The sequence below is a fragment of the Pseudomonas monachiensis genome (assembly GCF_047345015.1).
Classification (GTDB): Bacteria; Pseudomonadota; Gammaproteobacteria; order Pseudomonadales; family Pseudomonadaceae; genus Aquipseudomonas; species Aquipseudomonas monachiensis.
In genome coordinates this window covers 60172-287690 of record NZ_CP178857.1, presented here as the reverse complement: position 1 = coordinate 287690, position 227519 = coordinate 60172, and the positions used below count along the sequence as shown (strand labels likewise).

General features: G+C 59.5%; 208 protein-coding genes, 3 tRNA genes and 4 pseudogenes (2 of these 215 only partly in view). 108 read left to right on the top strand and 107 right to left on the bottom strand.

Going from position 1 to position 227519, the window contains the following annotated elements; genetic code table 11:
* From hutH (ACMDB8_RS01245) to hutC, 8 genes are all read right to left on the bottom strand, one after another.
* On the bottom strand, positions 1–916 hold the 5' portion of the coding sequence (gene hutH, locus ACMDB8_RS01245; protein WP_409078526.1) for a histidine ammonia-lyase. Its footprint begins 617 nt before the window's first position; only the first 916 of its 1533 coding nucleotides appear in the window; the start codon lies at positions 914–916; its stop codon lies off the left edge, out of view.
* A 113-nt stretch (positions 917–1029) separates the two neighbouring features.
* Positions 1030–2553 (bottom strand): histidine ammonia-lyase, encoded by a 1524-nt coding sequence (hutH, locus tag ACMDB8_RS01240; protein ID WP_409078525.1) that lies wholly within the window; start codon positions 2551–2553, stop codon positions 1030–1032.
* A 108-nt stretch (positions 2554–2661) separates the two neighbouring features.
* The gene (locus ACMDB8_RS01235) at positions 2662–3492 is read right to left on the bottom strand and encodes a quaternary amine ABC transporter ATP-binding protein (protein ID WP_007975542.1); all 831 of its coding nucleotides are present in this window, start codon (positions 3490–3492) and stop codon (positions 2662–2664) included.
* Positions 3489–4340 (bottom strand): ABC transporter permease, encoded by an 852-nt coding sequence (locus tag ACMDB8_RS01230; RefSeq protein ID WP_046039591.1) that lies wholly within the window; start codon positions 4338–4340, stop codon positions 3489–3491. The genes ACMDB8_RS01235 and ACMDB8_RS01230 overlap by 4 nt, the downstream gene beginning before the upstream one ends.
* Before the next feature lie 70 nt (positions 4341–4410).
* Positions 4411–5379 (bottom strand): ABC transporter substrate-binding protein, encoded by a 969-nt coding sequence (locus tag ACMDB8_RS01225; RefSeq protein WP_056725760.1) that lies wholly within the window; start codon positions 5377–5379, stop codon positions 4411–4413.
* A gap of 210 nt (positions 5380–5589) precedes the next feature.
* Positions 5590–7272: a urocanate hydratase gene (gene hutU / locus ACMDB8_RS01220; RefSeq protein ID WP_056725762.1), complete on the bottom strand. Its 1683-nt coding sequence runs from the start codon at positions 7270–7272 to the stop codon at positions 5590–5592.
* Between the two features lie 442 nt (positions 7273–7714).
* A complete protein-coding gene (locus tag ACMDB8_RS01215) occupies positions 7715–8284 on the bottom strand; it encodes a HutD/Ves family protein (RefSeq protein WP_409078524.1) in 570 nt (189 codons plus the stop codon).
* Positions 8281–8991, bottom strand: a complete 711-nt coding sequence (hutC, locus tag ACMDB8_RS01210) for a histidine utilization repressor (protein ID WP_162135916.1) — start codon at positions 8989–8991, stop codon at positions 8281–8283. Before hutC ends, ACMDB8_RS01215 begins: the two co-directional genes overlap by 4 nt.
* A gap of 146 nt (positions 8992–9137) precedes the next feature.
* Between hutC and ACMDB8_RS01205 the strand changes: the two genes are divergently transcribed.
* Positions 9138–10502, top strand: a complete 1365-nt coding sequence (locus ACMDB8_RS01205; protein ID WP_409078523.1) for a formimidoylglutamate deiminase — start codon at positions 9138–9140, stop codon at positions 10500–10502.
* A 117-nt stretch (positions 10503–10619) separates the two neighbouring features.
* Here ACMDB8_RS01205 and ACMDB8_RS01200 read toward each other — a convergent pair whose 3' ends face one another.
* Together ACMDB8_RS01200 and ACMDB8_RS01195 are read right to left on the bottom strand one after the other, a co-directional pair.
* Positions 10620–11189, bottom strand: a complete 570-nt coding sequence (locus tag ACMDB8_RS01200) for a lipocalin family protein (protein ID WP_056725768.1) — start codon at positions 11187–11189, stop codon at positions 10620–10622.
* A 30-nt stretch (positions 11190–11219) separates the two neighbouring features.
* Positions 11220–11474: a hypothetical protein gene (locus ACMDB8_RS01195; protein WP_056725770.1), complete on the bottom strand. Its 255-nt coding sequence runs from the start codon at positions 11472–11474 to the stop codon at positions 11220–11222.
* Between the two features lie 281 nt (positions 11475–11755).
* Here ACMDB8_RS01195 and ACMDB8_RS01190 point away from each other — a divergent pair.
* Together ACMDB8_RS01190 and ACMDB8_RS01185 are read left to right on the top strand one after the other, a co-directional pair.
* Positions 11756–12790: pseudogene (locus ACMDB8_RS01190) on the top strand (HAMP domain-containing protein); the annotation flags it as partial.
* 93 nt (positions 12791–12883) lie between these two features.
* The gene (locus ACMDB8_RS01185; RefSeq protein ID WP_409078610.1) at positions 12884–13648 is read left to right on the top strand and encodes a methyl-accepting chemotaxis protein; all 765 of its coding nucleotides are present in this window, start codon (positions 12884–12886) and stop codon (positions 13646–13648) included.
* Between the two features lie 135 nt (positions 13649–13783).
* Here the strand turns inward: ACMDB8_RS01185 and ACMDB8_RS01180 are convergent, their stop codons facing one another.
* The 5 genes from ACMDB8_RS01180 to ACMDB8_RS01160 all read right to left on the bottom strand — a co-directional run bounded on the left by ACMDB8_RS01180 (position 13784) and on the right by ACMDB8_RS01160 (position 22803).
* Positions 13784–14386, bottom strand: coding sequence for a DUF924 family protein (locus ACMDB8_RS01180; protein WP_223541778.1), 603 nt, complete (start codon positions 14384–14386; stop codon positions 13784–13786).
* A gap of 3 nt (positions 14387–14389) precedes the next feature.
* Positions 14390–15400 (bottom strand): class 1 fructose-bisphosphatase, encoded by a 1011-nt coding sequence (locus ACMDB8_RS01175; protein WP_007975526.1) that lies wholly within the window; start codon positions 15398–15400, stop codon positions 14390–14392.
* A gap of 204 nt (positions 15401–15604) precedes the next feature.
* Positions 15605–16978 carry a DUF3999 domain-containing protein gene (locus ACMDB8_RS01170; protein ID WP_223541779.1) on the bottom strand — a complete coding sequence of 458 codons (1374 nt, stop codon included), beginning with the start codon at positions 16976–16978 and terminating at the stop codon, positions 15605–15607.
* Entirely contained in the window at positions 16975–20181 is a 3207-nt protein-coding gene (locus ACMDB8_RS01165; protein WP_409078522.1) for a DUF2339 domain-containing protein, read from the bottom strand. The genes ACMDB8_RS01170 and ACMDB8_RS01165 overlap by 4 nt, the downstream gene beginning before the upstream one ends.
* Before the next feature lie 171 nt (positions 20182–20352).
* Positions 20353–22803: a glycogen/starch/alpha-glucan phosphorylase gene (locus ACMDB8_RS01160; RefSeq protein WP_409078521.1), complete on the bottom strand. Its 2451-nt coding sequence runs from the start codon at positions 22801–22803 to the stop codon at positions 20353–20355.
* A 256-nt stretch (positions 22804–23059) separates the two neighbouring features.
* On the opposite strand from ACMDB8_RS01160, the gene ACMDB8_RS01155 reads away from it, so the two are divergent.
* Positions 23060–23500 (top strand): YkgJ family cysteine cluster protein, encoded by a 441-nt coding sequence (locus tag ACMDB8_RS01155; protein WP_056725779.1) that lies wholly within the window; start codon positions 23060–23062, stop codon positions 23498–23500.
* Between the two features lie 159 nt (positions 23501–23659).
* On the opposite strand, the gene typA is transcribed toward ACMDB8_RS01155, so the two are convergent.
* On the bottom strand, positions 23660–25480 hold the full coding sequence (gene typA / locus ACMDB8_RS01150) for a translational GTPase TypA (RefSeq protein WP_007989225.1): 1821 nt from the start codon (positions 25478–25480) through the stop codon (positions 23660–23662).
* Positions 25481–25619: 139 nt separating this feature from the next.
* A complete protein-coding gene (thiI, locus tag ACMDB8_RS01145; protein WP_056725781.1) occupies positions 25620–27074 on the bottom strand; it encodes a tRNA uracil 4-sulfurtransferase ThiI in 1455 nt (484 codons plus the stop codon).
* Between the two features lie 328 nt (positions 27075–27402).
* Between thiI and glnA the strand changes: the two genes are divergently transcribed.
* From glnA to ntrC, 6 genes are all read left to right on the top strand, one after another.
* Entirely contained in the window at positions 27403–28809 is a 1407-nt protein-coding gene (glnA, locus tag ACMDB8_RS01140) for a type I glutamate--ammonia ligase (RefSeq protein WP_008002929.1), read from the top strand.
* A 178-nt stretch (positions 28810–28987) separates the two neighbouring features.
* The gene (locus tag ACMDB8_RS01135) at positions 28988–29410 is read left to right on the top strand and encodes a cupin domain-containing protein (protein ID WP_056725783.1); all 423 of its coding nucleotides are present in this window, start codon (positions 28988–28990) and stop codon (positions 29408–29410) included.
* A 25-nt stretch (positions 29411–29435) separates the two neighbouring features.
* Positions 29436–29951 carry a DUF4124 domain-containing protein gene (locus tag ACMDB8_RS01130; RefSeq protein WP_056725784.1) on the top strand — a complete coding sequence of 172 codons (516 nt, stop codon included), beginning with the start codon at positions 29436–29438 and terminating at the stop codon, positions 29949–29951.
* Positions 29948–30568 carry a DUF4124 domain-containing protein gene (locus tag ACMDB8_RS01125; RefSeq protein WP_223541781.1) on the top strand — a complete coding sequence of 207 codons (621 nt, stop codon included), beginning with the start codon at positions 29948–29950 and terminating at the stop codon, positions 30566–30568. Before ACMDB8_RS01130 ends, ACMDB8_RS01125 begins: the two co-directional genes overlap by 4 nt.
* Positions 30569–30795: 227 nt before the next feature.
* Entirely contained in the window at positions 30796–31881 is a 1086-nt protein-coding gene (gene glnL, locus ACMDB8_RS01120) for a nitrogen regulation protein NR(II) (RefSeq protein WP_056725787.1), read from the top strand.
* Entirely contained in the window at positions 31878–33314 is a 1437-nt protein-coding gene (gene ntrC, locus ACMDB8_RS01115; RefSeq protein WP_056725788.1) for a nitrogen regulation protein NR(I), read from the top strand. Before glnL ends, ntrC begins: the two co-directional genes overlap by 4 nt.
* 536 nt (positions 33315–33850) lie before the next feature.
* On the opposite strand, the gene ACMDB8_RS01110 is transcribed toward ntrC, so the two are convergent.
* A complete protein-coding gene (locus ACMDB8_RS01110) occupies positions 33851–34291 on the bottom strand; it encodes a hypothetical protein (protein WP_056725789.1) in 441 nt (146 codons plus the stop codon).
* Here ACMDB8_RS01110 and trmL point away from each other — a divergent pair.
* The gene (gene trmL / locus ACMDB8_RS01105) at positions 34290–34745 is read left to right on the top strand and encodes a tRNA (uridine(34)/cytosine(34)/5-carboxymethylaminomethyluridine(34)-2'-O)-methyltransferase TrmL (protein WP_056725791.1); all 456 of its coding nucleotides are present in this window, start codon (positions 34290–34292) and stop codon (positions 34743–34745) included. The genes ACMDB8_RS01110 and trmL overlap by 2 nt on opposite strands.
* Before the next feature lie 161 nt (positions 34746–34906).
* Here trmL and secB read toward each other — a convergent pair whose 3' ends face one another.
* The 3 genes from secB to ACMDB8_RS01090 are packed head-to-tail and all read right to left on the bottom strand — an operon-like array spanning position 34907 to position 36118.
* Positions 34907–35392 (bottom strand): protein-export chaperone SecB, encoded by a 486-nt coding sequence (secB, locus tag ACMDB8_RS01100; RefSeq protein ID WP_008047739.1) that lies wholly within the window; start codon positions 35390–35392, stop codon positions 34907–34909.
* A 56-nt stretch (positions 35393–35448) separates the two neighbouring features.
* On the bottom strand, positions 35449–35703 hold the full coding sequence (gene grxC / locus ACMDB8_RS01095; protein ID WP_008047737.1) for a glutaredoxin 3: 255 nt from the start codon (positions 35701–35703) through the stop codon (positions 35449–35451).
* A 1-nt stretch (position 35704) separates the two neighbouring features.
* A complete protein-coding gene (locus ACMDB8_RS01090; RefSeq protein WP_008047735.1) occupies positions 35705–36118 on the bottom strand; it encodes a rhodanese-like domain-containing protein in 414 nt (137 codons plus the stop codon).
* Between the two features lie 153 nt (positions 36119–36271).
* Between ACMDB8_RS01090 and gpmI the strand changes: the two genes are divergently transcribed.
* The 4 genes from gpmI (at position 36272) to ACMDB8_RS01070 (ending at position 41477) form a co-directional block, all read left to right on the top strand.
* Positions 36272–37801, top strand: a complete 1530-nt coding sequence (gpmI, locus tag ACMDB8_RS01085; RefSeq protein WP_409078520.1) for a 2,3-bisphosphoglycerate-independent phosphoglycerate mutase — start codon at positions 36272–36274, stop codon at positions 37799–37801.
* Positions 37802–38052: 251 nt separating this feature from the next.
* On the top strand, positions 38053–39348 hold the full coding sequence (locus ACMDB8_RS01080; protein WP_056725794.1) for a murein hydrolase activator EnvC family protein: 1296 nt from the start codon (positions 38053–38055) through the stop codon (positions 39346–39348).
* Positions 39349–39379: 31 nt separating this feature from the next.
* Positions 39380–40699 (top strand): S41 family peptidase, encoded by a 1320-nt coding sequence (locus ACMDB8_RS01075; RefSeq protein ID WP_056725795.1) that lies wholly within the window; start codon positions 39380–39382, stop codon positions 40697–40699.
* A 1-nt stretch (position 40700) separates the two neighbouring features.
* Entirely contained in the window at positions 40701–41477 is a 777-nt protein-coding gene (locus tag ACMDB8_RS01070) for a divergent polysaccharide deacetylase family protein (protein WP_409078519.1), read from the top strand.
* Between the two features lie 145 nt (positions 41478–41622).
* On the opposite strand, the gene ACMDB8_RS01065 is transcribed toward ACMDB8_RS01070, so the two are convergent.
* The 7 genes from ACMDB8_RS01065 to ACMDB8_RS01035 form a co-directional block, all read right to left on the bottom strand.
* Positions 41623–42378, bottom strand: coding sequence for a substrate-binding periplasmic protein (locus ACMDB8_RS01065; RefSeq protein ID WP_056725798.1), 756 nt, complete (start codon positions 42376–42378; stop codon positions 41623–41625).
* Between the two features lie 78 nt (positions 42379–42456).
* Positions 42457–43227, bottom strand: coding sequence for an imidazole glycerol phosphate synthase subunit HisF (hisF, locus tag ACMDB8_RS01060; protein WP_007972752.1), 771 nt, complete (start codon positions 43225–43227; stop codon positions 42457–42459).
* A gap of 9 nt (positions 43228–43236) precedes the next feature.
* Positions 43237–43974 carry a 1-(5-phosphoribosyl)-5-[(5-phosphoribosylamino)methylideneamino]imidazole-4-carboxamide isomerase gene (gene hisA / locus ACMDB8_RS01055; RefSeq protein WP_409078518.1) on the bottom strand — a complete coding sequence of 246 codons (738 nt, stop codon included), beginning with the start codon at positions 43972–43974 and terminating at the stop codon, positions 43237–43239.
* Positions 43975–44016: 42 nt separating this feature from the next.
* The gene (locus ACMDB8_RS01050; RefSeq protein ID WP_007989200.1) at positions 44017–44274 is read right to left on the bottom strand and encodes a DUF2164 domain-containing protein; all 258 of its coding nucleotides are present in this window, start codon (positions 44272–44274) and stop codon (positions 44017–44019) included.
* Complete coding sequence (hisH, locus tag ACMDB8_RS01045; RefSeq protein WP_056725801.1) at positions 44275–44913, bottom strand: imidazole glycerol phosphate synthase subunit HisH; 639 nt, start codon at positions 44911–44913, stop codon at positions 44275–44277.
* On the bottom strand, positions 44913–45506 hold the full coding sequence (gene hisB / locus ACMDB8_RS01040) for an imidazoleglycerol-phosphate dehydratase HisB (RefSeq protein ID WP_003218037.1): 594 nt from the start codon (positions 45504–45506) through the stop codon (positions 44913–44915). The genes hisH and hisB overlap by 1 nt, the downstream gene beginning before the upstream one ends.
* 247 nt (positions 45507–45753) lie before the next feature.
* The gene (locus tag ACMDB8_RS01035) at positions 45754–47418 is read right to left on the bottom strand and encodes an OFA family MFS transporter (RefSeq protein ID WP_056725802.1); all 1665 of its coding nucleotides are present in this window, start codon (positions 47416–47418) and stop codon (positions 45754–45756) included.
* 231 nt (positions 47419–47649) lie between these two features.
* Here ACMDB8_RS01035 and ACMDB8_RS01030 point away from each other — a divergent pair, with 231 nt between their 5' ends.
* The 8 genes and pseudogenes from ACMDB8_RS01030 (at position 47650) to ACMDB8_RS00995 (ending at position 57535) form a co-directional block, all read left to right on the top strand.
* The gene (locus ACMDB8_RS01030) at positions 47650–48054 is read left to right on the top strand and encodes an acetyl-CoA sensor PanZ family protein (RefSeq protein ID WP_409078517.1); all 405 of its coding nucleotides are present in this window, start codon (positions 47650–47652) and stop codon (positions 48052–48054) included.
* A gap of 78 nt (positions 48055–48132) precedes the next feature.
* Entirely contained in the window at positions 48133–50364 is a 2232-nt protein-coding gene (locus ACMDB8_RS01025; RefSeq protein ID WP_409078516.1) for an AsmA family protein, read from the top strand.
* Positions 50361–51428, top strand: coding sequence for an A/G-specific adenine glycosylase (gene mutY / locus ACMDB8_RS01020; protein WP_056725809.1), 1068 nt, complete (start codon positions 50361–50363; stop codon positions 51426–51428). Before ACMDB8_RS01025 ends, mutY begins: the two co-directional genes overlap by 4 nt.
* The gene (locus ACMDB8_RS01015) at positions 51425–51697 is read left to right on the top strand and encodes an oxidative damage protection protein (protein ID WP_007989188.1); all 273 of its coding nucleotides are present in this window, start codon (positions 51425–51427) and stop codon (positions 51695–51697) included. Before mutY ends, ACMDB8_RS01015 begins: the two co-directional genes overlap by 4 nt.
* Before the next feature lie 103 nt (positions 51698–51800).
* Positions 51801–51876: transfer RNA gene (locus ACMDB8_RS01010), tRNA-Phe, on the top strand.
* 354 nt (positions 51877–52230) lie between these two features.
* Complete coding sequence (locus tag ACMDB8_RS01005; RefSeq protein ID WP_409078515.1) at positions 52231–54393, top strand: calcium-binding protein; 2163 nt, start codon at positions 52231–52233, stop codon at positions 54391–54393.
* Positions 54394–54481: 88 nt separating this feature from the next.
* Positions 54482–56023, top strand: a pseudogene (locus ACMDB8_RS01000) (nidogen-like domain-containing protein); the annotation flags it as partial.
* 93 nt (positions 56024–56116) lie between these two features.
* A complete protein-coding gene (locus tag ACMDB8_RS00995; protein WP_413966578.1) occupies positions 56117–57535 on the top strand; it encodes a calcium-binding protein in 1419 nt (472 codons plus the stop codon).
* Positions 57536–57591: 56 nt separating this feature from the next.
* Here ACMDB8_RS00995 and ACMDB8_RS00990 read toward each other — a convergent pair.
* Positions 57592–57753: pseudogene (locus tag ACMDB8_RS00990) on the bottom strand (carboxypeptidase regulatory-like domain-containing protein); the annotation flags it as partial.
* Positions 57754–57896: 143 nt separating this feature from the next.
* Between ACMDB8_RS00990 and ACMDB8_RS00985 the strand changes: the two are divergent.
* Together ACMDB8_RS00985 and ACMDB8_RS00980 are read left to right on the top strand one after the other, a co-directional pair.
* Entirely contained in the window at positions 57897–58976 is a 1080-nt protein-coding gene (locus tag ACMDB8_RS00985) for a hypothetical protein (protein WP_409079116.1), read from the top strand.
* 41 nt (positions 58977–59017) lie between these two features.
* Entirely contained in the window at positions 59018–59809 is a 792-nt protein-coding gene (locus tag ACMDB8_RS00980; RefSeq protein ID WP_409079115.1) for a TSUP family transporter, read from the top strand.
* A gap of 123 nt (positions 59810–59932) precedes the next feature.
* Here the strand turns inward: ACMDB8_RS00980 and ACMDB8_RS00975 are convergent, their stop codons facing one another.
* Positions 59933–60382, bottom strand: coding sequence for a carboxypeptidase regulatory-like domain-containing protein (locus tag ACMDB8_RS00975; RefSeq protein WP_409079114.1), 450 nt, complete (start codon positions 60380–60382; stop codon positions 59933–59935).
* A gap of 253 nt (positions 60383–60635) precedes the next feature.
* Here ACMDB8_RS00975 and ACMDB8_RS00970 point away from each other — a divergent pair, with 253 nt between their 5' ends.
* The 6 genes from ACMDB8_RS00970 to vapC all read left to right on the top strand — a co-directional run bounded on the left by ACMDB8_RS00970 (position 60636) and on the right by vapC (position 64216).
* On the top strand, positions 60636–61385 hold the full coding sequence (locus tag ACMDB8_RS00970) for a DUF1016 N-terminal domain-containing protein (protein WP_409079113.1): 750 nt from the start codon (positions 60636–60638) through the stop codon (positions 61383–61385).
* Positions 61386–61453: 68 nt separating this feature from the next.
* Complete coding sequence (locus ACMDB8_RS00965) at positions 61454–62428, top strand: alpha/beta hydrolase family protein (RefSeq protein ID WP_409079112.1); 975 nt, start codon at positions 61454–61456, stop codon at positions 62426–62428.
* 108 nt (positions 62429–62536) lie between these two features.
* The gene (locus ACMDB8_RS00960; RefSeq protein ID WP_008046520.1) at positions 62537–62953 is read left to right on the top strand and encodes a hypothetical protein; all 417 of its coding nucleotides are present in this window, start codon (positions 62537–62539) and stop codon (positions 62951–62953) included.
* A 6-nt stretch (positions 62954–62959) separates the two neighbouring features.
* Positions 62960–63409: a hypothetical protein gene (locus ACMDB8_RS00955; RefSeq protein ID WP_056725825.1), complete on the top strand. Its 450-nt coding sequence runs from the start codon at positions 62960–62962 to the stop codon at positions 63407–63409.
* A gap of 169 nt (positions 63410–63578) precedes the next feature.
* Positions 63579–63809, top strand: coding sequence for a type II toxin-antitoxin system VapB family antitoxin (vapB, locus tag ACMDB8_RS00950; RefSeq protein WP_056725827.1), 231 nt, complete (start codon positions 63579–63581; stop codon positions 63807–63809).
* Positions 63809–64216: a type II toxin-antitoxin system tRNA(fMet)-specific endonuclease VapC gene (gene vapC, locus ACMDB8_RS00945; protein WP_056725829.1), complete on the top strand. Its 408-nt coding sequence runs from the start codon at positions 63809–63811 to the stop codon at positions 64214–64216. Before vapB ends, vapC begins: the two co-directional genes overlap by 1 nt.
* A 77-nt stretch (positions 64217–64293) precedes the next feature.
* Here the strand turns inward: vapC and gabP are convergent, their stop codons facing one another.
* Positions 64294–65685: a GABA permease gene (gabP, locus tag ACMDB8_RS00940; protein ID WP_056725832.1), complete on the bottom strand. Its 1392-nt coding sequence runs from the start codon at positions 65683–65685 to the stop codon at positions 64294–64296.
* Between the two features lie 564 nt (positions 65686–66249).
* Here gabP and ACMDB8_RS00935 point away from each other — a divergent pair.
* The 10 genes from ACMDB8_RS00935 (at position 66250) to ACMDB8_RS00890 (ending at position 75422) form a co-directional block, all read left to right on the top strand.
* On the top strand, positions 66250–67023 hold the full coding sequence (locus tag ACMDB8_RS00935; RefSeq protein WP_007972784.1) for an ABC transporter ATP-binding protein: 774 nt from the start codon (positions 66250–66252) through the stop codon (positions 67021–67023).
* A 13-nt stretch (positions 67024–67036) separates the two neighbouring features.
* Positions 67037–67786, top strand: a complete 750-nt coding sequence (locus ACMDB8_RS00930) for an ABC transporter substrate-binding protein (protein ID WP_015093061.1) — start codon at positions 67037–67039, stop codon at positions 67784–67786.
* Between the two features lie 72 nt (positions 67787–67858).
* The gene (locus ACMDB8_RS00925) at positions 67859–68554 is read left to right on the top strand and encodes an ABC transporter permease (protein ID WP_056725834.1); all 696 of its coding nucleotides are present in this window, start codon (positions 67859–67861) and stop codon (positions 68552–68554) included.
* Positions 68551–69240, top strand: coding sequence for an ABC transporter permease (locus tag ACMDB8_RS00920; protein WP_056725836.1), 690 nt, complete (start codon positions 68551–68553; stop codon positions 69238–69240). The genes ACMDB8_RS00925 and ACMDB8_RS00920 overlap by 4 nt, the downstream gene beginning before the upstream one ends.
* Positions 69221–70450, top strand: a complete 1230-nt coding sequence (locus ACMDB8_RS00915) for a methyltransferase (protein ID WP_409079110.1) — start codon at positions 69221–69223, stop codon at positions 70448–70450. Before ACMDB8_RS00920 ends, ACMDB8_RS00915 begins: the two co-directional genes overlap by 20 nt.
* 343 nt (positions 70451–70793) lie before the next feature.
* Positions 70794–71618 carry an FkbM family methyltransferase gene (locus ACMDB8_RS00910; RefSeq protein WP_409079109.1) on the top strand — a complete coding sequence of 275 codons (825 nt, stop codon included), beginning with the start codon at positions 70794–70796 and terminating at the stop codon, positions 71616–71618.
* 78 nt (positions 71619–71696) lie between these two features.
* Positions 71697–71772: transfer RNA gene (locus tag ACMDB8_RS00905), tRNA-Thr, on the top strand.
* A gap of 164 nt (positions 71773–71936) precedes the next feature.
* Positions 71937–73265: a tyrosine-type recombinase/integrase gene (locus tag ACMDB8_RS00900; protein ID WP_108216166.1), complete on the top strand. Its 1329-nt coding sequence runs from the start codon at positions 71937–71939 to the stop codon at positions 73263–73265.
* Positions 73266–74169: 904 nt separating this feature from the next.
* Entirely contained in the window at positions 74170–75150 is a 981-nt protein-coding gene (locus ACMDB8_RS00895; RefSeq protein ID WP_108216164.1) for an integrase domain-containing protein, read from the top strand.
* Positions 75147–75422: a hypothetical protein gene (locus ACMDB8_RS00890; RefSeq protein ID WP_108216163.1), complete on the top strand. Its 276-nt coding sequence runs from the start codon at positions 75147–75149 to the stop codon at positions 75420–75422. The genes ACMDB8_RS00895 and ACMDB8_RS00890 overlap by 4 nt, the downstream gene beginning before the upstream one ends.
* A gap of 502 nt (positions 75423–75924) precedes the next feature.
* Here the strand turns inward: ACMDB8_RS00890 and ACMDB8_RS00885 are convergent.
* Positions 75925–76653 (bottom strand): TetR/AcrR family transcriptional regulator, encoded by a 729-nt coding sequence (locus tag ACMDB8_RS00885; RefSeq protein ID WP_154861231.1) that lies wholly within the window; start codon positions 76651–76653, stop codon positions 75925–75927.
* Here ACMDB8_RS00885 and ACMDB8_RS00880 point away from each other — a divergent pair.
* The 11 genes from ACMDB8_RS00880 to ACMDB8_RS00830 all read left to right on the top strand — a co-directional run bounded on the left by ACMDB8_RS00880 (position 76652) and on the right by ACMDB8_RS00830 (position 87501).
* Complete coding sequence (locus tag ACMDB8_RS00880; protein WP_108216161.1) at positions 76652–77563, top strand: alpha/beta hydrolase; 912 nt, start codon at positions 76652–76654, stop codon at positions 77561–77563. The genes ACMDB8_RS00885 and ACMDB8_RS00880 overlap by 2 nt on opposite strands.
* A 43-nt stretch (positions 77564–77606) precedes the next feature.
* Complete coding sequence (locus ACMDB8_RS00875) at positions 77607–78443, top strand: short-chain dehydrogenase/reductase (protein ID WP_230138893.1); 837 nt, start codon at positions 77607–77609, stop codon at positions 78441–78443.
* 100 nt (positions 78444–78543) lie between these two features.
* Positions 78544–79317: an SDR family oxidoreductase gene (locus tag ACMDB8_RS00870; RefSeq protein WP_108216483.1), complete on the top strand. Its 774-nt coding sequence runs from the start codon at positions 78544–78546 to the stop codon at positions 79315–79317.
* Between the two features lie 263 nt (positions 79318–79580).
* The gene (locus ACMDB8_RS00865; RefSeq protein ID WP_409079108.1) at positions 79581–79790 is read left to right on the top strand and encodes a hypothetical protein; all 210 of its coding nucleotides are present in this window, start codon (positions 79581–79583) and stop codon (positions 79788–79790) included.
* Positions 79791–80021: 231 nt separating this feature from the next.
* Complete coding sequence (locus ACMDB8_RS00860) at positions 80022–81341, top strand: outer membrane protein transport protein (protein WP_108216159.1); 1320 nt, start codon at positions 80022–80024, stop codon at positions 81339–81341.
* Between the two features lie 658 nt (positions 81342–81999).
* Positions 82000–82989 carry an Abi family protein gene (locus ACMDB8_RS00855; protein WP_409079107.1) on the top strand — a complete coding sequence of 330 codons (990 nt, stop codon included), beginning with the start codon at positions 82000–82002 and terminating at the stop codon, positions 82987–82989.
* Positions 82990–83065: 76 nt separating this feature from the next.
* A complete protein-coding gene (locus ACMDB8_RS00850; RefSeq protein ID WP_409079106.1) occupies positions 83066–83749 on the top strand; it encodes a hypothetical protein in 684 nt (227 codons plus the stop codon).
* 290 nt (positions 83750–84039) lie between these two features.
* Entirely contained in the window at positions 84040–85020 is a 981-nt protein-coding gene (locus tag ACMDB8_RS00845) for an integrase domain-containing protein (RefSeq protein WP_409079105.1), read from the top strand.
* A gap of 872 nt (positions 85021–85892) precedes the next feature.
* Positions 85893–86087 (top strand): hypothetical protein, encoded by a 195-nt coding sequence (locus ACMDB8_RS00840; protein WP_409079104.1) that lies wholly within the window; start codon positions 85893–85895, stop codon positions 86085–86087.
* 17 nt (positions 86088–86104) lie between these two features.
* Positions 86105–87289, top strand: coding sequence for a reverse transcriptase family protein (locus ACMDB8_RS00835; protein ID WP_330552238.1), 1185 nt, complete (start codon positions 86105–86107; stop codon positions 87287–87289).
* Positions 87286–87501 carry a cold shock domain-containing protein gene (locus ACMDB8_RS00830; protein ID WP_409079103.1) on the top strand — a complete coding sequence of 72 codons (216 nt, stop codon included), beginning with the start codon at positions 87286–87288 and terminating at the stop codon, positions 87499–87501. Before ACMDB8_RS00835 ends, ACMDB8_RS00830 begins: the two co-directional genes overlap by 4 nt.
* Positions 87502–88005: 504 nt before the next feature.
* Here the strand turns inward: ACMDB8_RS00830 and rffA are convergent.
* The 18 genes from rffA to ACMDB8_RS00740 all read right to left on the bottom strand — a co-directional run bounded on the left by rffA (position 88006) and on the right by ACMDB8_RS00740 (position 105658).
* Complete coding sequence (gene rffA / locus ACMDB8_RS00825; protein WP_223541977.1) at positions 88006–89148, bottom strand: dTDP-4-amino-4,6-dideoxygalactose transaminase; 1143 nt, start codon at positions 89146–89148, stop codon at positions 88006–88008.
* A 72-nt stretch (positions 89149–89220) separates the two neighbouring features.
* Entirely contained in the window at positions 89221–90024 is an 804-nt protein-coding gene (locus ACMDB8_RS00820) for a class I SAM-dependent methyltransferase (RefSeq protein WP_056726878.1), read from the bottom strand.
* Positions 90025–90092: 68 nt separating this feature from the next.
* Entirely contained in the window at positions 90093–90473 is a 381-nt protein-coding gene (locus ACMDB8_RS00815; protein WP_409079102.1) for a GtrA family protein, read from the bottom strand.
* Between the two features lie 35 nt (positions 90474–90508).
* Entirely contained in the window at positions 90509–91429 is a 921-nt protein-coding gene (locus ACMDB8_RS00810) for a hypothetical protein (protein WP_056726880.1), read from the bottom strand.
* A gap of 30 nt (positions 91430–91459) precedes the next feature.
* Positions 91460–92122, bottom strand: a complete 663-nt coding sequence (locus tag ACMDB8_RS00805) for an acetyltransferase (RefSeq protein WP_056726881.1) — start codon at positions 92120–92122, stop codon at positions 91460–91462.
* Positions 92119–93060, bottom strand: a complete 942-nt coding sequence (locus ACMDB8_RS00800; protein ID WP_409079101.1) for a glycosyltransferase family 2 protein — start codon at positions 93058–93060, stop codon at positions 92119–92121. The genes ACMDB8_RS00805 and ACMDB8_RS00800 overlap by 4 nt, the downstream gene beginning before the upstream one ends.
* Positions 93057–93749 (bottom strand): WbqC family protein, encoded by a 693-nt coding sequence (locus ACMDB8_RS00795; protein WP_056726883.1) that lies wholly within the window; start codon positions 93747–93749, stop codon positions 93057–93059. Before ACMDB8_RS00795 ends, ACMDB8_RS00800 begins: the two co-directional genes overlap by 4 nt.
* Complete coding sequence (locus ACMDB8_RS00790; protein ID WP_156385830.1) at positions 93746–94969, bottom strand: hypothetical protein; 1224 nt, start codon at positions 94967–94969, stop codon at positions 93746–93748. The genes ACMDB8_RS00795 and ACMDB8_RS00790 overlap by 4 nt, the downstream gene beginning before the upstream one ends.
* A gap of 759 nt (positions 94970–95728) precedes the next feature.
* Entirely contained in the window at positions 95729–96439 is a 711-nt protein-coding gene (locus ACMDB8_RS00785; RefSeq protein WP_409079100.1) for an SDR family NAD(P)-dependent oxidoreductase, read from the bottom strand.
* Between the two features lie 44 nt (positions 96440–96483).
* Entirely contained in the window at positions 96484–97140 is a 657-nt protein-coding gene (locus tag ACMDB8_RS00780; protein ID WP_409079099.1) for a DsbA family oxidoreductase, read from the bottom strand.
* Positions 97137–97358: a tautomerase family protein gene (locus ACMDB8_RS00775; protein WP_056726888.1), complete on the bottom strand. Its 222-nt coding sequence runs from the start codon at positions 97356–97358 to the stop codon at positions 97137–97139. Before ACMDB8_RS00775 ends, ACMDB8_RS00780 begins: the two co-directional genes overlap by 4 nt.
* Positions 97359–97578: 220 nt before the next feature.
* The gene (locus ACMDB8_RS00770) at positions 97579–97863 is read right to left on the bottom strand and encodes a helix-turn-helix domain-containing protein (protein WP_056726889.1); all 285 of its coding nucleotides are present in this window, start codon (positions 97861–97863) and stop codon (positions 97579–97581) included.
* Positions 97853–98170, bottom strand: coding sequence for a hypothetical protein (locus tag ACMDB8_RS00765; RefSeq protein ID WP_056726890.1), 318 nt, complete (start codon positions 98168–98170; stop codon positions 97853–97855). The genes ACMDB8_RS00770 and ACMDB8_RS00765 overlap by 11 nt, the downstream gene beginning before the upstream one ends.
* 248 nt (positions 98171–98418) lie before the next feature.
* Positions 98419–99705, bottom strand: a complete 1287-nt coding sequence (locus ACMDB8_RS00760; RefSeq protein ID WP_409079098.1) for an OprD family porin — start codon at positions 99703–99705, stop codon at positions 98419–98421.
* 261 nt (positions 99706–99966) lie between these two features.
* The gene (locus ACMDB8_RS00755) at positions 99967–100638 is read right to left on the bottom strand and encodes a DsbA family protein (RefSeq protein WP_409079097.1); all 672 of its coding nucleotides are present in this window, start codon (positions 100636–100638) and stop codon (positions 99967–99969) included.
* Between the two features lie 221 nt (positions 100639–100859).
* Positions 100860–101072 carry a hypothetical protein gene (locus ACMDB8_RS00750; protein WP_008003171.1) on the bottom strand — a complete coding sequence of 71 codons (213 nt, stop codon included), beginning with the start codon at positions 101070–101072 and terminating at the stop codon, positions 100860–100862.
* A 244-nt stretch (positions 101073–101316) separates the two neighbouring features.
* Positions 101317–102423: an agmatine deiminase gene (gene aguA, locus ACMDB8_RS00745; RefSeq protein WP_409079096.1), complete on the bottom strand. Its 1107-nt coding sequence runs from the start codon at positions 102421–102423 to the stop codon at positions 101317–101319.
* 322 nt (positions 102424–102745) lie between these two features.
* Positions 102746–105658: an aminotransferase gene (locus tag ACMDB8_RS00740; RefSeq protein WP_409079095.1), complete on the bottom strand. Its 2913-nt coding sequence runs from the start codon at positions 105656–105658 to the stop codon at positions 102746–102748.
* Positions 105659–105846: 188 nt separating this feature from the next.
* Here ACMDB8_RS00740 and rfbC point away from each other — a divergent pair, with 188 nt between their 5' ends.
* The 4 genes from rfbC (at position 105847) to ACMDB8_RS00720 (ending at position 110181) form a co-directional block, all read left to right on the top strand.
* Complete coding sequence (rfbC, locus tag ACMDB8_RS00735; RefSeq protein ID WP_409079094.1) at positions 105847–106392, top strand: dTDP-4-dehydrorhamnose 3,5-epimerase; 546 nt, start codon at positions 105847–105849, stop codon at positions 106390–106392.
* Between the two features lie 93 nt (positions 106393–106485).
* Positions 106486–108294, top strand: a complete 1809-nt coding sequence (locus tag ACMDB8_RS00730) for a sensor histidine kinase (protein ID WP_223541940.1) — start codon at positions 106486–106488, stop codon at positions 108292–108294.
* Positions 108291–109685 carry a sigma-54-dependent transcriptional regulator gene (locus tag ACMDB8_RS00725; RefSeq protein WP_223541939.1) on the top strand — a complete coding sequence of 465 codons (1395 nt, stop codon included), beginning with the start codon at positions 108291–108293 and terminating at the stop codon, positions 109683–109685. The genes ACMDB8_RS00730 and ACMDB8_RS00725 overlap by 4 nt, the downstream gene beginning before the upstream one ends.
* A gap of 40 nt (positions 109686–109725) precedes the next feature.
* A complete protein-coding gene (locus tag ACMDB8_RS00720) occupies positions 109726–110181 on the top strand; it encodes a thioesterase domain-containing protein (RefSeq protein ID WP_056726897.1) in 456 nt (151 codons plus the stop codon).
* A 133-nt stretch (positions 110182–110314) separates the two neighbouring features.
* Here the strand turns inward: ACMDB8_RS00720 and cysQ are convergent, their stop codons facing one another.
* Positions 110315–111142 carry a 3'(2'),5'-bisphosphate nucleotidase CysQ gene (gene cysQ, locus ACMDB8_RS00715; RefSeq protein WP_409079093.1) on the bottom strand — a complete coding sequence of 276 codons (828 nt, stop codon included), beginning with the start codon at positions 111140–111142 and terminating at the stop codon, positions 110315–110317.
* Positions 111139–111705, bottom strand: a complete 567-nt coding sequence (gene nudE / locus ACMDB8_RS00710) for an ADP compounds hydrolase NudE (protein WP_056726899.1) — start codon at positions 111703–111705, stop codon at positions 111139–111141. Before nudE ends, cysQ begins: the two co-directional genes overlap by 4 nt.
* Before the next feature lie 88 nt (positions 111706–111793).
* Between nudE and yrfG the strand changes: the two genes are divergently transcribed.
* Positions 111794–112456 carry a GMP/IMP nucleotidase gene (gene yrfG, locus ACMDB8_RS00705; protein ID WP_056726900.1) on the top strand — a complete coding sequence of 221 codons (663 nt, stop codon included), beginning with the start codon at positions 111794–111796 and terminating at the stop codon, positions 112454–112456.
* Between the two features lie 95 nt (positions 112457–112551).
* On the opposite strand, the gene lysM is transcribed toward yrfG, so the two are convergent.
* Positions 112552–112992 carry a peptidoglycan-binding protein LysM gene (lysM, locus tag ACMDB8_RS00700; RefSeq protein ID WP_007972838.1) on the bottom strand — a complete coding sequence of 147 codons (441 nt, stop codon included), beginning with the start codon at positions 112990–112992 and terminating at the stop codon, positions 112552–112554.
* Between the two features lie 128 nt (positions 112993–113120).
* Between lysM and ACMDB8_RS00695 the strand changes: the two genes are divergently transcribed.
* The 4 genes from ACMDB8_RS00695 to ACMDB8_RS00680 all read left to right on the top strand — a co-directional run bounded on the left by ACMDB8_RS00695 (position 113121) and on the right by ACMDB8_RS00680 (position 118128).
* On the top strand, positions 113121–114008 hold the full coding sequence (locus ACMDB8_RS00695; RefSeq protein WP_056726901.1) for a LysR family transcriptional regulator: 888 nt from the start codon (positions 113121–113123) through the stop codon (positions 114006–114008).
* Positions 114009–114100: 92 nt separating this feature from the next.
* The gene (gene fdhD / locus ACMDB8_RS00690) at positions 114101–114940 is read left to right on the top strand and encodes a formate dehydrogenase accessory sulfurtransferase FdhD (protein ID WP_409079092.1); all 840 of its coding nucleotides are present in this window, start codon (positions 114101–114103) and stop codon (positions 114938–114940) included.
* Positions 114937–117285: an FdhF/YdeP family oxidoreductase gene (locus ACMDB8_RS00685; RefSeq protein ID WP_409079091.1), complete on the top strand. Its 2349-nt coding sequence runs from the start codon at positions 114937–114939 to the stop codon at positions 117283–117285. Before fdhD ends, ACMDB8_RS00685 begins: the two co-directional genes overlap by 4 nt.
* 354 nt (positions 117286–117639) lie before the next feature.
* Positions 117640–118128, top strand: a complete 489-nt coding sequence (locus ACMDB8_RS00680) for a glycine zipper domain-containing protein (protein ID WP_056726904.1) — start codon at positions 117640–117642, stop codon at positions 118126–118128.
* A 66-nt stretch (positions 118129–118194) separates the two neighbouring features.
* Here ACMDB8_RS00680 and ACMDB8_RS00675 read toward each other — a convergent pair whose 3' ends face one another.
* The 3 genes from ACMDB8_RS00675 to ACMDB8_RS00665 form a co-directional block, all read right to left on the bottom strand.
* Positions 118195–118617: an acyl-CoA thioesterase gene (locus ACMDB8_RS00675; RefSeq protein ID WP_007972849.1), complete on the bottom strand. Its 423-nt coding sequence runs from the start codon at positions 118615–118617 to the stop codon at positions 118195–118197.
* 174 nt (positions 118618–118791) lie between these two features.
* Positions 118792–120018 carry a 3-hydroxyacyl-CoA dehydrogenase gene (locus ACMDB8_RS00670; RefSeq protein ID WP_409079090.1) on the bottom strand — a complete coding sequence of 409 codons (1227 nt, stop codon included), beginning with the start codon at positions 120016–120018 and terminating at the stop codon, positions 118792–118794.
* A gap of 246 nt (positions 120019–120264) precedes the next feature.
* On the bottom strand, positions 120265–122199 hold the full coding sequence (locus tag ACMDB8_RS00665; RefSeq protein ID WP_056726906.1) for a RecQ family ATP-dependent DNA helicase: 1935 nt from the start codon (positions 122197–122199) through the stop codon (positions 120265–120267).
* Positions 122200–122648: 449 nt separating this feature from the next.
* Between ACMDB8_RS00665 and ACMDB8_RS00660 the strand changes: the two genes are divergently transcribed.
* The 5 genes from ACMDB8_RS00660 to ACMDB8_RS00640 all read left to right on the top strand — a co-directional run bounded on the left by ACMDB8_RS00660 (position 122649) and on the right by ACMDB8_RS00640 (position 125989).
* Complete coding sequence (locus tag ACMDB8_RS00660) at positions 122649–122939, top strand: hypothetical protein (RefSeq protein ID WP_056726907.1); 291 nt, start codon at positions 122649–122651, stop codon at positions 122937–122939.
* Between the two features lie 434 nt (positions 122940–123373).
* Positions 123374–123670 (top strand): hypothetical protein, encoded by a 297-nt coding sequence (locus tag ACMDB8_RS00655; protein ID WP_056726908.1) that lies wholly within the window; start codon positions 123374–123376, stop codon positions 123668–123670.
* 203 nt (positions 123671–123873) lie between these two features.
* Positions 123874–124365, top strand: coding sequence for a helix-turn-helix domain-containing protein (locus ACMDB8_RS00650; RefSeq protein WP_056726909.1), 492 nt, complete (start codon positions 123874–123876; stop codon positions 124363–124365).
* On the top strand, positions 124362–125639 hold the full coding sequence (locus tag ACMDB8_RS00645) for a type II toxin-antitoxin system HipA family toxin (RefSeq protein WP_409079089.1): 1278 nt from the start codon (positions 124362–124364) through the stop codon (positions 125637–125639). Before ACMDB8_RS00650 ends, ACMDB8_RS00645 begins: the two co-directional genes overlap by 4 nt.
* Positions 125636–125989: a DUF1493 family protein gene (locus tag ACMDB8_RS00640; protein ID WP_223541936.1), complete on the top strand. Its 354-nt coding sequence runs from the start codon at positions 125636–125638 to the stop codon at positions 125987–125989. The genes ACMDB8_RS00645 and ACMDB8_RS00640 overlap by 4 nt, the downstream gene beginning before the upstream one ends.
* A gap of 690 nt (positions 125990–126679) precedes the next feature.
* On the opposite strand, the gene ACMDB8_RS00635 is transcribed toward ACMDB8_RS00640, so the two are convergent.
* Together ACMDB8_RS00635 and ACMDB8_RS00630 are read right to left on the bottom strand one after the other, a co-directional pair.
* Complete coding sequence (locus ACMDB8_RS00635) at positions 126680–126811, bottom strand: hypothetical protein (RefSeq protein ID WP_269083127.1); 132 nt, start codon at positions 126809–126811, stop codon at positions 126680–126682.
* A gap of 313 nt (positions 126812–127124) precedes the next feature.
* Positions 127125–128744, bottom strand: coding sequence for a hypothetical protein (locus ACMDB8_RS00630; RefSeq protein WP_409079088.1), 1620 nt, complete (start codon positions 128742–128744; stop codon positions 127125–127127).
* Between the two features lie 550 nt (positions 128745–129294).
* Between ACMDB8_RS00630 and ACMDB8_RS00625 the strand changes: the two genes are divergently transcribed.
* Both ACMDB8_RS00625 and ACMDB8_RS00620 read left to right on the top strand, forming a co-directional pair.
* Positions 129295–129687 carry a hypothetical protein gene (locus ACMDB8_RS00625; RefSeq protein WP_056726914.1) on the top strand — a complete coding sequence of 131 codons (393 nt, stop codon included), beginning with the start codon at positions 129295–129297 and terminating at the stop codon, positions 129685–129687.
* A gap of 3 nt (positions 129688–129690) precedes the next feature.
* Positions 129691–129816 (top strand): annotated as a pseudogene (locus tag ACMDB8_RS00620) (hypothetical protein); the annotation flags it as partial.
* Between the two features lie 718 nt (positions 129817–130534).
* On the opposite strand, the gene ACMDB8_RS00615 reads toward ACMDB8_RS00620, so the two are convergent.
* The 3 genes from ACMDB8_RS00615 to ACMDB8_RS00605 form a co-directional block, all read right to left on the bottom strand.
* Positions 130535–132076, bottom strand: coding sequence for a phosphoenolpyruvate carboxykinase (locus tag ACMDB8_RS00615; RefSeq protein WP_056726915.1), 1542 nt, complete (start codon positions 132074–132076; stop codon positions 130535–130537).
* 180 nt (positions 132077–132256) lie between these two features.
* Entirely contained in the window at positions 132257–133159 is a 903-nt protein-coding gene (gene hslO, locus ACMDB8_RS00610) for an Hsp33 family molecular chaperone HslO (protein WP_056726916.1), read from the bottom strand.
* A gap of 363 nt (positions 133160–133522) precedes the next feature.
* Positions 133523–133930 carry an RNA-binding S4 domain-containing protein gene (locus ACMDB8_RS00605; protein WP_008045331.1) on the bottom strand — a complete coding sequence of 136 codons (408 nt, stop codon included), beginning with the start codon at positions 133928–133930 and terminating at the stop codon, positions 133523–133525.
* A 234-nt stretch (positions 133931–134164) separates the two neighbouring features.
* On the opposite strand from ACMDB8_RS00605, the gene ACMDB8_RS00600 reads away from it, so the two are divergent.
* Positions 134165–134626 carry an ATP-dependent zinc protease family protein gene (locus ACMDB8_RS00600; RefSeq protein WP_080925313.1) on the top strand — a complete coding sequence of 154 codons (462 nt, stop codon included), beginning with the start codon at positions 134165–134167 and terminating at the stop codon, positions 134624–134626.
* Entirely contained in the window at positions 134623–135528 is a 906-nt protein-coding gene (gene rimK / locus ACMDB8_RS00595; RefSeq protein WP_007972871.1) for a 30S ribosomal protein S6--L-glutamate ligase, read from the top strand. The genes ACMDB8_RS00600 and rimK overlap by 4 nt, the downstream gene beginning before the upstream one ends.
* Positions 135529–135697: 169 nt before the next feature.
* Here the strand turns inward: rimK and ACMDB8_RS00590 are convergent, their stop codons facing one another.
* Positions 135698–137011, bottom strand: coding sequence for an ATP-binding protein (locus tag ACMDB8_RS00590; RefSeq protein WP_056726917.1), 1314 nt, complete (start codon positions 137009–137011; stop codon positions 135698–135700).
* Between the two features lie 115 nt (positions 137012–137126).
* The gene (gene ompR / locus ACMDB8_RS00585) at positions 137127–137867 is read right to left on the bottom strand and encodes a two-component system response regulator OmpR (protein WP_056726918.1); all 741 of its coding nucleotides are present in this window, start codon (positions 137865–137867) and stop codon (positions 137127–137129) included.
* A gap of 359 nt (positions 137868–138226) precedes the next feature.
* Here ompR and ACMDB8_RS00580 point away from each other — a divergent pair, with 359 nt between their 5' ends.
* The 7 genes from ACMDB8_RS00580 to tauD all read left to right on the top strand — a co-directional run bounded on the left by ACMDB8_RS00580 (position 138227) and on the right by tauD (position 146529).
* Entirely contained in the window at positions 138227–140551 is a 2325-nt protein-coding gene (locus ACMDB8_RS00580; protein WP_056726919.1) for a Tex family protein, read from the top strand.
* Positions 140551–140934 carry a PaaI family thioesterase gene (locus ACMDB8_RS00575; protein WP_007972875.1) on the top strand — a complete coding sequence of 128 codons (384 nt, stop codon included), beginning with the start codon at positions 140551–140553 and terminating at the stop codon, positions 140932–140934. Before ACMDB8_RS00580 ends, ACMDB8_RS00575 begins: the two co-directional genes overlap by 1 nt.
* A gap of 244 nt (positions 140935–141178) precedes the next feature.
* Positions 141179–142762 carry a glutamate--cysteine ligase gene (gene gshA, locus ACMDB8_RS00570; protein WP_056726921.1) on the top strand — a complete coding sequence of 528 codons (1584 nt, stop codon included), beginning with the start codon at positions 141179–141181 and terminating at the stop codon, positions 142760–142762.
* Positions 142763–142988: 226 nt separating this feature from the next.
* Positions 142989–143966, top strand: coding sequence for a taurine ABC transporter substrate-binding protein (gene tauA / locus ACMDB8_RS00565; protein ID WP_056726922.1), 978 nt, complete (start codon positions 142989–142991; stop codon positions 143964–143966).
* Between the two features lie 15 nt (positions 143967–143981).
* Positions 143982–144776 (top strand): taurine ABC transporter ATP-binding subunit, encoded by a 795-nt coding sequence (gene tauB, locus ACMDB8_RS00560; RefSeq protein ID WP_409079087.1) that lies wholly within the window; start codon positions 143982–143984, stop codon positions 144774–144776.
* A complete protein-coding gene (tauC, locus tag ACMDB8_RS00555) occupies positions 144773–145606 on the top strand; it encodes a taurine ABC transporter permease TauC (RefSeq protein WP_056726924.1) in 834 nt (277 codons plus the stop codon). The genes tauB and tauC overlap by 4 nt, the downstream gene beginning before the upstream one ends.
* A gap of 80 nt (positions 145607–145686) precedes the next feature.
* Positions 145687–146529 carry a taurine dioxygenase gene (gene tauD / locus ACMDB8_RS00550; RefSeq protein WP_056726925.1) on the top strand — a complete coding sequence of 281 codons (843 nt, stop codon included), beginning with the start codon at positions 145687–145689 and terminating at the stop codon, positions 146527–146529.
* Between the two features lie 175 nt (positions 146530–146704).
* On the opposite strand, the gene mgrA is transcribed toward tauD, so the two are convergent.
* Together mgrA and ACMDB8_RS00540 are read right to left on the bottom strand one after the other, a co-directional pair.
* Positions 146705–147742 (bottom strand): L-glyceraldehyde 3-phosphate reductase, encoded by a 1038-nt coding sequence (mgrA, locus tag ACMDB8_RS00545; protein ID WP_056726926.1) that lies wholly within the window; start codon positions 147740–147742, stop codon positions 146705–146707.
* A gap of 134 nt (positions 147743–147876) precedes the next feature.
* Positions 147877–148767 carry a LysR family transcriptional regulator gene (locus tag ACMDB8_RS00540; RefSeq protein ID WP_409079086.1) on the bottom strand — a complete coding sequence of 297 codons (891 nt, stop codon included), beginning with the start codon at positions 148765–148767 and terminating at the stop codon, positions 147877–147879.
* A 120-nt stretch (positions 148768–148887) separates the two neighbouring features.
* On the opposite strand from ACMDB8_RS00540, the gene ACMDB8_RS00535 reads away from it, so the two are divergent.
* Together ACMDB8_RS00535 and ACMDB8_RS00530 are read left to right on the top strand one after the other, a co-directional pair.
* On the top strand, positions 148888–149628 hold the full coding sequence (locus ACMDB8_RS00535; RefSeq protein ID WP_409079085.1) for an SDR family oxidoreductase: 741 nt from the start codon (positions 148888–148890) through the stop codon (positions 149626–149628).
* Between the two features lie 162 nt (positions 149629–149790).
* Positions 149791–150051 (top strand): hypothetical protein, encoded by a 261-nt coding sequence (locus ACMDB8_RS00530; RefSeq protein ID WP_056726929.1) that lies wholly within the window; start codon positions 149791–149793, stop codon positions 150049–150051.
* A 9-nt stretch (positions 150052–150060) separates the two neighbouring features.
* Here ACMDB8_RS00530 and betT read toward each other — a convergent pair whose 3' ends face one another.
* Entirely contained in the window at positions 150061–152016 is a 1956-nt protein-coding gene (betT, locus tag ACMDB8_RS00525) for a choline transporter BetT (RefSeq protein WP_409079118.1), read from the bottom strand.
* Positions 152017–152364: 348 nt separating this feature from the next.
* Positions 152365–153291 (bottom strand): serine O-acetyltransferase EpsC, encoded by a 927-nt coding sequence (epsC, locus tag ACMDB8_RS00520; RefSeq protein ID WP_056726931.1) that lies wholly within the window; start codon positions 153289–153291, stop codon positions 152365–152367.
* A gap of 190 nt (positions 153292–153481) precedes the next feature.
* Between epsC and ACMDB8_RS00515 the strand changes: the two genes are divergently transcribed.
* From ACMDB8_RS00515 to ACMDB8_RS00455, 13 genes are all read left to right on the top strand, one after another.
* The gene (locus ACMDB8_RS00515) at positions 153482–154474 is read left to right on the top strand and encodes a D-cysteine desulfhydrase (protein ID WP_056726932.1); all 993 of its coding nucleotides are present in this window, start codon (positions 153482–153484) and stop codon (positions 154472–154474) included.
* Positions 154475–154768: 294 nt separating this feature from the next.
* Positions 154769–155569 (top strand): cystine ABC transporter substrate-binding protein, encoded by an 801-nt coding sequence (gene tcyJ, locus ACMDB8_RS00510; RefSeq protein ID WP_409079084.1) that lies wholly within the window; start codon positions 154769–154771, stop codon positions 155567–155569.
* A complete protein-coding gene (tcyL, locus tag ACMDB8_RS00505; protein WP_046040764.1) occupies positions 155569–156234 on the top strand; it encodes a cystine ABC transporter permease in 666 nt (221 codons plus the stop codon). The genes tcyJ and tcyL overlap by 1 nt, the downstream gene beginning before the upstream one ends.
* Positions 156235–156238: 4 nt before the next feature.
* Complete coding sequence (tcyN, locus tag ACMDB8_RS00500) at positions 156239–156994, top strand: L-cystine ABC transporter ATP-binding protein TcyN (protein ID WP_056726934.1); 756 nt, start codon at positions 156239–156241, stop codon at positions 156992–156994.
* 480 nt (positions 156995–157474) lie between these two features.
* Positions 157475–158239 carry a hypothetical protein gene (locus ACMDB8_RS00495; RefSeq protein WP_056726935.1) on the top strand — a complete coding sequence of 255 codons (765 nt, stop codon included), beginning with the start codon at positions 157475–157477 and terminating at the stop codon, positions 158237–158239.
* 223 nt (positions 158240–158462) lie between these two features.
* Positions 158463–159695, top strand: a complete 1233-nt coding sequence (locus ACMDB8_RS00490; RefSeq protein ID WP_056726936.1) for an SfnB family sulfur acquisition oxidoreductase — start codon at positions 158463–158465, stop codon at positions 159693–159695.
* A gap of 38 nt (positions 159696–159733) precedes the next feature.
* Positions 159734–160927, top strand: coding sequence for an SfnB family sulfur acquisition oxidoreductase (locus ACMDB8_RS00485; protein ID WP_056726937.1), 1194 nt, complete (start codon positions 159734–159736; stop codon positions 160925–160927).
* Positions 160928–162280 carry an LLM class flavin-dependent oxidoreductase gene (locus ACMDB8_RS00480; RefSeq protein ID WP_056726938.1) on the top strand — a complete coding sequence of 451 codons (1353 nt, stop codon included), beginning with the start codon at positions 160928–160930 and terminating at the stop codon, positions 162278–162280.
* Positions 162281–162409: 129 nt separating this feature from the next.
* Positions 162410–163219: a MetQ/NlpA family ABC transporter substrate-binding protein gene (locus tag ACMDB8_RS00475; RefSeq protein ID WP_056726939.1), complete on the top strand. Its 810-nt coding sequence runs from the start codon at positions 162410–162412 to the stop codon at positions 163217–163219.
* A 2-nt stretch (positions 163220–163221) separates the two neighbouring features.
* A complete protein-coding gene (locus tag ACMDB8_RS00470; protein WP_409079083.1) occupies positions 163222–164343 on the top strand; it encodes a methionine ABC transporter ATP-binding protein in 1122 nt (373 codons plus the stop codon).
* Positions 164333–164977, top strand: a complete 645-nt coding sequence (locus ACMDB8_RS00465) for a methionine ABC transporter permease (RefSeq protein WP_056726941.1) — start codon at positions 164333–164335, stop codon at positions 164975–164977. The genes ACMDB8_RS00470 and ACMDB8_RS00465 overlap by 11 nt, the downstream gene beginning before the upstream one ends.
* 360 nt (positions 164978–165337) lie before the next feature.
* Positions 165338–165694, top strand: a complete 357-nt coding sequence (locus ACMDB8_RS00460) for a DUF6124 family protein (RefSeq protein ID WP_056726942.1) — start codon at positions 165338–165340, stop codon at positions 165692–165694.
* A gap of 139 nt (positions 165695–165833) precedes the next feature.
* Positions 165834–166463, top strand: coding sequence for a class I SAM-dependent methyltransferase (locus ACMDB8_RS00455; RefSeq protein ID WP_223541539.1), 630 nt, complete (start codon positions 165834–165836; stop codon positions 166461–166463).
* Positions 166464–166516: 53 nt separating this feature from the next.
* Here ACMDB8_RS00455 and ACMDB8_RS00450 read toward each other — a convergent pair whose 3' ends face one another.
* Genes ACMDB8_RS00450 through ACMDB8_RS00440 form a run of 3 tightly spaced genes read right to left on the bottom strand, consistent with a single transcriptional unit; the run spans position 166517 to position 171728 of the window.
* Positions 166517–169567, bottom strand: a complete 3051-nt coding sequence (locus ACMDB8_RS00450) for an efflux RND transporter permease subunit (protein WP_056726944.1) — start codon at positions 169565–169567, stop codon at positions 166517–166519.
* On the bottom strand, positions 169564–170628 hold the full coding sequence (locus tag ACMDB8_RS00445; protein WP_056726945.1) for an efflux RND transporter periplasmic adaptor subunit: 1065 nt from the start codon (positions 170626–170628) through the stop codon (positions 169564–169566). The genes ACMDB8_RS00450 and ACMDB8_RS00445 overlap by 4 nt, the downstream gene beginning before the upstream one ends.
* Positions 170625–171728 (bottom strand): efflux RND transporter periplasmic adaptor subunit, encoded by a 1104-nt coding sequence (locus tag ACMDB8_RS00440; protein WP_056726946.1) that lies wholly within the window; start codon positions 171726–171728, stop codon positions 170625–170627. The genes ACMDB8_RS00445 and ACMDB8_RS00440 overlap by 4 nt, the downstream gene beginning before the upstream one ends.
* Positions 171729–171905: 177 nt before the next feature.
* Here ACMDB8_RS00440 and ACMDB8_RS00435 point away from each other — a divergent pair, with 177 nt between their 5' ends.
* On the top strand, positions 171906–173102 hold the full coding sequence (locus ACMDB8_RS00435) for an AAA family ATPase (RefSeq protein WP_056726947.1): 1197 nt from the start codon (positions 171906–171908) through the stop codon (positions 173100–173102).
* Positions 173103–173137: 35 nt separating this feature from the next.
* Here ACMDB8_RS00435 and ACMDB8_RS00430 read toward each other — a convergent pair whose 3' ends face one another.
* The 9 genes from ACMDB8_RS00430 to ACMDB8_RS00390 all read right to left on the bottom strand — a co-directional run bounded on the left by ACMDB8_RS00430 (position 173138) and on the right by ACMDB8_RS00390 (position 183299).
* Positions 173138–174298, bottom strand: coding sequence for an RHS repeat-associated core domain-containing protein (locus ACMDB8_RS00430; RefSeq protein ID WP_223541543.1), 1161 nt, complete (start codon positions 174296–174298; stop codon positions 173138–173140).
* 466 nt (positions 174299–174764) lie between these two features.
* Positions 174765–175547, bottom strand: coding sequence for a MetQ/NlpA family ABC transporter substrate-binding protein (locus ACMDB8_RS00425; protein ID WP_056726949.1), 783 nt, complete (start codon positions 175545–175547; stop codon positions 174765–174767).
* A 239-nt stretch (positions 175548–175786) separates the two neighbouring features.
* A complete protein-coding gene (locus ACMDB8_RS00420; protein WP_409079082.1) occupies positions 175787–176716 on the bottom strand; it encodes a sigma 54-interacting transcriptional regulator in 930 nt (309 codons plus the stop codon).
* A 55-nt stretch (positions 176717–176771) separates the two neighbouring features.
* Positions 176772–177353, bottom strand: coding sequence for an alpha/beta hydrolase (locus tag ACMDB8_RS00415; RefSeq protein WP_008045411.1), 582 nt, complete (start codon positions 177351–177353; stop codon positions 176772–176774).
* A gap of 289 nt (positions 177354–177642) precedes the next feature.
* A complete protein-coding gene (locus ACMDB8_RS00410; protein ID WP_007972930.1) occupies positions 177643–178044 on the bottom strand; it encodes an ExbD/TolR family protein in 402 nt (133 codons plus the stop codon).
* Position 178045: 1 nt separating this feature from the next.
* On the bottom strand, positions 178046–178771 hold the full coding sequence (locus tag ACMDB8_RS00405) for a MotA/TolQ/ExbB proton channel family protein (RefSeq protein ID WP_056726952.1): 726 nt from the start codon (positions 178769–178771) through the stop codon (positions 178046–178048).
* 44 nt (positions 178772–178815) lie between these two features.
* Positions 178816–179625, bottom strand: a complete 810-nt coding sequence (locus ACMDB8_RS00400) for an energy transducer TonB (protein ID WP_056726953.1) — start codon at positions 179623–179625, stop codon at positions 178816–178818.
* Between the two features lie 258 nt (positions 179626–179883).
* Positions 179884–182244, bottom strand: a complete 2361-nt coding sequence (locus ACMDB8_RS00395; protein WP_409079081.1) for a TonB-dependent receptor — start codon at positions 182242–182244, stop codon at positions 179884–179886.
* A gap of 134 nt (positions 182245–182378) precedes the next feature.
* On the bottom strand, positions 182379–183299 hold the full coding sequence (locus tag ACMDB8_RS00390; protein ID WP_056726955.1) for a TauD/TfdA dioxygenase family protein: 921 nt from the start codon (positions 183297–183299) through the stop codon (positions 182379–182381).
* Positions 183300–183482: 183 nt separating this feature from the next.
* On the opposite strand from ACMDB8_RS00390, the gene ACMDB8_RS00385 reads away from it, so the two are divergent.
* Positions 183483–184403, top strand: coding sequence for a LysR family transcriptional regulator (locus ACMDB8_RS00385; protein WP_223541548.1), 921 nt, complete (start codon positions 183483–183485; stop codon positions 184401–184403).
* Between the two features lie 78 nt (positions 184404–184481).
* On the opposite strand, the gene ACMDB8_RS00380 is transcribed toward ACMDB8_RS00385, so the two are convergent.
* Complete coding sequence (locus tag ACMDB8_RS00380) at positions 184482–185495, bottom strand: ABC transporter substrate-binding protein (protein WP_409079080.1); 1014 nt, start codon at positions 185493–185495, stop codon at positions 184482–184484.
* Positions 185496–185774: 279 nt separating this feature from the next.
* Here ACMDB8_RS00380 and ACMDB8_RS00375 point away from each other — a divergent pair, with 279 nt between their 5' ends.
* From ACMDB8_RS00375 to ACMDB8_RS00365, 3 genes are read left to right on the top strand one after another with little or no spacing between them, the layout of a single operon-like run.
* A complete protein-coding gene (locus tag ACMDB8_RS00375; RefSeq protein WP_056726958.1) occupies positions 185775–187373 on the top strand; it encodes an ABC transporter permease in 1599 nt (532 codons plus the stop codon).
* Positions 187370–188185 carry an ABC transporter ATP-binding protein gene (locus ACMDB8_RS00370; protein WP_056726959.1) on the top strand — a complete coding sequence of 272 codons (816 nt, stop codon included), beginning with the start codon at positions 187370–187372 and terminating at the stop codon, positions 188183–188185. The genes ACMDB8_RS00375 and ACMDB8_RS00370 overlap by 4 nt, the downstream gene beginning before the upstream one ends.
* Positions 188186–188200: 15 nt before the next feature.
* Positions 188201–189811 carry an arylsulfatase gene (locus ACMDB8_RS00365; RefSeq protein WP_409079079.1) on the top strand — a complete coding sequence of 537 codons (1611 nt, stop codon included), beginning with the start codon at positions 188201–188203 and terminating at the stop codon, positions 189809–189811.
* 131 nt (positions 189812–189942) lie between these two features.
* Here ACMDB8_RS00365 and ACMDB8_RS00360 read toward each other — a convergent pair whose 3' ends face one another.
* Positions 189943–191016, bottom strand: a complete 1074-nt coding sequence (locus ACMDB8_RS00360; protein ID WP_409079078.1) for a fatty acid desaturase — start codon at positions 191014–191016, stop codon at positions 189943–189945.
* Positions 191017–191116: 100 nt separating this feature from the next.
* Between ACMDB8_RS00360 and ACMDB8_RS00355 the strand changes: the two genes are divergently transcribed.
* Positions 191117–192121 carry an AraC family transcriptional regulator gene (locus ACMDB8_RS00355; RefSeq protein ID WP_223541553.1) on the top strand — a complete coding sequence of 335 codons (1005 nt, stop codon included), beginning with the start codon at positions 191117–191119 and terminating at the stop codon, positions 192119–192121.
* 208 nt (positions 192122–192329) lie between these two features.
* Here the strand turns inward: ACMDB8_RS00355 and ACMDB8_RS00350 are convergent, their stop codons facing one another.
* Positions 192330–193016, bottom strand: a complete 687-nt coding sequence (locus ACMDB8_RS00350; protein ID WP_056726963.1) for a Crp/Fnr family transcriptional regulator — start codon at positions 193014–193016, stop codon at positions 192330–192332.
* Positions 193017–193099: 83 nt separating this feature from the next.
* Here ACMDB8_RS00350 and ACMDB8_RS00345 point away from each other — a divergent pair, with 83 nt between their 5' ends.
* The gene (locus ACMDB8_RS00345) at positions 193100–193624 is read left to right on the top strand and encodes a DUF962 domain-containing protein (protein ID WP_056726964.1); all 525 of its coding nucleotides are present in this window, start codon (positions 193100–193102) and stop codon (positions 193622–193624) included.
* Between the two features lie 89 nt (positions 193625–193713).
* On the opposite strand, the gene ACMDB8_RS00340 is transcribed toward ACMDB8_RS00345, so the two are convergent.
* The 6 genes from ACMDB8_RS00340 to dibA all read right to left on the bottom strand — a co-directional run bounded on the left by ACMDB8_RS00340 (position 193714) and on the right by dibA (position 199939).
* Complete coding sequence (locus ACMDB8_RS00340; RefSeq protein WP_056726965.1) at positions 193714–194703, bottom strand: sulfate/molybdate ABC transporter ATP-binding protein; 990 nt, start codon at positions 194701–194703, stop codon at positions 193714–193716.
* A gap of 3 nt (positions 194704–194706) precedes the next feature.
* Entirely contained in the window at positions 194707–195576 is an 870-nt protein-coding gene (gene cysW, locus ACMDB8_RS00335) for a sulfate ABC transporter permease subunit CysW (RefSeq protein ID WP_007972954.1), read from the bottom strand.
* A gap of 12 nt (positions 195577–195588) precedes the next feature.
* Positions 195589–196407, bottom strand: coding sequence for a sulfate ABC transporter permease subunit CysT (gene cysT, locus ACMDB8_RS00330; RefSeq protein WP_007972956.1), 819 nt, complete (start codon positions 196405–196407; stop codon positions 195589–195591).
* Between the two features lie 69 nt (positions 196408–196476).
* On the bottom strand, positions 196477–197490 hold the full coding sequence (locus tag ACMDB8_RS00325) for a sulfate ABC transporter substrate-binding protein (protein WP_056726966.1): 1014 nt from the start codon (positions 197488–197490) through the stop codon (positions 196477–196479).
* A 143-nt stretch (positions 197491–197633) separates the two neighbouring features.
* On the bottom strand, positions 197634–197816 hold the full coding sequence (oscA, locus tag ACMDB8_RS00320) for a sulfur starvation response protein OscA (protein WP_056726967.1): 183 nt from the start codon (positions 197814–197816) through the stop codon (positions 197634–197636).
* 203 nt (positions 197817–198019) lie between these two features.
* Positions 198020–199939, bottom strand: a complete 1920-nt coding sequence (dibA, locus tag ACMDB8_RS00315) for a phosphodiesterase DibA (protein WP_409079077.1) — start codon at positions 199937–199939, stop codon at positions 198020–198022.
* A 146-nt stretch (positions 199940–200085) separates the two neighbouring features.
* Here dibA and desA point away from each other — a divergent pair, with 146 nt between their 5' ends.
* Both desA and ACMDB8_RS00305 read left to right on the top strand, forming a co-directional pair.
* On the top strand, positions 200086–201270 hold the full coding sequence (gene desA, locus ACMDB8_RS00310; RefSeq protein WP_056726969.1) for a delta-9 fatty acid desaturase DesA: 1185 nt from the start codon (positions 200086–200088) through the stop codon (positions 201268–201270).
* 216 nt (positions 201271–201486) lie between these two features.
* On the top strand, positions 201487–202476 hold the full coding sequence (locus ACMDB8_RS00305) for a GGDEF domain-containing protein (protein WP_409079076.1): 990 nt from the start codon (positions 201487–201489) through the stop codon (positions 202474–202476).
* Positions 202477–202518: 42 nt separating this feature from the next.
* On the opposite strand, the gene ACMDB8_RS00300 is transcribed toward ACMDB8_RS00305, so the two are convergent.
* The 3 genes from ACMDB8_RS00300 to gabD form a co-directional block, all read right to left on the bottom strand.
* Positions 202519–203733, bottom strand: coding sequence for a response regulator (locus ACMDB8_RS00300; protein WP_056726971.1), 1215 nt, complete (start codon positions 203731–203733; stop codon positions 202519–202521).
* Between the two features lie 135 nt (positions 203734–203868).
* Positions 203869–205146 (bottom strand): 4-aminobutyrate--2-oxoglutarate transaminase, encoded by a 1278-nt coding sequence (gabT, locus tag ACMDB8_RS00295; protein WP_007994487.1) that lies wholly within the window; start codon positions 205144–205146, stop codon positions 203869–203871.
* 196 nt (positions 205147–205342) lie between these two features.
* Positions 205343–206785, bottom strand: a complete 1443-nt coding sequence (gabD, locus tag ACMDB8_RS00290) for an NADP-dependent succinate-semialdehyde dehydrogenase (RefSeq protein ID WP_409079075.1) — start codon at positions 206783–206785, stop codon at positions 205343–205345.
* A gap of 349 nt (positions 206786–207134) precedes the next feature.
* Here gabD and ACMDB8_RS00285 point away from each other — a divergent pair.
* The 4 genes from ACMDB8_RS00285 (at position 207135) to ACMDB8_RS00270 (ending at position 208972) form a co-directional block, all read left to right on the top strand.
* Positions 207135–207211, top strand: a tRNA-Arg gene (locus ACMDB8_RS00285).
* A gap of 317 nt (positions 207212–207528) precedes the next feature.
* Positions 207529–208038 (top strand): hypothetical protein, encoded by a 510-nt coding sequence (locus ACMDB8_RS00280; RefSeq protein ID WP_056726973.1) that lies wholly within the window; start codon positions 207529–207531, stop codon positions 208036–208038.
* A gap of 12 nt (positions 208039–208050) precedes the next feature.
* Positions 208051–208581: a DUF5384 family protein gene (locus tag ACMDB8_RS00275; protein WP_056726974.1), complete on the top strand. Its 531-nt coding sequence runs from the start codon at positions 208051–208053 to the stop codon at positions 208579–208581.
* A gap of 61 nt (positions 208582–208642) precedes the next feature.
* Entirely contained in the window at positions 208643–208972 is a 330-nt protein-coding gene (locus ACMDB8_RS00270; protein WP_409079074.1) for a hypothetical protein, read from the top strand.
* Between the two features lie 76 nt (positions 208973–209048).
* Here ACMDB8_RS00270 and ACMDB8_RS00265 read toward each other — a convergent pair whose 3' ends face one another.
* Positions 209049–209318: a hypothetical protein gene (locus ACMDB8_RS00265; protein WP_223541561.1), complete on the bottom strand. Its 270-nt coding sequence runs from the start codon at positions 209316–209318 to the stop codon at positions 209049–209051.
* A gap of 56 nt (positions 209319–209374) precedes the next feature.
* Positions 209375–209935, bottom strand: a complete 561-nt coding sequence (locus ACMDB8_RS00260; protein ID WP_409079073.1) for a YbhB/YbcL family Raf kinase inhibitor-like protein — start codon at positions 209933–209935, stop codon at positions 209375–209377.
* A 139-nt stretch (positions 209936–210074) separates the two neighbouring features.
* Here ACMDB8_RS00260 and ACMDB8_RS00255 point away from each other — a divergent pair, with 139 nt between their 5' ends.
* Positions 210075–211604, top strand: a complete 1530-nt coding sequence (locus ACMDB8_RS00255) for an FAD-dependent oxidoreductase (protein WP_409079072.1) — start codon at positions 210075–210077, stop codon at positions 211602–211604.
* Between the two features lie 70 nt (positions 211605–211674).
* Here ACMDB8_RS00255 and ACMDB8_RS00250 read toward each other — a convergent pair whose 3' ends face one another.
* The 11 genes from ACMDB8_RS00250 to ACMDB8_RS00200 all read right to left on the bottom strand — a co-directional run bounded on the left by ACMDB8_RS00250 (position 211675) and on the right by ACMDB8_RS00200 (position 220808).
* Positions 211675–213180: a YdgA family protein gene (locus ACMDB8_RS00250; protein ID WP_223541564.1), complete on the bottom strand. Its 1506-nt coding sequence runs from the start codon at positions 213178–213180 to the stop codon at positions 211675–211677.
* A 280-nt stretch (positions 213181–213460) separates the two neighbouring features.
* Positions 213461–214096 carry a hypothetical protein gene (locus ACMDB8_RS00245; RefSeq protein WP_056726980.1) on the bottom strand — a complete coding sequence of 212 codons (636 nt, stop codon included), beginning with the start codon at positions 214094–214096 and terminating at the stop codon, positions 213461–213463.
* A 93-nt stretch (positions 214097–214189) separates the two neighbouring features.
* Entirely contained in the window at positions 214190–215638 is a 1449-nt protein-coding gene (locus tag ACMDB8_RS00240) for an efflux transporter outer membrane subunit (RefSeq protein WP_409079071.1), read from the bottom strand.
* Entirely contained in the window at positions 215635–216522 is an 888-nt protein-coding gene (locus tag ACMDB8_RS00235; RefSeq protein ID WP_223541566.1) for an efflux RND transporter periplasmic adaptor subunit, read from the bottom strand. The genes ACMDB8_RS00240 and ACMDB8_RS00235 overlap by 4 nt, the downstream gene beginning before the upstream one ends.
* A complete protein-coding gene (locus ACMDB8_RS00230) occupies positions 216519–216728 on the bottom strand; it encodes a DUF1656 domain-containing protein (RefSeq protein ID WP_056726983.1) in 210 nt (69 codons plus the stop codon). Before ACMDB8_RS00230 ends, ACMDB8_RS00235 begins: the two co-directional genes overlap by 4 nt.
* Complete coding sequence (locus ACMDB8_RS00225; protein ID WP_409079070.1) at positions 216725–218797, bottom strand: FUSC family protein; 2073 nt, start codon at positions 218795–218797, stop codon at positions 216725–216727. The genes ACMDB8_RS00230 and ACMDB8_RS00225 overlap by 4 nt, the downstream gene beginning before the upstream one ends.
* Positions 218794–219222 (bottom strand): MarR family winged helix-turn-helix transcriptional regulator, encoded by a 429-nt coding sequence (locus ACMDB8_RS00220; protein ID WP_056726985.1) that lies wholly within the window; start codon positions 219220–219222, stop codon positions 218794–218796. Before ACMDB8_RS00220 ends, ACMDB8_RS00225 begins: the two co-directional genes overlap by 4 nt.
* A 132-nt stretch (positions 219223–219354) precedes the next feature.
* Entirely contained in the window at positions 219355–219645 is a 291-nt protein-coding gene (locus ACMDB8_RS00215) for a type II toxin-antitoxin system RelE family toxin (protein WP_056726986.1), read from the bottom strand.
* Complete coding sequence (locus ACMDB8_RS00210) at positions 219635–219880, bottom strand: type II toxin-antitoxin system prevent-host-death family antitoxin (RefSeq protein ID WP_046040690.1); 246 nt, start codon at positions 219878–219880, stop codon at positions 219635–219637. The genes ACMDB8_RS00215 and ACMDB8_RS00210 overlap by 11 nt, the downstream gene beginning before the upstream one ends.
* A gap of 82 nt (positions 219881–219962) precedes the next feature.
* Entirely contained in the window at positions 219963–220208 is a 246-nt protein-coding gene (locus ACMDB8_RS00205; protein ID WP_056726987.1) for a DUF2789 domain-containing protein, read from the bottom strand.
* A gap of 138 nt (positions 220209–220346) precedes the next feature.
* Positions 220347–220808 (bottom strand): aminoacyl-tRNA deacylase, encoded by a 462-nt coding sequence (locus tag ACMDB8_RS00200; RefSeq protein WP_056726988.1) that lies wholly within the window; start codon positions 220806–220808, stop codon positions 220347–220349.
* A 199-nt stretch (positions 220809–221007) separates the two neighbouring features.
* Here ACMDB8_RS00200 and ACMDB8_RS00195 point away from each other — a divergent pair, with 199 nt between their 5' ends.
* Both ACMDB8_RS00195 and ACMDB8_RS00190 read left to right on the top strand, forming a co-directional pair.
* Positions 221008–221541, top strand: coding sequence for an NfeD family protein (locus tag ACMDB8_RS00195; RefSeq protein WP_056726989.1), 534 nt, complete (start codon positions 221008–221010; stop codon positions 221539–221541).
* Between the two features lie 2 nt (positions 221542–221543).
* Positions 221544–222302 carry a slipin family protein gene (locus ACMDB8_RS00190; RefSeq protein WP_056726990.1) on the top strand — a complete coding sequence of 253 codons (759 nt, stop codon included), beginning with the start codon at positions 221544–221546 and terminating at the stop codon, positions 222300–222302.
* Between the two features lie 12 nt (positions 222303–222314).
* Here the strand turns inward: ACMDB8_RS00190 and cysC are convergent, their stop codons facing one another.
* The 3 genes in view from cysC to ACMDB8_RS00175 are tightly spaced (at most 44 nt apart) and all read right to left on the bottom strand, a layout consistent with a single transcriptional unit that may run on beyond the window.
* Complete coding sequence (gene cysC / locus ACMDB8_RS00185; protein ID WP_056726991.1) at positions 222315–222920, bottom strand: adenylyl-sulfate kinase; 606 nt, start codon at positions 222918–222920, stop codon at positions 222315–222317.
* The gene (locus ACMDB8_RS00180) at positions 222904–224418 is read right to left on the bottom strand and encodes a TolC family protein (RefSeq protein WP_409079069.1); all 1515 of its coding nucleotides are present in this window, start codon (positions 224416–224418) and stop codon (positions 222904–222906) included. Before ACMDB8_RS00180 ends, cysC begins: the two co-directional genes overlap by 17 nt.
* A gap of 44 nt (positions 224419–224462) precedes the next feature.
* Positions 224463–227519 carry the 3' end of an Ig-like domain-containing protein gene (locus ACMDB8_RS00175; RefSeq protein WP_409079522.1) on the bottom strand. The gene runs 7533 nt beyond the window's last position, so 3057 of the gene's 10590 nt are visible here — the last part of the coding sequence; the start codon falls outside the window, past its right edge — the gene reads right to left on this strand; it ends in the stop codon at positions 224463–224465.

Here is a 227519-nt window from a genome sequence, read left to right as displayed (position 1 = left end):
TCGCCAGTACTTCGGCCGCTTGACGGAACTGGGTCAGGCAGGCGCCCATGACTTGTGGCTGGCAGCGCAGGGAGTACGGGTCTTGTACCTTCTCGCAGTTTTCGTGGGAGTCGGACACTTCGCTGCGCTCGCCCAGCAGGTCGCGGTAAGCGGCGGCGGCGTCGATCTGGCCTTTCTGGCCACGGGCAGCGTGGATGCGGGCGTCGAACGGCGAACGCGAACCCAGGACCGCTTCAACGGTCAGGCCGCCCAGGGCCAAGGCACCGGCGAACAGGTCTTCGCCTTCAAACAGGCCACGCAAGGCGAAAGCGGTGGACACCTGAGTGCCGTTGAGCAGCGCCAGGCCTTCTTTCGCGGCCAGGGTCAGCGGGGTCAGACCTGCAACTTTCAGCGCTTCGGTGGCTTCCATCCACTCGCCTTTGTAGCGTGCCTTGCCTTCGCCCAGCAGCACCAGGGACATATGGGCCAGAGGCGCCAGGTCACCGGAAGCACCGACCGAACCTTTCAATGGAATGTGCGGGTACACCTCGGCGTTGATCAGGGCGATCAGCGCGTCGATCACCACGCGGCGGATGCCAGAGAACCCACGGCTCAGACTGTTGACCTTGAGCACCATGATCAGTCGCACCAGCTCATCGCTGATCGGCTGGCCGACACCGGCGGCGTGGGACAGCACCAGCGAGCGTTGCAGGTTTTCCAGGTCTTCGCTGGCGATGCGGGTCGAGGCCAGCAGGCCGAAACCGGTGTTGATGCCATAGGCGGTGCGATTCTCGGCGAGGATCTGTTCCACGCAGGCAACGCTGGCTTCGATCTGGGCCGAGGCGCTGTGGTCGAGGGTCAGTTTCACCGGCTGCTGATAGACGTCACGCAGTTGGGCGAGGCTCAGTTGGCCGGGAATCAGGTTTAGCGCAGTCATTTTGTGCTCCTTTTGAGAGTTGTTGTTAACTCACCAGACGCTCCGGAGATGTCCGTTGTCCGTCGCGTCTGCCTTTTGGGGAGCCGCGCCTTGGCACGCTGGTGTTGTTGAAATCAGTTCAGGTTGGGAAAAGTGTTGTGCAGCAAAGTCGGGTCTTTCAATACAGCGGCAGCGGCGACGATGTCCGGTGCCAACCAGCGATCCTGGTCGTAGGGGGCAACATGCTCGCGCAGCAGACGCCAGGCCGCATCGGTGCCGGCGCCGAAGCGTTGTTCTTTCAAAAATTCAAACGCCTGGGCTGCCAGCAAATACTCGATGGCGAGGATCTGCGTGCAGTTTTCGAGCGCGCGGTGCAGCTTCAGCGCGGCGTTGGTGCCCAGGCTCAGGTGATCTTCCTGCAGGCCCGACGTCACGAAGTTATCCAGCACCGCCGGTTGTGCCAGTTGACGATTTTCCGCGCACAGCGAAGCGGCGACGTATTGCACGATCATCATCCCGGAGTTCACCCCCGGGTTGGCCACCAGGAAGGCCGGCAGGCCACTGACGTGCGGGTTGATCAAACGGTCCAGGCGACGCTCGGCGATGGAGCCGATTTCCGCCATGGCAATCGCCAGCAGGTCCGCCGCCATTGCCACGGACTGGCCGTGGGGGTTGGCTTGGGACACCACGCGATAGCTGTCCGCAGTACCCAGCACCAGCGGGTTATCGGTGGTGCCGTTGAGTTCGGTTTCGATCTGTTTGCTCGCGTGTACCAATTGGTCGCGAGCGGCGCCGTGCACCTGCGGGATCGAGCGGATGCTCAGGGCGTCCTGGGTACGGATGCCTTTGCTCTGGGCAATCACTTCGCTGCCGTCGAGCAAGGCCCGCAGGTTGTTCCCGACCTGTTGCATGCCAGGGTGCGGCTTGAGCGCGATGATCTCGGCATCGAAGGCGTCGATCTGCCCTCGCTGGGCCTCGAAGCTCATGGCACCGATCACGTCGGCCCATTCCAGCAGGCGCGTGGCATCGGCAATCGCCAGGCAGCTCAAGCCGGTCATGCACGGCGTACCGTTGACCAGGCACAAACCGTCCTTGGCACCAAGCTTGACCGGTTGCAGGCCTTCTTCGGCCAGCGCTTGCTGCGCGGAAACGACCTGGCCGCGATAGCTGACATTGCCAACGCCCAACAGCGCGATGCCGATGTGCGCCATGTGGGTCAGGTAGCCCACGGAACCCTGGGACGGCACTTGCGGCGTGATGCCACGGTTGAGCAGGGCCAGCAGGGCTTCGACGACCTGACGGTGCAGGCCGGATTTACCGTGGCTGTAGTTGACGACGGCGGCGCACATGATCGAGCGGGTCTGCTCGTTGGTCAGTGGCGCGCCAACGCCACAGGCGTGGCTGAGCAAGGTGTTGCGCGACAACTGGCTGAGTTGTTCGTCCTGCAGCGAGACGTTGCACAGCGCGCCCAGGCCGGTGTTGATGCCGTAGGCACGTTCGCCACTGGTAACGATGCGCTGGACGATGGCCTGCGCGTTTTCGATGCGCGCCCAGATCGGTGCCGACAGTTCAAGCTGTGCGCCATGACGAGCAACGGCGACCACGTCCTGCCAACTGACCTGCGCCTCGGTGATAACGATTTTTTCAGCCTGGGACATCTTCAACCTCATCTAAATAAAATCAAAAGATCGCAGCCTTCGGCAGCTCCTACACCGAGTACGGCTCACTTCTGTAGGAGCTGCCGCAGGCTGCGATCTTTTAGAGCCTTAAACCACCGCCGCCCGACGCTGCACAAAGCGGTCTACATACTCATCCGCCGGCGAATGCAGGATCTCTCGTGGCGTGCCGACCTGAATCAGGCGGCCATCCTTGAGGATCGCGATGCGGTTGCCGATGCGCACGGCCTCGTCGAGGTCGTGGGTGATGAAGACGATGGTCTTGTGCAGGGTCTTTTGCAGCTCCAGCAACTGGTCCTGCATCTCGGCGCGGATCAGCGGGTCGAGGGCGCTGAACGCTTCGTCCATCAGGATGATGTCGGTGTCCGCCGCCAGGGCGCGGGCCAGGCCCACACGCTGGCGCATGCCGCCGGAGAGCTGGTGCGGGTATTTGTTTTCGTAGCCCTTGAGGCCCACGGTGTTGATCCAGTGCAGCGCACGCTCGGCACACATGGCTTTGCTTTCGCCACGGATTTTCAGGCCGTAGGCGACGTTGTCCAGCACGCTCTTGTGCGGCAACAGGCCGAAGCTCTGGAACACCATGCTGATCTTGCGCCGACGAAATTCGCGCAGGGCTTCCATGTCGTATTGCAGGATGTCCACGCCGTCCACCAGGATCGCACCGCTGGTCGGGTCGATCAGGCGGTTGAAGTGGCGGACCAGGGTCGACTTGCCGGAACCCGACAGGCCCATGATCACGAAGATCTCGCCGCTGCCGATGCTCAGCGACAGGTCGTTTACGCCGACCACGCAGCCGGTTTCGGCCAGCACCTGGTCCTTGGTCTTGCCCTGGCCGACCATGGCCAGGGCGTCCTTGGCACGGTTGCCGAAAATCTTGAAGACGTTCTTGACTTCGATCTTGCTCACGGTTGCGTTGTTCATTTGCTCACCTCATGCCGTGCGCGACCGTACGCCTGTGTAATGCGGTCGATCACCACAGCCAGAATCACGATCGCCAGACCGGCTTCAAGGCCACGTCCGACGTTGAGGGTCTGAATCCCCACCAGCACGTCTTCACCCAGGCCACGGGCACCGATCATCGAGGCGATCACCACCATCGAAAGGGCCATCATGGTGGTCTGGTTGATCCCGGCCATGATGCTCGGCAGGGCCAGCGGCAGTTGCACGCCGAACAGTTGCTGCCAGCGGTTGGCACCGAAGGCGTTGATCGCTTCCATCACTTCGCCGTCGACCTGGCGAATGCCCAGATCGGTCAAGCGGATCAGCGGCGGCGCGGCGTAGATCACCGTGGCGAAAATCGCCGGGACCTTGCCCAGGCCAAACAGCATCAGCACCGGGATCAGGTACACGAAGCTCGGCATGGTCTGCATGATGTCCAGCAACGGCATCAGTATCGAACGCAGGCGATTGCTGCGCGCCGAGAGAATGCCCAGCGGAATGCCGATCAACACCGAAATGATCGTCGCCACCATCATCAGCGCCAGGGTCTGCATCAGTTTGTCCCAGAGGCCGACCGCTCCCACCAGGAACAGCAAACCAACGATGACGGCAGTGGTCACGACCTTGCGGGTCGCATGCCAGGCCACACCGGCCACGATCGCCAGCATCAGCCACCAGGGTGCGGCACGCAGCAGGCCTTCAAGATTGACGATGGCCCACAACAGGGTGTCGGAGATGTGCCGGAACACGTCGCCGTAGTTGGTGACCAGCGAATCGACCCAACCGTTGACCCAGTCGGCGATGGAAAAGGTAAAGCTTTCGGGAAACATAAGAGACTCTCAATCAAGGGGTTGCGATCAAGCATCCGACTGCCGTTGCCGACAGCCGGAGAAGCTCGACCTACAAGGCCGCGTCGATTTTCTTGGCTGCGTCTTCGCTCACCCATGCGTGCCAGACTTCAGGATGTTCCTTCAGGAAGATCTTGGCCAGTTTTGGTGATTCGATCCGCTCTTTGGTCATGCGCCCAAGGTTCTGGTTCAGCAGGTCGATCGGCACGTTGACCTTTTCCAGCACGGCCACCAGCTCCGGGGCTTCGTCGTGGAAAGTCTTGGACAGGCCGACCTTGATATCCACGGTCTTGTTCACGCCTGGTTTCTCTTCGAGTTTCACCGCGTCGATCTGGCCCATCAGCGGCGTTGGCGACCAGTAGTAGAACAGGATCGGCTCGCCACGCTTGTAGCTCGACAGCACCGCGGCATCCAGCGCCGGGCCGGTGCCTGGGCGGAAATTGGTGTAGGTGCTTTCCAGGCCGTAGCTCTTGAGCATTTCGCTGTTGTCCAGCTCACAGGTCCAACCGGCCGGGCAGTTGTAGAAACGCCCCTTGGACGGCTCTTCGGCGTCCTTGAAGATCGCCGAGTATTTGCCCAGGTCAGCAATGTTTTTCAGGTCCGGAGCCTTGGCTTCCAGCTTGCGCTTGGCGTCGCCTTCGATCACGTAGCGCGGCACGTACCAGCCTTCGATCGCGCCAACCACCGGCGCGCCGACACCGACGACCTTGCCGGCCTTCTCGGCCTTGTTCCAGACTTCGCTGCGGCCGACCCATTCTTCGGCAAACACTTGAATATCGTTACTGCTCAGGGCGTTTTCCATGGTGATGGAGTTGCCCGGCAGGCTGTCGGTCTTGCAGTCGTAGCCTTTCTCCAACACGACTTGCATCACGTCGGTCAGCAGCATGGCGCTTTCCCAGTTCAAACCGGCGAACTTCACCGGTTTGCCCGACTCGCACCAACCCGCCGCCTGAGTGGCGCCAGCGCTGGCCAGCAGGCCCATGGAAAGCAATGTGGTCAGCAGGGTCTTGTTCGATTTCATTGTTGTGACGCTCCTAATCATGAATTGGCTTACGGCAGTCAAGAGGCATCCAGCCCTGTCCACGTCCAATCAGGCCTGCGCCGCAGCGCGACCGACTTCGCTTGTTGTTAGGTCTGCAACGTCGTGATCTCTGTAGGAGCTGCCGCAGGCTGCGATTAAAAGATCAAGATCAAAAGATCGCAGCCTGCGGCAGCTCCTACAGAGCAAGCATTACTTGCCGGTAATCATCGGCAGGTTCAGCCCTTGTTCCTTGGCGCAGTCGATGGCGATCTGGTAGCCGGCATCGGCGTGACGCATGACGCCGGTGGCCGGGTCGTTGTGCAGCACGCGAGCGATACGCTCGGCCGCTTCATCAGTACCGTCGCAGACAATCACCATGCCCGAGTGCTGGGAGAAGCCCATGCCAACGCCGCCGCCGTGGTGCAGGGACACCCAGGTCGCGCCGCTTGCGGTGTTGAGCAGAGCGTTGAGCAGTGGCCAGTCGGAAACGGCGTCGGAACCGTCCTGCATCGATTCGGTTTCGCGGTTAGGGCTCGATACCGAACCGGAGTCCAGGTGGTCGCGACCGATCACGATTGGCGCGGACAACTCGCCGCTGCGCACCATTTCGTTGAACGCCAGGCCCAGCTTGGCGCGCAGGCCCAGACCAACCCAGCAGATACGTGCTGGCAGGCCCTGGAAGCTGATGCGCTCGCGGGCCATGTCCAGCCAGTTGTGCAGGTGGGCGTCGTCCGGGATCAGTTCCTTGACCTTGGCGTCGGTCTTGTAGATGTCTTCAGCGTTGCCCGACAGCGCAGCCCAACGGAACGGACCGATGCCACGGCAGAACAGCGGACGGATGTAGGCCGGTACGAAGCCCGGGAAGTCGAATGCGTTTTCCACGCCTTCTTCCTGCGCCATCTGACGGATGTTGTTGCCGTAGTCGAAGGTCGGTACGCCCATTTTCTGGAACTCGAGCATCGCCTTGACGTGCACGGCCATCGATTGCTTGGCGGCCTTGATCACAGCGGCAGGTTCAGTCTTGGCGCGAGCGCGGTACTGGTCCCAGGTCCAGCCGGCAGGCAGGTAACCGTTGAGCGGGTCGTGGGCGCTGGTCTGGTCGGTGACCATGTCCGGGCGCACGCCACGCTTGACCAGCTCCGGCAGGATTTCAGCGGCGTTGCCCAGCAGCGCGATGGAAATCGCCTTGCCTTCCTTGGTGTATTTGGCGATGCGGGCCAGAGCGTCGTCGAGGTCGGTAGCCTGCTCATCGACGTAGCGGCTTTTCAGACGGAAATCGATGCTGACCTGCTGGCATTCGATGTTCAGCGAGCAAGCGCCGGCCAGGGTTGCAGCCAGAGGCTGGGCGCCGCCCATGCCGCCCAAGCCTGCAGTCAGGACCCAACGACCTTTCAGGTCATCGTTGTAGTGTTGGCGACCGGCTTCTACGAAGGTTTCGTAGGTGCCCTGGACGATGCCCTGGCTGCCGATGTAGATCCAGCTGCCGGCGGTCATCTGGCCGTACATGGCCAGGCCTTTGGCGTCCAGTTCGTTGAAGTGTTCCCAGCTCGCCCAGTGTGGAACCAGGTTGGAGTTGGCAATCAGTACGCGCGGGGCGTTGCTGTGGGTCTTGAACACGCCGACCGGCTTGCCGGATTGCACCAGCAGGGTCTCGTCGTCGTTCAGGTTGGTCAGGCTTTCGACGATCTTGTCGTAGCATTCCCAGTTACGCGCAGCGCGACCGATACCACCGTAAACCACCAGTTCTTTAGGGTTCTCGGCGACTTCCGGGTCGAGGTTGTTCATCAGCATGCGCAGCGGCGCTTCGGTCAGCCAGCTCTTGGCGGTCAGCTTGTTACCGCGTGCGGCACGGATTTCAACGTCACGAAACTTAGTAGGTTTAATGTCAGTCACGAAAAAGACTCCTCAGCAATCAATCCAAACCAACCCAGGCAGTGGGCGAGCAAGCCAATGGGCATCAGTGCACACCAGCGAATCAGTGGACGATGGTTGAGTCCTCGTGACTCATACACATACGTCTTTACTTGTACATACAAGCATATGCAATCAAGCGGCCAACTTGTTGGATGAGCATTCAAGAAAAATTCGGAAATGGCTGGAGAGCGCCTGGAACAAGGGTTCTGGCGTAGATGAAAAATTTTCGGGGGGATTTTTGTGGCGAGGGGATTTTGTTACTTGAGCGTGGTATTGCGCCACGCTGGGGCATTCGGTAACAAAGTGGTGCGCTTTCGGGAACGCTGAAATGCAAAAAATCGCAGCCTTCGGCAGCTCCTACATGGGATGGTGTGCATCCTGTAGGAGCTGCCGAAGGCTGCGATCCTTTGAAAATTCAGAATCAGCGTGCGGCCAGCTCAATCACACAGCATGGGCCATTGACGGAGATTTCCAGCAGGCTAGCGTTACCGTCGAGTTGCAGGCAGTCATGACGACCGAGCTTCGAAGCGCTGTTACCGACCACAACTTCCAGCGCATCGCTGATGCTGAACACCAACACCGTGCCCGCTGAACTGAAGAACCGCTGCTCACCGCTCAACCACTGCAACCGCGCGGCATAACGCTGCGGCGCGTAAATCAGATTGAAATCACGAATCGACCCGCCCAGCAATGTGCAGGCAACCTTGCTTTCACCACTGAAGGCAAACGGGTCCAGCGGTAACAGTGGCCGAGTGTCCTGGCCATCCACCGTCAGGCTCATGCCGTCGCCCTGCAAAACGGTGATCACTCGCTCGTAACCGGCGAAGGTGGAAAAGCCGCCCGATTCGCCAATGTCGGCAATCGACAGGCGCCAGCCAAAGCCATCCAGGCCGGTGCCGGCATCGCGGGTGATCTCTTCGGTGCTGCCGCCGCCGTTTTTCCACGGCATGCGCGGGTAATCTTTGGCGCGTAAAACCTTCAACTGATTCATTTATGAAACCGACCTTCCAGACGATGACGGGAACCGGGGTGGATCAAGCGAGCGGCGGTCACTGGCTGACGACCGGACCAGGTGCGGCGACGGATCAGCAGGCACGGCTCGCCTTTTTCAATCTGTAGCAATTTGCATTCGGACGGCTCGGCCAGGATCGCCTCAACCACGTGCTCGCCTTCGGTCAGCGGCGCGACCTGATTCAGGTAGGCGTAGGGCGTTTGCAGGGTGAAGTCCTGTTTAAGGTAGTCCGGCGCCACCAGCGCATTGACGAAACGGTCTTCGATTTGCACCGGAATATCGTTTTCGAAATGCACGATCAGCGAATGGAACACCTTCTGCCCTTCGCGCATGTCCAGGGCCAGGGCGCGCTCGGAGCCGGCGGCTTCTTCTTCGAGCGTGATGACCTTGCAGGTGTGGCGATGGCCGCGAGAGGCGATTTCGTCGGCGATGTTGTGCACTTCAAACAGCGCAGACTGGCTTTTCGGCTCGGCGACGAACGTGCCGACGCCCTGCATGCGCACCAGCAGGCCATCGGCGGTCATCTCGCGCAGGGCGCGGTTGATGGTCATGCGGCTGAAGCCCAACTGGCTGACCAGCTCGCTTTCCGACGGAACGCGGTAGTGCGGCGGCCAGTTTCCACTGTCGATTTGCTGGGTGATCATTTGTTTGACGCGGGCGTACAAGGGCGCCGGACTGTCGCCCATGTTCGCGGCCAACGGAGAGACTGGAGGCGGAGTCGGCACGGTTAATCCTTGGTCATTTGATTGATGTCGCTAGCTTGCCGGAGTTTACCGGGCAGGCAAACGTCTGTATATGTATATACAAATAACACACGATGGGGTGCTGAACCATGTCCGCCTTCTTTGCCGAACGCGCGCTGCTGCCTAGTGGATGGGCCAACAATGTACGTCTTGAGGTCAGCGCCGACGGCGTATTGACCCATATCCAGGCCGATTCCAACGCAGATGGCGCCGAACGGTTAAGCGGTCCGCTGTTGCCTGGCATGCCGAACCTGCACTCCCACGCCTTCCAGCGGGCCATGGCCGGGCTGGCGGAAGTGGCGGGCAATCCGAACGACAGTTTCTGGACCTGGCGCGACCTGATGTATCGCCTCGTCGGAAAAATCAGCCCGGAGCAACTCGGCGTCATCGCCCGTCAGCTGTACATCGAAATGCTCAAGGCCGGTTACACGTCGGTGGCGGAATTTCATTACGTGCACCATGACATCAATGGCCAGGCTTACGCGGACCCGGCCGAACTGGCCCTGCGTATCAGCCAGGCTGCGGGTTCCGCCGGTATCGGCCTGACCCTGCTGCCAGTGCTCTACAGCCATTCCGGTTTTGGCGGCCAGGTTCCGAACGAAGGCCAGCGCCGTTTCATCAACAGCACCGAAAACTACCTCAAGCTGCAATCGCGCCTGCAACCGGTGCTGGCGCAGCAACCGGCGCAAGCACTGGGCCTGTGTTTCCACTCGCTGCGCGCGGTAACACCGCAGCAGATCAGCGAAGTGCTGGCGGCCAGCGACAAGCAATGCCCGGTGCACATCCACATTGCCGAGCAGCAGAAAGAAGTCGACGACTGCCTGACCTGGAGCGGTCGTCGTCCGCTGCAATGGCTGTATGAAAACGTCGATGTCGATCAGCGCTGGTGCCTGGTCCACGCGACCCACGCCAACCCGGAAGAAGTCACGTCGATGGCCAGGAGCCGCGCCATCGCGGGCCTGTGCCTGACCACCGAAGCCAACCTGGGCGACGGGATTTTCCCGGCGGTGGATTTCCTCGCCCAGGGCGGTCGCATGGGCATCGGTTCCGACAGCCATGTGTCGTTGAGCGTGGTGGAAGAATTACGCTGGCTGGAATACGGCCAACGTCTGCGCGACCAGCGTCGAAATCGTTTGTATGGCGCAGATCAGCCAATGGTCGGTCGTACGCTGTTTGATGCGGCGCTGGATGGCGGCGCCCAGGCACTGGGCCAGCCGATTGGCGCCCTGGAAGTCGGCAAGCGCGCCGACTGGCTGGTGCTCGACGGCAACGATCCGTACCTGGCAACGGCCAGTGGCGACGGGATTCTCAACCGTTGGTTGTTTGCCGGCGGCGATCGCCAGGTGCGTGATGTGCTGGTCAATGGCCAATGGGTCGTGCGTGACGGTCGGCATGCGGACGAAGAGGAAAGCAGCCGCGCCTTCACCCAGGTCCTGCGCGACTTGCTCGGTTAAAAGCAAAAGATCGCAGCCTGCGGCAGCTCCTACAGGTTCCGTGTTTATCCGCATGATTGCGACCAACCGGATCGATGTAGGAGCTGCCGCAGGCTGCGATCTTTTTCAGTCGCACCGCTAGTTAGATGTCTTCGCCATCTGCTGTTCCGATGCCCGCCAGATCAGCCGCGTGGTGTCGTAACCCTGCTGACGCGCCTTGCTCAGCAGCTCCTCACGCACCACACCGTTCACGGTCGGCGTGCGCGACAACAGCCACAGATACTTGCGGCTCGGATCACCGACGATGGCGGTCTTGTAGTCATCGCTGACATACAGCACCCAGTATTCGCCCTTCGCCGTACCCGGGATCAACCTGGAAAACCAGGTATCGAACTCGACCCACAGCTTGTCGTTCTTGCCGGGCGTCTGTGGATAAGCCGTGCCCTTGACCTCTTCCCATTGCCACTGCGCCGTCAGGCAGCGGTTCAAGACCGCGACGTTGCCGTCGGGCTTGAGCGTGTAATGGGCTTCGGACTGCGCGCAGTCGCGCTGGAAGTACATCGGCATGCGAGCCAGCTCGTACCAGGTGCCCTGGTAGCGCTTGAGGTTAACGCTATTGACTGTCTTGGGGGCCAACGGGTCCGGGCCAGACGTGGCACAGCCGGCCAACACCAGGCCGGCAAAAAGGATGATCAATAACCGCTTCATTATTTTTCTCCCGTGGGCGATCGCCCCGGTTTACTTCAGGCCTTGGCCGGAAAACATCAGCACTTTGTCACCGGCGAACTGCACGCTGATAAAGCTGTTCTTGTCGCCCCAGGTGCAGCTGGACATGCCGAGCGCGCCTGAACAATCGGCGGGTTTGCCCAACAGGGTCTCCACTTCGGCCTTGGCCATGCCGGCGGAGAGCTTCGAGTAGTTTTCCTGATTGACCTTGCTGCAGGCAGCGAGCAATACGCAGAACGAAAGCAGGGCGATGGAACGCAACGACATGGTGAAACTCCGGGGGCGTAGGGGATTGGCATGGCTGCCAAGCTGAAGCTTAGAAGAGAAAACCCCTGTCTGGTTCCCTGCCCGGCAGGCTATTTATCGGGCCACTCGTCTACCTTTTGCCGAAAATCAGCCACTTTGCCTGTTTACCGGGCATTTCATCGTTTTTCAGAAAATCCGCCTAATCTTTGGCGCCGTTCAGTCGACATAAATGCAACGCAAAGCCACGTCGCTGGCGCTTGCTCTCCCATTTTGTCGAACAGCCCCTCTGCGGTAGCTCATCCATGACCCGAAACATGAAGTTCAGCCACAAGATATTGCTGGCTGCCGCCCTCGTGGTGGCCGTCGCATTCGCTTGTTTCATCCTGTTCAACGACTATCGCCAGCGCGAAACCTTGCGCAACAGTACCGAGGCCTCGATGCAGGAACTCGGCAGCCTGACCACCAGCAACATCCAGACCTGGCTGGAAAGCCGCATGCAATTGCTGCAGTCGATGGCCCAACAGATCAACGCCGACGGCAATGCTCCCGCTGGCCTGAAACGGATCATCGACCTGCCCGCCTACACCGGCAACTTCCAGCTGAGTTACTTCGGTGGCACCGACGGCGTGATGTTCTCGGTCCCGGCGGGCAACCGCGCGGCGGACTACGACCCGCGCGCCCGCGGCTGGTACAAGGCGGCCAACAGCGCGCAACAGACCATCGTCACCGAACCCTACATCGCCGCCTCCTCCGGCAAGCTGGTAATCACCGTCGCCACCCCGGTGCTGCATCAGGGCCAGATGATTGGTGTCGCCGGCGCCGACATCGACCTGTCCAGCGTCAGTGCAATCATCAATTCGCTGAACTTCGGCGGTCACGGCCATGCGTTCATCGTCGGTGCCGACGGCAAGATCCTGATTCACCCGGACAGCAAGCTGGTACTCAAGAACCTGACCGAGGCCTACCCCAACGGTGCGCCGAAAGTCAGCCCGGGCATGAAAGAGGTCGAGATCGACGGCAAGCGCCAGTTCATCTCCTTCACCCACGTCAACGGCGTACCGTCGGCGGACTGGTACGTGGCTCTGGTGCTCGACCAGGACACCGCGTTCTCGATGCTCAGCGAGTTCCGCACCTCGGCGATCATTGCCATGGTGATTGCCGTGGTGATCATCATTGTGCTGCTGGGCATGCTGATCAACCTGTTGATGCAGCCGCTGCTGACCATGGGTCGCGCCATGCACGACATCGCCGAAGGCGAAGGTGACCTGACCAAGCGCCTGGTCATTCACGGCCACGACGAGTTCGGCGCGCTGGGGCTGTCGTTCAACCGTTTCGTCGAACGCATTCACACCTCGATCATCGAAGTATCCTCAGCCACCGGCCAGGTCAACGAAGTGGCGCTGCGGGTGGTGGCCGCTTCCAACTCGTCGATGTTCAACTCCGACCAGCAAGCCTCGCGCACCAACAGCGTGGCCGCGGCGATCAACCAGCTCGGTGCCGCCGCCCAGGAAATCGCCCAAAACGCCGCCCTCGCCTCGCAACATTCCAGCGATGCCCGCAGCCTGGCCGAAGACGGCCAACAGGTAGTGGATAAAACCATCGCTGCGATGCAGCAACTGTCGGCCAAGATCAGCGATTCGTGCGGCAACATCGAGACCCTCAACAGCAACACGGTCAACATCGGGCAGATCCTGGAAGTGATTACCAGCATCTCCCAGCAGACCAACCTGCTGGCACTGAACGCGGCGATTGAAGCGGCGCGAGCCGGTGAGGCCGGCCGTGGTTTCGCGGTGGTTGCCGACGAGGTGCGCAACCTCGCTCACCGCACCCAGGACTCGGCGCAACAAGTGCAGACGATGATCGAAGAGCTGCAAGTCGGCGCCCGGGCAGCGGTGGGCATCATGACCGACAGCCAGCGCCAGAGCGAAAGCAGCGTCGGCATCGCCAACCAGGCGGGCGAGCGACTGGGGAGCGTGACCCTGCGCATCGGGGAGATCGATGGCATGAACCAGTCGGTCGCCACCGCCACTGAAGAACAGACGGCCGTGGTGGAGTCGATCAACGTCGACATCACCGAGATCAACACACTGAACCAGGAAGGTGTGGAGAACCTGCAGTCGACCTTGCGTGCGTGTGCCGATCTTGAACGGCAGGCGGCGCGGTTGAAGCAGTTGGTGGGGAGTTTCAGGATCTAATTGTTCTCTCGGGCCCCTTCGCGAGCAAGCCCGCTCCCACATTTGATCTTCAGTGGACACAAACTTTGTGTACGACCAAGATCCACTGTGGGAGCGGGCTTGCTCGCGAAGACGGCATCAGCAGCGACGAAAAAATTAGAACCGAGACCCGGGCCCCGAAAGAAACTCAATTTCCTCAGCCGTCGATTCCCTTCCCAACACCGCATTGCGATGCGGAAACCGCCCAAACTGCGCAATCACCCTCTGATGCCGCTCGGCAAAGTCCAGATAATCGGCGAACAACGCCCGATCGACCTCCGGCTGCTGCGCCACCAATTCGATGTAACGCGAGACACCTTCATTCTGCACCGCAAGGTTTTCGCTGTGCTCGAACACCAAATAGATGAACACCCGCTGAATCGGCTGCAACTGCCGATCGAAATCCGCCGCAATGCCTTGGGCCACGAGTTTCTGTGCGCGGGAATCGCCGGAGAATGCTTTTGGAGTATCGCGAAAGATCATTCGCGGGATTTGATCGAGCAACAGCACCAGGGCCAGCCAACCTTCGGGACGTTGCATCCACTCGGTCAATCCGCCGGCCAGTGCCTGCTCGGCCTGGCCCCCGAAACGCTCACGCGCTTCGAGGTCCTGGCTGTCGCGCTTGCCAAACCACAACCTGCCCTTCTGCGCCGCCACTTCCCTCGCTGACCCGGAACTTCCGAACCACCAATCAAGCAACGGCTGCCAGGGCGCGGTCATGGTTTACTCCTTGTGGTAAGCCGTGACGCGGGCAACTTCTTCTTTCGAACCGAGGAACACCGCAACACGCTGGTGCAGGCCTTCCGGCTGGATGTCGAGGATGCGCTGATGGCCGTCGGTGGACGCGCCGCCCGCTTGTTCGACCAGGAACGACATCGGGTTGGCTTCGTACATCAGGCGCAGTTTGCCCGGCTTCGACGGCTCGCGGCTGTCGCGTGGGTACATGAACAGACCGCCGCGGGTCAGGATGCGGTGCACGTCGGCGACCATCGCGGCAACCCAGCGCATGTTGTAGTTCTTTTTCAGCGGGCCTTCATCGCCTGCCAGCAATTCGCTGACGTAGCGCTGTACCGGTGCTTCCCAGTGACGCTGGTTGGACGCGTTGATGGCGAATTCCTGGGTGGCTTCAGGAATGGTGATGTTTTCGTGGGTCAGTACGAAGCTGCCCATTTCACGGTCCAGGGTAAAGCCTTTCACGCCGTCGCCCAGGGTCAGGATCAGCATGGTCTGCGGACCGTAGATCGCGTAACCGGCGGCCACTTGCTGTGTACCTGGCTGCAGGAAGGCCTTTTCATTCAAGGGCTCGTTCTGGCTCAGGTATTCGTTCGGGCAACGCAGTACCGAGAAGATGGTGCCGACCGGGGCGTTGATGTCGATGTTCGACGAACCGTCCAGTGGGTCGAATACCAGCAGGTACGCGCCTTTCGGGTATTTGCCCGGGATCTGGTAGGCGTTGTCCATTTCTTCGGACGCCATGCCGGCCAGGTGACCACCCCATTCGTTGGCTTCGAGCAGAATCTCGTTGGAGATCACGTCGAGCTTCTTCTGCACTTCGCCCTGGACGTTTTCAGTGCCCATGCTGCCCAGAACACCACCCAGGGCGCCTTTGGACACGGCGTGGTTGATCTCCTTGCAGGCACGCGCCACCACTTCGATCAGGAAGCGCAGATCGGCAGGAGTGTTGTTGCTGCGGGTCTGCTCAATCAAATAGCGACTCAAGGTAACGCGGGACATGGAAGGCTCCGGAGGAATGGGGGGGGCTAAAAACCCGCGCAGTTTAACGCGAGTCGGGGCGCATTTCCTCCTATCAGACGTGATCGGCCGAAGAGAGTTCATGCGCGGGGATGAGCGTAGTTGGAAATGGGCTGGATGAGAGCCTGAGAACTGCGGTCATTTCGGTATTTTCATTGACCGGGCGAACGCATTCGCCAGCCTTCTTCAGGATTTGGCTGGCGGTTTGCGTAGCAGGCTGAACGCCATCGCTGCCAGGAACAGGACACTGAGCAACAACACCGCCCACAAGCCGAATGTCTTCCACTGGGTGTCCGTCGTCGCCAGCCTTTTCTCTGTCGCCGCATTCGAGACCACCGCCCCGACATCCACCTTGGCCCGGCCCAGGGTCGGGAGTTTTGCCGGGCTGTAATCCGGAATCAGCGTCGACAGCGGCAAGTTCGCCGCCTTCGCCGTCGAATTCCCCACGACCAGCGTGTAAGGCCCCGGCCCACGCGCCAGGAACACCAGTTGCGTGGCGCGCACGGCAAACTTCAGCGTCGGCGCCTGATCACCCAGGCCACCGCCGCGTTCGTCCACGGTCAGTTTCAATTGCTGGACGATTTGCCCTGACAGCTGCAATTGGTTTTGCACCACGTCCTGACCGTCCTGGGTCAGGCGATAGAGCAAACCGCTGCCCAACGACTGCCATGGCAGGCTGCTGTCGCGCCGGCCGGCCAGGCTCACTGGCGCCAGGCTGTTGGGCTGGCTCAACTCGACCTGCACCCGCTCGACATTCAGCCCCATCGGCAGCTGCCAGGTGTACTCGCCCGCCTTCACGCTGCTGCCGGCTAACGCCTGGGACCAGACCAACGGCAGCGGCAGGCTGCGGATATTGGCGCTTTGCAGTTGCGCCGAAGTCAGTGTCGGCGCCGAATGCGGGGTGATCCACAGCAACCGCAGGTAGCGTGCCGACTGGCCCGGCAGGTTGACTTCATGCTGTTCGACCCGCTCGTCGGAAAAGGTCAGGCGCGCCACCTGCCCTTCGCCCCAGGACTGCCAATGCTGCAAATCATCGCTGGCTTCGATGGTGAAACGCTGGAATCCGTCGCGCTCGCTGATCCAGTCGAGAACCAACTGCTGCAACGGTGCCTTGATAGACGATGCGTCGAGCAACCAGCCGCGCAACTCCTCCTCGCCTGCCTCCAGCTGACTGGAGGGCTGCACCTGGACCAACGTGCCGTTGGTGTTCGATTGCACCCGCACACTCGGCGCGGTTTCAGTGGCGTCCAACGAGCTGTACAACGGAAACCATTTCACCTCGTTCAAGGTGCGGGTTTCATTGCTCCGCGCCGACTCCCGGGCCAAGGCATAAGCCTGAACTTCGCCCACGGCGTTGAACACACGCACGTCGCTCAGGTCCGTCTGCCGTGCATTCAGCTGTACGTTCAGAGGCAGTTCAAGTCGATACCAGGGGCCTTCGCCCGTCACCGACAAAGGCACTTGAGTGGCGAAGTCCGCCGGTTTTTCCTGGGCAACCGCCGATAACACCACACCCATGGCGACAGCCCCCAGCCAACCCAGGTTAAGCTTCTGACTCAAGACGACACTCCTTCGGATTCCGGGACCGGTTTCTCGTTATCCGGCTCAGCTTCGGCACGCTTGGGCGGCAGCGGGGCGAAATAGCCCACCACCAGCAGCAATACACCGACACCGATAAACGACACGATCCGCGCCAGCCCGCCGCGGTTACTCAATTCGACAAAGAACAGCTTGGCCACGACCACGCCGATCAAGGCCGCGCCGATCAACCAGACTTCACGGCGGCGAAGCAAATGGCCGCCGATCATCAGGCTCAGGGCCATCAAGGTCCAAACGATGGACAGGCCGGCTTGCACCCGCATCGACGCCAGCAACAGATCCAGCTCGAACGGCACCCCACTCCAATGGTGTGCCGTACGCATCACCAACGCAGTAAAGAACACGAACAGCGAGGCACCTGCGACCCCTTGCGTGGCGATGGCGGCGTAATCCTCGCGGACCGCCAGTTGTGTCATGGCGCTGCGGGACCAGACATAGACGCCGAACAGCGCCAACAACAGGCCCAGTTCCAGCGGGTTGATCAATGGCACGTAAGGCAGTGGCTCGGCGTTGCCGTCACTGGCGACATTCGCCAGCCAGAACCAGCCGAGCATCAACAACGCCAACGGCGCGGCGGCGTATACACGGTATTCGCGCGGATACGCCGACACCGGCCACGGCCACGCGCGAGGTGCCGCCATCAGCACCAGGTACAGACTGGGCAGAATCGCCCAACCCAACCAGCGCCAGGCGTTGTATTGCTCGGACAACACCAGCAAGCCGTAACGCAACTCCAGAGCCAGCACCCCCATCAACAACCAACAGCCGAGCACATGGGCGACGCTCGTCGCGCGCGCCGGCAGCATGGGCGCCAGGCGTCGCAGGGACATGAAATGCACCACGAACACGGCGGCCCACGCCAGCCAGCCGACATTGGCTGCCGGGTGATAACGCGAGTGCCAAGCCGCGAGCAGCACCAGCGCCGCTGCGGGAATCAACACCGTGCCGAGTGCCCCAAGAGATGGCCATTTCAGGCGCAGCGCCACTACCGTCCACAGGGCCACACTCACGGCCGCGATGCCCAACAACAAAGGCGCCCGCATCGGCAACGGCGCAAAATGCAGCACTTCGATGACCCAGGCCAACGCCCACCAGCCTGCGCCCCACACCAGCAACGCCTGGGACAATCGCAACAGGCTCAGCCCTTCGAATACTCCAAGCGAATGACCAATCTGCAAACGCCAGGCCCCGACCATCGCCGCCAGCCCCAACACCAGCGGCGCCCAGAATCCGGCATGAGCCAAGGGGTTCAGCTCTTCACTGAACAGCGGCCCCGTCGCCAGGAACAACGCACCACCCAACAGTTGCACAGCGAGCGCGCTGAACACGAAGGTGCGCGATGGCAGGCGCAAGCCAACCAACAACGTCAGCGCCCCGGCCAGGGCCCAGCTGATCACCGTGCCGTGGCTGAAGAAAAACAACGGCGCCAGCAAATAGAGAAACGACAGCCCGAGGCACGCCAGGATTGGCAGACCTTTCAGTTCCCAAGGCCTGATCTGTTCCGGCAGGGCTTTACGCAACTGGTAGAAGCTGAACAGCAGCGCGACGCCCAGCAACAACGCGCCCAGCGGTACACCGCCGAGCAGGCTGCTCTCGCTGTCGTGCAGTTCGCTGAGAAACGCCAGCGCCGACCCCAGTTGCAGGAGTAAGGCAAAGGCCCGGGCCACGGGCCTTTGCTGGCGCAGACCGAGCCAGAAGATCCCCGCGCCTTCCACCGCCCACGCCGCCGTCGTCCAGCGTGCATCGAGCCCCAGCGGAATCGCCAGGCTGGCGAAGATCACACCCAGGGCCAGGCAGGTTTCCCCCAGCAACAGCGTGCGCCCGGCCATCAGCCAGCGGGCCAGCCCCATGTAAATCATGCCCAGCGCCAAGGCACTGAACGCCGCCGCGAACTCCAGATGCTGCACCAATGCAAACTGCAAACCGAAACCCACCAGCGGCGGACCGAACAGCAGCGTGCCGTCGACGTAGCTGCCCTTGTGCGCCGACCACTGCAGCAGCGATTCGCGACTGCCCTCTGCCGGTGCATCGCTCATTTCCAGCAGCCTGCGCCGGGCGAACAGCAGACCAATGGCCAGGTACATCAGGAAAAACAGAATCAGGAACGGCTCGGTACTCCACAACTGCTCCGGCGAGTAGGAGCGCAGGCCCCAAGCGAAACCGATGCCGAAGGTGCCGCTGAACCCGATGACATTCAACAGCCGCCAGGCCTTGAACCAGGCGATGGCGAAGATGCCGGCGTTGAGCAGGGCAAAATAGCTGAACAGTGCGACGTGGCTACCGGCACCGGTGGAGGCCAGCAGCGGCGCGGCGAATCCACCCAGTGCGGCAGCGGCGGCCAGCCCCAGGGAGTCCTGGGTAATGGCGAGAATCGCCGAACATGCCGTCACCGCCACCAGCAGGCCAAACCCGGCCGAGGGATCGAGCAGCGGATGCAGGCGCATCGCGGCAAACACCGTCAGGTACAGCACGGCGATCCCGGCACCTTGCAGGATCAACGCATAACTGTTGTTGCGCGCTCGCAACCACCAACCCAGCCCGAGCAGCCCCAAGGCCGCCGCCGCAACACCTGCGTAACGCAACTCAACCGGCACCACCACGCCTTCGGTGGCATAGCGCAGCAGAAAGGCCAGGCCGAGGAACAGCAGCACCACGCCGACCCGCAACACGGTATTGCCGCCGAACAACCAGGCGCGGGCACGGCTGATGGCACGATCGATGAAGTTCGGGCCACGCGGGGTGACGGGTGGCTGTGGTTCGCGAGCGGACGGCTCGGACCTCCAGGCATCGACAGGCTGCAAACGCTTGGTTTCGCTGGCTGCGACGGCTACCGGCTCGAGTTCGGGCGGTAGCTCCCAGAGCAAATCCGGGGCTGCGACAGGTACTTCATCAAGGATGGTTTCAGGTGAGGCAAATGGTTCGCGGGCTTGCGGCGTCTTGACGCCCGATGCCTCGAGCAGCGCCAGCCGTTGCTCGACCGCGTGCAGCGCGACCTGGGCCTGCTCCAGCAAACGCAGCTGCTCGACGGCCTGCGAGTCCATGCGAGCCAAGCGAAGGGCCTGGCCGATACCCAATCCGAGTAACGCGCCCAGCAGCGCATCGCTGAATGACTCGTCAAGTATCCAGCCGAGCACCAGCCCTATCAGCATGAACATCCATTGCATGGTCGATATCCCTAAGCGCATTGGCCAATCCGGAAAGATTAGCTCAGCCGTATCCATAAAGATCGCAGCCTTCGGCAGCTCCTACATAGTCGCGGTATTACGCGATCCTGTAGGAGCTGCCGAAGGCTGCGATCTTTTCCGGCGCGCCAGTATATCCGCCGGTCTGAAGACTTACTCCAGTGCCTTCCAGATTTCCGTGGCGTACTCGCGAATGGTCCGGTCCGAGGAGAACCAGCCCATCCGCGCCGTGCTCAACACGGCTGAACGCCACCACTCCTTCGAATCGTGCCAATGGGCTTCGACGCGCATCTGGGCGTGCCAGTAGGAATCGAAGTCGGCGCAGACCAGGAAGCGGTCGTAGTCCACCAGCGAATCGATCAACCCGGCATAACGGGACGGATCATCCGGCGAGAACACCCCGCCACGAATCGCCTGCAGCACATCATTCAGACGATGGGACGCGGCGATATCCGGCACCGCGCTGAACTCATGGTTCTGCTTGCGCGCCTCCACCTGCTGCGCGCTGAGGCCGAAGATGAACATGTGCTCGGCGCCAATGCGGTCGCACATTTCCACGTTGGCCCCGTCCAGGGTGCCGATGGTCAGCGCGCCGTTCAGGCCGAATTTCATGTTGCTGGTGCCTGACGCTTCGAACCCGGCGGTGGAGATCTGCTCGGACAAATCCGCCGCCGGAATGATGCTCTCCGCCAGGCTGACGTTGTAGTTGGGCAGGAACACCACTTTTAGCAAGCCGCGCACGGTCGGGTCGTTGTTCACCACCCGGGCGATGTCGTTGGTCAGCTTGATGATCAGTTTGGCCTGGTGATAACTGGCGGCCGCCTTGCCGGCGAAGATCTTCACCCGTGGTACCCAGTCGATTTCAGGTTCCGCGCGAATCGCCTGGTACAACGCCACGGTGTGCATCAGGTTGAGCAACTGGCGCTTGTATTCGTGAATCCGCTTGACCTGCACGTCGAACATCGCCGCCGGGTTGACCGCCACACCCAACCGCTCATGAATCAGGTACGCCAGGGCTTTCTTGCTGTGCAGGCGTTGCTCGGCAAACGCCTTGCGGAATGCACTTTTCTCGGCGAACGGTTCGAGGGCGCGCAAACGCTCTTCCGGGTTATCCAGCACTTCGGGGCCGAGGGTATCGACCAGCATCGAGGTCAGCTCCGGATTGGCCTGATACAGCCAGCGGCGGAAAGTGATGCCGTTGGTTTTGTTGTTGATCCGCTCCGGGTAGAGCTTGTGCAGTTCGGAGAACACCGTTTGACGCATCAGTTGCGTGTGCAACCCGGACACACCGTTGATGCTGTGGGAGCCGAGAAACGCCAGGTTGCCCATGCGTACCCGGCGACCGTTGTCTTCCTCGATCAACGATACCGCGCGCAGCACATCGAAATCGTGGATGCCTTTGGCCCGCAGGGAATCGATGTGCTGGGCGTTGATCAGGTAGATGATCTGCATGTGCCGTGGCAGCATGCGTTCCATCAAGCCGACCGGCCAGGTTTCCAGCGCTTCGGGCAGCAACGTGTGGTTGGTGTACGAGAGCGTATCGACGGTGACCTGCCACGCCGCATCCCATGCCACGTCATAGACGTCGACCAGTTGCCGCATCAGTTCAGCCACGGCAATCGAGGGGTGAGTGTCGTTGAGCTGGATCGACGCATGATCGCCCAGGGTCAGCACCGAAGTGTGCATGTTGCGATGGCGGCGCAGCAGGTCCTGCAACGAGGCGGCGACGAAGAAGTATTCCTGGCGCAGGCGCAGCTCCTGGCCCGCCTCGGTGCTGTCCGCCGGGTACAGCACCCGGGAGATGCTTTCGGCCCGGGCCACTTCGGCCACCGCGCCCAGGTGGTCGCCGGCGTTGAAACGCTCCAGGTGCAGATCTTCCATGGCCCGGGCGCGCCACAGGCGTAGCGTGTTGACGCTCGCCCCGCGCCAACCGACCACCGGCGTGTCATACGCAATGGCCCGTACGGTTTCCGCCGGGTGCCAGACTTGCCTGGACTTGCCGCTGTCATCGGTCACTGTCTCGACACTGCCGCCGAAGCCGATCGGGTAAACCACCTCCGGGCGCTCGAACTCCCAGGGGTTGCCGAAATCCAGCCAGTGTTCGGTCTGCTCCTGTTGCCAGCCATCGACGATGGCCTGGCGGAACAAGCCGTGTTCGTAACGAATACCGTAGCCATGACCGGCGATGCCGAGGGTCGACATGCTTTCCAGAAAACACGCTGCCAGACGCCCGAGGCCGCCGTTGCCCAGGGCCGCATCGGGCTCCAGCAAGCGAATGCGCTCAAGGTCGACGCCGAGTTCGGTCAGGGCTTCGCGGGCCACGTCGAGCAGGCCGAGGTTGCTCAGGCTGTCGAAGAGCAGCCGGCCGATGAGAAACTCCAGGGAGAGGTAATAAACGCGCTTCTGGCCTTTGCGGTAGATCTGCCGCGTGTGGTCCATCCAGTGCTCGACCATGTGATCCCGCGCGGCCAGTGCAATGGCTTCGAACCAATCGTGGTCGAAGGCGTGATCCGGGTCTTTACCCACTGCATAAGTGAGTTTGGTCAAGACGGCGTCGCGGAATGCGGCCACCTCTGCTTCGCGAACAAGTGGTTCTTGAGTCATCGATAGGACCTCGAGCGAGCTTGGAGTTGTCTGAGCCTAGTCGGTCTGACAGGCGGTAGAGGCTCTGGTTCGGCAGTTTTTCCTTTGAATGCGAGCTGGATCGACATTGCGTTGTCTTGTGCCTGAATCAATGCAGGGCTCGTGCCTATTTTCCGGTTGTTTGCGCCGTCCGTGAAAAAAACTGGCGAAAGGTTGTTCAAAAATCCACCAGTCCCGGTATGATCGCGCGCCCTGATGCACACGCTGGTAACAACCGATGATGAAGCCGAACCTGATCGCCGCCGCGGAGATCGACCGACTCGATACCTGGGCCAAGTACTCCGCCCCGATGTGCGGCTCGTGCATGTCCAGCTGCTGCACCCTGCCGGTCGAGGTCAAGATCAAGGATCTGGTCCGTATCGGCGTAGTCGATGAATTCGAGCTGGGTGACCCGCCGAAGAACATCGCCAAACGCCTGCAAAAGGAAGGTTTGGTCGAGCGTTTCAACCAGAAGTCAGGAATCTTCACCCTCCAGCGCATGAGCAACAACGATTGCTACTACCTGGATCGTAAGAGCCGTCTGTGCACTATTTATGAAAAGCGCCCGGATACTTGCCGCAATCACCCGAAAATCGGCCCGCGGCCGGGGTATTGCGCGTACAAGCCCAAAGAAGTGGAGCGCGAGAGCAGCAGTCGCCGGACTTTAGAAAAGTTTTAAGCCCGAAAAGATCGCAGCCTTCGGCAGCTCCTACAGAAATGCGCACGACAGTGCTTTTGTAGGAGCTGCCGAAGGCTGCGATCTTTTTTATGGCTTCAGACAAACAAAAACGCCCCCGGCCTTTCGACCGGGGGCGTTTTCGTTAAGCCGGGCTAAATCTTATGCCTTGGCTTTCTTGGCAGCGCGGGTACGCTCGCTTTCGTCCAGGATCTTCTTGCGAAGACGGATGGACTTAGGAGTCACTTCACACAGCTCGTCGTCCTGGATGAATTCCAGAGCCTGTTCCAGGGTGAAGCGAACAGGTGGAACCAGGGCGATGGTTTCGTCTTTACCCGAAGCACGCATGTTGTCGAGCTTCTTGCCCTTGGTAGGGTTGACGCCCAGGTCGTTGTCACGGCTGTTCAGACCAACGATCTGACCGTTGTAGATTTCCTGACCGTGTTCTACGAACAGCTTGCCACGCGCCTGCAGGGTTTCCAGGGAGTAGGTCAGTGCCTTGCCGGTTTCAACCGAAACCAGAACGCCGTTCTGACGGCCGGACATGTCGCCGGACTTCATCACGTCGTAACGGTCGAAGATCGAGGTCAGGATGCCAGCACCGTTGGTCAGGGTCAGGAACTGGTTACGGAAACCGATCAGACCACGAGCAGGGATGTTGTATTCCAGACGTACACGACCCTTGCCATCCGGCACCATGTTGGTCAGGTCGCCCTTACGCAGGCCCATCTCTTCCATCACCTTGCCCTGGGATTCTTCCGGCAGGTCGATGGTGACGTTTTCGAACGGTTCGTGCTTCACGCCGTCAACCAGACGGATGATCACTTCCGGACGGCCTACAGCCATTTCGAAGCCTTCGCGACGCATGGTTTCGATCAGTACCGAGAGGTGCAGTTCGCCACGGCCGGAAACCTTGAACTTGTCAGCCGAGTCGCCTTCTTCAACGCGCAGTGCAACGTTGTACAGCAGCTCTTTGTCCAGACGTTCCTTGATGTTACGGGAAGTCACGAACTTGCCTTCTTTACCGCAGAATGGCGAATCGTTTACCTGGAAGGTCATGGAAACGGTTGGCTCGTCGACGGTCAACGGCTTCATCGCTTCAACGGTGTCCGGGTGGCACAGGGTGTCGGAGATGAACAGCGAGTCCATACCGCTGATGCATACGATGTCGCCTGCAGCAGCTTCTTCAACGTCCACACGGTGCAGACCGTGGTGACCCATCAGCTTCAGGATACGACCGTTACGCTTCTTGCCGTCGGCGCCGATAGCGACAACCGGGGTGTTCGGCTTGACGCGACCACGAGCGATACGGCCAACACCGATAACACCCAGGAAGCTGTTGTAGTCCAGTGCGGAGATCTGCATCTGGAACGGACCTTCACGGTCAACAGCCGGCGCCGGTACGTTGTCGACGATCGACTGGTACAGCGGGGTCATGTCTTCAGCCATTTCGGTGTGGTCCAGACCGGCAATACCGTTCAGGGCCGAGGCGTAGACGACTTTGAAGTCCAGCTGTTCTTCGGTGGCACCCAGGTTGTCGAACAGGTCGAAGATCTGGTCCAGAACCCAGTCCGGACGCGCGCCTGGACGGTCAACCTTGTTGATGCACACGATCGGACGCAGGCCGGCTTCGAAAGCCTTCTTGGTCACGAAACGGGTTTGCGGCATAGGGCCGTCTTGAGCGTCAACCAGCAGCAGAACGGAGTCGACCATCGACATTACGCGCTCAACTTCGCCGCCGAAGTCGGCGTGGCCCGGGGTGTCCACGATGTTGATGTGGTAGCCGTTCCAGTTGATGGCGGTGTTTTTCGCCAGGATGGTAATACCGCGCTCTTTTTCCTGGTCGTTGGAGTCCATCACGCGCTCGTCGTTGAGCTCGTTGCGCTCCAGGGTGCCGGATTGACGCAGGAGTTTGTCTACCAGGGTGGTCTTACCATGGTCAACGTGGGCAATGATGGCGATGTTGCGTAGATTTTCGATCACTTGTGTATCTCGATCAGAGGATTCGGTGTGCTGACAAGTCTTGGCAGCGATTAACAGTAGCGTCCGTGAAAGCCGTTACAGCTTGACGGTGGCATCGGGGGGCCGGTGACGCAGGCCACAGGCAAACAGCCCCGGGCACTTAGCTCGGTCGATAAACGCGCACATTGGCATGCCCCTCACTGAGCAAATGGTGGGCATGCAGGCGACTCATCACGCCTTTGTCGCAATACAGCAGGTACTGGCGAGTAGGGTCCAGTTCCTTGAAACGAGCGTTAACTGCATAAAACGGCATCGTTTGTACCTCGATGCCAGCGAGGTCCAGCGGGTCGTCTTCAGCGGCATCCGGGTGACGGATGTCGATGACGATCTGACCGGCCAGCGCTTCGCTGACTTCTTCAATCTGCAAATCCTGGCCCAGTTCATCGATCACGCGATCGATCGGCACCAGCTTGGCGTTTTCGAGCGCACGCTCGAGTACCGCCATATCGAATTCTTTCTCTTCATGCTCGACGCGATGGCGCTTGGCCGCGGTCTTCGGATTGACCGAGATGACGCCGCAGTATTCCGGCATGTGCCGGGCGAAATCGGCGGTGCCGATTTCGTTGGCCGTGTCGATAATGTCCTGCTTGTGCGCGACGATCAGTGGGCGCAGGACCAGTTTGTCGGTCACGCAGTCGATCACTGACAGGTTCGGCAACGTCTGGCTCGACACCTGGGAGATCGCCTCACCGGTGACCAGTGCGTCGATGTGCAGTCGATCGGCAATTTGGGACGAAGCGCGCAACATCATACGCTTCAATACTACGCCCATATGACTGTTATCGACTTTGCCGAGAATTTCGCCCAGCACTTCTTCGAACGGCACACTGACAAATAGCACGCGCTGGGAGCTGCCGTACTTCTTCCAGATGAAATGCGCGACTTCCATGACGCCCAGTTCGTGGGCACGTCCGCCCAGATTGAAGAAGCAGAAATGCGCCATCAGGCCGCGGCGCATGATCTGGTAGGCCGCCACGGTGGAGTCGAAGCCACCGGACATCAGCACCAGGGTCTGCTCCAGCGCGCCCAGCGGATATCCGCCGATGCCGTTGTGCTGGCTGTGGATCACGAACAACCGTTGGTCGCGAACTTCGATCCGGACTTCGATTTCCGGCTTTTTCAGGTCGATCCCGGCGGCACCACACTGACGGCGCAACTGGCTGCCGACATATTTTTCGATATCGATCGAGCTGAACGGGTGCTTGCCGGCGCGCTTGCAACGTACCGAGAAGATCTTGCCGGCCAGTGCATCACCGTAGTGCTGCTTGCACTTTTCAACGATGTCGTCGAAATCGCCCAGCGGGTACTCATCGATTTGCAGGAAATGCGCGATGCCCGGCATGCAGCTCAGGCGTTCGCCCATCTCCTTCAAGGCCTTTGGGTCGCTGACACGGGTTTCCAGCTCGAGGTTGTCCCACACGCCGTTCACCACCACGGCCGGGTCCAGATCGCGGAGCACGGCACGGATGTTCTTGGCCAATTGACGGATGAAACGCATCCGTACCGGGCGGCTCTTGATGGTGATCTCGGGGAAGACTTTTACGATTAATTTCATGGAAACAGCGCGCGCATGGCCTGCCGAAAAAGGGGGGCGCGGATTATAGCGGAAATTGCTCAAGGTTTAACCAGTTAATGTGCAGAAGGTTTCGCGCGCACCAAAACAGGTCATTTGTAGGAAGCGGCGCCACATTACAGGGCGAGATTTTCTGCTTTAAAGCGCAATATGCCCCCGCAAGCGTGTTTTTGGGGCAAAAAACCCATGCTGGGGCACTGGCATGCAATTTGCTCCCTTGTGAGGCAGGTTGCCTTGGCAGAGTATTCGCGCCGGCATCACCCACATTTAAGGGCATCCACTACTAGCCCGAAGCCACCCGGAGGACACTATGTCGAAGTCGGTTCAACTCATCAAAGATCATGACGTCAAGTGGATTGATCTGCGCTTCACGGACACCAAAGGCACTCAGCACCACGTGACCATGCCGGCTCGCGATGCGCTGGATGACGACTTCTTCGAAGTCGGCAAAATGTTCGACGGTTCCTCCATCGCTGGCTGGAAAGGCATCGAAGCCTCCGACATGATCCTGATGCCGGACGACTCCACCGCCGTCCTGGATCCGTTCACCGAAGAACCGACCCTGATCCTGGTCTGCGACATCATCGAACCTTCGAGCATGCAAGGCTACGACCGCGACCCACGTGCGATCGCCAAGCGCGCCGAAGAGCACCTGAAAGCCACCGCTATCGGTGACACCGTATACGCAGGTCCAGAGCCAGAGTTCTTCATCTTCGACCAGGTGAAGTTCAAGTCCGACATTTCCGGCTCCATGTTCAAGATCTACTCCGAACAAGGTTCGTGGATGTCCGACCAGGACATCGAAGGCGGCAACAAAGGCCACCGTCCAGGCGTCAAAGGCGGCTACTTCCCGGTTCCGCCGTTCGACCATGACCACGAAATCCGTACCTCCATGTGCAACGCACTGGAAGAAATGGGCCTGACCGTCGAAGTTCACCACCACGAAGTGGCGACTGCCGGACAGAACGAAATCGGCGTCAAGTTCAACACCCTGGTGAAGAAAGCCGACGAAACCCAAACCCTGAAGTACGTCGTGCACAACGTTGCCGATGCCTACGGCCGTACCGCGACCTTCATGCCTAAGCCTCTGTACGGCGACAACGGCTCGGGTATGCACGTACACATGTCCATCTGGAAAGATGGCAAGAACACCTTCGCAGGCGAAGGCTATGCCGGCCTGTCCGACACCGCCCTGTACTTCATCGGCGGCATCATCAAGCACGGTAAGGCCCTGAACGGCTTCACCAACCCGGCAACCAACTCCTACAAGCGTCTGGTTCCAGGCTTCGAAGCTCCAGTGATGCTGGCCTACTCGGCTCGCAACCGCTCCGCTTCGATCCGTATTCCTTACGTGTCGAGCCCGAAAGCCCGCCGTATCGAAGCACGCTTCCCGGATCCGGCTGCCAACCCGTACCTGTGCTTCGCCGCACTGCTGATGGCTGGCCTGGACGGCATCCAGAACAAGATCCACCCTGGCGACGCTGCTGACAAAAACCTGTATGACCTGCCGCCTGAAGAGGCCAAAGAGATCCCACAAGTTTGCGGCAGCCTGAAAGAAGCCCTGGAAGAGCTGGACAAAGGTCGTGCGTTCCTGACCAAAGGCGGCGTTTTCAGCGACGACTTCATCGACGCTTACATCGCCCTGAAAAGCGAAGAAGAAATCAAGGTACGTACCTTCGTACACCCACTGGAATACGAGCTGTACTACAGCTGCTGATCCGGTAGCGTCGCAACACGCGGCGTGACAAAAAGAGGCCTCCTTCGGGAGGCCTTTTTTGTGGGCAACTTCCGACAATGAAACCCGACATCTCCTCGGGCACACACGGCATCGTCCGGCATCAACCAACTTGAATGACTCGTAGCCTGCTCACTACCTGCAATCAACGGATGGAATGATGAAAACCTTCCCACTCAAGACGCTACTGGCCGCTCTCACCACCTTCGCCCTCCTGGGCTGCAACACAATCCCCCAGCCGACAGAAATCAAACGGGAAATCCTGCTGCAAAGCAGCAAGTCGTGGGATAACACACCTTACATTCGCTACCCGGACGCCGCGCCCGAACTGACCGTGCTCAAACTCACGATCCCTGCCAATAGCAAACTCCCCTGGCACACTCATCCGATTCCCAACGCGGCTTACATCCTCTCTGGCGAGCTGATAGTCGAAGACAGGAACAGCGGCCAGACCCGGCGTATCAAACCAGGCGAAGCGCTGGCCGAAATGGTCAACATCACCCATCGCGGCGTCACCGGCGATGAACCGGTAGAACTTGTTGTGTTCTATGCTGGCAGCGAAGGCATTCCATTGGCGGAGTAGTCCTTGCTTCACACAGGAAGTCCGAATGCGGCCACTTTTACTCCTTCTACTGCTGTCCTTCATTTTTCCTGTGATGGCCCAAATCTACAGATACACCGATGCTGCCGGTAATACCGCCTACAGCAACCAACCGCCCGATGGCGTTGAAGCCCGGGCGGTGGATCTGCCACCACTCAACAGCATCGAGCGCCAACCACCCGGCGATCTTGCGCAACCTCAGGCAGGCAATATCCCCGAGCCAATCCACGGCGCCTACGAAAAACTGGAACTCACCGGCCTGCCCACCACAGAAGCGTTACGCGCCAACAATGGCACCTTCACGATAAACGTACTGATCAAACCGCACCTGCAACGCCCTCACCTGTTGCGCCTGCTGCTGGACGGTCAACCCTACGGCGAGCCAGGCAATGTACCGACCCTGCAACTGGTGAACATCGATCGCGGCGAACACCGTCTCGCCGTACAAGTGATCGATGGCGAAAATGTTGTGCAGCAGAGCCCGGCGGTGACATTCACCGTACAGCGGGTGCACAAGCCTTGAAGGCCTGGTTACTGATCGCCTGCCTGATCGCCCTGCCCGCCTCGGCAGAGGTCTTCATGTATCTCGATGCTCAGGGCAATCGGGTTTTCACCGACCAGCCCAAACCCGGCGACGCCAGGCGCGTACCACTGATAACGAGCAATCGAATAGCGGCCACTCCCACCAGTGCAGCGCCATCGCTTGCCCAGAGCAGCCCCGAAGTACAAGCGCTGTTCCACTATGAGGTGCTGCGCATCCTGATCCCGGAACCCGACGCAACCATCCGTAGCAACACCGGCGAAGTCATCATCAGCGCCACCAACGAACCCGCCCTGCAACCCGGCCACCGTTACCGGTTGCTGCTCGACGGCCAGCCCACCGCCGACCCCGGCCTGAGCCCGGTGTTCGCCTTGAGCAACATCGATCGCGGCAGCCATACCCTGTCCGTGGAAATCCTCGACGAACAGGGACGCATCGTCGAACGCACCGCCAGCCAGCCTTTCCACATGCAGCGCACGTCTCTCGCCCAGAAGCGCAGAATCAAACCCTGTGTCCTCGAAGACTACGGCCAGCGGCCGGAATGCCCGCTCAGCGACAAACCTGGCGAAGAAAAAAATCCTTTCCTGAGACTTTTCTAACCTCATTCAGGTTTGCGCACTATATTGGTGCAATAGCTTGCACCGCACTCACATTCCAACCCATTTTGGTTCGAAAGTACCCGCGAAAGCTGGCAGAACGCCACGCAAACGAGCGTCAAACGCCTGTTTCAGGCCTTGAGCGCTTCTTTTCGGAGCCTTGGTTTGGTTTTTGCATTTTGCCCGTACCAGCGTTTTTTTGCGCATGCTCTGCCCTAAAAGAGGTCCCGATGACCATTAGCGACGCGCTCCACCGTTTGCTACTCGACAACCTCACCACTGCCACCATCCTGCTCGACGCCGAACTGCGCCTCGAGTACATGAACCCGGCGGCGGAGATGCTGCTGGCCATCAGCGGTCAGCGCAGCCATGGACAGTTCATCAGTGAGTTGTTTACCGAATCGACCGAGGCGCTGAACTCGTTGCGCCAGGCCGTCGAGCAAGCGCACCCGTTCACCAAGCGCGAAGCGATGCTCACCGCCCTCACCGGCCAGACCCTGACCGTCGACTACGCGGTAACGCCGATCCTGAGCAACGGCGACACCATGCTGCTGCTCGAAGTCCACCCCCGTGACCGCCTGCTGCGGATCACCAAGGAAGAAGCACAGCTGTCGAAACAGGAAACCAGCAAGATGCTGGTGCGCGGCCTTGCCCATGAAATCAAGAACCCCCTGGGCGGGATACGCGGCGCGGCACAATTGCTGGCCCGGGAACTGCCGGAAGAAAGCCTGCGCGACTACACCAACGTCATCATCGAAGAAGCCGACCGCCTGCGTAACCTGGTGGACCGCATGCTCGGCTCCAACAAGCTGCCGTCGCTGGCCATGTGCAACATCCACGAAGTGCTTGAGCGTGTCTGCCATCTGGTGGAGGCCGAAAGCCAGGGCTGCATCACCTTGGTGCGCGACTACGATCCAAGCATTCCCGACGTCCTGATCGACCGCGAGCAAATGATTCAGGCCGTGCTGAACATCGTGCGCAACGCCATGCAGGCCATCAGCAGCCAGAACGAACTGCGCCTGGGTCGCATCAGCCTGCGCACCCGCGCGATGCGCCAGTTCACCATCGGCCACGTACGCCATCGCCTGGTGACCAAGATCGAGATCATCGACAACGGTCCGGGCATCCCGGCAGAACTTCAGGAAACCATTTTCTTCCCCATGGTCAGCGGTCGTCCGGACGGTACCGGGCTGGGCCTGGCCATTACCCAGAACATCATCAGCCAGCACCAGGGCCTGATCGAATGTGACAGCCACCCCGGCCACACCACCTTCTCGATCTTTCTGCCACTGGAACAAGGAGCCACATCGACATGAGCCGTAGTGAAACCGTGTGGATCGTCGATGACGACCGTTCTATCCGTTGGGTCCTGGAAAAAGCCTTGCAACAGGAAGGCATGACCACGCAAAGCTTCGACAGCGCCGATGGCGTGATGAGCCGCCTGGCGCGCCAGCAGCCGGACGTGATCATCTCCGACATCCGCATGCCCGGCGCCAGTGGCCTGGACCTTCTGGCGCGGATTCGCGAACAGCACCCACGGCTCCCAGTGATCATCATGACCGCGCACTCCGATCTGGACAGCGCTGTCGCGTCCTATCAGGGCGGCGCCTTCGAGTACCTGCCCAAGCCGTTCGATGTCGACGAAGCGGTTTCCCTGGTCAAGCGCGCCAACCAGCACGCTCAGGAACAACAGGGCCTGGAAGTGCCCCCGACCCTGACCCGCACCCCGGAAATCATCGGCGAAGCGCCGGCGATGCAGGAAGTGTTTCGCGCCATCGGGCGCTTGAGCCACTCCAACATCACCGTGCTGATCAATGGTGAATCGGGTACCGGCAAGGAGCTGGTGGCCCACGCGCTGCACCGTCACAGCCCGCGCGCCGCTTCGCCATTCATTGCGCTGAACATGGCGGCGATCCCCAAGGACCTGATGGAATCCGAACTGTTCGGCCATGAGAAAGGCGCATTCACGGGCGCCGCCAACCTGCGTCGCGGGCGTTTCGAACAAGCCGATGGCGGTACGCTGTTCCTCGACGAGATCGGTGACATGCCCGCCGACACCCAGACCCGCTTGCTGCGGGTACTGGCCGATGGCGAGTTCTACCGCGTCGGTGGTCATGTGCCGGTGAAGGTCGATGTGCGCATCATCGCTGCGACTCACCAGAATCTGGAAACCCTGGTGCACGCCGGGAAATTCCGAGAGGACTTGTTCCACCGCCTCAATGTGATCCGCATCCATATCCCGCGCCTGTCGGATCGTCGCGAAGACATCCCGACCCTGGCCAAGCACTTCCTCGGCCGCGCCGCCCAGGAACTGGCGGTCGAGCCTAAGCTGCTGAAAAGTGAAACCGAGGAATACCTGAAGAACCTGCCGTGGCCCGGCAACGTGCGTCAGTTGGAGAACACCTGCCGCTGGATCACGGTGATGGCTTCGGGTCGCGAAGTGCACATCGGCGACCTGCCGCCGGAACTGCTGAGCCTGCCGCAGGACTCGGCACCGGTCACCAACTGGGAACAGGCCCTGCGCCAGTGGGCTGACCAGGCACTGGCCCGTGGTCAGTCGAGCCTGCTCGACAGCGCTGTACCAGCCTTCGAGCGGATCATGATCGAGACCGCCCTCAAGCACACCGCCGGTCGCCGCCGCGATGCCGCCGTCTTGCTGGGCTGGGGACGCAACACCCTGACCCGCAAGATCAAGGAATTGGGGATGAAGGTTGATGGCGGGGATGATGATGAGGGGGATGAGGGTTAAATCTGGCTTTCGAGTTTAGTCGCAAGCGAAAAGATCGCAGCCTCCGGCAGCTCCTACAGTCGTACGCAAGACCCAGTAGGAGCTGCCGAAGGCTGCGATCTTTTTTGGCCGATAACAACGCCCCATGCACCGCCGCAATGCACCGTGAACCGCAATCGCGCACAAAAACAGCTTCGAATCCCCGCCTGCTTTCGCAACCGAATCCCTTTCGAAAAAACACGAAAGCCCCGAATTCCGGGGCTTTCAGCGCTTCAAAGCGATTTTTTGTTTCTCTTTGTGAAAACTGGCACGCCCCCTGCAACAACCCTTTCAGGTGAATCAGTTCACCCACCCGGTTTCGGGGACCTTGGTACAGGCAGGCCGGGGATTCCCCTCTTTACATCGGGCTCACACCGCACCCGCGACGAGCCCCGCAGTTTTGGGGCCCTTGATACAGGCAGGTCAGGGGTTCCTTCTTTACACCAGGCTCACACCGCACTCGCGACGAGCCTCCCGTTTCGGGAACCTTGGTACAGGCAGGCCGGGGATTCCCTCTTTTATTGCTCCCGGAGATGGATCTCCAGCCGCCAGCGGTCATCGACCTCGCTACCGGCCCATTGGCCCTGCAGAGGCCGGGCCGCCACCAGTGTCAGCAACAACCCCCCATCGCTCAAACGTACCCGCCAGTTCACGTCCTTGCCACCGAGCTTGAGCTGACCTTTCTGCGCCTTGCCCTCGGCGCCAAACAGTAGCGCAACACTGCCATCAACCATCTCGCCGTGGGTCTTGGGCTCATTGTTGAACCACACCACCAGCCCGTCGTTCGTCACTTCCACCTGCTGCAACTGACTGGGGTCCGGCGTGGTCAGGCGACCGATCATCATCCCGACCATCACCCCGACAATCGCCAGCGAGCCCATTACCCGCAGGAATAGTTTCGAACGCACGCCTTCTGGCGGCGTAGAATGCGCGTCATCTTTGCCTTCGGAGCCGTGCATGTTTCACGTCATCCTTTTCCAACCAGAAATTCCGCCGAATACCGGCAACGTTATCAGGCTGTGCGCCAACAGTGGCTGCCACCTGCATTTGATCGAACCGCTGGGTTTCGAGATGGACGACAAGCGCCTGCGCCGGGCCGGCCTCGACTACCACGAGTATGCCACCCTGCAACGCCACGCGGACCTTGCCAGCTGCCTGGAGAGCCTCGGCCATCCACGACTGTTCGCCTTCACCACCAAGGGTTCGCGGCCGTTCCACGATGCCAGCTTCGTCCCGGGCGACGCGTTCCTGTTCGGCCCGGAAAGCCGGGGCTTGCCCGCCGAGGTGCTAGACGCCCTGCCGAGCGAGCAACGCCTGCGCCTGCCGATGCGCGAGGGCTGCCGCAGCCTGAACCTGTCCAATACCGTGGCAGTGGCCGTGTACGAAGCCTGGCGTCAGAACGACTTCAAGTAACACCATGACCCAATGTAGGAGCTGCCGAAGGCTGCGATCTTTTGATTTTGATTTTCAAGATCAAAAGATCGCAGCCTTCGGCAGCTCCTACTCGAAGGTTTCGTTTGCTCCATGAAAAAAGCGCCTTCGGAGGCGCTTTTTTCATGGAGCAAACGAAGCTTTTACTGAACGGTCGGAGTCTCGCCAGCAGCCTGCATGCGTTGCAGCTCTTGCGCGTACAGCGCATCGAAGTTCACCGGAGCCAGCATCAGTGCCGGGAACGAACCGCGGGTCACCAGGCTGTCCAGGGTTTCGCGAGCGTACGGGAACAGGATGTTCGGGCAGAACGCACCCAGGGTGTGGCTCATCGAGGCGTCGTCCAGATTCTTGATCAGGAAGATACCGGCCTGTTGCACTTCAGCGATGAACGCCACTTCGTCACCGTTTTTCACGGTAACCGACAGGGTCAGCACGACCTCGTGAAAGTCAGCTTCCAGCGTCTTCTGACGGGTGTTCAGATCCAGACCGACGCTCGGCTCCCACTGCTGGCGGAAGATCGCCGGGCTTTTCGGAGCTTCGAAGGACAGGTCACGCACATAAATGCGCTGCAAGGAGAATTGCGGTGCAGTTTCTTCTTCGTTCGCAGCAGTGTTCTGTTGGTCAGTCATCGCAGATCCTTCTTGATCCAGGGTTCTTTTAGGTTTGCTTGTTTGGGATATTGCCGTCAGGCCCTGAGCAGCGCGTCGAGCTTGCCGGCGCGCTCCAGGGCAAACAGATCATCACATCCGCCCACGTGTGTGCTGCCGATCCAGATTTGCGGCACGGACGTACGCCCGGCCTTCTGGGCCATCGCAGCGCGCACCTGCGGCTTGCCATCGACCTTGATCTCTTCGAAGGCCACGCCTTTGTTCTCGAGCAGGTACTTGGCTCGCGAGCAGTAAGGGCAGTAATCGCTGGAATAGACGACGACGCTGCTCATATCACTTCACCAGCGGCAGATTGTCGGCTTTCCAGCTGGAGATACCGCCGGACAGCTTGGCGGCGGTGAAGCCGGATTTCATCAGTTCGCGGGCGTGGGTGCCAGCGGTCTGGCCCATGGCGTCGACCAGGATGATGGTCTTGGCCTTGTGCTTTTCCAGCTCACCAACGCGGGCGGTCAGTTTGTCCTGGGGAATGTTCAGCGCGCCGACAATGTGACCGGCGGCGAAATCCTTGGTCGGACGAATGTCGATTACCACGCCTGCGTCCTTGTTGACCAGCCCGGTCAGTTCGCCGGTGCTCAGGCTACGGCCGCCGCCCTGCATTTGATAGGCAATCAGCAACGCCAGCAGTACGACGAAGATACCGACGAGAATGTAGTGGTTAGTGGCAAATTGAATCAGGTTAGCAACCATCGAAGGAGGTTCCAGGGCGTTAAAATGTCGGCCAGTATACACAGCCACTATGGTGGGCCAAACCCCGTCCGGCGGTGACGCGGCCGGAACTTCGCTTTAAACTGCGACTCCCTTTTTCCATTACCCCTTTTACCTCAGCCACGAGTGGATTCCATGACTACCACGCCTAAACCTTTGGTCCTGATGATTCTCGACGGCTTCGGTCACAGCGACAATCCCGAATCCAACGCCATTTTCGCGGCGAAGAAGCCTGTACTGGATCGTCTGTGGGCCACCGTGCCGAACGGCCTGATCTCGGGCAGCGGCATGGACGTCGGCCTGCCGGATGGCCAGATGGGCAACTCCGAAGTCGGCCACATGAACCTGGGCGCCGGCCGCGTGGTGTATCAGGATTTCACTCGCGTGACCAAATCGATCCGTGACGGCGAGTTCTTCGAGAACCCGACCATCTGCGCTGCGGTGGACAAAGCCGTCGCCGCCGGCAAAGCCGTGCATTTCATGGGTCTGCTGTCCGATGGCGGCGTGCACAGCCACCAGGATCACCTGGTCGCCATGGCCGAACTGGCCTTCAAGCGCGGCGCACAAAACATCTACCTGCACGCCTTCCTCGACGGCCGCGACACCCCGCCGAAAAGCGCGCAGTCGTCGATCGAGCTGCTGGACGCGACCTTCCAGGCCCTGGGCAAGGGCCGGATCGCCAGCATCATCGGCCGCTACTACGCCATGGACCGCGACAACCGTTGGGACCGCGTGTCCCAGGCCTACAACCTAATTGTCGATGGCCAGGGCGAATTCAACGCCGCCACCGCCCAGGAAGGCCTGCAAGCGGCCTACGAGCGTGGCGAGAGCGACGAATTCGTCAAGGCCACCTCCATCGGTGAGCCGGTAAAAGTCGAAGACGGCGATGCCGTGGTGTTCATGAACTTCCGCGCCGACCGTGCCCGCGAGCTGACCCGCGTGTTCGTCGAAGACAACTTCAGTGAGTTCGAGCGTGCCCGCCAGCCGAAACTGGCCGGTTTCGTCATGCTGACCCAATATGCCGCCAGCATCCCCGCGCCCTCGGCTTTCGCCGCCGGCAGCCTGGAAAACGTGCTGGGCGACTACCTGGCGAAAAACGGCAAGACCCAACTGCGCATCGCTGAAACCGAAAAATACGCCCACGTGACCTTCTTCTTCTCCGGCGGCCGCGAAGAACCGTTCCCGGGCGAAGAACGCATCCTGATCCCCTCGCCGAAAGTCGCCACCTATGACTTGCAACCGGAAATGAGCGCACCGGAAGTCACCGACCGCATCGTCGACGCCATCGAAAACCAGCGTTACGACGTGATCGTGGTCAACTACGCCAACGGCGACATGGTCGGCCACAGCGGCGTGTTCGAAGCGGCGGTCAAGGCCGTTGAGTGCCTGGACCAGTGCGTGGGTCGCATCGTCGATGCCCTGGAAAAAGTCGGCGGCGAAGCCTTGATCACCGCTGACCATGGCAACGTCGAGCAAATGTCCGATGAAACCACCGGCCAGGCGCACACTGCGCACACCACCGAGCCGGTACCGTTCATCTATGTCGGCAAGCGCGACCTGAAGGTCCGCGAGGGCGGCGTTCTGGCGGACGTGGCGCCGACCATGCTCAAGTTGCTGGGCCTTGAGCAACCGGCGGAAATGACCGGGACTTCGATTCTGGTCTGACCGGATCTCCAAAACGCCACAAAACCTGTGGGAGCGAGCTTGCTCGCGATAGCAATCTGACAGCCAACATCTATGTTGAATGATCGGACGCCATCGCGAGCAAGCCCGCTTCCACAGTGGTTTATGGAGTTTTCGAAATGGAATTCAGTCTGTCGCTTGCTCCAGTCATCACACAGTCAGAAATGGGCATTTTTTTTGCCGCCCATGGCGGGCATACTAGGCCGTCCCTTTCCCTGGTGCCGCCCGCCCCTATGCTCCGCGTCCTGATAGCCCTAGCTCTGACTTGCCTGCTCCAACCGGCCTTTGCTGACGAGCGCGCAGATACCCAACAACAGTTGGACGCCACGCGTCAGGACATTGCCGAGCTGAAGAAGCTGCTGGGCAAGTTGCAGGAAGAAAAGTCCGGTGTGCAGAAAGAGCTCAAGGGTACCGAAACCGAAATGGGCAAGCTCGAGAAGCAGGTCGATGCCCTGCAAAAAGAGCTGAAGAAAAGCGAAGCCGAGCTGCAGCGCCTCGATGCAGAGAAAAAAAAACTCCAGAGCGCGCGTATTGAACAACAGCGATTGATCGCCATCCAGGCCCGGGCGGCCTACCAGAACGGTCGCCAGGAATACCTCAAGCTGCTGCTCAACCAGCAGAATCCGGAAAGATTCGCTCGTACCCTCACCTATTACGACTACCTGAGCCAGGCTCGCCTGGAGCAGTTGAAGAATTTCAACGAGACCCTGCGCCAACTGTCCAATGTCGAGAAAGACATCGCCATGCAGCAGGCGCAATTGCTGGTGCAGCAAAGCAGCCTCGACACCCAGCGTGACGAGCTCGAGAAAGTCCGCAAGGAGCGCCAGCAAGTCCTGGCCAAACTCAATGACGACGTAAAGGCTCGCGATCAGAAACTGGCGGCACGCGAGCAGGATCAGGCAGACCTGTCTAAAGTCCTTAAAACCATTGAAGAAACCCTGGCGCGCCAGGCTCGTGAGGCAGAAGAAGCGCGGCAAAAAGCGCTGATTGCCCAGCAGGAAGCCGAAAAAAAGCGTTTACGTGAGGCCCAGGCGCAGGCAGATGCCAGCGACGACGCCCCACGCAAACCGGTCAGATCAACGCCTGGCGCTCTGGTTTCCAGTTCCGGCGAGACTTTTGGCGGCCCGTTTGCGTCAACCCGCGGCAAACTTCCCTGGCCTGTCGATGGTCGACTGCTGGCGCGCTACGGTGAAAGCCGTGGCGACGATGCCCGGACCAAGTGGGATGGCGTGATGATCAGCGCGTCTGCCGGCAGCACCGTGCATGCGGTGCATGGTGGTCGCGTAGTGTTTGCCGACTGGCTGCGAGGCGCCGGGTTGCTGGTGATCCTCGACCACGGCAACGGCTTTTTGAGTCTTTATGGTCACAACCAGACGCTGCTCAAGTCTGCGGGTGACGTGGTAAAAGCCGGTGAGTCCATCTCCACTGTGGGTAGCAGTGGCGGACAAGATACACCGGCATTGTATTTCGCGATTCGTCAGCAGGGTCACCCGAGTGATCCGGCGCAATGGTGCCGCGCGCAAGGATAAGTGCGTTACCTAATTCAGGAGTTTGTTAGACATGCTGCATTTGTCCCGCCTTACCTCGCTGGCCCTGACGATCGCCCTGGTGATCGGCGCGCCTCTGGCGTTTGCCGCTCAACCAGCGCCGGCGGTTGCGCCTGCGGGCACTGCTGCGACCACCAAGGCGCCACTGCCGCTGGATGAGTTGCGCACCTTTGCCGAGGTGATGGACCGGATCAAGGCCGCTTATGTCGAACCGGTGGACGACAAGACCCTGCTGGAAAACGCCATCAAGGGCATGCTCAGCAACCTCGATCCGCATTCCGCCTACCTGGGCCCTGAAGATTTCGCCGAGTTGCAGGAAAGCACCAGCGGTGAGTTCGGCGGCCTGGGCATTGAAGTCGGCGCCGAAGACGGCTTCATCAAGGTGGTGTCGCCCATTGACGACACTCCGGCCTCCAAGGCCGGCATTCAGGCCGGCGACTTCATCGTCAAGATCAACGGCCAACCGACCCGCGGCCAGAGCATGACCGAAGCCGTCGACAAGATGCGCGGCAAGATCGGCCAGAAAATCACCCTGACCCTGGTGCGCGACGGTGGCACGCCGTTCGACGTAACCCTGGCCCGCGCCGTCATCCAGGTGAAGAGCGTGAAGAGCCAGTTGCTGGAATCGGGCTATGGGTATATCCGCATCACCCAGTTCCAGGTCAAGACCGGCGAAGAAGTTTCCAAGGCCCTGGCCAAGCTGCGCAAGGAAAACGGCAAGAAGCTCAAGGGCATCATTCTCGACCTGCGCAACAACCCGGGCGGCGTGTTGCAAGCGGCGGTGGAAGTGGTCGACCACTTCATCACCAAGGGCCTGATCGTTTACACCAAGGGCCGCATCGCCAACTCCGAGCTGCGTTTCTCAGCCACCGGCAAGGACGAAAGTGAAGCGGTGCCAATGGTCGTGCTGATCAACGGCGGCAGCGCCTCGGCTTCGGAAATTGTCGCCGGTGCCCTGCAGGACCAGAAACGCGCCGTGCTGATGGGCACCACCAGCTTCGGCAAGGGCTCGGTACAGACGGTTCTGCCGCTTAACAACGAGCGCGCACTGAAGATCACCACGGCGCTGTATTACACGCCGAACGGCCGCTCCATCCAGGCCCAGGGCATCGTGCCGGACATCGAAGTGCGCAAGGCCAAGATCACCAGCGAGCAGGACAGCGACTACTTCAAGGAAGCCGACTTGCAGGGTCACCTGGGCAACGGCAACGGCGGCGCCGACAAACCGACCGGTTCCAGCGGCAAAGCCAAGCCGATGCCGCAGGACGATGATTACCAATTGGCCCAGGCCCTGAGCCTGCTCAAAGGGCTGAGCATCACATCCGGCCGTTGAGATGTTTCTGCGGTTGCTGATCGGTCTGTTGTGTTGTCTGGCGGGTGTTGCTCACGCAGAGCCCGCCAGATCCACGCCCCATAGAGCCTACCTGAGCCTGATCATCGATGACCTGGGGCAGAACCTGCCCCGGGATCGCCGCGTACTCGCCCTGCCTGGCCCTGTGACCACGGCAATCATGCCCGACACACCCCACGCCACCGAATTAGCCCGCGAAGCCCATCGCGCCGGCAAGATCGTCATCCTGCACATGCCCATGGACCCGGCCACCGGACCGTTCGCCTGGCACCCCGAGCTGCCCGTCGAAGAGCTGGAAAAGCGCCTGGACGCCGCATTCAAAATGGTTCCGTATACCAGCGGCATCAACAACCACATGGGCAGCCGCATGACCGCGCAACCAGTCGCCATGGCGTGGTTGATGGCGGATTTGCAGCGCCGGCACAAGTTCTTCGTCGACAGCCGTACCAGCGCCCAGACCGTGGCCGCCGCCCAAGCGCAGAAGATCGGTTTGGCGAGCGTTTCACGGGATGTATTTCTCGACGATGAGCGTACTGAGGCGGCGATCCTGATCCAGCTGCAAACCGCGATCAGCCTCGCGCGCAAGCAGGGCTCGGCGGTGATGATCGGTCATCCGTATCCGCAGACGCTGGCGGTGCTGGAGCGTGAATTACCCAGGCTCAAGGCCCAGGGGATCGAATGGATTGATATCCGGCAGATGATCAGTGTGCGCGGTAACCGGGCGACTGCGGCACATGGAAAGGATGGCGTATACCGCTAGCAGTTACACCGCAAAATCCCTGTGGGAGCGAGCTTGCTCGCGATGGCGTCGTGTCAGTCGACATCATTGTTGAATGACAGATCGCTATCGCGAGCAAGCTCGCTCCCACAGGGGCTCAGGCATGACTAAAGGGTTGGTGTTGATCCTAGAGATACTGCGCCATGATCTCATCCACCCGACCTTCCTTGCGCATCTGGTCCAGCGCCGCCTGGAGCTTGGCCACCGTCTCGTCCGGCACGCCCCTGTTCAGTGCCAGGTACAGTTCGGCACTGTTGAAACGTAGTACGGTTTTCAACCCGCTGACCCCTTCCTGGCGCGCCAGATAGCGCCCGGCCGGGTCACCGGTGGCCCACAGGTCGATCTGACCGTTGACCAGTTTCCTGGCGTTGTCTTGATCGCGCAGCACAACGATCGGCTGGAGGCCTTGCTTGGCAAGCGTCTCGGCAATGGCGTCGCCCTTGTAGGCGCCGATCTTGTATTTGCGCGCGTCATTCAAGGTTTCAAGGGTGATCTTGCTGTCAGCCTTGGCCAGCATGATCCAGTCGTCCGGGCCAATCGGACCGACCCATTTGAATAGCTTTTCGCGATCGGGCAGGCGCGCCATGACGAATACGCCGTAACCGGGTTTTTCCAGGGCGAGTTTGTAGACCCGCTCCCAAGGGAAACGCAACGTCAGGCTGTAGCTAATGCCGGCGCGCTTGAATATTTCGCGGACGATATCGGTGGCGATGCCATTGATGTTCTCGTCCTGAGCGAAGTTCTTGCCGTTCTTCGCCATGTTGTACGGCGGGAAGTTCTCTGTCAGCAACACCAGGTCGGTATCGGGGCTGTCTTTAGCGTTTGCTCCGCTGATCAACAACAGAGAAGCGCTGGCAAGGACGAGAAGAAAGCGTTTAAGCATGTCTGGCTACCGAAATCCATGGCGTACCCAAGAGTGCCTTGGGTATGCCATGGTGTCCACTAGCCTGTACCGGTTTGTTTAACGCATCACGATTCCGCGATGGGCCATATAGGCCTTGGCTTCCTGCACGGTGTATTCGCCGAAGTGGAAAATACTCGCCGCCAATACCGCGCTGGCGTGGCCTTCGATAATGCCGTCGGCCAGGTGTTGCAGGTTGCCGACACCGCCGGAGGCGATCACCGGAATGCCCAGTGCGTCGCTGATGGCGCGGGTGACGCCCAGGTCGAAACCGTTTTTCATGCCGTCCTGGTCCATGCTGGTCAGCAGGATTTCGCCAGCACCCAGGCCTTCCATCTTCTTCGCCCACTCAACGGCGTCGAGGCCGGTTGGCTTGCGACCGCCATGGGTGAAGATTTCCCAGCGCGGGGTTTCGCCAGGTCCGGAAACCTTCTTCGCGTCGATGGCCACCACTATGCATTGCGAACCGAAATGCTGCGCGGCTTCGCCGACGAATTCCGGGTTGAACACTGCTGCGGTGTTGATCGAAACCTTGTCCGCACCGGCATTGAGCAGGTTGCGGATGTCTTGCACGGTACGCACGCCACCGCCCACGGTCAGCGGGATGAACACCTGGCTGGCCATGCGCTCGACGGTGTGCAGCGTGGTGTCGCGGCCATCGACGCTGGCGGTGATGTCGAGAAAGGTAATCTCGTCGGCGCCCTGCTCGTCGTAGCGACGGGCAATTTCCACCGGGTCACCGGCGTCGCGGATGTTTTCGAATTTCACACCCTTGACCACCCGGCCGTTGTCCACGTCCAGGCAAGGGATGATGCGTTTGGCCAGCGCCATGATCAGTCCTCAGCCTTTGTACGAATCGCAGAAAGCTTGCGCTTGAGCGACATCGAGGGTGCCTTCGTAGATCGCACGGCCCGTGATCGCGCCGATGATGCCTGGCGCCTTGGCGTCGAGCAGGGTCTTGATGTCACCCAGGTTGTGGATGCCGCCGGAAGCGATCACCGGGATCTTTGTTGCAGCAGCCAGTGCGGCGGTGAACGGTACGTTGCAGCCCTGCATCATGCCGTCTTTGGCGATGTCGGTATAAACGATCGAAGACACGCCGTCGGCTTCGAATTGCCTGGCCAGGTCGATCACCTGGATGGTGCTGATTTCAGCCCAGCCGTCAGTGGCGACAAAACCGTCCTTGGCGTCCAGACCCACGATGATTTTGCCCGGGAACGCGCGGCAGGCTTCGGCAACGAAGGCCGGATCTTTCACGGCCTTGGTGCCGATGATCACGTAGCTCACGCCCGCTTTCACGTAGTGCTCGATGGTTTCCAGGGAGCGGATGCCGCCGCCGATCTGGATCGGCAGGTTCGGATAGCGCTTGGCGATGGCGGTGACCACTTCGCCGTTGACTGGCTGGCCTTCAAACGCGCCGTTCAGGTCGACCAGATGCAGACGACGGCAACCGCCCTCCACCCACTTGGCAGCCATGCTCACCGGGTCATCGGAGAACACCGTGGAATCTTCCATGCGGCCCTGGCGCAGACGAACACAGGCACCGTCTTTAAGATCGATAGCGGGAATAATCAGCATCTGGCAAACCTTCAAATTTGAATGTTCAGCTTGGCTCGGAAATCAGTTTTTCTCGAGCGCCCACAGGTCGCTTTCGATGCTTTCGAACCTCTCTTTGAGGTGCGCCTGCACATCGAAAATCGCCCTGTTGTAATAGTGCGGAGCAATTTCACGGGTAAACAGCTCAAGAATCTCCGCCGCCTCGAACGAGCCGAGGTCGAGTTCGAAGCGGTCTTCCATGAAACGCTTGATCTTGCGATTGGCCTCGCTCTCTTGCTCGGGAGTGAGGGTCAGGATCGGGGGTTTCTTCTTGACTGCCATTTACCAGCGACCGTCCCACGCAGCGAAGTTCTGCAGCAACTGCAGGCCATGGGTATGGCTTTTCTCCGGGTGGAACTGCACGGCGAAACGCGAGCCTTCGGCCAGCGCCGCGGCGAAATCGACACCGTAGTGACCGCCACCGACCACCTGCCGCGCGTTGGCGGCAGCGATGTAGTAGCTGTGCACGAAGTAGAACCGCGCCATGTCCGGAATGTCGTGCCACAGCGGGTGACTGACCTTCTGCTTCACTTCGTTCCAGCCCATGTGCGGGACTTTCAGGTGTTCGCCATCTTCGACCAGATCCTTGCCGAAGAACTTCACCGCGCCCGGGAACAGGCCGATGCAGTCGACGCCGTCGTTCTCTTCGCTGGTGTCGAGCAAGGCTTGCATGCCCACGCAGATGCCAAGGAACGGACGGTCCTGACTGACTTCACGCACCAGGGAATCGAAACCGAGGCGACGGATCTCCGCCATGCAATCGCGAATCGCGCCGACGCCGGGGAAAACCACCCGGTCGGCTTCGCGAATCACGCTGGCATCGCTGGTGATCAGCACCTTGCCGGCACCGACGTGCTCGAGGGCCTTGGCCACCGAGTGCAGGTTGCCCATGCCGTAATCGATAACCGCGACTGTCTGCATTACAGGACGCCCTTGGTCGAAGGCATTTGCCCGGCCATGCGGTCATCGAGCTCGACGGCCATGCGCAGGGCGCGGCCGAATGCCTTGAACACGGTTTCGATCTGGTGGTGGGTGTTGGTGCCACGCAGGTTGTCGATGTGCAGGCTGACCAATGCATGGTTGACGAAGCCCTGGAAGAATTCCTGGAACAAGTCAACGTCGAAGCCGCCAACGGTGGCGCGGGTGTACGGCACGTGCATCTGCAGGCCTGGACGACCGGAGAAGTCGATCACCACGCGCGACAACGCTTCATCGAGCGGCACGTAGGCATGGCCGTAGCGACGGATGCCTTTCTTGTCGCCGATGGCTTTGGCAAATGCCTGGCCGAGGGTGATACCGACGTCTTCCACCGTGTGGTGGTCATCGATATGCAAGTCGCCCTTGCTGACGATATCCAGGTCGATCAGCCCGTGACGGGCGATCTGGTCCAGCATGTGCTCAAGAAAAGGAACACCGATATCGAATCGGGCCTTTCCGGTGCCATCGAGGTTGATCGAGGCTTTGATCTGGGTTTCCAGAGTGTCGCGCTCGACAGACGCCTTACGTTCGGCCATCACCAGCTCCGCAAAATCATTGGGCGAAAAAGGCAGCCATTATAGGCGTGCGGGCGCCAAACAGAAACACGAGAGGTGATATCCCTGACGGAGTGAATTCGGGGGTGTCGGCGATAGACATGTCCATACAAGCAAAAGATCGCAGCCTTCGGCAGCTCCTACGGTCGGTGTAGGAGCTGCCGAAGGCTGCGATCTTTTGGCATTGAGCAAATGTGCCTGACACAACACCCGTCAGGCACAGAAGTTTTTAATGGAACAACACCGCCGTCTTCTGCAAGGTCACCCACACACCCCACGCCAGCGGAATGCCCACCACCAGCCACGCTGCAATCGCCAGCGGCTTGGTACCCGGCGCGGCTTTCCACTCCAGCACGGTGCTGCTGTCAGCGCCTTTGTCATGGCCCAGCGCCTGTTCGGCGGCCAGTTCGGCGTCGGTCATGAAGTATTTGTCCGCCACCGGACGCACCAGCAGGTTGCACAGGAAACCCAGTACCAGCAGGCCGGCGAGGATGTACAGGGTGATGTCGTAAGCCGCCGCACGCTCGACACCGATACTCAGCTGGTATTCACGCAGGTAGTTCACCAGCACAGGGCCGAGCACACCGGCAGCAGCCCAAGCGGTCAGCAAACGACCGTGAATCGCACCGACCATTTGCGTGCCGAACAGGTCTGCCAGATACGCAGGAACAGTCGCGAAACCACCGCCATACATCGACAGGATGATGCAGAACGCCGCCACGAACAGCGCAATGCTGCCCAGATGACCCAGGTTCGGAATCAGTCCGTACAGGGCAAAGCCCAAGGCGAAGAACACGAAGTAAGTGTTTTTACGGCCCAGGTAATCCGAGAACGAAGCCCAGAAGAAACGCCCGCCGATGTTGAACAGGCTCAACAAACCGGTGAAACCGGCAGCGATGGCGGCAATCGAAGCCAGTTGCGAGGCATCCAGTTGACCGAAGGCCAGGTCATTGCCCAGCAGCTTGCCCGCGAACACTTCCTGCAGCAGCGGCGACGCCATGCCGAGGATGCCGATACCGGCCGATACGTTCAGGCACAGCACCAGCCACACCAGACGGAACTGCGGCGTCTTCCAGGCCACATTCACGTGAACATGACGATGCGTGATCATCGCGTTCGAGGCTTTTTTCGCCGGGGCCGTCCAGCCTTCAGGCTTCCAGCCGGTTGGCGGAACGCGGTAGGACAGCGCGCCACCGATCATGAACACGAAGTAGATCGCGGCCATCACCAGGAAGCTCTGCCACACGCCGACGCTGGTTGGCGAAGCGAAATGCCCCATCAGCGCCGCCGCCAGCGGAGCGCCGACCATTGCGCCACCGCCGAAGCCCATGATCGCCATGCCGGTCGCCATGCCGCGCTTGTCCGGGAACCATTTGATCAGGGTCGACACCGGCGAAATGTAACCCAGGCCCAGGCCGATACCACCAATGACCCCGGAGCCGATCCACATCAGCCAGATCTGGTGGGTGTACACCCCCAGCGCCGAAATCAGCAGGCCGCCACACCAGCACAGTGCCGATACGACACCGGCCTTGCGCGGTCCGGCGTGTTCCAGCCAGCCACCCCAGATGGCGGCCGAGCAACCCAGGAAGATGAAGAACAGGGTGTAGATCCAGCCAAGCATCGAGATCGGCCAGTCACACTGGGACGAAAAGACTTGTGCGATAAAACTCATGTCCGGTGCGCAGGCCACTGGAGCGGCGATGCCCAGCGCCTTGGACAGCGGCAACCAGAACACCGAAAAGCCGTAGGCCATGCCGATGCACAAGTGGATGGCCAGCGCGGCCGGTGGCACCAGCCAACGGTTGAAACCGGGCTTGGCGATGATCCGCTCCTTGGACAGGAACGCAGGCTGGTCGGCGCTGAAGCCGTCCGCCGTGATGCTCGTGGTCATTGTGTATCCCCCAATTATCAGTATGGTTCGCCAGCCACGGTCCGCTCCCGGCTTCTATGCACGCAGGCCTGACCGTTTTTTGGGTGGAGCACCTTGTTGTGCGACAACAGGTCGCAGAAGGACGGACGAACGGGCAAAGGTTACCATTTGCAAGTGACAGAAAAACCAAACTGACATCACCTTTTGTACGTCATCTGATCTCTATCGCTTCATGACCTCACAGGAATCCCCATGCCGATCATTGTCGAGCCGCTGAACCAAGCCACTGCCCAGGATCGGCAGGATCTGCAGAAGATCTACAGCGACGCCCCGGACTGGCTGTTCCCCCCGTTTTCCGGGGCCTCGCAGTTGATCGAAGACTGTCTGCGCGACGGCACACTGATCGCCGGACGCTTCAATGATCGCCTGCTGGGCGCGGCCCGCTTGCAAAGGCACCAAGACGCCTGGCACTTGTCCCTAATATGTGTGCGAAAGATTACCCGTCGCCGTGGTGTTGCCGAGCGACTGGTCGCCGAAGCCCGGAAAATGGCCGCGCAATCGGGCATGCCCCTGCGCCTGCTGGCGCCCGCCGGGCATCTGGAGGCTCAGGCGCTGGCCGCCAAGCTGAAACTTACGCTGGATATATTGCCGGCGTGAACACTGACCGGTCGCCTGTTCGGGGGCGCTATACTCCTCGGCTAAATTTTGAATTCGATTAATTACAAGGACTCGCCCATGAAAGCGTTCGGCAAAATCCTGGGTCTGGTACTTCTCGGGCTGTTGCTGATCATTGTGGCGCTGGGCTTTGCCCTGACCCACCTCTTCGATCCCAACGACTACAAAGACGAGATCCGCCAGATTGCCCGCGACAAGGCCCACATCGAGCTGACGCTCAATGGCGATATCGGCTGGAGCCTGTTCCCGTGGCTGGGCCTGGAGCTGCACGACGCCAGTGTGGCGACCCTGGTCAAGCCGGCCGAGCCGTTTGCCGACTTGCAGATGCTCGGCCTATCGGTGCGCGTACTGCCGCTGCTGCGCCGTGAAGTGCAGATGAGCGACGTGCGCGTCGAGGGCCTGAACCTGCGCCTGAACCGCGACAAGGACGGCCACGGCAATTGGGAAGACGTCGGCAAGGTGCCGGCAGCGGCCAACACCGACACGACCGGTACTGCGCCCGCAGCGAGTGAACCTGCGCCCGAAGCCAGCGTCGCGGCCGAAAAACCGCCGCAGCCGATCCGCCTGGACATCGACAGCCTGACCGTGAACAACGCTCGGGTCGAATACAGCGACGAAAAAACCGGCAAGAGTTTCAGCGCCGAAAGCATCCAGTTGAGCACCGGCGCGGTTCACGACTCCGTCAACATTCCGCTCAAGCTCACGGCCTTCCTGTCAGCCAACCAGCCGGCACTGCGAGTGCGTACCGAGCTCAATGGTGAGGTGCGCATCGCACGTGCACTGCAGCGCTATCAGCTCGAAGACATGAAGTTGTCCGGTGAAGTGACCGGCGACCCGTTGCAAGGCAAGACCATGACGTTCTCCGCCCAGGGGCAGTTGGTGCTGGACAAGGCCGCCAATGTCGCCGAGTGGACAGGCATCAAGATCTCCGCCAACCAATTGCGGGCACTGGGTGAACTGAAGGTCAACGACCTCGACAAGACCCCACAGGTCAGCGGCGGCATCTCGATTGCCCAGTTCGACCTGGCGAAATTCGTCGAAAGCATCGGCCAGAAACTCCCGGCCATGGCCGAAGGCAGCCTGAGCAAGGTCGAACTGGTCAGCCGTCTGGCAGCAACACCCACGAGCCTGGCGCTCGACGACCTCAACCTGAAAGTCGACGACAGCACCTTCAGCGGCCGCATCGCCGTCGAAGACTTCGCCAGGCAATCGCTGCGCGCAGTACTCAAGGCCGACACCTTCAACGTCGACCGTTACCTGCCGCCAAAATCCGCCGAGGCCAATAGCGCGACACAAGTGCGCCAGGCCGAAGTCGCCAGCACCGAAGCCGATGCCATGGCCGGCGCCGGCAGCACTCCGTTGCCACCCGCACCGACCAAGGACGCCTGGAGCAGCGAGCGCCTGCTGCCTGTGGAGCGCTTGAGCAAGCTCGATGTGGACGCCGACCTGAACTTCGGCCAGTTGACCCTGCAAAAACTGCCGATCCATAACGCAGCACTCAAGGCCACCGGCCAGGGCGGCCTGCTGACACTGGCCAACCTGCGCGGCGACCTGTACGAGGGCAACTTCGAAACCACCGGCACGCTCGATGTACGCCAGCCAGTGCCGGCGCTGAACCTGCAGACGAAGATCAGCCGGGTACCGGCAGAAAAAATCCTCGAAAGCCAGGGCAAGAACCCGCCGGTCAAAGGCCTGGTCACGCTCAACAGCAGCCTGACCGGCAGCGGTAACAGCCAGAAAGCCTTGATCGAAACCCTCAACGGCAACGCCAGTTTCGTCATCAACAATGGCGTGCTGCTCAACGCCAACCTTGAGCAACAGCTGTGCAAAGGCATCGCCACGCTCAACCGCAAAACCCTCAACGGCGAACCCCGGGGCAAGGACACACCGTTCCAGGAACTCAAAGGCAACCTGACCTTGCGTAACGGCGTGGCCAGCAATCCGGACCTGAAAGTGCGTATCCCGGGAATGACCGTCAACGGTGACGGCGACATCGATCTGCGAGTGCTGGGCATGGACTACCGCGTCGGCATCATCGTCGAAGGCGATACCAGCGCCATGCCGGACCCGGCCTGCCAGGTCGGCGACAAGTTTGTCGGCATCGAGTGGCCACTGCGCTGCCGCGGCCCGCTGGAACTGGGCGCCAAGGCTTGCCGCCTGGATAATGACCGCATGGGCCAGGTCGCGACCAAACTGGCTGGCGACAGGATCAGCGAAAAAATCGACGAGAAATGGGGCGACAAGGTCGACCCGAAACTGAAAGACGCGCTCAAGGGGCTGTTCAAGCAATGAGAGCCGAACAGTTTTCAACGGCGGTGCTGGACTGGTTCGATCGCCACGGCCGTCACGATTTACCCTGGCAACAAGGCATCAACCCGTATCGGGTGTGGGTTTCGGAAATCATGTTGCAGCAGACCCAGGTCAGCACCGTGCTGAACTACTTCGACCGCTTCATGGCCTCATTGCCTACGGTCGAAGCCCTGGCAGCGGCGCCGGAAGACGAAGTGCTGCACCTGTGGACGGGCCTGGGTTACTACACCCGCGCGCGCAATTTGCAGAAGACCGCGAAGATCGTCGTCGAGCAATACGGCGGCGAATTCCCCCGGGACGTGGAAAAACTCACTGACTTGCCGGGGATCGGCCTGTCCACCGCAGGCGCCATTGCCAGCATCAGCATGGGCCTGCGCGCACCGATCCTCGACGGCAACGTCAAACGGGTGCTGGCGCGCTTTACCGCGCAGGAGGGCTACCCAGGCGAGCCAAAGGTCGCCAAACAGCTCTGGGCCAGCGCTGAGCGCTTTACACCGCACGATCGGGTCAACGCCTACACCCAGGCGATGATGGACCTGGGCGCCACGCTCTGCACCCGCAGCAAACCGAGCTGCCTGCTGTGCCCGCTGGAAAAGGGCTGCGAGGCGCACATGCTCGGCCTGGAAACCCGCTACCCGATTCCCAAGCCGCGCAAGGCGATTCCGCAGAAACGCACATTGATGCCGATGCTTGCCAACGACGAAGGCGCGATCCTGCTTTACCGTCGCCCGTCCACGGGCCTGTGGGGCGGTTTGTGGAGCCTGCCGGAGCTCGACGACCTCGACGACCTGCCGCACCTTGCATCACAGCACTCGCTGGAATTGGGCGCCCAACAGGCATTGCCGAACCTGGTGCACACCTTCAGCCATTTTCAGTTATCCATCGAACCCTGGCTGGTTCAGGTCCAGGAGGCCGGCCATCACGTGGCCGAGGCTGACTGGCTCTGGTATAACCTCGCCACCCCGCCGCGCCTGGGCCTTGCCGCCCCGGTCAAAACCTTGCTCGAACGCGCGGCCGCCGTATTGAACGCAGGAGATTCGTCATGACCCGCACCATCATGTGCCGCAAGTACAAAGAAGAATTGCCAGGCCTGGAGCGCGCTCCCTTCCCGGGCGCCAAAGGCCAGGACATTTTTGACCACGTCTCGCAAAAGGCCTGGGCCGACTGGCAGAAGCACCAGACCCTGCTGATCAACGAAAAACGCCTGAACATGATGAACGCCGAAGATCGCAAATATCTTCAAGGCGAAATGGACAAGTACTTCTCCGGCGAGGATTACGCCAAGGCCGAAGGCTACGTGCCGCCGTCGGAATAACCCCGATTTATCGGGGGTCGGAACGTAAGCGACGGTAATAATTAAATTTTTTTTGAAAACTTGCTTGACGACCCCCTGAAAAACCCGTTTAATGCGCCCCGTTGCCCAGATAGCTCAGTCGGTAGAGCAGGGGATTGAAAATCCCCGTGTCGGCGGTTCGATTCCGTCTCTGGGCACCAAAATACCGAAAAACCCCAAGCGAAGATGATTCCTTGGGGTTTTTTATTGCCTGCGATTTAACGGCCGCCGGACCAGGTCCCTCACACTTTCCCCTTGACCCGTCATTCCAGCCATTCTCACTCCCGCCTCTCAAAAACAGATAGCTTTCGAAATGCTTGAAGCTATCGCCGAGAACTCACCCAAGCCGCATCCACTGACGCAGGCTCAGTTGCCGGGTTCAAAACACAGCTGACAGGGGCAAACAGCCTGGAGCTACCGATTTGATCGTCTGACTGATGGCAGTTTGACGCCATCGTTTTGCCCTGTAGACTGCCAGGCACTTCCGCTTTCTCTTTGCATAAAAGGAATTTGCAATGCCAACCCTGGGCGAAACTCGCGTCAACCCTACGACTGGCTATCACTCCGAGCCCTCCCTCACGGCTCTGAAAGATGGTGGATACATCGTGGCGTGGAGCGATCAGGGAACAGGCTCCACCGATTACATCTACACCCAGCGCTATAACGCCAGTGGCGTGAAGACAGGTGGGCCCGCCCTCGTCAACAGCGTTACGAACAGCGCACAGGAAGATCCCACCATTACCGCACTGGCCAACGGTGGCTACGTGGTCGCCTGGCAATCGGACAGCTTTGACGATATGTCGGACATCGCCGCCCAGGTCTACAACGCCAATGGCGCCAAGGTTGGAAGCGAGTTCATCGTCAACACAAGCAGAAACGGCATCCAGGACAGTGCGCAGATCACCGCGCTAAAAGATGGCGGTTTTGTGGTGTCCTGGGCTTCGTACGGCCAGGACGGCAGCGGTTGGGGCGGTTACCTGCAACGCTATAACGCCAGCGGCGCAAAGACTGGTGCAGAAACACGCGTCTCTACCACCACTCAGTACGACCAGGATGGCCCTACGGTCACCGGTCTTGCCGATGGCGGCATGATGGTGGTTTGGGAGGGTAACGGAACAGGCGATACATCCGGTATTTTCGGTCAGCGGTTCAAGGCCGACGGCAGCAAATCGGGTGGAGAAATTCGCATCAACACCAGGGTTGCCGACGATCAGACAGACCCCATGATCAAGGTTCTGAGTAATGGTAACTATGTCGTCACCTGGCAATCAGCTCCCGACGATGGCGATGGCGACGACGAAACCGATGCCCCTGGCGACGTCTACGCGCAGCTTTTCAATGCCGCCGGCGTAAAAGTGGGCGCAGAAACCCGGGTGAACACCACCACCGCAGGCAATCAGGAAGAGCCTGATGTCACCGCCATGACGGGGGGCGGTTATCTGGTGACCTGGGCAGGCCAGGGCACCGGTGATGTAAATGGCATCTTCGCCCAACTCTTCAATGCCAGCGGCGTCAAGGTTGGGAGCGAAACCCGCATCAATACCACCACTACCGGCAATCAAATGTTCACCCAGGTGACTACATTGGCCGATGGCGGTTATGTGATTGCCTGGGAGTCCTCTGTGGTCAATGGGCAAGTTGACGTTTATACCCAGCGTTTTGACGCGAACGGCAACAAGGTTTCCAGCCTGACAGGCGATACCTTGGCCAACACCCTGACCTGGACCGGCGCCGGCAGCGTGATCATCGACGGCGGCGCGGGCAACGACACGCTTACAGGTGGCCGCGCCAACGATCATCTAAACGGCGGCGCCGGCAATGACTCGCTCAACGGCGCTGCCGGTGCCGACCGCCTGATCGGCGGCGACGGCTCCGACCTCTACTACGTCGACAACGCCAGCGATATCGTCAGCGAAACCAATGCCACGGCCAGTACCGGCGGCACCGACAGAGTGTATAGCTACCTCGGCGCCTACACCCTGGGTGACAACGTCGAGAACCTGCGCCTGCTGTCGACCGGCGCTGCCAACGGCACCGGTAACAGCCTCAACAACGTCATCGACGCAGGTGCCGGCAACAACATCCTCAATGGCGGCGCCGGTATCGATACCGCGTCCTATGCCTACGCCACCGCGGCGGTCACGGCCAACCTGGCGCTGACCACCGCGCAAGCCACCGGTGGCTCCGGTTCAGACACCCTGTTGAACTTTGAAAACCTCACGGGCAGCAACTACAACGACAAGCTGACCGGCAACGCAACCGCCAACACCCTCATCGGCGGTGCCGGCAACGACACGCTCACCGGTGGCGCCGGCAACGACCTGCTGATCGGCGGCACGGGCCTGGACAAGCTGTATGGTGGCACCGGGGCCGACAAGTTCGACTTCAATGCCTTGAGTGAAATGGGCCTGGGCGCCGCCCTGCGCGATGTCATTGGCGACTTCAAGACCAGCGAAGGCGACAAGATCGACCTGTCGACCCTGGACGCCAACCTGGCGACGGTGGCCAACGATGCGTTCAGCTTCATCGGCTCCAGCGCCTTCAGCAGCAATGCCGCAGGGCAGCTGCGGTTCGCCGGCGGCATTCTCTACGGCAGCACCGACGCCGACACGGCCGCTGAGTTCGAAATTCAGTTGCTGGGGGTGAACACACTGAAAGTTACCGACCTGATTGCCTGATCAGTCAGACGTTGCCTATCCGATGTTCCATGGTTGTCCCGAAAACAAACTGACAAGAAAGTTTTAAATAAATGACAGGGGTGTTGATATGGCTAGCTTGATAAACGGACTTGGTGGTACATCGGGTTTCGGGGAGAACCAGCTGACTCGAAACGATGACAGCTACACCTCTTACATTGATATCAGCACTGTTTTCGGGGCTGCCGGACTCAATTTCTTCGGCACCAACTACACCGACATTTCCGTCAACAACAACGGAAACATCACATTCGGCGGCGGTCTTTCCACCTATACCCCCTACGGCATGCAAGATTCCAGCAGGCCGATGATTGCTCCCTTTTTTGCCGACGTCGATACCCGTGGCACAACGGTCAGTGCCACGCCGGGTGGCACATCGACGGGCAGCAATCTGGTCTATTACGACTTCAATACCGCAGGCAATGGCACGCTGACCGTTACCTGGGATGACGTCGGTTACTACAACAGTAAGGTAGATAAGCTCAATGCCTTCCAACTCCAGCTGGTTGGAAAGGGCAACGGCAACTTCGATGTCATCTTCAGATATGAAACCATCAACTGGACGACCGGTAGCGCCAGTGGCGGTACCGACGGCCTGGGAGGAACCGTTGCCCGTGCCGGTTACTCGACCGGCGACGGTTCCTCCTGGTATGAACTGCCACAATCGGGCAATGAATCCGCCATTCTCGGGCTGGAAACCACCCTTGGTAACACAGGGGTAGCCGGTTATTACAAGTTCAGCATCGTCAGCGGCACATCCGGCAATGACAACATGCAAGGAACGGCCGGGAATGACTCGCTCTATGGCTCATCGGGCAATGACGTCATCAATGGTTTCGCCGGAAATGATGTGCTCTACGGCGCAGCGGGCAGCGACAGGCTCTTGGGCGGCCTGGGAGACGACACCTATATCGTGGATGCGCTGGATACGCTTGTTGAACTTGCCAACCAGGGTACCGACGTCGTTCAGGCAGAAATCAGCTATACACTCGGTGACAACCTGGAGAACCTGATACTGACTGGTAGCAGCAGTATCAACGGCACAGGTAACGCCCTGAACAACACCTTTGTCGGCAACACATCAAACAATGTATTCAATGGCGCGGCGGGCACCGACTTTGTTTCATATGCCTACTCCAACTATGGCGTCAGCGTCGATCTGTCCAACACCAACTCACAATATACGTCCCAAGGCTACGATACATTCGTGTCTATCGAAGGCATCATCGGTACCGATGACTCCGACACGCTGACCGGCAATGCCCTGGCCAATATCCTTATCGGCGGCGCAGATAACGACACCCTCAATGGCGGGGCCGGCAACGACACCCTCGATGGCGGCAGTGGCGCCGACCAGATGACTGGCGGCGATGGCTCTGACGTGTACTACGTCGACAATGTCGGCGATATCGTCAGCGAGACCAATGCTGTCGCCAGCACCGGTGGTACCGATACCGTTAACAGCTATCTCGGGACCTACACCCTGGGCGCCAATGTCGAGAACCTGCGCTTGTTGTCGACCGGCACTGTCCACGGCGCCGGTAACAGTCTCAACAACGTCATCGACGCCGGGGCCGGCAACAACATCCTCAATGGCGCCGCCGGTATCGATACCGCGTCCTATGCCTACGCCACCGCGGCGGTCACGGCCAACCTGGGACTGACCACTGCGCAAGCCACCGGTGGCTCCGGTTCCGACACCCTGTTGAACTTCGAAAACCTCACGGGCAGCAACTATCACGACAGGCTGACCGGCAATGCGGCCGCCAACACCCTCAGCGGTGGCCTGGGCAGCGACCAACTCAACGGCGCTGCCGGTGCCGACCGCCTGATCGGCGGCGACGGCTCCGACCTCTACTACGTCGACAATGCTGGCGATATCGTCAGTGAAACCAATGCTGTCGCCAGCACCGGTGGCATCGATACCGTTTATAGCTACCTCGGTGCCTACACCCTGACTGACAATGTCGAGAACCTGCGCCTGCTGGCGACCGGCGCTGCCAACGGCACCGGTAACAGCCTCAATAACGTCATCGATGCAGGTGCCGGCAACAACATCCTCAATGGCGGCGCCGGTATCGATACCGCGTCCTATGCCTATGCCACGGCGGCGGTGACGGTCAACCTGGGACTGACCACTGCGCAAGCCACCGGTGGTTCCGGTTCCGACACCCTGTTGAACTTCGAAAACCTCACGGGCAGCAACTATCACGACAGGCTGACCGGCAATGCGGCCGCCAACACCCTCAGCGGTGGCCTGGGCAGCGACCAACTCAACGGCGCTGCCGGTGCCGACCGCCTGATCGGCGGCGACGGCTCCGACCTCTACTACGTCGATAACGCCGGCGATATCGTCAGCGAAACCAATGCTGCCGCCAGCACCGGTGGCATCGATACCGTTTATAGCTCCCTCGGTGCCTACACCCTGACTGACAATGTCGAGAACCTGCGCCTGCTGTCGACCGGCGCTGCCAACGGCACCGGTAACAGCCTCAACAACGTCATCGACGCCGGGGCCGGCAACAACATCCTCAATGGCGCCGCCGGTATCGATACCGCGTCCTATGCCTACGCCACCGCAGCGGTCACGGCCAACCTGGCGCTGACCACCGCGCAAGCCACCGGTGGTTCCGGTTCAGACACCCTGTTGAACTTCGAAAACCTCACGGGCAGCAACTACAACGACAAGCTGACCGGCAACGCAGCCGCCAACACCCTCATCGGCGGTGCCGGCAACGACACGCTCACCGGTGGCGCCGGCAACGACCTGCTGATCGGCGGCACGGGCCTGGACAAGCTGTATGGTGGCACCGGGGCCGACAAGTTCGACTTCAATGCCTTGAGTGAAATGGGCCTGGGCGCCGCCCTGCGCGATGTCATTGGCGACTTCAAGACCAGCGAAGGCGACAAGATCGACCTGTCGACCCTGGACGCCAACCTGGCGACGGTGGCCAACGATGCGTTCAGCTTCATCGGCTCCAGCGCCTTCAGCAGCAATGCCGCAGGGCAGTTGCGGTTCGCCGGCGGCATTCTCTACGGCAGCACCGACGCCGACACGGCAGCGGAGTTCGAAATTCAGTTGGTGGGAGTGAGCAACTTGCAAACTACCGACCTGATTGCCTGATAGAGGGTCGTCTCTGACACTAAAGTACCAAGAAACCCTGAATCGCAGGATTCAGGGTTTTTTATGCCCGCGGGAAAGTGAATGTGCAGGTTATAGCCGGTGGTCTGCTGGATGGCCTTGGACTCATCCTCGCCGATACCGCCCGACAGGTAGGTGATGCCGTTTTGTTCCTGGCTTTGCACCTGCACCCCCTGGCTGTCGATGGGCTCAAGGCTGGCCATTCCTGGTTGCCCCCCGGCCTGTCAGAACGCTCCGCCTGCTTTAACGGAAATGGATGACATACGACGATTAACAGTTTGTGCAGAATTAAAGGAGGAGCTGCCGCATAACCGGCAGCAGATACACAGCAGGGATGTAGAAAATGACTGACGCCGCTCAACCAGACGTCGAAACCGCAGAGCTTTTTACCGAACAAGAAATCAGAACTTTCAGCTTTGATATTCCGCAGTCAACGTTGCTTCACACATTCGCCGAAGAACTGGCCGCCATCGGTGGGCCACAGGCACCGGGAGCCAAGTCCAAAGCCGCTTTGGCGGCTATTGAATTGAAGTTCTCGTTCTCGAAAGACCAATGCGAACTGTTGAGTGCCTATTCCGATGGCCTTGTTTCCGTATTGATCTTTGATGGGTTGCAAAAAATCTCAGACGCCAGCCCTCCAGATGAATTACCAGATCAGACTTCCCTGGAAAACCGAAGCGACGTCCTTTGCCTGGCCGCCCGCAACCAGATCCTATTGAAACTGGTAGATAACAGGGCCTTTGCCTACGACATGGACAATGACGGAAAACTGGTTCGACTGGTGGCCAACTTCAAGGGCGGCGGACTGACCAGAATCCCTGCAGAGCCGGACATCAAAGAATTGAGCTCCCACTCCGGCCTGGCGCTAGGCCCACACACAGAGGCGCCCTACCGGTGCGCCATAAACGCGAAAGACGGACACTCACCCTCGCCGTCGTCGCTGATACTCTCAGCTTTGTGGAACCCGAGCCTGGAACCGACACGAGTCATTCCACTGCCTCCCATACTCGAAAAAATCGGCATAACCAACTGCCTCGCGCTGACTACGGGGAGCTTTCAGTTCACCCGCAGTGACTCCTTTGTCAGAGGCAAGGGAGAGGATGGTCACAATGTTTCAATTCTGGAATTCGATGACAACGTCGGGTTCGCGGCCCGTTTCAACTCATACCGATTTTCGGTTAACGGCAATGCCTCACGTTTCGTCAAAACGGCCTATGCCGCCCTATGCCAGGGTGTGCGCGAAGCAACGCCAATCGAATACACGCTGACGCAAGAGTCCGCCTTGCTCATCAATAACGTTCGGGCGCTGCACGGACGGGACATCATCCAAGACAACAGACGGGTGCTAGTTCGCATTTTTGGCCTGTCGAAATTTTCGTCTCCTATCGTTATTTCAGAAGACCCGCTGAGGCTGCAGGGCTGACTTTTGGATGACTTGCCAGTAACTGTAAAAGAGGAATCGGAATGTCTTGGGATGTAATTAGCCTATTAGCGCTCGTCGCATTTTGCGCCGGCTTTTTTGATGCAATAGCAGGTGGCGGAGGATTAATAACCTTGCCTGCACTGTTTCTGGCTGGGGTGGATCCCATCAGTGCGATTGCCACGAACAAGTTCCAGGCCGCTTCGGCAACCGTTTCGGCAACGGTAACCTTTGCTCGCAAAGGAATGATCGAGTGGCGCGAAGGCCGCTTCCTGGTTGTCTGCGGATTTATTGGCGGCGCCAGTGGAGCCTTGCTGGTCAGCTCTATTGATAAGCGCTACCTGGAAGTTTGCGTACCTATCATGCTGATTCTGGTGGCCATCTATTTTGCGCTTTCTCCAAAGCTGGCCAATGAAGATCGACGCAAGAGAATCGGCATTCTGCTTTTTTCGTTTAGCGTTGCGCCGATTCTGGGCTTCTACGACGGTATATTTGGCCCCGGTGTAGGCTCTTTCTTTATCGTCGGATTCGTACTGCTCTGCGGCCTGGGCATGATGCGGGCCATGAGCTTTACCAAACTTGCCAACGCCTCATGTAATCTCGGTTCTCTGTCGGTCTTTATCACCAAAGGTGTGATTATCTGGCCGGTAGCCATAGCCATGGCTTTGGCGGCCTTCGTCGGTGCTCAATTGGGTGCACGGGCCGCTGTCCGGGTTGGACCACGGTTGATCAAACCTATGTTGATCGTGGTCTGCTGCGCGTTGGCCATCAAACTGCTGAGCGTAGAAACCAACCCTTTACGCGTTGCACTCATCCAGACATTGGCGTCGTTATGATCATCACGTCGAAAATGATCGGCGCCCAAGACGGGTCTGTACGCCGTTCATGACACCACATACAAGAAACCCTGAATTACAGGATCCAGGGTCTGATTGCGCTTCTTGATTTACAGACTCTCGCTAACTCGCATCATTCCAGTGGAAAACCAGATTACGGGCTGCACCACTGCCAACATCGGCAACGTCCTGCCGTGTTTCGCCGTTATGCGTCGCAATGACCGTGTATTTACCGGCCGGCAGTTTCACGTAGACCAGCGGGCCGGCGCCATTGAGCGTCAACACGGTCTGCCCCGGGGCTTTCTGAATAACCACATTCACGTCTGGAGTGTATTCATTTCCCGTCCCGACAGAGAATGTCATGTGCAGGTTATAGCCGGTGGTCTGCTGGATGGCCTTGGACTCATCCTCGCCGATACCGCCCGACAGGTAGGTGATGCCGTTTTGTTCCTGGCTTTGCACCTGCACCCCCTGGCTGTCGATGGGCTCAAGGCTGGCGGCAGGTGTCATCGCTGGATACATCAGCATGCCTACAGCGGTGAGGGGCAACAGGAGTGTATGGAGGTATTTCATGATGACGACTCCCGGGTTCTGCAGAACCCAATCGTTACACTCTTTGGATTTCCAGCCGGAGGGAGGGGTTTAGATTGATTTGGCCTGAGTACGAAACGTACTACGCCATTTGCTCCTCAACCCTCGCTTGCCATCAGACCCGTCCTGCCGGACAACCCGGTATTTCCTGTCTGTTTTTCAGTAATCCCCGGCATCTTCGAAAGGTGCACACTTGTCATTCTCTTTCGCTGTTCAACCTGCTGCGGAAGACCTCATGACAACCCCCACCCCCAACGACACTCACGACCCACATCTGGCATCACTGCTTGGCAACCTTGGTAAATTGATCCATCAGGCACGTCAGAAAGTGCTTCGGGCGGTCGATACCGTGCAAGTGCAAACCTGCTGGCAGATTGGCCGGCACATTGTTGAGTTCGAACAGAACGGCGCGCGACGGGCCAAGTATGGCAAAGAGTTACTGTCAACCTTGGCCAAAGTGCTAACTGCGGAGTTCGGAAAGGGATTTGACGCGTCCAACCTTCGGTATATGCGTCTGTTCTATCAAGCCTTTCCAATTCGTGACGCACTGCGTCACGAATTGAGCTGGACCCACTACCGCCACCTGCTTCGGGTCGACAACGACAGCGCTCGTCTCTGGTACATGAACGAATCAGCCACCCAAAACTGGTCAAGCCGAGCGCTGGAGCGCCAGATCAATACGCTGTACTACGAACGCCTGTTGGCGAGTCGCGATCGCGGCAGCGTCAAGCAGGAGGCCGCCACCCACATTCAAAACATGAAGGCCAGCCCTCGGGATTTCATCCGTGATCCGGTGGTACTGGAGTTTCTTGGTTTACCCAATGCCGGCAAGCTTCAGGAAAGCGAGATCGAACAAGCGCTGATCGAACAATTGCTGGCCAGCAAGTACAAGCTTGTCCTGCCGAGTGAAGAGGAACTGCGTGATGCACTGGATCGGGAGCGAGCAGCACTTGAAGAGCGCTTGACCAATCAACAACCGCGTTGAATCGAACGGATTGTCCATCAACGGCATCAAGACTATCGTTGGCAGCTACCCGCAAAGGACTGACGCCGATGAATTTGCAGGACACGCCTCCACTGGCCCCCACGCGCATCGAGCTGCCGCGGCCGGATACCATCCCTGGCAAGCCGTTCAAGGAAACCGCCGCGGACGGTTTCATCCTCGGTGGCTTCACCTGGCGACACGCCTCTCAAGACGCCGCTCGTCCGGTAGTGATCATCAATGCCGCCACGTCAGTCCGTTGCCGGCATTACTCACGTTTTGCCGACTATCTGTTCGCCCACGGCTTCGATGTCATCACCTATGACTACCGCGGCATCGGCGAGTCGCGTCCGGCATCGCTCAAGGGGCTTCAAGCCTCGTGGACCGATTGGGGAGCGCTGGATTTCGAAGCGATGCTCAAGCGCGCACAGCGTGAGTTCCCGGGGCAGCCTGTCGATGTGGTCGGCCACAGCTTTGGCGGCTGTGCAGCGGGCCTGGGGGCGTCCGGGCACCTGATCCGGCGCCTGGTGACGGTCGGTGCGCAATTCGCCTACTGGCGCGACTATGCGCCGACCCATCGCTGGCGCATGTTCGGCAAGTGGCATGTGCTGATGCCACTGGTGACGATGATCTACGGCTACTTTCCGGGCAAACGCCTTGGCTGGCTGGAAGACACACCTGCTGGCGTGGTCCGTGACTGGAGTCTCTCCACTGCCCGTTACGAGAAACGCGCCAGCGGCCGCACAATCAGCAAAACCACCGGGCAGTTGCCCTTTGCCAACGTCACCGCGCAAACCCTGGCCATCAGCATCAGCGACGATCCCTACGGCACGGTCCCTGCCATCGAGCGCCTGCTTGGCTACTTCACCGGCAGCTCAAACTCTCACCTGCGCATCCATCCCGAAGACATCGGCGAAGAAGAAGTCGGACATTTCGCCTTTTTTCGTAGCGCATACCAAGCCACACTATGGCCCATTGCATTGGCCTGGCTGCAAAACGGCGAACTGGCCCCCGATACCCCCGGGCGGCGAGTGCCACGCAGTTAGGGGGCGTTCTCAATTAGTTTCCACGCCGCGCCGGGTTTGCTGACGGGAAAACTAATTGAGAACGCCCCCTAGGCCCTTTGCCCCTTCAACGAATACGGAACGACGCCCATGGCCTCCGCCAACAAGCAGCAAAAACGCGCCTCCCGCGCCAAGGCCAAGGCCAAGCAGAACCGCACCCAGCGGGCTGCCGCGCCGGTGGAACTGGACCCGAACGACGATCGCATCGACTTCGAGTCGGTGGACCTGACCGACATGTTCAAAGAGATGATCGATGCACAAAAGATCAGCCAGCAGGCCATGTGCGCGGCCTTTCTGGAACATCCGCTTATCGCACTGGTACTGGAACAGGAAGGCGAGGAAACAGCGACAGACTTCATCCTCGCTGCTCTGATCGAATATCGCCAATGGTCGGCCGAAACCGACGAAGCCGGCGCCCTGGCGTGGATCGAATCACCGGCCTTTCAGGCCGACTACGTGGCGGCGTCCGACGCCATTGCCGCGCAAACCCAACAGAAACCGAACTGAGTTCCCATGGCCTCCCTGAACAAGCAACAGAAACGCGCCAAGCGCGCAAAAGCCAAAGCCAAGCAGATCCGCATGGTCGGCAGAAAATCCATCGTGGATCAGGACCTGCCCGATTTCGGCGAGCCAATCCCGGAATACACCCTGGCGATGTTCAGCAAAATGCGTGACGCCGAAGCGGTCAGCCGCAGCGAAATGCTCTCGGTATTGCTGACGGACCTCGCCTTTATCATCATCGACCATCCAGAACTGCTGGACATGGAAAACGCCGACGACGAAGGCATGGCCGCCACCCACCTGGCCGCCGACATGCTGATCGACTACCGCATGTGGGCCGACGGCATGGACCGCGACGCCGCCCAGGCATGGCTGAGCGAGCCACAGTTCATCGCCGATTTCGGCGCTGCACTGGATGTCTACCGCGAGTCGCTGGAAGCGCCGGAAGAAAAAGCCGAGTAAGGGTTACGCCCAAACAAAAAAGGCCGCTTTTGTCATCACTGACAGCGGCCTTTTTTGGCTCTGATCGAGCGCATTCCTTCCGTCAGGCACCACGTATATCCCGTTGACATATCCAACACAAAACCTATCCTTTGGACTCATCGCACCAGCAAAAGCGCAGGAGGTCCAAATGGAACAGACAACCCTTTTCATGAGCAATCGAAGCCAGGCCGTTCGCCTGCCGAAAGCTGTAGCCATGCCAAGCGACGTGAAACGAGTCGACGTCGTCGCCGTAGGTCGAAGCCGAATCATCACGCCCGCCGGTGAAACCTGGGACAGTTGGTTCGATGGCGAAAGCATCACGGCAGACTTCATGACCGATCGCGAGCAACCCGCCGATCAGGAGCGTGAGTCGTTCTGATGATCAAGTACATGCTCGATACCAACATCTGCATCTTCACCATCAAGAACAAACCACAGGTGGTACGGGAGGCGTTCAACCGTCATCACGGCCAACTGTGCATCAGTGCGGTTACGCTGATGGAGCTGATCTACGGCGCGGAAAAATCAGCAGCGCCCGAAAAAAACCTGGCGGTCATCGAGGGCTTCGCCGCCCGACTTGAAGTCCTGCCCTTCGACAACGAAGCAGCAGCACACACCGGAATGATTCGATCCGAGCTGGCAAAGGCAGGCAAACCCATAGACCCGTACGACCAGATGATCGCGGGGCACGCACGCTCACGCGGGTTTATCGTGGTCACCAACAACCTGCGGGAGTTTGAGCGAGTTCCAGGGTTACGCGTAGAAGACTGGGCTCATGTCGACTGAACACATGACAATCAACAGAAACAAAAACGGCCGCTTGTCATCACTGACAGCGGCCGTTTTGCATTACGCGGTATGGATCAGTTCAGCACTACCGCGCCGCGTTTTTCCAGCTTGCGGCGGCGAGCCACCAGCAAGCCGGTCGCTACCACCAGGGCACTGAGCAAGCCGGTCGCAAGAATTTCCACGCGATGGGCATCCTGGAACAGCATGATGGTCAGGGCCGCGACAATGAAGACGATCACCGCGTAGGTCAGGCCCGGGAACAACCACATGCTGAAGGCGATTTTCTCGCCGCGCGCGATACGCTGCTTACGCATGCGCAGTTGCGAAATCGCAATCACCAGGTACACCAGCAGTGCGATGGCACCGGAGCTGGCCAGCAGGAATTCGAACACCGCAGCCGGAGCCACGTAGTTGGCGAATGTTGCCAGGAACGCGGCACCGGTGGACAGCATCACCGCCCAGTAAGGCGTGCCACTTTTGTTGGTGCGCGTGGACATCGCCGGCGCATCGCCGCGCTTGCCCAGGGAAAACATCATGCGCGACGACGTGTAGAGCGCCGAGTTCAGGCAGCTGGTCACGGCAACCAGTACCACAATGTCGACGATCATCTTGGCGTTCGGGATGCCCATGCGTTCAAGCACAGTCTGGTAAGAACCAACGCTGGCCAGGATCGGGTCGTTCCATGGCACCAGGGCCACAACGATGAAGATCGACACGAGGTAGAACAAGCCGATCCGCCAGATCACCGAGTTGGTGGCCTTGGAGATTTGCTTGCCCGGATCTTTCGATTCGGCGGCCGCGATGGTCACGATCTCGGTGCCCATGAAGGAGAACATGGTGGTCAGGATCGCACCCAACACTGCGCCCATGCCGTTTGGCAGGAAGCCCTGGGTGTCGAACAGGTGCGAAACACCGCTGACCTGGCTGCCCGGCAGGAAGCCGAAGATCGCCATGAGGCCCAGAACAATGAAACCAATGATGGCCAGCACTTTGATCAGGGCGAACCAGAACTCGAACTCACCGTAGTTCTTCACGCTGAACAGGTTAGTCACGGTCAGCAGCATCGTGATGACCAGGGCGAAGGCCCAGATGTCCACGCCAGGGAACCAGGCATGCAGGATGGTCGCAGCGGCGTTGGCTTCCAGCGGAATTACCAGCACCCAGAACCACCAGTAGAGCCAGCCGATGGTGAAACCGGCCCAGTGACCGATCGCACGGTCGGCGTAAGTCGAAAACGAACCGGTGTCCGGCGAGGCAACGGCCATTTCGCCGAGCATGCGCATCACCAGCACCACCAACATGCCGGCGGCGGCGTAAGCCAACAGAACAGCCGGACCTGCAGCGGCGATGGCGTGACCCGAGCCAACGAACAAGCCGGCGCCGATAACACCGGCAATCGACAGCATGGTCACGTGGCGCGGTTTGAGCCCCTGTTCGAGGCCACTAGAGCTTTGGGTACTGCTCATTAAAACTACCTTTGTAAGGAGAAGCGAATGCGTGCATCCCGTTCGGCGAACCTTCTCGTAAAAAGAAGCCAACAGGGCGTTCTGGATTCTGCACGCAATAATTGCGCCAAAATATTTCAAAACCCTCTAACCCGGCGATCTCACCCCGACCGGACAGTCATCGCAACCCATTGAATTCAATGGCACTTTGCCAGAACGTTACCCTGCCACCCACTTTGTGGGGTGAATCAGCGCACCGGAAACACACCTGAAAATGGCTCCGCGCACATTAAAAGTGCACAAGCGGTGCATTTGGCCGGATAGCGCTTCCAACACCCTGCCAAAGCTGGCAACATCGCGCCTTTTTTTGCGGCAGCCACCGCGCTTTTTATCGACAGGCAAGGTTCAAACGGCTGTTCGGTTGTTGATGGGGCGACAGTCTGCTGCGCCGATGCGACAACCTGCCACGCACCAGCCGTTTACCGTCCGTAGCGCTGTTGGCTGCCATTGAAACGCTATGCTAGGTTGGCCGCCTCGCCAGGAAGGCCGCCAACAGCAGGAGCGCAACATATATGAGGAACGCACATGGCTGAGGCCACGCCCGCGCTTGAAATCCGCAACTTGCATAAACGCTACGGTTCGCTGGAGGTGCTCAAAGGCATCTCGCTGACCGCCCGCGACGGCGACGTGATCTCGATCCTGGGTTCCTCCGGCTCCGGCAAGTCCACGTTCCTGCGGTGCATCAACCTGCTGGAAAATCCGCACCAAGGCCAGATCCTGGTCGCCGGCGAAGAACTCAAGCTCAAGGCGGCGAAGAACGGTGAACTGGTGGCCGCCGATGGCAAGCAGATCAATCGCCTGCGCAGCGAAATCGGTTTTGTATTTCAAAACTTTAATCTGTGGCCGCACATGAGCGTGCTCGACAACATCATCGAAGCCCCGCGCCGCGTACTCGGCCAGAGCAAGGCCGAAGCCATCGAAGTGGCCGAAGCCCTGCTGGCCAAGGTCGGTATCGCCGACAAGCGCCACGCGTACCCGGCGCAGTTGTCCGGCGGCCAGCAACAACGGGCGGCCATCGCCCGCACCCTGGCCATGCAGCCCAAGGTCATCCTGTTCGACGAGCCGACCTCGGCGCTTGACCCGGAAATGGTCCAGGAAGTACTTAATGTCATCCGCGCGCTGGCCGAAGAAGGCCGCACCATGCTGCTCGTAACCCACGAAATGGGCTTCGCCCGTCAGGTCTCCAGCGAAGTGGTGTTCCTCCACCAGGGCCTGGTAGAAGAGCAAGGATCGCCACAGCAGGTGTTCGAAAACCCGCTTTCGGCGCGCTGCAAACAATTCATGTCCAGCAACCGCTAACGGAGCTACCCACATGCAGAACTACAAAAAGGTCTTCCTGGCTGCCGCCGTCACCCTGGCGTTCAGCGCCGGTGCCATGGCCGAAACCCTGAAGATGGGCATCGAAGCGGCTTACCCGCCGTTCAACAATAAAGATGCCAGTGGCAATGTCGTCGGCTTCGACAAAGAGATCGGCGACGCCCTGTGCGCCAAGATGAAAGTCGAGTGCACCGTCGTGACCTCCGACTGGGACGGCATCATCCCGGCCCTGAACGCCAAGAAGTTCGACTTCCTGATCTCCTCGATGTCGATCACCGACGAGCGCAAGCAAGCGGTGGACTTCACCGACCCGTACTACTCCAACAAGCTGCAGTTCATCGCCAAGAAAGACATCGACTTCAAAACCGACAAGGCGGCGCTCAAAGGCAAGATCATCGGCGCCCAGCGCGCGACCCTGGCCGGCACCTTCCTGGAAGACAACTATGGTGACGACATCACCATCAAGCTCTACGACACCCAGGAAAACGCCTACCTCGACCTGACTTCCGGCCGCCTGGACGGCATCCTGGCCGACAAGTACGTCAACTACGAATGGCTGAAAAGCGACGCTGGCCGTAGCTACGAGTTCAAGGGCGACCCGGTGGAAGAAAGCGACAAGATCGGTATTGCCGTGCGCAAGAAGGACCCGATCCGCGAGAAGCTGAACACCGCGCTCAAAGAAATCGTCGCTGACGGCACCTACAAGAAGATCAACGACAAGTACTTCCCGTTCAGCATCTATTGATACTGACCTGCCTGACCGGCGCCTGATGGCGCCGGTTCTCGGCCTTGCCTGCCGCGATTTGAAAAGAAATCCATGATTATCGACCTCTACGGATTCGGCCCGGCGCTCGCCGCTGGCGCGCTGATGACTGTGAAACTGGCACTCTCGGCCCTGTGCCTGGGGCTGGTACTCGGTCTGCTCGGCGCCTTGGCCAAGACCTCCCCGTACAAGCCGCTGCAATGGCTTGGCGGCACTTACTCGACCCTGGTTCGCGGCATCCCGGAATTGCTCTGGGTGCTGTTGATCTACTTCGGCACGGTCAACCTGATGCGTGCCTTGGGCGAGTTCTTCGGCAACCCCGACCTTGAACTCAACGCCTTCGCCGCCGGCGTGATTGCGCTGGGCCTGTGCTTCGGCGCCTACGCCACGGAAGTGTTTCGCGGTGCGATCCTTGCCATTCCCAAAGGCCATCGTGAAGCCGGCGTGGCCCTAGGCCTGTCGAAGTGGCGCATCTTCACCAAGCTGATCATGCCGCAGATGTGGCGCATCGCCCTGCCCGGCCTGGGCAATCTGTTCATGATCCTGATGAAGGACACCGCGCTGGTGTCGGTGATCGGCCTGGAAGAAATCATGCGTCACGCGCAAATCGGCGTGACCGTCTCCAAACAGCCGTTCACCTTCTATATGGTGGCCGCGTTCATGTACCTGAGCCTGACGGTGCTGGCGATGACCGGCATGCACTTGCTGGAAAAACGTGCCGCTCGCGGCTTCGCGAGGAGCACCCAATGAACTGGGAAGTCATCATCAAGTGGCTGCCGAAACTGGCCCAAGGCGCAACCCTGACCCTCGAACTGGTGGCCATCGCCGTGATCGCCGGCTTGCTGCTGGCCATCCCACTGGGCATCGCCCGCTCGTCGCGCCTATGGTGGGTGCGGGCATTTCCCTACGGCTACATCTTCTTTTTCCGTGGCACGCCGTTGCTGGTCCAGCTGTTCCTGGTCTACTACGGCCTGGCGCAGTTTGACGCGGTCCGTAACAGTTCGATGTGGCCGTACCTGCGCGATCCGTTCTGGTGCGCCACGGCGACCATGACCCTGCACACCGCTGCCTACATTGCGGAAATCCTGCGGGGCGCCATCCAGGCGATTCCACCGGGCGAGATCGAAGCGGCACGGGCGCTGGGCATGTCCAGGCCCAAGGCACTGTTCTACATCATCCTGCCGCGCGCCGCGCGCATCGGCCTGCCGGCCTACAGCAACGAAGTGATCCTGATGCTCAAGGCCAGCGCCCTGGCCAGCACCGTGACCCTGCTGGAACTGACCGGCATGGCCCGCACCATCATTGCCCGGACCTACCTGCCGGTGGAGATTTTCTTCGCCGCGGGCATGTTCTACCTGGTAATGGCTTACGTGCTGGTGCGTGGCTTCAAGCTGCTGGAGCGCTGGTTGCGCGTCGATGCCTGCCAAGGGCGTTGATACCGGCGTGTTGACGGGCGAGGCCCTGCTCGCCCGTTTCACCGCGCTGGATGCTTTTCTGACAGAGCATCAGGCACTGTGGAAACCTCGGCCGTTCACTCATCTACAGCTGCCTTGGGAAGCGTCCTACCCGGAGCTGGCCGCATGGCTACGCGAGCGAACGCTGGAAGACGCGGAAAACGCTCACAACCAACCCGCCCTCCTGAATGCACCCGAACCCTTTGCTTTCTTGGCAACAATGTCCGTTGCCTTGAGTGCCGTGGATGAATTGCCCGCGCGCATGCTCGAAGCGGCCGGCCATCGATTGAACGTCGATGTACCGGGGCGCAAATGGCAGCAGATCGAAGCCTTCGCCAGTCGCTTGCAGTTTTCCGAGGCACCGCAGCATTGGCTGGACTGGTGCTCAGGCAAGGGACATCTGGGCCGCCGCCTGCTGCAACCGGGGCAACAACTGACATGCCTGGAATACGACCCGGCACTGGTCACCAGCGGCCAGGCACTCAGCCAGCGCCATCACCTGCATGCGCTGCATATCGAACAGGATGTGCTCGCGGCAGACGCCGCTTGTCTACTGCGTGCGTATCACACGCCCGTCGCGCTTCACGCCTGTGGTGATTTGCATGTGCGGCTGATTCAACTCGCCAGCGCCACAGGCTGCAAACAGCTCGCCATTGCACCGTGCTGCTACAACCGAATCAGTCTTGCCCAATACTCGCCGATTTCCTCGGCCGCCAATGGCTCCGGCCTACAGCTTTCCCTCGAAGACCTCGCGCTGCCCATGAGCGAAACCGTTACCGCCGGTACCCGCGTGCGACGTCAACGCGACACCTCCATGGCCCGGCGCCTGGGCTTCGACTTGCTGCAACGGCAACTGCGCGGCCTGGACGAGTACCTGCCAACCCCTTCCCTGCCCAGCGCCTGGCTGGACAAACCCTTCGCCGATTACTGCCATCACCTGGCCGCACTCAAAGAGTTATCCACAATCGGCCCGCAAAATTGGCCAGCCCTCGAAGCCGCCGGTTGGCAACGACTGGCCGAAGTGCGCAACCTTGAACTACTGCGCGGACTTTTCCGACGCCCGCTGGAGCTTTGGCTGGTCCTTGATCGGGCACTTTTCCTCGCCGAGCGGGGCTACAGCGTCCGCGTCGGCACCTTCTGCGAAACCCCGCTCACGCCGCGTAATTTCCTGCTCCTGGCCGAACGCGTCTAAACGCATCCGACCTGTGGATAACTCTGTTGATGGAATTATCGTGGATCCAATATCCATGCAGGTTTCAGAGCTAAATCCACACTGTTCATTTTTTGTACACCCGAATAAAAAATCGAAAAAACAGGTATTTGCGGACAAATGAGAACAGATCCACAAATTCGGCCTAAACCCGGTGCGCTGCCAATCGCATTGTGCATAAGCATTTAATAAAAACGACATAAACGCCTAATCCCGGACCGTAGACCGGGGAAATTGCACCCTTTCATTACTCTTGATATACACACACGCAAGGGCGCCGGCAGCGCGGCCACAAACAAGAACATTTCTCCGACAGGATGCGCCAGTGACGTTCATTTCCTACGCACAGAATTTCGAAGACATACGCCTGTGGCGCGCCCTCAAAACCGTTGAGAACGGCTTCTACATCGACGTCGGGGCAAACCACCCCACCCATGACTCCGTCACCAAGGCGTTCTATGACCATGGCTGGACCGGCATCAACGTCGAACCGATGCCCAACTACTACGAAGCCCTGTGCCAGCAACGTCCCAAAGACACCAACCTGCAATGCGCGGCCGGGGAAAGTGCTGACGACCTGACCTTCTACGGCATCGCCGGCACCGGCCTCTCGACCCTCGATCCGACCATGGCGAAATTGCACAAAGACGCCGGCATGGACGTGCGCAGCCAAACGATCAAGTCCCGCACCCTGACCTCCATCTGCGAAGAACACACCCAGGGCCGCGCCATCCACTTCCTGAAAATCGACGTCGAAGGCCACGAAGAAACCGTCCTGCGCGGCATGGACTTCAGCCAATGGCGGCCATGGGTGATCCTCATCGAAACCCCCTGGGCCCGCGACCAGACCTGGGAAACCCTCGTCACCGACGCCGGCTACCACTCCATCCTGTTCGACGGCATCAACACCTACTACCTCGCCGAAGAACACCTGAACCTCAAACCCGCCTTCGACATCCCGCCTTGCAACCTGGACGAGTTCCAGTTCTGCAAAGGCCACAACTTCAGCCACCCCGTCAGCGACGCCGAACACCAACTCGCCGCCGCCCTGCAACGCGCCGAACAGGCCGAAGCACAGCTGCGCGCGATGCAAAACAGTCGAGCCTGGCAAGCCATCCAGAAACTCAAGAAAACCCTGCTGCGCACCTGACCTGAAGCTCGTGCAAAAATAGTCAGAATTCAGGGGTTTACAGAAGCCAGCCAATCGCTATAATCGTCGCCCTGACACGCCGGTATAGCTCAGATGGTAGAGCAACTGACTTGTAATCAGTAGGTCCCGGGTTCGATTCCTGGTGCCGGCACCACATTAGGCTCCATTGCATTCCACCGAATACTCTGGAAGCCCCGAAAACCCGCCCTTTGGCGGGTTTTTTCGTTCCAGGACCCTCCGTCGGGATCCAACAAAATCCCCCTTCCCCGAGGGTATGTTAGGGGTACTGCGATTTCCCGGTCAGGAGCGCGTACCCCTATGCCACGTCTAGCGATCCCCCTCAGCGACCTGCAATGCCGCACGGCCAAAACCCGCGAACACGCCTACAAACTGTTCGACGGCGGCGGCATGTACCTTTTCGTCAAACCCAATGGCGTGAAGACCTGGCGCTTGAAATACACCAAGCCCAGTGGCAAGGAAGGTACGCTCATCATCGGCAATTACCCCATCGTTACCCTTTCCGTCGCACGACGTAAGCGCGATGAAGCCAAGGCGTTGTTGCTCGACAACCTCGACCCAATGGAAGAAAAGAAGAAGGCCAAGATCGTAGCCCAGCGGGCGGCACTGCTTTTCGAAACCGTTGCTCTGGAGTGGCACGCCGACATGTCCCGTCGCTGGACCGAAGGCCACGCAAAAACCGTAATGAGCCGACTGCGCACCCACGTCTTCCCGCTGATCGGCCAACGCCCCATCGCCGAACTCGATACCCACGACCTGCTAGAGATCACCCAGCGCATCAAGGAACGCGGCACCATGGATGTGGCGTTAAGGGTACAGAACTACTTATCCACCATCATGCGCGGGGCCAAAAGGGCTCGGCAGATCACCATGAATCCTGCACTGGATCTGGCAGGCTCGATTCACGCGCCGCGCACAATCCATCGCCCGGCCCTCTCCCTCAACCGTCTACCCGAGCTTCTACACCGTATCGACAACTACAACGGCCGCGAGCTGACGCGCCTCGCCGTCCTGTTGACGCTGCATGTATTTGTCCGCTCCAGCGAACTGCGCTTCGCGCGATGGAGTGAGTTCGACTTCCAACGCGCCATGTGGGAAATCCCCGATACCCGCGCACCGATTGAAGGGGTACGCAACTCCACACGCGGGACCAAAATGAACGGCGACATTCAAATGGTTCCGCTCTCGCCGCAGGTCATCGAAATACTGGAGCGCCTGCGCAGCCTCAGTCGTTTTTCAGAGTTAGTGCTACCGGGAGACCACAAGTACTGGAAGCCCATGTCCGAGAACACGGTGAACACCATGCTCCGCAACGTCGGCTATGACACCAGCAAGGACGTGTGCGGCCACGGCTTCAGGACCATGGCCTGTAGCGCCCTGCTGGAGTCCGGGTTATGGACCGACGCAGCCATCGAACGGCAAATGAGTCACAAGGAACGCAACCGCGTGCGCGCCGCTTATATCCACAAGGCCGAATTCCTCGAACAGCGTCGGCTGATCATGGCGTGGTGGAGCAACTACATCGACGCCAACCGCCATGGGCATGTGACGCCCCACGAATTCGCTCACCCGGTCGGCGACAACATTACAGCCCTACAAAATAGCCGTGGCGCATCCAAACGTGGGTAAGCCAAAGAGATCACCGCAGTCCGCCCTTCTACGCGGGTCCATCCAAGCGGGGCTGCAAAGCCGCCCTGCTTGGATGGACCTCATTTAAAAAATCTAAAGCCCACGCAAACTGTCTGTGGAAAACCACTGATTTCCACTGGTGGATAATTTCATCCACAGCCGCAGAACTCCCGGAAATTCGAGCCTTGACCCGAATTATCCACAGGCGTAGAAAAGATCTGGCAAAGCGCTGTCGTTGACAGCGACCCAGGTAGCCAGGACCTTTAAGGCTACGCCACACCGTGGTGGTTCTCCCCAAGTGCGTTTAGCGTCCGGCAGCACGCACGGTCACTACCCATGTGATGGATGCCACTTCTACTCATGGCCCTCGTGCGCCAGATGCCCCTTTACTTCGCTGCCCTGCAGCAACCTATCCGCTTGGCCATTTCATTGCGCCAACCTGCGCCCGTCTCTTTCTTCCGGAAAGAGACGGGCGCTACTACCACTGCTGCAGCCCAACTCGTACAAGGCTTTGCGGCATTCCCCCTCGTGACAATCGGCGTGACAAACACCGAAGTTACCAGCAACAGCGATGCCGATGATGGTGCCGCAGCCCACGGAATGGACTGCACCTGACTGACAGTCAGGTATGCCCCGGTCGTCGCCTCACTGCCTTCACCCGACTCAGGATCTCGCGGCGCTGGTCTCGTCAGCCAGTGCAGCCTCCACCCGCCCACTTCTGCGGAAGTGCTCAGGAGGCCAGATTATGAGATGCCTAAGCTCCCGGTCGTAAAGAGCCGCCAGTCCCGCGTTAGTGGACAACCCTCACAGGTCGCAGGGGCCTTGATCCCTGATAACACTCAGCATTCTTGGCGGGATGACGTGGGGAAGGTTTCGAAGGTTTGGCTTCGAGAGGAATATGGTCATGGGATTAGTAGCTAGACGAGATGGGCGCAATTTTGGCTATGGCCGGCAACTGAGCTTTGCAGGACCGCAGGCACTGAAAGACCTGTTTGGCGGCGGGCATTACGGCACGGTCAAGGCGCACAGTGATCGGTGGCAAGCGTTTGTACGCTGGTGTCGGTCGGAGGAAGGGCCGGGGTTTAACGATGCGCGGCAAATTAATTGGCAGACCTTGCTGGACTACGCCGGACATCTGCGTCAGCAAGTTGACCAAGGTGAGCTCGCCATCGCCACCGCGCTAAACCGGTTGTCCAGCGTCAACCGGACCATGGCCGCGCTTCGCGGTGATCAGTATGTGAAAGTGCCGAGTCCGAGCAAGGCGCTGGGAATGCGGCGCACCAGCGTTCGTTGCTCGGTGCCACAAGGCCAAGACCGCGAACACGTGAAGCGGATCGTAGAGGTACTTTGCAAACATCAGCAGCCGCGCACCGCGGCCATCGCTAAGTTAACGCGAGCCACTGGCATGCGTCTGCGCGAAGCGATTCTGGCCGACCTACCGCGACTCAAGCGTGAAGCCGAACACTACGACAAGATCAACATCCAGGACGGCACCAAAGGCGGCCGATCCGGTGCGTCAGCACCTCGCTGGATTACGGTAGATGACCATATTCGAGAAGCTCTGAGGTTTGCCGAACAGGTTTCGCCCGATGGTGGCCGCAACCTGCTGGCACCGAACGAAAGCTACCTCGATTTCTTGCAGGGGATCGTCCGCCCCGCCCGAGATATCCTCCATACGCACAACTTCAAAGGCTTCCACGAACTGCGCGCGGCTTATGCGTGCGAACGCTATGAGCAAATCACCCGCCATCCCGCCCCCATCAACGGAGGCCATTGCTATCAACTCGACCGACGCCTAGATCAGGATGCCCGAGTACAAATCAGCTATGAGCTGGGGCATGGCCGTATCGACGTGGTGTCGGCTTACATTGGTGGTCGAGCATGAGCAAGCCATTCGATATGGAGCTGTTCCTGTCAGGCGTCCTGACCGGGTCGCATACCACCCGCCAACGCCACCTACGTCAGGCGAAGGCTATCCAAACAGCAATCGCTGAGCGCTGGCAACGCGACAATCCATGGACTTGGCAAAGAAAACACCTGGCGTGGTTTTTGAATCACCACCTAAACCAGCACGCTGAATCGACGCGGTATTACTATTTGCTGACCATGCAATTACTCACTCATCGCTTAGGAAAACCCTTTCAGTTCAACCGCTAAACGAATGTCAGAAGACGGCCGAGGCTGTGTAAAAACGTTTTAGCGCAGGATTGAGGTTCAGAACCAGAACGGAAATCGCGTTCCTACGCAAATTTCAGGTCTGCTGATTAACCAAGGACTGCCAGATTTTACGTAGCGACGCAGACTTTAAAACGGTGCCTGCTTATTTACACAGCCTGGGCCAGAAGCGGACGTCCAGGAACGACTGCTTCCGGTCGATTCTGTTGAAAAAGTCGGCCATGGTTTGCGCAGCAGAAAAGTATGCGTCCGAGATTTAAATCTTTGCTTTCGGCAGAGGCTTCCGGACGCAGACTTTACGTAGCAGCGTGCAAAAAAGGCGATTTAACCAGTGAATGACCAGACTGTTTGGGCGAACCGACTTTTCAACAGAATCGGCCAAAAGCGGTCATCGAGTGACTACAAAAGCAGAGGCGATCCAGCATGGCCGGGGATGTCTACCGGAGCGGGGGTAGTCACTTCTTTCATGACGGACTGCAAAGAATCATGTACGGCGTATGGAGATGCCCTTGACGACAATACTCACCCATTGCGCCCACAACTGCTCCATTCCGTTTTGACTTATAGGAGTTGCATCCGCCCGCCAAGACAAGCTCAGGATGCCATTTGCAGCTGCCCATAACGAGGTGGCAGCCAGGCATGGGTCTATCGTGGGGTCAATGGTGCCGTCAGCTATGCCATCGCGTAAGGCTGCTTCCATCTTGCTGTTCTGGTGCCTTATCAAATCGCTCATTCGCGCGACCGCTTCAGGCTCATTGGGGGGATCTGCGAGCAGGCGGAACTCATTTGGCCGCTCACAAGCGAAGCGAAAATAACCCTGTGCAACGATCCAAAGTCGCTCCATGGGCGTCCCGGCAGCCGCATAAGCTGCGTCCATGTAAACCTTGTTTTCCTCAAAGGCCCGTTCAGCAACAGCCATAAGCAAAGCTGATCGCCCGCCAATCCTGTTGTAGATGGTCTGCACCGCAATATCTGCCCGTTCAGCTACGGCCTCGAGAGTAAAAGCGGCCGCTCCGCCCTCCAAAAGCAAGGCTTCGGCATTCTGGATTATCGCTAGCCGCGTGGCTTCAGCCTTGCGCTGGGTGCGAGTGGGAGCGGGAGCGGGAGTAGAGGGCGTGGAATTTGTCATGGCGCGAGTATACACGACGATTGGTTGTTGTATGTTCATCCAAAAGTGGAATAGCATCAAAAAAATAACAAAGGTACCCGCCATGTTCCAACGTCTCGATGTCTCTTTTCCATCCGGCGACGCAAGGTGCGCCGCTTGGCTGTACCTGCCAGAACAACCTAAGCCACATCCCGTCATCGTGATGGCTCACGGCCTGGGTGGCGTACGAGAAATGCGCCTAGAAGCGTTTGCCGAGCGCTTCTGTGAGGCCGGATACGCATGCCTGGTGTTCGACTACCGCAACTTTGGTGCAAGCCAAGGCGAACCTAGGCAACTGCTGGACATCAAGCGTCAGCAGGAGGATTGGCGATCAGCCGTTGCCTATGCTCGAACCCATGACGATTTGGATGCCGCAAAGGTAGTCCTATGGGGCACTTCGTTTAGCGGCGGGCACGTGATCTACACCGCAGCGGCTGATGCAAAGATCGCAGCTGTGATGGCCCAGTGCCCTTTTACTGATGGGTTGGCGTCATTACTAAAGGTCGACCTGTTCACTTCGCTCAAATTGACCGCATGGGGTGTCGCCGACGTGGCTTGCTCTCTAATTGGTGCCGGGCCTGTAACCGCCAAATTAGCTGGGCCAAAGTGGTCTGCGGCGCTTATGACCGCACCGGATGCGGAGTCTGGGTATCTTGGATTGGTACCCGCTAAATACCCTTTCAAGAATTACGTAGCGGCTCGATTTGCGCTGGCTATCGGGCTCTATAGGCCGGGGAAAAAGACCCCGAAGCTTCTTTGCCCAATTTTATTTTGCATCTGCGAAACAGATAGCGTCGCACCTACAGGCCCCACATTGCGCCATGCCAAAAGGGCTCCTGACGCTGAAATTCATATGTGCAAGGAAGGACATTTCGACATCTATGTCGGGGAGGCCTTCGAGCATGTCATCCAGAAGCAAATTTCCTTTCTAAAGCGTCGCGTCTCACGCGGAGCCGCACGCTTCCACGCTGCATGACTTAGCGCCATCGCTGTCTGCCCAACAATAACAATATCGAGATATGAACATGTTTCATTTGCAGGATAAGGTCGTATTAATTACTGGCGCGGGCGGAGGCATTGGTGCCGCAACCGCTCGAGCAATGCATGCCGTCGGCGCGAAGGTTGTACTGCTGGACGTAACAGAAAACGCTATCCAAGAGCTTGCAACGGAGCTTGGCCCACGAACTCTAGCGATATTCGCGAGCGTCACCTCCCGCGAAGATTTGGATCGAGCGGTTGCGAGGGCTGTAGAGACCTTTGGTGGAATCGACGTCGTGTTCGCTAATGCGGGTATCGCCTGTGATCCGCCCACGACCATCAGAAATATGGACGAGGCGACATTCGAACGAGTCGTTGAGGTCGACCTATTGGGTGTTTGGCGGACGGTGCGTGCGTGTCTGCCCCAGATTTGCGCCCGCAATGGTCATGTCCTAGTCACGTCATCCGTATATGCGTTCGTCAATGGGGTGGTGAATGCGCCCTACGCCATGTCCAAAGCTGGTGTAGAGATGTTCGGCCGCTCTCTTCGGGCTGAACTTGCAGGGACAGGTGCTACTGCAGGTGTTCTTTACCCAGGTTGGGTATCGACAGCGATCGCCAAGAGCGCTTTTGGGGGGAATGCAGAAGCCACTGAGCTTGTGAAGCTGGCGTACCCAAGTGTGTTGAGAGCGCCTATTCAGCCAGCGAGAATCGCGGAGGCAGTCGTCAAGGGGGTTCAGACTCGTTCTGCCCGAATTAACTGTCCGCGCCGGTGGATCCCCATTTCTATTCTTCGAGGGATCTTTAATCTGCTCACGGATTTGACTTTGGACCGTGATAAAAGAATTCATGCGCTGATTCGCAAGATGGAAAAATAACTGCCCTGTGCAGATAAACTGATTTATTACTCTCAGTGCCAAGCTCAGAGGGCAGTCAGCAAGTTTGCTCCGCTTAAGCGGCTTACACATGGACATTAAGATGAACAATAAACCTACTATATTCATCACAGGCGCGGGCAAAGGAATTGGTGCCGAAACGGCCTTGTTTTTTGCTAAGCAGGGATACCGAGTCGCAGCGACAGACATCAGTGAGACAGACCTTGTCATGCTGAAAAAGAAACTTGGTGGAAGTCATTTCTATCGTCGTCTAGATGTTACTCAATCTGATGAGTTTGCCGCCGTGTTAAGTGAGTTTGCGTCCGAGAGCGGCGGTGCCATTGATGTGCTGTTCAACAACGCAGGCATAGCCTTCATCGATGATTTTGAGAAAGTGACTCTTGAGAAACACCTCTCGGTCACCGATGTCAATGCTAAGGGGATACAGATTGGTGCCTTCCATGCGCTCCCGTACCTTAAGGAAAGCGCGGAGCCGGCGATGATTAACATGTGTTCCCTCAGTTCTGAATATGGCGTACCAAGCGAGGCATCATATTCAGCCAGCAAGTTTTGGGTAAAAGGATTTACTGAGGCCTTAAACATCGAGTGGGATCGATACGGGATTTATGTATGTGACGTGATGCCAAATTTTGTGGCTACGCCAATGATGGATGCGGCACATGGAAATATCGTCGACTCGGTAGGTATTCATCTAAAAGCCAGCGATGTTACTGCAACAGTATGGAAAGCCGTGCAGAACCGAAGGGGCGTTCATTGGGAAGTTGATACCTGGCGTCCTCGACTGATGCGTGCCGTGACTAAATTTCTGCCACAGCGCACGCGCAGAGCCATTATTAAGAATCTGTCGGGCTATTAGTTAAATACCTTCTAGTCTCCATCAACTTGGTATCCGTTACGGAGAAGGGGTCATCATATATAGCTTCTAGCCACCGAACAATCTAACTCTGGCAATAATAGTAGTAGGAGAACTGGATCAACGAACAGTTCTCCGGTGAGGCGCCCTTGCCTGCAATAAGTAAAGTGTTGCCGATCGGTAATAGAAACCTTGGAGCGGATTCAAGCCCCTTCTTATCTTCTGCCCGACCAATTACGCCCTTCTGGGCTACACGAGGAATGATCATGATCATCACCCTTCATGAACTTGAGGAGCTCAGCACTAAGGCAGAGAAAAAGCCTTTTGATGTCGGATTCGAGTCGGGACTTTCCGGCCTAACACTCTTCGACTGCCCTTATGGCCATGTCACGGATGAAGCCTACCGGCAGCGCCATGAGTGGCTAGAGGGATTTCTCACGGCTTTGGCGCATAACGGAACTTCAGGCGCGTTCTGATCGCCCGTGATCGGAGCTAGTTGCCGGCGTAGCTCCGCGCGCTCACCGCGCTATTTGTCATTACCTCGCAAGGCAGCATCTGCAGCAGAGCACGCCGGCGAATCGGGCTACAAGGTGCCTTCTACAGGGACCTTTTCACAACATCGATGAACGCCAACCGGCACTGCCAAGTGCACCGGAAGGTGAAGCTTTGCCTGCGCACCAATCAATAAAAACAATACGAGGTGGGAAATGAAACTGAGCAACCGTGCAATCATGTATCTCTCAGTCGTGGGAGAAGTGTCTGCCTGGACTAAATTCGCAGGTGTCGTGGCAATACTCAGCGCTTCCACAAGCGTCCTAGCCAATGGCATTGCCTTAAATGAACAAAGTGCAAGCAGTGCGGGTACTGCTTATGCGGGGAGATCGTCTTCTGCGCTGGACGCCAGCACTATCTTTGGAAATCCTGCAGGTTTGACCAAATTGAAACGTACCGAGATTTCCGGCGGAGCCGCGGTCGTCTCGGTGAGCGATGACATCAGTGACGCGCAGAGCAGTGCCCCGGGAACGAACAAAGGGGACTCGGTCCCTTTGGGGGTTGTGCCCTTTGCCTACATGTCGACGCCGCTTGACGATCGTTTTTCGATGGGTCTGGGCCTGTATGCTCCGAGTGGTCTGATCAATGATTACGAGAGCAGTTTTCAAGGCCGTTACCATGGTTCCTATAGCACGACCAAGGAGATCACCCTGCAGCCCACCATTGCCTGGCGGATCAATGATTACGTGTCCATTGGTGGCGGACCGACCATAAACCGCTTCAATGCAAAGCTTCAGAACTACCTGGCCACCGGCGCCCTGAACAACGGCGAAGACACGCTGGTCACCATCAAAGGCGATGACACCGCACTTGGCTACAACGTCGGCATCTTGATTGACTTTACCGAGGCCACCAGCTGGGGGATCAACTATCACTCGAAGGTGGACTATGAACTTGAAGGGCATACTGAGGTTTCCGGCTCCCCGAGCTTTATTTCGCTGGATGGAAAGTATGACAACAAGATAGATCTCACGATGCCCGAATCCGTGGATACGTCCATCACCCATCATTTCAACAGTCGCTGGACGGGTTACCTGGGAGCTACCTGGAAACGCTGGAGTCGGATCCAGAAGGTTGAGGCCCTCAACAGCGGTCTTTCCCCCCTGGGCCAGGCAGCTGGCCTGGGAAGTGTGACCGAAGAAATGAACTGGCGTGACACCTGGTCTGGTGCTCTGGGTGCCTCTTATCAATTGAACCAGCAATGGCTACTGCGCGCAGGCTACGCCTATGACCCGTCGCCCATCAGGAACGCCGATCGCAGCGTGCGCGTTCCGGTCGGGAATCGCCAAGCCGTGACCTTGGGCGGTGCTTATTCGCCGAATCCCGATCTGACGATCGACTTTGCTTACGGTTATCTCTGGGATTCCAAAGTCTCGGTAAAGCAATCGAACAACTCAGGTCTTCAACCGGAATACAGTGCCAACTACGACAACAGTGCGAATGGGGTTTCGGTTCAGGCCACTTATCGGTACTAACCGCCCTGATGACGCAACGCCCATTCCTGAACCTGTAAGGTGGTTCGTCACAGGGATCGTTGTTGACAGGCAGCAATTGGCCGTCTGCTGTCTGTCACCACGGCAGTTTTTGGCGGATTCCTGCCTATTCTCTACGGAGGGGATAATCGACAACGTTCGAGTTCAGGAGGCTTACCATTCCGTATGTGGCTCTGAATTACTTGCAGACTGACAACGTGCTGACCTCTAAAAAATCCCGAGTTCGATTCCACCGAACGCCATAACTAGCTGATTTATTTATAGTTACTAGTTGGGGTACGCCGAATTTTCCAGCGAATTCCAGATCCGCAGAAAACCTGGCCTCGCAGCAAGCTACCGTTCGTCTGGTGCCGGCACCATACAAAACAAAGCCCTCGTAGAAATACGAGGGCTTTGTTGTTTCTGGGGGGTGGAAACTCCCCTAGAAGCGGCCACATTGCTGCGATAAGACCAACAACGCCTTATCTCCGTATACAAACCAAACATTGCCCGCGCGCTTACCCGTTACAATTTCACGTCAGCGCGACGTTGACGGGCTCTTACACCTACCTATAATGCACCCCAACACACCCGCCAAGCCTAGGTTGACCCAGTCAGCAAGCTCAAATCGTGCGGGTTTTTTTTGTCTGGAGAAAACTACATGAGGCCCTTCGACAAGCCGGCCCTCAGCGTAGAACAGCAATTGGAACTGCTAAAGCAACGAGGCCTGCACGTCGCCAACGACGATCGGGCCATGCGCTTTCTCGAAGTGGTCACGCTGTTTCGCCTGAGCCCTTACATGCGCCCCTTCCAGGAGCCAGACCCTGAACACACCTTCAAGCCCGGTAGCACTCTGAAAGCAGTCGTCGACATCTACCGCTTCGATGGTTCGTTGCGACGCATAACCATGGATGCCATCGAACGTGTCGAAGTCGCCATACGAGCGACTATCAGCAATCACATGTGCCCTAAGTATGGGCCTGACTGGATAGCTGACGCGTCAGTCTTCTCCTCGTCATATTCACATTCTGATCTTCTGCGTCCCCTGCGAGATCATCTGAGCAAGGAACGGAACAAACTTGGACGTGAGATTGATCGCATAAAAAAGAGCCGTCAGGCTGATGGGGTCCAGCAACAGCGGATTGAAAATCGCATGCGCGATAACTATTTTCGATTCTACGGGTCGACTTATGCCCATCCTGAGTTGCCGCCCGCCTGGGCTGTTCTGGAAGAGCTCAGCCTTGGCACGGTATCTACCCTCTTCAATGCCATAGGCAAAAGCGTCGACAAGAAAGCGATCGCTAGCAGATTCAATCTGCCCTTCGAAGTATTGGCCTCCTGGCTCCACACCCTGACCTTCATTCGAAACTGCTGCGCCCACCACTCACGACTATGGAACCGAGAGCTCTCGATTCGACCATCCTTACCCAAAGAATGGGCCATCCCAAATGCGCCTGCCGACCGGCCTCAACCCAAGCAGCGGCTATACATCGTATTGACGATGCTGGCCTATCTAACCGACTTGATCAGTCCAGACAGCCAGTGGAAATTTCGCCTGGCCGAAATAGTGGATCAGCAGGAACTGGGTTATTTGAGACTCATGGGATTTCCAGATGATTGGAAACGTCAGCAGCAATGGTGTTTGGAGTAAGGAAGCCAGAAATAGACCACGATTAATTTCCTACGATCACTCAAGCCGAAAATAGTGGTCTGTCCCCATCGAGTCCATGAATCCGCTCACCCAGTCGACGACAACATCGCCGCCCCGAAAAAAAGCCGTGGCGCATTCAAACATGGGTAAGCCTGTGAAATCACCGCACCCTTCCACGCGGGTCCATCCAAGTGGAACTGCAATGCCGCCCTGCTTGGATGGACCTCACTTAAAAAATCTAAAGCCCACCAAACTGTCTGTGGAAAACCACTCATTTCCACCGGGGGATAATTTCATCCACAGCCGCAGAACCCCCGATAATTCGAGCCTTGACCCGAATTATCCACAGGCGTTGAAAAGATCGGGCAAAGCGCTGTCGTTGACAGCAACCCAGGTAGCCAGAACCTTTGAGGCTACGCCACACGGTGGTGGTTCTCCCGAAGTGCGATTAGCGTCCGGTGGCTCGCACGGTCACAGCGATGTGATGGATGCCTACTTTTACCAGTATGCCCACTGCGGCAACTCATCCCCTTTCATAGCTGCCCTGCAGCAACCTATCCGCTTGGCCATTTCCTTGCTCCAACCTGCGCCCGTCTCTTTCTCCCGGAAAGAGACGGGCGTTCCTGTCGCTGCTGCAGCCCAGCTCGTACAAGGCTTTGCGGCATTCCCCTTCGTGACAATCGACGTGACAAACACCGAAGTCACCAGCAACAGCGATGCCGATGATGGTGCCGCAGACCAGGGAATGGACTGCACCTGACTGACAGTCAGGTATGCCCCGGTCATCGCATCGCTGCTTTCACCCGGCTCAGGATCTTCAGGCGTTGGTCTCGTCAGCCAGCGCAACCTCCACCCGCTCACTTCCTCGGAAGTGCTCAGGAGGCCAGATCATGAGAGGCCCAAGCTCCCGGTCGTAAAGAGCCGCCAGTCCCGTGTTAGTGGACAACCCTCACAGGTCGCAGGGGCCTCGATCCCTGATAGCACTCAACATCCATGGCGGGATGACGTGGGGCAAGTTTCAAGGGCTTTGGCATTGAGAGGAGTTTGATCATGGCATTGGTAGGTAGACGGGACGGGCGAAATTTTGGATGGGGTCGGCAACTGAGCTATGCCGGGCCGCAGGCATTGCGCGATATGTTTGGCGGCGGGCATTACGGCACGGTCAAAGCACACAGTGATCGCTGGCAGGCGTTTGTGCGCTGGTGTCGGTCGGAGGATGGGCCGGGGGTTAACGATGCACGAAAAATTGATCGGCAGACCCTACTGGACTACGCCGGGCATCTGCGCCAGCAAGTCGAACAAGGCGCTATCGGCATCGCCACCGCGCAAAACCGGTTATCCAGCGTGAACCGGACCATCGCCGCGCTTCGCGGTGATCAGTATGTGAAAGTGCCGAGTCCGAGCAAGGTGCTAGGTATGCGGCGCACCAGTGTTCGTCGCTCGGTGCCGCAAGGCCAAGACCGCGAACACGTGAAGCGGATCGTCGAGGTGCTTTGCGAACACCGGCAGCCGCGCCCCGCGGCCATCGCGCAGTTGGCGCGAGCAACCGGTATGCGCTTGCGCGAGACCATTTTGGCCGACCTTCCGCGCCTTAAGCGTGAAGCCGAACAATTCGGCAAGATCAATATCCAGGACGGCACCAAAGGTGGCCGTTCAGGTGCATCGGCACCTCGCTGGATTACGGTAGATGATCATATTCGTGACGCACTGAGGTTTGCCGAACAGGTCTCACCCGACGGTAGTCGCAACCTGCTTGCGCCGAACGAAAGCTACCTCGATTTTCAACGGCAGATAGTCCGCCCTGCACGGGACATCCTCCATACGCACAACCTCAAAGGCTTTCATGAACTACGGTCGGCCTTTGCATGCGAACGCTATGAGCAAATCACCCAGCATCTCGCGCCAATCAATGGTGGCCGTTGCTACCAGTTCGACCGGCACCTCGATCAGCAGGCCCGAAACCAAATCAGCTATGAACTCGGGCATGGTCGTATCGACGTGGTGTCGGCTTACATTGGTGGTCGAGCATGAGCAAGCCATTCGATATGGAGCTATTCCTAGCGAGCGTCCTGAGCGGATCGCACACCACCCGCCAGCAGCACCTACGTCAAGCGAAAGCCATCCAAACTGCTATAGCTGAGCGCTGGCACCGAGACAATCCATGGACGTGTCAAAGAAAACATCTCGCATGGTTTCTGAATAATGAGATAAACAACCGATCCGAAACCACGCGCTATTACTATCGCTTAACTACAAGATTAATCACCACCCGCCTTGGAAAAGCATGGTCTATACCCGCGTCGCTCAAGGCTAAATCTAATGTAGGGCTGAGTTGACAGCCAACGATTTCGGGCACGATTGAGAGCGTAGGCGCTCCTAAAGCATGAACCTGAGCTCAAAAAACCGTAACCTGGAAGCATCGCAATGGAGTTGATCTGCAATTGACGGTGCTCTTAGGAAACAACCAGAGCACACCTGTGTATCCTGCCAAAATCTCTAGGTTGCCTTGCACTGCCAAAGGCTACAGAACGACTGACCTGCTCAGAAAACTTTCCGTAAGGAAGTAAAAATCGCTTTGATGGCAGAATGCCTCATGTTATACCTACCGGGACGCAGGTGACTTTCGCCTGGCCCCGCTCTTTACAAATTCACGCTATGTATACAAGGAAGTCGACGCCTTAACAGGCGATCTCGGAGCCGCTGCTTATTGGCGACCTCGTAAGAGATCACGACCGGCCCCCCCTGCCCCATGGGATCGCCCACTGCGCCAAATCAGCGTGAGGGCGCGGCCCCTAGGGCGACGGTTGTCTGGCAAGCTAAGTTGAGAGTCCCCTCAGATTGATAGATTTATTCCTTGTCTTCTTTATGGTCTGGCAAAACTCAACCAGCAAGGAGATGAACCGATGATTTTTCTCATCGTAGTAAATGTAAACGTGAATGGCGGTACAAAGAGCAAAGAGCCTGATACTGGAGACAGTCAGGTTCTGAAAAGGATTGATCTGAGGGAAGTCATAAAACGGGTGTCTACCACCGTATATGTTGGCTTGGGTATTGGGAAAGCAGTGCTCTTTTTAAGAGATTACTTTATCAATAACTGACTCTGAACTTAAACTACATGGCAAATGACAAACCGTATTATTCGAAAAAACCTATTGCCTCTGTGGAGGCGCTTGCACAGTGCTTAGGCGTGACACCTGAACGGCTGTTGCTTATCGCAAAAAATTCAGAAAAATCTTATATCGAATTTACTGTCTATACCGGCAAAGACAAGACCAACTTAAAAGAACGGGTTCTCCACGAGCCAAAACCGTTTTTAAAGTCTATTCAGAAAAAAATCAATCGCGAAATTTTCGAGCATATTATCTATCCTGAATACCTGCATGGCGGATTAAAGGAAAGAGACTATGTTACCAATGTATCACTTCATGCTGGTGCGAAAACTATAGTCGCGATGGATATCCAGGATTTCTATCCAAGTATACAGCGTACTCACGTCCAAGATATTTTCACACTTTTATGTAAATTCCCTCCTGCTATCTCTAGCCTAATTACAGATCTAATAACTATTAATGGCAGGGTCGCTCAAGGCGCTTGCTGCTCTAGTTATATAGCTAATTTGATATTTTTTAATTCTGAATACGGAAGAATCAGCAAATTTCGGTCACAAGGACTTACATATACCAGGCTTCTCGATGACATAACAATTTCATCAAGAGTGGTATTGGAAGAAAAGAAAATCAGTAATGCAATTGAATCTGTTGCATCGCTATTTACAAAATTCGGCCTGAAGCTGCACCCTCGTAAAACCAAAGTTGAACAGTCATCCGACACAAAAGCTAAATTTGAGGTGACCGGGCTATGGGCCAAGCATGGAAACCCGAAAATCAGAAAAAAAGACCGCCACTATGTGCGCCACCTGGTCTTTATTTGCCAAAAAGAATTTGAGAAAGATAGCAACTGCAGCAAATACCATGAGCTTTGGAATATGACCTCCGGCAAAGTTGCAGTGCTCACCCGGCTAAAGCATGCACAATCTAAAGATTTGCGTAAAAAGCTCGGCTCAGTATTGCCAACATATGATAGCGAGGCCTCTGCCAAACTACAAAGAATCGCATACAAACTGTGTAGGATCCCGGAGACTGAGACATCCAGCCCGGGAAAACTAAAAACTTATCACAAGTTAAAATATCACTTTGGCATCGTAGCACGCACCGATCGGCAACTTGCCAAAAAGTGGAAAGAGATGTTGGATACTAAATTCAAAGCCAGTGCTATTGCCGCTAGGAGTACGAACGAATGAACTCAACACGAGAAAAAGGGAAAGTTCATTTTTGCGACAATTTCAAGGGATATGGATTCATTCGACGAGCCGAAGGCAAGGATGCATTCTTCGTTTACTCTGAAGTAGAAGGGTATGACGGCCTTACAGAACTGTACGCCGGTGACAGTGTTGAATTTGAAATTGTGAAAACAGATAAAGGACCGAGAGCACTAGCAATAAAGCTTGGGTAAATTATTTGATATCATAACGCCGCCCAGTTGTTGCCTCACTGTTTAAAGCCGTATTGCCATATGCCTGGATTAGTTACTAATTCGTAGCAACCAAACATATCAAAAGCGTTGTAGACATCCAGGCACCAACTATTGATTGAAACTCTATCCATAGCGTATCCCGGCATTAAGGATAAGCTTAGGGATAGAGAAATTTACTTATAGAAAAAAGTGTTTATTTTCATATGGTTGCTTTTCGATTCGACTCTTGGTGCCGCACCATACAAAACAAAGCCCTCGTAGAAATACGAGGGCTTTGTTGTTTCTGCAATACGTAAAATTCGACGTAAAACTCAGAGTCATCCCCTCCGAAAGCGTGCCCGAGGTGGTTTCCCACGCGACAAGCACGCGCACTGGCGCAGTACCTGGCCTTCCCGGGCTACAAAGACCGCGCCGAGCCGAAAGCTGCTGCGATAAAACCCGGACTCGGGATCGTGCCGAACTCCGGCAAGAGTGCTTGTCGAATCAGCGACACAGTTCGTCCCGCAAGACTTCCACCACACGTTCCTGCTGCTCGACCGACATACCTACCCACAGCGGCAGTCGCAGCAAGCGTTCCGAGAGGCTCACCGTGTTGTCCATGGTGCCATGGACACGGCCGTAACGCTGGCCAGCTGGCGAGGAGTGCAGGGGCACGTAATGGAAGACCGAATTGATTCCCTCTCGCTTGAGGCCATCGAGCACCGGTTGTCGCGGTACGTCTGCCGGCAGCAGCACGTAGTACATGTGCGCGTTGTGCTGGCAGTCGGCCGGCACGATAGGGCGGCGCAGTGCCCCGCTGGTTTCCAGTGGGGCCAGCAATTCGTGATACCGCTGCCAGATGGCAAGCCGCGCCTGCGTGATGTGTTCGGCCTCTTCCAACTGCGCCCAGAGAAACGCCGCAGTCACGTCCCCTGGAAGGAATGACGACCCGACTTCCTGCCAAGTGTATTTGTCGACCTCGCCGCGGAAGAAACGGCTACGGTCAGTGCCTTTTTCGCGGATGATTTCTGCGCGCAACACATACGCAGGATCATTGACGAGCAATGCGCCGCCCTCGCCCGAAATGACGTTCTTGGTCTCATGGAAGCTGAAGGCGCCGAAGTCCCCGATACTGCCCAGAGCCCGGCCCTTGTAAGCGGCCATGACCCCCTGCGCCGCATCCTCGACCACCTTCAGGTTGTGACGCCGGGCAATCGCCATGATCGTATCCATCTCGCAACTCACGCCCGCATAATGAACCGGCACGATTGCCTTGGTGCGCGGCGTGATGGCCGCCTCGATCAGCGTCTCATCCAGGTTCAGGGTATCCGGACGGATATCGACGAACACGGGAACGCCGCCGCGCAAAACGAAGGCATTGGCCGTGGAAACGAACGTGTACGAGGGCATGATGACCTCGTCGCCCGGCTGGATGTCCAACAACAACGCGGACATTTCCAGCGCTGCCGTGCACGAGTGGGTCAGCAAGGCCTTGCTCGAACCGGTGCGTTCGGTCATCCAGTCATGGCACCGCTTGGTGAACGGGCCATCGCCGGCGAGGATATTGCCGAACTTGGCTTCAGCGATGTAATAAAGCTCTTTCCCCGTCATGTAGGGGCGATTGAACTGGATCGTTTTGTCTTCCATCATTTGAGCCTTCGCACGCAAATTTTAATCGGGTCGAACTAGACTCACGTCGTTATGCAACGCGGGGGGGCGTCATCCACTCTTTTTCCGGACGACAAGCAGCCTGGAAGCACCGAGCGGAAAACTCACTCCCACCTTGATGAGCAAACACTCCAGCCACATCACGAAACCAAACAGTACATTGAGCGCCTTGGGCACCGCTAATTCGGCGGTCTCGCTCGTATCGCCCCGCTGTTGCTTCTTGGCGCCGCGTGAAATCATCATCGCCGGCAGCAGTAACGAGACGAACGATGTGCTGCGCACGACGGAAAACCCCGCCTCTTCCACCTTGCGATGCAGGTCGGCGGCATCGTAGCGCCGCACATGGCAGGAATATTCATCCACCTGGCTCCACAGCCACTGATGCTGGGGCACGGTCAACAGCATGAGTCCCCCGGGTTTCAGGGCACGGTGCATCTGCTGGAGCACCACGGTATCCGCCTCGATGTGCTCGAGGACATCGAACGCGCCAATCGCTTCGAACTCGTCGATGTAAGGGATATCGCGCGCATCCATCTGCACGAACTCCGCACCGGGCAAGCGAGAGGAGGCAAACTTCAGCCCGGTCGAGAACATCTCGCTGCCAAGCAACCTGGCCTGTGGAAACGCCGCGGCGACCCGACTCAAAACGAAGCCGGTACCGCACCCGATTTCCAGGAATGAACGCATGTGCGGCGCATATTTCGCCAGCGCCCATGTAATCAACCTGCCACGCGCCCGGAACCAGAAATGGCCGCTTTCAAGATGCGCGTAGGTCTCATAGAAGTCGGCCTTGAAGCCCTCTTGCTTGTCCTCGAGCTCTGGCGCAAACGCGGCAAAACCGTTCTTTCGAGCCACCTGATGTCCACACTGGACGCATGTCCATTGCTCCGAGGCGTACGGCGTCTCGCATTCAGAACAGATCTTCACGCCTGGTTCCCATTCGGTTGGTCATGACGAAAGACGAATAGCTTGAAGACGACGAACAAGAAACCTCCTACAACGAAAATGGCAGCGGCCTGGACCCACTGATGAGGATATCCCAGCTTGTCGACGAACACCGTCAGTAAGGCCAGGTTGAGCAGATAGCCGGCTGCGTGCGCCAGACCAAAGCGCCATGCCGTCCCTACGACGTTGCCGCGATGCTCGAACGCCCAGTTGCGGTTGCCCAGGAAGCTGATGCAGATGCCAATCACGTACAGCAAGCTCATGGCCAGCTTGAATGGGATGCCCAGCCACGTCAATGCCAGGTAGGCCGCATAACCTATGGCATTGCAGGCGACGCCGACGACTGCGTAACGGAGCATGGGCCTGATCACGGGCAGCCAGCGCTGTATTGGAATCACTCGTCTCCCCAGACGGCAATCCCGAAACCCGTCTTGCCATAGCCGTTGCCGTTATAAAGCATGTAGCGTCGACCGTCATGATCGAAGACGAACGGGTAACAGATCATCTCCGAATCCCAACCCGACTCCGATACGTCGATTCCCACCTGCTCATCGTGTCGCGTCCATTGCACGCCATCCAACGAGGTCGCGTAGCGGATCCGGTAGGTGGGGCAGTCCTTCGTGGCCCGGGAGCAGAACCACATCCGGTACATGTCCGCATCCTTGATCACGCGCGGCACACCCAGGGCGTACTCGTGTTCGTCACGGAACTCGATGGCAACCGTGCCGTTGCGCTCCCACTCGATGCCGTCGGCGGACTCGGCATATTCGAGATGATAGAAGTGCTTCGCTTCCGAAGGGCCTTGCTCCCATCGCACACAGGAGGTGAACCAGGCCCTGAAGCGTCCGGCCTCGAACTGCACCTCGGGGGTGGCGACGAAGTGAGGAAGATCGCGGGTGCGGTCGATGACGGGGCCGCGGAACAGCCTCTCGAAGCGCTGGGTGGCCTCGTTCCATTCGGCCAGGCCGATGGAATTGCGGATCTTCACCGTTACGCCCAGGTTGATCCCGGTGTAGTACAGCAGCTTGCGGCCACCGACGTTGACGATCGAATTGGGCAAGGCGCCACTGTCGTCGAAACATCCGAGGTCGCCCGGTTCGAGGACCGGATCCGGATGGACGCGCAAGACCTTGGTCGGGTCCCGCATGTCGATCTCGAGGAAGCCGCCGTGTCCGCGATTAGCCTTGTCACGCGATGAGAAATAGATGCGATACAGGTCGCCGTTCACCTGCTCGGCAATGGGAATCATCGCGTGTGAATACAACCAATCGCTCTGCCCTTCTGCGCAGAATATCTTTCCTAGTTTTTTCCACATGGGATTTCTTCACGCCAATTATGAGGTTCTTCAGATGTTCCTGACGCGGGTACTCGGCACGCGCGACCGTTCAGTGGCTTGCCCAACGTACACGCCTTCGGCAGCGGCATCTCCAAGAATCAGGGCGCCGGCGCCGATGATGCATTTTTCGCCGATGGTGACGTGATCGCGAAGGGTCGCGTTGACGCCGAGAAAACAGCTTTCCCCGATCGTCACACGGCCGGATACGACGATGTGCGAGGCCAGGAAACAGTGGTCCTCGATACGCGAATGATGTCCGACATGATTGCCGCTCCACAGGGTCACGTTGTTGCCGATGCTCACGAAGGGCTGAACGGTATTGTCTTCGAGGATGAAGCAGTTCTCGCCGATGTCCTCTGTCAGCACCGTGGCTCGCGAACTGATGTAGCTGACCATTTCGTAGCCCAGCGCCTTGACTGCCAGATATTTTTCCTTGCGGATCTGGTTGAGCTTGGAATAGCCGAGCGCGACGAAAAAGACATACCGGTCTGGCGGGTAGATCCGGGTGACTTCATCGAATGCCACCACCGGAAATCCCTTGAAGCTCTTGTCGGCCGGCATGTAGTCGGGATCGACGGCAAACGCCTCGACCTGATAGGCGGAGTCGGTGGAAAAATAATAGAGTGCGAGCTCGGCGGCGTCGGTGAGACCAAAAATAATGAGTTTTTTCATTCGATGCTCCGCGTCTCAGCCTGACGGTAGACGTGCCGGACGATAGTGTAGGGTCTCTGCTTGACTTCGGAATAGATCTTGGCGAGATAAATCCCGACCACGCCGACGAATGCGATGATCAGGCCGCCGAGCAGCCAGATCGAAGCCATCAGCGACGTATAGCCGCTGGGTGGGCTCGCCAGGAGCAGCCAGTTGACGACGAGAAAGCTCGTGTAGGCGGCCGACAGCAGGAAGATCGCGCAGCCCACGCCGAAGATTCCCACCAGCGGTGCACTGCTGAAGGCAGTAATCGAATTGACCAGTTGCGCCACTTTCTTGCCCAGCGTGTAGGTCGTCTCGTCACGACTGCGCTTGTCGATGGTCTGCGCACGCTGATCGAAGCCGGTGATGACCCACAGGCCGGCCATGAACAACTCGCGTTCGTCGTGCTGAATCAGCGCGTCCACATAGCGGCGCGACATCAGCCTGGCGACGACGATATTGTCGGGCATATCCAGCCCGCTGAGGAAACGGAAGAGTTTGTAGAACACCTGCCCGGTCCAGCGCTCGAAGTGCTTGCCTTTTCGCTGCTGCTGGACACCGTAGACCACATCGGCCTTTTCGCGCTCCATCTGCTCGCTGAACGAGAGCAACCATGCCGGATCTTCCTCCAGGTCGCTATCGAGCAGGAAGACACGTTCACCGCGGGCATGTCGCAGGCCCGTCATCATGGCCTTGTGGTGGCCGAAGTTGCGCGAGAGATCGACGACCACCACGTGGTGATCGGCTTCGCTCAACTGGACGGCCAGTTCCAGGCTTGAATCGGGCGAGCCGTCGTTGACCAGTACGATCTCGTAATCGTCTCCGACCAGTTGTTGTGCGGCCTGGCTTGCACGGCGATGGAACTCCTCGACGAACTTGGCCGAGCGGTAAAGCGTGGCGACGATGGAAAGCTTCATGCTTTGACATGCCTCATGTAACGGCGCGCGTCCTTGCCGCAATTGAACAGCAGATCCAGGACGGTGACACCGTGGGTGAATTCCCCCCAGAGTTGCGGATACTCGGGGAAGCCGGCGTAATCGAACCATTGCAGCGCAATGCCGGCGTCGTCGAACAGCGGTGCCTCGATGTAATCCATTGCCGCCGGCCCCGACAGGTAGTGCGTCGCACCGGCCTGCTGACAAAGGTCCACCAGGCGGGCAGTCCGGGTTTTGTCGCCGGCAGACACATAGTCCCAGCAATTGGTAATGCGGGTTTCAATACCGATGTATCGGCAAATCGCTTCCATGAACTTGCGGTTCATCGACGACAGGCCCGTATGGGTCTCCGCCAGATAGAGCGGCTCGAGCCACTGGGCGACCTCATCGAAGAAAGGCGCTCGCCGATAGTTGCTCTGCAGCGTTTTCCAGTGCTTGACCTGCCAGGCAGGGGCCAGTTCGACATCGCGAATGCGGCGACTGATGCCTTGCCCGACAGGCACGCTGAGCCACTGGACGCCTTGCGGCGTCTTGATCTGGTTGCGATTGCGCCAGTCGTTCTTGGTGAACTGCATGTCGTCGTAGAGGATGAACTCATCGACCGCAGCGATCATGTCGAAATAGCCCTTCCAGGGTATGTAGTTCGACTGAAGAATGGCGACGGTCTTCATGGCTGCTTGACGCTCGCGTCCCAGGCGCCCGGGAAGTAACACCCCTGGCATTTTGCCTGCGCGACCTGCTGGAGATGGAAGGAAATGCAGAACAACAGCGCCAGCGCCCAGAAACGCAACGCAACCGGTGAAGGTTTGAACGCAAAATTCAGAACGATCGCGACGAAAACCGGTGCCATCAGCAGGTAGTCATACAGGTACGGATGAATGGCAACGGCCTGCGGCCACAGCAGGCCGGTAATCACGTATTGCGAAAAAAGCAGGAAGTAGAACATGCCGATGCCGGCCAACGGGGAGGTCCCCGCCGGTGCCGCAACGCCGGCAGGCTCACGCCGTTTGATCATGCGTAAACAGACCAACTGGGCTACCAGGAACAGGATTGGCACGGCAATGGTCGCAAATGGCCGCGGGAACTGCGGAACAAGTACCGACTTCAGGATGTTGGTGAAATAAGTGGTGTCGCCATCCAGGCCAGCGCGAAACAGCCAGCCGCTGTTGGACGAGGTGAAACCCAGTGCCTTCGATATCAGTGGGGACGGCAGATAGAAGGCAACGGCCGCAACGAGGGCCACCAATGCCAGACGACACATCCGTCTGTCGAGACCGTCGCTACGGCATGCCCAAACCAGCAAGGCGAGGCCCAGCAACGCTGCCGAGATCGGAGAAAACACGGCAAACAACACGATCACTGTCATGACCGCTGCGGACCGTTCCTGATTTTTCCAGATCAAGAACGCAGCCAGCGCCTGGAACGCAAAGATCAATGGGAACGTATTGTCGACGTTGAATCTGGCCGAAGAAATCCAGAATCCCGGCATCGACACCATGAATACGACCGATAACAGAATCAGCAGTCCCTGACCGAATGCCAGGCGTTTTTCCACCAGACGGGACAGAAAAAAGAACGTAACGCCTGCCAGCGAAATGATGTTCAGGAAAGCCCCTGTCACTCTCATCGGCAATGCCGACACATACATTTCCACTTTATAGAGGGCGTACATGTAGAACAGATAAGCCGTGGAGTGGTTGGAATACGCGATCTTTTTTGCGTAGTCCTCCATCGAATAGAAGACGAGGAAACCGTGCTGCGAAAAAGCGTGTTGCTCCCAGATGGGGAACGTGAAGTTTCTCAGGCGCTCGGGCATGTTCACAATCTGGCTTGTCGCTTCCCGGAAGCCCAGGGAGTACACCACGCCGATGGTTATGATGACTGCCAGCAAGTATAAACAGGAGAAAAGCTTATTATTTCTTATAAAGATCATCTTTTCTTTTATTCGCAATACGCTTGTGATAATTGGTGCCAGTGCGGGAGGCCCAACGCGGCATTTGCTGCCAAACGAGGTAGAATCGGGTAGCGATCAGGGGAAAGGCCCGCAGTATAGAGGATTACGGTCAGGCGGCAGCGCGATCATAATCTAGATGTACGGTCCGGTGAAGCGCTCCTCGCAGGGAATGGCTAATTGATTCATCGTGCTTTTCCAGTCGTGAGCGGGTGTTGGCGAAGCTGCCAACCACGCGCGCGCAGGCAGCAACAGCCTTTCGAGGCGATTAGTCTTTGATGGCAGGCGCTCGGATGACAAGCCATATATTGAGGATGTTATCCCATATCTGACAAACAAGGGCCAGGCTGCTTTTATGACAAAATCAATATTGATTATGGTAAGACCATCGTTACGGCAGTTCAACAAGGCATATCCTCATTTGGTGCCGTGGCCTCTTTCGTTACACCTCAATTTTTGATGTCTCTTGTTACAAAAACGGTTCACTCAAAGCTGCTAGAGCCAGACCCACGCACCAAACCAGGATCACCAATACTCCTGGGAAGGGCCCGTCACGTCCCTGCGGCGCTCTCATATTGAAGGCTTGATTCTCTTGTAATCAATAGTTCCCGGGGTTGATTCCTGATGCCGCACCATACAAAACAGAGCCCTCGTAGAAATACGAGGGCTTTGTTGTTTCCGGGGTTTGAAAAAGCGCTTTCAGTGCCCCGCGCTCTGACCACCGTCCACGTGCAGGATTTCGCCAGTCACGAACTTGGCGCCGTCCAGATACACGACCGCTTGCGCAATATCATCGATCTCGCCCATGTGACCGACCGGGTGCAGATTGCCCAGTGCTGCGTGGGTTTCTTCGCCGTGCATCGGGGTCTTGATGATGCCCGGGCTGACCGCGTTCACCCGGATCCCGCGCTTGGCGTATTCGATGGCCAGGGATTTGGTTGCTGCGTTGAGGCCGCCCTTGGTCAGTGAAGCCAACACCGATGGCACGCCGTCGATGGCGTGGTCCACCAGGCTGGTGGTGATATTGACGACGTGGCCGCTGCCTTGCTTTTCCATCTCGGCGATGGCGAGTTGGGTGATATAGAAGAAGCCATTGAGGTTCACCGACAACACATTGGCGTAGTCTTCTGCGGTGTACGCGGTGAACGGCTTGGCGATGAAGATCCCGGCGTTGTTGACCAGGGTGTCGATGCGACCGAAACGGGAAAGCGCTTCACGGATGACACGCTGGGCGGTTTCCGGCTCGCCGATGTCACCGGCCACGGTGTGAATGTCCGGATCGGTGGACGGCTTGATCGAGCGCGAAGTGGCGACGATCCGGTAACCGAGTTCACGAAAGGCTTTGACCATACCGTCGCCGAGCCCCTGGGATGCGCCGGTGATGACGATGACTTTTTTCGAAATGCTCATGATGAAGACCTCTGACAATAAAGAATGGGGTAGAAAATCTGTAATCAGGCTTCGGCCGGGGCGTTCGCCATTTGTCGCAACATCTGTTCGTAGTACTCGACCGATTGCGAACCGGACACCAGGTGGCGACCGTTCAGCACCATGGCCGGGACCGAGTTGATGCCGTGCTGGCGGTAATAAATTTCAAGCTCACGCACTTCGCTGGCGAATGCGTCGGACGCCAGCACCTCGCTCGCACCTGCCGCATCCAGCCCCACTTCAGTCGCCAGGCGCACCAGCGTCGAGTGATCGCTCGGGTTCTGGCCTTCGCTGAAGTAGGCCCGTAGCAGCACCTTCTTCAGCTCGACCTGCCGGCTTTCCTGCAACGCCCACAGCAACAAGCGGTGCGCATCGAAGGTGTTGTAGAAGTGCGTGCGCTTCTCCAGATCGAACTTGAAGCCGATAGCCTCACCGCGAGCGATCTGCATGGCCTTGCCGGCGGCGACGTCGTCGGCCGTTCTCCCGTACTTGCGCATCAAGTGCTCGACCGCTTGCTCACCTTCGGCCGGCATGTCCGGGTTCAACTCGAATGGCTTGTAGGTCAGCTCGACCGAGACTTCCCCGGCCACGTTCTCGATCGCCTGTTCCAGCGCCGTCGCCCCCAGTGCGCACCAGGGGCACACCACATCGGAAATGAAATCGATGGTGACGGAGGACGTCATGACTGCCCTTGCGTCTCGGCCAGTTGCTTGCGGTACTGGGTGGTGGTGATGCCGGCGTAACCCCAGTTATCGGTGTCGACTTCCTCGATCACGATGTGGGTCAGGTCAGGGCGTTTATTGAGAACGCGCTCCAGTGTTTCAGTGATCTCGGCAATGACCTGAGCTTTCTGCTCAGTGGTAACGCCATCGCGGGTAATGCGTACGGTTACGAAAGGCATGAGGGCAACTCCAGTGACCTTCCCGTCGGGATGATGGGAGAGGCGTTGGAGATGAATGTATGGGGTTGGCGGGAGGGGATAAAGGTGGGGGCGGGAACTTCATTCGTTACGTGGTGTAATGAATTAAAGAGAAGGCATGCAAAGTACTGGCGCCCATCGAGAAACCTGCCGACTTTCTCAAAAGTCGGCGATGTGTTGAGAATGGAGTTTGCCTTCTTAGCTAAATCGCTTGAAGGTCACGCAATGCCTCAGGATGCTGACTCGCCACACGCAACAGCGTCTGCGCTGCTCCCGTCGGTTGCCGCCGCCCCTGCTCCCAATCCTGCAACGTTCGCAAACTGACTCCAATCAGCTTGGCGAATGCACTTTGAGATACACCGACTTTGGCCCGTGCTTCAGCTGCCGTAGACAACGGCACCTCTGTCACGCGAGCGGCTTTGCCTGCTTTCATTTGACGCACAGAGTCCAGCAAGTCCTGCTGGAATTGCTCCAGTTCATTGACCATTGCTGATTTCCTCCTTCAGTTGCTTGAGGAAGGCCGCGGGTAAATTGTCGAACTTCGCCTTGGTGTAGGCGATTAACAACCAGATTGAGCCTTCAGAAAGCGTGTTGTAGTAAATGACACGGGTACCGCCTCGTTTGCCCATCCCGTTACGGGACCAACGGACCTTGCGAAGACCACCGCTGCCAGGAACCACATCGCCGGCCAGCGGATTAGCCGCCAGCCAGGTAATGAATTCATGACGTTCGCCATCGTCCCAGATGGATTCAGCATAACGCTTGAAAATTTCGGTTTCGATAATCGTGAACATGGACCCAACTATACGGCATTGCCGTATATGCGAGCAATCGATTTGAAGTGCTAAGACGTGTCGCAATTTTCCACTTTTTGCGACACGTCTTCCGAACATGTCGCCGCAGACGACACGTTCGGAAGACGTGTTACCAAAATCGAGTTTTGACGACATGAGCACATCAACAGCACAAAAAAGCCCCGAACCAGTCGGGGCTTCTTCTTTTTTCTCAGCCTTGCATCAGACCTCGATACCACAACCCATCATCAGAAAATATTGATCGGGTAATCCACAAACACACGCACTTCATTGCCGCTGACGTTGTACTCACTCGACTTCTGCGACACGCGCAGGACGGAGCTGCGCAGTTTCACGCTGAGGTCTTTGGCCGGGCCGCTTTGGACGACGTATTTGATCTGGTTGAAAATCTCGCGCTCGGTGCCGCCTTCGCTGGTGGACGTGGTGATGTTGTCACCGCGCACGTAGGCCACGTTGTAGCTCAGGCCCGGTACACCGAAGGTGCTGAAGTCCAGGCCGTAGCCCAGTTGCCAGCTGCGTTCGTCTTCGGCGTTGAAGTCGGACCAGTAGGAGTTGGCCAGGTAGATGGTGTTGCCGCCGTCGCCGATGCGACCCTGGTCTTTCTGGTAGCCGCCGTAGGCGTAGCCCAGGTTGCTGTCGCCGGTGCTGCGCTGGTGAGCGAGGGTGAACGAGTGCGGGCCGGTGATGAAGGTGGCCGCCAGGCTCCAGATCTTGTTGTCGTCGCCGGTGATACCGTTTTCGCGGACGTAGGAATCTTCCAGCTTGGTGCGGTAGCCGTTGAAGTCCAGGGTCAGGGACTGATCCTTGTCGATCGGGAATACGTAGTTGGCGTTCACGTATTGCTTCTTCAGCACATCTTCGACGTCGGAAGCGTACAGCGCAGCCTTGAATTGCTCGGTGAACTGGTAGCTGCCGCCCAATACGTTGATCGACTTCAAGCCACCGCTGTCACGGCCTTCGGCGCTTTTTCGCGACTCGGCGGTGAAGCGACCGGCGTCCAGTTGCAGGCCATTGATCTCTTTGGAGGTGATCAAGGTGCCGGTGTAGCTTTCCGGCAGCAGGCGCGAGTTGTCATAGTTCAGCACCGGCAGGGCCGGCATCTGGTCGCCGTAGGTCAGGGTGGTGCTGGACAGGCGGAACTTGATCGCCGCGCCGCCCTTGGACAGGTCGTCGGCCGGTTGGCCGCTGTCGCCCTTCTTGAAGAAATCGATGCCTTGCGCGCCGCTACGGTCCTCGCTGCGTTCCAGGTTCAGGGCGTACAGGCCGAAAGCGTCCACCCCCACACCGACTGTGCCTTGGGTGAAGCCGGACGAGAACGTGCCGATGGCCGCCTGGCCCCACTCGGATTTATCCGGGTTGCCGTCTTTGTAGTCACGGTTCATGTAAGCATTACGCAGCAGCACTTTGAGGCTGCTGTCTTCAACAAAACCCTTGGATTCGGCCTGGTCGTTCGCCATGGCCTGTGTCGCACTCAACATCCCCAGAGCGATCAGGCTGATTCGCTTGTTCAACATCGTGTTCTTTTCCTTATTTCCGGTTGATACGCGCTGTGTCGAACGGCCGAAACGGCGCTATCGCGCTCTTTTTTCATGGCGAAAACAAAAAGGCCCGCCCACGATTTCTCGCGGCGGGCCTTTTTATAATTGTTGATCGTGGCAGTCGGCCACAGGCGTTGGGCCGAATCGTAGCTGCGCCCTCAACGATGTGTCAATTTCATGAATCTTCTAAAAACAGGCGAAAACCGTCTAAGAAATGGCTTTACGCGGCAGGAATATTCAATCATCGCAGCCATTGAGGCCACAGGCTGCTACGGAAATGGATGCCCCCTGATCAGGTAGCGACTGACCCAGCCACTGCGCAAATGCCTGGGGCTTGCCTAGCCATGGCCCGATATCGATCAGGGTGAATTGGTCATCGTGCTCAAGCGCCAGGGTCGGAAAGCCCTGCCCGCCGACCTTGGCCAGAAGAGCACGGCTGTTCCTGATATGGCCTTCGGTGTCGGCCGACCTGAAGGCTTTTTCGAAGGCTTCGCGGTCCAGCCCCATGCCCTGGGCAAGTTCAAACAGTACCGACTCGTCGGCGATGCGGCGCCCCTCAACGTAGTGAGCACTTTGCAATTTCCCCAGCAACTCCAGCCCGCGACCGGTCATTTGCTCGGCAGCCAGCACCGCAGCGATGGGTGGCGCCGAGTCGAACACGGCGCTGTGATCACGCAGCAACCCTTCGAAATAGGCTTCACCGAACGGCTGCCCGCTGTATTCGGCGATGCGCCGGTCGTGAGGCATGACGTAATTGCGCAGTTGTGGCGAAACCTTTTGCCGATTGGCCTCCGTCATCATGCCGCCACCGTGTGCAATCACGGGCAGCACAGCCTGGGCGGCTTGCACCAGCGGTTTGGCGCCGTAGCACCAACCGCACAAGGGGTCGTAGATGTAATGCAGGATCATGGGAAAGCTCCGACAGAAATTCAGGAAAATTCGATGTCGGCAGGTTAGTGCCGCAGCGGCCCCGGAAAAACGCCGGATTGGCTTTCAGTCTGTTGCTTGAATCGGTCGAATGGTTGCCTCACAAAACCCTGTGAGGTCTTGGTGATTGCATGAATCGGCGGGCAAAAAAAAGCGCTGCCATCCCGGCAGCGCTTTTCTTGTTCAATCCGTTGTTTTTCTTCTTATCCTTCCATCACATCCCACAACGCATCCAGTTCCGCTTCGCTGAATAAACCAGCAGGGTAACGCTCGATCATCGTCCGGCGCGGATCAGTTTCGCTGATCTGACGCATTCCATTGGACTTGAACCAGTGCGCCAGGATCTGGAGCGATTCGCTATTTACTGCCAGGGGATGCAACGCCTTTTCGCCCACAACATTCACTTCGGCGTTCATTTCAGCGCTCTCTCCCGGTTTGTGAGCGGCTAACTTATCCAAGGTTTATGACAGAACATCGAAGTCCTCCCCCTCCCCGAGTTACAACAGCAGAGATACAAGAGCTGTGCCAAGGTTTCTGAAGTGTGTCCTTGTAGATACAAAAAAGCCCGCAGGCCTGTAGGGCCGCGGGCTCCGCGCAACAATGGTGGCTGATCGACAGCCTGAGGAATTTTGCAATCAACTCAAGCTGTTACGGCTTCACTCACTCCTTGTGCGGCGCGGGTTGTTGCTGGGTAAGGCAGTGAATATTGCCGCCCCCCAGTAACAGTTCGCGACCAGGCACCATCACCACTTCATGTTGCGGGAACAAGTTCTGCAAGATCTCCTTTGCCGGGCCATCTTGCGGATCGTCAAAGCACGGCGCGATGATGCCGCCGTTGACGATCAGGAAGTTCACGTAGGAACCGGCCAGGCGAACAGTCGGATTACGTTCCTGCGTACCGTCGACCGGATCGACACCGGCGCACTCTTGCTCGGTCGCAAACAGCGGACCCGGGATCGGCATCTTGTGCACCGTGAACGGGCGGCCCTTGGCGTCGGTGCTGCTTTGCAGCACTTTCATCGCTGCCTGGCAGCGCGGGTAGTTCGGGTCTTGCGGATCATCGGTCCAGGCCAGCAGCACTTCACCCGGGCGCACGTAGCAGCAGAAGTTATCCACATGGCCATCGGTTTCGTCATTGAACAAGCCATCCGGCAGCCAGATGATTTTATCCACAGCCAGGTTCGCACTCAGGACCGCTTCGATTTCTGCGCGACTCATGTGCGGGTTGCGATTGCGGTTGAGCAGGCATTCTTCGGTGGTGATCAGGGTACCTTCGCCGTCGACGTGAATCGAACCGCCTTCCAGCACGAAGCCTTCGGTGCGGTAGCGCGGGCTGCGCTCGATCTCGAGGATCTTGCCGCCGACCTGCGAGTCACGGTTCCACGGCGAATACAGGCCGCCGTCAAAACCGCCCCACGAATTGAAATCCCAGTTCACGCCACGGACTTCACCCTTGTTATTGATGACAAAGGTCGGGCCGGTGTCGCGGACCCAGGCGTCGTCACTGGACATTTCAACCACACGAATATTCGGCACATCCAGACGGGCGCGGGCGTTTTCGTACTGGCCGGCGGAAACCGCCACGGTTACCGGTTCGAAGCGGGCGATGGCCTTGGCCACTGCCACGTGGGCGGCTTGTGCCGGTTTGCCACCCAGGCGCCAGTTGTCCGGGCGCTCGGGCCAGATCATCCAGGCCTGGGTTTGGGGTGCCCATTCGGCTGGCATGTAGAAGCCGTCGGCGCGAGGGGTGCTGTTCAACGTGGTCATGGCTCAGGACTCCGGAGTGACATTGATACCTGACAGAAATGGAAGCGCATTGGTACACGCCGTGGACTGGCCACTTTATATCCGATAAATATCGGCTTTTGAAGCACCTTACATCCTCCGTTACAAAAACAACCGATAAAAAGCCGATATCAATCGAATTAAAACCACCATCCATGTGGGAGCAGGTTTGCTCCGGGCGGCGTTCCGACAAAAGCGGCATTCCAGGCGCAATATTTGCGTCGGATATACCGGCCTCTTCGCGAGCAAGTCGAATCGTCGCACCGCCGCTCCCACATTGGCCCGCATTTACAGGGGGATGTGTTTACAGCCCCTCCGCGAGCACCTTCGACAGCATGTCCACGAAGAAATCCACGCTTTGGCGCGAGGTGACCATCGGCGGCTTGATCTTGAGGATGTTCAGGTAATCGCCGGTCGGCTGCATGAAGATCCCTAGTTCACGCAAACGATCGCACAGTGCGGTGGTTTCTTCGGTGGCCGGTTCCAGGGTTTCGCGGTTGCGGATCAGTTCGACACCCAGATAGAAACCGGAACCGTGCACCGCGCCCACTAACGGATGAATATCGATCAATGCTTCGAGGCGCTTCTTGAAATGCCCGCCCACGACCTGGGCGTTCTCCCAGAGTTTTTCTTCTTGCATCACATCCAGCACGGCCATGCCGACCTGGCAACTGACCGGGCTGCCGCCTGCGGACGAGAAGAAGTAACCCTCGGCCTCCAGCGCCTCGGCGATTTTCCGGCGGGTGATGACCGCGCCCAGTGGCTGACCGTTGCCCATGCCCTTGGCCATGGTGATGATGTCCGGCACCACGCCCTGTTCTTCGAAGCCCCAGAAGAAATCGCCCATGCGCCCGTAGCCGACCTGCACTTCGTCGGCGATGCACACGCCGCCCCGAGCCCGGACCATGGCATAGACTTGTTTCAAATAGCCTGGGGGCAACGAGATACCGCCGGCATTGCCATACACCGGTTCGCAGATGAACCCGGCCAGTTGGCGATTCTGCTCGGCGATTTTCGCCAGGTTGTGTTCGACGCTGCGCACGTAATCCGGCGCGCTGTCGGGGCCACGGAATTCACCGCGATAGGTGTTTGGCGCGGTCACCGGGTGTACCCAGTCCGGACGGCTGCTCAAGGCCTTGGGGTTGTCGGCGATCGAGGTCGACACCGAATCCGCGCCCACCGTCCAGCCGTGATAGGCCTCCAGCACACTGAGCATGTCGCGGCCGCCGCTGTAGGCCCACGCCAGGCGAATCGCCAGGTCATTGGCCTCGCTGCCGCTGTTGACCAGGAACACCCGATCCATGCCGTCAGGGGACAGCTTCAGCAAACGTTCGGAGAACTCGGCCACGGCTGCGTAATTGAAGCGCGAGTTGGTGTTGAGCAACGACCACTGGCGGCTGGCAACGGCGGCCATGCGTGGATGGCCGTGGCCCAGCACCGCCACGTTGTTGAGCATGTCGAGGTAGGAGCGGCCCTGCATGTCGATCAAATGGTTGCGCCAGCCACGCTCGATACGCGGCGGGTCGACGTAATAGTGTTTTTGCGTGCGGGCGAAGCTGGCATCGCGCCGGGCCAGCAAGGTCGGGCCGTCGAGTTCGGCTTCGGCGTCACAGGCCAGACCCAGCAACGCCGCCGGCGAAGGGCACAACGCCTGCCAGGCCGCCGCGCGCGAAGGCGTACAGAACAACGGCGCATTGATCGACGCGCCACGGCACAACTGCACGATCAATGGCCCGCTGACCGAACCCAGTACCTGGCCTTTGACCAAGGCCGCGCCGCTGTGCAGCGACGGCGTGACGCCCCAAAGCCGCACGCTCAATTGCGGGCCGTCCAGTTGCAGCACGCCCGCCGATGGATGATGCACCACCCCGGCAAACGGCGCTTCGACCGCCGTGCCCTGAGGCACACGCAACTCGACGTGCAACGGGCAAGTGTCCGGTTCAGCTGCGCTGTCCGGGCGGGTGTGGGACAGGCGGTATTGCCCATAACGACTGGCCGCCAGGCCATGTGCCGCGGCCGCTTCATCCAGCAGGCGCTGATCGACGCCCTCCTGCTCCCAATTCCCGGCCTCGAAATGCGGACTGAGCACGCCCAGGTCTATCAGCGCGAACTCTCGCCCCACCAGGTTCGGCAACAGCGGTGCGAAACCTTCGCTGCCGATGGTGGGCAGGTTCTGGCCGACGGCGGTGAGGATCGCCGCTTCCATCAGCGCCAACGGCACCGACGTGGCCACACGGAAGATTTCCCATTCATGGACCAGATTGTCGCGGCTGTAGGCATTGCCAGGATCGATGCTGATCTGCTGTTCGCCGCTGAGCACCAACACCGCCGCGCGGGCGACAATCAGCGGCCACAGCGCCAGCAGTTCTTCGTGTTGCAACGGGTTGACCGCGTGATAGGCCTGGATTGCCGGCAAAATGCAGAACGGATCGCCCTCGCCATGATGCAGCAGCGCTGCGCAGGTCACCGACAGATCGGTAATGCGCCAGGTGCGCACCAGATCGCCGAAATCGATCACGCCTTGCAGCTGCCAATGGCGCTGCGCATCGCGCTGCCACACCACGTTGTCGTCGGTGATGTCCATGTGAATGGCCTGCACCGGCAGTTTGTCCTGCAGTGGCTGCAAATGCCGCTCGGCTTGCGCGGACGCTTCGATGAGCAATTTGCGCTGGGCCTCATCCTTGATCAACGGCAGCAAATGCGCGATCAGGGCGTGAGCATGGCGGGCGTCCCATTGCAGGGTTCGCTCCAGCCCCGGATGGTCGAAATCCGCCAGGGCCAGGTCCATTTCACCACACAGGCGCCCGAAGCCGGACACCACCGTCGGGGTGAAACGAGCGAGGCTCGTCAGCGGCTGGCCTTCGATGTAGTCGAGCAGGCGAACGTGGACCGCCTGGCCATCCACGTCCAGCGACAGCAGGTCTGCACCGTTTTTCGCCGTGATAACACGCGGCACATGTACATCGGGATGTTCGCCCAGATGCTTGAGCCCGGCATGTTGTGCCTGGAGTTCCAGTACCGAGTAGTCGCCACGGCAGATTTTCAGGACGAAACGTCCCCGCTCGCTGTCGACGCGGTAGTTCAGGTCTTGCTGGCTGCCAAGGGCCTGCAACCTGCCACTGAACCCGTAATGTTCTTCCAGCAGCCCTAGCGCTTGCTCCGCAGACACCTGCGGGCTGGGCAAACTGGCGCGATGAATCAACGTGGCGAGCGGCATACAACGACCCCTGAAATTTTATTAGGCGCCTATATCGCCACTGGTTCGGGCGATACGCAACCCCCCGGAACTGGTATGAGGGCATTTGTGAACACAGTTGCTCCCACAGGTTTTGTTCTGGTACTCGCCTCGATCAGCACTTTGCGCAAGAATGGCGGCCATTAAACGCACACTGCTGGAGAGCCACCATGAATGTAGTGACCACCGACCTGCCCGGTGTTCTGATCCTCGAACCCAAGGTCTTTGGTGACGAACGTGGTTTCTTCTACGAGAGCTTCAACGCCAGGGCATTCAAAGAGGCCACCGGGCTGGAGACTGAATTCGTTCAAGACAATCACTCCCGTTCGCAGAAGGGCGTGCTGCGCGGCCTGCATTACCAACTGGAAAATACCCAGGGAAAACTGGTTCGCGTCACGGTCGGTGAAGTGCTGGACGTCGCCGTAGACATCCGTCGCAGCTCGCCGCACTTCGGTAAATGGGTCGCCGTGCGCCTGTCTGCCACCAATCATCGCCAGCTCTGGGTCCCGGAAGGTTTCGCCCACGGGTTCGTGGTCTTGAGCGAATTTGCCGAGTTTCTTTACAAAACCACCGACTACTACACGCCATCGGCCGAGCGCAGCATTCGCTGGGACGACCCGGACCTGGCCATCGACTGGCAACTGCAAGGCACGCCGCAGCTGTCGGCGAAAGATCAGGCCGGGGTATTTTTCAGGGACGCCGATGTCTTTGCCTGACAGGCCGGCTGAAACTCGCCAATCAAGATGCAACTGACCCAAGGCGGGCAAGCCTAGGCATAATGCGCCTGTACCCACAGGCGCATGCTGCTCATGAAACCAACTCTTCCTCCCAGACCCCGTTGGCGCAGCCTGGCCCTGCTGGCACTGTGCCTGGCGCCGTTGCTGTGGCCGCTGGAGCATCTCGCCGAGCGTTACTACCGCAGCGAGCTGGCCAGCCAGAATCGTCAGACCCTCGACCTCTACGTCGCCAACCTGCTGGGTACCCTGCACCGCTATGAAGTGTTGCCGCAAATCCTCGGCGACCTGCCGGCCTTGCGTGCCGTGCTCGGCGCGCCGGACGATGGCGTCACCCAAGGCAATGCCAACCGCTTGCTGAAAAACATCGCCACCCAGACCGGTGCCGAAGTCATGTACCTGATGGACGCCACCGGCAAGACCCTGGCCGCCTCCAACTGGGACAAACACGACAGTTTTGTCGGGCGTAATTTTTCCTTCCGGCCGTATTTCAGCGAAGCCATGGCCGGGCGCCTCGGGCGCTTTTTCGGCCTGGGCACGACATCCGCCAAGCGCGGTTACTTCTTTGCCGCCGGCGTACGTGATGGCGAAAAAATCGTTGGTGTACTGGTAGTCAAGGTCGACCTCGACCACACCGAAAGCCTCTGGGGCAAAACCCCGGAACAACTGCTGCTGACCGACCACAACGGCGTGGTCATTCTCACCTCGCGACCGGAGTGGCGATTCCGCTCGACCCGCCCGTTGAGCGAAGACGAAAGCAAAGCCATCACGGCGATCCAGCCCTATCCAACCCGCGATCCAAAACCGCTGAAGCTCAATACCAATGCCTGGTTGACCCAGACCCGGCAGATCGCTGAAACCGGCTGGGACGTCAGCATCCTCGCTCCGCGCACCTTGATCGACCGCCCGGTGCGCACGGTGGTGGCTATCGGTGGTGCAACGTTGCTGGTGTTGATGCTGTTGCTTGGCCTGATGATGCAGCGCCGTCGCCACTACCTCGAACGCATCGCTTTCGAAGCCAAGGCCCGCCGCGAGCTGGAAGGCCGGGTCGCCGAGCGCACCAGCGATCTCGAGGGCCTGAACCGACGCCTGAAACAGGAAGTGCTGGAACGCGAGCAGGCCCAGCAAGAGCTGGTCCGCGCCCAGGATGATCTGGTGCAGGCCGGCAAATTGTCGGCGCTGGGCACCATGTCGGCGAGCATCAGCCACGAACTCAATCAGCCGCTGGCAGCAATTCGCAGCTACGCGGAAAACGCCGAAGTATTGCTCGATCACCAGCGCACCGACGACGCCCGAGGCAACCTCAAGCTGATCAGCGAATTGACTGGTCGCATGGCCTCGATCATCGCCCACCTGCGCGCCTTTGCCCGGCGCGACCGCCACGCCCCGGAAAGCGTCGCCCTGCAACCGGCGCTGGACGATGCCCTGGCCTTGCTGGCCAAGCGTCGACGCAGCATGGAAGTCGAACTGATCCGCGACTTGCCCGCCGCCACCCTGTGGGTCGAGGCCGGGGAAACCCGCCTGCGTCAGGTGCTCGGCAACCTGCTGGCCAATGCCCTGGACGCCCTGACGGAAAAAGGCCCGCCACGTAAACTCTGGCTCAGTGCCCAATCCACGGCCGATGGCGTCAACCTGTACATTCGCGACAACGGCCCCGGGTTTTGCATGGAAGCCCTTGGCCGCGCCAGCGAGCCGTTCTATACCACCAAGACCCGCACCCAGGGCCTCGGCCTGGGGCTGGCGATTTGCGAAACCCTGATGCGCGCCTTCGGCGGTGAACTGTCGTTCGCCAACCACAAGGAGGGCGGCGCCCTGATTACCCTGAAGCTGCGCGCAGGCGCACCGGGCGTGAGCCTGCAACCGTCCGAGGACCGAAGTGCATGACCATCGACAACCGCATTCAGGTCGTGTTGATCGACGACGATCCCCACTTGCGCCAAGCCCTGAGTCAAACGCTGGATCTGGCCGGCCTGAAAATCCTGCCACTGGCCGAAGCCAAGGGCCTGGCCACACAACTTGAACGTGACTGGCCAGGGGTGGTGGTCAGCGACATCCGCATGCCCGGCATGGACGGTCTCGAACTGTTGACCGAACTGCACGCCCAGGATCCGGAGCTGCCGGTGCTGCTGATCACCGGCCACGGCGATGTGCCGCTGGCCGTGCAGGCCATGCGCGCCGGAGCCTATGACTTTCTGGAAAAACCCTTCGCCAGTGACGCCCTGCTCGACAGCGTACGCCGCGCATTGGCCCTGCGCCGACTGGTGCTGGACAACCGCAGCCTGCGGTTGGCCTTGAGCGACCGCAACGAGCTGAGCACGCGCCTGGTCGGCCACTCACCTTCGATGCTGCGCCTGCGCGAGCAGATCGGCGCCTTGGCGGCGACCAGGGCCGACGTGCTGATCCTCGGCGAAACCGGCGCTGGCAAAGAAGTCGTGGCCCGGGCGCTGCACGATTTATCAAGCCGTCGCAACGGTCCGTTCGTGGCGATCAACGCCGGTGCCCTGGCCGAATCGGTGGTCGAAAGCGAACTGTTCGGCCACGAGCCCGGCGCCTTCACCGGCGCGCAGAAACGTCGCATCGGCAAGTTCGAATTCGCCAATGGCGGCACGCTGTTCCTCGATGAAATCGAAAGCATGAGCCTGGATGTGCAGGTCAAGTTGCTGCGCTTGCTGCAAGAGCGGGTGGTCGAACGCCTGGGCGGCAATCAACTGATCCCGCTGGACATCCGCATCATTGCCGCCACCAAGGAAGACCTGCGCCAGGCGGCGGATCAGGGGCGTTTCCGTGCCGACCTGTATTACCGCCTGAACGTCGCGCCGCTACGGATTCCACCGCTGCGTGAACGGGGCGAAGATGCGCTGATGCTGTTCCAGCATTTTGCCGATGAAGCCAGTGCCCGCCACGGCTTGCCACCCCATGAACTGCAACCGGGGCAACGTGCGTTGCTGCTGCGCCACACCTGGCCCGGCAACGTGCGCGAGCTGCAAAATGCCGCCGAACGTTTTGCCCTCGGGCTGGAACTGGCCCTCGACAACAGCACGCCGGATGGCGGCGCTGGCAACAGGGTCGAAGTCGTCAGCGGCGGTTTGAGCGAGCAAGTGGAGAACTTCGAAAAAACCCTCATCGCCGCCGAACTGGCACGCTCGCACAGCTCCGTGCGCAGCGTTGCCGAAGCCCTCGGCATTCCGCGCAAGACCTTGCATGACAAACTGCGCAAGCACGGTCTGAGTTTCGCCGACAGTGGTGCCTCGGCCCACCCTGACGATCTCGACTGAGCTACCGTCCAATCATCCACTTCACGCCAGAGGCCCCTGAATGAGCCGCGACAGTCGACAACTGGAATCCGTTCTCCATCATGACATTCCCCTCACCCGGGACATGGGCCTCAAAGTGCTCGACTGGCATGACCAGCAACTGCGCCTGCACTTGCCGCTGGAAGCCAACGTCAACCACAAGAGCACCATGTTCGGCGGCAGCCTGTATTGCGGCGCGGTCCTGGCCGGTTGGGGCTGGCTGCATTTGCGCCTCAAGGAGGAAGGCATTACCGACGGGCACATCGTGATTCAGGAAGGGCAGATCAGCTATCCGCTGCCGGTGACGGGGGATGCCCACGCCATTTGCCAGGCGCCGGACCCGGTGATCTGGAAGAAATTCCTGACCACCTTCCAGCGATACAGCCGAGCGCGGTTGACGCTGCATACGCGGGTCGTCAATGAAGGTCGCGATGAGGATGCGGTGAGGTTTGTCGGGCAGTACGTGTTGCACCGCTGAACTTCAGATCGGTAAGAAACCCTGTGGCGAGGGAGCTTGCTCCCGTCAGGCTACACAGTAGCCGCAATAAAGCATTGGGGCCGCTTCGCGCCCCGACGGGAGCAAGCTCCCTCGCCACAAAAAGGTGTGAATCTCAGGACCGCGCCAATTCCAGCAGCTTCTCCCGCCAGGCTGCCTTCGCCGGCAATGCCAGGAAGAACGCATTCAACAGCGACTCCCGCGCCGGATAGCTGAACGGCTCACCGCTCAACTCCAGTACTTCACCGCCCGCGCCTTCCAGCACACCTTGCGCTGCCGCCGTGTCCCACTGGGAAGTCGGTGCCAGGCGCGGATAGCAATCCGCGGCGCCTTCGGCCAGCAGGCAAAACTTCAGCGAACTGCCGATATTGGCCAGTTGCAGCTCGCCAAGGCTGGCGCTCAACCCGGCCAGCAAGCGCTCCTGCTCCGGGCTCGAATGGCGACGGCTGGCCACCACGGTGAAGGACTCACCGGGCGCTAATGCATCACGCACCTTGATCGCCACGGGCGTACCACCTTTATCGCCGCGCCAGGCACCGAGACCAGCGCCACCGACGTAAAAACGCCCGTTGGTCGGCATCGACACCACGCCGAACACCACCCGACCGTTTTCGATCAGCGCGATGTTGACGGTGAACTCTTCGCTGCCGCTGATGAATTCCTTGGTGCCATCCAGCGGATCGACCAGCCACCAGCGCTGCCAGCCGGCCCGCACGCTTTGGGGAATGTTGGCGTCCTCTTCGGAGAGCACCGGGATGCTCGGATCGAGCGCCGTCAACCCGGCCAGAATCAGGTGATGAGCAGCCAGGTCGGCAGCGGTCACCGGCGAATCATCAGCCTTTGCCGTGACGGCCGTGCCTGTGCGCCAGAACGGCAGGATCGCATCACCGGCCTGCAAAGCCAGTTCAATCACCGATGCCATCATCGGGTGTGGGAAATTCATGGCTGGAACGCTCCGCGCTGAGTCAACAGGTCTCGGGCCAGGTACAGCGCCGCCAAGGCACGGCCCTCGGTAAATTGCGGGTTTTGCGCCAGTGCCGAGAGTTCACGCAGATTGACCTTGTCCACCCGCATCGGCTCGGGCTCGTCGCCTTCCAGACGCTCTTCGTAGAGGTCGGTGGCCAGCACCACTTGGATCTTCTGGCTCATGTAACCGGGGGACAGCGACAACTCGGTCAGGTGCTCCAGTTGCCGCGCGCCAAATCCGGCCTCTTCCTTGAGTTCGCGCTCGGCCGCCGCCAGCACGTCTTCACCCGGCTCGATCAAGCCCTTGGGCAATGACATTTCATATGCATCCGTGCCGCCGCAATACTCCTCGACCAGCACCGCATGCTCGGCATCGAGCATCGCCACGATCATCACCGCGCCGTACCCGGCGCCCTTGCCGACCAGGCGTTCATACGTACGCTCCACGCCGTTGGAAAAGCGCAGCTTCATCTCTTCCACGCAGAACAATCGACTGGTGGCGACAATTTCGCGGGCGAGTATGGTGGGTTTCTGGCGCATGCAAAGCTCCTTGGCGTGAACGCGCTACTATAACGCGGCTTTCCCGATTGTTTACGCCAGAAATCTTTCTACTGCCCGAGACGTTGCCATGCCTTCATTACCCTGGTCCGACATCGATACCGTTCTGCTGGACATGGACGGCACGCTGCTGGACCTGCATTTCGACAATCACTTCTGGATGGAGCACCTGCCCCAGCGTTACGCCGAACTGCACAGGGTCAGCCGGGCCATGGCCGAGATGGAATTGCAGCCGTTGTTCGAGCGCAATGCCGGCCAGTTGCAGTGGTACTGCCTGGACTTCTGGAGCACCGAACTGAAGCTGTCGGTGCGCGACCTGAAACTGGAAACCGCGCACCTGATCGCCCTGCGTCCGGATGCCGACACCTTTTTGGCGGCGATCAAACGGGCGGGCAAGCGCGTGGTGCTGATCACCAATGCCCATCGGGATGCGCTGTCGTTGAAGCTGGAAAAAATCGAACTGGCGCCTTACTTCGAACGCTTGATCAGTTCCCATGACTACGGCTTCCCCAAGGAAAACCCGCAATTCTGGGATGCGCTGCAAGCCGATATCGATTTCGATCCGGCGCGTAGCCTGTTCATCGACGACACCTTGCCGATCCTGCGCAGCGCGCGGGACTTTGGCGTGGCGCATTTGCTGGCCGTGCGCGAGCCGGACAGCCGCAAGGGGCCGAAGGATACGGCGGAGTTTGCGGCGGTCGGGGATTATCGGGATTTGATTGCGGGACTTTGATTGACCGTAGGAGCTGCCGCAGGCTGCGATCTTTTCATCTTAATTGCGTCAAGGTCAAAAGATCGCAGCCTGCGGCAGCTCCTACGGGCCTCGTGTTACTCAGGAATCCGCAACGACTGCCCCGGATAGATCTTGTCCGGGTGCGACAGCATCGGCTTGTTGGCCTCGAAGATTTTGTTGTACTTGTTGGCGTCGCCGTACACGCGCTTGGAAATCGCGCTGAGGGTGTCACCCTTCACCACGGTGACAAATACCGCCGCTTTCACGACCGGGCCGGTCACGGTGATCTGATCATCCACACTGCCAACCCCGGCGATATTACCCACCGCCAGCAGAATCTTTTCCTTCTCTTCCTGGCTCGCCACTTCACCGGTCACCGTGACCTTGTCGCCGTCGACCGTCGCCTGCACATTCGGGTTGCCCAGGCCGACCTTGCTGATGTGCTCCTTCAACTGCTCACTGGCGTTGGCGTTACCTGGCGTCAGCAAATCCAGCAATTTTTCGCCTGCTTCCTTCACAAAGCTCAAAAGACTCATGGTGCACTCTCCTTGGGTTTCGGGTTCCAGACGTCAAAGCCTAGACCACGGTCGTCACCTGCGAATCCAACCCGACCAATGACCCCGCTTGCGATAGAATCCGCACCTTCCCACCCCTTGGAGCGCAGATGGACATCAAGCAGCTGAAATTCCTCATCGCGCTCGACGAAACCCGCCATTTCGGCCAGGCCGCCGCGCGTTGCCACATCACTCAGCCGACCCTGTCCATGCGCCTGCGCAGCCTCGAAGAAGAACTCGACCTGCCGTTGGTCAATCGCGGCCAGCGCTTCGAAGGCTTCACCGCGCCAGGCGAGCGGGTGCTGGCCTGGGCGCGCACGGTGTTGGCGGCCTACGACGGCTTGTACGCCGAGGCAGCCGCCTGTCGCGGCAATCTGGTCGGCACCTTGCGCCTGGGCGTAGTGCCGTTGTCGAGCTTCGATCCGCTGCCACTGATGCAACGCTTGCACGCCGAGCACCCAAACCTGCGCTTCGAACTCTCGGCCCTGAGTTCCGAGCAGATCCTCGAGCAACTGGCGAACAATCGCCTGGACCTCGGCGTTTCCTACCTGGAACGCCTCGATACCGAACACTTCGACTCACTGGCCTTCAGCGAAACCCGCATGGGCCTGCTCTATGATCAACGCTTCTTCAGCTTTGGCGAGGCACCGCTGAGCTGGGAATCCTTGATCGAACTGCCGCTGGGCATGCTCACCAGCGGCATGCACTTTCGTCAGTCCATCGACCACAACTTCCACAGCCGTGGCCTGACCCCGCAACCGTTGCTGCAGACCGATGCCGTGCATCAACTGTTACAAGCCGTGCACGGCGGCTTGTGTTGCGCCGTAATGCCATTGAACGGCGGCCTCGAAGGCCTGACCGAACACTTGCGCCTGCAACCGATCGAGAACGCCCAGACCCTCGGCCGCCTGGGGCTGATCATGCGTCGCAGCGCGCCACGCTCGGCGCTGGCAGAAGCCTGTTTTGCCCTCTATCAACAATCGCTGATCGGCGCTTGATCGACGGCATCTATCGGTAGATCAGTATTAGCGATTAGACGTGACAACTTGCCGCGCCTAGTCTTAAAGCTGATCAAACCGTCGGTGATGCCATGAACACCAAGCGCCCTGCATGCGCGGCGCCTGCCCTCGAAGCGCCCGCGCCCTCCGCAAGCCAGACGTACTGCTATAGCAATCTCGAATACTCCGAATCGGCCAGCACCGCACTGGCCGAGGAAGTCGCGCTGGCGATTGCCTTCAACGGCATCAGCCAGGCGGTCATGCTGGTGACGCCCACGGACCTGGAAGATTTCATCGTCGGCTTCAGCCTGGGCAGCGGCATCATCCAGGACGCCACGGACATCTATGACCTGCAACTCAGCGGCTCGGGATCGGCGCAATACGCGCAAGTGACCATCGCCAACCGCGCGTTCTGGAACCTCAAGCAGCAGCGTCGGCAACTGGCCGGCACCAGCGGTTGCGGGTTGTGCGGCGTGGAAGCAGTCGAGCAGGCGTTGCCTGACCTTCGGGTATTGCCCGGCGCCCCATTGCCGCCTGTCGAATGGCTTGATGGCCTGCGCGAGCGCATCGGTGCCTTCCAGCCCTTGGGCCAACATTGCGGTGCGGTGCATGCCGCAGTGTTCATGAATGACAAGGGCGAGTTGCTGCTGGGCCGCGAAGACATCGGCCGGCACAACGCCCTCGACAAACTGATCGGCGGATTGATCCGGCAAAAAATCCCGACCGCTGGCGGCCTGGCGATTGTCACCAGCCGCTGCAGCCTCGAATTGATCCAGAAAGTCTTGCGCGCTGGCATCCAGACCCTGGTCAGCCTGTCGTCGCCCACGGGCCTTGCCGTGCAATGGGCCCGTCGCCACAACCTCAATCTCATCCATCTGCCTCAGAAGAATGCACCGCGGGTCTACAGCCCAACGTTGGAGAATCAAGCGTGAGTCAACACCGTCAGGCCGACCAGAAACCCGTTCCTCGCTTCAAGCCCTACAAAGGCCCGGCCGGTGGCTGGGGGGCACTGATCAGCGTGGCCCAGGCCTGGTTGACCAGCGACAACGCGCTGAAGAACCTGCGCATCATGCTCAAGACCAACCAGAACGGTGGCTTCGACTGCCCGGGTTGCGCCTGGGGCGATTCTCCGGAAAAGGGCATGGTGATGTTCTGCGAGAACGGCGCCAAGGCGGTGAACTGGGAAGCGACCAAACGCCGTGTCGATGCCAAGTTCTTCGCCAAGCACAGCGTCACGTCGCTGCTGGAGCAAAGCGACTATTGGCTCGAGTATCAGGGCCGCCTGACCGAGCCGATGAGCTATGACGCCGAGACCGATCGCTACAAGCCGATCAGCTGGGACGACGCATTCGCCCTGATCGCCAAACACCTGAACGGCCTGTCGAGCCCGGATCAGGCCGAGTTCTACACCTCGGGCCGGGCAAGTAACGAAGCGGCGTACCTCTATCAGCTGTTCGTGCGCGCCTACGGCACCAACAACTTCCCTGACTGCTCGAACATGTGCCACGAGGCCAGCGGTGTCGCGTTGTCACAAAGCGTCGGGGTCGGCAAAGGCACCGTGACCTTCGACGACTTCGAACACGCCGATGCGATTTTCGTCTGGGGCCAGAACCCCGGTACCAACCACCCACGGATGCTCGAACCGCTGCGCGAAGCGGTGAAGCGCGGCGCCCAAGTGGTGTGCATCAACCCGCTCAAGGAGCGTGGCCTGGAGCGTTTTCAGCACCCCCAGCACGCGATCGAAATGCTCACCAATGGCGACAAGCCGACCAACACCGCATTCTTCCGCCCGGCCCTGGGTGGCGACATGGCGATCATGCGCGGCATGGCGAAATTCCTCCTGCTGTGGGAGCGGGACGCGCAGAAAACCGGTGAGCCGGCGGTGTTCGACCACGACTTCCTCAACGGGCACAGCGTCAACGTGCTGGAATACCTGGCCGTCATCGACGACACCCCCTGGGAGCAGATCGTCGAGCAGTCCGGCCTGAGCCTGGTGGAAATCGAGCAAGCGGCGCGCATGTACGCCAAGGGCAAGAACGTCATCATGTGCTGGGCCATGGGCATCACCCAACACCGCCATTCGGTGGCGACCATCCAGGAAATCGCCAACCTGATGCTGCTGCGCGGCAACATCGGCCGGCCGGGTGCCGGCCTGTGCCCGGTGCGTGGCCACAGCAACGTGCAGGGCGACCGGACCATGGGCATCAACGAACGCCCTCCTGCCGCGTTCCTCGATGTCCTGGAGCGACGCTTCCAGTTCAAGGTGCCACGCGACAACGGCCACAACGTGGTCGAGGCGATTCATGCGATGGCTGAAGGGCGGGCGAAAGTCTTCATCGGTCTGGGCGGCAACTTCGCCCAGGCCACGCCAGACAGCCCGCGCACGTTCCAGGCCCTGCGAAACTGCGACCTGACCGTGCAGATCAGCACCAAGCTCAACCGCAGCCATTTGACCCACGGCAAGGACGCGCTGATCCTGCCGTGCCTGGGCCGCACCGACATCGATATCCAGACCCAAGGCCCGCAAGCGATCACCGTCGAAGACTCGTTCAGCATGGTCCACGCCTCCAATGGCCAACTGCAGCCGCTGTCGAACCAGATGCGCTCGGAACCGGCGATCCTGGCCGGCATCGCTGCCGCGACCCTGGGCAGCCACCCGGTGGACTGGAACTGGCTGGTGGCCGACTACAGCCGCATCCGCGACCTGATCGCCGAGACCATTCCCGGTTTCAAGGACTTCAACGAGAAAATCAAGAACCCGGGAGGCTTCTACCTGGGCAACAGTGCCGGCGCACGCAAGTGGAGCACCGCTTCGGGCCGGGCCAATTTCCGCTCGAACGCGCTGCCCAAAGACCTGGTGCACGAACGCACCCGCGCCACCGGAGTACTGCCGGACCTGATCATGCAATCGATGCGTTCCCATGATCAGTACAACACCACCATTTATGGCCTCAACGACCGTTATCGCGGCGTGAAAGGTCAGCGCGATGTGTTGTTCGTCAACGAAGCCGACATCATTCGCCTGGGCTTCAAGCCGGGGCAAAAGGCCGACATCGTTTCGCTCTGGGACGATGGCGTGGAACGTCGGGTAAAAGGCTTCACCCTGCTGGCGTTTGATATCCCGGCCGGGCAAGCGGCGGCCTACTATCCGGAGGTGAACCCGTTGGTGCCGCTGGAAAGCACCGGCGATGGCAGTGATACGCCGACATCGAAATTCGTGGCGATCCGGTTGGAAGCGGCGAGTGAGACCGGGTTGATCATGGCCAGGTCTGCTTAATGTGTTGTCTGAACTGGCCCCATCGCGAGCAAGCTCGCTCCCACAGTCTTTTTCTGTTGTTCACATAATCTGCGTTCGACTGAAATCCCTGTGGGAGCGAGCTTGCTCGCGATGGGGCCAGACCAATCACCAAAAACTCCGGACCCTGCACTTTCCTTTCGCCCACAAAAAAGGCCGCTTTCTTATGAAAACGGCCTTTGCGAATAAGTAAAAGACCTGCAAAAAAACGTTAAGTTCCGCCCAAAAAACAGTAACTTGCAATATTGTATACAAGTCGTGTTATTCGTCGGATTTCGATTGTCACGCCCATTCCAGAGCCTCAGGATCGCGCCGTCATCCCCTTGAGGTTCCTCCATGAAGTTCTCCTCGATTCTCTTGTTGTCCCTTGGCCTGGTCAGCGGTATCGCGTCTGCTGGCGGCACCACCGAAGCCGGTGTAGGCGGCGCATTGGGCGGGGTTTTAGGCTCGGTCGTCGGTCAGTCGTTAGGCGGCAGCACAGGTTCCACCATCGGCGCGGCCCTGGGTGGCGCGGGTGGTAGCGCCGTCGGCGCAAACAAGCACAGCCGTGGCGAAGCAGCCCTTGGCGGTGCGTTGGGTGCAGCGGGCGGTAACGTGGTCGGCCGCAGCGTGGGCGGCACCACTGGCAGCCTGATCGGCGCCGCAGCGGGCGGCGGTGCTGGTGGCGCGCTGGGTAACTACATGGGCAAAGATTACGATGATGAAGACGGCGGTCATCGTTCGTATCGCGGCCATGACGATCGTCGTTACTACCGTGACGGCCATCCGGGCCGTGGCCATGCTTATGGCCATCGCAAGCACCACCACAAGTACTACCGCGACTAAGGCCTCGAGCGCCTCGCTGGTGAGTACAACAAAAATCGCAGCCCAAGGGCTGCGATTTTTTTTGCCTTACTGAACCACCAGACGTTCCAGTGCCCCGCGCAACCCGGCAGGAATCGCCACGGGTTGATTCGATGCACGATCGACAAACACATGCACAAAGCGCCCCGCCGCGCAGGCCTCGTCTTCTCCTTGCTTGAACACGGCCAGTTCGTACTGCACCGAACTGTTGCCCAGCTTGCCCACCCGCAGACCGATCTCGATGCGGTCCGGGAAGGCAATGGAAGCAAAGTAATCACAGGAAGAACTCACCACGAACCCCACCACCTCACCATCATGGATATCCAGGCCGCCGACTTCGATCAGGTAAGTGTTCACTGCCGTATCGAAGAAGCTGTAGTAGGTCACGTTGTTGACGTGACCGTAGGCGTCGTTGTCGTGCCAGCGGGTGGTGATGGGCTGGAAGTGCGGATAGTCGGTGCGTTGGGGCATTGGTGTTGATTCCTGAGTGGGTTCGCCAGTCTAAGGCGAAAACCGCGTTATCGTTCTTCGCGAGCAAGCCCGCTCCCACAATGGATCATCGCCGGACACAAATTTTGCAGGCAATGAAGTAACAGTGTGGGAGCGGGCTTGCTCGCGAAGGCGCCCTCACAGGCGCCACAACAATCACTTGTCAGCGAAGCCTTTGCCGGCTGCCGCCAACTCGCCAATCACCCGCGCCGGCTGCCAGTGATCGCCCTGACGCGTCTCAAGGTCCATCAAGCGCCGGTGAATGTCCGCCAGCCCTTGCTGATCGGCCCAGGCCATCGGCCCGCCCTTGTCCGCCGGGAAACCGTAACCGTTGAGGTACACCAGATCGATATCGCGGGCCGACCCGGCGATGCCTTCCTGGAGGATCTTCGCGCCTTCGTTGACCAGTGCCAGCAAACAGCGCTCGAGAATTTCTTCCGGGCCGATCTCGCGGCGCTGGAACCCCAGCTCCTCACTGACTTGAAGCACCAGTGCATCCACCTGCGGATCGTGTTCGGCCTGACGACTGCCGGGTTCATAGTGGTAAAAACCGTTGCCACTCTTCTGGCCAAAACGTCCCTGCTCACACAAACGATTATCCACCTGGACCTCCGGCGCATCCTGCCCGATGCCGGATAGCTGGCGCGAGCGCCATTGCAGGTCGACGCCCACCACATCGAACATGCGGAACGGCCCCATGGCGAAACCGAAGCCCTGCAGCGCAGCGTCAACCTGGTAGGGATAAGCGCCTTCCAGCAGCATTTTTCGCGCTTCGAGCACATAGGTATTGAGCATGCGGTTGCCGATGAAACCGTCGCAATTGCCCGACACCACACTGACCTTGCCCATGCGCTGGCCGAGCGCCAGCGCCGCGTCGAGTACCGCCGGTGCAGTCTGCGCGCCACGGACGACTTCCAGCAGTTTCATGATGTGCGCCGGGCTGAAGAAGTGCAGGCCCAGTACTTGTTGCGGCCGACGTGTGGCCGCAGCGATGGCATCGATGTCCAGCGCCGAAGTATTGCTCGCCAGAATCGCCTCAGGCTTGAGCAGGCCATCGAGCTCGCGGAAGATTTTCTGCTTGAGCTCAAGGTTTTCGTACACCGCTTCGATGACCAGGTCGACCTCGCGGATGGCCACATAACCATCCGCCGCCGTAACCCGCGCCACACGGGCATCGGCTTCGCCTTGGTCAATGCGGCCCTGGCGCACGTTGTGGGCGTAGGTGTCGGCCACGGTGGCCAGCGCTTGCTCCAGCATTTGCGGATTGTTGTCGACCCACTGCACGGCCACTCCGGCGTTGGCCAGGCACATGACAATGCCACGGCCCATGGTGCCCGCGCCGATGACGGCGGCGCGCTGAATATTCGACGGTGTCTGGCTCATGTTTTGTTCTCTTGTTGGCGATCCGAAGACAGCCACCACCATAGTCAGCCACCAGGTTTTTTTGAAATTTATTCCTGTGATGAGCAACATTCAGCGGATGGATGTAGCCCTTTGAGCACACCGAAAACCCCTGTGGGAGCGGGCTTGCTCGCGAAGGCGATCCATCTAGTGGCAGTGATGGTGACTGACCCACCGCTTTCGTCGGATCGCCGCCCGGAGCAAGCCCGCTCCCACAAGGACCACGGTTCAGCCTGCCAGATGTTGCTCGGCCCACTCCCGCACCCCGGCATACGGATAATCCTCCAGCGCCGCAAACCCCGAAATCGACCGCGCCTTGAGCCTGGTGAACAACGGCACACTGATCCCGCACAGAAACCGTGTCACGCGTTCAGCCGAGGGCACGTTGCCCGTGTGCTGCTCGTGCCTGTGGATAAAACCGCCACACAGTGCCTCGAAATTCTTATCCACAAGGGCCGGCAACTCCGGTGGTGCCGGTAGCCGCGCCACTTGCCCATGACACACCGAACAATGCCCGCATTGCTGCGGCGCATTGTGGTCGCCGAAATACTCGGCCAGGCGATAACCCAGGCAACGGTCGGTGGCGAACAGGTCCAGCATCGCGTGAATCCGCGCGACCTCGGTGCGCTCATGCCGAGTGAAATAGCCGTGCAGTTCCTCGCTCAACGCGGCGCTGTCGAACCCGCTTTGCAGCACGCTGTAGACCTCGGTCATCTGCTTGCTTTCGAGCTCCACCCAGCCCTTCTCCTGGAAGTAATCCAGTGCCTTGACCACCCGACTGCGCTCGGCCTGATGCTGCTCGTACAACGCCTCGAAATTCACCGTGGCCCAGGTCCGTGCGCGGCTGGAGGTCTGGATGATCGCCGCGACAAAATCCCTGCGCTCGCCCTCGAAGCGTGCCAATAGCGCCTCGGGCTCCTGAACATACTTGAAACGGTACTCGGCGTAGTACGCGTAGCGCGGGGCGATCAACCCGCGCAACTCGAGCTGCACCAGCAAGGTCTTGAGCGGCAACTGGCGAATATTGCTCTGATCGGCCAACGGCCCCAGCAGAAACTCCCACTGCCCTTCGGTTGCGGCGGCATGCATCTCGTCAAGCACGCAACGGATGCCATCGAGCTCGGGCGTGTCGCCGTAGACGAAGTTCTCCAGCACGTTGAGGCTGTCGCGGTTGGCCAACACCAGGCAGTCCGACGGCTGCCCGTCACGCCCGGCGCGGCCGATTTCCTGGCTGTAGTTTTCGATGGATTTGGGCAGGTCGAAATGCACCACGTTGCGGATGTCACTCTTGTCGATGCCCATGCCGAAAGCGATGGTGGCGACGATGCAATTGGACTGCCCGCCCATGAATCGACGCTGGATCGCTTCCCGTTGCTCATGGGGCAACCCGGCGTGATAAGCCTCGGCCTGAATGCCGTTGCGGTTCAGATGTTCGGCGATGTGCTCGGCGGTTTTCTGCAAGGTGACATAGACGATGCTCGGCTGGTCCGGACGCTGGCTCATCCATTCGACCAGACGCCTGCGCTTGTCCGCTCCGCGAACCGGTTCCACCAGCAAATTGAGGTTCGGACGATAGAAACCGGTGGTCACCACATCGTTGGCGGCGATGGCGAATTTCGCCTGCATGTCGGCGATGACCTTGGGCGTCGCCGTTGCGGTCAACAACAACACCTGAGGGATGTTGAACTGGCGTTGATAGTCGGGAAGCTTGAGGTAGTCCGGGCGAAAGTTATGTCCCCATTCGGAAATGCAGTGCGCCTCGTCCACCACCAGCAGCGAAATCGGTACTTGCTGCAAAAAATGCCGGAAGCGCTCGTTCTTCAGGCGCTCCACGGAGATCATCAAAATCTTCAGTTCGCCGGATTTTGCCCGGGTCATGACATCGCTGGCGTCATCGCGACTCTGCGCCGAATCGATACTGCCCGCCGAGATGCCGTGGCGTTGCAGGAACGCCAGTTGATCCTGCATCAACGCCAGCAGCGGTGAGACCACCAGCGTCAGGTGCGGCAGCAACAGCGCCGGCAATTGGTAGCAAAGGGACTTGCCGGAACCGGTGGGGAAAATCGCCGCCGCCGAGCGCCCCGCCAGCACGGCACTGACGGCCGCCTCCTGACCGGGTCGAAATTGTGGATAACCGAAAACCTGTTCCAGGGTGTTGTGCATAAGCTGTCACTCCGTTGACTGCTGCGGAGTCAAAAGCCTGGCCGGCGATCGCAGCGAGTCGAGAAAAGGTCGGGGGCAAAAACGATACCGGATCATACAGCGGATGGCTGGAAGGGCTTGAGATCGCTTTCGCGAGCAGGCTCGCGAAGAGGCCAGCACACCCACCGCAAAACTCGAAATACCCGACATTGTCCGAGGCCCCCTCTACCGAGATTTACTGCGAAGCGGCTGAAAACGCTGTAAGCATTTTTACCTCTCGCCATTCCACGTTGAAAACCCAGCCCCAACGTGTAGTCCGCTTCCTCAAAATATGACAAAACCCTTACAAAGCCTGTCGATCTCAGCCGTCTTGTCCCGTAACGCCATACCCTCCTATAGTTTCCAGCGCGGCTGAAAACAGTGTCTCGGCCTGCCGGGAACACTTGCCGATTTCGCACAGGACCCATTCAATGAAAAACCCCGACTCACTGACAACCCGCTACCACCCACTCAAGACCCGCTACAGCGAAACCCCGGTGCTGGTCATCGATACCGAGGCCGACCCCTTCGAGATCCTCGACGCCGCCCGACAACGCATCCACGCCGCCAGCGACCTGCTCGAAACCCTCTATTGCATGTGCTTCAAACAGGCCAATGCCAGCGACATCCCCAAGATCGTCAGCGCGCTGTACCTGCTGACCCAGGACGGCAATGACCTGCTCGACATCGCCCGCCAGCGCTTGCCGAAACTCACCGGCTGAAAAACACCACAACCGCCTGTGGGAGCGAGCCTGCTCGCGAAGAACGATAACGCGGTCCTTCTGCGGACATGCAAGTTCTGGATATTTCGCTGTGGATAACTCCGTCAGCAACGACCTATGGAAGCTTCGGCAAGGTCCTACAAAACAAGACAACTTGTCGGCTATCGCCAGCCAGTGGCTCGAACATATAGTCCGGACTGTCGCTGCCAAATCAGCGATCAGGTTTGGTCACCTGAGAACAACGCACATAGTTGTGCCATCATTCGCGCCGCGGACATCTATGTCCTCGCAGTGCATTGTCATGGCGACTGTGTGCGGGACGCCTTCGGGCGAGCCGAGTTGTTGTTCTCGGTTGACCAAGCCTGCGCACAGTCCGCCTCCCATCGTTTGGTCACGGTGCTGGCGGTTAATTAACAACAAACCGAGTACATGCCATGTCAACTCTGAACCCGTTTCCAAATCGCTACCGCCCACTCCACACCAACCTCACCGACACCCCGCCCCTGATCATCGACACAGAGGCCAACCCCCAAGACATCCTCGAAGCCGCCCTCCAGCGCATCCGGGCCTCCAGCGAACTGCTGCAAACCCTGCACTGCCAATGCTTCAAACACGGCGGTCTCGAAGACATCCCGCACATCACCCACGCGCTCTACCTGCTGACCCAGGACGGCTGCGACCTGCTCAAGGTCGCCCAACAACGCATGCTGAACTGGAAAGCCCCAGCCTGACGCCATTCATCAGAGCACCTAAGTGGCATTATTCTGGCTATTTAAATAAAAAACAGCTGGAATAATGGCAGTTATCATCCCTTCCTTAAGGAAATCAGCGTCACGAGAATGGTGTCTTTTTCAATGTCCCAATCGCAGCTCACCTTTTCCTTAAGTGCTATTATTCTGGCAGTTATAGCGCCCTAATGAAGGAATATTGGCACATGGCCAAGAAGACAGCTCCACTCTTGCCCGCCGCTTCCAGACTACTTTCCGAGTTCGGCGAGCGACTGAAACTCGCTCGCCTACGCCGCAAACTCACAGCTAAACAAGTCGCTGAGAGGGCGGGCATGTCACTGACAACTTTGCGCTCCCTGGAATCAGGTGGCTCAGGGGTGACCATCGGAGCCTACCTGTCTGTCATGCAAGTTCTGGGTCTGGAAAAAGACTTGAGCAAACTCGCGGCAGCCGATGAAGTGGGCCGTCAACTGCAGGACGCACAACTGAAATCCAGCACCACCTCCACCGCAGGCTCAAGCCAGCGAACACGCAGAACGAGTGCAGTGAAAACAAATGCTCCAATACCTGAAAAAGGCACTGGAGTGATTGAAAGCGCCAGCACAGCAGACCTATCCGCTGACTACCCCTTCAACACCCACTCGCTTTCCAATCTGTTGACCCAGAAAAAAACCAAGTCCACGACGGGTGATAAATGACTCAGATTGCGGTGTATGCCGATTGGGAATCCTTGAATGGACCCAGACGTCTCGGCTTCCTGCATGCCCGAAAGGCCCGCTCCACAGAAGTCTTCGAATTTGAGTACGACAAGGCTGCGCTGGCAGATCCCGAGTTGAACTTCACACCCCTGGACCCTCGAATCGGGCTCTATGAAGGTCGTCAGTTCCCGGGGCAACATCAAAACCGATTTGGCGTGTTCGCTGATTCAAGCCCGGATCGGTGGGGTCAATTACTGATGAAGCGACGACTGGAGCGCGATATCCGCGACGGCCTGGCTGCCAAAGGCAGCAAGCTCCAAGAGTCGGATTTCCTGTTAGGCGTGCATGATCTCTATCGGGTCGGTGCAATCCGCTACAAGCTCAATGACCAAGGCAACTTTCTCGATGATCGTGATGGCGTGGCCGCCCCACCGTTCATTGAGCTGCGGGCTTTGGAACAAGCAAGCCGAGCTCTGGAAAACGATCCGGACAACACCTCACTCGATGGCCGCGAGTGGCTGAGAATGCTGATCGCACCAGGAGGCTCACTGGGTGGCGCCCGCCCCAAGGCCAGCGTTGCAGACGAGCAGGGGCACTTGTGGATTGCCAAGTTCCCCAGCACCCGCGATGACTATGACATTGGCGCTTGGGAACTGGTGGTGAATGCCTTGGCCAATCATTGTGGTCTGCGAGTCGCGACCGGTATCGCCCGACGCTATGCCAGTGATCATCATTGCTTCATGGTCAAGCGCTTCGACCGCACTGAACGGGGTGGCCGACTGCACTTTGCCTCAGGCATGACCATGACTGATCGCATTGACGGTGACGATGCCTCAGTCGGCGCGAGCTACCTTGAGTTGGCTGAAGTGCTCATGGAGCACGGCTCGGAAACCAAAGCAGACTTACGGGAATTGTGGTCTCGGATTGTGTTCAACATCCTGGTCTCCAACAGCGACGACCACCTGCGTAACCATGGCTTTATCCTTGATCCGGGTCGTGGATGGCGATTGTCTGCCGCCTATGACATGAACCCGGTGGCCTATGCCGACGGCTTGAAGCTCAACATCACCGATACCGATAACGCACTGGATCTGGAGCTGGCCCGGGAAGTGGCAGAGTATTTTCGGGTCAGTCGTGCGGATGCAGAAAACATCATCGACAGCTTCAAAGAAGTTGTCAGCCAATGGCCAACACTAGCGGGGGCATTGGGGCTATCGAAACGTGAGCAGGATAATATGGCGCCTGCATTTCGATTAGCGGAGCCTACGTCATGAACCTCGCCCCCAACCTCCCCGACGACGACTTGATGCAGCAACTCATGCAATTGCTGCATGAAGAACTCGGCTTCCCCGAACGCAAAACCATCAACCTCGGCACCTCGATCAATTTCGACCTGGGCTGCAACGGTGCAGACGCCCGGCATTTGATCGAAACCCTGGAAGACCACTTCGCCATCGATTTCGTGGATTTCGACAGTTATCGCTATTTCCAGCCCGACGGCTTTGACGTGAATCTAAAGCGAAAGGCCAAGGGTCGCGGCGAGAAGGTGCCATTGACCCTCGACATGCTCTACCGGGCCATCAAGGCCCAACGCTGGGACACGGATGAGCTCGAAGGTCTATGACGGCCCGACGCATTCTGACTTGCCCGCGAAAAACCGAATTTTGCGCACAAAAAAACCGCCCTCTCAAGACTTATACCGTAACGGTACATAGTTCAGGGGCGGATAGCTCAGAAGCCAACCTGGTCAAGGGTCTGGCCCATCTGAGTTAGCGATGTATCGCTACCAAGCGGATCTGGCAAATCTCTCCCTTCGCAAGGGCGACAAGCTCCTCGAAGGAAGTCGGCGATGCGAGAATGGCTTGTCGATCGGGGTCGACGCTGTCCGCGTAGAGCCAAGCTGCGAGGTCACGGTATATCAAACAAAGAATCAGGCCATAGAAAATGGCATGACCAAAGAAATATGCATTGTAGAGGGCAGCAGTGCATTTAGTTTCGACCACAGCACTGAAGGTGCAATCAAAAACCATATCAACAAATTATGCCAGTGCGGAGTTAGAAACGCTTACATTGAGTCAGCCCACACAGAGTCCCAAATGGGCATGAAGGGCATATCCTACATAAATCTGGTTAGGTTCAAATAGCACCTAACAAACAATGCGTATATGGACACTCCTCATAAGTAGTGAGTAAAGCTCTTCCAACCCTGTCGTCAGTGCGGTTGCATTCGTATATTCGGCCTGTAGTGGGCGTTACCGCCCTGGCCACTCTGTAGTTCGCGCAGCGGGGATAACCATGGACAGTCCACGATTAGTCAGACAAAATCGAAATAGATAACCGTGGTCTGTCCCCTATTGTCACGACCCTTTTGCAGCCTGATGGCACCGAAGATCGACACCAGCATCACCACCTCGGCGTGTTCGACCGCTTCATTGGTGGCTGCCATCACGCCCAGCGCCGAAGCCTACGTCGTCAAGCCGTCATACTCGCAGGCACGCCGATAGCCAAAGCCATCCCGCACAGACTGATCATTCGTCCGATAGATTTCAACTGCTTGCTCCTCACTTGTCCGCATTGAGCCCGTTGAAATGCGGACGATACGTTCCAAAGTCCTTCGTCTTGGAGGCTAAGTGACCCTGAGGATTTCGATGCCCCGGGCCGTCCGGGCCGGGGCCATCCGTTGTGTTCAGAACCAGCAGGAAGCCTTCACACCGAACTCGCGCACCATGGTCACCGACAGGTCTGGGCACAATTTGAACCTATCTGGCACCGGCCGTTGCCTCGGGGCGATCTCTCAACGTGACCAACCCGTTCCGCACGCCGGCAACCATCACACCGCCAGGCAGGAAATTGATTGACAGCATCGGGCTGTCCAGCCTCTTTCCACTTCCAATAAATATTTCTGAAGCTAGTTTGCCAGTCTGGAAATCGAGGGCACTGAGATAAAATGCGCCCAGCTTGTCTCCATCGCCCGATTTCATAGTGTATTGATAAACATAACCATCGGCAGTCGAAAGTTTGGGTGGAACCTTTGACGAAACCGCGTAATTCTCCCAGATCGTGTTGCATCCACTGTATCCAGGCCTGACATCGACTCTCGCAAGCCCGGGTTCGGATGCTGCCGGTTCAAAGAACTTCGACCCATAATTATTTTGAATTACAAGTGACTTTCCATAACCCACAAATGTATTATCAAGATATCCTCTATCTTCTTTAAACACGGGATGCTCACATACGACCCTGGAGCTGCTTGCCATTGCTGCGCTATCGGTTTTAAGTACCAGCACCCTCGCAAAGCGATGCGAGTCATCGTTCAAACCGAATGAGATCAACTTACCTTCATCGAACAGCGTCGGAGCGGTCAAATCACCACTTGAGTTGGACTGTCCATATTCATATCGCCAGCGAGTGATAATCTTTCCATCATCATCTATTTCAAAGCGATAAAGTGCCATGGTAGTGAGTACGAACGTCGCATCCGCGTTCAACGCCAGTGCCGTACCTGAAACCTCACCCCCCGGAAGTTTCATACGTTCTATCTTACCGGTCATTTGGTTGATGTAGCCGACATAGCCATACATCGTGCTAAACCAGAGATTATTTTTCCAGTCAGGATGAACATCTGAAATTGGTTGGCCATCAGGCAAGGCGCTGCTTAGGTCATACTCTTTTTCAAGAGACCATTTGTATTGGTCATTGCTTCCAACAATAGAATATATCTGAACTTTTTGTTCCGGGTTCGCCACGATGGCCCGACCCAGAGCGTCGAGGCCGGTGTACCATCCCATTCCCGGCTCCAGGAAATTCATTTTCTTGCTGGTCGTGGCGACCTGCGCCGCGACCTTGAAATTGTTCTTGGGATCAAAAAGCACCAGCTGGCTCGGATTGCCCAAGCCGACGCACAAGGACGCCAGTTTTTCACCAGGCGTCATGAGCATGGGCGTGCACATCGAAATCTCGTTGCCGGGGCGTGTCGGCACATATGTCGCTATTGGCGCGATCCCGAGAGGCCCCGCATATGGCGTGGTACTGGAATTATACGTATCCCCATGAACCCCGCCGCTCGCGGTTTCATCCATAAGAAATGGATGGTCTGGCATAGGCAGTCTCGACAGGGGGTGCGGAATCAGCGGGTGGCTTCCAACCAGCGTTGGCACCCTGATTCCGTCTGCCACTTGAAATTCGCGGTTTGCCGATCCGTTGGCCAGGTGGCCAATATCGCCAGCCCCCCCGAGGATCTCCCGAAAGGCGGTCAGCGAGAGGGGCAGCTTATCCGCAACCAGGAACTTTATACCAATACAGGCCAGCACCAGCATCGAAGCTGACAGAAGAATATAGATCTTTTTCCTGGACCTGCGCTCATGGATATTTGTTGGCATGATTGGCAAATTCCGGATTAATTGAGAAGCCGCCATTGTCGAGCGCGCGCAAGCATCATTCTTCGTCCAATGGGACTATACCAAGGCCCGCTCGAGTCGCCTCCGAGGAAGACTTTCCTGGAGGCGCTCAAGGAGCACCCGTCGGTAGGCGTGGCGGCTAATTCCTCGAACAGCCGCCACGGACTTACTTCAATGGCGCATCAGCCGCCGCTGCAGCCATCACCCCGTACAAGGTATTCAAGGATATGCTACTGACCCTTGGAGTCCTCATAGGTCTGCGTGTAGGCACGACCTCACAGGCGTAGGGAAGGGGGGCTGTGGCGATGACCTTGGCAATACAGGTTCATCGAGTAGTTGTAGATCTCCACTGGCAGTTCATTGGACGCATCCATGCTTGCCAGGGCAAGGGGGCAAAGGCTGGCCGATACCCTGGATACGCTATCGAGCAATGGCATGTGCAGTGCCGGCGCCGGGCACGACCGGCAAGCTGCCGAAGCGCCCGCCGTGCTGCCGCCCTTTGGCTTAATCGTTAGCCGCTAGGGAGATCGTGGTGCTGAATGTCGGAGAGCAACTGGTGTCATCGTATCTGCGGTACATCCGCAAATGCGACTTCATTCAAACCAATCTCTACCCCGTTGAGGCTCACGGCGAGATCGACGTTGTGGGCATCAATCTCAAAGAGAAGCAGGTCTACATTTGTGAGGTTGCCATTCACCTGACTACAGGACTCCAGTACGTCAAGGACAAACGGCCCAACAACGTACAGAAACTCACCGATAAATTCTCAAGAGACATTGAGTACGCAAACAAGTACCTGTCGGAGTACAGCCGACACTTCATGCTTTGGAGCCCACTTGTTAAGGACAGCCAAGGCCAAGCGACGTACAACCAGCTCGGGCAACTGGACGGCCTCAATGAAGAACTGGGCGGCGTTGAGCAGTAGCTCAACCGCGATCTGTACGGCAGTGACTTCACCTGGGTGGTCGGCGAATGGTTGGTGGGGCATAGCAAGCCGGCCGAGCTAATGACCCTGGAGCGTCGCGAGTGGGGCAACTTACGGTCGAGCTTGATCCAGTGGCTGTGAGGCGGGGCCACGCTCGACACCTCGTTAATTGCGCTGAAGAGTTCCCCACACTCACCACGTCTGAGACGCGGCGCGGATCGCGGGTGGCGACCAGTATTGCTTTGTCATACACGTGCTGCACCTCGAACCAGATCGAGCAGGAACCGGCGCGGACGAACCAGCCGGGCTGGACGCCGATCTGCTTGAGGTTGGTGTTGGCTTCGACGCGGATGACGCGGGGGTAGGTCTGTTCGTCACTCATCTTTTGTATCCCCATATTCGGCTGCATTGCATTTCGGGCATGGAATATCGCCGCCGTTATGCAAAGCGCCACCCGGTTCATCGCAGCTGTCTTCGTCCCAGAGAAAACCATCAATGCACTGAGCGTCAAGATACGGAGCGCCAAAGTGCTTGCCGTGATAGTCGCAACCCAGTGCGGCTGGAGAATTCGGTGTGAGCCCCTGAAGCTGTCAGCATCTATCCGTACACACGGTCAACTCGCCGGAACCTGCAAACTCTGCCGAGGAGCACAACGTGGTCATGCATAAGACTGGGCCTCGCCTACATGCCATGCTAAATCATGGTATGGCTTTCACATCTACGGATAAAAAAATACCCCTCATAGAGGGGTATTGATGCAGTAACTGGCTGAAAAGGGCCTAACTATGTATTCCCAAGAGGGGGGGAATAACCGAGGGGCGGCTTCTTCGTTAGCTCAATCCAACACTTACAGCTTTGGACCCGCAGCCTTGATCGCGTCGCTCACTTCGAACTTCTTGAAGTTCTCGATGAACAGGCCGGCCAGTGCTTTGGCGGCTTCGTCGTAGGCGGCTTTATCGGCCCAGGTGTTGCGTGGGTTCAGCAGGCCAGTCTCAACGCCCGGTACGGCCACTGGCACGTCGAGGTTGATGGTATCCAGGTGCTCGGTCTCGGTACCGATCAGCGCGCCGCTCTGGATCGCTGCGATCACGGCACGAGTGGTCGGGATGTTGAAGCGTTTGCCGACGCCGTAGCCACCACCGGTCCAGCCGGTGTTGACCAGGTAGACCTTGGAACCGAAGCCGCGGATGCGCTTGATCAGCAGCTCAGCGTATTCGCCGGCCGGACGCGGGAAGAACGGTGCGCCGAAGCAGGTGGAGAAGGTCGACTTGATGCCGCTGCCCGAACCCATTTCGGTCGAACCGACCAGAGCGGTGTAGCCGGACAGGAAGTGGTAAGCCGCTTGTTCTTCGTTGAGGATCGACACTGGCGGCAGCACGCCGGTCAGGTCGCAGGTCAGGAAGATCACAGCGTTCGGCTCGCCACCGAGGTTCTTCTCGGAGCGCTTGGCAACGTGCTCCAGCGGGTAGGCGGCGCGGCTGTTCTGGGTCAGGCTGACATCGGCGTAGTCGGCGTGCTTGGCGTCGTCGATAACGACGTTTTCCAATACCGCACCGTGCTTGATGGCTTTCCAGATAACCGGCTCGTTCTTCTCGGACAGGTCAATGCACTTGGCATAGCAACCGCCTTCGATGTTGAACACAACGCCTTCACCCCAGCCGTGCTCGTCGTCACCGATCAGGTAACGGCTTTCGTCGGCCGACAGGGTGGTCTTGCCGGTACCGGACAGACCGAAGAACAGGGTCACGTCGCCCTCTTCGCCGATGTTGGCGGCGCAGTGCATTGGCAGTACGTCGGCAGCCGGCAGCAGGAAGTTCTGCACCGAGAACATGGCTTTCTTCATTTCACCGGCGTAACGCATGCCGGCGATCAGCACTTTCTTCTGTGCGAAGTTGAGGATCACGCAGCCGTCGGAGTTGGTGCCGTCACGCTCTGGCACGCACTCGAAGTTGGCAACGTTGAGGACCTGCCACTCGTCACGACCCGCCGGGTTGTACTGAGCCGGGTTGATGAACAGGCAACGGCCGAACAGGTTCTGCCAGGCAGTCTGGGTGGTCATCTTCACGGCCAGGTAGTGCTCGGAAGCCGCACCTACATGCACGTGGGAAACGAAATGCTCTTGCGCGTTGTTGAATGCCTCAACGCGAGCCCACAGGGCGTCGAACTTGTCGGCCGGGAACTTGCGGTTGATCGGGCCCCAGGCGATAGCGGCCTGGGTGCTTGGCTCTTCAACGATGAAACGGTCGACTGGCGAACGGCCGGTACGGTGACCGGTACGAACAACCAGTGCGCCGGTATCGGCAAGCTCGCCTTCACCGCGATTGAGGGCTTCTTTAACCAGATCATCAACACTCAGATCGGTGTACACGGCATTGTTGGCTTGCGTCATGAGGTTCCCCGTCGGCCAGTGGCCGAGTGCTCCAAACGTTTTTGTAGTAGAAAGTCGTGCACTACTACCGCGAAAAAAGTGGGCCGGATTATGCCAGAAAAGCCCAAAAAGAGTAGGCCCCTCCTGTCGTAACGGCGTTAATCCGGCACAAGGCAGTGAATTTACCTGCGCTGAATCGTTTTAGTGACGGGTATCTGACGGCGTCTCGATACCCGCGCCGGCGAACAATTGAGTGACATCGGCCGCGTCAAACAGGTAGCGCTGATTGCAGAACTGGCAATCGATTTCGATGTTGCCACCGTGTTCGACCACCAGTTGCTGCGCGTCTTCCATACCCAGACTGACCAGCGCATTGGCCGATCGTTCGCGCGAGCAACTGCAACGGAAGCGCAGCTTCTGCACATCGAACAGACGCACCTGCTCGTCGTGGTACAGGCGATGCAGCACGGTTTCGTTGTCCAGGCCCAACAGCTCATCGGCGGTCAGCGTACCGCCCAGGGTGGTGATGTGCTGCCAGCTGGCGGCGCGTTCGTCTTCGTCTTTCAAACGGTCGGCAGGCAGTTGTTGCAGCAACAGGCCACGGGCGCGACGGCCATCGGCGTACAACCAGAAACGCGTGCCGACTTGCTGGGACATGACGAAGTAGTTGGTGAAGCATTCGGACAGGGTGGCGCCGTCGAGGTCGACGATGCCCTGGTAGCGCTGGCCCTGTTTCGGGTCGATGGTCAATGCCAGCACGCCGTCCGGCATCAGGTCGGCCAGGGTTGCATCGGCAGCGATGCGGTCCGCGTCGTAACGGGCCAGACCACGGATGTCGCGCTCGCTGGAGCACTCGATCATCAGCAGCGGGATCGGGCCTTCGGAACGGGCCTGCAGAATCAGCAAGCCATCGAACTTCATCGTGCCGACCAGCAACGACGCGGCCGCCATCAGCTCGCCGAGCAGTTGCGCAACCGGCTGCGGGTAGGCGTGTTTGGCCAGGACTTCGGCGTAGCTGAGCTCCAACGAAACCAGCTCGCCACGGGTGTCGCTGTCATCGAAGATGAAGCGTTGGGTGAAGTCGTTATCCGCGTGATCGGTCATAGGTCTGGGTATCTGAAGTAGTGAAAATGGTTACAGGAAACAGGAAATTGACCTTGCGCCACCCCTCGGGTGTGCAACGTTCAGCCATGAAAGGCATTTTATGAACAATCCGGGCCTGATCCAAGCAAGGTGGAATAAGCGCTGATGGGTTCCAGGTCGTTTCCCGCCCTGCACTGCTGGCAATGTGGTTATGGCCTACAGGTCAGAGACTGTGTGTGATTTTCGACGAGCGGCGATATCGTCCATGCAATGCACTGCTGGCCAGGCACAGATATGGATGCGCACCGGGTCAATTGCAAGTCTTGGCCTGAAGGCGCAGTGAAACCTGGCGAGTACGCGGCACTCGCCCGAGCAATATCTGTATCAGTCGTCGTTACTGCTGCCACGAAACTTGAACAAATCCCGCCGCTGCTTCTTGCTCGGCTTACCGTCGGTGCTCACGCCCAGGGCTCCGGCCTTTCTTTGCGCCGCGGCCTCTTCGCGCTTGGCGATGCTGGCCAGGGTCTCGGCATACAAGGTTTGCGCCTGCGGTGCGCCGCGACGAACGATCGACAGTGCCAGGACTACCACCGTGCGCTCCTCGAAACCGGTGCGAATCACGAACTCATCGCCGATTCGTGGCTCTTTACCCGGCTTGCAGCGTTCGCCCCGGCAATGCACCTTGCCGCTTTCAATCGCTGCCTTGGCCAGGGCGCGGGTTTTGTAGAATCGTGCAGCCCACAACCATTTATCGAGGCGGACTTTGTCGTCCTCTTCGTTTTTTTGTGCCATGGAATTTCCTCATTCTGAAATATTGGTGAACTGTACTACCGTTTCTGACGTACCAAGAATTTCACCGGCTCGGATTACAATGCCGACATTCCATAACCTCCCTGGGAGGCTGGAAATCCGGGCCGTAGATATCTGTCGCCTTTTAATCATTATTCTGCGTGAATACCGCGAATCCGGCCGCATGCGGCCCGAGCGGTTTCTACCGGTTGAGCACTATTGAAGACATTTGACCATTTGACCGTTGTCGGTCTGCGCGAGTGGGTGGCGCTCCCGGATTTGGGAGTCGCCGGCCTTCGGGCAAAAATCGACACCGGTGCCAGCACCTCAAGCCTCCACGCCACCGAAATCGAGCCGTTCGAGCGCGATGGTGAGCAGTGGGTGCGTTTTACCGCCCACCTGGGTTCCGTCGTACAACTGCGCCACCGACGCTGCGAAGCTCCGTTGGTGACGATGAAAACCATTAAAAGCTCAAACGGTCACGCGCAGGTGCGATACGTGATCAGCACCACCCTGGCCCTTGGTGATCGGGTCTGGCGGGTCGAGTTCACGCTCGCCTGCCGCAAGTCCATGCGTTATCGCCTGTTGCTCGGTTCCAAAGCCCTGATCCACGGCCAGTTGGTGGTCAATCCGGGCATCAAGTATGTACAAGACAAGCCGGTGTTCCCGGTATCTACCTCCTCCACAGGTGTTGCATGAAGATCGCTGTGCTGTCGCGGAATCCGCGTCTGTATTCCACCCGTCGTCTGGTCGAAGCCGGTACCGAGCGTGGCCATGAAATGGTGGTGGTCGACACCTTGCGCGCCTACATGAACATCGCCAGTCACAAGCCGCAGATCCACTACCGCGGCAAACCGCTGGAGGGTTTCGATGCGGTGATTCCACGGATCGGCGCATCCGTGACCTTTTATGGCTGCGCAGTGTTGCGCCAGTTCGAAATGATGGGGGTATTTCCGCTCAACGAATCGGTGGCCATTGCCCGTTCCCGGGACAAGCTGCGTTCACTGCAATTGTTGTCCCGTCGCGGGATCGGCTTGCCGGTGACCGGGTTTGCCCACTCCCCCGATGACATTCCCGACCTGATCGAAATGGTCAACGGCGCGCCGTTGGTGATCAAGGTGCTGGAAGGCACCCAGGGCATCGGCGTGGTGCTGTGCGAAACCGCCACGGCCGCGGAATCGGTGATCGAGGCGTTCATGGGCCTCAAGCAGAACATCATGGTTCAGGAGTACATCAAGGAAGCCGGTGGTGCGGACATTCGCTGCTTCGTCGTCGGCGACAAGGTGATTGCAGCGATGAAGCGCCAGGCCAAACCCGGCGAATTCCGCTCCAACCTGCATCGCGGTGGCAGCGCGAGCCTGATCAAGATCACCCCGGAAGAGCGCATGACGGCGTTGCGTGCGGCGAAGGTCATGGGGCTGGCGGTGGCAGGCGTCGACATCCTGCGCTCCAATCACGGGCCGTTGGTGATGGAAGTGAACTCGTCGCCAGGGCTTGAGGGGATTGAGACCACCACCGGGAAGAATGTGGCGGGGATCATCATTGAACATCTGGAGAAGAATGGCGGGCCGAATATGACCCGGACCAAAGGGAAGGGTTAAACCCCCAAGCCTTGTAGCGGCAGGGATGCCGCCATCGCGAGCAAGCTCGCTCCCACAGTGATCTTCAGTGGACATAAAATTTGTGTTCAACACGATCATTGTGGAAGCGGACTTGCCCCGGGCGGCGTTCCGACGAAGGGGCCATCAGCCCCACTGAAAAAATCAGGTTTTAAACGGCATCCCGCGGCAGCATCAACCCCAACGGCAACCGCACCCGCGCTTCCAGCCCTCCGCCCGAGCGGTTGCGCAGCTCAACGTTGCCGCCATGCATCGAAGCAATCCGCTTCACGATTGCCAATCCCAACCCGGTACCCTTGCCACCCCGGGCACGATCACCGCGGGTGAACGGATTGAAAATCGCCTCCAGCTCCGAAGGGTCGATCCCGGCGCCACGGTCCATGACACTCAGCACTACATACGGTGCGCTGGTGTCCCCGGACACATACGCCGCTACCTCTACACCGCTTCCGGCATGATGCAGCGCGTTGCCGATCAGGTTGTTCAGCAGCCGCTTCATCGATACCCGACGCAGCGGAAACGGCTGGATAGGCTCCAGGCGCAATCGCACTTTTTCTTCGGTCTGGTTAAACGGCGCGGCAACTTCACGGACCAGCTCGCTCAGGTCAACCTCTTCCACCGACTCGTCGCGCCCGTCACGAATGAACGCCAGGAACTGATCGAGAATTGCGTCCATGTCTTCGATGTCGCGCACCATGTCGTCGGTCAGGTCGGTGTGATCGCCCATCAATTCCAGGGACAGGCGCAAGCGGGTCAACGGCGTGCGCAAGTCGTGGGACACTCCGGCCAGCATCAGTTCACGCTCGCGACCGGCCTGCTCGACGTCTTCGGCCATCTGGTTGAAGGCGCGGTAAACCTCGGTCATCTCACTCGGTGTATCGCTGATTGGCAGGCGCACGCTACGGCCCTGGCCGAGTTGCCGCGCGGCATACACCAGACGCTTCAAAGGTTGATTGAGCTGGCTGACAAAGATCCAGGCCGAAGCGGTGGACAGCAGGCCAATCGCGAGGAACCAGCCCAGCACGTTCCAGATTTTCTGGCCGCGCAACGGATGGGGATAAAGCGGTACTTTCAGCCAGCCATCGCCCAGGCTTGGCGCCCGGACCCAAAGCGCCGGTGGCGAATGCATGCGCAGCCGGACTTCAGTGTCGGCACCCAGCTCCGCTTGCATCTGCCGCTGGTAGATCTCGCTGTAAGGCCAGTGCTGTTCGCCTTCCGGCACGCCGGCACCCACTACCCGGATCAAGGTCGCGGCCTCGGCAATCTTGCCGCGGTTTTCTTCATCGGCCGCCCAATAGGCGCGCAGCGTCAGGGCGACACCGTGGCTGTACTGGCGGTCCACCAGCACGTCTTCGTTCATCAGCAGATAAACCAGGGTCAGTGCCTTGGAGAAGAGTACGACGATGAGCACCAGCCAAAGGGTGCGGGAGAAGAAGCTCTGGGGGAACCAAACGGGGGTTTTCATGGATAACCGTTAAACACTTGCAGGAGCGAGCGATGCTCGCATATTGCGGGTCGCGAGTCTGCGGACAGGATCGATTGATCCGCTGTCCGCGTGACCCGCTCCTACAAATCGCCAATCACTTGGTGGCGGCACCATCCGGTACAAACACGTAGCCCACGCCCCAGACAGTCTGGATGTAACGCGGCTTGGAGGGATCAGGCTCGATCATCCGGCGCAGACGGGAAATCTGCACATCGATGGAACGCTCCAGGGCATCCCACTCGCGGCCACGGGCCAGGTTCATCAACTTGTCGCGGGTCAGCGGTTGACGGGCGTTCATCACCAGGGCCTTGAGTACAGCGAACTCACCGGTGGTGAGCATGTGCACTTCTTCGCCGCGCTTGAGCTCGCGGGTGGCCAGGGACAATTCGTAGTCACCGAAGGTCACGCTTTCGTCTTCGCTGCCCGGGGCGCCAGGCACTGGAGCCGACTGGCGACGCAATACCGCCTTGACGCGAGCCATCAGTTCATCGGGGTTGAACGGCTTGGCCAGGTAATCGTCGGCACCCAGCTCCAGGCCCTTGATGCGGCTCAGCTCGTCGCCCTTGGCGGTGAGCATGATGATCGGAATCTGGTTGTTCGCGTTGCGCAGGCGGCGGCAGGCAGTCAGGCCGTCTTCGCCGGGCAACATCAGGTCGAGGACGACCAGGTTGAACACTTCGCGCGCCAGCAGGCGATCCATTTGCTCGGTGTTCGGTACGGCGCGGGCGCGGTAGCCTTTGCTGACGAAAAAACGCTCCAGCAGGCTGCTGAGCCCCGGATCGTCGTCAACGATAAGAATTTTTTCGCCTTCAGCAGTTTGTGCAGTGCTGCTCATTGGATGCTCCTTTGATCTCGGCACGCATTATGGCGTAGCTGCCGTTATACGCACCGTGTGCATTGTTAGCAGATTTTTCCTCTAGCGCCAGAAAACCGGCCATTGCACCTGCATCCGCGATGTCCCCGAATGCCGGAACGCTGGTTATAATGCGCGGCCTTTTGTGTCAGGCAACATCAGACAGGTACTACAGACCGACACCATTTTTTTCATGGCGCCGGCAGTAATTGTTCGATTTCACGGGTCAACGGGATACCTTTTGATCCAGGTAGCGGCGCAGGCCAGGCCGCTCAACCAGACTCGCCCAGGCCCTATCCCGGCGCCTGCGAGCCTGCTTTCACAATTTGTCAGGTGGTTTTATGGACAGCATCAACAGCCGCATCGCCGAGGAACTCGGTGTACGCCCACAACAGGTCGAAGCGGCCGTCGCGCTACTCGATGAAGGCTCTACCGTTCCCTTCATCGCCCGTTACCGGAAAGAAGTGACCGGCAGCCTCGACGATACGCAATTGCGTCATCTGGAAGAGCGCCTGCGCTACCTGCGAGAACTCGACGAACGGCGTATCAGCATCCTCGCCAGCATCCAGGAGCAGGGCAAGCTGACCCCGCAACTTGAGCGCGACATCAAGCTCGCCGACACCAAGACCCGTCTCGAAGACTTGTACCTGCCGTACAAGCAGAAGCGCCGCACCAAGGGCCAGATCGCCCTGGAAGCCGGCCTCGGCGAGCTGGCCGACGGCCTGTTCAACGACCCGTCCCTGAGCCCGGAAACCGAAGCCGCACGCTTTATCGATGCGGAAAAAGGCGTGGCCGATGTGAAGGCGGCCCTCGAAGGCGCCAAGTACATCCTCATGGAACGCTTCGCCGAAGACGCGGGCCTGCTGGACAAGCTGCGCAATTACCTGAAGCAGGAAGCCACCCTCAGTGCCCGCGTGATCGCCGGCAAGGAAGAGGAAGGCGCCAAGTTCCGCGACTATTTCGAACACGACGAACCGCTCAAAAGCATGCCGTCGCACCGCGCGCTGGCAATTTTCCGTGGCCGTAACGAAGGCATCCTCAGCTCCGCGCTGAAAGTCGGCGACGAACTGCCAGGCACCATGCACCCGTGCGAAGGCATGATCGGCCAGCAATTCGGCATCCAGAACCAGAACCGCGCCGCCGACAAATGGCTGGGTGAAGTGGTGCGCTGGACCTGGAAGGTCAAGCTCTACACCCACCTGGAAACCGATCTGCTGGGCGAGCTGCGCGATGGCGCGGAAACCGAGGCGATCAACGTGTTCGCCCACAACCTGCACGACCTGCTGCTGTCGGCCCCGGCCGGCCCGCGCGCCACTTTGGGTCTCGACCCGGGCCTGCGCACCGGTTGCAAGGTCGCCGTGGTCGACTCCACCGGCAAACTGCTGGATCACGCAACGGTTTACCCGCACGTGCCACACAACAAGTGGGACCAGACTCTCGCCGTGCTCGCCGCCCTGTGCGCCAAGCACTCGGTGGACCTGATCGCCATCGGCAACGGTACCGCCAGCCGCGAGACCGACAAGCTGGCCGCTGAACTGATCAAAAAATACCCGGCCATGAAGATGACCAAGGTCATGGTTTCCGAGGCCGGTGCATCGGTTTACTCGGCGTCGGAGCTGGCCTCCAAGGAATTCCCGGACCTCGACGTGTCGATCCGTGGCGCCGTGTCGATTGCCCGTCGCCTGCAAGACCCGTTGGCTGAGCTGGTGAAGATCGACCCGAAATCCATCGGTGTCGGCCAGTACCAGCACGACGTGTCGCAACTGAAACTGGCCCGTGGCCTGGATGCGGTTGTCGAAGACTGCGTGAACGCCGTCGGTGTCGACGTGAACACGGCTTCCGTAGCGCTGCTGGCACGGATCTCCGGCCTCAACGCGACCCTGGCGCAGAACATCGTCAGCCATCGCGACGAGCATGGCGCGTTCAAGACCCGCGCAGCGCTGAAGAAAGTCGCGCGCCTGGGCGAGAAAACCTTCGAACAAGCCGCCGGATTCCTGCGCGTCATGAATGGCGAAAACCCGCTGGATTCGTCGGCGGTTCACCCGGAAGCCTATCCGCTGGTTCAGCGCATCGCCGCTGAAACCGAGCGTGACATCCGCTCGCTGATCGGCGATGCCGCGTTCCTCAAGCGTCTCGATCCGAAGAAGTACACCGATGAAACCTTCGGTCTGCCGACCGTGACCGACATCCTCCAGGAGCTTGAAAAGCCTGGGCGTGACCCGCGTCCCGAGTTCAAGACCGCCGAGTTCCAGGAAGGCGTCGAAGACCTCAAGGACCTGCAACTGGGCATGATCCTCGAAGGCGTGGTGACCAACGTGACCAACTTCGGTGCCTTCGTCGATATCGGCGTGCATCAGGACGGTTTGGTACACATCTCCGCACTTTCGGAGAAGTTCATCAAGGATCCACGGGAAGCGGTGAAGGCCGGTGACGTGGTGAAAGTGAAGGTCATGGAAGTCGACATCCCGCGCAAACGCGTGGGCCTGTCGATGCGCATGAGCGACACCCCGGGCGAGAAAATCGACGGCGCTCGCGGCGCGCGTCCGGGGTCGGCGCCACGCCAGTCCCAGAACACCGCACCGCGCAAGGAAACCACGGCGGCAGCACCGAGCAACAATGCCATGGCTTCGTTGTTCGCCAATGCCAAGCAGTTGAAGAAACGCTGATGGACATTCCCGCCGGGCTGACCGAAAGCGCGTTTTTCAAGCTGTTGGGCTGCCGCTTGCACAGTCTGGAAACCGGGGTGGCGCAAGTCGCCCTGGCGCTGGAACCCGAGCTGCGCAATCGCGGCGGCAAGCTGCACGGCGGGGCCTTGTTCAGCCTGGTGGACATTGCCATGGGGCTGGCCTGTTCCAGCACCCACGGCTTTGACCAGCAGAGCGCGACCATCGAGTGCAAGATCAACTACATCCGCGCCGTCTCTGACGGCGAGGTGATGTGCACGGCGCGGGTGATCCACCCGGGTCGCCGCACATTGGTGGTCGAGGCCGATGTGATGCAGGGCGACAAACTGGTCGCAAAAGCACAAGGCACGTTCGCTGTCCTGTAGCTACTCGTTATCGATTTGAGTTAATTTCAGCAGAACGCAACCTGTGGGAGCGGGCTTGCTCGCGAAGGCGGTGTATCAGGTGGCATCTGTGCTGACTGACACACCGCCTTCGCGAGCAAGCCCGCTCCCACATTAGTTGCGGCGAGTTCAAAAAACCAGGCGAAAACGCCAGTTTTAACTTCACCCTTGTAGACCGTCTTGCCCACCCCCATATTGGGGCGACTGACGCGTGAAGGAATCCAACTTGAGCGAACTTCTCAACCGCCGCCTGGCTCTGCTCGGCGAGCGCGCTAACCTCTCTCTGCTCGAACAGTGCCTTCACGGCATCGAACGTGAATGCCTGCGCGTGACCGATGAAGGTCGCCTGGCGCAAACGCCGCACCCGGAAGAATTGGGTTCCGCGCTGACCAATGAACAGATCACCACCGACTATTCCGAGTCGCTGCTGGAGTTCATCACCCCGGCCCTGCCCGACCCGGCGGACACACTGGCGAGCCTGGACAGCATTCACCGCTTTGCCTACAGCAAGCTCGGCAACGAGTACCTGTGGAGCCCATCGATGCCGTGCCCGTTGCCGGCCGAGGAAGACATCCCGATCGCCTATTACGGCACGTCCAATATCGGGCAGCTCAAGTACGTGTACCGCAAGGGCCTGGCCCTGCGTTACGGCAAGACCATGCAGTGCATTGCCGGCATTCACTACAACTTTTCCCTGCCGGAAAAACTCTGGCCGTTGCTCAAGCAGGCCGAAGGCTTTGTCGGCACCGACCGCGACTTCCAGTCGTCGTCCTATATCGCGCTGATCCGCAACTTCCGCCGCTACAGCTGGCTGCTGATGTACCTGTTCGGTGCTTCACCGGCACTGGACGCCGGCTTCCTGCGCGGTCGTTCGCACCAGTTGGAACAACTGGACCCGCATACCCTGTACCTGCCGTACGCTACCAGCCTGCGCATGAGCGACCTGGGTTACCAGAGCAACGCCCAGGCCGGCCTGACGCCGTGCTACAACGATCTGAACAGCTACACCGACAGCCTGCGCAAAGCGGTGGCCACGCCGTATGCGCCATACGTCGAAGTCGGCACCCACCAGGATGGCGAGTGGGTACAGCTCAACACCAACATTCTGCAGATTGAAAACGAGTACTACTCCAACATCCGCCCGAAACGCGTGACCTACACCGGCGAGCGCCCTATCCAGGCGCTGATGGCCCGTGGCATCCAGTACGTCGAAGTACGCTGCCTGGACATCAACCCCTTCCTGCCGATGGGCATCGATCTCACCGAGTCACGCTTCCTCGATGCGTTCCTGCTGTACTGCGCACTCAATGACAGCCCGCTGCTGACCAACACCAGTTGCGGCAACGCGACCTCGAACTTCCTCAGCGTGGTCAAGGAAGGTCGCCGTCCGGGCCTGCAACTGCAGCGGGATGGCCAGCCGGTTGACCTGAAGGAATGGGCCGGCGAGCTGCTGGAAAAAATCGCTCCTCTGGCGGCGATGCTCGACCAGAGCCATGGCGGTGATGCCCACAGCAAGGCGCTGGACGCCCAGATGTCGAAGGTCCAGGACCCGTCCCTGACGCCGTCGGCCCAGGTATTGGCGGCGATGGCTGAACACAAGGAAAGCTTCGCCCAGTTCTCCCTGCGCCAGAGCCAGGTCCATGCCGAGTTCTTCCGCAGCGAGCCGTTGCCGGCTGAGGAGCAGGCGAAGTTTGAAGAGCGGGCGCGTTCGTCGCTGGCTCAGCAGGCTGAACTGGAGCAGAACGAAGTCGGTGATTTCGATGTGTTCGTCGGGGCATACCAGGCGAGCATTCTGGCGATCAGTAACTAATCGGCGCCTGTAAGAAAGATCGCAGCCTTCGGCAGCTCCTACATTGGAATGCGTTTCCTGTAGGAGCTGCCGAAGGCTGCGATCTTTTTGTTTCCAGCCCATTCACAATGACTCACCGGGTTTTCGCCTCATAAGCTAATTCGAAAAAGTTATTTATTTTCGAATTCTTAGATCATTTAGTCTCTTTCTCACGCCGACATTCGGTCGCCTGACAAGGAGCTTTCTGATGAAACTGACTTTCCCTCTTCGCTTGCTGGCGGCCGCTTCCTTGGCTACCGCAAGTTTTTTTGCCCAGGCGGCCGACTTCACCGTCGCCTACCAGACCACCGTTGACCCGGCGAAAGTCGCCCAGGCTGACGGCGCTTACGAAAAGGCCAGCAAGGCCGATATCAGCTGGCGCAAATTCGATAACGGTGCCGATATCATCGCCGCCATTGCCTCCGGCGACGTGCAGATCGGCTACCTCGGTTCCAGTCCCCTGACCGCTGCGATCACTCGTAAAGTCCCGGTCGAAACCTTCCTCATCGCCACCCAGATCGGCGCTGCCGAAGCCCTGGTCGCCCGCGACGGTTCCGGGATCAAGACCCCGCAAGACCTGATCGGCAAGAAAATCGCCGTGCCGTTCGTTTCCACCGGCCACTACAGCCTGCTGGCTGCGCTGAAGCACTGGAACATTGATCCATCGAAAGTCACCGTCCTCAACCTGGCTCCGCCCGCGATCATTGCTGCCTGGAAACGCGGTGACATCGACGCCACTTACGTCTGGGACCCGGCCCTCGGTGTCGCCAAGGAAAACGGCAAGGTACTGATCACCTCCGGTGAGCTGGCCAAGTTCGGCGCACCGACCTTCGACGCCTGGATCGTGCGCAAGGACTTCGCCGAGAAGCACCCGGAGATCGTCACCGCGTTCGCCAAAGTGACCCTGGACGCCTACGCCGATTACCGCAAAGACCCACAAGCCTGGCTGGCCAATCAGGGCAACGTCGACAAGCTTGTAAAACTGTCTGGCGCCAAGGCCAGCGACATTCCATTGCTGCTGCAAGGCAACGTCTACCCGCTAGCGGCTGACCAGGTGCTCACCCTCGGCGCGCCGACCACCAAAGCCATCACCGACACGGCGGCGTTCCTCAAGGAACAAGGCAAGGTCGAGGCGGTACTGCCGGACTACGCGCCGTACGTCAGCGCCAAGTTCATCACCAACTGATCGGGAGTCAACGCGATGGCCTTGCTACAGCTGGAGCGCATCAGCGCACAGTACCCCGGCAACCCGGAACCGGTGTTGGCGGATATCTCCCTGAGCCTGGGGCCCCGGCAATTGCTGGTCGCCCTCGGCCCGTCCGGCAGTGGCAAGACTTCGCTGTTGAACCTGATTGCCGGCTTCGTCGAACCCAGCGCCGGGCGTATCACCCTCGACGGCGTGCCCGTCAAAGGCCCGAGTGCCGAGCGCGGCGTGGTGTTCCAGGACGACGCGCTGCTGCCGTGGCAAAACGTGCTGGCCAACGTCGGGTTCGGCCTGGAGCTGGCCGGTATCGCCCGGGACAAACGCGAAGCTCGCGCCCGGGAAATGCTCGCCCTGGTCGATCTGTCCGGTTTTGAACAGCGCCGCATCTGGCAACTTTCGGGCGGCCAGAAGCAGCGTGTCGGCCTGGCCCGCGCCCTCGCCGCCGACCCACGCGTGTTGCTGATGGACGAACCTTTCGGAGCCCTCGACGCCTTCACCCGCGAGCAAATGCAGGAGTTGTTGCTGCAAGTCTGGCAACGCACCGCCAAACCGGTGTTCCTGATTACCCACGACATCGAAGAAGCCGTATTCCTCGCCACCGACCTGATTCTGTTGGCGCCCAACCCTGGGCAAATCGTCGAGCGTCTGAGCCTCGATTTCGGTCAGCGTTATGCCGCCGGTGAGTCGGCTCGCTCGATCAAGTCCGACCCGCGTTTTATCGAAACCCGCGAACACGTACTCGCCGAAGTGTTCTCCCAACGCAGTGCCGCCCAGCGGCAGGAGCGCGCATGAGCAGTTATGAAATTCCCGTCGCAGCGATAACGCCAGGCTCAGCCGTGATTGCGGCAAGTCGCCGTTTGAGCACCCGGTGGATCAGTGTGATGACACTGGTCGCTCTCGTTGCTATTTGGTGGGCCGTGACGGCGACCGGCTTGATCGAGCCGCTGTTCCTGCCGCCGCCCTCTGCCGTTCTGCAAAAAGGCTGGCTGCTGGCGACCTCGGGTTACATGGATTCAACCCTGTGGCAGCACCTCGGCGCGAGCCTGAGCCGCATCGGCCTGGGCCTCGGCTTTGCGATTCTCACTGCCGTGCCGGTGGGAATCGCTATCGGTGCCAACCGTATCGCCCGTGGCGTGCTCGACCCGCTGATCGAGTTCTACCGGCCGATCCCTCCGTTGGCCTATCTGCCGCTGATCGTGATCTGGTGCGGCATCGGTGAATTGTCCAAAGTGCTGCTGATCTACCTGGCGATCTTCGCCCCGATTGCCATCGCCACCGCCACCGGTGTGCGCACGGTCGACCCGGCCAAATTGCGTGCCGCGCAGTCGCTGGGCGCAACCCGCGTGCAGTTGATTCGCCACGTCATTTTGCCGAGTGCCTTGCCGGACATTCTGACCGGTGTGCGCATTGGCCTCGGCGTAGGGTGGTCGACCCTGGTCGCCGCCGAATTGATCGCCGCCACCAGCGGCCTGGGCTTCATGGTGCAATCGGCCGCGCAGTTTCTGGTCACCGATGTGGTGGTACTGGGGATTCTGGTGATCGCACTGATCGCCTTCGCGATGGAACTGGGCCTGCGTGCCCTGCAACGCAAACTGGTGCCGTGGCATGGCCAGGCTCACTGAATAATTTCCCTGTGAGAAACCCTGTGGGAGCGAGCTCGCTCCCACAGTAATCAACACCCCCGAATTTCAAGAGAATCACCATGAGTGACTTGACCATCGTCCCCTTAAGCTCCGCCCTCGGCGCACAGATCAGTGGCATCGACATCAGCCAGCCGCTGAACCTGGAGCAACGCGATGCCATCGAACAGGCCCTGCTCAAGCATCAGGTGCTGTTCTTCCGCAACCAGCCGATCACGCCACAGCAACAGGCGCGATTCGCCGCGAATTTCGGCGACCTGCACATTCATCCGATCTACCCGAATGTGCCGGAGCAACCCGAAGTGCTGATCCTCGACACCGCCGTCACCGACGTGCGCGATAACGCGATCTGGCACACCGACGTGACCTTCCTGCCGACCCCGGCCATGGGCGCGGTGCTCAGTGCCAAGCTGCTGCCGGAGTTTGGCGGCGACACGTTGTGGGCCAGCGGGATTGCCGCGTACGAAGCCCTGTCGGCACCGCTGAAAACCTTGCTCGAAGGCCTGACCGCCACCCACGATTTCACCCGTTCGTTTCCGCTGGAGCGCTACGGCAACACGCCCGAGGCACTGGTCCAGTGGGAAGAAGCACGGCGCAAGAATCCGCCGCTGTCGCACCCGGTGATCCGCACGCACCCGGTCAGCGGGCGCCGCTCGCTGTTCGTCAACGAAGGTTTCACTTCGAAGATCAACGAGCTGTCGGAAACCGAGAGCGAGGCGATTCTGAAGTTCCTGTTCGCCCATTCAACGCGGCCGGAGTTCACCATTCGCTGGCGCTGGCAGCAGGACGACATCGCGTTCTGGGATAACCGCGTGACCCAGCATTACGCGGTGGATGATTACCGGCCGGCGCGGCGGGTGATGCAGCGGGCGACGGTGTTGGGGGATGTGCCGTTTTTTCGGTGAACAGCCAGTTTTTGTACTGACATTGATGGCCTCATCGCGAGCAAGCTCGCTCCCACAGTGTCTGTGGCGTACACAAAACCTGTGAACACCGCCAAACCAGTGGGAGCGAGCTTGCACCGGGCGGCGTTCCGACGATGGCGATCTGAAAGGCGCCGAATAATCCGGCGCCAACTACTTATTCAGCCGTCGAAGGCTTCTCCCAAAGATTGATCCCGCCCTCCTGGGCAAACCGGTCAATTTCCGCCAGTTCCTCTGCACTGAAGCTCAAGTTCTTCAACGCCCCGACGTTCTCGATAATCTGCTCCGGTCGACTCGCGCCAATCAACGCGGAAGTGACCCGGGGGTCGCGCAGGGTCCAGGCCAACGCCAGTTGCGCCAGGCTCTGGCCGCGACGTTTGGCGATTTCGTTGAGTGCCCGCACCTGGGCGATGTTGGCCTCTGACAAATGCGATGCCTGCAACGAACCACCGCCCGGACGGTTGACCCGCGCATCCGCCGGCACGCCGTTGAGGTATTTGTCGGTCAGCAAACCCTGGGCCAACGGAGTGAAGGCAATCACGCCGGTACCGAGTTCATCAGTGGTATCGAGCAGGTCTTTTTCCACCCAGCGATTGAGCAGGTTGTAGGCCGGCTGGTGAATCAGCAGCGGCACTTTCCATTCTTTGAGCAACGCCGCCATTTCGCGGGTTTTCACCCCGGAGTACGACGAGATGCCGATGTACAACGCCTTGCCCTGCTGCACCGCCGTGGCGAGTGCGCTGGCGGTTTCTTCCAGCGGGGTGTCCGGATCGAAACGGTGGGAGTAGAAGATGTCGACGTAGTCCACGCCCAGGCGTTGCAGGCTCTGGTCGAGGCTGGCCAGCACGTACTTGCGCGAACCGCCGCCCTGACCGTAAGGGCCGGGCCACATGTCCCAGCCGGCCTTGCTGGAAATGATCATCTCGTCGCGGTACTGCTTGAAGTCTTCACGCAGTAAACGGCCGAAGTTGATCTCGGCGCTGCCATACGGCGGGCCGTAGTTGTTGGCCAGGTCGAAATGGTTGATGCCCAGGTCGAACGCCGTGCGCAACAATGCGCGCTGGGTACCGATCGGCGTGCTGTCGCCGAAGTTGTGCCACAGGCCCAACGACAGTGCCGGCAGCACCAGCCCGCTGCGGCCCACGCGGCGGTAGGGGATGGAGTCGTAGCGGTTTTCGGCAGCGGTGTAGGTCATCGAATCCTCTCTTGTCGGTCTTGAATCTGATATCGACTGCTTTGCCAGTCGCTCAGCATACGCCCGGACAAACGCCAGAAAACCCCTGATTCGACTAATGACTGAAACGTTTCACGTATTTCCCCGCCAACAAGCTACCGTGCCCCCGCAAACACCTCTCCCAACCAGTCCACAAACACCCGGACCCTGGGCGACATGTGTCGGTTGTGCGGGTACAACACCGATACCGGCATTGATGGCGGAGGGGTGTCGACGAGGACTTCCTGCACCAGGCCTTGGGAGATCTGCGTTTCCATTCGGTAGTGCGGGCACTGGATCAGGCCCAGCCCGGCAATCGCCGAGGCGGCGTAGATTTCTGCTCCGAACACCGATACCGCACCGTCGATGGCCACTTCCTTGAGTTCACCGTCCACCATGAATTCAAACGGGAACAACCTGGCCGTCGTGCGCGAAACGTAGTTCACCGCACGGTGCCGGCTGAGGTCGGCGAGGCTTTTCGGTTCGCCGTATTTGCGCAAATAGGCGGGGCTGGCGCAGGTGATCTGACGCAGGTTGGCGACACGTTTGCCGATCAGCGTGGAGTCACCCAATGTTCCCGCCCGCAACACGCAATCGATACCTTCGGTGATCAGGTCGACCTGGCGGTCAGCCTCGCTGATGGACAGCTCGATGTCGGGATAACGCGCCATGAATTGCGGCAATGCCGGGATCACGAAGTGCTTGGCCAATGTCCCGTGCAAGTCCACCCGCAGCCGCCCCTTCGGGGCCACGCCGCGAAACGCCAACTCCGCTTCCTCCAGCTCTGCCAGCAGTTGCACGCAACGCAGGTAGTACGCCTCGCCATCCAGCGTCGGACGCACTTTACGCGTGCTGCGCTCCAACAAACGCGTACCCAGCCAGGCCTCGAACTGATTCAACGTATGGGTCAGCGTTGCGCGGGGCAGGTTCAGGTCATCGGCCGCCAGCGTGAAGCTGCTGCGCTCGTAGATCCGCACAAAAACCTTCATCGCTTTGACTTGGTCCACAGCTCACTCCAGGCACTCGATTGTTGGCAATCATTGAACAGTCAAGGCAACTCTCGTGCATTTATCGGCCTGAGTAAACATGTGAAATTGGCTTCACACCCCATCAACAGGAACATCAACATGACTGCTCAAACTCCGAAAGTTGCCATCGTGACCGGTGCCTCCCGCGGCATCGGCGCGGTCATCGCCAAACAACTGGCCAGCGAAGGTTTCGCCGTTGCCATCAACTACGCCAGCAGCGCCACCGAAGCCTCGAAACGGGTGGTGGAACTGCGTCAGGCCGGCCACCAGGTCATAGCGATCAAGGCCGATGTGGCCAATGCCGACGACGTGCGCCGGATGTTCGACGAGGTTGAAACCCAGTTCGGCAAGGTCGATGTTTTGGTGAACAACGCCGGCATCCTCAAGGTCCTGCCGCTGGCGCAACACAGCGACGAACTGTTCGAGCAGACCTTCAACATCCACGCTCGCGGTACCTTCAATATCCTGCGTGAAGCGGCGACCCGCCTGAACAGCGGTGGCCGAATCATCAACTTCTCCAGCAGCACCGTCGGCATGAACCTGCCGGGTTACGCGGTGTACATCGCCAGCAAAGCGGCAGTGGAATCCCTGACCCAGGTATTCGCCAAAGAGATGCGCGGGCGCAACATCACCGTCAATGCGGTGGCTCCCGGGCCGGTGGCGACTGAGTTGTTTTTACACGGCAAGAGTGAGGAGCAGATTCAGAATTTCGCGAAGATGGCGCCGCTGGAGCGCCTGGGGCAGCCGGAGGATATTTCCCGTGTTGTGTCGTTTCTGGCGGGGCCGGATTCGGGTTGGGTCAATGGGCAGATTTTGCGGGTGAATGGCGGGTTGGTTTAACTGAGTTCACACTGAGACCGCAGCGCCCCCAATCGCGAGCAAGCTCGCTCCCACATTGATCTTGGTTGCTCACAAAATTTGTGCTCAAGGGAAATCCCCTGTGGGAGATTGCTCGCGATGGCTGCCTCCAAAGCAATGCACATCTGAAGGGCGGGACAGTTCATGCACACCACCATCATCACAACCTTCGGCCTGATCCTCCTGGCGTTGATGCTCTACATCGGCGAGAAAATCGGCTTTACCCGTCAGACCCTGGCCTACTGTTTTATCGTGCTGTGGCTGGCGCTGACGCTGATCAACGGCGCAGTCGGCATAGTGCATGCCGGCCAGCCATTGAGCACCGAACTGGCGGTCGGTAGCGCCGTGTTCGGTGTCCCGGTGGCGGCGCTGGTGTTGTTCATGGTGTTGACCACCGAGACATGAAGGCCTTGATCAGCGCACCAGATGCAGGAACTGCATGTGCCGTTCGTACTGGTCGAGGATGTCGTTGATGATCTGTTCTTTGGTATAGCCGACCAGATCGTAGTCCTGACTGCCTTCGCTCAAATGCACTTCGGCCCGGTAGTAGCGGCGATTGTTGAGTTGCTTGGAACCCATGCCGCCACGGGCAAACGATGGCGTGAAGTAACCGCGCATCTGCACCTGATAAACAAACGGATGTTGATCGCCGTGGCCGATTTCCAGGCTGACGCTGTCATTGGCCGGGTCCGGGTGTGTCGCTACGTGCAAACCCTTTTCGATGAACACGGCAGACACTTCTTCAATCGCCGGGCGCACCGTCGTGTCGAGGAAGCGGTAGACCTCATCCCGCGACGGGAAATGCACCGCCTGACTCAAACGCTGACGCCAGCCACCCCGCCGTGAACCGGACACCGGTGCCAAGGAATGCATCTGCGCAATCTGCTTCTGCGACTCCAGATAAAACGCTTTGTGCAGCCCCCACATCATCAACAGCAGGATCAGCGAGAAAGGCAGCGAGGTCAGGACCACCGCCGACTTCAACGCATCGATGCTGCCGGAGAACAGCAGCGCGCTGGTCACCAGGGCGGTCATCGCGCCCCAGAACACCCGCAACCATTTCGGCCCGTCTTCATCGGGGTTACCGCCCTTGGCGGACAGCGTCGACAACACCACGGTGCCGGAGTCGGCGGAGGTGACGAAGAACACAAAGCTGATAAACACCGTGACCGCGATGACGGTTTTGCTCCACGGGTAGGTTTCCAGCAGCAGGTAGAGCGTCATCGACGGATTGTCGATGGCCGACATACCGAGCGCGCTCATGCCGTGGTTGAGCACTTGATCGATGGCGCTGTTGCCGAAGATCGACATCCACGCCAGGGTAAAGCCCAGCGGAATCAACAGCACGCCGAAGACGAACTCGCGGATGGTGCGACCACGGGAAATCCGTGCGATGAACAAGCCCACGAACGGCGACCACGCAATCCACCAGGCCCAGTAGAACACCGTCCAGCCGCCCAGCCAGTCGCTGGGTTTGTCGTAGGCATAGAGGTCGAAACTCTTCATCGGCAAGGCGCCGAGGTAATCACCGAGGTTCTGGATCAGGGTGTTGAGCAAGTGCTGCGTAGGGCCGGCGAACAATACGAACAGCGGCAGCGCGCAGGCCAGCAGCATGTTGATGTCGGACATCACCCGCACGCCCTTGTCGACGCCGGATACGGCAACGATGATCGCAGCACCCATCATCAGGGTGATCAGGCCGACCTGAATCCATTGGGTGTGGGCGATGCCGAACAGATAGTCCAGGCCCGAGTTGAGGTGCAACACGCCAAAGCCCATGTCGGCACCGAGGCCGAACACCGTGGCGATGATGCCGAAGCCATCCACCGCGTAGCCGATGGGGCCGTTGATACGCTTGCCGATCAGCGGATACAGCGCCGAGCGCAGGGCCAGTGGCAGGTTATGCCGGTAGGCGAAGTAGGCCAGCGCCATGCCGACAAAGGCGAACACGCCCCAGCCATGCAGGCCCCAGTGCAGAAACAGAATCTGCATCGCCTGGCGCGCCGCATCCGCCGTACCGGCCTCGCCTTGGGGCGGTTGCAGCATGTGGGTCAGCGGCTCGGACACGCAGAAGAAAAACAGGGTGATGCTGATCCCGGCGGCGAACAGCATGCCAGCCCAGGACAGATAACTGAATTCGGGTTCGTCGTGGTCGGCACCGAGCTTGATCTTGCCGTAGCCGGACAAGGCGGTGACCACCACGAAGACCAGATACAGGGTCATCGCCAGCAGGTAATACCAGCCGACCGTGTTGGCCGCCCAGTTTTGCGCCGCCAGCAACCAGGCACCGGCCTGCTCCGGCATGGCGATGACAACGACACCAAACAACAGAATGAAACTCGCCGAGAACCAGAACACCGGCGGATTCATGCGGATCAGACCGCTTGGAGGGATGGACGATGCACTCATGTTCGGTGCACCTCGAAGGGGTAGAAAGTGGCTGTAGAAATCGGACTCAGCAAAGGCAAGCCTCCTGTTGTGAGCGGGCAGCGAACCGCCGGTTTAACTTGAATGAACGTTCAAGTTAAACATGGATAGGGGGCTAAGGACTAATCGCAGGGCTCGGCGGTGGTGTTGTTACGCTAGCTCAAGGAAAGGTTTTACGCGGAATTTAGAGGTGTTCTGTAGGAGCTGCCGCAGGCTGCGATCTTTTGATTTTGGTTCGCGGCGCGCTTGGAAAAGATCGCAGCCTCGTTGCACTCGACAGCTCCTACATCCTCACTTCTGCGCCCCATCATCCAACTGCAAACTCGCCTGGGTCAGGTTGCTGCCCGCCGGCACGCTGCGGGTCAGCCAGACGTTGCCGCCAATGGTCGAGCCCTGACCGATGGTGATCCGCCCGAGAATCGTCGCCCCGGCATAAATCACCACGTCATCCTCGACAATCGGGTGCCGTGGCTGACCTTTCTGCAGTTGGCCATCTTCGTCCGCCGGGAAGCGCTTGGCGCCCAAGGTCACCGCCTGATAGATCCGCACGCGTTCGCCGATGATCGCCGTCTCGCCAATCACCACACCCGTCCCATGGTCGATGAAGAAACTGCGGCCGATCTGCGCGCCGGGGTGAATGTCGATGCCGGTGGCCGAGTGAGCGATTTCCGCGCTGATCCGCGCCAGCAGCGGCAACCCGGCGCGATACAAATGGTGGGCCAGACGATGGTGAATCACCGCCAGAATCCCCGGATAGCACAACAACACTTCATCGACACTGCGGGCCGCCGGGTCACCGTGATAGGCCGCGAGCACGTCACTGTCCAACAGGCTGCGCAACCCAGGCAACGCGAGGGCAAAGTCCTGAATGATCTGGATGGTTTTGGCTTCGACTTCAGTCTCGGCCTGGGCACTGTGGCGAGCGGCGTAGCGCAATTCGAGTCGCGCCTGGGCCAACAGCGCATTCAGCGCCACATCCAGGGTATGACCGACATAGAAGTCTTCACTCTCTTCGCGCAGGTCAACCGGCCCCAGGCGCATCGGGAACAACGCACCGCACAGGGCCTCGAGAATGTCCGCCATGGCTGCGCGGGAAGGCAATTCGCGACCGCCCTGCTCGCCGGTGGCCCGGCCGTTTTGTGCACGCCACTGTTCACGTGCCGTGCGCAGCTGGCTGACGATGGTCTGCAATTGCCAATGGCTGGAACGCTCACTCACGGTAAAAACTCCTCACGGGCGGCCGGACTGTCTGGCCGCACTGACGGCGATTACTTTACGGCAAGGGCCGCGAGGCAAATTAAGAACCAATAGTGCTGTACTCATTTCGATTGGCTATAAGCGATTGGCGGTTGCCCCAACTTTTTGGCGTGCCTATAGTCCTGAGATCTTCAACCGCCAGTACGGACTCATGATCAAACAACAGCTCGCCAGCTTTACCCGCCTCGACCTGCTCGGTCAGCCCACCGCCCTGGAAAAACTCGAACGCCTGTCGACCTGGCTGGGTCGCGACCTGTACGTCAAGCGCGATGACCTGACGCCGCTGGCAATGGGCGGCAACAAGCTGCGCAAACTCGAATACCTGGCCGCCGATGCCTTGGCCCAGGGCGCCGACACCTTGATCACCGCGGGCGCGCTGCAATCGAACCACGTACGGCAGACAGCCGCCATTGCCGCAAAATTGGGCCTGGGCTGCGTAGCCCTTCTGGAAAATCCTCTCGGCACTGACGACAGCAATTACACCGGCAACGGCAACCGCCTGCTGCTCGACCTGTTCGATGCCAAGGTCGAACTGGTGGAAAACCTCGACAACGCCGACGAGCAACTGCAAGCCCTGGCCAACCGACTGCGCAGCAACGGCAAGAAGCCGTACCTGGTGCCGATCGGTGGCTCCAATGCGCTGGGCGCCCTGGGCTACGTGCGTGCCGGTCTGGAACTGGCCGAACAGATCAAGGATACCGGCCTGAAGTTCGCCGCCGTGGTCCTGGCCTCGGGCAGCGCCGGTACCCACAGCGGCCTGGCACTGGCCCTGAGTGAAGCACTGCCGAATCTGCCAGTAATCGGCGTGACGGTTTCGCGCAGCGATGAAGATCAGCGGCCAAAGGTTCAAGGCCTGGCCGAACGCACCGCCGAGTTGCTGGGCGTGAATCTGCCGGAGGCTTTCAAGGTCGAGTTGTGGGACGAGTATTTCGCCCCGCGTTATGGCGAGCCGAATGCCGGCACACTGGCGGCGGTGAAGCTGCTGGCGAGTCACGAAGGCTTGCTGCTGGACCCGGTCTACACTGGCAAGGCCATGGCCGGCTTGCTGGACGGGATCGGCCGTCAGCGGTTCGACGAGGGTCCGATTATTTTCCTGCACACCGGTGGCGCGCCGGCGTTGTTTGCCTATAAGGATTTTCTGTAAGCGATTCAGAAGATCAAAAGATCGCAGCCTGCGGCAGCTCCTACAGATGCATGCCGATCCATGTAGGAGCTGCCGCAGGCTGCGATCTTTTCCATGAAACGCATATGCAATTAACGAATAACAAAAATAATATTCATTATTTTCAATTCTATAGGCATCATCTTATAGTCACGCCGCAGGCGAATTTGCAGCGAGACGCATAAGCTGCATTAGGGCAGGATATCGCAGTCGTCCAAATCCCGAATTTGCCAACTTTCCTAAAGCGTCTTCCATAAGAAAACACAGGGGCTTGTCATGAATTTTTCCGCACTACGTCGCAATCTGCTGGTGGGTTCGCTGGGCCTGACACTGAGCGCCGGCCTGATTGGCCAGGCGGTTGCCGGTGAGCAACTGCAACAAATCAAGGACAAAGGCGTAATCAACGTCGGCCTGGAAGGCACCTACCCACCATTCAGTTTCGTCGACGCCGACGGCAAGCTGACCGGCTTCGAAGTCGAGTTCTCCGAAGCCCTGGCCAAAGAACTGGGCGTGAAGGTCAAGCTGCAACCAACCAAATGGGACGGCATCCTCGCGGCCCTGGAATCCAAGCGTCTGGACGCAGTGATCAACCAGGTGACCATCTCCGAAGAGCGCAAGAAGAAGTATGACTTCTCCGAACCCTACACCGTTTCCGGTATTCAGGCGCTGGTGCTGACGAAGAAGGCCGCCGAGCTGAACATCAAGTCCGCCGCCGACCTGTCTGGCAAGAAAGTCGGTGTAGGCCTGGGCACCAACTACGAAGAGTGGGTGAAGGCCAATGTGCCGACCGCTGACATCCGCACCTACGAAGATGATCCGACCAAGTTCCAGGACCTGCGTGTCGGCCGTATCGACGCCATTCTGATCGACCGCCTGGCCGCGCTGGAATACGCCAAGAAGGCCAAGGACACCACCGCCGCCGGTGATGCGTTCTCCCGCCAGGAAGCCGGCATTGCCCTGCGCAAAGGCGAGCCTGAACTGCTGGCCGCGGTCAACAAGGCAATCGATAAGCTGCGCGCCGATGGCACCCTGAAAAAGCTCTCGGAAAAATACTTCAACGCTGACGTCACTCAATAATGGGAGAAGCTTTCCAACTCGCACTGGACTCCGCGCCCTTTCTGCTCAAGGGCGCGTATTACACGGTCATCCTCAGCCTGGGCGGGATGTTCTTCGGCCTGGTGATGGGCTTCGGTCTGGCGCTGATGCGCCTGTCGCGCTTCAAACTGGTGAGCTGGATCGCCCGCATCTACGTGTCGTTCTTTCGCGGCACGCCGTTGCTGGTGCAACTGTTCGTGATCTATTACGGCTTGCCGCAATTGGGTCTGGAACTGGATCCGCTGCCGGCGGCCCTGATCGGCTTCTCGCTGAACATGGCCGCCTACGCCTGTGAAATCCTGCGTGCCGCGATCAGCTCCATCGAGCGCGGCCAGTGGGAAGCGGCTGCCAGTATCGGCATGACCCGCGCGCAGACCCTGCGCCGGGCCATCCTGCCGCAGGCGATGCGCACCGCATTGCCGCCGCTGGGCAACAGCTTCATTTCGCTGGTCAAGGACACCGCGCTGGCCGCCACCATCCAGGTGCCGGAACTGTTCCGTCAGGCGCAGCTGATCACCGCTCGCACCTTCGAAATCTTCACCATGTATCTTGCCGCCGCACTGATCTACTGGGTCCTCGCAACCGTGCTTTCGCACCTGCAGAACCAGTTGGAAGCGCGGGTCAATCGGCACGACCAGGAGTCCTGACCCAATGATTGTCGTGGAAAAACTGACAAAGCAGTTCAAGGGTCAAGTCGTGCTCAACGGCATCGATCTTGAGGTCAAGGAAGGCGAGGTGGTCGCGATCATCGGCCCTAGCGGTTCGGGCAAGACCACCTTCCTGCGCTGCCTGAATTTTCTGGAAGAGCCCACCAGCGGCCGGATCAAGGTCGGTGATATCGAAGTCGATACCAGCCGCCCCCTGAACCAGCAGCAGAGCCTGGTGCGGCGCTTGCGCCAACACGTGGGTTTCGTGTTCCAGAACTTCAACCTGTTCCCCCATCGCACCGCGCTGGAAAACGTTATCGAAGGCCCGATCATCGTCAAGAAGATCGCGCACGCCGATGCCGTTGCCCTGGGTAAAAAGCTATTGGCCAAGGTAGGCCTGGCGGGTAAGGAAGACGCCTATCCGCGTCGCCTCTCCGGTGGTCAGCAACAGCGCGTGGCGATTGCCCGGGCGCTGGCGATGGAACCGGAAGTGATCCTGTTCGATGAACCGACCTCGGCCCTCGACCCGGAGCTGGTGGGCGAGGTATTGGCGACTATCCGCGGCCTGGCCGAAGAGAATCGCACCATGGTGATCGTCACTCACGAAATGGGCTTTGCCCGGGACGTGGCCAATCGCGTGGTGTTTTTCGACAAGGGCGTGATCGTCGAGCAAGGCGAAGCGAAGGCGTTGTTTGCCAACCCGAAAGAAGAGCGAACCAAACAGTTTCTCAGCAAGTTCCTGAACAACAGCCACAACTAACAACCCGTTCAATAATTGTCATCTTCCATGGATGGAAGTGACACCATCGCAAAAAATACTTTATCAATACCAAACTAACCCAATCTATTCGACATACATATCTTGTACGCGCGCGCGGTACATATATCTGCACAATAACAATTAACCTCCCTTTCCCCACCAGGTTCCTTTCACAACACCTGGCCGACCACGCACGCCAAGCCGCCCGGCTTTAGACACTTTCAGCGGACAAATTCGACACGCCGCCATGGTTTACTTACTTCGTACCGTAGGAACTTTCTGAATAACAGCACACTTCACCCATAACTAATAAATCTCATTGACACTTACTCCCCCTGACTCTTATCTAGTCTCCAACCGACGTCACTCATCACGCCAAACTCATTATTTCAATTAAAAGTAATGAATGGTTTTGCTGTTCGATATTTAGTTTTTGATTTCCCAGAAACGGACTTCGTTGCAAAACTTCAAGGAGACTTCATGAAAAGCACCTCGAACAAATCCGGGCTTGTGGCCCCGACCCTGGCGCAATCCAACAAGACCGGCATCAACGTCACTTGTGCGGCGCACCTGCTGATCGATGTGGCGCCCTACCCCGCCATGGACGAAGGCGACCTGATCGAACTGTTCTGGGATAGCTGCTACGTGGCCTCCCGCGTGCTGATGGCCAGCGATGTCGGCCAACCGGTGCAGTTGCGGGTGCCTGAAAGCTTTGTCGCCAACGGTACCTCGCGCATTCACTACCGGGTCATGCAGGTGGGTCGAGACCCAGTGATTTCGGCCAGCCAAAACGTGCAGATCAAACTCGACTGCCCAGGCGGCCAACCTTCCGAGCTGTGCGGCGATGAAAACCAGTGCCTGGCACCGGTGAGCATTCCCGAGGCGATTCGCCGTCAGGGGGTCAATCCGAGCCAGGTCAAACGCGGTGTTCCCTTGACCATCGAGCCGTACCTGAACATGGCCGTCGACGATGAAATCACCCTGCGCTGGGGCGATGTGCGCATGGATCTGCCACGGATCAAGTCCGCCGATGTGGGCCAGCCGATTCATGTCTGGATTCCGCCGGCCATCATCCTCGAAGCCGGCGAAGACCTGCGGCTGGAGGTGACGTACTGCATTCTCGACCGGGTGGGCAACAACTCCCGCTGGGCTCCAGCCCGCACGCTGAAGATTGGTTGTGCAAACACTTATCTGAAAGTCCCGAAGAAACAGCCCCTCAAGGCCGCCGAACCCCGTAGACGATGAAGAGGCCTCTTTGGCGGAATCATCCTTCTATGCATATTCCTAAAAGTTAGTTCATAAAATATTTATACACGTTTAGGGTATATACACCGGACCACCGGACATCCTTGTTTTCATGCGCGGCCACAAGCGGCGCTTCCATAAGATGTGAGGTAGGTATGGTCCGGAACACAATCACCCCAGTGCAGATCGCCAGGGCATTGCGTGCAGCCAAGGAGCGGCACTGATGTCCAGTCTGGCAGATGCAAACGTCCAGAGTGACCTGGACATCGCCCCGCTGTTGTTGCCCGCAAAAGTCTTGCGCAATGACGCTCAAGCCATCAAGGCGGCCCACGAGCTGGCGCAAGTCGCCCGCCTGCAAGCGGCCAAACGTGACCGGCAGCGCAAGCTCCCATGGTCTGAAATAGAACAGTTCACCCGCAGCGGCCTGGGCAGCATTTCCATCCCCCGCGAGTACGGTGGCCCGCAGGTTTCGTTCGTTACCCTGGCTGAGGTTTTCGCGATCATTTCCGCGGCAGACCCGGCACTTGGGCAGATCCCGCAAAACCAGTTCGGCATTCTTAACCTGGTGCTCGGCAGCGCCACCGAGGCGCAGAAAAAACAGCTGTTCAAAAGCGTCCTCGACGGCTGGCGCATCGGCAATGCCGGGCCGGAACGCGGCACCAAGAACACCCTGGAACTGAAGGCGCGCATCACCGCTGACGGCGTCCTCAACGGCCAGAAGTTCTATTCCACCGGCGCACTGTTCGCCCATTGGGTCGCAGTCAAAGCGTTGAACGACGATGGCAAGCAAGTACTGGCGTTCATCCGTCGCGGCACACCTGGATTGCGCATCGTCGATGACTGGTCCGGTTTTGGTCAGCGCACCACCGCCAGCGGCACGATTTTGCTCAACAACGTGCAGGCCGATCCTGAACTGGTGGTGGATAACTGGCGGATCAATGACACGCCGAACATCCAGGGTGCCGTCTCGCAGCTGATTCAAGCGGCCATCGACGCCGGTATCGCCCGAGGCGCCATCGACGACGCCATCGACTTCGTGAAAACCCGCGCCCGGCCGTGGATCGACGCCAAGGTCGAGCGGGCCAGCGATGACCTGTACGTGATCGCCGATATCGGCAGATTGAAAATCGAATTGCACGCCGCCCAAGCGCTGCTGCGCAAGGCCGGGCAAGTGCTCGATGATGTCAGCGCCGCACCTTTCACCGCCGAGTCCGCCGCCCGCGCCTCGATTGCCGTGGCCGAAGCCAAAGTGCTGACCACCGAGATTTCGCTGCTGGCCAGCGAAAAGCTGCTCGAACTGGCCGGCAGCCGCGCGACCCTCGCCGAATTCAACCTCGACCGCCACTGGCGCAACGCCCGGGTGCACACCCTGCACGATCCGGTGCGCTGGAAGTATCACGCGGTCGGCGCCTATCGCCTCAACGGCACGCTGCCCAATCGCCATTCCTGGATCTGACGACCAGAACACTTTTTACCAGAGCTCTGGAGAAACACATGACAAGTTCTCACCACGTCGCGGTCATCACCAGCGATGAGCAAGCCCTGGTCGTCGCCAGCGACCTTGCCGAAGACTTTAAACGCGACAGCGCCACACGCGACCGTTTACGCCGCTTGCCACACCCGGAACTGGAAGTGTTTTCCCGCTCGGGCCTGTGGGGCATCAGCGTGCCAAAGGAATACGGCGGCGCCGGTGTTTCCAACATCACCCTGGCCAACGTCATCGCCTTGATCGCCCGGGCCGACGGCTCCCTGGGGCAGATTCCGCAGAACCATTTCTATGCCCTCGAAGTACTGCGGGTGAACGGCAGCCACGAGCAGAAGCAACGCCTGTACGCCGAAGTATTGGCCGGTCAGCGCTTCGGCAATGCGTTGGCTGAACTCGGCACCAAAACCGCACACGATCGGGTCACCAGCCTGACTCGCGATGGCAGCGGCTATCGCATCAATGGTCGCAAGTTCTACGCCACGGGCGCGATCTACGCCCAGCGCATTCCCACCTCGGTGGTGGATGAAAACGGTGTGCAGCAACTGGCGTTCGTGCCACGCGACAGCAAGGGCCTGAGTGTGATCGACGACTGGAGCGGCTTCGGCCAGCGCACCACCGGCAGCGGTTCGGTGGTGTTCGAAGATGTCTTTGTTGCTGCTGAAGATGTCATCCCCTTTCAAAGCGCTTTCGAGCGCCCGACCCCGGTCGGCCCGCTGGCGCAGATTCTCCATGCCGCCATCGACACCGGCATCGCCCGCGCCGCGTATGAAGATGCGCTGCACTTCGTGCGCACCAAAACCCGGCCGTGGATCGACGCCACCCACGAAAAAGCCACGGACGATCCATTGACCCTCAAGAGCTTCGGCCACCTGAGCATTCGCCTGCACGCCGCCGAGGCACTGCTGGAGCGTGCCGGTGAATACCTCGACAAGGCCCAGGCCGACACGAACGCCGAGACCGTCGCAGCGGCGTCGATTGCCGTCGCCGAAACCCGCGCCCTCAGCACCGAAATCTCCCTGGCCGCCGGCAGCACACTATTCGAACTGGCCGGCAGCCAGGCGACCCTGATCGAACACGGCCTCGACCGCCACTGGCGCAACGCCCGGGTACACACCCTGCACGACCCGGTACGCTGGAAGTACCACGCCGTGGGCAATTACTACCTCAACGATGAAAACCCGCCACTGCGGGGGACCATCTGAATGGCCAAGAAAAAGATCCTGCTCAATGCCTTCAACATGAACTGCATCGGGCACATCAACCATGGCTTGTGGACGCACCCGCGCGATACGTCCACCCGCTACAACACGATCGAATACTGGACCGAACTGGCGCAGCTGCTGGAGCGCGGGCTGTTCGACGGCCTGTTCATCGCCGACATCGTCGGGGTCTACGACGTCTACCGGAACTCGGTGGACGTGCCGTTGAAAGAGTCGATCCAGTTGCCGGTCAACGATCCGCTGCTGCTGGTCTCGGCCATGGCTGCAGTGACGAAAAACCTCGGCTTCGGCCTGACCGCCAACCTCACCTACGAAGCGCCGTATCTGTTCGCCCGCCGCCTGTCGACGCTGGATCACCTGAGCCGTGGGCGGGTCGGCTGGAACATCGTCACCGGCTATCTCGACAGCGCTGCCAAGGCCATGGGCCGTAGTGAACAGGTTGAGCATGACCGTCGTTATGACCAGGCCGACGAGTACCTGGAGGTGCTCTACAAACTCCTGGAAGGCAGTTGGGAAAATGGCGCGGTGCTCAACGATCCACGGCAACGGATCTACGCGCAGCCAGACAAAGTGCACAAGGTCGAGCACAAGGGCGAGTTCTATCAGGTCGAGGGTTATCACCTCTGTGAGCCCTCGCCACAGCGCACGCCGGTGCTGTTCCAGGCCGGCAGTTCGGATCGCGGTTTGCTGTTCGCCGGGCGACATGCCGAGTGCGTGTTCATCAGCGGCCAGACCAAGGCATCGACCAAGGCGCAGGTGGACAAGGTGCGCGCCGCGGCCGCCTCCGCCGGGCGCAATCCCGAAGACATCAAGGTGTTCATGGGCCTGAACGTGATCGTTGGCGCCACCGAAGAGCGGGCCTGGGCCAAGCACGCCGAATACCTGAGCTACGCCAGTGCCGAGGCCGGCGTGGCGCACTTTTCGGCGTCCACCGGGATCGATTTTTCCCAATATGAAATCGACGAGCCGATCCAGTACGTGAAGAGCAACGCGATCCAGTCCGCCACCAAACACCTGCAAAACAACGACTGGACCCGCCGCAAATTGCTGGAACAACACGCCCTTGGCGGGCGCTACATCACCGTGGTCGGCTCACCGCAGCAAGTGGCGGATGAACTGGAATCCTGGATCGCCGAAACCGGGCTGGATGGTTTCAACCTGACGCGGATTGTCACGCCGGAAAGCTATGAGGATTTCATCGAACTGGTGATCCCCGAGTTGCAACGGCGGGGCTCGTACAAGACGGCGTACGACAGCGGCACCTTGCGCGAAAAGCTGTTTCAGCGAGAGGCGCATTTGCCTGAGCAACATACCGGTTCGGCTTACCGCCGCTAAAAGCATCGCGAGCAAGCTCGCTCCCACAGTGGATCTCGGGTGTTCACAAAAACCCTGTGGGAGCGAGCTTGCTCGCGATGAGGCCCGAACAGACACCACAAACTTAATGCACTGACTGGATAACTCATCATGAAAAAGAACTACCTCTCCCACCCAGTCAAAGCACTGGCCCTGGCCCTCGGCCTGTTCAGCTCGGTAACCTTCGCCGCCGACGCCCCACTGAAAATCGGCACCACCGCCGCCTTCGCCATTCCCCTTGAAGCGGCGGTCGAAGAAGCCGGCAAACAAGGCCTGAAAGTCGAACTGGTGGAGTTCAGCGACTGGATCGCACCGAACGTCAGCCTGGCTTCAGGCGACATCGACGTGAACTACTTCCAGCACATCCCGTTCCTGGAGAACGCCAAGGCAGCATCAGGTTTCGACCTGGTGCCGTTCGCCCCCGGGATCATCAACAACGTCGGCCTCTACTCGAAGAAATACAAAAGCTTCGACGAACTGCCGCAAGGCGCCAGCGTGGCCATCGCCAACGATCCGATCAACAGCGGTCGTGGCTTGCAGCTGCTGGCCAAGGCCGGCCTGATCACCCTCAAGCCCGGCGTCGGCTACAAGGCCACCGAAGAAGACATCATCGCCAACCCGAAGCACATCAAGATCCTCCAGGTCGAAGCCGTGCAACTGGTGCGCGCCTATGACGACGCCGATCTGGTGCAGGGCTACCCGGCCTACATTCGCTTGTCGAAAACCTTCGACGCAGGCTCTGCGCTGCTGTTCGACGGCCTCGATCACAAGGAGTACGTGATTCAGTTCGTGATCCAGCCCAAGAGCAAAACCGACCCGCGCCTGATCAAGTTCGTCGACATCTACCAGCACTCACCCGCGGTGCGCGCCGCGCTGGATAAGGCCCACGGCAAGCTCTATCAAGCCGGTTGGGAAAGCTGAACATGACCGCCACCATTCAACGGCGACTGGAGCTTCCAGAGCCTCAACGCGCTGAACAAACCGAGCTGCATCCCGAGCTCAATCGTGCTCATGTGCGCTTCATCAATCTGGGTAAAACCTACAATGGCCAGCAAGGCCCGGTGGCCGCGTTGCACGGCATCGACCTGGCGATCCAGCGCGGCGAAGTGTTCGGCATCATCGGTCGCAGCGGCGCCGGCAAGTCGTCGCTGATCCGCACCATCAATCGCCTGGAACAACCGAGCAGCGGTCGGGTGCTGATCGATCAAGTGGACATCGGCGAATTCGACGAAGACCGCCTGGTGGCGCTGCGTCGGCGCATCGGCATGATCTTCCAGCACTTCAATCTGATGTCGGCCAAGACCGTTTGGCAGAACGTCGAACTGCCGCTGAAAGTCGCCGGCGTGCCCAAGGAACAACGCGAGCAGAAGGTCCGTGAACTATTGGAGCTGGTGGGCTTGCAGGCCAAGCACAAGGCTTACCCGGCGCAGTTGTCCGGCGGGCAGAAACAGCGCGTGGGCATTGCCCGGGCGCTGGTACATGACCCGGAAATTCTGCTGTGCGACGAAGCCACCTCGGCGCTCGACCCGGAGACCACGCAGTCGATCCTCGGCCTGCTGCGCGAGATCAATCAGCGCCTGGGCCTGACCATTGTGCTGATCACCCACGAGATGGCGGTGATCCGTGAGATCTGTGATCGCGTGGTTGTCCTGGAGCATGGGTGCATCGTCGAGCAAGGCCCGGTGTGGGAAGTGTTCGGCAATCCGCAGCATGAGGTCAGCAAGACAATGCTGGCGCCGTTGCAACATGCATTGCCCAAAGAGCTGCAAAGCCGTTTGCAGGCGCAGCCAAAGTCCAGCGACGCAGCCGTGGTCCTGCGCTTGCAGTTCACCGGCAGCCAACGCGACGAACCGGACCTGGCGGCACTGTTCAGCGCCCTCGGAGGCCGTGTGCGATTGCTGCAAGGCGGCGTGGAACGGATTCAGGGCCATGCCCTCGGGCAACTGCTGCTGGCAGTGACCGGCTCGACTCTCGGTGCCGAGCAATTGCGTCAACGCGCCGGCCAATGGGCGCAACAAGTGGAGGTACTGGGCTATGTGGTTTGACCGCTTGCTGCAAGGTTTCATCGACACGTTCTTGATGGTCGGCGTGTCGTCATTGATCGCGCTGTTGGCGGGCATTCCGCTGGCGGTGATCCTGGTCACCAGTTCCAGGGGCGGCATCTACGAAGCCCCGGCACTGAACCGCGCACTGGGTGCATTCGTGAACCTGTTTCGCTCGATTCCGTTCCTGATTTTGATGGTGGCGCTGATTCCGTTCACCCGATTGATCGTAGGCACCACCTACGGCGTATGGGCGGCCGTGGTGCCGTTGACCATCGCCGCTACGCCATTCTTTGCGCGCATTGCCGAAGTCAGCCTGCGCGAGGTCGATCATGGGTTGATCGAAGCGGCGCAAGCCATGGGCTGTCGGCGTTGGCACATCGTTTGGCATGTGTTGTTGCCGGAGGCGCTGCCGGGGATTGTCGGCGGGTTCACCATCACCCTGGTGACGATGATCAATTCGTCGGCCATGGCCGGGGCGATTGGCGCGGGTGGGCTGGGGGACATTGCCTATCGGTATGGGTATCAGCGCTTTGATAGCCAGATCATGCTGACGGTGATTGTGTTGCTGGTGGCGGTGGTGGCGGTGATTCAATTGGGTGGGGATCGGTTGGCGCGGGGGTTGAATAAGCGGTAAGTGAAGATCCTAGCGATATTTCGCACAGGAAAATCAGCGATTCCGAAGGCCCGTTCCCTTTCTTTTGCAGGACGTTTCCTAGATCATTTCGCTCGCTTGCGCCTGCCATTTTCCGTGGCTAGTCTCGGTCCGTCACTGCTCATCAGTGATCGGGTTTAGTCGCCCGGATCTTACCAGGCGTACAGCGCCACCTCATGTCAGGTATTTTTTATTATCTGAAATTTATGGTGGCTGTGCGCAGGGCACCCTTGGGTGCGCCGGGTTTCCTGGTGACCGGTCGACTAACCTGCGTGCAGCCGCCACCCCTGTTCGTTTAGTCGCGATATCGGTTGGCTCCAATAGATACCAGGAGTTTTACCAATGAAGAAATCCGTTCCCGATCCACCTCCCGAAAACCCTACCACCGAAACCGTCACCGACGATTTGCTCAGGGATCGTTCCGCGCTTTACCGCGCCATCGATTTCCACCTCACCGGCAAGCAACCCACACCCCCCGATGAAATGCGCTTCTACAACGTCAGCAAGGACGTGAGTTTTGAAGACACCCAGCTCTATGTCGCCGATCTGCTGCGTTGTGCTTCGGTCACGGCGTATCAGTGTGGCGATCAACTCAAGGGTGCCGACCGGGCGATGGTGTACTCGATCTGGCATTTGCTGGAGATTGCCAAGGCGATGGTGGATCACTCCATTGAGTGTTTGGGGATGAAGCAGGGCTGAGCCAAGGCCAAAAGATCGCAGCCTTCGGCAGCTCCTACAGAGTTTGGCGTTCACACGTAGGAGCTGCCGCAGGCTGCGATCTTTCAAAGCGCGAAAGCGCTTATAGTCAACACATCTCCTTTTTCCTGCGCAGCCGACCATGAAGCAAACACCCGACGACCTCGAACAGATCACCACCACGACCTTGGGCCACTACAACTCGACGGCTGAAAGTTTCCGCGAAGGCACGCGCGATCACGATGTCAGCCAGAACATCGATGCCCTGCTGCGGCACATTCAGGGCGAGGCGCCTTTCGACATTCTCGATTTTGGCTGCGGGCCGGGACGTGATCTGCAGACGTTCACCCGCATGGGCCACAGGGCGGTCGGCCTCGACGGTTCGGAAAAGTTCGCGCAGATGGCCCGTGAGGACAGCGGGTGCGAGGTGTGGCAGCAGGACTTCCTGAAGCTTGATCTGCCGGCCGAGCGTTTCGACGGAATCTTTGCCAACGCGGTGCTGTTTCATGTTCCGCGTCAGGAATTACCACGGGTGTTGAAGCAATTGTGGGGAGCGCTGAAACCGGGTGGTGTGTTGTTCAGTTCCAATCCCCGTGGCGAAAATCAGGAAGGCTGGAACGGACCGCGTTATGGGTCGTATCACGACCTGGCGGCCTGGCAGCATTTGTTGATCGAGGCGGGGTTTGTGGAGCTGGAGCATTACTACCGGCCTGCAGGGCTGCCGCGGGAGCAGCAGCCTTGGTTGGCGAGTGTCTGGCGTAAGGCTGTGTAGTCAATTCGGACGCCATCGCGAGCAAGCTCGCGATGAGCGCGAAGCGCTCGCCCTTACTGCGCCTCCTTTTTCGGCTCACGAATCTTGTACCAGGCCACATACAACGCTGGCAAAAACAGCAGCGTCAGCAAGGTGGCGATGACGATCCCGCCGATCATCGCGTAGGCCATCGGCCCCCAGAACACTTCCCGGGCAATCGGGATCATCCCCATGCTCGCCGCCGCGGCGGTCAGCAGGATCGGCCGACGTCGATGCTCGGTGGCCTGCACCACCGCATCCCACGGCGCGTAGCCCTTCTGCTCGTACTCTTCGATCTGGGTCACCAGGATCACCGAGTTACGGATGATGATACCGATCAGCGCCAGGATCCCGAGGATCGCCACGAAGCCCATCGGCGTACCGGTAGGCACCAGCGCGATCACCACGCCAATCAGCCCCAGCGGCGCGACACTGGCCACCAGGAACAGCTTCTGCACGCTGTGCAGCTGGATCATCAGGAAGGTCGCCATCATGAACAGCATCAGCGGCACCACCTTGGCAATCGGCCCCTGGGCCTTGCCGCTTTCCTCCACCGTACCACCGGTGGCGACCTTGTAGCCCGCCGGCAGTTTGGCTGCGAAAGCGTCGATGGATGGCTTGAGGATTTTCACCAGGTCCGTCGGCTGGATCTCGTCACGAATCGCCGCCTTGATGGTGATGGTCGGCAGGCGATCCCTACGCCATACCAACGGCTGCTCCAGTTCGTAGCGCACCGTGGCAAACGCCAGCAGCGGAATCGACGTGCCACTAGGCGTGACGATTTGCAGGTTCTGCAGGGTTTCCGGCGTTCCGCGCTCGGAATCCACCGCGCGCCCGACCACGTTGATCAGGTAAATGTCGTCATCGACCTGAGTCACCGTCTGGCCGCTGACAATGCCGTTCATCAGGTTGGCCACATCCTCGGAAGACAGCCCCAATTGCCGCGCCTTGTCCTGGGCGATGTCGATGCGCAGGACTTTGCCCGGCTCGTTCCAGTCGTAGATGATCTCGCCAACGTGCGGGTTCTTGTCCAGCTCAGTGGCCAGGTCGATGGCATGTCGGCGTACCTGGTCGATGTCCTTGCCGCTGACCCGGTACTGGATCGGACGCCCTACCGGCGGGCCCATTTCCAGTGCCTGGACATAACCACCGATGCCGACGAAGTCGTTGCGCAAGCGCTCGCGAAGCTTCTGCATCATGGCTTCACGGGTATGGCCTTTGCTGACGATCACCAACTGCGCGTAGAACGGGTTTTGCAGTTGCTGGTCCAGTGGCAGGTAGAAACGGATCGCGCCCTGACCGACGTAGGTGCTCCAGCGCACGATGTCCGGATCGTCCTTGAGCGTGGCTTCAAGGCGATCGACAGCCCGGCGGGTTTCGTCGAGCGAGGCGTTTTGCGGCAGGTTCAGATCAACCAGGATTTCCGGACGATCCGAAGACGGGAAGAACTGGTTCTGCACGTAACGCATGCTGAACAGCGCCAACACAAAACACAGCACCGTAATGCCGATGGCCCACCAGCGATTGCGCATGCACCACAGCAGCCCACCGTTGAACGCCTTGCCGATGCGCCCGGGTTCACCTTCATGGGGCTTCACGTTGGCACTGAGAATGTGCACGCCGATCACCGGCGCAAACAGCACCGCCACTACCCACGACACCAGCATCGCGCAGGCAATTACCGCAAACAGGGTGTAGGTGTACTCACCGGCGGAGCTGGCGTTCAAGCCGATCGGCACGAAGCCCGCCACTGTCACCAGCGTACCGGTGAGCATCGGGAACGCCGTGGAGGTGTAGGCAAAGGTCGCCGCCTGCTCCTTGGTCTCGCCCATCTCCAGGCGCGTGACCATCATTTCCACGGTGATCATCGCATCGTCCACCAGCAGGCCGAGGGCGATGATCAGTGCACCGAGGGAAATCCGCTGCATGGTGATGCCACTGTATTCCATGAACACAAACACCATCGCCAGCACCAACGGGATCGAGCACGCCACCACCAGCCCGGCGCGCACGCCGAGGCTGACGAAGCTGACCAGCAACACGATCACCACCGCCTCGAACAAGGCACTGGTAAAACCACCGACGGCCTCTTCCACCACCACGGCCTGGTCGGAGACGTTGTAAATGCCGACACCCACCGGCAGGTCGGCGGTCAACTGGTCCATCCGGGCGTGCAAGGCCTTGCCGAACGCCTGGACGTTGCCCCCCGTCTGCATGGCAATCGCCAGGCCGATGGCCTGTTTGCCGTTGTAGCGGAATTCCGGCGAGGCCGGATCGACATAGCCGCGACGAATTTCGGCAATGTCGGCCAGACGATAGTAACGGTCGTTGAGCTTGAGGTTGACCTCGGCCAGGTCTTTCTCCGAAGCGAACTTCCCTGAAGTGCGCACCGAAATCCGCTCCGGCCCGGCCTCGATGACACCCGCCGGGGTCACGGCGTTCTGGGTTTGCAGGCTCTGCACCACCTGACGCTCATCGATACCCAGCGCTGCGAGTTTGCGTGTGGAGAAGTTCAGGTACAGCACTTCATCCTGCTGGCCGACCATTTCGATTTTGCCCAACCCCGGCACGCCGCGAATTTCCATGCGTGCCTGTTCCACGTAGTCGCGCAACTGACGCAGGGTCAGGCCGTCGGCGGTGAAGGCGTAGATCGAGCCGAAGACGTCACCGAACTCGTCGTTGAACGACGGCCCTTGTATGCCTTGCGGGAACTGGTACTTGATGTCGTTGATCTTCTTGCGTACCTGATACCAGATCTCCGGAATGTCCTTGGCACTGGTGGTGTCGCGCAGGTACACATACACCGTGGACTCACCGGGGCGCGTGTAGCTTTTCACATAGTCGAGGGAGTCGAGTTCTTCGAGCTTCTTCTCGATCCGGTCAGTGATCTGCTTGAGGGTTTCCTCCTGGGTCGCCCCCGGCCATTTGCTCTGGATCACCATGGTCTTGATGGTGAACGAAGGGTCTTCTTCGCGCCCCAGGTTGAAGTACGAGAACACACCCATCAGCAATGCGACGAACATCAGATACCAGATGAACGACTGATGCTTGAGGGCCCATTCCGAGAGGTTGAAAGGCCCTTTCATTGACTGTCCTCGTCGATTTTCACTTGCTGCCCCGGTTTGAGGCTGTTCACACCGGCACTGACCACCCGCTCGCCGTTCTTCACGCCGCCAGCCAGCACCACGGTGCTGTCGGTACGGCTGATCACCTGGATGTCACGGGGAGAGACGGTTTTACTCTGTGCATCAATCACCCAGATACGTGGTTTGCCATCGACCTCCTGCAGTGCGGTGACCGGCAATTCGATACGCGGCTTGATCGCCGAGCTCAGGGTGACGCTGATGGCCGTACCCAGGCGAAAGCCCGGTGGCGTTTCGGCCAGGGTCAGGCGGGCGCGACGGGTGCGTGTGGCGCTTTGAGCCTTGGGTTCGATTTCGCGGATGATGGCGGTGGTGTTGATGCTCGGGTCCAGCTGCGCAGCGACCAGGAACACCACATCGCTGGGCAGTTGATCGACCAGGGTATCGGGCAGGTCGATCACCGCTTCCTTGATGTCCGGTTGCGCCAGGGTCACCACTTGCTGACCGGCCGACACCACTTGCCCGGCCTCGGCACTCCACTGGGTGACCACGGCTTTATGGTCGGCGCGCAGTTCGGTGTAGCCCAGTTGGTCCTTGCTCTGGTTGACGGCCGCCCGGGCCTGATCGAGTGAAGCCTGGGTGGTTTTCAGGTCGGTATTGGCCTCGTCGAGTTGCGCTTGCGCGCCAACCCCACGGTCAAACAAGGCTTGCTGGCGCTGGGCCGTGGCCTTGGCGTTGATCAGTTGCGCCTGGATTTTCGACAGATCGCCCTGGGCCGAGCGCAATTGGTTCTGCTGGTCGGAAGGATCGAGGGTGGCAAGCAGCGTACCCTTCTCCACCTCGGTGCCGACATCAACGTTACGGCTGGCGATTCGCCCACCCACACGGAAACCGGTATCGGTTTCATAGCGCGCCTGGATGCTGCCGGCGAAGCGGCCCAGGTCCTCTTCATTCAAGGTCTGGACCTTGATCGACAGCACCGGCCGTACCGGCGCCGGCGGCGGTTCGCTTTTGGAACAGGCGCTCAGCACCAGCCCGATGGACAACGCCCATAAAGGCTTCATGGCTTGGCTCCCCACGTCAGATCCTTGTAAGTGTTTTCGGCAATTTCGACTTCCATGTCCGGGTGCAAGAGTTGTCCGCCCGCGATGATGACTTTGTCGCCGTCCTTCAACCCGTCGCTGATGATGATCTTGCCAGTCAGGTAGCGGCTGACGGTGACCGAATGCAATTGGGCCTTGCCCTTGTCGTCGACAATCCAGACAGCAGGCTCACTGATGTTTTTGGTCAGTGCCGACCACGGCAACTCGATGACCGACTTGCCCGATCCCCTGGCCGTGGCACTCACCACCGAGCCCAACTGCATGCCGTCGGGCAGTTTGTCGAGACCGACCTTGACCTGCACGGTGCCGGATTGCGCCGACACCGAGGGGGTGACTTCGCGCACGGTGCCGGTGGTCTTGATCGCCGGGTTGTCGAGCAGGCTGAGGACGATGGTTTGATCTTTCGGCTTCTCGGCCAGCAGTGATTCATAGACGTTGAACACCGCATCCCGGTCGCCGTCACGGGCCAGGCTGAAGACCGGCATGGTTGCCTGCACCACCTGGCCAACCTCTGCCTGGCGCTCGGTAATGATCCCCGGCGCATCGGCGATCAGTGCCGTATAGCTCAGTTGATCCTTGGCATTGGCCAACTGCGCCTTGGCGGCGCTCAAGGCACTCTGACTGCTGTGCAAGGCCGCCTGGGCCGAGTCGTATTCGCTCTGGCTGGTGTAACCCTTGGGCAGCAGTTTTTGCTGGCGCACGAACGCCGCCGCACTCTGGGTCACCCGCGCCTGTTCGGCGACGACTTGCGCCTGGGCCGAATCGACACTGGTCTGTAGATCCTTCGGGTCGAGCCGGGCCAGCACTTGTTTGGCTGTCACTCGATCACCGACGTCAACCGAGCGCTGGATGATCTTGCCCCCTACACGAAAAGACAGCTCCGTCTGTATCCGTGCCTGGATATCACCGGTGAGGGTAATCGAGGCCGCGTAATCCGCCGGCTTGACGACTTGCACGAACACCCGTGGCAGGTATTCCTGCACGGGCTTTTTTTCGTCGCAAGCCGTCAGCAGGGTGACGACACTCAAGGCCATTACTACTTTCAATCCGGGAACCACCATGCAAACTCCTTGGCCTTTTTCACGTACAACACGACAGAGAGCTTAGAACAGGATGGGAACCTTGCACGAGCGTCTTATGAAGAAAAAGTTCACACTTTTTTAGCCCTGAAACACTTGCCATAGACTCCTGTGCATGCCTGACAATGAGCCCCGGTCGATCCCGCCTCAGGAACCCACATGCTCAAGACTCTCGCCGTGGCCAATTACCGCTCGATCAACAAACTGGTGATCCCGCTGGGCCGCCTGAATCTGATCACCGGTCCCAACGGCAGCGGCAAATCCAACCTGTACCGCGCGCTGCGCCTGCTGGCGGAAACCGCCCACGGCGGCGTGGTCAATGCCCTGGCCCGTGAAGGAGGCCTGGATTCGACTTTTTGGGCCGGGCCGGAAAACATCTCCCGGCGCATGCGCACCGGCGAAGTCGCTATCGAGCCCACCGTGCGTCAGGGCGTCAAACGCCTTCGACTGGGGTTTGCGGGAGAGGACTTCGGCTACTCGATCAGCCTCGGCCTGCCCGATTCCAATGGCCATTTCATGCTCCCCGGGCGCAACTCGCCAATACCGTCTTATTTCAGCCTCGACCCGCAGATCAAACGCGAATGCCTGTGGGCCGGGGCGTTCTATCGCCCGGCCAGTCTGCTGGTCGATCGTGACGGCCCGATGATCCGCGCCCGCGCCGATCGCAAGTGGGATGTATTGGCGCAGCACACACCGACTTTCGACAGCCTGTTCGATCAGGTCGGCAGCCTGCGCGGCTCACCGGAAGTGCTGGAAATGCGCGAGTTCATCCGCCGCTGGCGCTTCTACGATCACTTTCGCAGCGATGCCGACGCCCCGGCACGACAACCTCAACTGGGCACCCGCACGCCGGTGCTGCACCACGACGGACGCGACCTGGCGGCGGCCTTGCAGACGATCATCGAAATCGGTGATCCCGAGGCTTTACGGACGGCGATCAGCGACGCCTTCCCCGGCGCCAGACTGAACATCGAACCACTGCCTGGCGGGCGCTTCGCCATCGAGTTCTTTCAGGAAGGTTTGTTGCGGCCGCTGTCGGCCGCCGAGCTGTCGGACGGAACATTGCGTTACCTGCTGCTGGTCGCGGCGCTGCTGACGCCACGACCGCCGACGTTGATGGTGCTGAACGAACCGGAAACCAGCCTGCACCCGGACCTGCTGCCGGCGCTGGCACGCTTGATTATCCGTGCTTCAGAGCAGTGTCAGGTGTGGGTGGTTTCCCACGCCAGGCGCTTGATTTCGGCATTGCAGGAAGACCCGGAGTGCAATTGCATCGTGCTGGAGAAGAATCTCGGGCAAACCGGGATTGTCGGGCAGCGGATGCTGGATGAGCCGGCGTGGTATTGGCCGGATTGAAGTCAAGTAAACCTCCAGAAGTAGGATTTACAGAGCTAAGTACTGCGAATACTGCTTATGGAACTACGCCGCGACGAACCGAAGTCGAACAATGGTGCTTTACCACCAAGCTTGTTCAGCACAGCATCGATTTCTGGTGTCATCCAGTCAAAAGGTCGTACATCAAACTGTCTAGGTGACGGTGCGGAAGGCACTGGAGTGAACTGTGATAAATCGGGTGCAGAAGGCCCATGATTTCGCTGTAACGAAATGCTCGAGGGCCTCGGGTTCCTGGATACCGCGATACCTTTCACACCTGATTGTTTTTCACCCAGTGCCTTCAACCCAGCGATGGCTTTTGGATCGCGCCCAACCCAGGCCGAACCCACCCTGCCCAGAACAGCACCGGTCGCCAGTGCTGCGGATACAAAAGCCAACGGTGTGATCAACGGAGATTCAGGGTCAATCGCAGCAATAATGGTGCTCGCCAAACCTGTCGCAGCCACTCCAACCCCCATGATTCCGGCGGTAACGGAGGCCGTTGCACCAGCGAATTGCTTAGGACTTGCTCGAAATGCGGCTCCATTCGCCAAAGCCTTGTTAGCAACTTTAAAAGGTACAGAGGGCTTCAGCGTGATGAGCGAACTGAACAGGCCTGCGCCGCTGGTGAATATCTTGAGCACATTGACGAACCGCCCAGTCGGATCACTGAAATTCACCGGATCGCCTAAACAATACGCATACGGATTCAACCCACCCCGCCCAAACGGACTCAGGCCATCCGGGCTGTTGAAGCGCATCAGCACCGGGTTGAACGCCCGATGCCCGTTGCCCAGCAGATAATGACCGGTGGCCGGATCGACCGCTTCGCCGGTGAATCCGAGCAAACTGCCGGGACCACTTTCGAGCCGCCGATGACCGTAGGGCGCGTAGACCTGGCGCACAACTCCGTCAGGTCCGGCCAACTGCAATACCGAACGTTGCTGATCGGTGACCAGCAACTGGCTGTTGCGCTCGACGCCGTCAAACGATTGCACTGCCAGCAGTTGCCTGTCGTGTTGAAGCACACAGCGCCCACCCTGACCTTTCAGTTGCGTCACCAGATGTTCGCCGCAGTAGAAACGGGTCAGTTTTTCCAGCTCCGACGGCTCCAGTTCGACCAACCGGTCCAGGGCATCATAGCGGTAGCGATTGAGGGGGTGAGTCAATGCGCTCATGAGGGTCAACTCCCGGCGAGGGAAGCAGTTTGCACCCGTTTGAATACGCCGGCACCTAGCAGAACTGTTAGTGCAGGGAGAAAACTGACGCCCGGGTTTGCCCAGACAAGAGAGGACAGCTACTTTCCCTTACACCGTAGGAAGGATCTTTTTTTCGAAACGCTGCTCCAAGGACGAACCACTTTTGGCCAGACTCCCGGCCAAAACCTCACAAGGACGAGAACATGGCAGACGTACAACCGCCGCAACGGCTGGATCCGCAGGACATTGTGAAACTCTTGATGGCGTTGCGCAGGGCCTTGAAGACCAAGCCGGCTTGAAGGTTACAGCAGCCCCCGGAGTTGTTTTTTGTGGCGAGGGAGCTTGCTCCCGCTGGGTTGCGGAGCATAAAACCAGCACACATAAAAAACGCCGACGCTAAATCAGCCGTCGGCGTTTGAAACCTTAAAGGGGTTTGCTTCGCGAATCAGAACGCCGGCAATACCGCGCCGCTGTATTTCTTCTCGATGAATGCTTTTACTTCCGGGCTGGTCAGGGCCTTGGCCAGTTTCTGGATGGCGACGCTGTCCTTGTTGTCCGGACGGGCCACCAGGTAGTTCACGTAAGGCGAATCGGCACCTTCAATGATCAGCGCGTCTTTCGCCGGATTCAGGCCCGCTTCCAGTGCGTAGTTGGTGTTGATCATGTCCAGGTCGACCTGATCCAGCACACGCGGCAACATGGCCGATTCGAGCTCCTTGAACTTGAAGTTGTGCGGGTTCTTGGCAATGTCTTTCGGGGTCGACACGGCGTTTTTCGGGTCTTTCAACTCGATCAGGCCAGCCTTCTGCAGCAGGATCAGGGCACGGCCGCTGTTGCTGCCTTCGTTCGGGATGGCAATGGTCGCGCCGTCTTTCAGTTCAGCCAGGGTTTTGATTTTCTTCGAGTAGCCGCCGAAGGGTTCAACGTGAACACCGATCACGGTTTCCAGGTGAGTGCCTTTGCCTTCGTTGAAGCTCTTCAGGTACGGGAGGGTCTGGAAGTAGTTAGCGTCCAGACGCTTCTGGTCGACCTGCACGTTCGGCTGAACGTAGTCGGTGAAAACCTTGATTTCCAGGTCCACGCCTTCTTTGGCCAGGGTTGGCTTGATCAGCTCAAGGATCTCGGCATGTGGCACCGGAGTCGCGGCAACCACAAGTTTCTCGCCAGCCTGGGCCAGACCCGTGGTCAGGGCAGCCGCCAGTGCGGTGAACAACAGAACCTTTTTCATGCAGTGTCCTTATCGAAAATCACAGTCGCTTGTGGCGACGGCTTGAATATGAGAGTGCCAGTGAAGTGCTATCGCTGGCGTGAAGCGGACAATACCGGGATTTTTTATTCCCGAACAATAACGTTTATTCAGCTTCATATTCCATTTTGTTCACGTAGGAGCTGCCGCAGGCTGCGATCTTTTGACTTTGATGGCATTGAGGCCGCCGGAAATCAAAAGATCGCAGCCTGCGGCAGCTCCTACAAAAGCCCGGTCGTAAGCAGCAATTGCTTCAGTGCCTGGCGCTCCTCAGGCGTACCGTTGGAAAAGACATACTTTATTTGCTGCTCAATTTGCCCCAAAGAAACCAACGCCTCGGGCAGGTTCAAATGCTCCGGCAAAATCTCGTCGCCCGTACTCACCAGCAGTGCAAAGTGAATGATGTTTTCCAGCTCCCGGGTATTGCCCGGCCAACTGTGGCGTTCCAGCACAAGCTGCGCCGCTTCGCTGATCAGCGGCACAGGCAAGTCGAGACGCTGGCTGTAGATCCCGAGGAAGTATTCGGCCAGCGACAGGATGTCACCCGTGCGCTCGCGCAGCGCCGGCAGTTCGAGCTGGCCTTCGCTGAGGTAGTGATAGAGCCGTTCATGGAATTTTCCGGCGGCAACCGCCTGGGCCAGATCGATGCTGGTGGCCGCCACCAGTCGCACGTCCACCGGGCTCGGTTGCTGGGCACCGACGCGGGTGACTTCGTGGTTTTCCAGCGCGGCGAGCAATTTGATCTGGATCGGCAACGGCAAATCGCCGATTTCGTCCAGGTACAACGTGCCGCCGTTGGCCGAACCGAACCACCCGGCGCGGCTGCTCGCCGAGCCGCTGTAGCTGCCCGCCGCATAGCCAAACAACTCGGCGTCGGCGTAGGTCGGGCTGATGGCCCCGCAGTTGACCGAGACGAACAACCCGCCGCGATCACTGGCGCGGTGGATATGGCGGGCCAGCAACTCCTTGCCGGTGCCGGTTTCGCCACGGATAAGCACTGACACTGAACGCGTGGCCAGTTGCTCAAGGTCTTCACGTAATTGCCGTGAACGTGGATCGACAAACACCAGCGCCTTGGCGCGGATGCTCAGGGGACTTTTTTCGGCATCGGGAAAGGTCAGCAGTGGCTGGCCGAAGGTTTCAAAGCTCATGGCAGACTCCCGCCCAAAACCGCCGGGAGACGGGGGCGTTAAATAAAGAAAGTGTTCAAGCGCGGCGCAGGGCGTGGTGTTCCATGCGGTTTTGCAGTCGATAGAGGTAGGCAAAACCCTGCTCCCAACGCTGGTGACCGGACTTCACGTTGATATGCCCCGCCCCCGCCAGAATCCCCGCCTCGGCGCCCCAGTTACGCGCCAGCTCCAAGGCCCGTGGTGCACTGACGGCGCTGTCGTTGTCGGAGCTGACAACCTGGCTGGGGAACGGCAGCAGATCCGTCGGGATCGGCGCGAAATTGCGCAAGGCCGGCGCGCAGGCCGGGCGTTCGACATCGGCCGGCGCGACGAGCAAGGCGCCGCGCACTTGACGCAAAAACTGCACGGGGGCACTCGCGGCCCAATGGGCGACGGTGATGCAGCCCAGGCTGTGGGCAATGAGAATCACCGGCGTGCTGTCGGCGGCAATCGCCTCGGCCAGCGCCGCGACCCAGTCTTCACGGCGCGGCGTCAGCCAGTCGGCCTGTTCCACCCGTGCGCTGTTCGGCAGGCTGTTCTGCCAGTGGCTTTGCCAATGATCTTCTGGCGATCCTTGCCAGCCCGGCACAATCAGGTAGCGAATTGATTCGTTGCGCATGGGGGAGCTCTCCTGCTGCGTGTCTGTTCCCGGTCGAGTATAGGGAGAGGATTTATATTCGTTAAGGAATAAGAAGCTATTTATTAAGATCTATATCGAATATAAACACCATCGACTGTGGGAGCGGGCTTGCTCGCGAAAGCGTCCGGTCAGGCAATATTTATGTCGACTGATACGCCGCATTCGCGAGCAAGCTCGCTCCCACAGGGGATTAGTGGTGCTGCTGAAATCGAGGAAAAAAAAAGGGCCGCACCCTGCCAAGGAGACGGCCCCGGAAAACGAAAATCTGTTAACGCGCAGTAATCACCGACAACTTGGTAATCCCTGCCCGTTCAATCGACGCCATGGCCCGCGCCACCTCGCCGTAATTCACCCCATCGTCCGCCTGCAACTGCACGCGCACCTCGGGGTCCTTGGCCTTCGCCGACTTGAGGTTGAACTCCAGCAAGTCCGGTTGTATCTCGTCCTTGTTGATAAACAGTTTGCCGGCACCGTCGATGCTCACCACCAAGGGGTCTTTCTGCTCCACCGGCGCCACCGCTTCGGTCTTGGGCAGGTTGATCGGTATCGCGTTGGTCAGCAGCGGTGCGGTGACGATGAACACCACCAGCAACACCAGCATCACATCCACCAACGGTGTCACGTTGATCTCGCTGAGCACCTCGTCAGTGTCTTGCGTGGAGAAGGCCATGTCAGGACGCCTCCTTCACTTTCTGCGCATTGCCCTGGGCTACCGCCTTGTGCGCCGTCGGGTGGATCAGCACACGGAACGAACTCTTCTGCGCCAGGCTGTAGAAGTCGTGGGCGAAGTCATCCAGGTCCGCCGCCGTCAGTTTCAAACGACGCAAAAAATAGTTGTAAACCAACACCGCCGGCACCGCGACGGCGATCCCGACGCCGGTGGCGACCAGTGCCGCGCCAATCGGCCCGGCGACCGTTTCAAGACTTGCCGAGCCCGCCGCGCTGATGCCTTTCAACGCTTCCATGATTCCCCACACCGTGCCGAACAAACCAATGAACGGCGAGGTGCTGCCAATGCTCGCGACCACCGCCAACCCGGTTTCCAGCGACCGACGCTCACGCACGATCTGCTGACGCAAGGCACGCTCCAGACGATCCTGATGATTGATCGCCTGACTCAAGTCCGCCGCCTGCGGCGTCTCGCCCACCTGGATGGCCGCATAACCGGCCTGTGCAACCCGGGCTGCCGCCCCTGGCCTGGTTTCGCTCAGCTCTGCCGCCGAGTCGAGGCTCGAAGCCGCCCAGAACTGTTGATGAAACTTTCGATCCTGTGACTTGAGTCGAGCGAACTGCACGCCCTTGAGCAATGCCAGACCCCATGTCGCGACGGAAAAAACCACCAGCAGCCAGATCACCGCGCTTTCGATGGATTCAAGTGGAGATGCCAGTAACGTCATGGTGTATTCCTCGTGTAAACGTTTCGCGCGAATTTGGTTTCGGTTTAATGAATCTTGAAATCGATAGGCACGCTGACCCAGCCGTCCCGGGCGACATCACCTTGCTTGGCCGGCACGAAACTCCAGCGTTTCACCGCGTTCAGCGCCGCTTCGTCGAGTGCATCGCGACCGCTGCTTTTCTGCAGCTGGATCTCGCCGGGCTTGCCGCTGGCCAGCACATGCACGCGCAACAACACCGTGCCTTCCCAGCCTTTACGCTGGGCCAGCGACGGGTATTCCGGCGCCGGGTTTTTCAAGTAACCGGCGGTGGCCGAGGCCGGTGTCACAGGTGCGGGCGCTGGAGGTGCAGGTGGCGCCGGGGCCGCGACAGGCGCTACCGGTTGTGGCGGCACAGGTGGTTGTTCAACGGCTTTTGGCGCCGGTTTCACTAACGGTTTGGCCACCGGTTTGGGCTTGGGAACCGGCTTCGGTGGAGGAGGTTTCACCGCCAGTTCGTCTTCCACGGGAGGAGGCGGCTCCACCACAGGCTGGACAGGTTGCGGTGGCGGCGGCTCGACCACCGGTGGCGCCGGACGCGAGAACTCGATGGTCATCGGCGGAATCTCCGGTGGCACGATGGGCAGCACGGTGGTCGGTTGCTGATTGACCCAATAGATCACCGCGCCATGCACCAGCAACGCCAGCACGCCCAGCACGATCGCTTCTCGTCGGCGAAGGACGTCTTTGGGCGCACGCTGCAAACGCAACTGGCCCAAGGGCACCCGGTGCGGTCGGCCGAGGTCGACCAACTCACCACCGGGTGCCTGGCGCCACAGCACTTCATGGGCGCTGGCGGCGGTCTGGACATTGCCCATTGTTTAACTCCCTGCGGTCTCTTTGCGGACTACCGGAACGTCGTACTGAACATCCCCCGACGACGTCCCGGTAGAGCAATCATTGGCTTGAACGCTTAGTTCTTAAAGTAATGTTTAAACTTATGTTTAGACCTTAAGCGAATATATAAACCATCAATCCACCGCCAGAGCCCGCCGTTCAAGGGCTCCGGCGTAGCGGGGAAAAACCGATGCCTTGCCCGCATTGAAAGTATTCATCCAAGGCATGGTTTTTCGCCGTCAGAAGTCATATCGACCGGTCACGCCCAGCGTCCGCGGGGTGCCGAGCAGGCCTTCATAACCGCCATTGGCGGCCGTCCACAGCGTCGTGTAATAGGTTTTGTCGAAGGCGTTTTTCAGCCACAGCGAAACGTCCCACTGCCCCTGGTTGAAGTCGCCGCGAAGGCCGGTGGACAGGTTGACCACCGCATAACTCGGGATCTGTCCGAAGTCCGAATCTTCCACCGTGCCCACCGCTTTGGAGCGGAACGCATAGCTGGCGGTGACGTACTCTTCGAAGCCGTTGCTCAGGTTCCATTTGTATTCGCCGTTGGCGTTGCCGATCCATTTCGAAGCACCCACCACTTGATGGCCGCTGAGGTCGCAGGACGCTGGAGCGCCCGGCGCCAGGCTGACTTCCGGCGGGCACGGTGCATCCTTGTAGGAGAGGTAGCTGACGTCGTTGTACGAGCCGTTGATGTTCAGCGTCAGGCCACGCAGCGGGATCAGGGTGCTTTCGAACTCCACGCCACGGGAGCGCACGGAACCGGCGTTGGTCAGGTATTGCACGCGATTGACGTCGTCGTAGGCGTTGGTCTGGTAGCCATTGACCTGGGTCCAGAACAGGTTGGCGTTGAGTTGCAGGCGACGGTCCCACAGGGTGCTCTTGAAACCGAGCTCGGCATTGTTGGCGCGCTCGGTGCCGATCAGCAGCGAGTCGGCGCCGGCAACCGGTGCCGTGCCCACCGCCAGGTTGACCCCGCCGGATTTTTCGCCATGGGACAAGGTGGCGTAAGTGAGCAGGTCGTCGGTGAGGCGGTAACTGAGGTTCAACAAACCCGAGGGGCTGGAGCTGTACTGATTCAGATCGCCGGAATCGTATGCGCCGGCACGACCACGCCTCGCCGCGGCCGCCGCACCGGTTACCGCAACGCCACCGACCGGTGCATCGCGCGTGACATTGGCGTTTTTCTCTTCATAGGTGCCACGCAGCCCGGCGGTGAAGTCCAGGCGTTCGGTCAGGTGCCAGGTGCCCTGGGCGAACAGCGCAAAGCTGTTGGTTTCGATATGCCCGTTGCCGACGCTGTCGATGTTGTTCAACGCACCGTTTGGCGTACCGCTCCAGATGTCCGCTTGCGGGCCGTAATAGGTGAAGGATTTGTTGTCCAGGTCGGAACCGAAGTAGTAGGCGCCGAGCACGTAATCGAAGAATCCACCGGTAGGCGACGCCAGGCGGAACTCCTGTGAGTACTGCTTATCCTCCACCGAAACACCAGCGTTGTAGAAGGCGGTTACGTTCAGGCCGTCATCGTTGCGCGGGGTGAAATTCCACCAGCGATAGGAGCTGATAGAGGTCAGGGTGAAGTCGCTTGGCAATGTCCAGTTGGCCTCGACCGAGGTACCGCCCTGATGCACAGTGACGTGTTGTTCGTTGTTCAGGTTGACCTTGCGGTGCGTGCCGTCAACCAGTGTCGCGCCCGCCGCGTTGGCCCGGGTCTGATACAGGTTGGTGCCATTGATGGTCGGGCCGGTGCTGTACAGCACACGTGTGCCGGCGCTGGAATCTTCCTCGTTGTAGTCGCCGATCCAGCGCAGGTTGAATGACTCGTTGGGCTTGAACAGCAACTGCCCACGGAAGCCTTCGCGGGAGCCACCATTTAAATCGTGGCCGTCGAATTCGTTCTTGATGTCGCCATCGCTGCGGGTGCGATACGCGGAAAAACGTCCGGCCAGTTCGTCATTCAACGGGCCGGAAATCGTACCTTTGGTCTGGAAGTATCCGTCCTCGCCCACCGAAGATTCGATGCTGCGTTCAGGGGTGAAGGTCGGCGCGCGGGTGCTGATGTTGATCACCCCGGCGGTGGTGTTCTTGCCGAACAAGGTGCCCTGCGGACCGCGAAGCACTTCGAGCTGCTCGATGTCCATCAGGTCGAATACGGCCATACCGGGACGGCCCAGGTAAACGTTGTCGATGTACAGGCCGACACTGCCTTCCAGGCCATCGCTGGCCGGGTTATTGCCCAGGCCTCGGATCGACACGCTGGACTGGCGCGCATGCATGTAGGCGACGTTGACGCTAGGCACCAGCTGCTGCAGATCCTGGATGCGATAGACCCGTTGGGTTTCCAGGGTCTGGCCGCTGACCACGCTCATTGGCGTTGGTACATCCTGCGAGCTTTCTTCGCGGCGGCGAGTGGTGACCGTCACGGTTTCCAGTTGCGCGCTGTCGGCCGTGGCGGTTTTAACGGGGGTGGTTTCCGGGGTAGCGCTTTCGGCCGCATAGCCCTGGATCCAACTGGCGCTGCCGGCCAGCAATAGCGCGAGGGGCAGGCGTTTGAGCCGTTGGGGTGAAGAGGTTGAAGCGACGTGCAACGGACTCATAAGGCAGGGTTCCCGATCAAAGTAAATTCTTTGTTGCTTGCCAGGCCGCCATCGCGAGCAAGCTCGCTCCCACAGGGGATCTCCAGTGTTCACACGGTCAGTGTGGGAGCGAGCCCGCTGGCGATAGCGTCAGCTCAGACGCCGTCGATATCCGGCCCTTTCACCGTCTGGCTGACCTGCCCGTTCACACCCACCGCCACCTCGCCCTTGAGCGTCACCCGGCGCACGATGCGGTCCTGGGTCCCGTAGTCATCCACTGCGTAATGCTGGGTGGAGCGGTTGTCCCAGATCGCCACATCACCGGCCTTCCAGCGCCAGCGCACGATGTTTTCCTGGCGGATCACATGGCTTTGCAGCAAGCCGAACAGGTGCGCCGAATCGGCCTGGGAATAGCCCTTGATGCGCTTGACGAAATGCCCCAGCAACAGGCTCTTCTCACCGCTGATCGGGTGTACGCGGACCACCGGGTGTTCGGTCTCGTAGACGGTCGAGGTGAAGATCTTGCGATAGCGCTCCAGCTTCTCGGCCGAGACATCGGGCCGGCTGCCGGCGTAGTCGTATTCATTGCTGTGCACGGCGACCAGCTTGTCGGCCAGTTCACGCAGTTCCACCGACAACCCGTCATAGGCAGTGGCGGTGTTGGCCCACAGGGTGTCGCCGCCGAAAGCCGGGGCCACCACCGAGCGCAGGATCGAAGCTTTGGGGTAGGCCTCGACAAAGGTCACGTCGGTGTGCCACGAGCTGGCTCGCTGGCCTTCGGCACCGTCCAGTTCCAGCAGAAAACGCGTGCCTTCGCGCACCGGTACGGTGGGGTGCGCCACCGGCTCGCCGAGCAGGTGGGCGAACGCCTCCTGGCGTTGATCGTCGAGCTGGGTCTGCTCGCGGAAGAAGATCACTTTGTATTGCAGCAGTGCCTGTTGAATGGCTTCAACAGTGGCGGCATCCAGCTCGCCCGAAAGCTGTACACCACGGATTTCGGCACCGATGCGACCGGCCACCGGATGGATTTCAAGCGCGTGAACAGCAGGTTGTACTGCGAAAGCGGCATTGCTCATGGGTAAACCCTCATCGGACTGCTTGCGGTTGAACCGGCCGCGAAACACTGCTCTATCTATATTCTGTTTAGATCTAATAGATATCTACATGCTTCGTTGACGGAATAAGAGGTTGCATTTAAAACCTCAGTCAACCCTCGTCGCAAATGCCTTCGAACTATTTTTAGGATGCCGGAAAAGCATATGGATCTTCGCCAGTTGCGTTACTTCATCGCCCTCGACGAACACCGCAGTTTCGTGCGCGCGGCCGAGGCCATGGGCATTACCCAGCCTGCCTTCAGCCGCAGCATCCAGGGGCTCGAACATGAGTTCGGCTGTGTTCTGGTGGACCGTGGCAACAAGGATTTGCGCCCCACCCCCGAAGGCCTGGTGGTGCTGCAACATGCCCGCAGCCTGGTGCAGGGAGCGGCCCTCTTGAACGCTGAAGTGACGCAGATGACCAAGCTCGATGCCGGTGAACTGCGCTTCGGTTGTGGCCCGGCACCGGCGGTGAAACTGGTGCCGGATGCGGTGGCGCAATTCATCAACGCGCATCCGAAAGTGCGCACCTGCTTTGAGGTGGATAACTGGGAAAAACTCAGCCGTGCGCTGAGCCGTGAGGAGATCGAATTCTTCATCGCCGACATCCGCCATTTCGAGTCCGACCCGAATTTCCAGACCCATGCCCTGACGCCCAAGCGCGGTGTGTTTTTCTGCCGACCGGGGCATCCACTGCTGGCCAAGGAAAGCCTGTCGACCAATGACATGTTCGATTACCCGCTGGCGACCACGATGATCCCGCCAGGCATTCGAAAACTGCTGGCGAACCTCAGTGGGCGGGTGGATTTTTCACCGAGCATCGAGACCGAACATTTCCCGGCGCTGGTGAAAGTGGTGCTGCAATCGAATGCGATTGGCGTGGGGACTGAAGAAGCGTTTGTTGAAGACATCGCCCAGGGTTCACTGGTGCTGCTGCACTGGCGCAACCTGCCGCAGAACATCGAGAGCATGAATGCACGGTGCGGGATCGTCAGTCGCACCGGATTCCGCTTGTCGCCGGCGGCGCGGGCGATGATCGAGACGTTGGTGGCGGTGGACAGGCAGCAGACGGCCGTTGCTGTTTGAAGATCAAGAGATCGCAGCCTTCGGCAGCTCCTACACTGATCAATGTAGGAGCTGCCGAAGGCTGCGATCTTTTGAGATTTAAAGCCTGGCCGCAGCCAACTCCGGCGCCACCCAATCACTCACCTTGAATGGCTTGCGAATCAGCTTCTGCTGCGAAGCCAGATCCACGGCATCCTGCAATTTGCCAAGGAACACCGGATCGAGCGTCGACGGGAACACCTCGCTCAGTTTCTGATCCTTCAAATCCTGAGAAAGAATTATCGGTGGATAACTCGCCAGCCCGGACACCAGTTGAATGTAGGCGTCCTTGTTGCTGTCCTGGGTCAGCCACTCTACGGCCTGCTGTTGGGCCTTGAGCAGTTTCGCCACCGCCTCCGGATGCGCCTCGACAAACTTTCCGGTCCCTATCAATACCGCCTGCACACTGCCGGCACCGCCCAGATCCTTGGTATTGAGCGGCAACTCGGCCAGCCCCTTGGCTTGCAGCGCCGTCAGCCCGGAACCGCCCCACGAGGCATCGATCTGCTTCGCCGCCAGCGCCGCGACTGCCGCGTTGAAGTCGAGGTTGATGACTTTCACGTCCTTCTCGCTCAACCCCTGGCTGGCCAGCGCCGCATCGAAGGACAACTGGCTGGCGGTGCCACGGAAGATGGCCACCCGTTTGCCCTTGAGGTCGTGCAGGGTCTTGATCCCCGACCCCGGCACCACGCCCAGGTAATGCTTCACCCCGCGCGCCGAGGCACTGAGCAGTCGCGTATCCAGGCCATTGGACTTGCCGATGATGGCCGCCAGATCGCCGAGGTAGGCCAGGTCCACCTGACCGTTGGCGAACGCTTCGTTGATCACCGGGCCTGCGCCCTTGAAGAAGCTCCACTGAATCTTGATGCCTTGATCGGCGAAAGCCTTTTCGAAGATCTGTTGATCACGCAGCACATCCACGACCCCGCCACCACTGTGCTGGGTCCCGGCACTCAGGTCCGGCACGGCGATGCGGATTTCCTTGAGCTCATCGGCGTTGGCCGTAAAAGCCAGCAGCCCCGCCAGGGCCGGTGCGGCGAACAGACTGATGACACGTTTGAAGGGAAGGTTCATGGGTGCGGCTCCTTGGGGCAACGGGCGTTGAGGAGCCGAAAGTAGGCCGAAGTGGAACCAACACTTAAATACTATAAATTCACATTTTTAGACCATTTAGATCTAAATCAACGCATCCGGGGCTCTTGGACAGGTATGCAGTAACGGCATCGAAAATATTCTTCGAATGCATTGGATGCAGCTGAACTGGAGGCCTTAAATGGCTTTGCTTATTTCTCAATAGCATTGATTTTGTTTTTTATAGATCGTTTTTGCATACGCCGACAACGGAGGTCATCCATGGCCCGTGTTTCTCTTCTCAGCCTGCCGCTGGCCGCGCCACCACTGGAAAACCAGCGCCTCTGGCCCAGCCTGAATCGTCGCCTGTTGCCTTGGTTGCTGCCGATCACCCTGTTCACGCTCTGGTGGCTCGCCAGCCGCAATCACTGGATGAGCGAGCAGATCCTGCCGGCGCCGAGCCTGGTCTGGAACAGCGCGGTGGAACTGTCCCAAGGCGAGTTGTGGAGCCATTTGTGGATCAGCCTGCAACGCTTGTTCTGGGGACTGCTGGCCGGGATCAGCGCCGGTGCTGTTTTGGGTGCGGCACTGGGTTTCAGTCGTCGACTGGAGCGCCTGGTATTTCCAACCTTCGCCGGGTTGGCCCAAGTCCCGACCTTGGCCTGGATTCCGTTGTTCATGGTGTTTTTCGGCATAGGGGAAGTGCTGAAGCTGGTGGTGCTGATCAAGGCCATTGTGGTGCCGGTAACCCTGCATACGCTGGTCGGTGTACGCGATGCACAACCCAAGCTGCGCGAAGCCGCCGCCGTGTTGCGCCTGCCCAGGCACCTGTTGATCCGCCGCCTGGTGCTGCCTGCCGCGCTGCCGGCCTTCATGGCCGGTGTGCGCCTCGCGCTGGCCGCCGGCTGGACTTCACTGCTCGCTGTCGAACTGCTCGCTTCCAGTGAAGGCATCGGCTACCTGATGGTCTGGGCGCGGCAGCTGTTCATGCTCGACATCGTGTTCGTGTGCATCGTGGTGATCGGCCTGATCGGCGTGGTGATGGATCGCGGCATCGGTCTGCTGGACAGGAAACTGGTGCACTGGCCGCACCCGGCCACCGCCGAAATCCGTCGCGGGCCGCGTTATCAAGGCTGGCAGCGATTGCAGCCGTGGCTGCTGCCACTGGCGCTTCTGGCATTGTGGCAACTGACCTCGGATCAGCAATGGATTGACGCGAACATTCTGGTCACCCCGCTGGCCGTCCTGCAGACCACAAAGGACGGTTTGCTCGACGGCACACTGCTTGGCGGCATGGCCCTGAGCCTGGGCCGAACACTTGGCGGATTGCTGCTCGGTGGCGGGCTCGGTTTTGCCTTGGGGCTGTTGCTGGGGTTGTCGCGCACCAGTGACCGGGTGCTCGGCCCCACCCTCGCCGCCATCCGCCAGATCGCCATTTTCGCCTGGGTGCCGCTGCTCACCGCGTGGTTCGGTCTGGGGGAATTGGCCAAGTGGGTGTTCGTTGCTCTCGCCGCCTTTTTCCCACTGTTCATCGCCACCCAACGCAGCGTCGCCAACCTCTCACCACAACTCAACGAAGCCGCGCAGGTGTTGCGCCTGAACCTGCGCCAGCGCCTCGGTCGACTGGTGCTACCGGGTGCAGCCCCGGGGATTTTTGCAGGGCTAAGGCTGAGCCTGATCTACGCCTGGCTCGGCACCATCGGCGCCGAGTACTTCATGCCGTCCAACGGCGGCATCGGCAGCCAGATGATCGGCGCCCAGCAACTGCTGCGCATGGACCTGATCATGGCCGGCATGCTGCTGGTGGGTCTGACCGGTGCCCTGCTCAACCTCATTGGCCAACGCCTGGAAATCCGCGCCACTCGCTGGAGACACGCATGAACGCACCGATTGTCAGCTTCAATCACGTGGGTAAAACCTTCGACGTCGACGGCTTCACACTTGAGGCCATTCGCGAATTCAACCTGGACATCGCCGAGGGCGAGTTCGTCGCCATCGTCGGCTCCAGCGGTTGCGGCAAATCCACTTTGCTGCGTTTGCTGGTGGGCCTCGATACGCAGTTTCGCGGGCAGATCAGCGTCGACGGAAAAGCCGTCACCGGCATCGGCGGCGAGCGTGGCATCGTCTTTCAGGAACACCGCTTGTTCCCGTGGCTGAGCGTGGCTGACAACATCGGCCTGGGCCTGGTCAACGAGCCCTTGAGCGCTGCGCAAAAGCACAAGCGCATCCATGACTTCATCGAACTGGTGGGCCTGGGCGACTTCGCCCGCGCCTATCCGCACCAACTCTCCGGCGGCATGGCGCAGCGCGTGGCCATCGCTCGCGGCCTGGTGGCCAGCCCACGGATTCTGCTGCTGGACGAACCTTTCGGCGCCCTCGATGCGCTGACTCGCCAGCAGATGCAGGACGAACTGCTGGCGATCCGCGCCCGGGCAAAAATCACCACAGTGCTGGTCACCCACGATGTCGAGGAAGCGATCTTCCTCGCCGACCGCGTAGTGGTGATGGAGCCGCGTCCGGGGCGGATCAAGCAAGTGGTCGACATTGCCCTGCCCCATCCGCGCCAGCGCAGCAGTTTCGACTTCCACCATCTGCGCGAAGAGCTGCTTCACGAACTCACCAGCGACGATCACTACCAGCCCCCGGTGCCGGTGCAGGTCCGCGATCTGCCGCTGTCCTTCATTGCCTACTGAAAAAGGAAATTCCTGATGCCGCAACGTCCCAACTTTCTAGTGATCCTGGCCGACGACCTGGGCTTTTCCGACATCGGCGCCTTCGGTGGCGAAATCAACACACCGAACCTCGATGCATTGGCCAACAATGGCCTGCGCCTGACCGATTTCCACACCGCGCCAACCTGCTCGCCGACCCGTTCAATGCTGCTCACCGGCACCGATCACCACATCGCCGGCATCGGCACCATGGCCGAAGCATTGACCCCGGACCTGATCGGCAAACCGGGTTACGAAGGACACCTGAATGATCGCGTGGTCGCCCTGCCCGAGCTGCTGCGCGAGGCCGGTTACCAGACCTTGATGAGCGGCAAATGGCACCTGGGCCTGACCGCCGAACTGGCGCCCCACGCCCGGGGTTTCGAGCGTTCGTTTTCGCTACTGCCCGGCGCGGCCAACCATTACGGCTTCGAGCCGACCTACGATGAAACGACGCCACGGCTGCTCAAATCCACCCCGGCGCTGTACATCGAAGACGACCAATTCATCGATGAGCTGCCCAAGGATTTCTATTCCTCCGATGCCTTTGGCGACAAGCTGCTGCAATACCTCAAGGAGCGTGATCAGACTCGACCGTTCTTCGCCTACCTGCCGTTTTCCGCACCTCACTGGCCGCTGCAGGCGCCGGCCGAGGTGGTGGAAAAGTACCGCGGGCGCTATGACGCCGGCCCTGAAGTACTGCGACTTGAGCGCTTGGAAAAACTCAAGAAACTGGGGTTGATCGAAGCCGATGTCGAGCCCCATCCGTTGATCCAGTTGACTGCACAATGGGATGCCCTGAGCGACGAGCAACGGCAGATTTCGGCGCGGGCCATGGAGGTCTACGCGGCAATGGTCGAACGCATGGACTGGAACATTGGGCGCGTCGTCGATTACTTGCGCCAGCAGGGGCAACTGGACAACACCTTCATCCTGTTCATGTCCGATAACGGCGCCGAAGGGGCGTTGCTGGAGGCCTTTCCGAAATTCGGCCCGCAGTTGCTGACCTATCTCAACCAGCATTACGACAACAGCCTGGACAACATCGGCCGCGCCAACTCCTACGTCTGGTACGGGCCGAACTGGGCGCAAGTGGCGACCGCGCCGTCGCGGCTGTTCAAAGCCTTCACCACCGAAGGCGGGATCCGTGTTCCGGCGCTGGTGCACTATCCGCAGCTGCCGCTCAAGGGACAGATCAGCCACGGGTTTGGCACGGTGATGGACATCACGCCGACCATTCTCGACCTCGCCGGCGTGCGCCATCCGGGCAAGCAATGGCACGGCAAACCCGTGGCGCAAGTTCGCGGCAAGTCGTGGCTTGGGTTCCTGTCGGGCGAGACGGCGCAAGTGCATGACGAGCACACCGTTACCGGGTGGGAATTGTTCGGACGACGGGCGATTCGGCAAGGGCAATGGAAGGCAGTGTACATCCCGGGACCGGTGGGGCCGGCAACCTGGCAGTTGTATGACCTGGGCAATGATCCGGGGGAGATTCACGACTTGGCGTCGAGTCAGCCGGAAAAGCTCAGTGCCTTGATCGAGCATTGGCAGCGGTATGTGGATGAGACTGGGGTGATCCTGAGTGAGTCGCCGTTTCAGCCGGATTGATATTGCCTGATATACCGCTATCGCGAGCAAGCTCGCTCCCACAGTGGCCGATGTGATGCAAAGATCGCATTCACACCGACAAACCCTGTGGGAGCGAGCTTGCTCGCGATGGGGCCATCAAACACACCCAATCAAGCCCCGACTGTACGCACCTTTTGCACAGCCACTTCTTCCCTGCCCTCAAACCGGTTAGCCCGCGCAAACGTGCCGAAATCATTGAACCGCACACCCATCTCGCGCATCACCTTGTGTCCCACCGGCACAGTCAACTGACGGATGTAGAACGGTTCCTTCACCACAAAGTGATGGATCCCGTGACTGCTGCCGAAGTTGAAGCAGAACGCCTGCAACGGCCACAGCCACCACGCGTTCAGCACCTGGCACTGCTGCATCACGTTGCCCGGTTCCACGTCACCGTAGTAGTGCATGTTCGAGCTGATGAAGTGCAGGCAGAACGTGCGCAATACATTGGGGCCGATGATCACCACCGCCGCGATGTCGATCACCTGCATCACCGACAACGTGGTCGCCGACCACTCGATCGGTGCGCCCACCAGATGCGCAACGCCGTTCGCTGCGTGGAAACCGAGAAACACGTACCACGCGCCCCAATGCATCAGCGCCAGCGGTGCGTAGACCTTCAGGGTGCGCTGGACGATGCTGATCTTTTGCGCCCAGGTCCTGGCCCGCAGCATACGGATGAACGACGACATCATGTTGTCGCCAATCATCAATAATCGCGCGATGCCCCATGGCTCGCCGTTGGTGATGGCGCGTTCTTCCATGTCGGTTTCAGAGCCCGATACCTTGTGGTGATTGAGGTGCAGATGGCGGCGAATCCACGGATTGATAGTGCTCGGCCGCGCCAGCCACACCAACCCCATCATCAGGTTGTGCGGCACCTTCTGCTTGCGAAAATACATGCTGTGGATCAGGTCGTGTTCCAGCTCATGGGTCAACGAGGCGAAAAAAGCGTTGAGCAACAGGCACGCCCACCACGCCATGTGCCCGGTCATGTAGAGCGTCGTCGAACCAACCATGCCGGCCACGGCGAAGGCCAGAATGCCCGCGCCGAGGGCGTCCTGGTGCTTGAGAATCGGGTATTGCTCGCGCAATGCGACGCCTCTGGCCAGCACCACTTGGCGAATATGTGCTGATCGTTGGGCTGCATTCAGTCGCTGGGGACTTGCAGAAGTACCGTCCATGCTTCCATCCTCTGGTTATTGATGGTTGCATCCTGCCTTGCGAAGCCTCGCAACGCGGTAGCCGAGAACGCCAACCTGTTGACTGGAAGCGCCAATCAGCATGACTGAACCGACCTCCCTCGCCAGCTGGACCCGTGCCCTGCGCAAGCAACTCGATGCCCTGGGCATCGACAGCACCGCCCTGTGCCAGCAAGCGGGGCTCGACCCACAATTGATGGACGACCCGAACGCGCGCTACCCACTGTCGGGCACTACGTACCTGTGGAATCTGGCGGTGCAGGCCAGCGGCGACCCGGCGATCGGTTTGCGGGTGTCGCGTTTCGTCAGCCCGACCACTTTCCATGCGCTGGGTTATGCGCTGGTGGCCAGCGGCAGCCTGCGGGAAGTGTTCGAGCGCATCGTGCGCTATTACCAGGTGGTCAGCGACGCCCTGGAACTGGAACTGACCCGCGCCGAGGATCGCTACTGTTTCAGTCTGAAAATTCCGCTGGGCAACCCGGCCCCGGCCTTTGAAGCCATCGATGCGTTCATGGCGATTTACGTGCGCACCTGCCGCAATCGCCTGGGTCGTGATTACGCGCCGTTGGCGACCTACCTGCGCCGTCCGGAGCCGGCAGACGCGCATCAATGGCATAAAGTCTTTCGCTCGCCCGTGCACTTCGGTGCCGACGAAGACCGACTGGAGTTCGCCCTCATCGACTTCGACAGCCACCTGGACGACGCCAACCCGGAGTTGGCCGAACACAACGAAACCGTGCTCAAGCGCACCCTGGCGCAACTCAAGCCGCTGACGTGGGAGCGCAAGGTCCGCGACGCCATCGAAGAACAACTGCCCGAAGGCGAACCCAGCGCCGAGCACATCGCCAAGGCCCTGCACCTGAGCCTGCGCAGCCTGCAACGGCACCTGGCCGATGAAGGCTGCCGGTTCGACACGCTGCTCAATGAAAGCCGCGAAAATCTGGCGCTGCTGCACTTGCGTGACCCGCAATGTTCGTTGAGCGAAATCAGTTATCTGCTCGGGTTTGCCGACACCAGCAGCTTCAGCCGTGCGTTCAAGCGCTGGACGGGGATGACGCCTGGGCAGTTTCGGGATGGGTTGCAGTGATTGATCCGGACAGTGAGTTGGCTGATCTGCCCCCATCGCGAGCAAGCTCGCTCCCACAGTTTTTTCGGTGACCACAAATCTCTGATTCACCCAGATCCCCTGTGGGAGCGAGCTTGCTCGCGATAGCGGACTGTCAGTCGACATACCTGGAGACTGACACACTGTCATCGCGAGCAAGCTCGCTCCCACAAGGGATATGCGTCGAGTTTCAGATTGTGGCCAGTTCCCGCAATCGGGCAGCATCAAGGATTTCAATTTCGCCGTAACTCAGCCCGATGATCCCCTGCCCCTGCAACTCCTTGAGGATCTGGTTGGTGGTCTGGCGCGACAGCGACAACATGGCGGCAAGCTGCTCCTGTGGCAGTTGCAGGACGCGGCGCGGTGGAGCGGTCTCGCCATAGCCTTCGGCGATCATCAGCAAGCGGTGCGCCAGCCGGGCCGGGGCCGGCAACAGGCTCAGTTGTTCGAGGTTGATGAAGGTCATGCGTAATTTCTGACTCATCAGCAATGCCAGTTGCCGCCAGTGCCGCGGATGCTCGTCGAGCAGCGCCAGCAAGGTGTTCTGGGGGATGTGCAGCAGCGTGCACTGGCCCACGCCGCAGGCATCGTGGGTGCGCGGCTGACCGTCGAACAGGCAGATTTCACCGAACCAGTGCGGCGGCTCCACCAGGCTCAGCAATGCTTCCTTGCCCTGCTCGCTCACGGCACCGACGCGCACCGCGCCCTCAAGCACTGCGTACAGACCACAGGGCGGATCGCCACGCTTGAACAGCCGCTGGCCCGGCGACAGGCGCCGCAGCCTGGCCGCCGACAGCAGGCTATCCTGTAGGGAAACAGGCAAATGGCTGAACCACTGACCGCTCATCAGGCGTGGACGCCAGACCTGCATATCCATGAAAACTCCTAGAGATTGTCGCCTGGCTGACAGAGCGGGAAGTAACCCCGGGGCATGATCAATCACCCCACAGGAGAACAACAATGAAAAGCCTCGTCGACCACCTCAGTCAATACGCCGCCTACCACCGTGACCCGCGCAACATCGCCTCGCACTTTATCGGCATTCCGCTGATCGTGGTGGCCGTCGCGGTGTTGCTGTCTCGGCCGGAATGGTCCATGGGCGGCGCGTGGCTGTCTCCGGCGGTGCTCGTTTCGCTGGCATCGGCATGGTTTTACCTGCGCCTGGAGTTGCGCCTGGGCGTGTTGATGACGGTATTGCTCGGGCTGTCGGTGTGGGCAGGCCATGCGCTGGCGCAGCAAAGCACGCTGGTCTGGCTGGGCAGCGGCGTGGCGATGTTCGTGATCGGCTGGGCGATCCAGTTTGTCGGCCATCACTACGAAGGGCGCAAACCGGCATTTGTCGATGACGTGACCGGGTTGATTGTCGGGCCGCTGTTCGTGGTGGCTGAACTGGCCTTCATGCTGGGGATGCGGCATGAGCTCAAAGAGCAGATTGAGGCGCGGGCGGGGGGTGTTCGGGTCAATCGCAAAAATGCGGCGGCTTAGGCCGCTTTAACGGATCGCAGCCTGCGGCAGCTCCTACAGAGGAAAGCTGTACCACTGTAGGAGCTGCCGCAGGCTGCGATCTTTTGACCTTAGATGTTGGCGACCTTCTGCCAGACCTTCGGCTTGAAGAACAACGTCTCGCCTTTTGCCAAACCAACCAGGCTGTCGTGATCCTTGACCACTTCGGCTTCGATCAGATCGCTCTGCCCCTCGACCTTCAACGTCACCCGTGTCGTCGCGCCCAGCGGACGGATATCGCGCACTTCAGCCGCGTGGTGATCCTCCAGCTCATGGCGTGACAGCGACACCTCGTGCGGGCGGAACAGCACGTGCTTGTCTTCGCCCAGGTGCAGACGGTTGGAGTCACCGAGGAAGTGATAGACGAAATCGCTGGCCGGGTTTTCGTAGACGTCACCCGGTGAACCGATCTGCTCGATCACACCCTTGTTCATCACCACGATACGGTCGGCGACTTCCATCGCTTCTTCCTGGTCATGGGTCACGAACACCGAAGTCAGGTTGATGTCTTCGTGCAAACGCGCCAACCAGCGGCGCAGTTCTTTACGAACCTTGGCGTCGAGAGCGCCGAAGGGCTCGTCGAGCAGCAGCACTTTCGGCTCCACCGCCAGCGCTCGGGCCAGGGCAATGCGCTGGCGCTGACCGCCGGAGAGTTGCTCCGGATAGCGATCCGACAACCAGTCCAGTTGCACCATGTTCAGCAGTTCGTGAACCTTGGTTGCGATCTGGCTTTCGCTCGGGCGCTGGTTTTTCGGCTTCATGCGCAGGCCGAACGCGACGTTGTCGAACACCGTCATGTGGCGGAACAAGGCGTAGTGCTGGAACACGAAACCGACGTTGCGATCCCGCACGTCATGGCCGGAAACGTCTTCACCGTGGAACACGATGTTGCCCCGGTCCGGGGTTTCCAGGCCGGCGATGATCCGCAGCAGTGTGGTCTTGCCGCAACCCGACGGGCCGAGCAACGCGACGAGTTCACCGCTCTGGATGTCCAGGCTGATGTTGTCCAGCGCCTTGAACGCGTTGAAATTCTTGCTGACGTTACGCACTTCGATCGACATGAATTATTCCTCCGCGGCGCTGGCGCGCAGGCGGTTAATACGGTTTTCGCTCCACTGCTTGAGCAGCAGGATGAAGAGCGCCAGGATCAGCAACAGGCTCGCCACGGCGAACGCGGCCACGTGGTTGTATTCGTTGTAGAGGATCTCGACGTGCAACGGCAGGGTGTTGGTCACCCCGCGAATGTGCCCGGAAACCACCGACACCGCACCGAATTCCCCCATGGCCCGCGCGGTACACAACACCACGCCGTAGATCAGGCCCCATTTGATGTTGGGCACGGTGACGTGCCAGAACATCTGCCAGCCGTTGGCCCCTAGCAGGCGCGCGGCCTCCTCTTCCTGGGTGCCTTGCTCCTGCATCAGCGGGATCAGCTCACGAGCCACGAACGGCACGGTAACGAAGATCGTCGCCAGCACGATGCCCGGCAGGGCGAAGACGATCTGGATGTCGTGGTCCTGCAGCCATGGGCCGAACAGGCCCTGGGCGCCGAACATCAGCACATAGACCAGACCGGCGATCACCGGCGACACCGAGAACGGCAGGTCGATCAAAGTCACCAGCATGCTCTTGCCGCGGAACGAGTACTTGCTCACGCACCAGGCGGCGCTGACACCAAACACCAGGTTCAGCGGCACGGAGATCAGTACGGCGATGACCGTGAGCTTCAGTGCCGACAGCGCGTCCGGCTCGAAGATCGCAGTGAAGAACGCCCCGAGGCCGAGCTTCAGGCCCTGGGACACCACGATGAACAGCGGCAACAACAGGAACAGCGCAAAAATCAGCCAGCCAAGGCCGATCAGGATTCGCCGCGAAGTCGCACTGCCACGACGGGCAGCGTTCGAGGAAGCGGCAGCAATAGACGATTGGGACATGGGTGCGCCTCCTTATGGGGTTTCGATGCGCCGCTGCAACAAGTTGATCAGCAGCAACAGGACGAAGGAAACCACCAGCATCAGTACACCAATGGAGGTAGCGCCGGTGTAATCGTATTGGTCGAGCTTGACCATGATCAGCAGCGGCAGAATCTCGGTTTTCATCGGCATGTTGCCGGCGATGAAAATCACCGAACCGTACTCGCCGACCCCGCGGGCAAAGGCCAAGGCGAAACCGGTGAGCCATGCCGGAAGCAGTGCCGGCAGCAGGATATGGCGAAAGACCTGCAAGGGTTTTGCACCCAGGCACGCCGCCGCTTCTTCCACTTCACGGGGAATATCCGCCAATACTGGCTGTACGGTACGTACTACGAATGGAAGTGTCACAAAAGTGAGGGCAAGGGTGATGCCCAGGGGGGTGTAGGCGATCTTGAAACCCAGATCCGCTGCAAACTGACCCACCAGACCGGTAGGGGTGTACAACGCTGTCAGTGCAATACCGGCCACCGCCGTGGGCAATGCGAACGGCAAGTCGATCATTGCATCGATCACTTTTCGTCCAGGGAAGGTATAGCGCACTAATACCCAGGCCAACAGCGTGCCGATGATGCCGTTGATGATCGCGGCACACAGGGCGGTGCCGAAGCTGAGCTTAAGCGCGGCCAGCACCCGTGGCGCCGAGATGATTGCCCAGAACTGATCCCAGGTGAGTTGAGCGGCATGCACGAACATTGCCGCCAGTGGTATGAGCACAATCAGGCTGAGGTACACCAAGGTGTAGCCCAGCGTCAGCCCGAAGCCGGGTATGACGGGGGAGATACGACGCGACATAAAAGTCCTTGGTTGAGAACGCACTGAGCCCCGGAGGTGAATCCGGGGCTCGTTGATGGCTATTTAAGATTACTGCGCCTGATAGATCTGGTCGAACACGCCTCCGTCATTGAAGAATTTCGGCTGTGCGGTTTTCCAGCCGCCGAAGTCCTTGTCGATGCTCACCAGTTCCAGTTTCGGGAACTGCTGGGCGTACTTGGCGGCCACGTCCTTGTCACGTGGACGATAGAAGTTCTTCGCCGCGATTTCCTGGCCGGCCGGGCTGTACAGGTGCTTGAGGTAAGCTTCGGCGATCTGCTCGTTGCCCTTTTTCTCGGCGTTCTTGTCGACCACCGCCACCGGTGGCTCGGCGAGAATCGACAGCGAAGGCACGACGATGTCGAACTTGTCGGCGCCGCCCTCTTCTTTCAGGGCCAGGAAGGCTTCGTTTTCCCAGGCCAGCAATACATCACCCTGACCGTTGTTGACGAAGGTAATGGTCGAGCCGCGAGCGCCGGTATCCAGCACTGGCACGTGCTTGAACAGGGTTTGTACGTATTCCTTGGCCTTGGCTTCGTCGCCGCCATTGGCTTTCAAGCCATAGGCCCAGGCCGCGAGGAAGTTCCAGCGTGCACCGCCGGAGGTTTTCGGGTTCGGCGTGATCACCGAGACGTCATTCTTGACCAGGTCGCCCCAGTCCTTGATGCCTTTAGGGTTGCCCTTGCGCACGAGGAACACGATGGTCGAGGTGTAGGGCGTGCTGGCGTCCGGCAGGCGTTTTTGCCAGTCGGCCGGCAGGGTTTTGCCGAGCTTGGCGATTTCGTCGATATCACCGGCCAGGGCCAGGGTCACGACGTCGGCACGCAGGCCATCGATCACCGCACGGCCTTGCTTGCCCGAACCGCCGTGGGATTGCTGGACCTTCACGGTGTCGCCCGCGTGATCCTTCTGCCAGAACTTGATGAACTCGGCGTTGTAGTCCTGGTACAGCTCGCGGGTCGGGTCGTACGACACGTTGAGCAACTCGTAGTCCTTGGCAACGGCGGAACCGGCAAAAAGGGCGCTGGCCAGGGCGGCCAAAGCGAAATGACGAATCGACGACATGGTGAAAGCTCCTGGAATTCTTGGTTTGTTGGCTTTTTTATGGATTTCTGGAATCGCGTTGCCGGTTCAAAGATCGCAGCCTTCGGCAGCTCCTACAGGTGATTGCGTGCTTCTGTAGGAGCTGCCGCAGGCTGCGATCCCCTTCAGCCCGACTTGTTGCCCGGCTGCTGCAAACGGAATTTTTCTTTGCGCTCGATCTGCACCACCTGGGCGTTGTGCACGGTGATTTCCACGGCACCAAAGCGCAGATCGCGCAGGGCACTCTGGATTTCACGCAGGATGGTGGCTTCGTCTTGACCGTCGACGCTACGCAGGGATGCGCTCATATTGCTGCTCCTTCAACTGAGAGGTTGCCTCGCAGTGTCGGCACTGCTTGCGGCTTGAGAGCAATACTAGAGAGGTGTAGATATTCTTAAAAAGACTATTTAAGAATGTTTATATAACCAGAAGAGATTAACTGAAGGGACAAGGGCTTGAGGTGAATCACCCCTTTTCAGACACACCAAAAAACCTCCCACAGGATTTGCGCCTATCCGATCACCGGCGCATGCATCCAATCGAGCTGCGCCGCCGACACCGGCCGCCCGAACCAGTAACCCTGACCCAGATCACACCCCTGCTCGAGGAGGAAAGCTGCCTGTTCGACCTGCTCGATCCCCTCGGCATGCACCTGCATACCCATGCTCTGGGCCAGGGCAATGATCACCCGCGAAATCGCTGCATCATCCTCATCCCACGGCAATCCGGCGACGAAGCCCTGGTCGATTTTCAACTTTTGTACCGGCAGACGCTTGAGTCGCAGCAGCGATGAATAACCGGTGCCAAAGTCGTCGATGGCCAGGCGCACACCCAGTTCGCGCAGGCGATGCATCTGCTCCAGCGCGACCTCCGGGTCCTCCATCACCGCGCTTTCGGTAACTTCCAGCTCCAGAAACGCCGGTTCCAGCCCGGTTTCACGCAAGACCTGCGCCACCTGCCGATACAGCTCACGGCGGGCGAACAGGCGCGAAGAAACGTTGACCGCGACAAACGACAACACCACCCCGCCCTGCTGCCACTGGCACATCTGCCGGCACGCCTGCGCCATGACCCAGGCATCGATTTCAGCAATCAGACCGGTTCGTTCGGCGACCGGAATGAATTCCGCCGGCGACACCAGGCCCCGCTGCGGGTGCTGCCAACGCACCAGCGCCTCGACGCCAATCAGGCGGCTGGTCTTGAGGTCGTGAACCGGCTGGTAATGGACCCGCAGCTCCTGCCGTTCCAGGGCTCGGCGCAACTCGAAGGCGATCTCCACCCGTTGCTGGGCATGGGCCGTCAGCTCTTCGGTGTACAGGGCATAATCATTGCGCCCCGTGCTCTTGGCCTTGAACAGTGCAGAGTCGGCATTGCGCAGCAGTTGCTCGACACTCAAGGCATCGCTGGGGAACAGGCTGATGCCGATGCTGGTGTTGATGGACAGTGGGTGCCCATCAATAAGAAACGGCTCTTTAAGACCATCGATGATCCGCTGGGCCAACGCAGCGGCCTGAACCAGTTGCGGACAGCTTTCGGCAAGTATGGCGAACTCATCTCCGCCCAGCCTGGCCAAGGTGATGCCCGGACCGAACATGGCGTCCAGGCGCTCGGCCACAGCCTTGAGCAACTGGTCGCCAATGCTGTGCCCGAGGCTGTCGTTGATCATCTTGAAGTGATCGAGATCGATCATCAGCAGCGCGCAGCCACGCTTGTGCACCTGTGCCGAGGCCAGGGCCTGTTCGGCGCGGTCGGTGAACAGCAGGCGGTTCGGCAGGTCGGTCAGCGGATCGTGGTGCGCCAGGTGCATCAGTTCGTGTTCGGAGTTCTTGATTGCACTGATGTCGGAAAACACCGCCACATATTCGCTCGGCCGGCCGAAATCGTCATGGATCAGGCGGATCGTTTGCCATTGCGGGTAAATTTCGCCGCTTTTACGCCGGTTCCAGATTTCCCCACTCCACTCCCCGACACTGGCGAGCGAGGCAAACATCACCTGATAGAACTCAGGGGAATGTCGCCCGGACTTGAACAGGCTGGGCCGCTGTCCCAGCACGTCCTCACACCCGTAACCGGTGATTTCCATGAACGCCCGGTTTACATGGATGATCAGGCCTTCCCGATTGGTAACCAGCACGCCTTCGCGGGTGCAGTCGAACACGGCCGCCGCCTGGCGCAAGCGCATGCGGTCGGCATCGCGCTCACGCAGTTTGGCGCCGATACCCAGACACCGCAGCAGCCGCGCCCGGGCAATGAAGATCAACCCGGCGCTGAACAGCACCCAGACATAACCGTTGATCAGTTGCCATCGCAGTCGCTCGGCAGAGCTATCGAAGAAACTGTTTAATAAATAGCCACTGATCTGCAGCCAAACCACAGAAAGCAACAGATAGAGCAGCGCTGCGCGCAAGGCATCGCGATAGGTGGCTGACATCCGGCAATCCATGTCCCTACAAAAAGTTTGGAATTATAGTTGAAAGACACATCCAGCCACTCTTATCTGAAAGGGCGACTGGTTTTCTGTGTGGGCTTAGTGATAATGCAACGGCTGTTTTTTCTTTATCGAGGGCCCTACAGCCTATGTGGTACGAAGGTTTTCTTGGCTTGTCGCCCTGGTCGCTGGTAGCAGTCACCCTGCTGATGACCCACGTCACGATCATCGCCGTCACGGTCTATCTGCATCGTTACTCCGCCCATCGCTCCCTGGAGCTGAATGGGGGGCTCAAGCATTTCTTCCGTTTCTGGCTGTGGCTGACCACGGCGCAGAACACCCGCGAGTGGACCGCCATCCACCGCAAGCATCACGCCAAATGCGAGACCGTCGATGACCCGCACAGCCCGGTCATCAAGGGTTTGTCCACGGTGCTGCGCAAAGGCGCCGAGTTGTACCGCGCCGAAGCGGAAAACCCCGAGACCCTGCGCATCTACGGCAAGAACTGCCCCGAAGACTGGATCGAGCGCAACCTCTACAGCCGATACCCGCTGCTGGGCATCGCGATCATGGGTGTTATCGACCTGCTGCTGTTCGGCACCATCGGCATCACCATCTGGGCCATCCAGATGATGTGGATCCCGGTGTGGGCCGCCGGCGTGGTCAATGGCCTGGGCCATGCCATCGGCTACCGCAACTTCGAATGCCGCGATGCGGCGACCAACCTGGTGCCTTGGGGCATCCTGATTGGCGGCGAAGAACTGCATAACAACCATCACACCTACCCTAACTCGGCAAAATTGTCGGTGAAGAAGTGGGAATTCGACCTGGGCTGGGCGTGGATTAAAGTCTTCAGCTTCCTGCGCCTGGCCAAGGTTCAGCGGGTTGCACCGATTGCCCATCGCGTCGAAGGCAAGGGCAACCTGGACATGGACACCGCCATGGCGATCCTCAACAACCGCTTCCAGATCATGGCCCAGTACCGCAAATTGGTGATCGGCCCGCTGGTCAAGCAAGAGCTGGAAAAGGTCGATCACTCGGTACGCCACCAGTTCCACCGGGCCAAGCGCCTGCTTTCGCGGGAGACCAGCCTGCTGGATGACAAACACCATGTACGCATCCAGAACATGCTCGAGCACAGTCAGGCGCTGAAGGTAATTTACGAGAAACGCCTGGCCCTGCAGCAGATCTGGGTCAAGACCAGCTCAAATGGTCACGACATGCTGGCGGCCATCAAGGACTGGGTACACGAAGCCGAAGCCAGCGGGATTCAATCCCTGCGCGACTTCGCCGATCAGTTGAAGACCTACTCCCTGCGCCCTGCCGCTGTCTGAAAAACCCAGTGGGAGCGAGCTTGCTCGCTCCCACTGGGTTATGTGGTGTGACTGCAATATCGCGCCATCAGTACCGCCCGGCGGGAGCCAGCTCTCTCGTGACAAAGGGTGGGAACTTCACCCGAAAAGCCCTATCTCAAAGACACTTCGCCATCCCCGGCGGGCTTGGTGTTGGCCGCGAACTAACACGCGGCATGCCCTTTGAGATTTGTGTCGATGGCCCAGAAAAACCTGCAAGACTCATCTCCGTCACATGGGCCCGAGGCCGCGCAGACCCTGATAGCGCTGATGCATGCCCAAAGCGAAGTCGCACGCCTGAGCGAACGCGAACAGTTGCTCAATACCTTGCTGATGAGCGTCAACGCGGTGCTGTGGGCCTTCGATTGGGAAACCCGCCAGGTGCTTTACGTCAGCCCCGCCTATGAACGGATCTTTGGCCGTTCGGCTGATCGGCTGCTGGTCGACTGCAACCAATGGCGCGACAGCATTTACCCTGACGACCTGGACTATGCCGAGCGCAGCCTGGCCGAGGTGCTGGACAAGGGCGCCGTCGAAGACCGCGAGTATCGAATCATTGCCGCCGATGGCCAGGTACGCTGGCTCAGCGACAAATGCTACGTCAACCGCCAGGCCGAACCGGGGCAACCCGTGATCATCGTCGGCATCGCCGAAGACATCACCGACAAGAAGCGGATGGAAAGCGAGCTGCATCGCCTGGCAACCACCGACGCCCTGACCCAAAGCAGCAATCGCCGGCATTTCTTCGAATGCGCCCACCAGGAATTCGCACACGCCCGGCAACGGGGCCAACCGCTGTCGTTCCTGATGCTGGACATCGATGACTTCAAAATCATCAACGACACCTACGGTCACCAGGAAGGCGACAACGTGTTGCAATGCATCGCCGATAGCGGCCGCGCGGCGTTGCGTCGTGGCGACCTGTTCGGGCGCATTGGCGGTGAGGAGTTCGCAGCGGTGTTTCCCGGCTGTACGCCGCAGATGGCCCTGCAAGTGGCGGAACGCTTGCAACAGCAGATTCAGCGAATGCGTTTCACCCATGAAGGCCAGACGTTTGGCATCACCGTCAGCCAGGGCCTGACCTGCCTGAGCGCCGCGGACGAAAACGTGGAGAACCTGTTTTCCCGGGCGGATGCCGCGATGTACCGGGCCAAGCGCGAGGGCAAGAACCGGATTGTCACTGCCTGACAGGTCACCACAGCCCGCTCCCACAGGGAATCGCGTTCGCCCTTATTTCCTGCGCAAACGCATCAACTCCGGCAAACCGATCTTGAGCAACCGCGCCGTCCGGCTCTTCGCCAGCGCCTCAATGCCCTCATGCTCGGTCAGGCGCGCCATCTGCGCCGCCATGTTCATCACCAGCGCTTCGCGGGAGTAAACCCCGCCACCGAGCTGGTAGGCCGCCGCAATCAGCTCCCGCAACTCCAGCGGCAGGCGCCAGCGCGTGCGCAAGGCCGAACCATAGGCCGCGCCAAATTCAACCAGCGCTTCACCCACTTCCTCCTGCTCGTCCAGTTCGCCACCGGCCTGTTTCCATTCCTGCAAACAGCGCAGCAACGCCAGATCGCCGAGTCGATGCAACATGCCGGCGCAATAACAGCGCTCCTGATCCAGATCGAGCAGGCGCGCCAGGGTTCGCGCGTATTCGGCGGTGTGCAGCGATAGATCCCAGTAGCGCTCGGCATAGTCGGCCAATTGCGGATCGCTGAGCCGGGCACTGCGCTTGAGCGCCAGGCCGAGAATCAGGTTCATGCTCTGCCCGGTGCCCAGGCGATGCAGCGCCTGGGACAGGGTTTGCACACCGCTGCCGTGGTGCTGGGCCGCGCTGTTGGCAGCGGCGATCAACACGGCCGTTACCTGCGGATCGGTGCGGATTTCGTCTTCCAGCACCGTCAGGTCGAGGCCGTTGGGATTGAGGCTGCGTTTGACCGCCACTTGCACGTCGGTCATCAGCGGCGCGCCGTCGGCCAATTCCCGGCGACGCTCCAGAAACACCGACAACGTCATGCCCGGTGCCAGCGCCGGCACTTCGCACGAGACTTCTTCGCCAGCGTTCAGCAGCAACCCCTGCAACCGTTGGGTCAGGCTTTGCATATTCAGGGGCTTGGTCAGGTACGCGGCCGGCACCAGCGGCAAGGCCTCGCGCACGCTGGCACTGTCGTTGCGACTGCTCATGAGGATGAAGGGCAGCGGCGGGTTGCGTTTGCGCTGACGGACATTGCGCAGGACATTCAGGCCATCGACGCCCGGCAACTCCCAATCGGCGATCACCAGGTCATAGGGGTGGGCGGCCAATAGCTCCAGCGCTTGCTGGCCATCGGCGCACAGATCCAGCCGGGCATCGCAGCGTACGTTCAATAACACTTCCTTGAGCAGATCCCGGGACCAGGGGTCGGCCTCGGCAATCAGGACTCTTGGAACGGCGGGTAAAATGACAGTTGTCATACAGCTCTCCCTGGCAATGCAGGAACCTTATCCAATGCTGGCCATTCGATACAGCGCTAATGCGCGGGATCTGTTTCCAGGGGCATGAAAAAACCCGCCGAAGCGGGTTTTTTGTGGATCAGGTCACACCGGGGATCAGAGCTCGGAGAAGCACTCTTCGATGATCGCCAGGCCTTTGTCCAGTTGCTCGTCCGGCGAGGTCAGCGGTACCAGGACGCGCAGAACGTTGCCGTAGGTGCCGCAAGACAGCAGGATCAGACCCTTGTCGCGAGCCTTGGCCACAACCGACGCCACGGCTGCAGCGTTCGGCTTGTGGCTGTCGCCGTTTTCGAACAGCTCGACAGCGATCATCGCGCCCAGGGCACGGACTTCACCGATCACCGGGTATTTGGCCTGGATGGCCTTCAGGCCGGTTACCAGACGCTCGCCAACAGCCTTGCAACGATCCAGCAGGTGCTCTTCTTCGAACACTTCCATCACGGCCAGGGCCGCGGCGCAAGCGATCGGGCTACCGGCATAGGTGCCGCCCAGGCCGCCTGGAGCGATGGCGTCCATGTATTCGGCCTTGCCGCACACACCGGCCAGCGGGAAGCCGCCAGCGATGGATTTGGCGAAGGTGGTCAGGTCGGCAGCAACGCCCATCTGCTCCATGGCGAAGAACGTACCGGTACGGCCAGCGCCGGTCTGTACTTCGTCAGCGATCAGCAGGATGCCGTGCTGGTCGCACAGGGCACGCAGACGCTTCATGAACTCTTTAGGCGCGACGTAGAAACCGCCTTCGCCCTGAACCGGCTCGATGATGATCGCGGCGATGTCTTTCGGCTCGGCGTCGTTCTTGAAGATGCGTTCGATGGAAGCGATCGAATCGTCGATGCTCACACCGTGCAGTTCGTTCGGGTACAGCGCGCGGAAGATGCCGCCTGGCATCAGGCCCATGCCGGCCGAGTAAGGCACGACTTTACCGGTCAGGCCCAGGGTCATCATGGTGCGACCGTGGTAAGCGCCGGTGAAGGCGATCACGCCGGCACGGCCAGTGGCGGCACGGGCGATCTTGATGGAGTTTTCCACGGCTTCGGAGCCGGTGGTCACCAGCAGGGTTTTCTTGTCGAAATCACCTGGGACCTTGGCGTTGATTTTTTCGCACACTTCCACATACGGCTCGTAGGCCAGAACCTGGAAGCAGGTGTGGGTCAGCTTGTTCAACTGCTCGGTCACGGCGGCGATGACTTTCGGGTGCACGTGGCCGGTGTTCAGCACAGCGATACCGCCGGCGAAGTCGATGAACTCACGACCTTCAACGTCGGTTACGGTCGCGTTCTTCGCGGAATCGGCAAAGATCGGGTGAATCTGGCCAACACCACGTGGAACAGCGGCGGTACGGCGGGCCATCAAAGAAGCGTTAGTCTTGCTCATACATTCCTCATTCACCGCTCATCGGGCGGCGTGGTTCAAGGATAAAGCGACGGGGAGCAACGGCGGCAGCATGCGATGATCGACTGCCACAGTGTTCCCGGTCACAGAGAAAATTCCGGTTTTACGCACGCAAAGGAACAGCGCTCTCGTGCCCTTTGCGTTTCAAGCAATACCTTCTCGGCTTATACCTTCGAGCTTAGATGCCCAGGCAGAGGTATTTGATTTCCAGGTAATCTTCGATGCCGTACTTGGAGCCTTCACGGCCCAGGCCCGAGGCCTTGATGCCGCCGAACGGCGCGACTTCGTTGGAGATCAACCCGGTGTTGACGCCGACCATGCCGTATTCCAGGGCTTCAGCCACACGGAACACACGGCCCAGGTCACGAGCATAGAAGTACGAGGCCAGACCGAACTCGGTGTCGTTGGACATCGCGATCACGTCGGCTTCGTCTTTGAAACGGAACAGTGGAGCCAATGGACCGAAGGTTTCTTCCTTGGCCACGGCAGCGTTGTTCGGCACGTTGGTCAGAATGGTCGGCTCGAAGAAGTTGCCTTCCATCGGCTTGCCGCCGGACAACACGGTGGCGCCTTTGGAAATGGCGTCAGCGATGTGCTCTTGCACCTTGGCCACGGCTTTTTCGTCGATCAGCGGGCCAGTGGTGGTGCCGTCTTCCAGACCGTTACCGATCTTGAGCTTGGCCACAGCCACTTTCAGCTTCTCGGCGAACGCGTCGTAGACCGAATCCTGAATGTACAGGCGGTTGGCGCAGACGCAGGTCTGACCGTTGTTGCGATACTTGGAAATGATCGCGCCTTCGACGGCCTTATCCAGGTCCGCGTCGTCGAACACGATGAACGGCGCGTTGCCGCCCAGCTCCAGGGACACTTTCTTGATGTCCTTGGCGCATTCCGACATCAGTTGACGACCGATTTCGGTCGAACCGGTGAAGGACAGCTTGCGCACGATCGGGTTGCTGGTCAGCTCGCTGCCGATGTCACCGGCGCTGCCGGAAACAACGCTGAACACGCCAGCCGGGATGCCGGCACGCTGGGCCAGTTCGGCCAGGGCGAAGGCGGAAAACGGAGTTTGCGAAGCAGGCTTGAGCACCATGGTGCAACCGGCGGCCAGGGCCGGGCCGGCTTTACGGGTGATCATTGCAGCCGGGAAGTTCCACGGGGTGATTGCAGCGGTCACGCCGATTGGCTGCTTGATCACGATCAAGCGCTTGTCTGGCTGGTGGCCCGGAATCACGTCACCATAGATGCGCTTGGCTTCTTCGGCGAACCACTCGATGAAGGAAGCGGCGTAAACGATTTCGCCCTTGGCTTCGGCCAATGGCTTGCCTTGCTCCAGAGTCATCAGGCGAGCCAGGTCGTCCTGGTTCTCGATGATCAGCTCATACCAGCGACGCAGCTTGGTCGCACGCTCTTTGGCGGTCAGTGCACGCCAGGCCGGCAGCGCTTTGTCAGCGGCTTCGATCGCACGGCGGGTTTCGGCAGCGCCCATTTTCGGCACGGTGCCTAGAATTTCGCCCGTTGCCGGGTTGTTGACCTTGATCGTCTGACCATTGTCCGCATCGACCCACGCGCCATTGATGAAGGCTTGCTGGCGGAACAACTGGGTGTCTTTAAGCTGCATGTCGGCTTTCCTTAACAGCACCGCAACGAATGCGGAGCAAATTATGATTGTAGAAAGGCGCCTCGATAGGCTGCCGTCAGGGAAATCATTCACCGGGCTGAAGCACATAAATAGCGCACTGATTCAAATCGTGCGGTTCAGCACCCAGACAAGAGCGTTTGAAATCTCAAACGAATCCTAGGATCAAAGGGGGTAAAGGACAATAGCCTGTTCGAAAAAAAGAACGAAAACGACGCTTTTGCCTATTTTTTCTGATCAACGTAGCAAACGCGCGTTACCGCTTTGAAAAAACGCAGGCGATTCAGCAGCATGGACGCCCGCAGTGCATATGCGTATCATGGCGGCCGCTGCACCAGTAGCTCAGCTGGATAGAGTACTGCCCTCCGAAGGCAGGGGTCGTGGGTTCGAATCCCGCCTGGTGCACCATACGTTGTAACGAGAAAGCCTCAGGCCTTATGGGCCTGGGGCTTTTTTGTGGGTGTTGTTTCGTCCTGAATAAGGTTTACACCTTCTGGCTTTTTCGGCGAACGGCATCGGCAGCCTGCTGCGGGCGTTGAAACTGCCACCCGAAATTTGCGCATGACGACGCGCTATCCCACTGCTGCCTGAGGCACCTGATCCACATCCTCTCCAAAGTTTCCTTGGCCTTATCTTCTTGAGTTTGATTAAAATGATGGCACATTGCCTCAAATCACAATGGATTGTCCCGCTCGGGATTTCTTACGCTCATAGAGATATTAGAAATGATGATGTTAAAACGCTGCCTGGTGCTTTCGATTGCTGCCGTTCTTGCTGGTTGCCAAACGAGCGGTGAGGAGTATCAAGCAGATGTATTCGACGCCAGTCAGGTAAACACTCAGCAGGAAGCTAAAACCGTCAAAATCCTTACGATTTCGCCGAGCAAGATTAAAGTCAGCAACGAAAAGAACAAAAAAGCAGCCATGATGGCGGGCGGGGTACTGGGTCTGATCGGTGGTGCCGCACTGGGCAACACTAAAAACACTGACACGGCCATTGTCGGCGGTGTAGCCGGTGGCGCTGCAGGCGCCATGGCGGGCTCGATGGTCAATGACACCACCCTGGTACCGGGCGTGCTGATTGGTTATTCCGAAAGCGGCAAGATCTTCACTTCTGCCCAGGTGGGTCGCCCTTGTGAGTTCAAGGTTGGCGAAATATCCCTGATGGTGATGACGATCTCCAACGAAACACGCATTCAGCCGAATGCGACCTGTCCAGAACCCAAGAAAAGCTAAGGGGGGTCGGACATGAAACATATTGTTTTCGGCTCGGTCTTCGCACTGCTCGCCATGCCGACATTGGCGGGCCAATTCGACAATCTGTATCAAATCGAACAGCAAACCAAACAGGCTGAAGCGGCCGCCGAGGCCGAACGCATCCGCCAGGCGGCAGCCGAGCGGTCACGCGAGGAGGCCCGTAGCGCTGCTGATCGTCGGCAACGGGCAGTGGCACAGCAAGCTGCGCAGCAAAGGGCTCTTGAGCAGCGCAAAACACAAGAACTTGAACACAAGCGTGTGCAAACCCGTGAAGAAGGCTTCGAAGACGAGTTGCGCGCACTGGAGCTGGAAGAGCGCCGCCTGGCACTACAGGCCAAGCGCGCGCGCACCGCACGCGCCAACGACTACATCGATGCGGAGTTGCGTGACAGCGCGGCACGCACCGATGTGATCCAGTCTGAAGCCGACTCGGCACGCAATGTGACCTCCGGTGCCAAGTCTCTGCTGGAAGACTCCGGCAAGGCTGAAGTCAACCGCTCCAGCCGCTTGTTCGGCGAGTAATCTTCCTATCGATCTTCCCCGGACCCTGGTCCGGGGCATCCGTTATCAGAGATGAATTCATATGCTGCGTTTATGTACGCTGATTGCCGCGGGACTACTGCTGAGCGCCTGCTCCAAAGAAGACCCCAAAGCCCAGGTTCCAGCTGTCGACCTGCACGGACGCCTGGTGGTGGATCAGGAGATGACGACCAGTCGTCAAGCCCAAGGCATCAATGGTGAGTATTACAAGCGTGTCCTCACCGTTAATGGCCAAGAAATGGTTTTTGCCGACTTCATCAAGCAATTTTGCTCTGACGCCAACACCCGCGACGAAACATGCCTGAAAGCCTTTCGCATCAAGAAAATCGACGATGTCAGCGGCGCAACCAAGTTTCTCCCCAATGGGCTCTGACACTATCAAGTACGCCAGATACAGCCCCTCAGGGCTTTAGCCTGGACCCACAAAAAAACCGCCGAGGCGGTTTTTTTCATTCTGTCGTCCAGTCGAACTCGTCGTACTCATCATCGTCCTCGTCGTCCTCGAAAAGCTCCTCTTCGAGGTCGTCGTCTTCAACAACGTCTTCTTCCGGCTGGTTCAGCAGAAAATCCTTGCGACTCTCGGTAATCGCTCGCCGCAGTTCCTCGCCCTTTTGTGGGCAGTTGAGCATTTGGGCGATGCGGTCGATTTTTTTTGCCACGGCATCCTCCAACGCATCGGCTATAGCCTGATAGTGCGCGCTTTCAGGGGTGGATGCCAAATCCCCGGAATGCCGCGCACTTCAGTTGTCTGCAAATCCGCTGGGGCGATCAGCCTTCAGCGGTGATAGCGCCGCACCACGCTGCTGTTTTTCAGGACATGGCCTTGGATTTTTTCCAGCAACTGCGCACGGGTCAGGCCGGCGGGCAAGGCGTCCGGTGGCAGGTCCAGGGCGTAGATCTGGATGATGTAGTGGTGCGCACTGTCGCCAACGGGCGGGCAAGGGCCGATGTAGCCGGTAGTTGCCTTGCTGTTGGTACCGCCGATGCCCTCAAGGCCGGGTTTGCTCCCGGCGCCGGCCGGGATCTGGTGGGTGCCGGCCTTGATGCCGTAGTGCACCCAGTTATCGACGCCCTGGCCTTTCTGGCCGTCTGGGTCGTGCATGACGATGGCGTAGCTTTGGGTGGCTGCCGGGCCGGCGTTCCAGTTCAAGGCCGGAGAAATATTATGTCCGCCACAACCTGCGGAGTCGCTGGCGGCGGCCGACGTGAACAGGCGGTCATCGGAGACGCCGGGAATGTTCAGGGTGAAGCGCTCCTGGGCCTGCGCCGGGAACTGCACACAAAGGGCGACTGCCAAGGCCGCGAGCCAAGGGTTCATTGAGGTCAATCGGGGCATACCGGAGCACCTTGTGCGTGTTGGGCCGTCGTCGGCGTGCAAACTATAGCCGGACCGTTCACGCCGTGGCAGGGGCAATTGGCTGAACCTCGCGATAAGTACCAGACTCATAAGTGAAACGTCTGACTGGAGAGCGATCATGACTCTGCATCGCGTTGCGCGTGTTGCCAATGTGCCCGAAGACCGGGGTCTGGAAGTGCAGGTCCTGGACAGCAAGATCCTGCTGTTGCGGGCCGGCGAACAACTGCGCGCTTATCAGGCCGAATGCCCGCACGCCGGAGCCCCGCTGGCGGACGGCGCGATATGCCACGGACGCCTGACGTGTCCATGGCACAAGGCGCAGTTCCGGATCGAGGATGGCGGGCTGTGTGAACCGCCAGCCCTGGACAGCCTCAAGCGCTATCCCCTCGAAGTCCGTGACGGCGATATCTGGGTCGGCGACCAGCCGATGTCGGGTGGCCACGCGCCACCGGCCGACGATCCACGAACTTTCATCATTGTCGGCGCTGGCGCGGCAGGCACGGCAGCGGCAGCGTGTTTGCGCGAGAAAGGTTTCGGCGGCCGACTGTTGTTGATCGACCGCGAAGCCGATTCCGGATACGACCGCACCGCGCTGAGCAAATACGTGATCGCCGGGGAGATGCCGCTGGACGAAGTCCCGCCGCTGCGTGACGAGGATTTTTACCGCAAGCAGCGGATCGAGCGCCTGCGAGGCGAAGTGACAAGCCTGGATGCGCCAAACCGGACGCTGCGGCTGACTGACGGCCAATCACTGACCTACGACGCCGCGCTACTGGCCACCGGCGGCGTACCCAATCCGCTGACGCTGCCGGGCGCCGACCTGCCGCAAGTGTTCGTCCTGCGCTCCAAAGCCCATGCGCAGCAGATTCTCGACAGCGCCAGCGCCGGCCAGCGGGTGGTGATCATCGGCGACAGTTTCATTGCCATGGAGTCCGCCTCGTCCCTGCGCCAGCTTGGCCTGCACGTGACCGTGCTGGCCCGTCACGAAGTGCCGTTTGCCAAACAGTTCGGTGACACGGTCGGCAAGGCCATTCGCGCACGACATGAAGCCCATGGCGTCATGTTTCATACCCAGGGCAATGCGGTACAGATCGAAGGGACGGACAAGGTCGAGGCCGTGCGCCTGGATAATGGCGAACACTTGGCGGCCGATCTGGTGCTGGTCGGTATTGGCGTCACGCCAGCCACTGCGGCCTTTACCGGGTTGCCGACGGAGCAAGACCAGTCGCTGCGTGTCGACGGCGCAATGCGCGTGGCCGACGGCCTCTGGGCGGCTGGCGATATCGCCACGTTCCCGCTGAACAACCAATACCTGCGCATCGAACACTGGCGACTGGCCCAACAGCAGGCACGGATCGCCGCGGCCAATATGCTGGGCGGTGACGAGCACTACCTCGACGTGCCGTTTTTCTGGACCTGGCATTTCGGTAAAACCTACGACTACCTCGGCCACGCCCAGGCTTGGGACGAAGTCGAGTTCAAGGGCGACCCTTTCGATCCGCCATTCATAGGCCTGTTCGGAAAAAACGGCGTGGTGTCGGCAGCGGTAGCCTGCGAGATGGACCGGGCCATGGCGATGCTCGCCGAGCGGATGAAACAACCGTTGCCCTGGGAAGAGGCATGGCGCCTGATCCGTGACGTCCCCTAGGGGCCTGACAGCAAAACTCCCGGCGCCTGCGCGATGCAGAGGCCGGGCGTTGCAGGGTTAGCAGCCGCCGTTATTCGGTGGCACTGGTATCTGCGAACTTGCTCATTACAAAACTGGCGAACTCTTCAACGGTCATTTTCTGGCCGTTGAAGTCCACCTGATTGTTGGCGTAACGCAAGTTGGTGACGATGTTGTTGCCGTCCAGTTTTGCCAGTTGGCTGCCGACCGCCATGCTGCTGAACATGTCCGCGGTGGCGGTGGCCTGGTCGGCAATCAGCTTGGCGTCGGTCTGACCGTCGATTTGCGATTGCACGGTGAGCACATCGACCAGCATGGCTTTGGACACTTGCAGATTGAAGTCGAGCAGCGCAATCAGCTGTCTGACCAGTTGATCGGTCGGCAGATCAATGGTCTGTGGCTTGGTCAGGTCGAGCACCATGTTGGCGCGGCTCTCACCGTTGGCGGTGTTGAACGACAGGTTTTCCAGGGCCACTTGTGGTCCGGCCGCCAGCAGTTTTTCCAGGCTGGACTTGAGCAGCGCCTCTTCGGCTTCGGTCAGTTTCAGCTCTGGCGCCGGCAGGCCGGCCGCTGTTGCTTCGGCCGCCGCCCTTTCATACGGCTGCAGCTTGCTCTGGTAAACCTGCATCAACGACAGGGTCGCCGGAATGTCGAGGTTCTTCAGGCTCATGGCCAGCGCACCGGAACCGATGGTCTTGCCGTTGAAGGACACGTCGCCAACCTTGTAGTCGGCACGTCCGGAGACGTTGCTGCCCTTTTCTTCAGTCAGGTTCTTCATTTCGAACTTCTTGAAGTCCAGCACCGACTGCTTGACGCCGAAGGTCGATTTGCCGCTGGCCAGTTCAACGACGTTCTCGCCGGTGTAGAAACCGTAGGTACTTTTTGTCAGGTTGCTGGCCAGGGTCAGGCCGTTCAACTCAACCTGCACCGGCGCCTGGTCTTCGGAAACGGTGGTCACCTTCAGGCTGTCCATGTAGCCGTTGGCCTTGACCTTCTGCGCCTTGGCGCTGGCATCGATGTCCATGCTCAAGCCAGAGAATTTCATGCTCGACTTGTCATCCAGGGCCATTTCCAGCGGCTGCAACTCGAAGGTGCCATTGGTAGCGTTGTCATAGCCGATATTGACCACGCCGCTCAGCGGGGACTTGCCCTTGGCGGCGGCAAACCACTTCTCGGTGTACGGGGTCTTTTCCAGCTCGTAGTGACTGGTCGCCAGGACCGGCAGCCACTTGAGCGACATCAGGCGCGAGAACGGCAACGGGCCGTGTTCGATGTGATCGACAAACAGCAACTCGACCGGCGCTTCGCCGAACATTTCGCCTTCGCCCTTGAGGCGATAGTGCGCGGTGCTGCTGAATACATGACGCTCCAGCGACACCAGTTCCAGCGACGCAGTGCCGTTGGAACCGACCATCGCCGCCTGCAATTCCTTGTTGGCATCGGCAATCGAGGTGTTCAGTACACCTTCGATTTTGGTGCCGGTGAACCAGGCTCCGCCTGCGCTGATGGCACCGATCGCGACAACAATTCCCAGTAGCAAGCCTGCTGATTTATTCATGTATGACCCGTTCAATGTCCGTTGTTGAAAGTGAGGTCGTCTTCCCTGAACCCATGACGGGTTGCGGCTCGACAGCGCTGAAAGTGAGTTGCAGATTAGCACCGGGTGCGACGAACGGCCCAATGTTTAAAGGTGAAAGAGTGTCTTGGGGTGGTCACACGGCTGGAGATATTCACAGTCAATGCAATCGCCTTCGCGAGCAAGCCCGCTCCCACAGGTATGGCGTAATCCCTGTGGGAGCGGGCTTGCTCGCGAAGGCGGCATAACAGCCACCACAAAATCAGGAATACTGGACCTCGATTTCATCCAGTTGATGATCAAAACTTTTGAGCCTTGCAGTCCAGGTGTACACCAGCACTTCGAAGTCGCGGTTGATCACCGCCCCGCCGGTCACTTCCGTGCGCGTGTCGCAAACATCCAGTTGATAGCGTTCACGGGCCATGGCCGTGGCGACATCCGCCAGCTCCCGGGCATTGCTGAGCCAGTGCCGACCGTCGTCAGCCACTTGTCGGTCCAGCGCCAGGCACTGTTTTTTCAGGCTTTCGAGGCTTTTTTCCAGCGGCGTGCCGGTCAATTCGCCCATGACTTCCTGAAAGGTGCGCCCCGGTTGCCAGTAACTGCCCCAGAAATAACGGTCGAACACCGTTTCGACACGACGCAGCGCCACCTTGGTGTCCCAGATCAGGACCAGGGTCTTGCCTTGTTCGAGTTGTCTTTTCTTGGTGCGTTGATTCTGGACCGAGGCCCAGGCTACCACCGCAATGGACATCACCGCGATCAGTGCGGCGGCACTGTCGAGGAACGCCAGAGCCTTGTCGATCTGGAGGGCCAGCATGATGCCGTAGAAATAGGTGGCCGACAGCAGCACCAACGCCACGATGGCGCACCAGAAGCCGAGAGCATAAGGGTTTTTCATTATTGGTTTCCCCCTGACCTGCGCGAGCCTTGTGCGAAGAAAGGGCGCTTTGTACGGGGCGCCCCTCCAACACTTCAAAGCATAGCAACGGCCTCAGGGTTTGCCGGAGTTCGACGCTTGCGTTCGTCCGCTTTCCCAGCCGCCGCCCAAGGCGAGGAACAAATCGATCTGACTGGCGGCAACCTGGGTGTTCGCGGCAGCCAGTTGCGCCGTGACATCGATGTAGGTGCGGGTGGCCTGCAGGTCGGCCAGGAACGAGGCGCGGCCGGCCTGGAAGAAGCGGTGGGTCTGGTCAGACGCCAGTTTTGCCGATTGCTCGGCATCGGCCAGTGCGTCGCGACGTTGCAGCAATGCCGTGTACTGGGCCAGGCCGGTCTGAGTCTCGCGAATGGCGTTGAGCACTACCCCATCGAAATGTGCCAGGGTCGCCTGGGTCACCGCTTCGGCTTCGCGGATGCGCGCACGGGCGCCGTTGGTCGGCACGTTCCAGGTCAGCGACGGACCGAAGCCCCAGCGGTTGGTAGACGGGTCGCCGAGATCGTCCAGGATACCGACGGTACCGATGGTCGCGCCGATGCTGATGTTCGGGTACAGCTCGCCCGTGGCGACGCCAATACCGGCCGTCGCGGCCGCCAGCCGACGCTCGGCCTGCCGTACATCGGGACGACGCTTGAGCAATGCGGCGCCATCGCCCACCGGAATCAATTGCGCGATTTTCGGCAGCTCGTCGCAGGTGGCGGTGCCGGCCGGCAGTTGGTCCACCGGTTTGGCCAGCAACATCGACAAGCGATACAGCCCGGCCTGACGTGCGGCCTCATAGCGCGGCATGTCGGCGCGCAGGGATTTGAATTGGGTCTGCGAGCGGGTGACCTGGGTTTCGTCGCCGCGCCCGGCATCGCGCAGGCGCTGGATCAGCGTGGTGCTCTGGGCTTGCAGGTCGAGGGAATGCTGGGCAATTTCCCGCTCTTCATTGGCCGCGCACACCTGGGTGTAGGCGCGAACCACGTCGGCCACCACGGTGATGCGTGCGGTATCGGCGGCGGCCTGCGTCGCATCGGCATTGGCCTTGGCCGCTTCGATGCCGCGCTGCAGGGTACCGAACAGATCGAACTGGTACGACGCGCTGATACCGATATCGCCGATGTTCGCCACCGGCACTTTTTCCGGCAGCAGGAACGCCTGGCCAGACTCCTGCAAGCGCTGGGCGCCCATCTGCACGCCGGCGCTCCAGCCGCCCGCCGCTTCGGCTTCATCAACCTGTGCGCGAGACCGCGACAGGCTGGCCGCCGCCACCCGCAAATCGGTGTTGGAAGCCATGGCCTGCTGCACCAACCGGTCGAGTCGCGGATCCTTGTACAGGCGCCACCAATCGGCCGGCACCGGCGCGGACACCACCGTTTTACCGTCGACCGCCAGATCGCCCTGCAAGTCTGGACGATGGACAGCCGCTTCTTCAGGCAAATGATAATCCGGCCCGACCATCTGACACGCCGACAGCAGCAGGCCTAATCCGGCGACCGCCAAACCCGAGGCCTTGCTCATTGCGCCGGCTCCCGTTTCTGATCGTCGATGATCGATACCGTGGCGGTGCGCCCGGCGATCATGCGGAAATCTTCCGGCACGTCATCGAAAGCGATGCGCACCGGAATCCGCTGGGCCAGCCGCACCCAGCTGAAGGCCGGGTTGACGTTGGGCAGCAGGTTATTGCCGCTGGTGCGGTCGCGGTCTTCGATACCGGCGACGATGCTCTCCACATGCCCGCGCAGGCGCGCATTGTCGCCGATCACCCGGATGTCGACGCTTTGCCCGATATGGATGCCGTTCAGTTTGGTTTCTTCGAAATAACCATCGATATGGAACGAGTTGCTGTCGACCACCGACAACACCGGTCGCCCGGCGCTGACGAACTCTTGGGCCCGTGGCGCACGGTCGTTGACGTAGCCGTCCACCGGGCTGCGGATCACCGAGCGGTCGAGGTTGAGCTGCGCGCTGTCCACCGCCACCTGGGCTTCCATCAAGGCCACTTGGGCGCGGGCCACTTTCGACTGGCTTTCTTCCAGTTGTTCACCCGGCACCAGGTTGCCAAGCCCCTTGTTCCGCTTGGCCTCGCGCTGGGCCTGGGCCAGGGTTTCCTCGCGGTCGGCGACTGCCGCTTTCGCTTGGCGCAGGGCCAGCTTGAAGCGGTCCGGATCGATGCTGAACAGCACTTGGCCGCGCTTGACCAACTGGTTGTCGCGCACCTCCACTTGCTGGATCAGCCCGGAGACATCCGGCGCGATTTGCACGATGTCGGCACGGATGTGCCCGTCGCGGGTCCAGGGCGCGAACATGTAATACATCACCATGCGCCAGACCACGACAACGGCGAAGCTCACGATCAGCAGGGTCAACACCACGCGACCCAGGGTTAAAAACGGTTTTTTCATGTCATCAGGTATCGACTGAGTGAGTCCACCGCGCCAAGCAGCAAGGCGTAGAGGGCCACGTTGAACAATGCCCGGTGCCAGACCAGACGGTAAAAGTGCAGGCGCGCCAGCACCCCGTGCACCAACAGGTACAACACATAAGTAATGCCCATCAGCACCAGCAGCGTGGGCAGGAACACCCCGCTCAGATCCAGGTCACCGATCATAAAGGCGCTCCATCAATGCCATGGGGAAGCGGTTCTTCGGACTCGGCGGAGCCGACGAACTCGACGCCGGGCAACAGTGCCAGGCGCAGGCCGCTCAGGGCGTGCAGCAGATGCCGACGGGTCTCATCATCGCCGGCACCGCTGAGAGCGCGGCGCGTGCGGTCGAGGGTCATCAGCAACGGACTCGGTGCCTGCAAGCGCTCACCAGCCTTGAGGCAGGCCTTGAAGTACTCGCCCACCTCGGCCACCACCTGGCGCAACAGCACCTGCGGCACACCAAGGACCCGCGGCGTATAGGCGAGCAGGTCCAACAGGTTCAACGCCACCCGCACTTCCCGCAGCGCCACGCCGGAGTCCTGGCCGGTCATGGCCAGGCGCGGCAGATGCTGCATCAGCCGATCGAGCATCCGTATGCCCAGAAGCCGATGCTCGGACAAAGTGGCCGGCTCGGAGAGGCTGACGATGTCACGCCAGCTGAAACGGGTCAGGCGCTTGGCCGCCAGTTCGGCACCGAACGGCCGGGCGATCAGGGTCCAGATGAACGCGAACAGCAGCCCCATGGGGCCGGCCAGGTTGGAGTTGGCGAAACTGAGGAAGTCCGCGTCGTAAGCGCCCTGAATACTGATGAAGGACGAGGTGTTGACCAGGGTCAGCAGCATGCCCAGGTAAAACTGCGGCTTGACCGTCAGGGTGCCGACGCAAATGAACGGCACGGCAAACGCCAGCACCAGCATCGGAAAGTCATGCAGGTTGGGCAGCACCAGAAACAGATAGAGGCTGGCGAACACCACCGACATCGCCGTCCAGAAAAAGAACCGGTAAATCTGCGGCGCCGGGTCGTCCATCGAGGCAAAGAAACTGCAAGCCACCGCTGCCAGGATCACCGCGCTGCCGCCATCGGTCCAGCCGAGCAGAATCCACAATACCGAGGCGACAATGATTGCCGTAACGGTCGATGCAGCGGAATAAAACATCAGGCCGCGATCCAGGAACGGCGATAGCCGCCCCAGCCGCCAGTGCCGATACACCGCGCGCCAGCTGTCCTGGCTTTCGCACTGGATGGCGTACTGCAGACTGCGACAGTCCTGCCACAAATCGATCCACTCGCCGAGACGGTAAATGGCGTTGGAGAAAAGCAGTTGCTTGCGCTCATCCAGCGCTTCGGGAGCCGGTTGCAGGGCCTCGAGTTGAGCCTTCAGGGTTTGCCAGCGGTCGAGATCGGCATCCTTGTGTTCGAGCCATTCGGTGGTGGCGGCCAGCAAGGGTGCGAACTTGTCCACAAGCTCCGGGGTGCGCCGTTCCAGGGCGTAAAGCGCGTCGTCGAGGGCATCGATCACTGGCAGCAGGTGAATCATCCGACCGCGCAATTCCTTGGTATTGCGCACGGTCTGCGGTCGCGAGCCTTCGTGGGGCAACTGACCGATCATCAATTCCAGGGAGTTGAACGTGGCGACCATCGATGCGCGCAGCGCGCTGACTTCTTCAGGCTGCACGTTGCGGCTAAGGAAGCGCAGGCTGTAGGTCGACGCATCGGTAAACCATTTGCTCACCGAATCATTGAACACCGGCGCCAGGCGCCGGGGCCAGAACATCGCGCCGACCACCGCCGCCACGGCGATGCCGAGAAAGATTTCTTCGGTCCGTGCCTCGGCCACGTCCCATACCCCCAGCGGGTTGTTCACCACCGGCAGGGCAATCAACGGCAAGGTGTAGCCGGCGAGCATCAAGGCGTAGTTGTTGGCGGTGCGCAAATGCAGGGACAGAAACAGCAGCGTCCCGGTCCACAGCGCAATCACCACCACCAGCACGTAGGGGCTCTGCACGAACATCGGCACGAACAGAACCGCCGCCGCAGCGCCGACAAAGGTGCCAACCGCCCGGTATAGCGCCTTGGAACTGGTAGGGCCGAGAAACGGGCTGGAAACGATGTACACCGTGGCCATCGCCCAGTACGGACGCGGCATTTGCATGAGCAGGGCGATGTACAGCGCGATCATTGATGCGGCGAAGGTGCGGACTCCGTAGAACCAGTCCCGCGCCGGGGGCATGCCAGAGAAAAATCCGTTCAAGGGTTCGCCACCGATGGCGGCGTGGCCGCTTCAAATGCTCTCAGTACCCGCAGCGTAGCCTCCAGATCACTCTGGTCAATGCCTTCAAGGACTTCGTGGCGCAAGCGCACCAGCTCCACTTCGACCGCCTGCACCAGCTCCCGACCGGTTTCGGTCAGGCTCAGGCATTTGGCGCGGCGGTCCTGTGCATCTTCGGTGCGGCAGACGTAGCCGCCATGGCACAACTGATCGAGCAGGCGCACCAGCGACGGGCTCTCCATCCCTGCTGCCTGGGCCACCGTCACCTGACGCACACCCTCGCCCAGACGCCCGATCATCAACAGCGGAACGGCACAGGCTTCGGAGATTCCATAGTTGGCCAGCGTGGTCTGGCAGATTTTGCGCCAATGCCTGGCGGCCACCACCATGGCGCTGCTGATGTTCATCTGGAGAACGTCGAGGTTATTCGGCACGAGGGACAATACACACTGTTAGTTTGCTAACTATCAATATTGCATTGAGAGGGATTTTCCGTCAAGTTTTGAAACAAATACGTAACAGCGACCTGCCGAGAGCCATCAGCGTTTCCTGGCACGCTCATACACTTCACTGCGTTCGCGCTTTCCTACTGCAACGACAGAAACGACAGAAACGACGATGCGCTCATCTATCACCTCGTAGACGAGTCGATACCCCGATGACTTCAACTTGATTTTGTAGCAGTCGGGCATGCCATGGAGTGAGTCGGAAGGGATTCGAGGCATTTCGAGCCGCTCTGCCAACTTCTTTTTGAATTGCTCACGTAGCGTGTGCCCCAGCTTGTCCCATTCTTTGCGTGCAGATGGCAGAAATTCGAGCTTATAAGTCATCCAGCGTTACCGGGATCGGTGTTTCATGACGACGAGAACGCACGATTTCCGCCAATTCCAAATCATCCAGGCGCTCCATCATGGCTTCGAACACATCGGCAGGGACCATATACCCCATGACGCGATTGTGATTGAGCACTGCGACGGGCCCTCCATGGGCGCCATTCAAAACGGCAGAGGGGTTTTTCTTTAGTTCAGACACGCTGACAGCCATATCAGCCAAAACACTTTGCATAATTAAGACCTCAAATAAGGTCTTAATTCTGGTCAATTACTGTGATCAGAGCAACCTAGGTTGAGCACCGCCTATCAGTTTTCTAGATCCCCCGCCCCTTCCTCAACAGCACATCCAGCTGATCCACCACCTCCGCCCAATCCGCGTCATCGAGTATCTCTTCACGCAGAAGATCCGCCTGGCTCGGGCTCCAGAAAAATGCATCCGCAAGGTGCAACTCCGGTTTGAGTGGTGAATGGGTGGCGATGAATTTATCGATGCTTTCGGCATCGTCTGGCAGGCCGAGTTGCTTGAACAGGGAGGGAAGGTTGTGGGTTGGGCTTTCCATGTCTAGCTCCTGTGAACTGATTAAGGGACCGCTGCGCGGTCATCGCGAGCAAGCTCGCTCCCACACGGTTCTGAGTCGATCACAAAACCTGTGGGAGCGGGCTTGCCCGCGAAGATGGCAGCATTGACGAAACAAAACTCAATGACTCAACTCCCGCACCTCGGCATGCGGCACCATTTTCAGAAACTCGGGCATGTCCATGCGCACCAGGTTGACGTGGTTGCCGGCCTCCAGATAGATGTCTTTCTGCCGGGTCAGTAGCGGATCGATCACCACCTCCAACCCATAGGACTCACCCAGCGCCGGTACGGCACCGCGTTCGCAATCATCGAACAGGTGCGCCAGGTTGCTTTCGCGGGAAACCTGCCACTCACCGCTGTTGCGGACTTTGCTCAGGTCAAGGTGACGGCTGGCGGGCAGCACGGCCATCAGGTAATGCCCATGGTGATCGTCGAGGATCACCGATTTGGCCACCCGTTCGGCGGGAATACCTGCGACCCGCGCCGTTTCAAGGCTGCTGGCCGAGTGTGGGTGGCTGACGATGTCATATTCGCATTGAGCCTTTTCCAGGCTTCGCTGCACGGTTCTTGCCATACGCATGATGCACCTCGGTGTCCGCCACGATCGCTTGCGGACGATGATTAAAGCTTGGCTTGCGTAGTAAAAGTCTAGGCCCGTCAGCGCGATCCGGCGGGAAATCTGCCCATCGGATGTCGACGGCAGTTGAGCAAAATTCATACCGGCCAAGGCTCAACTAAACTGTATACAGAGCCACTCCACGACTCTCCCGGAGGGTCAAGTGAACACGCGTTGCTGTGCAGTTGCGTTGCTGTTGGCGTTGAGCGGATCGGCCTGCGCCGCCGACACGGTTGTGGTGCTGTTGCCCAACCCCGTCGGGATCTGGTTGATCACCTTCGGCATCGCGTTCCTGATCGCCGAGGCGGCCCTGCCCAATTACGGTGTGATCGGCCTGGGCGGCATCGTGATGTTCGTGATCGGCGCGGTGATCCTGACCAATACCGATGTGCCCGTGCCACTGATGATCGGCCTGGGACTGGTCAGTGCACTGTTGCTGGTTTACCTGGTGTTTCATGCCCTGAAGACCCGACCGCGCCACACTGTCAGCGGTGATGCCGGGCTGGTCGGCAGCGAAACGCCGGTCACTTCAGTACAGCTCGGCAACGCCTGTGGCGGCTGGGTTCATCTGCAAGGAGAACAATGGCAAGTGCTCAGCGCAACGCCGCTGCACCCCGGGCAACGGGTGCGGGTGGTGGGGCGCCAGGGCTTGCTGCTGCAAGTGGCCGCGACTGACGCGGCGCCGGGCGGAGAATAGTCATGGGTTTGCAATTGGGTCTTGTCGCGCTGCTATTGTTGATCATCGCACTGGCGGGGTCGACGTTCCGCATCCTGCGCGAATACGAGCGCGGGGTGGTGTTCCAGCTCGGGCGCTTCTGGCAGGTCAAGGGCCCTGGCCTGATCCTGCTGATTCCGGTGGTCCAGCAAATGGTCCGGGTCGATTTGCGCACCGTGGTGCTGGACGTGCCGCCACAAGACGTGATCACCCGCGACAACGTGTCGGTCAAGGTCAACGCGGTGCTGTATTTCCGCGTACTCGATCCGCAGAAGGCAATCATCCAGGTCGAGGATTTCCTGGCTGCTACCAGCCAATTGGCGCAAACCACGCTGCGGGCAGTGCTGGGTAAACACGAACTGGACGAACTGCTGGCAGAACGCGAACGCTTGAACCTGGACATCCAGCAAGTACTCGACGCCCAGACCGACACCTGGGGCATCAAGGTCGCCAACGTCGAGATCAAGCACGTGGACCTCAACGAATCGATGATCCGCGCCATCGCCAGGCAGGCCGAGGCAGAACGGGAACGGCGAGCCAAGGTGATCCACGCCGAGGGTGAATTGCAGGCCTCGGAAAAGCTCATGCAGGCCGCCGAAATGCTCGGCCGACAACCGGGGGCCATGCAGTTGCGCTACATGCAGACCTTGAGTTCGATTGCCGGCGATAAGAGCTCGACCATTGTCTTTCCACTGCCGATCGAGCTGCTCAAGGGCATGGCGGATTTGTCGTCGAAAGCCTGAACGCCGACCGGTTCAGGACCTGGGCAACACTTCGGCTTCGCCAAGCCAGGTCAACAGTCGATCAAGGCAAGCCTCGATCGTTTGTACTCCGGTGTCGAGTACCAGCGCCGCATCAACCGGCGCCTGATACGGTGCGGACACCCCGGTAAACCCCATCAATTCGCCGCGCCTGGCGCGAGCATAGTGACCTTTTGGATCACGTTGCTCGCACACCGCCAGGGTCGCACTGCACCAGACTTCGCGATAATCGTCACCGAGCCGCCGGGCGAACACATCGCGCAGCTCCACCAGGGGCGCGATCATCGCCAGGATCACGATTTGTCCGTTCTCCACCAGCAACGCCGCCAGTTCGCTGGCGCGACGGATGTTTTCCTGACGATCGCTGTCGCTGAAGCCAAGGTCTTGGTTGAGCCCTACCCGCAACCCGTCACCATCGAGCACCACGCTCTGCAGCCCGCGTGCAAACAACTCGGCGTGCAGCGCTTGCGCGAGGGTCGACTTGCCCGCCGCCGGAAGACCGGTCAGCAGGATCGCCGCGCCGCGATGGCCGTTGCGTTGCTCGCGCCGGGCACGGCTGATGCTGGCGGTCGGGGGCTTCACATCAACGCGCTGGGGCATGGGCCACCGGAACCGTGATATCACCCGCCGCCCAAGCCGCTTCGCGGTTGGCCAGGGCCGTGGCGATGGACTGGACTTGCGTCGATTGCACCTGATCCGGCAGCGGATCGAGGCCGGCGCTGGCGAAAATTTGCCCGTAGGCGTTGCGCAGGTCGGCGTAGGACAGGTCACGACGCAGATCGGCCTGCAAGGTGTTGAGTTCGCCCTGGATCAGATCCAGCTCACCGATGCCGTCCGCCTGGTGACGATTGCGCAACTGACCGACGATTTGCCCGTCGATGTCCGACAATTGCTGATTGGTCTTGAACTGGCGCAACGCCTCGCGGTAATTGGCATTGGCCACATACAGCTGCGCCAGCACCGCAATCGACATCGCCTGACGGCGCGCGGTGGCGACTTCTTCACCAGCCTTGGCCACGTTGATCGCCGCGGGAGCCGAGATCACGTTAAACAGGTTCCAGGTGACTTTGACGCCGTAATCGGCCCAGCCTTGCTCCACCAGGAACGAGTTGCTGTCGTAATGTCCGCCGGCGGAGAACTCCAGGCCCGGCAGCAGGCGCAACATGGCTTTGCGGGTCTCGGCAGCGCTGATGCGGGCCTGATAATCCTGTTCGCGCAGTTCCGGGCGGCTGGTCAGGGCTTCCTGTTCGAGAGTGGCCAGATCGATCTTGAGCTCGGGAATCTCATAACCGTTATCGGTCGCCAGGGTCAGCTCGGTGCCCATCGGCAGGTTGATCAGGGTCGCCAGTTCGGTCTTCGCCAGAGACAAGGCACGGCGCTGCTCCTCCAGTTGGCGTGTCGCTTCGATCAGCGAACGCTGATAACCGAGGGCCTGCACCGGATCGCCAATGCGTTGCTGGCTCATGCTCTGGCTGTCGTTGCGCGCGGTTTCAACCCGCGCCATCAGGCTGTCGATCTGCGTGAGCAGGCGTTCGGCGGCCATCGCCCGCCAATACGCCGAGCGCACGTCCTGGACGATAGTGTTGATCACCTTGCGCCGACGTTCCTGAACGATCAGGCGCTGGTCGCCCTGCTGCTTGGCGCTGATGTAACTGACACCAAAATCGAGCACGTTCCAGACCATCGTCAGGTCCGCCACATCACGGTCGCGGTCCTGGGATGTCGAAGGTTCCAGGGACTGCGTGCCGGTGCGCACACTCTGGCTGCTGGAGGCGTTGACGTTGTTGCGTCCCACGTATCCGGCGTCCAGCGCCATGCGCGGCAGCATGTCGAAACTGGCGAGGTCGAGCTGACGCTTGGCCAGGGCCTCCTCCATGATTTTCAACCGGCCTTCGAGGTTGTACTTCACCGCACGGGCCATGGCCTGGTGCAGGGTCAACGGGCCGGCAAGGGGCTCCTGCCCCTTGTACATGCTTTGCAGGTCACTTTTGGCCCGCTGCTCACTGACACTGCGTTCGATCGGCTCACTGGTGACTGCGCATCCGCTGATCGCCAGTGCCAGCAGACTGGCTCCAAACAACTTATGACTTCTATTCATCCTTGCATCGCCCCTGGGTGCCGCATCAAAAGTGAAAGTTCTCATCAGGCCTGCATTTCGCCGATGCCGGCCAGTTTCAAAGCGGCGGCCAGGTTGGCGACCTGCTGCTGCTCGTTGTCCTTGAGTTGTTGCAACTGCTGGCCCAGTGTCGGTGCGCCAAATACCCCGCGCAGCCCTTGGGAAACATCGCCGGACTTGATCGACTGACTGCCGAAGGCGTTCAACGAATCGCGCTCGCTGCTGCTGTCCTGATTGAACAGGCTCGACAGCGTGCTGGTGCTGAACACACCGCCGTCACCGCCACCGAAACCGAGGAAACCATGTCCCGAGCCATCGCCACCGCCGTCAGTGCTGCTGAAAACCTGCGCGATGAAACTCGGGGTCAATGCGCCGTGGTTCATGAAAATATCGCCCAACGGCCGGATACCGTTGCCGATCACCCGTTGTTCGAACAATGGCTGGAAGGTCAATGGTGAAGTGAGGTTGCCCGTCGGAGGCGTGAAAATGCTCGGTTGCAGCGGCACGTTGGGCACATCGGGCAGCGTCACCGGGGTGCTGCTTTGGAACTCGGGGTCTACCGTTACGACGACAACCGATGAGGTCGGCACCGTGTTGATGACAAAATTGTCGGACTGGCTCACGCCGCTGCCACTGTTGCCGGCCATGTCGCTGATACCGGCGCGGTTGATGCTGATCGCGTTGCTGGCGATATTGACGTTGGCGGTCGGTGTCAGCATTGCGGTCCAGGTCTTGCCGCCGTCGCTGCTACTCAGGTCGGACAAGGTGCCGTTGGCAATACTGATGTCGGACAAATCAAAACCGCTGACCGCTTCGCTGAAGGTGATGGTCACCTGCGAGGTCTGGCCCACGCCCAGGTTCGGATTGGCGATCACCACGGTGGCGGTTGGCAGTTCGCTGTCGAGGGTGTAATTGTTCGACACCGCCACCGTGTTGCCAGTGTTGCCCACCAGATCCGTGACGTTGCGGGTGTCCAGGGCGATGAAGTTGCTTGGGTCGGTGACATTGGCCGTCGGCGTGAACGTCGCCGTCCAGGTCTTGCCGCCATCGCTGCTGCCGAGGTTGCTCAGGTCGCCATTGGTCACGCTCAAGTCGGACAGGTCGAAGTTGCTGACGGCCTCGCTGAAGGTGAAGGTCACCGTAGTGGTCTGGCCGATACCGAGGTTCGGGTTGGCAACCACGATACTCACCGTCGGCCGGGTCGCATCGAGCGCGTAGTTGTTGGAGATGGCGATACTGGCGCCGAAGTTGCCGACATTGTCCTGCACGCGACCGGTGTCGAGCACGATCAGGTTGGTTGCGTCGCTGACATTGGCGGTCGGCGTCAGGGTCGCGGTCCAGGTCACGCCGCCATCGCTGCTGCTCAGGTTCGACAACACGCCGTTGGCAACGCTGATGTCCGATACGTCGAAACCGCTCACCGCTTCACTGAAAGTGATGGTCACGGTGGTGGTTTCACCGATGCCGAGTTGCGTGTCGGCTACCACTATGGTCGCCGTCGGCAGCACGGTATCAATGGTGAAGCTGGCCGAGTTGCTGATGCCGGTTCCGGCATTGCCCGCGAGGTCGGACACCCCGGCGTTGCTCAAGCTGATCAGGTTGGTCGTGTCCTTCACGTTGGCGGTTGGCGTGAAGGTCGCGGTCCAGGTCACACCGCCGTCGCTGCTGCTCACGGCGCTCAATGTACCGTTGGGGATGGACAGGTCCGCGTTGGTGAAGCCGCTCACTGCCTCGGAGAACGTGATGGTTACCAAGGTCGATTCACCGGCCGCCAGCGTACCGTCGGCAACCACGATGGTCGCGGTCGGGCCTTGGGTGTCAATGGTGTAGGTATTGGAGTTGACCGTACCGCTGCCGGCATTGCCGGCCACATCCTGCACACCCGCCATGTTCAGCGCGATGGTGTTGCTGGTGTCGGTGAGATCGGCCGTCGGGGTAAGGGTGGCGGTCCAGGTGATCCCGCCGTCGCTGGAACTGACATTGCTCAGGATGCCGTTTGCGATGGTCAAGTCACTGTTGTCGAAACCGCTCACCGCTTCGCTGAAGGTGATGGTCACCAATGAGGTTTCACCGGTACTCAGCGCCGTGTCGGCAACCACGATGGTCGCGGTGGGCAGTGCGGTGTCGATGGCAAAATTGTTCGAGTCGGTGGTGCCCGACCCCGCGTTGCCCGAACCATTGGCCACGCCGCTATTGTCGAGCGTGATCAGGTTGCTGGCATCGGTAACGTCCGAGGTTGGCGTAAAGGTCGCCGTCCAGGTGATGCCGCCGTCGATGCTGCTGACGTTGCTCAATGTACCGTTGGCGAGGATCAGGTCGGCGTTGCTGAAACCGTTGACGGCCTCGCTGAAGGTGATGGTCACCAGGCTCGTTTCGCCGGCCTTGAGCGCCGTATCGGCGATCACGATGCTGGCGGTTGGCACGCTGGTTTGCACCAGGTAATTCGCCGAGTTGGTCACCCCGTTCCCGGCGTTGCCTGCCGCGTCGGTGACACCGGTGTTGTCCAGAGTGATGAGGTTGCTGGTATCGGTAATGCTGGCGGTCGGCGTGAACGTCGCGGTCCAGGTAACGCCACCGTCGCTGCTGCTCAACCCGCTCAGGGTGCCGTTGGCGACGCTCAGATCTGAACTGTCCAGACCACTGACTGCTTCGTTGAAGCTGATGGTCACCAGGGTCGTTTCGCCGGGACGCAGGTCGGTGTCGGCCATGACAATGGTCGCGGTCGGGCGTTGGCTGTCGATCGCGTAGTTGTTCGAGTCCGTGCTCCCGCTGCCGGCGTTGCCCGCCGCATCCTGAACACCGCTGTTATCGAGCCGAATGAGGTTGCTGGTGTCGGCGATACCCGTCAACGGTGTCAGGGTAGCCGTCCAGGTAATGCCTCCGTCGCTGCTGCTCACCGCACTCAAGGTGCCATTGTCGATGGTCAGGTCGGCATTGGTGAAACCGCTCACCGCCTCGGAGAAGGTGATGGTCACCAGCGTGGTTTCGCCGACACTCAGGGCATTGTCAGCGACCACTATGGTGGCGATCGGGCGCTGGGTGTCGATGGCGTAGTTGTTGGAGTCGGTGGTGCCGCTGCCCGC

What these genes read in the sequence shown, in the direction of transcription:
- hutH (WP_409078525.1), bottom strand. Translation starts at nt 2,553, where the DNA reads ATGTCCCAGGCTGAAAAAATCGTTATCACCGAGGCGCAGGTCAGTTGG.
- ACMDB8_RS01235 (WP_007975542.1), bottom strand. Translation starts at nt 3,492, where the DNA reads ATGAACAACGCAACCGTGAGCAAGATCGAAGTCAAGAACGTCTTCAAG.
- ACMDB8_RS01230 (WP_046039591.1), bottom strand. Translation starts at nt 4,340, where the DNA reads ATGTTTCCCGAAAGCTTTACCTTTTCCATCGCCGACTGGGTCAACGGT.
- ACMDB8_RS01225 (WP_056725760.1), bottom strand. Translation starts at nt 5,379, where the DNA reads ATGAAATCGAACAAGACCCTGCTGACCACATTGCTTTCCATGGGCCTG.
- ACMDB8_RS01215 (WP_409078524.1), bottom strand. Translation starts at nt 8,284, where the DNA reads ATGAATCAGTTGAAGGTTTTACGCGCCAAAGATTACCCGCGCATGCCG.
- hutC (WP_162135916.1), bottom strand. Translation starts at nt 8,991, where the DNA reads ATGGGCGACAGTCCGGCGCCCTTGTACGCCCGCGTCAAACAAATGATC.
- ACMDB8_RS01205 (WP_409078523.1), top strand. Translation starts at nt 9,138, where the DNA reads ATGTCCGCCTTCTTTGCCGAACGCGCGCTGCTGCCTAGTGGATGGGCC.
- ACMDB8_RS01200 (WP_056725768.1), bottom strand. Translation starts at nt 11,189, where the DNA reads ATGAAGCGGTTATTGATCATCCTTTTTGCCGGCCTGGTGTTGGCCGGC.
- ACMDB8_RS01195 (WP_056725770.1), bottom strand. Translation starts at nt 11,474, where the DNA reads ATGTCGTTGCGTTCCATCGCCCTGCTTTCGTTCTGCGTATTGCTCGCT.
- ACMDB8_RS01185 (WP_409078610.1), top strand. Translation starts at nt 12,884, where the DNA reads ATGTTCAACTCCGACCAGCAAGCCTCGCGCACCAACAGCGTGGCCGCG.
- ACMDB8_RS01180 (WP_223541778.1), bottom strand. Translation starts at nt 14,386, where the DNA reads ATGACCGCGCCCTGGCAGCCGTTGCTTGATTGGTGGTTCGGAAGTTCC.
- ACMDB8_RS01175 (WP_007975526.1), bottom strand. Translation starts at nt 15,400, where the DNA reads ATGTCCCGCGTTACCTTGAGTCGCTATTTGATTGAGCAGACCCGCAGC.
- ACMDB8_RS01165 (WP_409078522.1), bottom strand. Translation starts at nt 20,181, where the DNA reads ATGCAATGGATGTTCATGCTGATAGGGCTGGTGCTCGGCTGGATACTT.
- ACMDB8_RS01160 (WP_409078521.1), bottom strand. Translation starts at nt 22,803, where the DNA reads ATGACTCAAGAACCACTTGTTCGCGAAGCAGAGGTGGCCGCATTCCGC.
- ACMDB8_RS01155 (WP_056725779.1), top strand. Translation starts at nt 23,060, where the DNA reads ATGATGAAGCCGAACCTGATCGCCGCCGCGGAGATCGACCGACTCGAT.
- thiI (WP_056725781.1), bottom strand. Translation starts at nt 27,074, where the DNA reads ATGAAATTAATCGTAAAAGTCTTCCCCGAGATCACCATCAAGAGCCGC.
- glnA (WP_008002929.1), top strand. Translation starts at nt 27,403, where the DNA reads ATGTCGAAGTCGGTTCAACTCATCAAAGATCATGACGTCAAGTGGATT.
- ACMDB8_RS01135 (WP_056725783.1), top strand. Translation starts at nt 28,988, where the DNA reads ATGAAAACCTTCCCACTCAAGACGCTACTGGCCGCTCTCACCACCTTC.
- ACMDB8_RS01130 (WP_056725784.1), top strand. Translation starts at nt 29,436, where the DNA reads ATGCGGCCACTTTTACTCCTTCTACTGCTGTCCTTCATTTTTCCTGTG.
- glnL (WP_056725787.1), top strand. Translation starts at nt 30,796, where the DNA reads ATGACCATTAGCGACGCGCTCCACCGTTTGCTACTCGACAACCTCACC.
- ntrC (WP_056725788.1), top strand. Translation starts at nt 31,878, where the DNA reads ATGAGCCGTAGTGAAACCGTGTGGATCGTCGATGACGACCGTTCTATC.
- trmL (WP_056725791.1), top strand. Translation starts at nt 34,290, where the DNA reads ATGTTTCACGTCATCCTTTTCCAACCAGAAATTCCGCCGAATACCGGC.
- ACMDB8_RS01110 (WP_056725789.1), bottom strand. Translation starts at nt 34,291, where the DNA reads ATGCACGGCTCCGAAGGCAAAGATGACGCGCATTCTACGCCGCCAGAA.
- secB (WP_008047739.1), bottom strand. Translation starts at nt 35,392, where the DNA reads ATGACTGACCAACAGAACACTGCTGCGAACGAAGAAGAAACTGCACCG.
- grxC (WP_008047737.1), bottom strand. Translation starts at nt 35,703, where the DNA reads ATGAGCAGCGTCGTCGTCTATTCCAGCGATTACTGCCCTTACTGCTCG.
- ACMDB8_RS01090 (WP_008047735.1), bottom strand. Translation starts at nt 36,118, where the DNA reads ATGGTTGCTAACCTGATTCAATTTGCCACTAACCACTACATTCTCGTC.
- gpmI (WP_409078520.1), top strand. Translation starts at nt 36,272, where the DNA reads ATGACTACCACGCCTAAACCTTTGGTCCTGATGATTCTCGACGGCTTC.
- ACMDB8_RS01080 (WP_056725794.1), top strand. Translation starts at nt 38,053, where the DNA reads ATGCTCCGCGTCCTGATAGCCCTAGCTCTGACTTGCCTGCTCCAACCG.
- ACMDB8_RS01075 (WP_056725795.1), top strand. Translation starts at nt 39,380, where the DNA reads ATGCTGCATTTGTCCCGCCTTACCTCGCTGGCCCTGACGATCGCCCTG.
- ACMDB8_RS01070 (WP_409078519.1), top strand. Translation starts at nt 40,701, where the DNA reads ATGTTTCTGCGGTTGCTGATCGGTCTGTTGTGTTGTCTGGCGGGTGTT.
- ACMDB8_RS01065 (WP_056725798.1), bottom strand. Translation starts at nt 42,378, where the DNA reads ATGCTTAAACGCTTTCTTCTCGTCCTTGCCAGCGCTTCTCTGTTGTTG.
- hisF (WP_007972752.1), bottom strand. Translation starts at nt 43,227, where the DNA reads ATGGCGCTGGCCAAACGCATCATCCCTTGCCTGGACGTGGACAACGGC.
- hisA (WP_409078518.1), bottom strand. Translation starts at nt 43,974, where the DNA reads ATGCTGATTATTCCCGCTATCGATCTTAAAGACGGTGCCTGTGTTCGT.
- ACMDB8_RS01050 (WP_007989200.1), bottom strand. Translation starts at nt 44,274, where the DNA reads ATGGCAGTCAAGAAGAAACCCCCGATCCTGACCCTCACTCCCGAGCAA.
- hisH (WP_056725801.1), bottom strand. Translation starts at nt 44,913, where the DNA reads ATGCAGACAGTCGCGGTTATCGATTACGGCATGGGCAACCTGCACTCG.
- hisB (WP_003218037.1), bottom strand. Translation starts at nt 45,506, where the DNA reads ATGGCCGAACGTAAGGCGTCTGTCGAGCGCGACACTCTGGAAACCCAG.
- ACMDB8_RS01035 (WP_056725802.1), bottom strand. Translation starts at nt 47,418, where the DNA reads ATGACCACGAGCATCACGGCGGACGGCTTCAGCGCCGACCAGCCTGCG.
- ACMDB8_RS01030 (WP_409078517.1), top strand. Translation starts at nt 47,650, where the DNA reads ATGCCGATCATTGTCGAGCCGCTGAACCAAGCCACTGCCCAGGATCGG.
- ACMDB8_RS01025 (WP_409078516.1), top strand. Translation starts at nt 48,133, where the DNA reads ATGAAAGCGTTCGGCAAAATCCTGGGTCTGGTACTTCTCGGGCTGTTG.
- mutY (WP_056725809.1), top strand. Translation starts at nt 50,361, where the DNA reads ATGAGAGCCGAACAGTTTTCAACGGCGGTGCTGGACTGGTTCGATCGC.
- ACMDB8_RS01015 (WP_007989188.1), top strand. Translation starts at nt 51,425, where the DNA reads ATGACCCGCACCATCATGTGCCGCAAGTACAAAGAAGAATTGCCAGGC.
- ACMDB8_RS01005 (WP_409078515.1), top strand. Translation starts at nt 52,231, where the DNA reads ATGCCAACCCTGGGCGAAACTCGCGTCAACCCTACGACTGGCTATCAC.
- ACMDB8_RS00985 (WP_409079116.1), top strand. Translation starts at nt 57,897, where the DNA reads ATGACTGACGCCGCTCAACCAGACGTCGAAACCGCAGAGCTTTTTACC.
- ACMDB8_RS00980 (WP_409079115.1), top strand. Translation starts at nt 59,018, where the DNA reads ATGTCTTGGGATGTAATTAGCCTATTAGCGCTCGTCGCATTTTGCGCC.
- ACMDB8_RS00975 (WP_409079114.1), bottom strand. Translation starts at nt 60,382, where the DNA reads ATGAAATACCTCCATACACTCCTGTTGCCCCTCACCGCTGTAGGCATG.
- ACMDB8_RS00970 (WP_409079113.1), top strand. Translation starts at nt 60,636, where the DNA reads ATGACAACCCCCACCCCCAACGACACTCACGACCCACATCTGGCATCA.
- ACMDB8_RS00965 (WP_409079112.1), top strand. Translation starts at nt 61,454, where the DNA reads ATGAATTTGCAGGACACGCCTCCACTGGCCCCCACGCGCATCGAGCTG.
- ACMDB8_RS00960 (WP_008046520.1), top strand. Translation starts at nt 62,537, where the DNA reads ATGGCCTCCGCCAACAAGCAGCAAAAACGCGCCTCCCGCGCCAAGGCC.
- ACMDB8_RS00955 (WP_056725825.1), top strand. Translation starts at nt 62,960, where the DNA reads ATGGCCTCCCTGAACAAGCAACAGAAACGCGCCAAGCGCGCAAAAGCC.
- vapB (WP_056725827.1), top strand. Translation starts at nt 63,579, where the DNA reads ATGGAACAGACAACCCTTTTCATGAGCAATCGAAGCCAGGCCGTTCGC.
- vapC (WP_056725829.1), top strand. Translation starts at nt 63,809, where the DNA reads ATGATCAAGTACATGCTCGATACCAACATCTGCATCTTCACCATCAAG.
- gabP (WP_056725832.1), bottom strand. Translation starts at nt 65,685, where the DNA reads ATGAGCAGTACCCAAAGCTCTAGTGGCCTCGAACAGGGGCTCAAACCG.
- ACMDB8_RS00935 (WP_007972784.1), top strand. Translation starts at nt 66,250, where the DNA reads ATGGCTGAGGCCACGCCCGCGCTTGAAATCCGCAACTTGCATAAACGC.
- ACMDB8_RS00930 (WP_015093061.1), top strand. Translation starts at nt 67,037, where the DNA reads ATGCAGAACTACAAAAAGGTCTTCCTGGCTGCCGCCGTCACCCTGGCG.
- ACMDB8_RS00925 (WP_056725834.1), top strand. Translation starts at nt 67,859, where the DNA reads ATGATTATCGACCTCTACGGATTCGGCCCGGCGCTCGCCGCTGGCGCG.
- ACMDB8_RS00920 (WP_056725836.1), top strand. Translation starts at nt 68,551, where the DNA reads ATGAACTGGGAAGTCATCATCAAGTGGCTGCCGAAACTGGCCCAAGGC.
- ACMDB8_RS00915 (WP_409079110.1), top strand. Translation starts at nt 69,221, where the DNA reads ATGCCTGCCAAGGGCGTTGATACCGGCGTGTTGACGGGCGAGGCCCTG.
- ACMDB8_RS00900 (WP_108216166.1), top strand. Translation starts at nt 71,937, where the DNA reads ATGCCACGTCTAGCGATCCCCCTCAGCGACCTGCAATGCCGCACGGCC.
- ACMDB8_RS00895 (WP_108216164.1), top strand. Translation starts at nt 74,170, where the DNA reads ATGGGATTAGTAGCTAGACGAGATGGGCGCAATTTTGGCTATGGCCGG.
- ACMDB8_RS00890 (WP_108216163.1), top strand. Translation starts at nt 75,147, where the DNA reads ATGAGCAAGCCATTCGATATGGAGCTGTTCCTGTCAGGCGTCCTGACC.
- ACMDB8_RS00880 (WP_108216161.1), top strand. Translation starts at nt 76,652, where the DNA reads ATGTTCCAACGTCTCGATGTCTCTTTTCCATCCGGCGACGCAAGGTGC.
- ACMDB8_RS00885 (WP_154861231.1), bottom strand. Translation starts at nt 76,653, where the DNA reads ATGGCGGGTACCTTTGTTATTTTTTTGATGCTATTCCACTTTTGGATG.
- ACMDB8_RS00875 (WP_230138893.1), top strand. Translation starts at nt 77,607, where the DNA reads ATGAACATGTTTCATTTGCAGGATAAGGTCGTATTAATTACTGGCGCG.
- ACMDB8_RS00870 (WP_108216483.1), top strand. Translation starts at nt 78,544, where the DNA reads ATGAACAATAAACCTACTATATTCATCACAGGCGCGGGCAAAGGAATT.
- ACMDB8_RS00865 (WP_409079108.1), top strand. Translation starts at nt 79,581, where the DNA reads ATGATCATCACCCTTCATGAACTTGAGGAGCTCAGCACTAAGGCAGAG.
- ACMDB8_RS00860 (WP_108216159.1), top strand. Translation starts at nt 80,022, where the DNA reads ATGAAACTGAGCAACCGTGCAATCATGTATCTCTCAGTCGTGGGAGAA.
- ACMDB8_RS00855 (WP_409079107.1), top strand. Translation starts at nt 82,000, where the DNA reads ATGAGGCCCTTCGACAAGCCGGCCCTCAGCGTAGAACAGCAATTGGAA.
- ACMDB8_RS00850 (WP_409079106.1), top strand. Translation starts at nt 83,066, where the DNA reads ATGAATCCGCTCACCCAGTCGACGACAACATCGCCGCCCCGAAAAAAA.
- ACMDB8_RS00845 (WP_409079105.1), top strand. Translation starts at nt 84,040, where the DNA reads ATGGCATTGGTAGGTAGACGGGACGGGCGAAATTTTGGATGGGGTCGG.
- ACMDB8_RS00840 (WP_409079104.1), top strand. Translation starts at nt 85,893, where the DNA reads ATGATTTTTCTCATCGTAGTAAATGTAAACGTGAATGGCGGTACAAAG.
- ACMDB8_RS00835 (WP_330552238.1), top strand. Translation starts at nt 86,105, where the DNA reads ATGGCAAATGACAAACCGTATTATTCGAAAAAACCTATTGCCTCTGTG.
- ACMDB8_RS00830 (WP_409079103.1), top strand. Translation starts at nt 87,286, where the DNA reads ATGAACTCAACACGAGAAAAAGGGAAAGTTCATTTTTGCGACAATTTC.
- rffA (WP_223541977.1), bottom strand. Translation starts at nt 89,148, where the DNA reads ATGGAAGACAAAACGATCCAGTTCAATCGCCCCTACATGACGGGGAAA.
- ACMDB8_RS00815 (WP_409079102.1), bottom strand. Translation starts at nt 90,473, where the DNA reads ATGCTCCGTTACGCAGTCGTCGGCGTCGCCTGCAATGCCATAGGTTAT.
- ACMDB8_RS00810 (WP_056726880.1), bottom strand. Translation starts at nt 91,429, where the DNA reads ATGTGGAAAAAACTAGGAAAGATATTCTGCGCAGAAGGGCAGAGCGAT.
- ACMDB8_RS00805 (WP_056726881.1), bottom strand. Translation starts at nt 92,122, where the DNA reads ATGAAAAAACTCATTATTTTTGGTCTCACCGACGCCGCCGAGCTCGCA.
- ACMDB8_RS00800 (WP_409079101.1), bottom strand. Translation starts at nt 93,060, where the DNA reads ATGAAGCTTTCCATCGTCGCCACGCTTTACCGCTCGGCCAAGTTCGTC.
- ACMDB8_RS00795 (WP_056726883.1), bottom strand. Translation starts at nt 93,749, where the DNA reads ATGAAGACCGTCGCCATTCTTCAGTCGAACTACATACCCTGGAAGGGC.
- ACMDB8_RS00785 (WP_409079100.1), bottom strand. Translation starts at nt 96,439, where the DNA reads ATGAGCATTTCGAAAAAAGTCATCGTCATCACCGGCGCATCCCAGGGG.
- ACMDB8_RS00780 (WP_409079099.1), bottom strand. Translation starts at nt 97,140, where the DNA reads ATGACGTCCTCCGTCACCATCGATTTCATTTCCGATGTGGTGTGCCCC.
- ACMDB8_RS00775 (WP_056726888.1), bottom strand. Translation starts at nt 97,358, where the DNA reads ATGCCTTTCGTAACCGTACGCATTACCCGCGATGGCGTTACCACTGAG.
- ACMDB8_RS00770 (WP_056726889.1), bottom strand. Translation starts at nt 97,863, where the DNA reads ATGGTCAATGAACTGGAGCAATTCCAGCAGGACTTGCTGGACTCTGTG.
- ACMDB8_RS00765 (WP_056726890.1), bottom strand. Translation starts at nt 98,170, where the DNA reads ATGTTCACGATTATCGAAACCGAAATTTTCAAGCGTTATGCTGAATCC.
- ACMDB8_RS00760 (WP_409079098.1), bottom strand. Translation starts at nt 99,705, where the DNA reads ATGTTGAACAAGCGAATCAGCCTGATCGCTCTGGGGATGTTGAGTGCG.
- ACMDB8_RS00755 (WP_409079097.1), bottom strand. Translation starts at nt 100,638, where the DNA reads ATGATCCTGCATTACATCTACGACCCCTTGTGCGGTTGGTGCTACGGC.
- ACMDB8_RS00750 (WP_008003171.1), bottom strand. Translation starts at nt 101,072, where the DNA reads ATGAACGCCGAAGTGAATGTTGTGGGCGAAAAGGCGTTGCATCCCCTG.
- aguA (WP_409079096.1), bottom strand. Translation starts at nt 102,423, where the DNA reads ATGACCACGTTGAACAGCACCCCTCGCGCCGACGGCTTCTACATGCCA.
- ACMDB8_RS00740 (WP_409079095.1), bottom strand. Translation starts at nt 105,658, where the DNA reads ATGCCGCTCGCCACGTTGATTCATCGCGCCAGTTTGCCCAGCCCGCAG.
- rfbC (WP_409079094.1), top strand. Translation starts at nt 105,847, where the DNA reads ATGAATGTAGTGACCACCGACCTGCCCGGTGTTCTGATCCTCGAACCC.
- ACMDB8_RS00730 (WP_223541940.1), top strand. Translation starts at nt 106,486, where the DNA reads ATGAAACCAACTCTTCCTCCCAGACCCCGTTGGCGCAGCCTGGCCCTG.
- ACMDB8_RS00725 (WP_223541939.1), top strand. Translation starts at nt 108,291, where the DNA reads ATGACCATCGACAACCGCATTCAGGTCGTGTTGATCGACGACGATCCC.
- ACMDB8_RS00720 (WP_056726897.1), top strand. Translation starts at nt 109,726, where the DNA reads ATGAGCCGCGACAGTCGACAACTGGAATCCGTTCTCCATCATGACATT.
- cysQ (WP_409079093.1), bottom strand. Translation starts at nt 111,142, where the DNA reads ATGAATTTCCCACACCCGATGATGGCATCGGTGATTGAACTGGCTTTG.
- nudE (WP_056726899.1), bottom strand. Translation starts at nt 111,705, where the DNA reads ATGCGCCAGAAACCCACCATACTCGCCCGCGAAATTGTCGCCACCAGT.
- yrfG (WP_056726900.1), top strand. Translation starts at nt 111,794, where the DNA reads ATGCCTTCATTACCCTGGTCCGACATCGATACCGTTCTGCTGGACATG.
- lysM (WP_007972838.1), bottom strand. Translation starts at nt 112,992, where the DNA reads ATGAGTCTTTTGAGCTTTGTGAAGGAAGCAGGCGAAAAATTGCTGGAT.
- ACMDB8_RS00695 (WP_056726901.1), top strand. Translation starts at nt 113,121, where the DNA reads ATGGACATCAAGCAGCTGAAATTCCTCATCGCGCTCGACGAAACCCGC.
- fdhD (WP_409079092.1), top strand. Translation starts at nt 114,101, where the DNA reads ATGAACACCAAGCGCCCTGCATGCGCGGCGCCTGCCCTCGAAGCGCCC.
- ACMDB8_RS00680 (WP_056726904.1), top strand. Translation starts at nt 117,640, where the DNA reads ATGAAGTTCTCCTCGATTCTCTTGTTGTCCCTTGGCCTGGTCAGCGGT.
- ACMDB8_RS00675 (WP_007972849.1), bottom strand. Translation starts at nt 118,617, where the DNA reads ATGCCCCAACGCACCGACTATCCGCACTTCCAGCCCATCACCACCCGC.
- ACMDB8_RS00670 (WP_409079090.1), bottom strand. Translation starts at nt 120,018, where the DNA reads ATGAGCCAGACACCGTCGAATATTCAGCGCGCCGCCGTCATCGGCGCG.
- ACMDB8_RS00665 (WP_056726906.1), bottom strand. Translation starts at nt 122,199, where the DNA reads ATGCACAACACCCTGGAACAGGTTTTCGGTTATCCACAATTTCGACCC.
- ACMDB8_RS00660 (WP_056726907.1), top strand. Translation starts at nt 122,649, where the DNA reads ATGAAAAACCCCGACTCACTGACAACCCGCTACCACCCACTCAAGACC.
- ACMDB8_RS00655 (WP_056726908.1), top strand. Translation starts at nt 123,374, where the DNA reads ATGTCAACTCTGAACCCGTTTCCAAATCGCTACCGCCCACTCCACACC.
- ACMDB8_RS00650 (WP_056726909.1), top strand. Translation starts at nt 123,874, where the DNA reads ATGGCCAAGAAGACAGCTCCACTCTTGCCCGCCGCTTCCAGACTACTT.
- ACMDB8_RS00645 (WP_409079089.1), top strand. Translation starts at nt 124,362, where the DNA reads ATGACTCAGATTGCGGTGTATGCCGATTGGGAATCCTTGAATGGACCC.
- ACMDB8_RS00640 (WP_223541936.1), top strand. Translation starts at nt 125,636, where the DNA reads ATGAACCTCGCCCCCAACCTCCCCGACGACGACTTGATGCAGCAACTC.
- ACMDB8_RS00635 (WP_269083127.1), bottom strand. Translation starts at nt 126,811, where the DNA reads ATGGCAGCCACCAATGAAGCGGTCGAACACGCCGAGGTGGTGATGCTG.
- ACMDB8_RS00630 (WP_409079088.1), bottom strand. Translation starts at nt 128,744, where the DNA reads ATGCCAACAAATATCCATGAGCGCAGGTCCAGGAAAAAGATCTATATT.
- ACMDB8_RS00615 (WP_056726915.1), bottom strand. Translation starts at nt 132,076, where the DNA reads ATGACGCAAGCCAACAATGCCGTGTACACCGATCTGAGTGTTGATGAT.
- hslO (WP_056726916.1), bottom strand. Translation starts at nt 133,159, where the DNA reads ATGACCGATCACGCGGATAACGACTTCACCCAACGCTTCATCTTCGAT.
- ACMDB8_RS00605 (WP_008045331.1), bottom strand. Translation starts at nt 133,930, where the DNA reads ATGGCACAAAAAAACGAAGAGGACGACAAAGTCCGCCTCGATAAATGG.
- rimK (WP_007972871.1), top strand. Translation starts at nt 134,623, where the DNA reads ATGAAGATCGCTGTGCTGTCGCGGAATCCGCGTCTGTATTCCACCCGT.
- ACMDB8_RS00590 (WP_056726917.1), bottom strand. Translation starts at nt 137,011, where the DNA reads ATGAAAACCCCCGTTTGGTTCCCCCAGAGCTTCTTCTCCCGCACCCTT.
- ompR (WP_056726918.1), bottom strand. Translation starts at nt 137,867, where the DNA reads ATGAGCAGCACTGCACAAACTGCTGAAGGCGAAAAAATTCTTATCGTT.
- ACMDB8_RS00580 (WP_056726919.1), top strand. Translation starts at nt 138,227, where the DNA reads ATGGACAGCATCAACAGCCGCATCGCCGAGGAACTCGGTGTACGCCCA.
- ACMDB8_RS00575 (WP_007972875.1), top strand. Translation starts at nt 140,551, where the DNA reads ATGGACATTCCCGCCGGGCTGACCGAAAGCGCGTTTTTCAAGCTGTTG.
- tauA (WP_056726922.1), top strand. Translation starts at nt 142,989, where the DNA reads ATGAAACTGACTTTCCCTCTTCGCTTGCTGGCGGCCGCTTCCTTGGCT.
- tauB (WP_409079087.1), top strand. Translation starts at nt 143,982, where the DNA reads ATGGCCTTGCTACAGCTGGAGCGCATCAGCGCACAGTACCCCGGCAAC.
- tauC (WP_056726924.1), top strand. Translation starts at nt 144,773, where the DNA reads ATGAGCAGTTATGAAATTCCCGTCGCAGCGATAACGCCAGGCTCAGCC.
- tauD (WP_056726925.1), top strand. Translation starts at nt 145,687, where the DNA reads ATGAGTGACTTGACCATCGTCCCCTTAAGCTCCGCCCTCGGCGCACAG.
- mgrA (WP_056726926.1), bottom strand. Translation starts at nt 147,742, where the DNA reads ATGACCTACACCGCTGCCGAAAACCGCTACGACTCCATCCCCTACCGC.
- ACMDB8_RS00535 (WP_409079085.1), top strand. Translation starts at nt 148,888, where the DNA reads ATGACTGCTCAAACTCCGAAAGTTGCCATCGTGACCGGTGCCTCCCGC.
- ACMDB8_RS00530 (WP_056726929.1), top strand. Translation starts at nt 149,791, where the DNA reads ATGCACACCACCATCATCACAACCTTCGGCCTGATCCTCCTGGCGTTG.
- betT (WP_409079118.1), bottom strand. Translation starts at nt 152,016, where the DNA reads ATGAATCCGCCGGTGTTCTGGTTCTCGGCGAGTTTCATTCTGTTGTTT.
- ACMDB8_RS00515 (WP_056726932.1), top strand. Translation starts at nt 153,482, where the DNA reads ATGATCAAACAACAGCTCGCCAGCTTTACCCGCCTCGACCTGCTCGGT.
- tcyJ (WP_409079084.1), top strand. Translation starts at nt 154,769, where the DNA reads ATGAATTTTTCCGCACTACGTCGCAATCTGCTGGTGGGTTCGCTGGGC.
- tcyL (WP_046040764.1), top strand. Translation starts at nt 155,569, where the DNA reads ATGGGAGAAGCTTTCCAACTCGCACTGGACTCCGCGCCCTTTCTGCTC.
- tcyN (WP_056726934.1), top strand. Translation starts at nt 156,239, where the DNA reads ATGATTGTCGTGGAAAAACTGACAAAGCAGTTCAAGGGTCAAGTCGTG.
- ACMDB8_RS00495 (WP_056726935.1), top strand. Translation starts at nt 157,475, where the DNA reads ATGAAAAGCACCTCGAACAAATCCGGGCTTGTGGCCCCGACCCTGGCG.
- ACMDB8_RS00490 (WP_056726936.1), top strand. Translation starts at nt 158,463, where the DNA reads ATGTCCAGTCTGGCAGATGCAAACGTCCAGAGTGACCTGGACATCGCC.
- ACMDB8_RS00485 (WP_056726937.1), top strand. Translation starts at nt 159,734, where the DNA reads ATGACAAGTTCTCACCACGTCGCGGTCATCACCAGCGATGAGCAAGCC.
- ACMDB8_RS00480 (WP_056726938.1), top strand. Translation starts at nt 160,928, where the DNA reads ATGGCCAAGAAAAAGATCCTGCTCAATGCCTTCAACATGAACTGCATC.
- ACMDB8_RS00475 (WP_056726939.1), top strand. Translation starts at nt 162,410, where the DNA reads ATGAAAAAGAACTACCTCTCCCACCCAGTCAAAGCACTGGCCCTGGCC.
- ACMDB8_RS00470 (WP_409079083.1), top strand. Translation starts at nt 163,222, where the DNA reads ATGACCGCCACCATTCAACGGCGACTGGAGCTTCCAGAGCCTCAACGC.
- ACMDB8_RS00465 (WP_056726941.1), top strand. Translation starts at nt 164,333, where the DNA reads ATGTGGTTTGACCGCTTGCTGCAAGGTTTCATCGACACGTTCTTGATG.
- ACMDB8_RS00460 (WP_056726942.1), top strand. Translation starts at nt 165,338, where the DNA reads ATGAAGAAATCCGTTCCCGATCCACCTCCCGAAAACCCTACCACCGAA.
- ACMDB8_RS00455 (WP_223541539.1), top strand. Translation starts at nt 165,834, where the DNA reads ATGAAGCAAACACCCGACGACCTCGAACAGATCACCACCACGACCTTG.
- ACMDB8_RS00450 (WP_056726944.1), bottom strand. Translation starts at nt 169,567, where the DNA reads ATGAAAGGGCCTTTCAACCTCTCGGAATGGGCCCTCAAGCATCAGTCG.
- ACMDB8_RS00445 (WP_056726945.1), bottom strand. Translation starts at nt 170,628, where the DNA reads ATGAAGCCTTTATGGGCGTTGTCCATCGGGCTGGTGCTGAGCGCCTGT.
- ACMDB8_RS00440 (WP_056726946.1), bottom strand. Translation starts at nt 171,728, where the DNA reads ATGGTGGTTCCCGGATTGAAAGTAGTAATGGCCTTGAGTGTCGTCACC.
- ACMDB8_RS00435 (WP_056726947.1), top strand. Translation starts at nt 171,906, where the DNA reads ATGCTCAAGACTCTCGCCGTGGCCAATTACCGCTCGATCAACAAACTG.
- ACMDB8_RS00430 (WP_223541543.1), bottom strand. Translation starts at nt 174,298, where the DNA reads ATGAGCGCATTGACTCACCCCCTCAATCGCTACCGCTATGATGCCCTG.
- ACMDB8_RS00425 (WP_056726949.1), bottom strand. Translation starts at nt 175,547, where the DNA reads ATGAAAAAGGTTCTGTTGTTCACCGCACTGGCGGCTGCCCTGACCACG.
- ACMDB8_RS00420 (WP_409079082.1), bottom strand. Translation starts at nt 176,716, where the DNA reads ATGAGCTTTGAAACCTTCGGCCAGCCACTGCTGACCTTTCCCGATGCC.
- ACMDB8_RS00415 (WP_008045411.1), bottom strand. Translation starts at nt 177,353, where the DNA reads ATGCGCAACGAATCAATTCGCTACCTGATTGTGCCGGGCTGGCAAGGA.
- ACMDB8_RS00410 (WP_007972930.1), bottom strand. Translation starts at nt 178,044, where the DNA reads ATGGCCTTCTCCACGCAAGACACTGACGAGGTGCTCAGCGAGATCAAC.
- ACMDB8_RS00405 (WP_056726952.1), bottom strand. Translation starts at nt 178,771, where the DNA reads ATGACGTTACTGGCATCTCCACTTGAATCCATCGAAAGCGCGGTGATC.
- ACMDB8_RS00400 (WP_056726953.1), bottom strand. Translation starts at nt 179,625, where the DNA reads ATGGGCAATGTCCAGACCGCCGCCAGCGCCCATGAAGTGCTGTGGCGC.
- ACMDB8_RS00395 (WP_409079081.1), bottom strand. Translation starts at nt 182,244, where the DNA reads ATGAGTCCGTTGCACGTCGCTTCAACCTCTTCACCCCAACGGCTCAAA.
- ACMDB8_RS00390 (WP_056726955.1), bottom strand. Translation starts at nt 183,299, where the DNA reads ATGAGCAATGCCGCTTTCGCAGTACAACCTGCTGTTCACGCGCTTGAA.
- ACMDB8_RS00385 (WP_223541548.1), top strand. Translation starts at nt 183,483, where the DNA reads ATGGATCTTCGCCAGTTGCGTTACTTCATCGCCCTCGACGAACACCGC.
- ACMDB8_RS00380 (WP_409079080.1), bottom strand. Translation starts at nt 185,495, where the DNA reads ATGAACCTTCCCTTCAAACGTGTCATCAGTCTGTTCGCCGCACCGGCC.
- ACMDB8_RS00375 (WP_056726958.1), top strand. Translation starts at nt 185,775, where the DNA reads ATGGCCCGTGTTTCTCTTCTCAGCCTGCCGCTGGCCGCGCCACCACTG.
- ACMDB8_RS00370 (WP_056726959.1), top strand. Translation starts at nt 187,370, where the DNA reads ATGAACGCACCGATTGTCAGCTTCAATCACGTGGGTAAAACCTTCGAC.
- ACMDB8_RS00365 (WP_409079079.1), top strand. Translation starts at nt 188,201, where the DNA reads ATGCCGCAACGTCCCAACTTTCTAGTGATCCTGGCCGACGACCTGGGC.
- ACMDB8_RS00360 (WP_409079078.1), bottom strand. Translation starts at nt 191,016, where the DNA reads ATGGACGGTACTTCTGCAAGTCCCCAGCGACTGAATGCAGCCCAACGA.
- ACMDB8_RS00355 (WP_223541553.1), top strand. Translation starts at nt 191,117, where the DNA reads ATGACTGAACCGACCTCCCTCGCCAGCTGGACCCGTGCCCTGCGCAAG.
- ACMDB8_RS00350 (WP_056726963.1), bottom strand. Translation starts at nt 193,016, where the DNA reads ATGGATATGCAGGTCTGGCGTCCACGCCTGATGAGCGGTCAGTGGTTC.
- ACMDB8_RS00345 (WP_056726964.1), top strand. Translation starts at nt 193,100, where the DNA reads ATGAAAAGCCTCGTCGACCACCTCAGTCAATACGCCGCCTACCACCGT.
- ACMDB8_RS00340 (WP_056726965.1), bottom strand. Translation starts at nt 194,703, where the DNA reads ATGTCGATCGAAGTGCGTAACGTCAGCAAGAATTTCAACGCGTTCAAG.
- cysW (WP_007972954.1), bottom strand. Translation starts at nt 195,576, where the DNA reads ATGTCCCAATCGTCTATTGCTGCCGCTTCCTCGAACGCTGCCCGTCGT.
- cysT (WP_007972956.1), bottom strand. Translation starts at nt 196,407, where the DNA reads ATGTCGCGTCGTATCTCCCCCGTCATACCCGGCTTCGGGCTGACGCTG.
- ACMDB8_RS00325 (WP_056726966.1), bottom strand. Translation starts at nt 197,490, where the DNA reads ATGTCGTCGATTCGTCATTTCGCTTTGGCCGCCCTGGCCAGCGCCCTT.
- oscA (WP_056726967.1), bottom strand. Translation starts at nt 197,816, where the DNA reads ATGAGCGCATCCCTGCGTAGCGTCGACGGTCAAGACGAAGCCACCATC.
- dibA (WP_409079077.1), bottom strand. Translation starts at nt 199,939, where the DNA reads ATGTCAGCCACCTATCGCGATGCCTTGCGCGCAGCGCTGCTCTATCTG.
- desA (WP_056726969.1), top strand. Translation starts at nt 200,086, where the DNA reads ATGTGGTACGAAGGTTTTCTTGGCTTGTCGCCCTGGTCGCTGGTAGCA.
- ACMDB8_RS00305 (WP_409079076.1), top strand. Translation starts at nt 201,487, where the DNA reads ATGGCCCAGAAAAACCTGCAAGACTCATCTCCGTCACATGGGCCCGAG.
- ACMDB8_RS00300 (WP_056726971.1), bottom strand. Translation starts at nt 203,733, where the DNA reads ATGACAACTGTCATTTTACCCGCCGTTCCAAGAGTCCTGATTGCCGAG.
- gabT (WP_007994487.1), bottom strand. Translation starts at nt 205,146, where the DNA reads ATGAGCAAGACTAACGCTTCTTTGATGGCCCGCCGTACCGCCGCTGTT.
- gabD (WP_409079075.1), bottom strand. Translation starts at nt 206,785, where the DNA reads ATGCAGCTTAAAGACACCCAGTTGTTCCGCCAGCAAGCCTTCATCAAT.
- ACMDB8_RS00280 (WP_056726973.1), top strand. Translation starts at nt 207,529, where the DNA reads ATGATGATGTTAAAACGCTGCCTGGTGCTTTCGATTGCTGCCGTTCTT.
- ACMDB8_RS00275 (WP_056726974.1), top strand. Translation starts at nt 208,051, where the DNA reads ATGAAACATATTGTTTTCGGCTCGGTCTTCGCACTGCTCGCCATGCCG.
- ACMDB8_RS00270 (WP_409079074.1), top strand. Translation starts at nt 208,643, where the DNA reads ATGCTGCGTTTATGTACGCTGATTGCCGCGGGACTACTGCTGAGCGCC.
- ACMDB8_RS00260 (WP_409079073.1), bottom strand. Translation starts at nt 209,935, where the DNA reads ATGCCCCGATTGACCTCAATGAACCCTTGGCTCGCGGCCTTGGCAGTC.
- ACMDB8_RS00255 (WP_409079072.1), top strand. Translation starts at nt 210,075, where the DNA reads ATGACTCTGCATCGCGTTGCGCGTGTTGCCAATGTGCCCGAAGACCGG.
- ACMDB8_RS00250 (WP_223541564.1), bottom strand. Translation starts at nt 213,180, where the DNA reads ATGAATAAATCAGCAGGCTTGCTACTGGGAATTGTTGTCGCGATCGGT.
- ACMDB8_RS00245 (WP_056726980.1), bottom strand. Translation starts at nt 214,096, where the DNA reads ATGAAAAACCCTTATGCTCTCGGCTTCTGGTGCGCCATCGTGGCGTTG.
- ACMDB8_RS00240 (WP_409079071.1), bottom strand. Translation starts at nt 215,638, where the DNA reads ATGAGCAAGGCCTCGGGTTTGGCGGTCGCCGGATTAGGCCTGCTGCTG.
- ACMDB8_RS00235 (WP_223541566.1), bottom strand. Translation starts at nt 216,522, where the DNA reads ATGAAAAAACCGTTTTTAACCCTGGGTCGCGTGGTGTTGACCCTGCTG.
- ACMDB8_RS00230 (WP_056726983.1), bottom strand. Translation starts at nt 216,728, where the DNA reads ATGATCGGTGACCTGGATCTGAGCGGGGTGTTCCTGCCCACGCTGCTG.
- ACMDB8_RS00220 (WP_056726985.1), bottom strand. Translation starts at nt 219,222, where the DNA reads ATGAACATCAGCAGCGCCATGGTGGTGGCCGCCAGGCATTGGCGCAAA.
- ACMDB8_RS00215 (WP_056726986.1), bottom strand. Translation starts at nt 219,645, where the DNA reads ATGACTTATAAGCTCGAATTTCTGCCATCTGCACGCAAAGAATGGGAC.
- ACMDB8_RS00210 (WP_046040690.1), bottom strand. Translation starts at nt 219,880, where the DNA reads ATGCAAAGTGTTTTGGCTGATATGGCTGTCAGCGTGTCTGAACTAAAG.
- ACMDB8_RS00205 (WP_056726987.1), bottom strand. Translation starts at nt 220,208, where the DNA reads ATGGAAAGCCCAACCCACAACCTTCCCTCCCTGTTCAAGCAACTCGGC.
- ACMDB8_RS00200 (WP_056726988.1), bottom strand. Translation starts at nt 220,808, where the DNA reads ATGCGTATGGCAAGAACCGTGCAGCGAAGCCTGGAAAAGGCTCAATGC.
- ACMDB8_RS00190 (WP_056726990.1), top strand. Translation starts at nt 221,544, where the DNA reads ATGGGTTTGCAATTGGGTCTTGTCGCGCTGCTATTGTTGATCATCGCA.
- cysC (WP_056726991.1), bottom strand. Translation starts at nt 222,920, where the DNA reads ATGCCCCAGCGCGTTGATGTGAAGCCCCCGACCGCCAGCATCAGCCGT.
- ACMDB8_RS00180 (WP_409079069.1), bottom strand. Translation starts at nt 224,418, where the DNA reads ATGAATAGAAGTCATAAGTTGTTTGGAGCCAGTCTGCTGGCACTGGCG.